This is a genomic window from Dickeya chrysanthemi NCPPB 402 (genome assembly GCF_000406105.1).
Lineage (GTDB): Bacteria > Pseudomonadota > Gammaproteobacteria > Enterobacterales > Enterobacteriaceae > Dickeya > Dickeya chrysanthemi.
The window spans coordinates 2,617,113-2,847,798 of record NZ_CM001974.1 but is presented as its reverse complement, the minus strand read 5'-3'; the positions used below and the strand labels follow the sequence as shown (position 1 = coordinate 2,847,798).

Genomic DNA, 230,686 nt, shown 5'->3' with positions numbered 1-230,686 from the left:
GCGCCAAAAGTTGCGGACATTGCCACGCCTGTGAATTGATGAACGCCGGCACGCATCCGGATTGGCATACTCTCATCCCCGAAAAAGGCAAACAGAGTCTGGGCGTTGATGCGGTGCGTGAGGTGCTGGAACGGGTGTACCAGCGTTCACGTCAGGGCGGCGCCAAGGTTATCTGGTTGCCGCGGGCAGAAAGCCTGACGGAGGCGGCGGCCAATGCGCTGTTGAAAACGCTGGAGGAGCCACCGGCGCAAACCTATTTCCTGTTGGGCTGCCGCGAACCGGGTCAGTTGCTGGCGACGCTGCGCAGCCGTTGCCTGCATCTGTACCTGGATGTGCCGACTGAGCCGCAAGGGATGCAGTGGCTGCGTACACGCGGGCATGATGATGACCTTGCGCTACAGACGGCGTTGCGGCTGTCGGCGGGAGCGCCGCTGGCGGCTGACGCCTTGCTGCAACCAGAGTGCTGGGCGGCACGGCAAATGGTCTGCCGGCAGTTAAGTCAAAGCCTGCAATCTGGCGATGCGCTGGCATTGCTATCCGTGCTAAATCATGATGATGCCGATCGTCGGATCCACTGGATCAGTACACTGTTTATGGATGCGCTGAAATGGCGTTATCAGGCTGCTGAGCAACGAACCAACCAGGATCAGGCGCTGCTGATAGCACAATTGGCATCCCAGCTTGGAGATACTCGCCTGCACCATAGCCTGCGGCGTTGGTTGCACTGCAGACACCAATTGTTAGCGGTGACGGGTGTAAACCGTGAGTTATTATTAACGGAGCTGTTGCTGGCGTGGGAGACGCTGTTGTCGTCTCCCACGCTGCCGGTGCCGTCATCTTTTTCCTGAATACCGGAATTCCTGATTATGTTGTTAGTTGATTCCCACTGCCATCTTGATGGTCTGGATTATCAGTCGTTGCACAAAGATGTCTCTGACGTGCTAAACAAAGCCCTTGAGCGCGATGTGGGCTTTTTTCTGGCGGTCGCTACCACGTTGCCGGGATTTCGCGCCATGACCGAACTGATTGGCGAGCGTGATAATGTGGCCTTTTCCTGCGGCGTGCACCCGCTCAGCCAGGAAACACCGTACGATGTTGACGAGTTGCGTGCGCTGGCTGCATTGCCGTCCGTCGTCGCATTGGGGGAAACCGGGTTGGATTATTATTATCAGCAGGAGACCATCCCTCAGCAGCAGGCGTCGTTTCGTGAGCACATCCGCGTCGGTCGTGCGTTGAACAAGCCGGTGATTGTGCATACGCGTTCCGCCCGTGAAGATACGTTGGCTATTCTGCGGGAAGAAAAAGCGGATGAATGCGGCGGTGTGCTGCACTGTTTTACCGAAGATCGGGAAACAGCGGAGAAACTGCTGGATCTGGGGTTCTATATTTCTTTTTCCGGGATTGTGACCTTCCGTAATGCGGATGCATTGCGCGATGTTGCGCGTTACGTACCGTTAGATCGGTTGCTGATCGAAACGGATTCTCCATGGCTGGCGCCGGTTCCCTACCGCGGCAAGGAAAACCAGCCTGCTTATGTGCGTGATGTGGCTGAATATCTGGCTATCCTCAAAAATGTCAGTCTCGAACAGCTGGCATCCACCACCACCGAAAATTTTGCTCGGTTATTCCATATTGATGCAGCACGGTTGACCGTGGCCTGATCCTGGTTGAGAATACGCGAGTTTTTTTTGGCTTCGTAATTAATCGCTAATAACCCCTGCTATTTTCTGTTTCATCGGCACTGTGGCTGGGGTTGTTTTTAGCGTTAGATCACAAACCATAAGACTTCTGATAGTAACGTGGGTTTCCCATGAGTTGAAACGTGACTGCTATCAAACATTTGGTGCAACATTTATTTTACTCTGCGTAAAAATTAATGAGGATGCATATCACATCCCGACCGCGTGAAGGATGACCTCCCCACCTTCATGCGAACTATCAGAAGTAGAAGCACTATTACTCAGGAGCACTCTCTATTATGTTTAAGAATGCATTTGCAAACCTGCAAAAAGTAGGTAAATCGCTGATGCTGCCAGTGTCCGTGCTGCCTATCGCCGGTATTCTGCTGGGCGTCGGGTCGGCCAACTTCAGCTGGCTGCCGGCAGTGGTTTCCAGCGTGATGGCGCAGGCGGGCGATTCGGTTTTTGCCAATATGCCGCTGATTTTCGCCATTGGCGTGGCGCTTGGCTTTACCAATAATGACGGCGTATCTGCGCTGGCTGCGGTGGTGGCTTACGGCATCATGGTGAAAACCATGGCTGTGGTCGCGCCGCTGGTGCTGCATATGTCGCCGGCAGATATCGCCGCTAACCACATGGCCGATACCGGCGTGTTGGGGGGGATTATCGCCGGTGCGATTGCCGCTTACATGTTCAACCGTTTTTACCGCATTCGGCTGCCGGAATACCTGGGCTTCTTTGCCGGTAAACGTTTCGTACCGATTATTTCCGGTTTGACCGCCATCATCACCGGTGTTGTGCTGTCGTTCATTTGGCCGCCGGTAGGGAGCGCGATTCAGGCTTTCTCACACTGGGCTGCTTACCAGAACCCGGTGCTGGCGTTCGGTATCTACGGTATTGTTGAACGTAGCCTGGTGCCGTTCGGTCTGCACCATATCTGGAACGTACCTTTCCAGATGCAGGTAGGGGAATTCACCAACGCCGCTGGTCAGGTGTTCCACGGCGACATTCCGCGCTATATGGCGGGCGACCCGACGGCGGGCAAACTGTCCGGCGGTTTCCTGTTCAAGATGTATGGCTTGCCGGCTGCCGCATTGGCTATCTGGCATTCGGCTAAACCGGAGAACCGTGCCAAAGTGGGCGGTATCATGATCTCCGCTGCGCTGACCGCATTCCTGACCGGTATTACCGAACCTATCGAGTTCTCCTTCATCTTCGTGGCGCCGATTCTGTATGTCATCCACGCCGTGCTGGCCGGTCTGGCGTTTCCGATCTGTATCCTGCTCGGCATGCGCGACGGCACCAGCTTCTCTCACGGCCTGATCGACTTCATCGTGCTGAGCGGCAACGGCAGCAAACTGTGGCTGTTCCCGATTGTTGGTCTGTGCTACGCCGCGGTGTACTACACGATATTCCGCGTGCTGATCGCCAAACTGGATCTGAAAACGCCGGGTCGTGAAGAGTCTGCGGCTGAACAGACTACCCAGGAGAGTTCTGAAATGGCGGCGTCTCTGGTGTCTGCGTTCGGTGGTAAAGACAACATCACCAATCTGGATGCCTGCATCACTCGTCTGCGTGTTAGCGTGAGCGATGTAGCCAAGGTTGACCAGGCCGAGCTGAAGAAGCTGGGTGCGGCGGGCGTGGTCGTTGCGGGTTCTGGTGTTCAGGCCATCTTCGGTACCCGGTCCGACAACCTGAAAACCGATATGGATGATTACATCCGTAACCACTGATATCTCCGTCACTCGTGACGGATGACCGGGAGTTGACGAAAAGGGGCTACGGCCCCTTTTTTACATCCTGAATTCCGCCGGCCAAGGCAGAATCGTTTCCCTTCGCAGGAAGTTCGGCAGTAGGATGATTGACGCTGTCGTGCGCGATACCTCCGTTGTCATGGCGACGGCGCGATAATCACCGCCGCACTGAATAACAATATCGTTGGAACAACAATATCGTTGGAATAACAACATTCGTTGGAATAACAACATCGTCCATCAGCGGCGTATCACAACATCACTTTTTTCGAGGGAACAGGATGCAGATTTCAGCTGAGCGTTTAACGCAGATAGCCTATGAGCTGTTACGCCATACGGGATGTGATCACGATGAAGCCGAGTGCGTGGCGCACCATCTTGTCGGTGCGAACCTCAAAGGGCATGACAGTCATGGCGTCGGCATGTTGCCGGAATACGTTAACTTTATCGCCGCAGGCACCATGCATCCCAACACGCCGGCCCGGTTGGTGCAGGATGGCGGTGCGATACTGCAATTCGCCGGCGATCGCGGATTTGGGCAGCGCACCGGCCGTGAAGCGATGCAGGCGGCGATCGCTCGCGTGAAAACCACCGGCGTTTGCCTGATGACGCTGTCGTCAACCTGTCATTTGGGGCGGATCGGGACGTATGGTGAAATGGCGGCGCAGGCTGGCCTGATTTCTGTCCATTTCGTTAATGTCAGTGATATCGCGCCGTTAGTGGCGCCGTTTTCCGGCAGCGATGCCCGTTTTGGCACCAATCCGATTTGTATTGCGTTTCCGGGCAGTGATAACAACCCTGATTTTATTCTGGATTTCGCCACCAGCATGGTGGCGCTGGGTAAAACGCGCGTCGCCTGGCTGGCAGGGAAAACCTTTGATGAACCGGTGATGCTGGATCGTGACGGTCGCCCGAGCGCCGATCCTCGGGTGATGTGGGAAGGTGAGCAAACCGGCGCATTGTTGCCGATTGCGCGTCACAAGGGCGGTGGTCTGATTCTGGCCGCCGAGTTACTGGCGGGCATTCTTTCCGGCGGCGGCACTATTCATCCGGGTAATCCGCGTGAAGGCGCCATCGTGAACAATATGACTACAATCCTGATTGACCCGACGAAACTGGTGGGGATGGCGTGGCTGCAACAGGAGTATGATGCCATGTTGGCGTACGTTCGTGCGTCGCGGGTGTCGGACCCGGCCGTACCGATTCTGGTCGCCGGGGAACCGGAGCGACAGGTCAGCCGGCAACGACTGGCTGACGGCATCGCCATTTCCGAGGGGGAGTGGCGGAAAATTACCGATGCCGGATGTTCGCTGGGAATGTCGGCGTCGTTTTTCGCGGTGTAACGCCGGTGACAAAGCACGGCAAGCGCCGACAATAGGGAGTTGAAAAGTATTGGATTTATCACTCATACTGCAAGCCGCATCGCGCAAGAGCGCTCATTTTTGAAGGAACAGTGTTATGGCTGAAGAAACCATTTTCAGTAAAATCATTCGTCGGGAAATCCCCGCCGATATCATCTATCAGGACGAACTGGTGACGGCCTTTCGCGACATTGCGCCACGAACTCCCACCCACATTCTGATTGTGCCGAATGTGCTGATTCCCACCGTGAATGACACCGCGCCAGAGCACGAAGCCGCGCTGGGCCGCATGATCACCGTTGCGGGCAGCCTTGCCCGTCAGGAAGGTATTGCGGATGACGGTTACCGTCTGATCATTAACTGCAATCGCCACGGCGGGCAGGAGGTGTATCACATCCATATGCATCTGCTGGGCGGTCGCCCGCTGGGGCCGTTGCTGGCCGGTTGATGCGGTTATGCGCGTATTTTTATCGGGCGTAATGGTCGCTTTGCTGCTGGGGATGTCGCTTACCGGATGCAGCAGGACGGCCGGCCTGAACATTAATGCCAAACAGACGCTGGTGCTGGACGCTTCGATAGTGGCGGCCGGCATTAGCGCTTCTCGTCCGTCGCTGTCGCGTGGCAGTGCAGGTCAGCAGGCATCGGCTCGTGTCGGCAATACATCGGGAAAGCCGGTGACGCTGCACTATCGCTTTTACTGGTATGATCAGCAAGGGTTGGATGTGTCGCCGCTGGATGTTAGCCAGACGGTAGTGATCCCTGCCCATACGGATATCTCCCTTGTGTCCACGCATGCCAATCCGGCGGCCAGCCAGGTGCGGCTTTATCTTTTTCTCTGATGCGTGATTGAGAGGACAGACATGAAAAAATATCTTGGCGTCGTGCTGATGGCGCTGGTGATGGCAGGCTGTAGCAGTCAGGTGCAGCAAACGGAACAACCCGCCGCCATCGAGCCGGCCGTGCCTCCTACACCGGTAAAACCGTCGTTGCCGCCGTCGGAAAGTCAACCGTTGCCGACGCCACCGAAAATTCAGGTGCCGGTATTGAACTGGTCTGCTGCGGTGACGCCGCTGGTAGGGCAGATGGTGAAAACCGACGGCATCGCCAAAGGCAGCATTCTGCTGTTGAACAAGCTTAAAAATAACACCAACGGTTCGCTGCAGACCTCGCAGGCGACGACGGCGCTGTACAACGCGCTGACGGCAGCCGGGCAGTTTACTATGGTCTCGCGTGAGCAGTTGGGGGTGGCCCGGCAGTCGTTGGGGTTATCGGAAGAGGATAGCCTGGAATCGCGTAGCAAAGCGGTGGGGCTGGCCCGGTATGTCGGTGCGCAGTATGTGCTGTATGCCGATGCCAGCGGAGACGTGAAATCACCGGATTTGTCGATGCAACTGATGCTGGTGCAGACCGGCGAGATTGTCTGGTCCGGCAATGGTACGGTTCGCCAGCAGTGATGCGCTAAGCGCGCTGCTACAGCAGGTTCTGCCGGCGGTAGCAACCGCCGGTTTTCATTTACAGCCGGTTTCCGGGCTGAGCCAGCAGAGCTGGCGCGTACATTCTCCGGCCGGGCTGTGGCTGGCGCGTGGAGAAACGCCGCAGGGACGACAGTTGGGGACGTCCCGGCAGCGTGAGTTTCATGTGCTGCGTAAATTGCGCGGGCAGTCGTTGGCGCCTCATCCGGTGTGCTGGCGTAATGGCTGGTTATTGGTGCCATGGCTGGCGGGCGAACCCGCCGATGGCGCGCAATTTTCGGCGGCGCTGGCGCAAGGGCAGTTAGCGGCGTTAATGGCGCGCCTGCACCATCTGCCGCGTTATGGCTATCCGCTACCATTGAAACGCCTGATAGCGCACCACTGGCAGAATATGGACCCGACCCGACGTGCGCCGCGGCTGCAGCGCGCCTGCCGGCGACTTATCGATAAACCGTTGCCGCCGCCGCTATTGATTGCGCCGCTGCATCTGGATGTCCATCCCGGCAATCTGCTGCGTACCGATAACGGCTGGCGGCTGATTGACTGGGAATATGCGGCGGATGGCGATATCGGACTAGAGCTGGCGTTGCTGTTCCGGAGTGGTGAACTCAATGACGCACAGCAACAGGATTTTTTACACGCCTACTGCCGCCACTGGCGCGGCATGCGCCCGACATCATTGCGGCGACAGGTGGCGCGCTGGCAATATTGGGCGGATTATCTGGTGTTGATGTGGTTCGAAGTCCGTTGGCGACAGACCGGCGAGGCGTATTACCGGCAGACGGCCGATGCGCTGCGTGGTGCGACAGTGCGTGATGCGACGGAATAGTGTGTGATACGACGGAATAGTGCCGCCGGGACGGCCGTGTAAGCGGTTTGACAACCAGAGCGATGTGCAATTAACAAAAGAGGTTTTTGTGGGTCCGTTAATGTTAGATGTGGCTGGCTATGAGCTGGACGCGGAAGATCGCGAGGTGCTGGCGCACCCGCTGGTCGGCGGCGTGATCCTGTTCAGCCGTAATTTTCACGATGTCGACCAACTGGCGGAATTGGTGCGTCAAATACGTCGTGCCTCGCGTGAACGGCTGGTGGTGGCGGTCGATCAGGAAGGCGGCCGGGTACAGCGGTTCCGTAACGGTTTTACCGCACTGCCGGCTGCGCAGTCGTTTGCTGCGTTGAATTCGCTGGCGCAGGCGCAGCAACTGGCTGAAGACGCCGGCTGGGTGATGGCGGCGGAGATGACTGCCCTGGATATTGATATCAGTTTTGCGCCGGTGCTGGATGTGGGCCACCAGAGCGCCGCAATTGGCGATCGTGCTTTCCACGACGACCCGGATACCTTGCTGGCCGTGGCGGAGCGTTTTATCACCGGTATGCGCACGGCAGGGATGAAGGCGACAGGCAAGCATTTCCCCGGCCACGGTGCGGTAACGGCGGATTCCCATAAGGAAACACCGCGAGACGAGCGCCCGCTGGCGCAGATTCGTGAGCGGGATATGCGGGTCTTCCGGGATTTGATTGCCCGGCAACAGTTAGATGCCGTTATGCCGGCGCATGTGATTTATAGCGATGCCGATCCTCGTCCGGCCAGTGGGTCGCCGTACTGGCTGCGGCAGGTACTGCGTCAGGAACTGGGATTCGGCGGTATCATCTTCTCGGATGACCTGTCGATGAAGGGGGCCGCGGTGATGGGCGGTTATGCCGAGCGCGCCCAGGCGGCGCTGGATGCCGGCTGCGATATGATCCTGGTCTGCAATCAACGGCAGGGGGCAATCAGCGTATTGGATAATCTGTCTCCGGTCAAAGTACCGGGTCTGGAGACGCTTTATCATCGGGGCGTGATCACGCGTCGGGAACTGCTGAATTCATCGCGCTGGAAGCAGGCGACGTCGCAGTTGACGGCACTGAGTGAACGCTGGCAGGCACATAAAGCCGCCGGTTGAGTCACCCGTTAAACAAGGCTGGAAGGAAGGCACAGATGATCATCTATTTGCACGGTTTTGATTCAAGCAGTCCGGGTAATCATGAGAAAGTGCTGCAGTTGCAGTTCATCGACCCGGATGTCCGACTGGTGAGCTACAGCACCCTGCATCCGCGCCATGACATGCAGCATTTGCTTCGGGAAGTCGACAAGATGCTGCAATTGAATACAGATAATCGCCCGCTGATTTGCGGTGTCGGGCTGGGGGGATTCTGGGCTGAACGCATCGGTTTTCTGTGCGATATTCGCCAGGTGATGTTCAACCCCAATCTGTTCCCGCAAGAAAATATGGCCGGTAAAATCGATCGCCCGGAAGAATACGCCGATATCGCCACCAAGTGCGTGGAGAATTTCCGTGAAAAAAACCGCGATCGCTGCATGGTCGTGCTGTCGCGGCATGATGATAGGCTGGACAACCAGCGTAGCGCCCAGTTGCTGGGTGAATATTACGAGGTAATCTGGAACGAGACTGAAGGCCACAAGTTCCGTGATATTTCTTCGCATCTGCAACGCATCAAGGCCTTTAAGTCGCTGGGCTGATCGTTTCCTCCCTGCTTTTCATGGCTGTCCGGCCCGTACCTTGGGGCCGGCGGCTTATTTCCCCTCCGCCGCACTTTTATGCTAACCCCTTGGTTATCAAAGTCTAATTTTTCAGGTCGACAATCTGTAATTAAAGTAAATTGATATAAATCAATTTTGGTATGACCAAATGACCTTACATGTTATCCTCATCACAAATATCCAATTTGTTGTGACATAACCATATGTAATTCAAGGATATTGTTTTTTACCCTTTATTAACTGTTGGTTCACAAATTTTCAGGGGGTCATTTTGACATCATTGCCAATCAAGAAAATCGTGATTGTCGGCGGTGGCGCCGGGGGATTGGAACTGGCCACCAGCCTGGGGCGCAAGCTGGGCCGCAAAAATAAAGCGGAAATCACACTGGTGGATCGTAATCACAGCCATCTGTGGAAACCGCTGTTGCACGAAGTGGCGACCGGCTCGCTGGATGACGATATGGATGCACTGAGCTATCTGGCGCATGCCCGTAACCATCATTTCAACTTCCAACTGGGTTCCCTTATTGACATTGACCGTGAACAGCGCACCATCCAGTTGGCTGAAATCCGCGACGACCAGGGAGAATTGCTGGTGGCGGCCCGCTCGCTGTCGTATGACATTCTGGTGGTGGCGCTGGGCAGTACCTCTAACGACTTCGGCACCGCCGGTGTCAAAGATCACTGTATTTTCCTGGATAACCCGAAACAGGCCCGCCGTTTTCATAACGAAATGCTCAACCTGTTCCTCAAATTCTCCGCTTCTCAGGGCGAACAAGAGAAGGTCAATATTGCGATTGTCGGCGGTGGTGCCACTGGCGTGGAACTGTCCGCCGAGTTGCATAATGCGGTCAAGCAATTGCACAGCTACGGTTTTGACAGCCTCAGTAATCAGGCACTGAACGTGACGTTGGTAGAGGCGGGCGAGCGTATTCTGCCGGCATTGCCGCCGCGTATTTCCGCTGCCGCGCACCATGAGCTGACCCAACTCGGGGTTCGCGTGTTGACCCAAACTATGGTAACCAGCGCCGAGCAGGGCGGCCTGAATACCAAAGACGGTGAATTTATCGACGCCGACCTGATGGTGTGGGCCGCCGGCATTAAAGCTGCTGACGCCATGAAAGACATCGCCGGTTTGGAAACCAACCGTATTAACCAATTGGTGGTGGAACCGACGTTACAGACTACGCGCGACCCGGCGATTTTCGCCATCGGCGATTGCGCTTCCTGCCCTCAGCCGGGTGGCGGCTTTGTACCGCCGCGCGCTCAGGCGGCGCATCAGATGGCGTCACGTTGTTACAGCAACATTCTGGCGTTGCTGAGCGATCAGCCGATGAAACCCTATGTTTACAAAGACCACGGTTCGCTGGTGTCCTTGTCTAAATTCAGCACCGTCGGCAGTCTGATGGGTAACCTGATGCGCGGTTCGGTGATGGTGGAAGGGCGCATTGCGCGTTTCGTTTATATTTCGCTGTACCGCATGCACCAGATTGCTCTGCATGGCTACCTCAAAACGGGCCTGATGATGCTGGTCGGCAGCATTAATCGGGTTATCCGCCCGCGTCTTAAACTGCACTAAGGCGATATTACCCGTCGTTGCCTCCCGATTGTCCGCCGTCTGGCGGGCAATGTTCCATTCTCGCCGCCGTCTGGCGGCTATGATTTTCCGCATTGTGTTTATTTCAGAATAAAATATTGCTCTAACGCCAACTAAAGGTAAGAAAACTCTCAAACGTGACAGTTTTGTTATCTGTGCAACCTTTTTGAGGTAGTAATCCGATTGAGAGTGCTGGGGGGATTAGGCAGACTTCATCACATCGGGCGGTGTAGCGCGCACACCGCGCCCCGGTAGTGGGTTTCGGGTCAATCATCACCTTGTCATGTGTCGTTAAAGGCGCAGCGGGTGAGATGGAAGATGCGTGATTATTTATTCAGGAGGTCTCCTGTGAACAAGTCAATGTTAGCGGGTGTGGGTATCGGTATGGCTGCTGCTCTGGGCGTGGCGGCCGTTGCCAGTCTGGATGTGTTTGCATCCAGACCGCAGTTTGCCCAGGTGCTGGCGGCTACCCCCATTAAAGAAACCGTAAAAACACCACGTCAGGAATGCCGTAACGTCACGGTGACGCATCGTCAGCCGGTACAGGACGAGAATCGTATCGCCGGGTCGCTGCTGGGTGCGGTTGCCGGCGGTGTGCTGGGTCATCAATTCGGCGGCGGGCGAGGGAACGATGTAGCCACGGTCGCCGGCGCGCTGGCCGGTGGCTATGCAGGTAATCAGGTGCAGGGAAAAATGCAGGACGGCGATACCACCACCTCTACGCAGCAGCGCTGCCAGACGGTGTATGATAAATCGCAGAAAGTGCTGGGCTATGATGTCACCTACAAAATCGGCGATCAGGAAGGCAAAATCCGGATGGATCGCGATCCCGGTACACGTATCCCGCTCGATCGCAACGGCCAGTTGATTATCAATCAGTCAAGTTAATGCAACAGACCCACAGGCCCGCGTAGTCATGCAGCCGACCGCGGGCCTGATACGGTTAATACCGTCAGTTTGAGTCAAGTATCATATAAGTCGGTGTCCTGCACCGGCGAATGGCGTTGACTGGGTCGAATGCGTTTTACCGAATCTCTGATCACCAGTGTACCGTTGAGCAGAATGTTGCTGCTCCCTCGTTCAGGTTGCATCAACTGAAGCTGTAATAACCTGACGGCTTCCCGCCCCAGTTCTTCACGCGGAATCAGCACCGAAGTGAGCGGAATATCCTGTATCGACGCCAGATTGGCGCCATCCATGCTCATCACCGAGATATCCTGCGGCACGCGCAGTCGGGCTTTATGTAGCGCATTGACTGCCCCCACCGCCATAAAATCGCCGCCCGCCAGTATGGCGGTAGGGTAATGTTCTTGTGGGCAGGTGGCCAGAAAATCGCTGACCGCCTGTTCCGTTTCCACACTGCCGAAACCGTGAGGGGTCAGCAAGTGGAGGTCATCAATAAAGGGCAGATTGTGCTGTTGATAAGCATCGCGGATCCCTGCCAGTCGCCACTCCATCGTATAGCGCCGCAGGCACAATACGGTGAGAATCTGCCGGTGCCCCTGTTCAATCAGATAGTTGGCGGCAAACTCGCCGATGAGCTGGTGTGCCGGCGACACACCCGATAATTTCATTTTGTGATCAAGACAGTTCACCAATACACAGGGCTTATTCAACTCCACCGCCAGGGCATGGATATACGAATCATCGATACCCAATAAAATGGCGCCCTCGGTTTCCGGTGATGACATCTTTTCCAGAAACAGCGACGCATCGCTGTCGTTTTCCGCCAGTCCACAGTAACGCAGGCGGACATCGTGCGAGTCCAGCGCATCAAGCACCCCTTGCAACACCTTGTGATAAAAAATGTCCGCCCGGCTGTTAAACGCGCGCTCCGGTGCAAACACCGTCAGGCTATTGAGCAGTAAACGGCCGGTGGCCAGGTGATCCATCACACCGTATTGCCGGGCCGCCGTCAGAATGCGAATACGTGCCGCCTCGCTGGTATTCGACTTGCCCGCCAGCACCCGCGAAACCGTGCTGACGGAAAAACCGGTTTGCAGAGCAATATCGCGGATCCTGAGGTTTTTTGTCATTTTGTGATCCTGCTCAATTTGAGTGATGAAAATATTTTCATGGCCGAAAAATAGGCGGTTTTAGGTATGAAAATGACCAAAAACAGCGGATACCGACGCTACCATGAAAATAGTTGCAAAAAAGTGAGTATCTCCGGCTTTTTTATTTTCTTACGCTGACTACGTCGTGATTCTTCTGGCCGTACTACGCCGGGGGAATGCGCTTACAGACATAAAAACCTTATAAAAATCTGATTATTAGAACATCAGGATAGTGTGTGCCGAAAGGTATTCACTCTCGTCTGCTGCAAGGAGATCACCATGAGTCTCGACGTTAATTCCTCTCCCGTTGTGAATGAAAAACGAAAATTTAAACAATTGCGCTGGTGGGTACTGGCGTTATTTCTGTTTGGCGTCACCGTTAATTACATTACCCGTAATTCTCTGGGTATTTTGGCACCTGAATTAAAAACCGTATTGAATATCACCACCGAGCAATATTCCTGGATTGTCGGTGCGTTCCAGTTGGCCTATACGATATTTCAGCCGCTGTGTGGATGGTTGATCGACGTTATCGGCCTAAAGATGGGCTTTATGATTTGTGCGGTCATCTGGGCGCTAATGTGCCTGTTGCATGCCGGTGCCGGCAGTTGGGTGCAGCTTGCTATCTTGCGTTTCATGATGGGAGGCGCTGAAGCGGCGGCCACGCCGGCCAACGCCAAAACCATCGGCGAGTGGTTCCCGCGCCAGGAGCGGCCTGTTGCTGCCGGTTGGGCCGGCGTTGGGTTTTCCATCGGTGCAATGCTGGCACCGCCGATCATCGTCGTTGCTCATTCTTTGTTGGGCTGGCAGGGGGCATTCATCTTTGCCGGGGTGCTGGCCATGCTCTGGGTGGTGTTGTGGTGGCTGTTTTACCATGACCCGGAAAAGCACCCGCACCTGAGTAAAGAAGAGCTGGCGTTTATCCGTCAGGACAACGAACCGGCACCGGTGAAACAACCCTTTTTCACCGCCATGAAAACGGTGCTGAAAAATCGCCGTTTCTACGGTATCGCTATTCCGGCGTTTATGGCCGAACCAGCCTGGGCGGTGTTGAGCTTCTGGGTGCCGCTGTATCTGGCGAAAGAGCGTGGTATGGATCTGAAACAGATCGCCATGTTTGCCTGGCTGCCGTTTCTGGCTGCTGATTTTGGCAGTATCGCCAGTGGTTACCTGACCAAGCTTTACACCCGCTGGTTTGGTTGCTCACGGATTAATTCTGTGGTGGGCAGCTCGGTGACCGGTGCCTTTTTGATGTTGTCGCTCGCACTGGTCAGCGTGACCCAAAATCCTTATCTGGCCATCATTCTGATTTCCATCGGTGGTTTTGGCCATCAAATCATCTCCTGCATGTTGAGTGCGGTGGTGGTGGATTCGTTCGACAAAGGCCAGATGGCGACCGTTAACGGTATGCGCGGCGCCAGCGCCTGGATTGCCAGTTTCCTGTTCTCGCTGCTGATTGGTGTGACCGCCGACACGATTGGCTTTAACCCGCTGTTTGTGGCGATGGGCTTTTTTGATTTGTTTGGCGCGCTGTTTTTGGTGGCGTTCATTGCCGAGCGTCGTCAGCGCGCACATTGATAACGTTTCAGTATTGACAGAATTTCCGAATAGACGAGTGATGTTATGAAGACATTGAAACATTGGGTATTGCACCATCAGGCCGAGGATCGGGTTGAACTCCTGGTGGACGGCGCACATCGTTTTATGTTGTACGTGCTGGCGCCGGGATTGATGCGGGTACTGATTAAGCAGGATGATGCACTACGATTGAACCGTACCTGGAGCATCGCACCGCAGCAGGATGTTCCCTGGCAGGGGCGGGAGCGGGAGAGCAGCGACGGTTTCGCGCTGCCGGGTTATACGCTGTGCCGGCAAGGCGATGCGTTGCAGGTAAGCACCGCGCAGTTACGGGTGACGGTACACCAGCCGTTGTGGCTGTCTTGGGAATACCGCGATACGCACGGGCAGTGGCAACCGCTGGCGTCCGACCGGCCGACCGGCGCCTACCTGCTCAATCGGCACGGCGATGGCGTGGCGCACTACCAGCGGCGCACGGCGCAGGAGCGTTGCTACGGGCTGGGGGAAAAAGCCGGGGATCTCAACCGCGCCGGTCGTCGTTTTGAATTTCGTAATCTGGATGCGATGGGCTATAACGCGCAAAGCACCGACCCGCTGTATAAGCACCTGCCGTTTACCATTGTGAACCAGCCGGGTGCCAGCTATGGCGTGTTTTATGACAATCTCAGCTCCACCTGGCTGGATCTGGGCAACGAAATTGACAATTACCATCAGGCTTACCGGCGCTATCAGGCTGAAGCCGGGGATCTGGATTACTATTTTCTGTTCGGCCCGGCGATCCTCGATGTGACCAAAGCGTTTGTCCGGCTCACCGGTAAAACCTGCTTCGGCCCAAAATGGAGCCTCGGCTATAGCGGTTCCACCATGCATTACACCGATGCGCCGGATGCCCAACGGCAACTGTTGTCCTTTATTGCGTTGTGTCGGCAGCATGCGATCCCGTGCGATTCGTTCCAGCTCTCGTCCGGTTATACCTCAATCGGCAACAAGCGTTACGTGTTCAACTGGAACTACGACAAAGTGCCGCAGCCGGAGCAGATGAGCCAGGCGTTCCATGACGCAGGGTTGCATCTGGCCGCCAATATCAAACCTTGCCTGTTGCAGGATCATCCCCGCTATCAGGAAGTGGCCGCGAAAGGCTTGTTTGTGCGTGATTCGGAGTCGGATAGCCCGGAACGTTCCAGTTTTTGGGACGATGAGGGTTCTCATCTGGATTTCACCAATCCGGACACCGTCAACTGGTGGCAGGAAAACGTCACCCGACAATTGCTGGAGAAAGGCATCGATTCTACCTGGAACGATAACAATGAATTCGAGGTGTGGGATGGTGAAGCGCGCTGTCATGGCTTCGGTCAGCCGATTGCCATCAAGCATATTCGCCCGTTGATGCCGTTGCTGATGATGCGGGCGTCAATGGAAGCGCAGCAGCGCTTTGCACCCGAACTGCGGCCCTATCTGATTTCACGATCCGGCAGCGCCGGGATGCAACGTTACGTACAAACCTGGAGCGGGGACAACCGCACCAGTTGGCAGACGTTGCGTTATAACACCCGGATGGGGGTCGGTATGAGCCTGTCTGGTTTGTATAACGTGGGGCATGACGTGGGGGGATTTTCCGGCAATAAACCGGATGCCGAGCTGTTTGTCCGCTGGGTACAAAACGGCGTGATGCATCCACGCTTTACCATTCACTCGTGGAATGACGACGCCACGGTTAATGAACCCTGGATGTACCCGGCGGTGACGCCGATTATCCGTGATGCCGTCCAATTGCGTTATCGACTGCTCCCTTATCTGTATACCTTGCTCTGGCAGGCGCATGCCGACGACGAGCCGATGCTGCGCCCGACGTTTCTCGATCACGAGCATGACCCGCAAACCTTCGAGGAAACCGATGACTTCCTGCTTGGCAGAGATCTGTTGGTGGCGAGTGTGGTGGAACCGGGGCAGCGCCAGCGGCAGGTCTATCTGCCGGATAATGACGACGGCTGGTATGATTTTTATCGTGGCGACTGGTTCAGCGGCGGCCAAACAGTGACGCTGGATGCGCCGCTGGAACGATTGCCGCTGCTGGTCCGCGCCGGCGCCATGATACCGTTGTCGGCGCGTACCGATTTTGTCTGCCCGGCCAGCGACGATCAGCGCACCTTGCTGCTGTTCCCGCAGACAGGCAACGGCATCCGGCAAGGGCTGCTGTTTGAGGATGACGGCGAAACGCACCGTTGGCGTGACGGACAGGCATTGTGGCTGCGCTGGGAAGTCTGTTGCAGTGCGCAACGCATCGACGTGACCTTTCGTGCCGAAGGGGCATTTATCCCGGCCTGGCAACAATTGACGGTACAGTTGCCGCCTGATGAGCGGCGCACGCTCTATATCAACGGCGAGCGCACCATGCAGTATCGGTTGTCTTCCCGCAGCTAGCGGGACGCGCGGCGCATCCCTGTCGGCTGCGCCGCTTCGTGACCGTTATCGCCTTTATTATCAGCCGAATAGGACGTCCCGTTTATCAATAGGCAGCGAAGGGGTATTATCGACGGCATATTGCCAATGCCACCTTGGGATAGGCTTTTATTCAGGCACCGGGAAGACATATGCTGAATCATTCGGAAGTTCAACGCTATTTGCAGCGCATTGGCGTCAGTGCATTGCCTGCTGAACCGGCTTTACAACTGCGCACACTTCATCTTGCCCACCTCATGCATATTCCGTTTGAAAACCTGGATGTGGTGTTCGGAAAACCGATACCCCTTAACCAATCGGCCATTTATCGTAAAATCGTGGATGATCGGCGCGGCGGGTTTTGTTACGAGCTCAACTACGGTTTTTATTTATTGCTGCAGGCGTTGGGGTTTGAGGTACAGCTGTTGGCCGGCCAGGTGTGGAACGATGACGGCCATTATGGGCAGCCTTTTGACCATCTATTTTTAAAAGTTGAATTACCGCAGTCGGCGGTGATTGCCGATATTAGCTTTGGCGATTCATTTTGCGTGCCGGTACCACTGTCGGGGACGGTGTCTGACGAGGCTTTTGCCCGTTATCGGGTAGTGACGGAAGCGGGAGAGTATCAATTACAGCAACAACAGCCCGGCAAGGCATGGAAGACGCAATACAAGTTTACGCTGCAACCTCACCAACTGGCGGAGTATGCCGGGATGGCGCACTACCATCAAACCTCGCCGTTATCGCCGTTCACCAACAAGGCGCTGTGTACCCGCGTCACCCCGGAAGGGCGGTTAACACTGTCGGATAACCGCCTGATCGTAACCCGACAGGGCCAGAAAAGTGAGCGTCTTATCGGCAGTCATCGCGATTATCTGGATTGTCTGCAACAACATTTTGGCATTGTGCTGGCGGACGACTACGACAGCCAGCACTGGTTTGCACGTCTTACGACAGCGGTTTCCTGAGGCGTTAGCCCGGTGAAATGGCGTTTAACGGAACAGCGTCTGCGCCCAGCGTGCGAGGCCCGCGGTCACGGAACCGAAATCGTCGCCGCTTTCGATAGGAACATCAGGCAGACAGTGGCTGATGGCAGCACGCAATAACGGCGAGCGGGCGCTGCCGCCGGTCAGATAAATCACGTCCGGCCGTGTCTGGCTGTTTTTTTGCGCCTGAATCAGTTGCTGTTTGATGTGGTCCAGCGGCTGGACGATAGCCTCTTCCAGTTGGCTGACGCTGACGTGGGTTTCCAGACCGGGTGTGATAAACGGCAGACAAGCCAGCGAAGTATCTGATTGCGACAACGCGATTTTTTGCTCTTCAGCCAGCCGCACCAGCCGATAGCTGAGCCGTTGACGCCATACGGTCAGCAGGCGTTCCACCCTGTGGGGCTCGCGCGCATCGCGGATCAACGCGCGCAACAAGGTGCCGCAGGCGCTACTGTAGAACTCCGCCTGCGCCGGTACATCGTTGACGGCGACCGCATTCCACCAGGGTAATATCGGCAGCGCCGTGCCTTTTTCGGTATTACCGTTCATTCCCAGCAACGGGCAGAACTCCCTGAATGCCAGCATGATATCCAGATCGTTGCCGCCGACCCGGCAGCCGCTGTGGCCCAGTAAACTTTCCGCACGCTCGCGGCGATTGCGCCAGTCAGGGCCCATCAACAGCATCGAACAGTCGGTGGTGCCACCGCCGATATCCACCACCAGCACCCGTTTTTCCTGTTGCAGTGTGGCCTCAAAATCCAGCCCGGCGGCGACCGGTTCAAACTGAAACGCCACCTGACGAAACCCGGCGCGCTGTGCGGCCCGTTCCAGGATCCCTTGCGCCTGACGGTTGGACTCTTCGCCGCCCATTCCCTGAAAGTTGATCGGCCGCCCGATGACCGCCTGTTCAATCGGCTGGTCGAGTTGTTGTTCCGCCTGCTGGCGAATATGCAGCATCATGGCGCAGACCAGATCTTCAAACAGCGCAATTTGTTGCGGCTTTAACCCGCTGGCGCCGAGAAATGATTTCGGCGATTTAACGAACCAGACGTCTTCCGGGTCATCCATATAGTGCGCCAGCGCGGCCAATCCGAATCGCACGCTGTCTGGTTGCACCTGAATATCTTCTTCGCGATTGTGGCTGATGGCGCGTTGCAACAGACGGGCGTTTTCTCCCTCCGTCGCTACCTGATGATGCCGCCACAACCATTCGCTGACCGCTTCGCGGCTGGGCGCGCATAGCATCGATTGCAAATAAGACGATTGTTGCTCCAGTTGCAACAAGCGTGGCGTTCCGTGTTCCATAACGGCCAGCGAGCAGTTGGCCGTACCGTAGTCAAAGCCGACAAACATGATTGTTATCCCCATGCCAGTAGAGAAGGGGCGGGAATTTACCGCTTGCTCCGGGGGTTGTAAAGAGAGAAGACGGATAAAAATCGGTTGTCGCTAAGCACCTCTTCCAACAGGCTCTAAGGCATCGTCCCGCCAAACCTGGCTCAGCGTTTGCCGAGCCAGGTTTGCGCCAGTTCATCAAACGGCAGTGGTCTGGAGAAGAAATACCCTTGCATGAAATTGATGTGTTTACGGGACAAGAATTCGGCTTGAAATTCGGTTTCCACCCCTTCGGCGATCGTCATCAGCTTCATCTGTTGCGCCAGATCGATAACACAGTTCACCAACGTGCTGGATTGCGGATCATTTTCATCAATCATACTGACAAACGACTGGTCGATTTTAATGACATTGACATGCAGTTTTCTGAGGTAGTCGAAATTGGAATAGCCGGTGCCGAAATCGTCCAGCGCGATCAGCACGCCGGCATCGCTAAGCTTCTTAAAGAAGGCGATGGTTTCCGGCGTAATGTCGACTTTTTCCCGCTCAGTAATTTCGATCATCAAATGCACGTTTTTATCGCCGAAAGCGGCGATAAAATTCTGACAGTCGGTAATGAAATCGTCGGACTGGCAGTGCTGGGCGCTGATATTGATGGCAATATGCAAATTGTCCGGCAGGGTGTTGAGATGGGGCGTTAAATCACGTACCACACTACTCATTAGCGAACGCGTCATCGGAATGATCAGCCCGCTTTGTTCACACAGCGGAATAAAAATATCGGGAGAAATAAAACCGCTTTTCGGGTGATGCCAGCGGGCCAGCACTTCTACGCCGTAAATTTCCCGCGATACCGTGGAAATCACCGGCTGGTAATAGGGCAACACTTCCTGGTTTTCAATCGCACGCCGAATGCCATCATAAGGCGAATTAATACGCGTCGAATATTTGTAAGCCAGGAATCCGGAGCCAAGGGCAATAAGAAAGACTATCAGAAACGTCATTTTTTCCTTATACCAAAAATCGGCAAGAGAATACTTTTCGTTGAGAGAGTACAGAATAGAAAAATGGTAATGACCTGAAGGGATGATAACGAAATTGGGTAGATCTTTGGGATTAAATGTCGATACCTGATTCTCGCGGGATATCCAGGTGTTGCCGACTAATAAATAAAGGTTGCGCCGCTTACTGAGTAGATCCAGCACACTGGTCAGGTGCTGACCGTGTATCGCCACGCCGACGCTGCCGTATGCTGTGCTGGCGAGATACATAATCAGGGTTCTGTCCGGCGTGACGGAATTCCCCGCCAGCAGCGCCAGCTCGCGCATATGGAAACGTTCCAGCGCGGCAGGGCGATTATCCACGCCGTATAATGATGAACAGTACACCACATCACGTTTGATCAGACTGACGGTACGCAGATGGCTGGCAACCGCCGCCGTCATATTCAATTGTCGGATCACTTCAGGCGTACAGGAGAGGGCCAGTAGCGGTTTGCTGTCTTCCACCGCGTTTTTGGCCTCGTCGAGAATTTCTTCGATATTTTTGACCGCTCTTTCCGCATTGGCGTAAGCGCCCTGACGATCAGCACGATAGTCCTGATAGTAAATTGCCCATAAGCCCATGGCGAACATCGCTACAAAGGTCAACAAAGCGATTAGTTTATTCATTGGTATGGCCCTTGCTCTGACCTTATAGTTGTTCTATAACCGTCATCGTCAATGTTACAGGTATGTTGGCGATATAACCTGACCATCCATGGGCCTCGCCCGTTGGGGCGCAAGGCAAACCGCGCCCGGCACAGTTTTAGGCTGTGCCGTCGCATTATGGCAATAAGCGCCGAAGATTTCCCGGTTGCCATGTTACAAGCCTCTGAACGGGGTTTGTAACATGGCGTGTTGTTCAAAACGCAAAACGTTTTGTCCTGCAACGTTAATTAATCGGAATATTTATACCCGTCATACTTCAAGTTGCAGGTGTGTTGGCTGCGTTCGTTCACCCGAATCACTTACCTGAGTAAGCTCATCGGGATTCTCTCGCTTGCCGCCTTCCTGCAACTCGAATTATTTAGGGTATATCGGCGGTTATTCCTTTGATTTTAGTCGGGCCATCACAATTTAGGACAGAAAATATAATCAGGCGGCACTTGTGTGTTTCGTCATCTCTTCCAGCAACTGGGTGATAAACGTCAGTCGTTGCGGATATCCCGCCAGATCCTTGATGAATTTCAATCGGCTAGGGCCATCCAATCGATATACTTTAGCATCGCGTTGCAACAGACCGATCAGATACGTCGGGTCGACGCGATTATGCTGGCTGAATTCGATGAACCCCCCTTTGTCATTCCCTTCAACCCGTTTGATACCCAGCACTTGTGCCTGTTGACGCAGTGCCGCCACCAGCAACAAGTGACGAGCGGCATCCGGCAGCTTGCCGAAACGGTCGATCAGTTCCGCTTTCAGGTCATCCAGTTCACCATCGTTTTTGGCGCTGGCGATACGCTTGTAGAACGACAGACGGGTATTGACGTCAGGAATAAAATCGTCCGGCAACAGCGCCGGCAGACGCAGCTCGACGTCGGTCTGGCTGCTGATCAGATCTTCCAGCGACGGTTCCCGGCCGGCTTTGAGCGATTCCACCGCGCTTTCCAGCAAGTCCATGTACAGCGAAAAGCCGACGCTTTCCATCTGGCCGCTCTGGTCTTCCCCCAGCAATTCGCCGGCGCCGCGAATTTCCAAATCGTGGGTGGCGAGGGCAAACCCTGCGCCCAAATCTTCCAGTGAAGCGATAGCCTCCAGGCGCTTGTGCGCATCGCTGCTCATCGCTTTGGGATTCGGGGTCAGCAGGTACGCGTAAGCCTGATGGTGGGAGCGCCCGACGCGGCCGCGCAACTGGTGTAACTGCGCCAGGCCGAAATGGTCGGCACGTTCGATGATGATGGTATTCGCGTTGGGAATATCGATACCCGTTTCAATAATGGTGGTACACACCAGTACATTGAAGCGCTGGTGGTGGAAATCGCTCATCACCCGCTCCAGATCGCGCTCGCGCATTTGACCGTGACCAATGGCGATGCGCGCTTCCGGCACCAGTTCGCTCAGTCGCTGGGTGGCCTTGTCAATATTTTCGACGTCGTTGTAGAGGTAGTACACCTGGCCGCCGCGCAGAATTTCACGCAGAATCGCCTCGCGCACCACCAGACTATCGTACTCGCGCACAAAGGTTTTCACCGCCAGACGGCGCGCCGGCGGCGTGGCGATGATCGACAAATCACGGATGCCGCTCATCGCCATGTTCAGGGTGCGTGGAATGGGGGTGGCGGTGAGCGTCAGAATATCGACGTTGGCGCGCATCGCTTTGATGCGCTCTTTGTGACGCACGCCGAACCGGTGTTCTTCATCGACGATCAGCAATCCCAAATCCCGCCAGCGGACATCGCTTTGCAGTAATTTATGCGTGCCGATCAGGATATCCACTTTGCCTTCCTGCGTTTGTTCCAGCACCTGAGCCTGTTCTTTCTGGCTGCGAAAGCGGGATAGCATGTCAATGCGCACCGGCCAGTTGGCGAAACGGTCGCGAAAATTGTCAAAGTGCTGCTGCGCCAGCAAGGTCGTCGGTACCAGTACCGCCACTTGTTTATGGTTTTCTACCGCCAAAAACGCGGCGCGCATCGCCACTTCGGTTTTGCCGAAGCCGACATCGCCGCACACCAATCGGTCCATCGCCAGCGGGCGGCACATATCGCTCAGTACCGCATTGATGGCCTGGGCTTGATCCGGCGTGGTATCGAACGGAAAGCCCTGACAGAACAATTGGTACTGTTCCCGATCGTGTTTGAACGCAAAACCGGTATGAGCGGCGCGCTGGGCATAAACATCCAGCAACTCGGCCGCGACGTCGCGTACTTTTTCCGCCGCTTTCTGCCGTGCCCGCGTCCAGGCGTCGCCGCCTAACTTGTGCAGCGGCGCGCTGTCTTCCGCCCCGCCGGCATAACGGCTGATAAGGTGTAATGAGGATACCGGTACGTACAGCTTGTCTTCGCCGGCGTAGTGCAGAATCAGGTATTCCGCCTTGATGCCGCCGGCCTCCAGCGTGGTCAGCCCGGCGTAACGGCCGACGCCGTGTTCAAGGTGTACCACCGGTTGGCCTGGGCGCAACTCCGCCAGATTGCGGATCAAGGTATCGGTATTGATGGTGCGGCGGCTGTCCTGACGGCGGCGGCTGACGCGCTCGCCCAGCAAATCACTTTCGCAGATCAGCGCGCGTTGACGCAGAGTATCAATAAAACCGTGCTCGCTGGCGCCTATCATCAAATAGCAACCCGGCGACGCGGCTTGTTCAAGGTTTTTTACCGCCAGCGGAGACAATTTGATGCGGGACAGCAGTTCCTGCAACGTTTCCCGACGGCCTTCGCTCTCCACGGAAAACACCACCTGCCCGCTAAATTGCTCGACGAACCGGCGCAGCGCATCCAGCGGCGATTTGTGTTGATGCTGGACTGCCAGGTCAGGCAACGGCTGATAGCCCAGATTCAGGTTGGCGGCTTTGTCCGGCAGCGTATCCTGGCGCAATTGTACCCGCGGCCATTGTTTGAGTTCGGCAAAAAAACCATCAACGGATAGCCACAGCGCATCCGGCGGCAACAACGGGCGCATCGGGTCGACGCCGCGGCTGGCGTGGCGCTGCTGAACATCCTGCCAGAAACGCTCCGCACCCTGCTGAATGTCGCCGGTATTGACCAGCAACGTACCGGACGGCAAATAGCTGAACAGCGCCGGTAGCGGCTGGCTGAAAAACAGCGGCTGCCAATACTCGATGCCGGCGGGCAGGGTACCTTTGCTCACTTGCTGGTAGATGTGCTCGGCGTCGCGCCGGACATCGAACTGCTCGCGCCATTGGCTGCGAAACAGCTCAATGGCGTTTTTGTCGGTTGGAAATTCCCGCGCCGGCAACAGATAAATGTGTTCGACTTCATTCAACGTGCGTTGGGTATCCGCGTCGAACAGCCGCAAACTGTCGATTTCATCGTCGAAAAAATCGATACGGAACGGCTCTTCGCTCCCCATCGGGAACAGGTCGAGCAGTGCGCCGCGGGTAGCAAACTCACCGTGCTCCATCACCTGGTCGACGCTGCGGTAACCAGCCTGCTCCAGTTGGTTACGTAGCGTATCGCGCGACAGCCGCTGCCCTTTTTTCAGCATCAACGCATGGCCGTGCAGAAACGGGTGTGGACACACTTTCTGCATCAGGGTATTGACCGGCAGGATCAAGATGCCGCGCGTCAGTGACGGAAGCTGATAGAGCGTGGATAAACGGGCGGAGATAATTTCCTGGTGAGGTGAGAAGCTGTCGTAAGGGAGGGTTTCCCAATCAGGCAGCGTGATGACCGGTTGCCCGGTAAACTGCTGAATTTCGTCACGCAACCGCAGGGCATTCTGCATGTCGGGCGTAATCAGCACCACCAGTCCGGCGTGACGTTCAACGATTTCTGCGCATTCGACGGCGCAAGCCGCGCCGGTAAGCTGACCCAGCAGGCGTTGTTCGCCGGCTTTGCCAGGCAAGGTATAGCGATATTGTTCAGGCATCATCCGATTATCAGGTCTCGATATCCACTAAGAAAAAGTCGTGAAGAGAGGGGCTTAGGGTTCCATAAAGCGGTACTACCCTTTATTATCCTTGTTCACTTTGCTTTAGCAACCTCATCCAGACGGATTTCATGTATCAACCTGTCGCACTTTTTATTGGCCTGCGTTATATGCGAGGGCGGGCCGCGGACCGCTTTGGGCGGTTTGTTTCCTGGTTATCCGCTATTGGTATCACCCTCGGCGTGATGGCGTTGGTTACCGTGTTGTCGGTAATGAACGGCTTTGAGCGGGAACTGGAAAACAGCATCCTGGGGCTGATGCCTCAGGCACTGATCACGACGCCGCAAGGCTCCCTTAATCCACAGATGTTACCGGCTTCTTCGTTCTCTGCGCTGAAGGGTGTGAACCGTATCGCGCCGCTCACGACCGGCGATGTCGTGCTGCAAAGCGCCCGCAGCGTGGCGGTGGGCGTAATGCTCGGTATCAATCCGGACGAACAGGAACCGCTGGCGGCCTATTTGACTAAGGCGGCGTCGCTACAGCAACTGCAGCCGAGTCAATATCAGGTGATTCTCGGTGAACAACTGGCCAGCCAGCTCGGCGTTAAGCCGGGTGATCACGTGCGATTGATGGTGACCGGCGCCAGCCAGTTGACGCCGATGGGACGTGTGCCGAGCCAGCGGTTGTTTACCGTCGCCGGGACGTTTTACGCCCACAGCGAAGTGGATGGTTATCAACTGTTGGTTAACCAGCAGGATGCGTCGCGCCTGATGCGCTATGCGCCCGGCGACATCACCGGCTGGCGGCTGTGGCTTGACCAACCGCTGACGGTGGATACGCTGGGTCAGCAGGCGTTGCCGGCAGGGACGGCATGGAAAGACTGGCGTGAGCGCAAAGGCGAGTTGTTCCAGGCGGTCCGGATGGAGAAAAACATGATGGGGCTGTTATTGAGCCTGATTGTGGCTGTCGCCGCGTTCAATATCATTACTTCACTGGGTTTGCTGGTGATGGAAAAACAGGGCGAAGTCGCTATTTTGCAGACGCAAGGACTCACCCAGCGGCAGATCATGGCGGTCTTTATGGTTCAGGGCGGCGGCGCCGGTGTGGTGGGGGCGTTGGTCGGCGCGATACTGGGTATGGTGCTGGCCAGCCAGTTGAATACCCTGATACCGATGCTGGGGTTGTTGATTGACGGTGGCGCGCTGCCGGTACAGATTCAGCCGTTGCAGGTGATTGCGATCGCGCTGGTGGCGATGCTGCTGGCGCTGCTTTCCACGCTTTATCCTTCCTGGCGCGCGGCCGCCACCCATCCCGCAGAGGCTTTACGTTATGAGTAATTCACCTTTATTACAGTGCCGTCAGCTGTGTAAACGCTACCAGGAAGGCAACCTGTCTACCGATGTGCTGCGTGATGTGTCGTTCGACATGCAGACAGGCGAAATGATGGCGATTGTCGGCAGTTCCGGCTCAGGTAAAAGTACCTTGTTGCATTTGCTGGGCGGGCTGGATGCGCCGACCTCCGGCGAGGTGGTGTTTCAGGGTAAAACGTTGAATCAACTGTCGGCGGCGGCGAAAGCCGCGCTGCGTAACCGCGAACTGGGGTTTATCTATCAGTTTCATCATCTGCTGCCGGATTTCACCGCGCTGGAAAATGTGGCGATGCCGCTGCTGATCGGCAACGTGGCGCCGAAAGAGGCCAAAGAACGGGCGCAGACCATGCTGGCGGCGGTCGGCCTGGCGCAGCGCAGTCAGCATCGCTCCTCGGAGCTGTCCGGCGGCGAGCGCCAGCGTGTGGCGATTGCCCGTGCGCTGGTGAATAACCCATCGCTGGTACTGGCGGACGAACCGACCGGCAACCTTGATCAGCGTACTACCGATGCAATTTTTGAACTGTTGGGTGAACTGAACGTCCGTCAGGGGACGGCATTTTTGGTGGTGACGCATGACCTGCGCCTGGCCAGCCGCCTCGGCCGGCAGTTGGAAATGCGCGACGGCCAGTTGCAGCAGGAGTTAACCCTGATGGGGGCGTCGCAATGACCTTTCCTCCGCTTTCGCTGCTGGTTGGGTTGCGTTTTAGCCGCGGCCGTCGCCGCAGCGGTATGGTGTCGTTGATTTCGGTCATCTCCACTCTCGGCATTGCGCTTGGCGTGGCGGTATTGATCGTCGGCCTGAGTGCGATGAACGGTTTCGAGCGCGAACTCAACAACCGTATTTTGGCTGTCGTTCCGCATGGCGAGATTGAAGCCGGCGAGCAGCCGTTCAAAAACTGGCAGCCGCTGTTGCCGAAGGTTGAACAGGTGCCCGGCGTTGCCGCGGCGGCGCCGTACGTCAGTTTTACCGGGTTGCTGGAGAACGGCGCCAGCCTGAAGGCGATTCAGTTCAAAGGCGTGGACCCGCAACAGGAACTGAAACTCAGCGCGTTGCCGCAGTTTGTGCAGGATAACGCCTGGTCGCGCTTTCATGCCGGCACGCAGCAAGTGATTATCGGTAAGGGCGTGGCAGACACGCTGGGTGTGAAAAGCGGCGACTGGGTCACGGTGATGATCCCCAACAGCGACCCGCAGATGAAGCTGTTGCAGCCGAAGCGAATCCGCTTGCAGGTGGCGGGGATATTGCAGTTAAGCGGTCAGTTGGATCACAGCCTGGCGCTGGTGCCGCTGGCTGATGCACAGCAGTATCTGGAGTTGGGCGATGGCATTACGGGGATCGCCATCAAAGCCCAGGATGTGTTTGCCGCTCAGAAGCTGGTGCATGACGCGGGTGAAGCGACCAATCGCTTTGTCTATATCCGTAGTTGGATCGGTACTTACGGCTACATGTACCGCGATATCCAGATGATCCGTACCATTATGTATCTGGCGATGGTACTGGTGATTGGCGTGGCCTGTTTCAACATTGTTTCCACGCTGGTGATGGCGGTGAAGGACAAAAGCAGCGATATCGCGGTATTGCGCACGCTAGGGGCGGGCGATGGCCTGATCCGCGCGATTTTTGTCTGGTACGGGTTACTGGCCGGGTTGCTCGGCAGCGTAGTCGGTACCGTGGTGGGGATTGTGTTGACACTGCAATTGACGCCGATTATCCGTAGTCTCGAAACGTTGACGGGTCACCATTTTTTGTCCGGTGATATTTATTTCATCGATTTTCTGCCCTCGGAACTGCATCTGCTGGATGTGGTCATCGTGTTGGGCACCTCGCTGGTGTTGAGTTTGATTGCCAGCTGGTATCCGGCTCGCCGCGCCAGCCGTATCGATCCGGCCCGGATATTGAGCGGCCAGTAATATTCACGGCACCATGGCGAGGACGCCGTGGCGCCGTTCTCTTGTCTGAAGCTGAGGGCGCGCCTATGTATTACGGTTTTGACATTGGCGGTACCAAGACAGAGCTGGCGGTGTTTGATGCCGGGCTGCGGCGCATCTGGCAAAAACGCATTGCCACCCCCCGGGACGATTATGACTGCCTGTTGCAGGCATTGCTGAACTTAACGCAAGAGGCCGATGCGCTGATCGGCGGTCGCGGCTCGGTCGGCGTTGGCGTGCCGGGGATGGAGAACGCGGATGACGGCACCTTGTTTGCAGCCAATCTGCCCGCCGCGATGGGGCGCACGTTGCGCGCCGACCTCAGCCGGCTACTGGCACGTGAAGTGCGCCTCAGTAATGACGCCAATTGTTTTGCGCTATCAGAAGCCTGGGACGACGAATTTCGCGTTTACCCGGTGGTGTTGGGGATTATTCTCGGCACCGGCATGGGGGGCGGGCTGGTAGTGAATGGCCAGGTAGTGGACGGGAAGAACGGCGTTACCGGCGAGTTGGGGCACTTCCGTTTGCCGGTCGATGCGCTGGATATTCTCGGTGAGTCCATTCCTCGGGTAACATGCGGTTGCGGCCGTCGCGGTTGTGTCGAAAACTACCTTTCCGGGCGCGGGTTCGAATGGCTATACACGCATTTTTACCATTGCACGCTATCAGCCCCGGAGATTATCGCGGCATTCTATGCCGGCGAACCTCAGGCGCGGCAGCATGTAGAGCGTTATCTGGCCTTGCTGGCCGTGTGCCTGGGGAATCTGTTAACGTTGGTTGACCCGCATCTGATTGTTTTTGGTGGCGGTTTGTCGAATTTCGATGAAATTTACCGGCAGTTGCCGCAGCGGCTGCCCGGCAGTTTGTTACCGGTGGCACGTGTTCCGCGCATTGAAAAAGCGCGGCATGGCGATGCGGGCGGCGTGCGCGGTGCAGCATTGCTACACTTGATAAATCAGCCGCAGCCGCCCGGATTCTGATGGCGGCACACTGATACCCCGCGGTCAGCGCGGGCCTGGAGCAAAGCCTCGGCGGGTTGCAGAGGTGCGCTTAAAACATGCTAAGGAGCAGACATGCACTCGCGTCAGCGATTACACCGTTTTCGGCAGCGAAAACGCCTGCGTCATCAGCGTTTGTGTGCCCGCATTTTTCATCTTGATTATCTGGTGGTCAAAAACGTGAATAAACCACGTGTTGTTGTACTTACCGGAGCAGGGATTTCTGCTGAGTCCGGTATTCGCACGTTCCGTGCTTCGGATGGGCTATGGGAAGAGCATCGGGTGGAAGATGTCGCCACACCGGAAGGGTTTCATCGCGATCCGCAAACGGTGCAGAACTTTTATAATCAGCGTCGTCGTCAGTTGCAGCAACCGGAGATTGTGCCTAACGCGGCGCATCTGGCGTTGGCGGAGCTGGAAGCGGCGCTCGGCGATCATTTTCTGTTAGTCACCCAGAATATCGACAATTTGCATGAGCGTGCCGGCAGCAAGCGCATCATTCACATGCACGGCGAGTTGCTGAAAGTCCGTTGCAGCCACAGTGGGCAAGTGTTTGAGTGGACAGACGATGTATCTGTCGACGATCGCTGCCATTGCTGCCAGTTTCCGGCGCCGTTGCGTCCCCATGTGGTGTGGTTCGGAGAGATGCCGCTGGGGATGGACCGCATCTATCATGCGTTGTCGGAAGCGAATTTTTTCATCGCTATCGGAACATCGGGCCATGTCTATCCGGCCGCGGGTTTTGTTCACGAAGCGCACGTACACGGCGCGCATACCGTGGAACTGAATCTGGAGCCAAGCCAAATCCAAAGCCAGTTCGATGAGCATATTTATGGCCCCGCCAGTAAGGTTGTGGTGGAGTTTGTCCACAACTGGCTTGCACAGTATGCCGCGACGTCAACCTGAATCTGATGATTTGCCCGCCCGGCGCGGATAAATGATGCTGGGCATCGATTCGGCTACCGGCGGGCGTTCCTGCATCAGCGCATCACGACGGGCGCGTAAACATTCTTCGAGCTGGTCGAACGGCAGGCAGGCTTCGTGGTTGTAGAAGCTGTATTCGCATTCGACGCAGGTGTGGGCGGTGGCGCTATCTCGGTGTTTGTCTTTACGTCGGGCGCGATACAGCATGCGCATAAGAAATGCCAGCATAACATTACCCCGCGAGATGGTTGATTACGGTCTTTCTATAGGGTAGTTGAGATTTGATAGATCGAAAAGTAATCAAATTAGATGGAGTAATCACATTTCATACCCTACCTCGGTGGGTATTCGTCGCCGTTCTTTGCGGCAGATTTTTCGAGCCGTCTTCCATTCTTTAGCGGAATTTTCCCGCATCAGCTTGATATCACTGTGGATATACGCATCATGAGTCATTATCCGACTTTTTTATTGCAGGCTTTCTCATGCAATTAACCCCGTTAGGCTATACCCAACTGAAACAACGTCAGCAACAGCGAGATCGTCAGCGCCTGCTGGTTCTCTGGCTGTTGCTGGTATCCGGTATTGTAATGAGTCTGTGTGCCGGCGAACGCTGGATTGGGCCGACGCATTGGTTGGATCCTGAGTCTTCACTCTTTATCTGGCAGCTCAGGCTGCCGCGTACGCTGGCGGTGATGCTGGTGGGCGCAGGGCTGGCAATGGGCGGCGCGGTTATGCAGGCCGTATTCGATAACCCGTTGGCTGAGCCGGGGCTGCTTGGCGTATCCAACGGTGCGGGCGTGGCGCTGGTCGTTGCGGTGTTGCTCGGGCAAGGCGCGTTGCCGGTCTGGATCCTCAGTGTATGCGCTATTGCCGGTGCGCTGCTGGTAACATTGCTGTTGCTGCGGTTTTCCCGGGCCGGGGTTTCTAACGCCAGGTTACTGCTTATCGGCGTCGCCCTCGGCATTATTTGCAGCGCCTTGATGACCTGGGCGGTCTATTTCAGCACCAGCGTTGATCTGCGCCAGTTAATGTATTGGATGATGGGCGGATTCAGCGGTGTGGATTGGCGCTACGGCGGGTTAATGCTGCTGATATTACCTCTGCTGGTGTGTCTGGCGCGCTGTGGTGGCGTGCTCAACCAACTGGCGTTGGGCGAATCGGCGGCCCGGCAGTTAGGGGTTGCGGTATTGTACTGGCGCAATGCGCTGGTTCTGGCAATGGGCGCGCTGGTCGGTCTCAGTGTGGCGCTGGCCGGCGTGATCGGTTTTGTCGGCCTGGTTATCCCGCATATTTTGCGCTTGTGCGGGTTGACCGATCAGCGCTATCTATTAACCGGATGCGGCCTGGCCGGCGCCGTTGTGCTGATGCTGGCGGATACGCTGGCGCGCACTGTGCTGGCGACGGCAGAACTGCCGGTCGGCGTAGTGACCGCCACACTGGGGGCTCCCTGGTTTATCTGGCTGCTGTTGCGCCATCAGGTGTGATTCCCACGAGGATACAGCGATAAGGCGCAATAATTCAGGTGCAATACATCGACCGGCGAACACGCCGGTTCGCGATGATAGGCAGTTCGACAATGATAAGTAGTTTTAATAACAGGAACAGACAATGAGCAATGACATCTACGCAATTCCCCTGCAAACCATCGATGGCCGTCAGTCAACACTGGAAAACTGGCGTAATAACGTGCTGCTGGTGGTGAATGTCGCTTCGCAGTGTGGGCTGACCCGGCAATATGAAGCCCTGGAAAATCTGTACGAAACGTATCGTGATCGCGGGTTTGCCGTATTGGGTTTTCCTTCCAATGAGTTTGCCGGGCAAGAGCCGGGCAGCAACGAAGAAATAAGCGCGTTTTGCCGCGGGACTTTCGGCGTACAGTTTCCGATGTTTGGCAAAATAGCGGTCAACGGCAGTGATCGCCACCCCTTGTATCAGGCATTGATTCAGGCACAACCGCAAGCGTTACGGCCGCAGGGGAGTGAATTTTACGAGCGCCGCGTCAGCAAAGGCCAGGCTCCCGTATATCCTGGCGATATTCTGTGGAATTTTGAAAAATTTTTGATTAATCGCCGCGGTGAGGTGATAGCGCGCTTTTCACCTGATATGACGCCGGATGACGGCGTGATTATCAAAGCCGTTGAACAGGCGCTGGCGCAGTAATCGTGACGGCTCAACCCTTGCTCAGTCTGCGAAATGTCAGTGTCGCCGGACGGCTATCTTCAGTGTGTCTTAACTGTTATCCCGGCGAACAGGTTCATATTATTGGTCCCAATGGCGCGGGTAAGAGTACGTTGCTGGCATTGATGGCCGGTTTGCAGCCGGGTGAAGGCGAGGCGCAACTGCTTGGGCGGCCGATAGCGGACTGGGCGGCGGGTGAGCTGGCGAGGGTGCGAGCTTATCTGCCGCAACATCACCGCGCAGTGGCGCTGATGCCGGTGTTTCAGTATTTGCAGTTGCATCAACCCTCATCTGGTGATGCTCATGCGGTGGATACTGTCGTGCAGCGGCTGACGGAGCGGCTATCGTTGGCGGATAAATTGCGACGCCCGCTGACCCGGCTATCCGGCGGGGAATGGCAACGCGTCAGGCTGGCGGCGGTGTTATTGCAGGCCTGGCCGACACTGAATCCGTCAGCCCGGTTATTACTGTTGGATGAACCCGTCGCCAGTCTGGATATTGCCCAACGTGTTGCGCTGGATTCATTGCTGGCGGAGTTATGTCGGGAGGGGATGACGGTGGTAGCTTCAGGCCATGACTTGAATCATACCTTGCATCATGCCGATCGTGTCTGGCTGATGTCCGGTGGTGAGGTGGCGGCGCAGGGAACGGCCGCCGATGTGATGCAACCGGATAGGCTATCTGCGGTGTTTGGCGTGGCATTTACGGATTATGTGCTGGAAGGGCGGCACTGGATGCTGGCGCAACAGGAATAATGCCCCACAGAGGATAACGTGTCGGGCTGTCGGCGCATGGTTACCGACTGAGCGCGTACGGTGTGAGGGGCGATATTCACCGTAATCTGGCGTTATGGTAGAAAAACTCTCTGTTTTCTAACGATTAACGTCAAAGCGCAAATGATAATATGACGTAATTCGGTTTTGTGGGGCGATCCCGTCAATGGTGAGTATAAGCGCATGAGGTTCTGGAGAGTCTGGCTAATACTGGTGGCATTGTTTCTGGCGGGGTGTAGTAGCCATGTGCCGCAAAGTACCCGCCTGGGTGATACCAGTGAGGTGAGCGCGCAACTGCATGCGCAACTGGCACAGTGGCATGGTACACCATACCGCTATGGCGGGTTGGATCACGATGGCATTGATTGCTCTGGTTTCGTTTATCTGACGTTTCGGGATAGATTCGGCCTGACGTTGCCGCGTTCGACCGAGGAGCAAACGGCGGTCGGCACGCGTGTCGATCGTGGTGACCTGCTGCCGGGCGATCTGGTCTTTTTCCGTACCGGTAGCGGTGAGAATGGGCTGCATGTCGGCATCTATGATAGCAACGACCAATTTATTCATGCTTCGACCAGCCGCGGGGTGATGCGCTCGTCGCTAAACAACGTTTACTGGAAACGGGCCTACTGGCAGGCCCGCCGTATCTGATTTTTCGGCCGCCTGACTGCGGCCTGTTGCATTGGTCACGGTCGGCGAGCAATTACAGACGGATTACCCTCAACATCATCACGAAATAAACACATTAATTGTCTGGTTGTCGGAAAACATTCGTTAATAATTTGAAATCTGTATTAGGGCTTTGTCTGAAAAATGAAAAACGGATTGTTTTTCGGTAGAGGTAAATTATAGATTAGCGTTGGTTTTGGCAGTAACCAAATGGTATTCGCGTGAAAAAGGATGAGAGCGATTTATTATATTTTCTTACGAATGCTGGCGGGTTGGGTAGATAAAATACGCGCTTCGTTTGATTATTATTAATCTCTCTTAATGTTTCAGGAGTGGTAGCAGCGAATAGGATCTGGTCAGGCATGTTTTCCTGCCTGACGGCTCGTTACGGCGGGTTTAATCTTTTAACTCTGGCTATAACACTATGCGTATCCAACTTGAAGTTGACTATGTCAGTCAGTACCATTTTTCTCCGATTTATCGCCTTGATTCACGGTTACTGGCACTGGAGATGAGCGGCCGCTTTCAGAGCGAAGCCGGGCTGTCCATACCACAGGATATTCTCCTGGGGGTGTTGAGTCATCGGCAGAAGCAAACGTTGCTGAGAGAGCAACTGGCGATCTTGAAGGATAAATCAGCATGGTTTATCAATCATCGTATCGCCGTTGTGTTGAAAATCGATCATACATTGACGGAATTTCTGGTTGACGATACGCCGCTAGGGCGTGAATTCCGCTCACTCCCTTTTCTGCAACTTGAAATTAATGAAAATTTCCCCGATATATCGTATGGGCGAGATAATGCTCTGCTGATGAAATTAAGCCAATCTTTTCATTTGTGGCTGGATAATTTTGGTGCAGGTAAAGTAAATATGAAACCATTTTATGATGGCGTTATTTCCAGCGTAAAAATGGATGCGGCATTTATCGGTAAATTATTAACGCGTCCTGTCTCGGTTTCTATTATTAATCCGATGTTACATGCGATGAAAAAACAGTGTCCTTCACTGAATGTGGTCGCGAAAGGGGTGGATACTGTTGCCGGTTTTGAGAGCGCGCTCGAGCTTGATATTAATGCCGTCCAGGGGCAATTATGGCCGTCTTTGTCCCCGGAGTCGCTGGAGAATCTGTTAATTCCGGCGGCTTGTTATAGTTAAGGGTTAGGCCGGTACAGGCGCTCGACAACCGTCGGCGTCTGCTGTTTTTGTGCCGCGTGCACCGGCATGTTTTTCTGGCTGACTGTTTCTATACCCTACATCATTCGCGTGACAGGGCAACACGCCGGTGCGTTGAACAACGCAACTTACCTGCAAGCTGAGGTAGGCAAGGAATATCGGTTAATGCCCCTGTGGTTACTCCGTGTTAATTCTCCTGATGCAGTTCTACACTGAGGAGAAAAGGGGGAGTTATGCCACATCACCTGCTGTTCAATAACCACTATCATCAACAATTGCCGGGCTTTTATACCGAACTGACGCCTACGCCATTACACGGGGCGCGTTTGCTCTATTACAACGCCCCCTTGGCCGAGACACTGGGGTTATCCGCTGACTGCTTTGAGGGGGATAACCGCCGTATCTGGAGCGGGGAAAAAACACTGCCGGGAATGGCGCCGTTGGCTCAGGTATACAGCGGTCATCAGTTCGGCGTCTGGGCCGGGCAATTAGGAGACGGACGCGGGATTTTACTTGGACAGCAGCAACTGGCCGATGGTCGAACACAAGACTGGCATCTCAAAGGGGCGGGATTGACCCCTTATTCACGTATGGGTGACGGGCGGGCGGTGCTGCGTTCTGTGGTGCGTGAGTTTCTGGCTTCTGAAGCATTACATCATCTTAATATTCCCACCACGCGAGCATTGACGATCGTCACCAGCGACCACCCCGTTCAGCGTGAACAGGAGGAGCGGGGGGCGATGTTATTGCGGGTCGCAGACAGCCATGTCCGTTTCGGTCATTTCGAGCATTTTTATTATCGTCGTGAGCCTGAAAAAGTTCGTCAGTTGGCCGAATACGTGATTGCCTGTCATTGGCCGCACTGGCAGCAGGAGACTGATCGCTTTTATCTGTGGTTCAACGATGTTGTGGAGCGGACCGCAAGGCTGATTGCCCACTGGCAAGCGGTGGGCTTTGCACACGGCGTCATGAATACCGACAATATGTCTATTCTTGGCCTGACTATTGATTACGGCCCGTTCGGATTCATGGATGACTATCAGCCCGGTTATATCTGCAATCATTCAGACCATCAGGGGCGTTACGCGTTTGATAATCAGCCGGCGGTGGCCTTGTGGAATTTACATCGTCTGGCACAGTCCCTCTCGGGATTGATGTCTGCGGATAAGCTACAGCAAGCGCTGCATCGCTATGAGCCGGCGTTGATGCAACGGTTCGGCGAATTGATGCGCGCCAAACTGGGGTTTACTACGCCGCTGACGCAAGATAATGAGGTGTTGGTCGGATTATTACAACTGATGAAGCGGGAACAAGCCGACTATAGCCATATTTTTCGGTTGTTGTCGGAAACGGAACAGCATAGCAGCCACTCACCATTACGGGACGTGTTTATCGATCGGGCGGCGTTTGATGAATGGTTCAGCTTGTATCGCCAACGGCTGATGCTGGAAAGCACCGATGATGCGGTGCGTCAGCAACAGATGAAGCTGGCCAACCCGCGTTATATTTTGCGTAACTATCTGGCGCAACAAGCGATTGAACGTGCTGAGACGGGGGATGTCGGTTTACTTGCCCGCCTGCATCAAACCTTGTGCCAGCCATATAATGATCAACCCGAAAGGGCTGATTTGGCCGGTTTGCCGCCAGACTGGGGAAAACATCTGGCTATCTCCTGTTCAAGCTAGATTGCGCGTGCCCGATATGCAACGGGAGTGAAGAAAAACGTGATAACTGGTTGTATGATGTTTGAATTATTGGTGCATCAGGCCTCGTTATTTCCCTTGTCTCGCCGTAAAATCAGAATAAACCGGCGTTGCATCCCGCCATTTTTCGTGATGTAGAGCCGCACGACAGGATGGATAACTCCGGGGCGTAATAATTGCCGTTTGTTGTAACGCGCCGCGCGGTATTTGAAATACCGGGTGCGAAAACCGTATTGGCCGACAGAAACAGGTTGGTAGAAACAGGCCGGTAGATAGAACACGGTGTAATAAAAGCAGTGTCATTTTATGTACAGGGGATAAATGGATGTTGGTAGTTAAACGAAATACACAAAAACTGCTTTTGGGCGTGGCCGGTTCGATTTGGCTGGGTAGCGTGTTGACTTCGTTTTCTGTTCAGGCGGCTTCATCGGCGGCACCCGACAGTGTGGCGGCGTCGACGGCGATAAAAAATCACTCCTCTGTTACAAGCGGTTTGCCTGCCGGTATTTCGCCTTATTATCTCGGCGAGTTGACCACACTTTATGCACGCCAACATAGGCGGCCGATGTGGAGTGATGCCCAGTTAGTTAAAGTTTTTCAGCAACAACTGGCGGAAGTGGCGCTCTCTGGGGTACAACCGCAATTTAACACCTGGGTGACCTGGCTGACCGATCCAAAATTAAGCGATTTTTCCCGCGATGTGGTGCTATCAGATGCCATGTTGGGCTATCTCCAATTTGTTGCCGGGGTAGAAAAAAACGGCAGCAACTGGCTGTATGGTAGCGTTCCTTATAAGCTGGCGGCGCCGTCGGCGGCGATGATTGAACAGTGGCAGCAGGCGATAACATCCGGCAATGGTGCGGCGTTTATTGCCTCACTGGCGCCTCGTCATTCTCAGTATGAAAAAATGCACACGGCATTGAAAAACATGCTGACGGATAATCGCCCCTGGCCGAAGCTGGTGTTGGCGGACTCATTACGCCCCGGCGATGAAAGTAATGCGCTGCCGGTGTTGCAAGAAATTTTGTTGCGAACCGGCATGCTGAGTCAGGATAGCGCGGCTATGCCGCTGTTTAACGATGCGACGGCAGCAGGCAATACAGCCTCGTTGCGTTATGACGGCGAAATGGTAGAGGCCGTAAAACGTTTTCAGCATTCACAAGGGCTGCAAGATGACGGTGTCATTGGCAAACGCACGCGGGACTGGCTCAATGTGTCTTCGCAGATGCGTGCGGCGTTGCTGGCGTTGAATATCCAGCGCCTGCGCCTGGTGCCGGATAAAGTCAGCAGCGGCATTATGGTGAACATCCCCAATTATTCGCTGAGCTATTACCAGAATGGCGCGGAGATTCTCTCGTCGCGGGTGATTGTCGGCCAGCCTAAACGAAAAACGCCGCTGATGAGCAGTTCGCTCAGCAATGTGGTGATGAATCCGCCCTGGAATGTGCCCACCACGCTGACCCGTCAGGATATTATTCCTAAAGTGATTCAGGACCCGGGATATTTGCAGCGCCACGGTTATACCGTGTTATCAGACTGGACCGACAGCGCCCAGCCCATTGATCCGTCAATGATCGACTGGCCGATGATGTCGGCCGGTAACTTCCCATATCGTTTGCGTCAGGCTCCGGGAGACGGTAACTCGCTGGGGCGCTACAAGTTCAATATGCCTAATACGGACTCTATCTATCTGCATGACACGCCGAACCACAATCTGTTCCAGAAAGATATCCGGGCGCTGAGTTCGGGATGTGTGCGCGTCAATAAAGCATCGGAGCTGGCGGCGTTATTGTTGCAGGATGCCGGCTGGAACAATGCCCGTATCTCGTCAACGCTGGAGCAGGGGAATACCACCTATGTCGCTGTGCGCCAACGCGTGCCGGTGAATTTCTATTATCTCACCGCCTGGGTGGCCGATGACGGCAAGCCGCAGTTCCGCACAGATATTTACAATTATGATGATACGGTAAAAACCAGTGCGCTGGCATTGTCCCGAGCCGGATTATTATTACAGTAACTATCCGTAATCTGGGCAATTCCCGGATTACGTCGACAGGCGGGCAGAGCGAAAACCACAGCGGTGGCCGCAGATAGGCTCAATCACGTGGGTTGACGGGCTACTCTCAGGCAGTTAAGGTGCAAAGCGGTGCTTTTACGTACCGCTTCATTGGTTGTTTTTCTCTTCGCTTTTTTAGCCCAGGGTACGCGATCTTTATGGAATACATTGATAATCATCGACGCAAATGGCTGGCGCTCGGCGGCGCAGCGTTAGGGATAGCACTCTTGCCGGGTCAGTCATTCGCTTCATTATCTACGGCTCGTCCGCGCATTCTGACATTGAACAATCTCAACACCGGTGAACGTATCAAAGTCGAATTCTTTGATGGCCGTCGCTATAACAAAGAAGAACTCTCCCGGCTGAACCACTTTTTCCGTGATTATCGGGCGAATAAAGTTAAAACTATCGACCCCTCGCTGTTTGATCAGCTCTACCGCCTGCAGGTGATGTTAGGTACGACCAAGCCGGTACAGCTGATCTCGGGTTACCGTTCTTACAGTACCAATGAAGATCTGCGGTCGCACAGTAAGGGCGTGGCGAAACAGAGCTACCATACCTTGGGTAAGGCCATGGATTTCCATATTGAAGGCGTCCAACTGGCGAATATACGCAAAGCGGCGGTAAAAATGCGTGCCGGTGGCGTTGGCTATTATCCGCAGAGCAATTTCGTGCACATCGATACCGGCGCGATCCGTACCTGGTAATACAGGGGATAGATAGGCGAGGCGGAGCGTTTTCCCTCGAATAAGGATTTGGAGTAAAGACGGAGTGGTATGAAGTACCAAATTATTCCTGTTACGGCCTTCGGTCAAAATTGCACCCTGTTATGGTGCGAGAAAACCTTGCAGGCCGCTATTGTCGATCCTGGCGGTGAAGCAGACAAAATCAAACAGGCCGTTGCGCAGGCGGGGGTGACGATAACCCAGATTTTGTTGACGCATGGTCATCTGGACCATGTGGGTGCCGCAGTGGCGCTGGCTGAGCACTTTCAGGCGCCGATTGTCGGCCCGCAACGTGCCGACGCGTTCTGGCTTGACGGATTACCGGCCCAGAGCCGCATGTTTGGTTTGAGTGATTGCCCGCCGTTGACGCCGACGCGTTGGCTGGAGGACGGCGATACCATCACCCTTGGCGAGTCGGTGTTGTCTGTTCTGCATTGTCCTGGGCATACACCGGGGCATGTGGTGTTCGTGGATAAGTTATCGCGTTTCGCTCAGGTCGGGGATGTCATTTTTCGTGGCGGCGTGGGACGTAGCGATTTCCCGCAGGGCGATCACCAGGCACTGATAGCATCCATCCGCAATAAGTTATTTCCTCTCGGTGATGATATCGCGTTTATTCCGGGTCATGGGCCGATGTCTACCTTCGGTGAAGAGCGTCGTACCAATCCGTTTGTGCGTGATACCGAGTGATTTGCGTATCAACGCGATAAAAAGGCCTGCGAGTCTGCCTAATGCCAGCCAGTGAACCTGACTGGCATTATTTTTTGTCCGTTTTGTTACAGGGTATTTTTGCAGGAATGGTATTTTTGTGGATTCGCCAGCAGACACTGGGAAACCCGCTCTCTTTTAACTGACAAAACAAGCCATTCCGCCTGTGGCTCCCGTTGCGCTAATTTCCGCGATGTACAGGGATAAAAAGCCATCGCCGCAGCCCTTGGCAGCCGGTATAATGCGCGACCAGAATTTTTCAGGTGGTCAAAATGCAACCGATAACCCCGCTCTTCTCCTATCCCCGCTATTGGGCTGAATGCTACGGTACCGCGCCCTTTCTGCCCATGTCTCGCAACGAGATGGACAAGCTCGGCTGGGACAGTTGCGACATCATTCTGATTACCGGTGATGCTTACGTGGATCACCCGAGTTTTGGTATGGCGGTGATTGGCCGTATGCTCGAATCCCAGGGCTTTCGGGTCGGTATCATCGCTCAGCCGGATTGGTCCTCCAAAGCGGACTTTATGCGTCTGGGCAAGCCTAACCTCTTTTTTGGGGTAACGGCAGGCAATATGGACTCGATGATCAATCGCTACACCTCGGATAAAAAGCTGCGCCACGATGACGCCTATACCCCCGGCAACGTCGCCGGCAAAAGGCCCGATCGCGCAACGCTGGTCTATACCCAGCGCTGCAAAGAGGCCTACAAGGAGATACCGGTTATTATCGGCGGTATTGAGGCTTCGCTTCGCCGTATCGCCCACTATGACTACTGGTCCGAAACGATTCGCCGTTCCATCCTGTTTGATGCCAAAGCCGACCTTCTGATTTACGGCAACGCCGAGCGACCGCTTATCGACGTGGCGCACCGTATCGCCGCAGGCGAAAGCATCGAAACCATGCAGGATATTCGCGGCACCGCCGTCATCCGCCGCGAGCCGCTGCCGGGCTGGAGCGGAGTCGACTCGAGCAAGCTCGATCAGATTGGTCGTATCGACCCTATCCCCAATCCTTACATGGAAGGGGCACCCTGCTCGGACGATGCCAGCGATGCCGCACCGGCCGCACAAGAGGCCAGACCGGTGCGGGTTCAGCCGGCCAAACCCAAGCCCTGGGAGAAAACCTACGTCAAGTTGCCGGCTTTTGAGCGGGTCAAAGAAGACAAGGTGCTCTATGCCCATGCTTCGCGCATTCTGCACCACGAGACCAACCCCGGTTGCGCCCGGGCGTTGGCTCAGGCTCACGGCGATCGCATCATCTGGGTTAATCCGCCGGCATTCCCGCTCGAAACCGACGAAATGGATGGGGTATTTGGTCTGCCGTACCAGCGGGTGCCGCACCCGGCTTACGGTAAGGAGAAGATCCCGGCCTATGACATGATCAAGACCTCGGTCAACATCATGCGTGGTTGTTTTGGCGGCTGCTCGTTCTGTTCCATCACCGAGCACGAAGGGCGTATTATCCAGAGCCGTTCGGAAGCGTCGATCTTGACGGAAATCGAAGAGATCCGCGACAAAGTACCGGGTTTTACCGGCGTCATCTCCGATCTCGGCGGCCCGACCGCCAATATGTACAAGCTGCGCTGCAAAAGCCCGAGAGCAGAGCAAACCTGTCGCCGCGCTTCCTGCGTCTGGCCGGGCATCTGCCCGCATATGAACACTGACCACACGCCGACCATCAATCTTTATCGCAAGGCGCGCGACCTCAAAGGCATCAAGAAGATCCTGATCGCCTCCGGTGTGCGCTATGACCTCGCGGTGGAAGATCCGCGCTATGTGCGTGAGCTCGCCAGGTATCACGTGGGGGGTTATCTCAAGATTGCGCCGGAGCACACCGAAGAGGGCCCGCTCGCGATGATGATGAAGCCGGGTATGGGGACTTACTACAAGTTCAAGGCACTGTTTGACAAGTTCTCGAAAGAGGCGGGCAAAGAGCAGTACCTTATCCCGTATTTTATTGCTGCGCACCCTGGCACCACCGATGAAGACATGGTGAATCTGGCCCTGTGGCTCAAGTCCAACCGCTTCAAGCTCGATCAGGTGCAAAACTTCTATCCATCGCCGCTCGCCAACGCGACCACCATGTATTACACCGAGAAAAACCCACTTTCCAAAGTGAGCCGGAGCGATGGCGACGTGTTTGTAGCCAAGGGCGAGCGCCGCCGCCGTCTGCACAAGGCGATTCTGCGCTACCACGATCCGGCAGGCTGGCCGATTATTCGTGAAGCGTTGCTGGCCATGGGAAAAGGCTATCTGATTGGTTCCGGCACCGAGTGTCTGGTCCCGGCAGAAAGCCGCGGCGAACGTACGGCTCGGGCCGCCGGCAAGGGCGCCAGGCCGGCGCTGACCCGGCATAGTGATATCAATTATCAGCGCGGTAATGGTCAAACCCCGCGTGGGCAAGGCAATGCCAAACCGGCTCAAGCCAGGCCGGCAAACACAGGCAAGGCACCGGTCCGCACAGGGGCGGGTAAATCGGGTACTCAGAGTAAGCGCCCAAGAGGATGACTCCTCGTCAGGACGCTCAGACCTCATAAGATATCGGTGAATACTGACAGCGTGGTGTAGCGCAGACGTAGAATGTAAAAAACGAACAAAACAATGCCAGTCAGGATTAAGAGCCTGGTGGGCCTGGTGGGATAGGCTCTGACTGACTGGCATTAAACCGGGGCGCTGGCCTTTCTATGGTGACATTAAAAGGCAGCCGGCGTCATCCACATTACAGTACGGCGACAATGGCTTCGCACAGCGGCGCCATATTTTCCGGTGTCATACCTGCTACGTTGATTCGGCCTGAGTTCACGGCGTAAATACCAAATTCATTGCGCAGACGCAGCACCTGGTCCTTATTCAACCCGCTGAAGGAGAACATGCCATTCTGGTTGATGATGAAGGAGAAATCCTGATTTGCGCCTTTTTCCTGCAAGGTACTGACGAACAAATGACGCATGCGTTGAATGCGCTCACGCATCGCGGTTAATTCCTGTTCCCAAATATTACGCAGCGATTCATTGGACAGCACCGTCGCCACCACGGCCGCACCGTGTGACGGTGGGTTGGAGTAGTTGGCGCGGATCCCCGCTTTGACCTGGCTGAATGCCGTATCGGCAATTGCTGCGTCTGCCGCTACGATAGTGCAGGCGCCGACACGTTCGTTGTACAGGCCAAAGTTCTTGGAGTAAGAACTGGCGACGATTAATTCCTGGTGTTTGGCGGCGAAAATACGCAGACCTTCGGCATCTTCATCCAAACCCCGGGCGAAACCCTGATAGGCAAAGTCAAACAGCGGTAACCAGCCTTTATCCAGCGCCAGTGCGGCCAACTGTTCCCACTGTTCTTTGGTCGGATCAATACCGGTCGGATTATGACAACAGCCGTGGAACAGGACCACATCACCAGCCTTAGCCTCGCTGAGGCTGCTCAGCAGCCCGTCAAAATCCAGCTTGTGGTTAGCGGCATCATAGTACGTGTAATCACAGACTTCGAGGCCGCCGGCCGAGAAAACATTTTTGTGGTTCGGCCAACTTGGGTTGCTGACCCAAATGCGTTTGGCGCTGGTCTGGCTGGCGATGAAGTCGGCCGCCACACGCAAACCGCCGGTGCCGCCCGGCGTCTGTGCGGTGCGTGCGCGTTTATTCGCAATGATTTCACTCTGCTTGCCGAACAACAACTCCTGAGTGCAGCGGGCGAATTCCGGGATGCCGTCAATGCTCAGGTAGTTTTTAGTGGTTTCTGTTTCCAGTAACAGCTGTTCTGCTTTTTTTACGCTGGTGAGTACGGGGGTTTTACCGGTTTCATCCTTATAGACCCCGATTCCCAGGTTGATCTTGTGAGGACGCTCATCAGCGCGAAACAAATCAGCCAGACCCAGAATCGGATCGGCAGGTGCGGCAGAGATTTTTTCAAACATTGCGAAGTAATCCATGACAGAGAATAAACAGAAATAGCAGGTTAACGCCAGCGTCTGGCTTTGCCAACCGTTTGCATCAAAAGAAACGGAAATAATGGCAGAAGATAAAGTGATGGTACAAATACCTTATGAGGAAGGTTGGGGCAGGGCGGCATGGCAAGGTGGTGTGATAAAAGCGGTACGTACGTGGTAAGTATTCCTGAATGTAAAAAGCCGGGAGAGAGGGTTCCCGGCTTGACACAGGTACTCAATAAAGCAAAAGCAATTAGAACTGGTAAACCATACCTACGGCAACGCGGTCGTCAGTTGCCATTTTGTATACATTGCTACTGCTCAGCAGGTTCATGTCATATTCGGTATAGGTCGAGAAATTCTTATTGAAAGAATAGGTCAGAGCATAGCTAACATATTTTACAATATAATCGTTCTGGGTGGTTGCGGCAGTATCGTCTTTTGCTTTAGCCGAAACATAAGCAATAGACGGTTTCAAACCGAAGTCAAATGCGTACTGGGCAACGGCTTCAAAGACTTGTGTTTTGTCAAAGGCAGTATTGCCAGATCTGGTTGAGCCGGTGTTGAAGGAACTGAAACCAACGTAGGACAAGTTACGGTATTCGCCGTAAGTTGCTGCTACATAGATGCTGTTGGCATCGTATTTCAGGCCGGTAGCCCACATTTCTGCATCAGTGCCGCGACCATCGTTGATTACAGAAGAGCCATTGGCTTTGTTTGCACGATTAACATGGCCGTAAGACCCGGTAACACCTACGCCAATAGGAGAGGTGTAAGAGGTAGACAAAGCATAGCCAGCACCGAGGTTGTTTCTGACATTACTGGAGTCAGTATGTGCAGACTGGTAGCTCAAGCCGAAGTTCAGGTCTTCAACCAGACCGAAGAAGTTCTTGTTGCGATAGTTGGCAACACCAGAACTACGACCAGTAAAGCTGTTGGTATAAGCGGAATCACCGCCCCATTCCGGTAGCACATCGGTATAAGAGATACCGTCGTAAGACACGTTGCGATTACGACCGTAATCCAGAGAACCAAAATCGGCAAACTTCAAGCCAGCATACGCATAACGGGTTTTGCCGTTGCCACCGTTAGTATCTTCAGCGTTAGCTGCGTTGAATTGGTATTCAAAACGACCATAACCAGTCAAATCGTTGTTGATTTTGGTTTCACCTAAGAAACCCAGACGGGCGTAAGTTTTGTCGCCGCTGTTGCCGGTATCTTTGGAGAAATAGTGCAGACCATTAATTTTACCGTTAAGATTCAGCTTGTTGCCATCTTTGTTATAGATCTCAGCCGCGTTAGCTGCACCAGCGGCCAACAGTGCCGGGATTATCACTGCCAGAATATTACGCTTCATCATTATCAATACCCTCGTTGTGTTATATCACCTGCGCCGGTATTACAGAAAAATCTGTAAGGAACTTCTCGTCTAAGCAGGTGTCGTTCTGTGTCCGCAGGCAGTGTTTCATCAGGTATTGGGTTTATCTACAATGAATATGCTACTGACATGATCAAATAGAAACATTTAAAAAAAATACGTATCCAAAAGTTAATATCATATTGCTTTTTATAAAAATGAAATAAAACGGAAATGTAATAGACATGTAAGTGATGGAATTTTGCTCATTAATGTGGGTTGTGGCTTATAATTGGATTAGTAATTTATTGTTTTAATTTAATAAAAAATAAATTTTTCTGCCATGTGGCGGTAATGGTTTAGATGGACGATGAAGTGTATTCAAACGGGGGAATTTTTGTTACGTCATGCCTATGCATAATAAATATGAAGGCTATGTCAGGCGTTCAAGAAAAAACCGCCGACCAAAATACATTAGTCGGCGGTATAGATGATATTGCTACAATAAAATCATGCAACAATAGCCAGTCTATTTAGATTAGAACTGGTAAACAACACCAACAGCAACGATGTCGTTAGTGGACAAACCGTAAGCGTTGTTGCTGTCCAGCAGGTTGATATCGTATTCTGTGTAGGTAGAGAAGTTCTTATTAAATGAGTAAGTCATACCTAAGCTAACATATTTGGTAATGTAATCATCGGTACGTGCAGCAGAGGTATTGTCTTCGCCTTTAGCTGTGACATAACCAATACTTGGTGTCAGGCCGAAGTCAAAGTTGTACTGAGCAACGGCTTCAAAGACTTTTGTCTTATCGAAAGCATTGTTGCCGCGGATTGTACTAGATGTGTTGTTACTGAATGTGCTGTTAGCAATATAGGTCAGGTTGTGGTATTCGCCATAGGTGGCAGCAACGTAGACATTGTTTGCGTCGTATTTCAGACCGGTCGCCCAAGCTTCGGCTTTATCACCACGGCCATCGTTAATTTGAGTGTCGGAGCGATTGGCTTGAGTATATGACCCAACAACGCCGACACCAAACGGTGCTGTATAGCTAGAAGACATTGCCCAGCCAGCGCCAGTTTGCTTCTGAATTCTGCTTGAGTCGCTATGTGCTGATTGGTAGCCCAGAGCGAAATCCCAACCATCTACCAGACCAAAGAAGTTCTTGTTACGGTAAGTAGCAACACCAGAGTTACGACTAGTCAGGTTATCGGTGTATGCCTGGTCGCCACCAAATTCCGGCAGTACGTCGGTGTAAGAGATACCATCATACGCAACGCTACGGTTACGACCGTAATCAATAGAACCGAAATCACCAAATTTCAGGCCGGCATACGCATAACGAGTTTTACTAGCATTAGCGCCACCATTGGTGTCTTCAGCTTGGCTAGCGTTAAAATTCTGTTCAAAGCGACCATAGCCGGTCAGATCTTTCGTAATCTGTGTTTCGCCTTTGAAACCCAGACGAACATAGCTCTGATCGCCTTTGTTACCGTCATCCTTGGTGAGGTAGTGCAGGCCAACAACTTTACCGGTCAGGTCCAGCTTGTTGCCGTCTTTATTGTACACTTCAGCCGCGTTAGCTGCGCCGGCAGCCAACAGAGCAGGGATTACCACTGCAAGAACGTTGCGCTTCATCATTATTAATTACCCTCATTGGTGTTATTAAGACATCTGGATCACAATAAAAAACCTTAACGGAACTTTATTGCGAATACAGTTGTCTTCCTGTGTCTGCACGCAGTTTTCCATTCACCCGCTCGTTAATCTACCCTTTAAATGATACTAATTTCGAATTCAGGTAACCATTGGAAAATATGTATTTCAAATTGTAAAATTAAGGGAACTTTGTGAGCAACGTCTAAAACAAAACAAGAAGGGCACCTTATGGGTGCCCTTCCTATTACATATATCTGTTTTTCTTATGTTATTTTTTGCTTAGAAAGTGGCGTTGCGTGGTGTGCGCGGGAACGGAATAACATCGCGCACATTTTGTACACCGGTTACATAAGCAATCAAACGTTCAAAACCGAGGCCGAAACCCGAATGGGGGATGGTGCCGTAACGACGCAGGTCGCGATACCACCAGTAGTCCTCTTTACTGAGCCCCATTTCTTCCAGGCGGATGTCCAGTTGTTCCAGACGCTCTTCGCGCTGAGAGCCGCCGATGATTTCGCCAATCCCCGGCGCCAGCACGTCCATTGCCGCCACGGTTTTACCGTCGCTGTTCATGCGCATATAAAAGGCTTTAATGTCTTTCGGGTAGTTTTTGACGACGACAGGGGCCTGGAAGTGCTTCTCCGCCAGATAGCGTTCGTGCTCGGAAGACAGGTCGATACCCCAGGACACCGGGTTTTCGAACGTCTGCCCGCAGTTTTCCAGAATGGTGATGGCATCGGTGTAGTCAACCTGGGCGAAATCGGAACTGACAAAACGCTCCAGACGGCTGACGGCGTCTTTATCTACACGTTCAGCAAAGAATTTCATGTCGTCGGCACGCTCTTCCAGCACTGCCTTGAACACAAACTTCAGCAGGTTTTCCGCCAGTGCGGCAATATCGTCCAGCGTGGCGAACGCGACTTCCGGTTCGATCATCCAGAACTCTGCCAGATGGCGGCTGGTATTGGAGTTTTCCGCGCGGAAGGTGGGGCCGAAAGTATAGATTTTAGACAGCGCGCAGGCATAGGTTTCGCCGTTAAGCTGGCCGGATACGGTTAGAAACGCTTCTTTACCGAAGAAGTCTTCACTGAAATCGACTTTGCCCTGATCGTCACGCGGCAGGTTTTCCAGATCCAGCGTGGATACCCGGAACATTTCACCGGCGCCTTCGGTATCGGAGGCGGTAATAAGCGGGGTGGATACCCAATAGAAACCGCTCTGATGAAAGAAACGATGGATAGCCTGGGCCAGCGTATGACGCACACGGGCGACGGCGCCGATCAGGTTGGTGCGCGGGCGCAGGTGCGCCACTTCACGCAGGTATTCGATACTGTGGCGCTTGGCGGCCATCGGATAGGTATCAGGGTCGTCCACCCAACCGACCACCTTAAGCTCGGTTGCCTGCAGTTCAAAACTTTGGCCTTCGCCGGGAGATTCCACCACCTTGCCGGTCACTTCCACTGAACAGCCGGTAGTCAGACGCAGCACATCGCTTTGGTAATTGGCAAGATTATTATTGACGACAGCCTGTAGCGAATCAAAGCAGGAACCGTCATAGACGGCAATAAAGGAAATACCGGCTTTAGAGTCTCTCCGGGTACGTACCCAGCCGCGCACGGTGACGTCACTGTCAACGGCGACACGGCCTTGCAGTACGTCGACTACAGGCACTACGCTCATAACATTCTCTCTATTGGTGAAATTTAATGGGTAACTGTCACTGCCCATAAATGGGCGTTTCGTTATGTTACTTGTCGTCGGGCAGGACACAAGCAGAAATCACCGGAACGTGGCAAGTTTTATGCGATTCCGGTGCTGCTGGCTTAAAGAGTAGTCAGTCGTGCGGGATGGGTATGACTCAGGAGGCTTTTTTCACGAGTGGCAGATCAAACGCCTTGCGCAGTTCGCTGACGAATGCCTGATCCTGACAAATGGTTTTTCCCGGGCTGTCCGACAGTTTAGCGACCGGTTTACCGTTGCATTCCACCAACTTGATGACGATATTCAGTGGCTTCACGCAAGGAATATCACAGGTCAGCCGGGTGCCGATACCGAAGACAACATTAATGCGTTGGCCGAAGTGGCGGTAAAGATGCAGTGCTTTTTCCAGGTTAAGGTTATCGGAAAATACCAGCGTTTTGCCCATTGGGTCGATATCCAGCGCATGATAATGCGCAATGGCTTTTTCGCCCCATTCGAGCGGATCGCCGGAATCATGGCGCAACCCCTGATAGCGACTGGCGAAATGCCGGTCAAAGTCACGCAGGAAGGCATCCATGGTGATGCAGTCGGTCAGTGCGATGCCGAGTTGATCAGGATATTCCAGCAGCCAGGCATCCAGCGCGGCGCGTTGGCTGTTGGCAAGCGTTGGGCTGATTTGCTGATGAGCCTGAAACCATTCGTGCGCCTGCGTGCCAACCGGCGTCAGTTGCAGGCGGCGCGCCAGATCATAGTTACTGGTGCCGATCAGATAAGGGAAGTCCGCTTTCAGGGTGCGGACGATCTGGTGCTGAACGTCGTGAGAGAAGCGGCGACGGGTACCAAAATCCATGAGTTTAAAACGGCTGAGATCGACATCAGCACTTTGCCGGCGAAAGTGGGACAGTGTTCCCTGTAACCGGTCGATAGCGGTCTCGACATGCACGCCCGGCGTTCGGGCACGGTGAACCACTTCACTGATGACGGCAAGCAGCGGAACTTCCCACAAAATCACTTCACGCCATGGCCCGGTGATGCGGATATCCAGTTTGCCCTGATGATTGCCGATGCGGATTTGCGAGGGATCAAAACGGAAGCTTTTCAGCCAGTCCAGGTAGTCGGTTTTGAAAAACGGCAGAGAGGCGAGGTAGGCATGTTCATCGTCATGCAACGACAAGTGGCTCATGGCCTCCACTTGTGCCCGAATCTCATCGGCGTAGTGCCCTAACAACTCATCGCCGCGACAGCGAAACTCCGCCGCCACATGGACATCATAGTAGTGGTGGAATACCGCCTGCTGCATATGCAATTTGTAGGCGTCGGTATCCAGCAATGAGGTTAGTATCGGGGCTGTGTGTAAAGTCATAATGCGTTACCGCATCCTCGTTTAATACAATTTACAAGTTAATGCAAGTGACTGGTATGGCCATCGGCAGCGAGAGCACACTGTCTGTTTAACCGGGCTTATCACATCATATTGGGAGAGCGAAGGCGAGATTCAATCGTGCGATTGTGACAAAAAAGTAGCTGTTTTTACGTGCTGTTTACCATGAGTAATTGAATTATAATGTTTTTTATACTAAACAAAAATGCCGGAAAAATTGTCCCGCCGCCGTGGCTGCGACGCGCTGGCAGGAAAGTTTGCATTCCGACAGTCACTCCCCTTTAATAGACGTAACAGCCTGTTGAATAACGGAACTGCGCACAAAGTAGACGGTGTCAGTCGTATTATGCGGCGGCCTGGGTACTCGCAGAGAAAAGCGGGTACGGACGGGGGCTGTTTACCCTTGTTTATTGTGTGAATTTAGATAAAGACGGATATCGTCGTCCGGCGAGTATTACGGCGTGACGGAAATTCGATAACCTTCGGTGTGTTTACTACGGATCTTCCGCTCTTAGTAGATAAAAGGCGGCATGGGTACGCTGCCGCATCACGCCGTACCGCCATCATTACTGCTGTCATTAAGGTAATCAGTCATGAGTCAACAACCACAAGTCAAATACCGGCACGATTACCGCGCGCCGGATTACACCATTACCGATATCGCACTGGATTTTGATCTGCATGCTGAAAAGACCCGGGTGGTCGCCGTCAGTCAGGTCGTGCTGCAAGGGGAAAAGGGCGCAGCGCTGAAACTGGACGGCGAAGGGCTGACATTGCTGAGCGTTCAGGTCGATGGACAAGACTGGCAGGCACATCGCTTACTGGAAGACGGTCTGGAGCTGACCGGGCTGCCGGAAAAATTCACCCTGCGGATTGAAACGGAAATCAACCCGGCGGCCAACAGTGCGCTGGAAGGGTTGTACCAGTCGGGAGAAGCACTGTGTACGCAGTGTGAGGCCGAAGGGTTCCGCCATATTACCTACTATCTGGACCGGCCGGATGTTCTGGCGCGTTTCACGTCCCGCATTACCGCTGACAAAGCGCGTTACCCATACCTGCTTTCCAACGGTAACCGTATCGGGCAAGGCGAGGCGGACAACGGGCGTCACTGGGTGGAATGGCAGGATCCGTTCCCGAAACCCTGCTATCTGTTTGCGCTGGTTGCCGGTGATTTTGATGTGCTGCGCGACACCTTTGTCACCCGTTCCGGCCGTGAGGTGGCGCTGGAGCTGTTTGTCGACCGCGGTAATCTCGATCGTGCCGACTGGGCGATGACTTCGCTGAAAAACGCCATGAAGTGGGATGAAACCCGTTTTGGTCTGGAATACGACCTCGACATTTATATGATCGTGGCGGTGGATTTCTTCAACATGGGGGCGATGGAAAACAAAGGGCTGAACATTTTCAACTCCAAGTATGTGTTGGCTAAAGCCGAAACCGCCACCGACAAGGACTATCTCGGTATCGAAGCGGTGATCGCCCACGAGTATTTCCATAACTGGACCGGTAACCGCGTCACCTGTCGCGACTGGTTCCAACTGAGTTTGAAAGAAGGGTTGACGGTATTCCGCGACCAGGAGTTCAGCTCCGATATCGGTTCTCGCCCGGCCAATCGTATCGACAACGTGCGGGTGATGCGCGGCGCGCAGTTTGCCGAAGACGCCAGCCCGATGTCCCACCCGATCCGCCCGGATCAGGTGATCGAAATGAATAACTTCTATACTCTGACGGTGTATGAAAAAGGGTCGGAAGTGATTCGCATGATGCATACGCTGTTGGGCGAAGAGAAATTCCAGGCCGGAATGCGGCTCTATTTTGATCGTCATGACGGCAGTGCCGCGACCTGTGATGACTTTGTGCAGGCGATGGAGGACGCTTCCAGCGTCGATTTGTCGCAATTCCGCCGCTGGTACAGCCAGTCCGGTACGCCGGTGGTGACGGTACGTGACGACTATGACGCGGCAACCCGTCAGTATCATCTGCATGTCAGCCAGATGACGCCGGTCGGTGCCGACAAGCAACCCAAACTACCGCTGCATATTCCGCTGGATGTGGAATTGTACGACGGCGAAGGCAACGTGATCCCGCTGCGTCAGAAAGGGCAAAAATTGGCATCGGTACTGAACGTGACCGAAGCCGAGCAAACGTTCGTGTTTGATGACGTTCCCTGCCAGCCGGTGCCGTCGCTACTGCGTGAATTCTCCGCGCCGGTCAAACTGAATTACCCCTGGAGCGATGAGCAACTGACGTTCCTGATGCGCCATGCCAGCAATGCGTTTTCCCGTTGGGATGCCGCCCAGAGCCTGCTGGCGAATGCTATTCGCCTGAATGTGGCGCGCCACCAGCAGCAACAGCCTTTGTCGTTGCCGATGCATGTGGTGGACGCGTTCCGCGGCGTGCTGCTGGATGACCAACTGGATCCGATGCTGGCCTCGCAGATTCTGTCGTTGCCGGGCGAAAACGAAATGGCCGAATTGTTTGAGGTTATCGATCCGGACGCCATTGCCGCGGTTCGTCATGCGCTGACGCAGACGCTGGCGCAGGAAATGGCGGACGAATTGCTGGCGGTATATCGTGCCAACAAGCTGGCATCCTACCGTGTTGATCAGCAGGACATGGCGAAACGTGCGCTGCGCAATGTGTGCCTGCACTATCTGGCATTTGTCGATCGCGAGCAGGCGGATACGCTGGTGGCGGCGCAATTTGCCGGGGCCGACAACATGACGGATTCGCTGGCGGCGTTGGCGGCCTCGGTAGCGGCGCAGTTGCCGTGCCGGGATAAGCTGCTGTCGGCTTTCGATGAACGCTGGCATCAGGATGGTCTGGTGATGGACAAATGGTTTGTTCTGCAAGCCAGCAGCCCGGCCAGTGATGTGTTGAACCGGGTGCGTGAACTGCTTAATCACCGCTCGTTCAGCCTGAACAACCCGAACCGGCTGCGTTCGTTGATCGGCTCGTTCTGTGCGGGCAATCCGTCGGCGTTCCACGGCAAAGACGGCAGCGGTTATCAGTTCCTCACCGAGATGCTCACGGAACTGAATACCCGCAACCCGCAGGTGGCCTCGCGTCTGATTGAACCGCTGATTCGCCTTAAACGCTACGATTCGGCCCGTCAGGCGCTGATGCGTCAGGCGCTGGAAACCCTTAAAGGGCTGGAAAACCTCTCCGGTGATCTGTTTGAGAAGATAACTAAAGCGTTGGACGCGTAAGACCAGCCATACAACATCGATATCTGTTTGATATCATAAGAAATAAAAAGCCACCGCTGCCAGCAGACGGTGGTTTTTTTTATACCTGAACCGGGAGAGCGTATCAGGCGTGCGCCTGTGATTGATACGCTGTGTCGCGGAGAGCCGCAGGCGCTAAAAATCCGCTCCAGCACTTGCGCTTCCAGCTCCGCCAGTCGGGCGGAGCCGCGGCGGCGCGGGCGCGGCAGGTCAATCGCCACATCCAGCCCGACCTGACCGTCTTCGATCAGAATCACCCGGTCGGCGAGCGCGACGGCTTCGCTGACGTCGTGGGTCACCAGCAAGACGGTAAAACCTTGTTGCAGCCACAGGGATTCAATCAGCCCCTGCATCTCGATGCGGGTCAGCGCATCCAGCGCGCCCAGCGGTTCATCCAGCAGTAACAGGCCGGGGTGATGGATCAACGCCCGCGCCAGCGCTACCCGCTGTTTTTGCCCGCCGGACAGCGCCGCCGGCCAGTCGGCGGCGCGTGATGACAGCCCGACGGCTTCCAGCGCCTGATGCGCGGCGGTGCGCCAGTCGCCGCGCAACCCTAATCCTACGTTGTCGATCACCCGTTTCCATGGCAGCAGGCGGGCTTCCTGAAACATCAACCGGATATCATCGCGCGCCTGATGCAGCGGAGCGCGGCCAGCCAGCAATTCCCCGTGGTTTGCCTGTTCCAGCCCGGCCAGCAGCCGCAGCAGGGTGCTTTTACCGCAGCCGCTGCGGCCGACCACGGCGACGAACTGGCCAGCCGGAATATGCAGATGCACCTCATTCAGAATAGTGCGATGCCCATAACGCTTGGTGACGCCGTTGATTAACAGCGGCGTGCCGGCATTCAGGCGGGATGGGGCGGCGTAATGAAACGTCATACGTGTTCCTCCGTTAATTGCCAACTGGGGTGCCAGCGCAGCCAGATGCGCTCCAGCGTCAGGGCGATGACATCCGCCAGTTTACCCAGCAGGGCGTACAGGATGATTGCCACCACGACGACGTCGGTTTGCAGGAATTCGCGCGCGTTCATCGCCAGATAGCCGATGCCGGAACTGGCGGAGATGGTTTCCGCCACGATCAGCGTCAGCCACATCAAGCCGAGCGAGAAGCGCACGCCGACCATGATTGAGGGCAGGGCGCCGGGTAGCACCACCTCACGGAACAGCCGAAAGCCGGATAAGCCGTAGCTGCGCGCCATTTCCAGCAGGCCGCCGTCGATACTGCGGATGCCGTGATAGGTGTTGAGGTAGATGGGAAATAAGGTGCCGAGCGCCACCAGAAAGATCTTGGCGCTCTCGTCAATGCCAAACCACAGGATCACCAGCGGGATCAAGGCCAGATGCGGCACGTTGCGCAGCATCTGCACCGAGGTGTCCAGCAGGCGTTCGCCAGTGCGGGATAGCCCGGTGATAAAACCCAGCCCCAGCCCCAGCGCACCGCCAATGGCAAACCCGGTCAGCGCACGCCAGGTACTGATGCTGAGGTGCTGCCACAGTTCACCGCTGCGGGTTAGCCGCCAGAACGTCACGGTAATCGCTTGCGGCGATGGCAGAATGCGGCTGGAAAGCCAGCCGGCGCTGGAGGCGAGTTGCCAGACCGCCACCAGCAACAGCGGCAGCAGCCAGGGCGTCAGGCGAGAAGCGATGAGCGTCAGGATCCTCTGCATCAGTTGGCCCTCAGCTTTGCGCCGCTTTCAACAGCGGGACAAATTCGTTGCCGACGATTTCGCCCTGCGAACGCAACGGCTGCGGTTGCGGCACCTCCGGCACCGCCACATCCAGCAGCGGGAACAACAGCTCACCCACTTTGTAGGCTTCTTCCAGATGCGGATAACCGGACAGCACAAAGGTATCGATACCCAAATCGGCATATTCCTGAATACGTTGCGCCACCGTCTGTGGGTCACCCACCAGCGCGGTGCCGGCACCGCCGCGCACCAGACCGATACCGGCCCACAGGTTGGGGCTGATCTCCAGCTTGTCGCGACGGCCGCCGTGCAGCGCCGCCATGCGCTGTTGTCCCACCGAGTCAAACCGTTTCAGCGACGCCTGCGCCTCGGCGATGGTTTCATCATCAAGCTTCGAAATCAGCCGGTTAGCGGCTTGCCAGGCTTCTTCGTTGGTTTCACGCACAATCACGTGCAGGCGAATACCGAACCGTACGCTACGCCCTTGTGCGGCGGCTTTGGCGCGTACGCGATCCAGCTTTTCTTTCACCTGTGCCGGCGGTTCGCCCCAGGTGAGGTAGAGTTCCACCTGTTCTGCCGCCAGATCCAACGCCGCATCCGACGAGCCGCCGAAGTAAAGCGGCGGGCGCGGCTGCTGTACCGGTGGATAATGCAGTTTGGCGCCTTTTACCTGAATGTGCTTGCCGTCGTAATCGACGGTTTCGCCTTCTAATACCCGCCGCCAGATGCGGGTAAATTCGGCTGAAGCTTCATAACGTTGTTGGTGATCGAGGAATAATCCTTCGGCGGCCAGTTCCTCCGGGTCACCGCCGGTGACCAGATTAAACAGCGCCCGGCCGTTAGACAGCCTGTCCAGCGTGGCGGCCTGGCGAGCCGCCAGCGTCGGCGAAATAATCCCCGGCCGTAAGGCCACCAGAAAACGTAAACGCCGGGTGACCGAAATCAGCGACGACGCCACCAGCCAGGAGTCTTCGCAGGAGCGACCGGTAGGGATCAGCACGCCGCCGAACCCCAGGCGGTCCGCCGCCTGGGCTATCTGTTGCAGATAACTGTGATCAACCGGGCGGGCATTTTCGCCCCGACCAAAATAATGACCATCACCGTGGGTGGGAAGAAACCAGAAAATGTTCAGACTCATGCGTATCGTCTCCGTGAAATCAGAATGAGGATTAAGGGGTTACCGGGGCACGCCAGATCCGGCTGGCAATATCCAGTTTGTTGGGAATCAGGCGATTGTCGTAAAACAGATCGGCGGTGTGCTGTTGTGCCTGTAACGTGCGTTCATCCACCGGTTTGATCACCGTAACCGGTCGGTGATCGAAATAAGTGCTGATGACCGCTTCAGGCAGGCCCATGGCATTCGCCAGCAGCGTCACGCTCTGCGCTCGCTGGCTGATGGTCAGGGCATCGGCCTGGGTCAGGGTGGCGAGCAACTGTTGCAGGAAAATACCGTGTTTTTCAGCGTAGCTACGCGACGCCAGATAGAACGAACCGGTCAGGTTCAGGTCGGTGCCGTCGGCCAGTACCCGTACTCCGCCTTGCAGTAGAGCCGCGGAGTAGTAGGGGTCCCAAATAGTCCAGGCATCGACGTTGCCTTGCTGGAAGGCGGCGCGGGCGTCGGCCGGCGTCAGGTAGGCGGGCTGGATATCGGCGAAGGTCAACCCGGCTTTTTGCAGATTACGCAGCAACAGGTTGTGGGAACTGGAGCCTTTCTGAAACGCCACCTTGCGGCCTTTCAGGTCGGCGACGGTGTTGACTGGGCTGTCCTCTTTAACCAGAATCACTTCGGCTTTGGGTTTGGGCGGTTCGACGCCGATATAGACCAGGTCGGCACCGGCGGCCTGCGCGAAGATCGGCGGGATATCACCGGTACTGCCGACATCAATACTGCCGATGTTGAGCGCTTCCAACATTTGCGGCCCGGCTGGAAACTCAATCCAGCTGATTTTGGTCTGCGGGAACTGCTTTTCCAGCAACTGATGCGTTTTAGCCAGCACCAGACTGACCGAGCCTTTCTGAAAGCCGATGCGCAGTTGTTCGGGGGCGTCGGCGGCATGAGCGACGGCCGATGTACCAACGGCGGCGGCGAAGAGTAATGTCAGGGCGGCTTGTTTGATCGAAGAGAGCATCACATTTTTCCTTAATATACAGCAGAGGTCAGGCGCTTTGACGCAGCGGTTCAGGCTGACGGCGAATCAATGCCTGAAAGAAGACATGCAGCGCCTCTTGCAGACGTGCTTCCAGGGCATCGCTAAAGTGTGGTGTGCGATCGTAGTGGCTAATCTGGCTGTCATCGGCAAATACGCCTTGCAGGATTTCTTGGGCTTTCAGGGCGTTCAGCACCGGTTTGAGGCTGTAATCCACCGCCAGCATGTGAGCGACGGAGCCGGCGGTGGACAGCGGCAGCACCACCTTGTGTTCCAGCGCGCGTTCCGGCAACACATCCAGCAGGGCTTTCAGGCCGCCGGATAACGATGCTTTATAGATCGGGGTGGCGACCAGCACACCCTCGGCACCGGCGAGCTGTTCATTTAAGGTTTGCAACGCCGGGCTGTCGAAACGGGCATTGAGCAGGTCTTCCGGCGGGAAGTTATGCAAGTGCCACGGCAACACCTCGATGCCTTTGGCTTCCAGCCATTTTCCAGCGTGATGCAGTAAAGCGGTTGAACGGGAAGGGTAGCGAGGGCTGCCTGCCAGCGTGATGACGCGCATGATGACTCCTTATATACCCGTCATACTTCAAGTTGCAGATGCGTTGGCTTTCTTACTCGGCCCATCCCTGGGCCTCGCCCTTTTAGGGCCGCAGCGAGCTGCGTTCAAATCTGCTCCCGGCAGATTTGTCGCTCACCCCAGTCGCTTACTGATGTAAGCTCCTGGGGATTCGCTGCGTCGCCGCCTTCCTGCAACTCGAATTATTTGGGTATAACCAAAAGGTATTTTTTTTCACAATCTAATAACAGTTTGGTTAGTCTGTCAGACGCGGCGACGATTCGGAAAATGATTTATTGTGGAATGGAAAGCGAAAAAACGGATAAAAAGCCCCGGTGCGCGGCGGAAGGCCGAAAACGATTGCGTTGTTGCGGCGTTTTTTGGCCCAGGTCAATTCCCTTTCGCCCGGTGATAGACGATAATACGCCCCCGGTTTATAACCGGGAATCCAGGAGAAGTCATGTATCCCCTCATTCGTAAAGCGTTATTCCAGCTCGACCCCGAACAGGCGCACGAGTTTACCCTGCATCAGTTGCGCCGTATCACCCACACCCCGTTTGAATGGCTGGTTCGTCAGTCGGTTCCGACCAAGCCGGTTACCTGCATGGGGTTGTCGTTCCGCAACCCGTTGGGGTTGGCCGCCGGGCTGGACAAAGATGGCGAGTGCATTGATGCGCTTGGTGCCATGGGGTTCGGCTTTATTGAAGTGGGCACCGTCACCCCGCGTCCGCAACCGGGCAACGACAAGCCGCGGTTGTTCCGGATAGTGGAGGCTGAAGGGCTGATTAACCGCATGGGATTCAATAACCGTGGGGTGGATAATCTGGTCGAGAATGTCAAACAGTCGCGTTTTGGCGGTGTGCTCGGCATTAATATCGGCAAAAATAAAGACACGCCGGTAGAACAGGGAAAAGAGGATTATCTTATCTGTATGGATAAGGTTTATTCCCACGCCGGGTATATTGCCATCAATATTTCCTCTCCCAATACGCCGGGATTACGTACGCTGCAATATGGCGATGCGCTGGATGATTTGTTACAGGCTGTAAAAAATAAGCAGACTGAGCTGCATAGCCGTTATCAGAAATATGTGCCGGTGGCGGTAAAAATTGCGCCGGATCTGTGTGAAGAAGAATTGATTCAAATTGCCGACAGTCTGGTACGTCATAATATCGACGGTGTGATCGCCACCAATACCACGCTGGACAGACAATTGATTCAGGGATTGAATCATTGCGGACAAACCGGCGGGTTAAGCGGTCGTCCGTTGCAATTGCGCAGCACCGAGGTGATTCGTCGTCTGTCGCAGGAATTGCAGGGGCGATTGCCGATTATCGGCGTCGGGGGAATTGATTCGGTGGTCGCGGCCAGAGAAAAACTAGCGGCCGGTGCGACGCTGGTTCAGATTTATAGCGGATTTATTTATCGCGGACCGCGGCTGATTAAAGATATTGTTACCCACATCTGATTTTTCATTCCCATTACCCAGCGTAGGGGGTTTATTTCTCCTCTGCGCTGGTCTATATTTCCTTTGTTTGTGCAAAAATACAGCACTACCGTGCATGATGGGTTATTTTTAACGCGGTCATTTACGACCAATATATATACCCCAAATAATTCGAGTTGCAGGCAGGCTGATTACACTTAATTCATTTCGGTTGCTTATTGATTTGGCGGCCGATTATTCATCCGGGCCGGTTTTCCGGTACTTTGGCATCAGTAAGGCATAAATAAAGGTAATGTGATGAAATTAGTCCCTGACGATAGCTGGCGCTGGTATTTCGATACCGATCAGGCGCGGCTGATGCTTGACCTGGCCAACGGCATGGTATTTCGTTCCCGTTTCTCTTCTTCAATGCTGACGCCGGATGCATTTACGCCAAGTGTGTTCTGTGTCGACGATGCCGCACTGTTTTTCACCTATCAGGAAAAATGCCAGGCACTGAGACTATCGACTGAGGCGCGGGCGGAGTTGGTGTTGAACGCGCTGGTGGCGAACCGTTTCCTGAAGCCGATGATGCCGAAAAGCTGGCACTTCGCGGCGCAACAACGGGCGCACGCCTCGCCGCAAACCGGCGATCAGGTTAGTGTGCAACTCAATGAGCGTCCGGAAGTCGCGAACTTTATGGTGGTGGAAGCCGGCGATAAAGCCAGCCTGTGCGTGTTGGCGCAGGGGCAATTAGCGCTCAACGGCAAAGTGATGCAACTGGGCGATGCCATCAAAATCATGCACGACCGCTTGTGCCCGGCGGTGGAAAATAGCGATGAAGCATCGGCGCGTTACGCGTTTGCCGGCTGAACGCTGATGACGCGAGGCATCCCGCTATCGAGTTATGTCTCAACGTCAGGTTAATTCAATATCTCCAGCCGGAATGCAACTGCACGCCAGAATCGTTCCGTCTTCTCCCCGCGCGCTGGCTTTCAGCGGCGACACCTCGCCGTTGCTCAGCGTCAACCGGCAGCAACCGCACAACCCGGCCCGGCATGAGTAAGGAACGCGTATTCCCTGTTGCTCCAGCTGTTCCAGCAGAATTTGCTGGTTATTGCCGGTGAAGCGGGTGCCCTGATAGGTAATTTGTACCGGTTTGGCGGCGCCGGGCGGCGGCGTCAGGCTTTCCGTGACGGCACCTGCGCCATAAGGCCGCGGAGGTTTGGTGGATAACACCTCGACGTCGTCGCCGACGCGAATGATGCCGCTATGGCGGGCGATCAGGTTTACGCCGAAATCCACATCGCCGTTTTCCGCCGTTCGGTACTGTTGCAACGTCGCCAGGGGTTCCCCTGACGGGTGTTTGCGCCCGCGCTCCGGGCTCACCGTCGTCAGCACACAGCGGCTACAGGGTTTGGCCACATCAAACATCACCTCGCCGATGCGCAGCGTCTGCCAGCCATCTTCGGCATAGGCCGCCGCGCCGCTGACCACCAGATTAGGGCGGAACTGCTCAAGACGAATGCCTGCGCTGCAACGACGACGCAGATCGTCAAGCGAGGCATCGTTAATCAGCAGGAAAGGATACCCATCGGCGAATCCCAGCGGGATGTCCGGGCGGCGTTTGACGCGGCGCGACGGTTGCGGCCCTTGCCAGCGTAACTGTACCGGGCGTTGCAGATACTCGCTCAGCCAGCGGTTGACCGCTTCCGGCGCGATCCGGGCCTGAAAATGGTTGCCCCAAACTTCGGTGGGGGCGGTGTCAGGGGCGAAATCGTCGAAGCGCACCAGACAGGTTTGGCCGTCGGGCGCAGACAGGAACACTCCGTCATGCACCAGTGCCGGCGTGAATAGCACCAACTGCGGGAACTGACGGGCGGTAATAAAGGTGCCATCAGGCTCGGTGATCATGAAAGTGCGATCAAACGCCAGTCCGCTGGTGCCGGCCATCGTCTGCGACAACTGAAGGCCACGCATGGATTTAACCGGATAAACAAAAAGCCGACTTAACGCAATCACGATGAAGATTCCTTACTGACGTAAAGCGGCAACTTTATGACAAGCCGCCGGGATTAGCTATAATGCGCCTCAATTTTCTTTACAGGCTCCGGTTTTCCTGCCGGGGCGTTTTTTCAGGGCGCTTTCTTTATTGAGAGCGCGCTTATTCAGGTCGTTCTTCATTAAGGTAATCGTTGCAATATGAACTCTCTGTTTGCCAGCACGGCGCGTGGTCTGGAAGAATTGTTAAAAAGTGAGCTTGAAGCGCTGGGCGCGCAGCACTGCACGGTGGTGCAGGGCGGGGTGCACTTTCAGGGAGACGATCGGCTGATGTACCAAAGCCTGATGTGGAGCCGACTGGCGTCGCGCATCCTGCTGCCGCTCAACGAGTGTAAAGTCTATAGCGATCTGGATCTGTATCTGGGGGTGCAGGCGATAGACTGGAGCGCGGTGTTTGACGTTAATCACACCTTTGCCGTGCATTTTACCGGCACCAATGACGAGATTCGCAACAGCCAGTACGGCGCGCTTAAGGTGAAAGACGCGATTGTCGACAGTTTTAGCCGTAAAACCGGCCAGCGCCCGGATGTTGCCCGCCAGCAGCCCGATATCCGCATTAATGTGTTTCTGCAACGCGAAAAGGCCAGCGTCGCACTGGATCTTAGCGGCGAGAGCCTGCATCTGCGCAGCTATCGCGAGATGGCCGGGCAGGCGCCGCTGAAGGAGAACCTGGCGGCGGCGATTGTGCTGCGTTCGGGCTGGGAAACCGGTACGCCGATGGTAGACCCGATGTGCGGCTCCGGCACGCTGCTGATTGAAGCGGCGATGATAGCAGCGGATCGCGCGCCCGGCTTGCATCGCCAGCACTGGGGTTTTCTGGCCTGGCAAAAACATAATCCGACGCTGTGGAAAAGCGTCACCACCGAAGCGCAGGAGCGTGCCCGGGCCGGTTTGCAGGCGACCACGTCCCGTTTCTTCGGTTCCGATATCGACCGCTGCATGGTGGAGATTGCCGCCGCTAACGCGCGCCGCGCCGGGGTTAATTCGTTGATTCGGTTTGAAGCCCATGACGCCACGCAATTGAAAAATCCGTTGCCGCAGGGGCCGACAGGCACGGTGGTCAGCAACCCGCCTTACGGCGAGCGACTGGAAAGCGAACCGGCGCTGATTGCGTTGCACAACCTGCTTGGCCGCAAAATGAAAAGCGAATTCGGCGGCTGGAAGCTGTCGCTGTTTAGCGCCTCGCCGGAACTGCTCAGTTGCCTGCAACTGCGTGCCGATCGTCAGTTCAAGGCCAAGAACGGCCCGTTGGAGTGCGTACAGAAGAATTATCAACTGGCGGAAAAGGAAAACGGCGCGGAGAACACGGCAACCTTTGCCGAGGATTTCGCCAACCGTCTGCGCAAGAACCTGCGCAAACTGGAGAAGTGGGCCGCACAGCAGGGCATTGAGTGTTATCGCCTGTATGACGCCGACTTGCCGGAATATAACGTGGCGGTAGACCGCTACGGCGATCGGGTGGTGATTCAGGAGTACGCGCCACCGAAAAGCGTCGATGCTCAGAAGGCCCGCCAGCGGTTGTTCGATGTGATTAACGCCACCCTGAGCGTGCTGGAACTGCCCGCCAGCCATCTGGTGTTGAAAACCCGCGAACGTCAGAAAGGCAAAAACCAGTACGAAAAACTGGCCGAAAAAGGCGAGTTTCTACAGGTGTCGGAGTTCAACGCCAAACTGTGGGTTAACCTGACCGACTATCTGGACACCGGGCTGTTTCTCGATCACCGCATCGCCCGCCGGATGCTGGGCGAGATGAGCCGCGGCAAGGATTTCCTCAACCTGTTTGCTTACACCGCCAGCGCCAGCGTGCACGCCGGGCTGGGTGGCGCGCGTTCCACCACCACGGTGGATATGTCCCGCACGTATCTGGAATGGGCGGAGAAGAACCTGCGTCTTAACGGCCTGACTGGTCGTCAGCACCGGCTGATCCACGCCGATTGTCTGGCGTGGATGCGGGAGACCCACGAACAGTTTGACCTGATTTTTATCGATCCGCCGACCTTCTCCAACTCTAAACGGATGGACGAATCGTTTGATGTACAGCGTGACCACCTGATGCTGATGACCCAGCTCAAACGCCTGTTGCGCCCTCGCGGCACCATCCTGTTTTCCAACAACAAACGCGGATTCCAGATGGACAATGCCGGACTGGCCGCGCTGGGACTGGAGGCGAAGGAGATTACCGCACAAACACTGTCGCAGGATTTCGCCCGTAACCGTCAGATTCACAACTGCTGGCTGCTGAAACACGCCGGCGAGGAAAAATAACTACCATGTCATTGATCAGTTTATCCGGCGCCTGGCTATCGTTCAGCGATGCGCCGCTGTTGGACAACACCGAACTGCATATTGAAGACAACGAGCGCGTGTGTCTGGTCGGGCGTAACGGCGCCGGCAAATCCACCTTGCTGAAAATTCTGGCGAAGGAAATACCGCTGGACGACGGCCGGCTGGTGTACGAGCAAGACCTGATCGTGGCGCGTCTGCAACAGGACCCGCCGCGCGATATCGACGGCACGGTGTTTGATTTTGTGGCGGAAGGCGTGGCGGCGCAGGCCGGGTACCTGAAAGCCTACCATGTCGCGTTGCGGCTGGTGGGGGAAGACCCCAGCGAGAAAAACCTGAACCAGTTGGCGAAGATTCAGGACGTGCTGGACCATCAGGGACTGTGGAAGCTGGAAGACCGCATCAACGAGGTGCTGGAGCAACTGGGGTTGTCGGCGGATACGCCGCTGTCGTCGCTGTCCGGCGGCTGGCTGCGCAAAGCGGCGCTGGGGCGTGCGCTGGTCAGCGCGCCGCGAGTGTTGTTGCTGGATGAGCCCACCAACCACCTGGATATCGACACCATCGACTGGCTGGAAGGCTTCCTCAAGACGTTTTCCGGCAGCATCGTGTTTATTTCCCACGACCGTTCGTTTATCCGCAATATGGCGACCCGCATTGTCGATCTGGATCGCGGCAAGATGGTGTCCTGGCCGGGCAATTACGAAAAATACCTGTTGGGTAAAGAAGAGGCGCTGCGGGTGGAAGAACTGCAGAATGCCGAATTCGACCGCAAGCTGGCGCAGGAAGAGGTGTGGATCCGTCAGGGTATCAAGGCCCGTCGTACCCGCAACGAAGGCCGCGTGCGGGCGCTCAAGGCGATGCGTCAGGAACGCGCCGAACGCCGTGAAGTGATGGGCAGCGCCAAAATGCAGGTGGAAGAGTCGGCCCGTTCCGGCAAAATCGTATTTGAACTGGAAGACGTGCATTATCAGGTGGACGGCAAGACGCTGGCGTCCGGTTTTTCCGCCCAGGTGCAACGCGGCGATAAAATCGCGCTGGTCGGGCCGAATGGCTGCGGCAAGACCACATTATTGAAACTGATGCTGGGGCAACTGGCGCCGACGTCAGGACGCATCCACTGCGGCACCAAACTGGAAGTGGCGTATTTCGATCAACATCGCGCCGAGTTGGATCCGGAAAGAACCGTGATGGACAGCCTCGCCGAAGGCAAGCAAGAGGTGATGGTCAACGGCCGCTCGCGCCATGTGCTGGGTTACCTGCAAGACTTTCTGTTCCACCCAAAACGCGCCATGACGCCGGTCAAAGCGCTGTCCGGCGGGGAGCGCAACCGTCTGCTGCTGGCCCGGTTGTTCCTGAAACCCAGCAACTTGCTGATCCTCGACGAACCGACCAACGATCTGGACGTGGAAACGCTGGAATTGCTGGAAGAGCTGTTGGAAAGTTATCAGGGTACGGTGCTGCTGGTGAGTCATGATCGTCAGTTCGTCGATAACTCGGTGACCGAGTGCTGGATTTTTGAAGGGAATGGTCTGATTGGCCGCTATGTCGGTGGCTATTATGATGCTCAACAACAGCGTGCTTCCGCCGCGCCGCTGCGAACGTCCTTACCAGTAAAAAGCACGCCGCTGAAAGAAAACCGCGACAGTGATAACGTGCCGAGTGCGCCGGCCGCACAGCCAGCTAAACGCGCCGGCGGCAAGCTCAGTTATAACCAGCAGCGTGAACTGGAACAGTTGCCGCAACGCATTGAAGTGCTTGAGGCGGAGATTGAAAACCTGCAACAGCAGATGAACGATCCGGCGTTCTTTTCCCGGTCGCATGATGAAACCCAGCCGGTGCTGACGGCGCTGGCTGAAGCGGAGCAGCAACTGGAAACCTGCTTCGAACGTTGGGAAATGCTCGAAGCCCAAAAGAATGGCTAAGAGTGTGATAAACCGCCGTGACGCCTTGTAGACCCGCGCGGGTCCATTTTGCGTTGCAAAATGGTGTGCCGCTACGCCATGCCTTCGGCGTGCGGCGCTGCTGTTTGGGGCGTCTGCGGCGCGGCTTTTACGGCATTGATACCGTTCATCCGGCGCAGGTGTCCATTTCGGCACAGCTTTGGGCGCCGGAAAAAGCCAACATACCTGCGATAACGTTGTAAGAGACACCCTCAACCCTGATACCGCTACCGTATCAGTCAGGCCACCGGAGGCGGCGAATGTGTGTTCATCACCACCACTATGACCGGCATATGCTGTGTCCGCACTGTGACTTGTTGGTGGAATTGCCGACATTGCAGGATGGGCAGCGGGCGGTGTGTCCGCGTTGTAACACTGCGTTGTCCAGCCGCCAGCGTGAGCCGCGGTGGCGGCCTGCCAGCTTTGCGTTTAGCGCGCTGATCATGCTGCTGCTGTCCATGCTGTTTCCTTTTGTCTCGATGAGCGTCGCCGGTATTCGCAGCGAAATCACCCTGCTGGAGATTCCGCGGGTGATGGTGGCGGAAAATTACGCCAGCATGGCGACGCTGTTTCTGCTGTTTGCTCAACTGGTGCCGGCCTGTTCAATGGCGGTGATTCTGCTGCTGTGCCTGCGTACGCCGCTGCCTGATGCGGTGCGGTGTTTGGTCACCAAAATGCTGTTCCAGTTGAAAGGCTGGGGCATGGCGGAGATCTTTCTGGCGGGCGTGCTGGTTAGTTTTGTAAAACTGATGTCGTATGGCGATATCGGTATTGGCGCCAGTTTCGTTCCTTATATCGTTTTTTGCCTGTTGCAGTTGATGGCGTTCCAGAGCCTCGATCGCCGTTGGTTGTGGGATGACGTCGCGCCGTCGCCGCCGATGCCGGCGGGGCTGGAAACCGGCTGCAGCGGGCTGGGTCAAGGCGTGCGCGCCTGCACCTGCTGTAGCGCTATTCTGCCTGCCGATGAGGTCCGCTGCCCACGCTGCCATACGCGCGGCCATGCCCGGCGGCGCCACAGCCTGCAATGGACGCTGGCGCTGCTGCTGACGTCGGTACTGCTGTACGTGCCCGCCAACCTGATGCCGATTATGGTCACCGAAGCGCTGGGCCATAGCATTACCTCGACGATCATGTCCGGCGTGATCCTGCTGTGGGATTCCGGTTCGTGGCCGGTGGCGCTGGTGATTTTCATCGCCAGCATCATGGTGCCGACGCTGAAAATGCTGGCGATGGGCTGGCTGTGCTGGTGCGCCTACGGCTCGCGCCGTTACGATACTGAGCGGCTGCACCGGGTGTATGAGGTTGTGGAATTCGTCGGCCGCTGGTCGATGATTGATGTCTTTGTCATCGCCGTGTTGTCGGCGATGGTGCGTATGGGCCGACTGATGAGCATTTATCCGGCCATCGGCGCGGTGTTGTTTGCCACCGTGGTCATACTGACCATGATTGCCGCGATGATCTTTGATCCCCGCCTGCTGTGGGATCGCCATCACGTGCAAGGAGAGGAGCGTTTCGTTGACGAAAACTAATCAAGGCATGGCGCAGATCGAAAGCATCAAACGCTGGTCGCCGGTATGGATTGTGCCGATTGTGACGGTGCTGATTGGCGCCTGGATTCTGTTTTATCACGTAAGTCATCAGGGGCCGGAAATCACGTTAATCACCCGCAACGCCGAAGGGATCGAGGCGGGAAAAACGGCGATCAAGAGCCGCAGCGTGAACGTGGGGGTAGTGGAAAGCGTAATGCTGAGCGAAGACCTGCATCAGGTGGAGATCACGGCGCGTCTTAACGACGGCATGGATAAACTGCTGCGCAAGGATTCGGCGTTCTGGGTGGTGAAACCGCAGATAGGTCGTGAAGGCATCTCCGGACTGGGGACGCTGTTGTCCGGCTCCTTCATCGAGCTACAGCCGGGGTCCAGCAAGGAAGACAGCCGTGCTTTCACACTGCTGGATTCGCCGCCGTTGGCGTCGCCTGACGCCAAAGGGATTCGCATCATTCTTAACAGCGAGCAGTCCGGGCAGTTGACCGCCGGCGATCCGGTGCTGTTCCGCGGCTACCGGGTCGGCTCGGTGGAAACCAGCCATTTTGATCCTACGGCCAGAAAGATGTTGTATCAGCTGTTTGTCGCCGCGCCTTATGACCAACTGGTAACGGCGAATGTCCGTTTCTGGAAAGACAGCGGCGTGGCGCTGAACCTGTCCGCGCAGGGGATGCGGGTGGAGATGGGGTCGCTCAGTACCTTGCTGAGCGGCGGCGTCAGCTTTGATGTGCCTGCCGGCTGGGAAGTAGGCAGCCCGGCGCATGAGCGCGACGAATACCAGTTGTTTGACAATCAGGGCAGCATTCAGGACTCGCTTTACACCGAATACAAAGAATACCTGCTGTTTTTCGATGAGTCAGTACGCGGCCTGCAGGTAGGCGCGCCGGTCGAGTTTCGCGGCATCCGGCTGGGAACCGTCGCGGAAGTGCCGTTCTTCCCGCATAATCTGCCGCAAAGTTTTGACAGCGATTACCGCATTCCGGTGCTGGTGCGCATCGAACCGGGCCGGCTGAAACAAGGGTTGCGCGACCAGATCAACCTGGAACAGGAGCTGAGCAAGGGCGCCGTATCCGGTCTGCGGGCGTCGATGAAAACCGCCAATCTTCTGACTGGCGCGCTGTATGTAGATCTGGATTTTTATCCGCAACAGAAAGGCCGGGTGACGTCGCTGGCGTCGATGGATGGTTACCCGGTGTTGCCAACCGTCAACGGCGGCCTGACGCAGATCCAGCAGAAGCTGATGTCGGTGCTGGATAAAGTCAATAGCCTGCCGCTCAACCCGATGGTGGAGCAGGCGACGAAAACACTGGCGGAAAGCCAGTCCACTCTGCGAGAACTGCAAAAAACGCTGGCGTCGCTCAACAAGTTGACCAGCAGCGAGGCGATGCAGCAGTTGCCGGTGGATATGCAGCGTACGCTGCGTGAACTGAACAGCAGCCTGCAGGGCGTGCAACCCGGCTCGCCGGCCTATAACCGCATGGTGGGCGACATGCAGCGTCTGGATCAGACGCTGCGCGAATTGCAGCCGTTATTGCGAACCCTGAACGATAAGAGCAATGCGCTGATTTTTGAAGCGCCGGATGCCGATGATCCTCAACCGAAGAAGGCGAAACCGTGATGAAACGATGGCCATTATGGCTGGTGTTGCTGCTGAGCGCCTGTAGCAGCCCGCAGAAAGTCTATTATCAACTGCCTGCCGCCGTGCAGAGCACCAGCCTTTCGGTTGCGTCAGCCGAAGGGCGCCAACTATGGGTGGCGCCGATTACCCTGACGGATTCGCTGGCAGGGAGCGGCATCGTGTTCCAGACTTCGGCGGTGCGTTACACCATCGCGGGCAATAACATGTGGGCCAGCCCGTTGGATCAGCAGTTGCAGCAGGCGCTGGTGGCGTCGCTGCGTAACGGCTTGCCGGGGTGGCATGTCGCCACTACCGGTGTCGCCAGTGGTGTGGCGTCCCGTTTGCAGGTCAACGTGACGGCGTTTCAGGGGCGGTTTGACGGTAAGGCGGTTATTCGCGGTGAGTGGGTGCTGCAGGGCAGTAAACGCGTGGTCACACAGCCATTCAGCATTGAGGTGGCGCAGACCGAAGACGGCTATGATGCGCTGGTCGCTGCGCTCGGCAAGGGCTGGCAGCAGGTGGCGGAGCAGGTGCGCCAGCGTCTGCAAACGGGAACCTGAGGTGAAAGCCCGGCGCTGTTATATACCCGTCATACTTCAAGTTGCAGGTGCGTTGGCTGCGTGACTCGGCCCATCAATGGGCCTCGCCCTTCGGGCCGCAGCAAGCTGCGTTCAAATCTGCTCCCGGCAGATTTGTCGTTCACCCGAATCACTTACCTGAGTAAGCTCATCGGGATGAAATGAGAGACATCCTGTCTCTCACCGGAGGCCAGCCGTTGGCTGGTCAAATTCGTTCCCGACGAATTTGTCACTCTCTTGCCGCGTTACAAGGCTCAATGAGCCTTGCCCTGACGGGCCAACGCGTTGCGTTGTTCAACACGCGAGCGTGTTGTCCTGCAACTCGAATTATTTTGGGTATAGCGATATGAACTGAGTAATAGCAAATCCCTCTGGATGCCGATTTTGTGACCGTGATCGGGTTTCAGGGGGTTTTGTTTTTGTCTCAGCCGGTTAGATCAAAATGTGGTTTTATTTCGCGGAAAATTCTTCATTCTGGTTCACAAATATGACAACGGCGTGAATTTTGCGACTTGATCTTCGCCGCCCGAATAGCTATTCATAGGGTGTGGTTGCGTGAAAAACAACCATTGTTTTCTTTCCACCAGAGTCGAAATGAGGGAAACAAGGCATGAAGAGACAGAAAAGAGATCGTCTGGCACGGGCGCATTCACGGGGCTATCAGGCTGGTATCGTTGGCCGGTCCAAGGAGCTCTGTCCTTATCAATCGATCGATGCCCGGTCTAACTGGTTGGGAGGCTGGCGAGAGGCCATGGAGGACAGGGCGGCGATTGCCTGATCGTACCCTGTTAATTGAAAAGGGAATGACCTCCGCTGCGGCGGAGGTTTTCGTTTTCATAAAGCAGAAACAACATACGCCGAACGGCGTGGCGTCAGCCAACGAAACGGTTGTCTACCGCTTCTGCCAGCATATTCAACAGGTGTTCACTGTCTTGCCAGCCAAGGCAACCATCGGTAATCGACTGCCCGTAGGTCAATTGATCCGGATGGCGCAGCGTCTGGGTGCCTTCCACCAGAAAACTCTCTGCCATCACGCCGGCAATAGCGCCTTCGCCGTTACGGATTTGCTCACAGACCGCCTGTGCGACCGTCAGTTGGCGCTGAAACTGTTTCTGGCTGTTGCCGTGGCTGAAATCCACCACCAGCCGTTCCGGCAGCGAGAATTCCCGCAGTGCGGCACAGGCTGCGGCAATGTGTTCCGCTTGATAATTGGGGGTTTTGCCGCCGCGCAGAATAATATGGCCGAACGGATTGCCGTGGGTCTGGTATGCCGTCATGCGGCCGTGCTTGTCGGGTGATAAAAACATGTGGCGCGCCCGGACGGCACGGATAGCATCGACCGCGATACGGACGTTGCCGTCGGTGCCGTTTTTAAACCCGACCGGGCAGGAGAGCGCTGAAGCCATTTCGCGGTGAATCTGGCTTTCGGTGGTACGTGCGCCGATCGCCCCCCAACTGATGGTGTCGGCGATGTATTGCCCGGTAACGATATCCAGAAACTCGGTGGCGGTCGGCAGGCCGAGCGCGTTGATGTCCAACAGTAACCGGCGTGCCTGCGTCAGCCCTTCGTTGATCAGGAAACTGCCGTTAAGCTGTGGGTCGGCGATCAACCCCTTCCAGCCTACCACGGTGCGCGGTTTTTCGAAGTAGGTCCGCATGACGATTTCCAGCCGGTGCTGGTATGTCGTCCGTAAAGCCGTCAGTCGCCTGGCATAGTCTTTGGCGCTATCAATATGGTGAATGGAACACGGGCCGATTATCACCAATAAACGGCGGTCTTGCCCGGAAAGGATGCGTTCTATGCGTGCGCGTGCAGCGATGACGGTGTCGGCGACATCCGGCGTGAGGGGATGCTCGGTCAACAGTTCATGGGGCGTCATCAGGCTGGCAAGCCGTTCACTGCGCAGCTCATCAGTTGGTTGCATGTGTAATCTCTGAATGTGCGTGGTGCCTGTTCCGTTAGGTAGAGGCTTTTTTATGAATAACCATCAGGTCTGGCAGAAAGCGCGGGGAGGTGGCCGTAGGGCCACCGATGTTTTCCGGGGCCGCCAGGCCGCGATGACGATAGTCTATCACAGATGATCTGCGACTCCGATGGGTGAAAATAGCTAATACATACGTCGATTTATTCCCATAAGGTCAATGATTCTGGCGGAAATCTCTTCCACCGAATAATTGGTGGTGTTGATGTAACGGATTTGATGACGACGGAATAACGACTCCACCTCGCTCAGCTCCATACGGCACTGCCGCAGCGACGCATACCGGCTGTTGCCGCGCCGTTCTTCCCGGATGGCGGTGAGCCGTTCGGCATCGATGGTTAACCCGAATAGCTTTTGCTGATAAGGCTTGAGTGCTTCCGGCAGCAGCAGGTTGTCCATATCGTCGGCGGTAAACGGATAATTGGCGGCGCGAATGCCGAACTGCATCGCCAGATAAAGGCTGGTCGGGGTTTTGCCGCAGCGGGAAACCCCCAGCAGGATAACCTGCGCCTGATCGAGGTTGCGCAGCGAAATGCCGTCGTCATGCGCCAGTGTATAGTCGATAGCGGCGATACGGGCATCGTATTTGATCAGGTTGCTGGCGGTCAGCCCGTGGGTGCGATTAGCCACCGGCGTCGGCGAGACGTTCAGTTCTTGCTGTAGCGGCGCCACCAGCGCCTGCACGATGTCCTGACAGAATCCTTCGCTACTGATGATGATATCGCGGATAGCCGGCGTGACAATCGAATAGAACACCAACGGGCGCACGCCGCTCTGGTGATATAACGTGTTGATTTGCTCACGAACGGCTATAGCCCGGTTTTCATTATCGACAAACGGCAGGGTATAACTGACGGTGTTGACCGGGAACTGAGACATGACCGCATGTCCCAACACTTCTGCGGTAATCGCCGTGCCGTCAGAGACATAAAATACGTTTCTTTCCATACAGACTCCTTAAGTGCCCTCGCTGGCTATCATAAGACTTTTGTGCCGAAAATCAGGTGTTTCCTGACTTTTTTATTGAAACGGTATTTCATTATCTTCATGATTACGATGGTATTATTTTACAATATTGGGATTTTTCTGACTTTTGGCAATCTCAAACCCTGAATTACTCTTTTTTTCACCAGGTTGATCGATTCACCTTTCCGTCCTTTTTGAAACCCTGTGCTACGCTCATAGAGCCGAAATTCATTCATGGCGAAATATTTCGCGCCCTAATTCTTTACACCATAACTGTATGCAAAAAGGATTATTTTCGATGTCTAACAACGGCCCTGATATGCGTAATGTCCTGTGGTATAACCAGCTTGGTATGCACGACGTTGAGCGGGTGGGAGGCAAAAATGCCTCTCTGGGGGAAATGATCACCAACCTGTCGGAACTTGGGGTGTCGGTTCCGAACGGTTTTGCGACCACCGCCCAGGCGTTTAATGACTTTCTCAACCAAAGCGGCATCAACCAGCGTATCTATGAACTGCTGGACCGCACCAATATCGACGATGTCAACCAACTGGCCAAAGCCGGTGCGCAGATCCGCCAGTGGGTCATCGACACGCCGTTCCAGCCGGAGCTGGAGCAGGCAATCCGCGACGCGTATCAGCAACTGGCGGACGGTGAGCCGGACGCGTCATTCGCGGTGCGTTCCTCCGCGACGGCGGAAGACATGCCGGACGCCTCCTTCGCCGGTCAACAGGAAACCTTTCTTAACGTACAGGGCATTGATGCCGTGATGGTGGCGGTGAAGCACGTGTTTGCATCGCTGTTCAACGATCGCGCCATTTCTTATCGCGTTCACCAGGGCTATGACCACCGCGGCGTGGCGTTGTCCGCCGGGGTACAGCGCATGGTGCGCTCGGATCTGGCGGCGTCCGGCGTGATGTTCACGCTGGATACCGAGTCAGGTTTCGATCAGGTGGTGTTTATTACCGCCGCCTGGGGACTGGGAGAGATGGTAGTGCAAGGGGCGGTCAACCCGGATGAGTTTTATGTGCATAAACCGACGCTGCTGAATGGCAAGCCGTCGATTGTGCGCCGCAATATGGGATCGAAAAAAATCCGCATGGTCTACGCCGCTACGCAAGAGCACGGCAAGCAGGTGCGGGTGGAAGATGTGGAAGAGGTGCAGCGCACCCGTTTCTGTTTGAGCGATGACGAAGTGCAGGCGTTGTCGCATCAGGCGTTGCTGATTGAAAAACACTACGGCCGCCCGATGGACATCGAATGGGCCAAAGACGGCCACACCGGCAAGCTGTACATCGTGCAGGCGCGTCCGGAAACGGTGCGCTCCAACGGCCAGGTGATGGAGCGCTATCATTTACCGGCCGGCGGTGAGGTGCTGGTGGAAGGTCGTGCCATCGGCCACCGTATCGGTGCCGGTGAAGTGAAGATCGTCCATGACATCAGTGAAATGCATCGGGTGAATGCCGGCGACGTGCTGGTAACCGACATGACCGATCCGGACTGGGAGCCGATCATGAAAAAGGCCGCGGCTATCGTCACTAACCGCGGCGGGCGCACTTGTCATGCGGCGATCATCGCCCGCGAACTGGGGATCCCGGCGGTGGTAGGCTGCGGCGATGCCACCGAGCGGTTGCAGAACGGCCAGAAAGTGACGGTATCCTGCGCCGAGGGCGACACCGGCTATGTTTATCAGGACCTGCTGGATTTCACCGTGAAAAGCTCTCAGGTGGACGCCATGCCGGCGCTGCCGCTGAAAATCATGATGAACGTCGGTAACCCGGATCGGGCATTCGATTTTGCCTGTCTGCCTAACGAAGGGGTAGGGCTGGCGCGGCTGGAATTCATCATCAACCGTATGATTGGGGTACATCCGCGCGCCTTGCTGGAGTTTTCGCAACAAACGCCGGAACTGCAGCGCGAAATCCGCACGCTGATGCAAGGGTATGACGACCCGGTCGAATTCTATATCGAGCGGTTGAAGGAAGGCATCGCGACGCTGGCATCGGCGTTCTGGCCGAAGCGCGTGATCGTGCGTTTGTCCGACTTTAAATCCAACGAGTATGCCAACCTGCTGGGCGGCGCTCGCTACGAGCCGGAAGAAGAAAACCCGATGCTGGGCTTCCGCGGCGCGGGTCGCTACGTGTCGCCGGATTTCCGCGCCTGCTTTGCGCTGGAGTGCGAGGCGGTGAAACGGGTGCGTAACGGCATGGGGCTGACCAACGTCGAAGTGATGATCCCGTTTGTGCGCACCGTGGCGCAGGCGGAAGCCGTGGTGGCTGAGCTGGCCAGTCAGGGGCTGAAACGTGGCGAGAACGGTCTGAAAATCATCATGATGTGCGAAATTCCCTCGAACGCGTTGCTGGCGGAGGAATTCCTGCAGCATTTCGACGGTTTTTCCATCGGTTCGAATGACATGACTCAGTTAACGTTGGGGCTGGACCGCGATTCCGGTGTGGTCTCCGAGCTGTTTGATGAGCGTAATGACGCGGTGAAAGCGCTGCTGGCGATGGCGATCCGTGCGGCGAAAAAGCAGGGCAAGTACGTCGGGATCTGTGGCCAGGGGCCGTCCGACCATGAGGATTTTGCCGCCTGGCTGATGGATGAAGGCATCGACAGCCTGTCGCTGAATCCGGATACCGTGGTGCAGACCTGGCTGAGTCTGGCTGAGAAGCGCTAAGCCGTCTATTTGACTTTGAGTGAATAATATCCACCGCCCGCCGCACCGCGCCGGGCGGTTTTTTTATTTCACCATGACTCCAGCTCGGTACTTCGCTGGGCTGTGCCAAGACTTGATGCAGCATTTTTATCAATAAATTAGGTGCGTCGATCATATGCCGGTGCTTTCCGAAACTTGACCCGACTTCCTCTCTGCTGGCCCCTGGAAACCGGGTCTTTCCGAGGCGTCATCATGGCAAAAATCAAGCTCACCAAGTCCGCTGTTGATGCGGTACAACCACAGGCGCAGGCCGTCGAACTCCGGGATACGCTGGTGCCCGGCTTCTTGTGCAAGATTACCCCGTCGGGCCGCAAAGCGCCCTGACATTGCCGGACTGATGGAAAAACTTTCGTACAAGCAGACCGAGGCGAACAAGGCATTCATATTCTGCGCAAGGCAATCACCGGCGCCAGGCAGGGTTTGATGTCTTGAGTCCTCACGATGAAAGCCATTACCTACTGAGTTCTGCTCGGTTCCCTTTTTCTCGTCGCCAGCCTGGACCGGGAGCTATATCCCGGTCCAGGCTCAACCTCTTTCCACAACCGCATCAACAAAGGAGCACACTATGAACAATCTCGATATCGCTAAGGCCTACATCAAGGCCATGCAAACCGGCGACCAAGCCACGCTGGGCACCATCATTTCGCCCGACGTGATTTGGCACCAGCCAGGCAACAACCAGTTTTCCGGCACGCACCGTAGCATGGTCAGCGTCGGCCCGATGCCGGGCAAGATGATGGACGTCTCCAGGGGGACGTTAGCGATCACCTGCGCAGACCACTACATGGCCAACGGGGATTGGGTGGCTATCACGCTGGAGTTTGCTGGCGAGGCCAACGGCAACAAGCTCAAGCAGGCGGCTGACGAGCAGCGCGTGGTCGGCATATATCGGTGGAGTGTCATGTTCGCCAGTGGGCGGTACGCGATGCTCGACGACGGAAAGGGGGTCAGTCTGGTGCCGTGGAGGCCAGTGACTGAGCAGAGGCTGGGGCCGCAGATTGCGGCAACGGTACGCGGCAGTAGTGTTTCTGGGGATGTTGCGCGGTAGCGGGGGTCATCCATCGGGTAGCGTACGTACATCTGGTCTTGACGCCCGTGACTCAAACCGCGCGATTCCTTCGGCCATTCCGCGAGGGCGGCGTGAGCCCGCCTGAACAGGAAAAATGACTGCCGCCCATCACCCTCGGGCATCAGGCGTTAACCGGGGACGCTCACCACGTCCTGAGCGTGGCACTTGACGGCGAAGATTTTCGATACGATAATTGAGCATTTACTTACTCAATAGAAGATATCAGACTATGGCTCGTCCCTTGAGCGAGGAGAAGCGTGATGCCCTGCTTGATGCTGCTTCAGACCTCATCGCCCAACTCGGCACTGGCGCCTCTACAGCGAAGATCGCCAAGGCCGCCGGCGTGTCTGAGGGGACGCTGTTTACCTACTTTCCATCGAAGGATGATCTCCTGAATGATCTGTTCGTTGAGATAGAAGGTGAGCTTGCGGAGACGATGCTGGCGCCATACCCGATAGAGGCGTCAGCACGTGACCAACTGTTTATCGTTTGGAGTCGGCTGATTGACTGGGGACTGAATCATTCCACGGCGCGCAAGGCGTTGCGCCAGTTGAAGGTGTCGGATCGAGTGACTGCAGAGAGCCGCCAGCGCTGCCACGCCATGTTCCGAGAAGCTCGCTCGATCGTCGAACAGTGTCTTGCGGGGCACTCTGCTCCTGAACGAGTCGCTTTCTATATCGACACGATTCTGTTCGATTTGGCGGATATCACCATGAACGCCATTGCGGCCAAGCCGAAGGACTGTGAAGCGATTCGACAGGCGGGGTTCGACCTCTTTTGGAAAGGCTCGGCGGCCTGATTTTTTTGTCAATTAAATGAGTATGTAATCACTCATTAAAGGAGTTTGTATGTCAGACCACAAAGGCTTTACCGAAGTAGATGTCCCGAGTCAATCGGGCAAGTGCTTCATCGTCACAGGCGCCAATGCGGGCGTGGGGTTTGAGCTGTCCAGAGTGCTTGCTGCGCGGGGCGCGCGCGTGCTGTTGGGTTGCCGCGAAAAGGCCAAGGCAGAGGAGGCCATTGCGCGCATCAAACAACAGACGCCGAACGCCAACCTCGCCTGGTTGCCGCTGGACTTGGGCGACATCGAGAGTGTGCGTGCCGCCGTCGCGAACGCGTCGAAGGAGCCTCGCATCGATGCACTCATCAACAACGCGGGCGTCATGAACCCACCCCTGACGCGTACCAGGCAGGGATTTGAATCGCAGTTCGGGGTCAACCATCTGGGCGTGTTCGCGCTTACCTCGCTGCTGCTGCCCAAGTTAGCCGAGACGCCGGGCTCGCGCATCGTTGTTACATCCAGCATTGCGCATTTGAAGGCAAAGATCGACTGGGACGATCTCAATGCCGAGCGCAGCTACTCCAGGGGGGACCGTTATGGCGCCAGTAAGCTGGCGAATGCGCTGTTCTTCTTTGAGCTGGATCGGCGCCTGCGCGCGACTCGATCCCCCATCACGGCCATCGGTGCCCACCCCGGTGTGGCAAGCACCAGTCTGGGCAGGCATATGGGGCCCGTTCAGTTGCTCGGTCCCATCGTCGGCCTGTTGCTCAACAGTGCCGCCAAGGGCGCATGGCCGGCGTTGCTGGCCGCGACAGGCCCTGTGAAGCCAGGAGGCTATTACGGCCCGACCGGATTCGTAGGGATCAGAGGCGTCGCCGGAGAAGCCAAACGCGCACCGCAGGCTGAAGACCCGGCACTTGCCAAGCGGCTTTGGGACGTTTCCGTCGCCATGACCGGGATCGACCCCGGATTGCCGGCAGTGTGACCGCACGGCTTATCTCCACTCAAACCCACCGATCTACGGCATTGGGCAACTAACGAAGGAAACTGACATGACCGCAAAATTTGGAGCCACATCCACGACCGACGATGTGCTTGCAGGACTGGATTTGAAAGGCAAACGCGTTCTCGTCACGGGGACGTCGTCTGGTCTGGGCATCGAGACCGCTCGGGCACTCGTTGCTCACGGGGCTTATGTTGTGGGTACGGCGCGCGATCTCGACAAAGCATATGCAGCAACCGGAGCTGTACGCGCGGCGGCCGCCACGAGCGGTGGTTTCGAACTGATCGAGGTCGATCTCGGATCACTCGCGAGCGTCAGGGCTTGTACCGATACATTGCTGTCACAGGCCGAGCCGTTCGATGTCGTGATCGCGAATGCAGGCGTCATGGCAACACAGTACGGACATACGGCCGATGGCTTCGAGACTCACATTGGAACCAACCATTTAGGCCACTTTGTCCTGGTGAACCGACTCGCGCCGTGGTTGCTCGCAGGTTCGCGCGTCGTTGTGTTGTCATCCAACGCTCATCGAATGAGCGACATTGATCTGGGAGACCTGAACTTTGAGCGGCGAGCTTATAACGCGGGCGGCGCCTATGGGCAGTCGAAGACGGCTAATGCGCTTTTTGCCGTCGAGTTCGACCGCCGCCACAAGGATCGGGGCATCCGCGCTGTCGCGGTCCATCCAGGCGTGATCAATACAGGTCTCACCCGCCACGTTGATATCGAGATGCTGAAGGGCTGGATGGCAGGCATCAACGCGGCCCGTGCCCAGCAGGGCCTATTGCCGTTCGAACCGAAAACGGTTCCTCAAGGCGCGGCGACTTCGGTCTGGGCGGCTTTCACGGCCTCCAGCGATGAGATCGGCGGCAGGTACTGCGAGAATTGCCATGTCTCGATCGAGTTCAAGGCGCCGCAGGACGATGGCTTCTCGGATGGCTATCGCGCCTACGCCCTGGATGCAGCACGAGCAGCTGAACTGTGGCGCAAGAGCGAAGACCTTGTCGGCGAGCGATATTGACCAACTGGCTGACTGGGGCGCTGCGCTGTCGTTTAGTCATGCGCTCCGGCTCGTACCGATTCATTCTGAGGAGCAGATCTTGTCCAATTCATTTGGAGCACATTCCACCACCGACGAGGTTCTGGCCGGTGTCGAGCTGACCGGCAGCGCGTTCTGGTTACCGGCGTCTCATCAGGCTTGGAGCCTCAATCAGAGCATTTTGCGAATACGATTGAAAGGATGTGCGACCAATGGATCTTCGACATCTACGTTGTTATCACTCAGCAGACTATCCCTGTGCTGGAGTCATGCCCTGGGTTTCCTTATTTCTGGCGAAGGAGGACTCCAGCCAGCCGGTTGACTCAAACAGCCATAACAGGCCAGCACACAGGCATCCACTCTATCCGTCTTCGTGAGTATCCCCAGTCCCCTGGCAAACTCTCGCAACTGATGAGGGTTTATCGCGGATAGCAATGCCTGACTGATGAAGACCATAAGAGCGAAGAAGGCGGGAGACGAAAAACGGAGCAGGCGCAACGGAACGGGAAAGGGAGAAAGCAACAGATAAAAAAATGCCCACCTCAAGGATGGGCAAAGACTACACACAGCAATTCGTTACTAGCTCTGACGAGGAGAAACCTCACTGACAAACATTACGTTAACAATAGCTCCGAGTATGAATACTAGGTTTTAGCGCGAATCGAGTCATTAGGAATCATCCTAATGGTTAATTATTTTTGAATGATAGATTTGTCACGTAAGATTTTTTTTCAGTAAAAATGATCTAAATTATGATTAACTATCAAAAATTATGTATTTTGGCTGAGATGTTTCCTAAAAATATAAATTTATCTTACATATTAGGAGTGTTCCCGGTGAGAATTGCACCGGGAAATGAATGGGATAATCAGGACTTCTTGTGGTGGTGCGAAATCGTGCGGATCGGTGGCGGTTCCGGCGACTCTTTCATCCAGGCCGACAACAGACGATAAGAGACGGCCAGCACCACCGGACCGATAAACAGCCCGATCATGCCGAATGCCAGTAACCCGCCGATGACGCCGGACAGGATCAACAACATCGGCAAGTCGGCGCCCATACGAATCAGCAACGGGCGGATAATGTTATCAAGCGTGCCGACCACACAACTCCAGATCAGCAAAATGGTTCCCCAGGTGGTATCGCCGCTCCAGTAAAGCCAGATGATGGCGGGAATCAACACGGTCAGCGGCCCGAGTTGCGCCACGCAGGACAGAAACATCAGCACGGTGAGCAGTGTGGTGTAGGGAATTCCCGCCAGCGCCAGACCGATGCCGCCTAATACCGACTGCACAATAGCCGTAACCACCACGCCCAGTGCGACCGCCCGAATGGCCTGAGCCGCCAGAATGACCGCCGAATCGCCGCCCTGGCGCCCCAGCCGAATGGCAAAACGACGCACACCCAATGCGACGTGATCCCCTTTGCTGTACAGCAACACGCTGAAGAGCACCATTAGCGCACAGTGCATCAGGAAACGGCCGATGTGCGCCGCCTGAGAAACGACCCAGGATGCCGTCTGGCCGATGTAGGGCTGAATTTTAGCCATCAGCGCCGGGCCGCTGCTGTGCGCCAGCGAATGCCAACTGCTGTGCAACCTGGCGCCGACCAGCGGAATGGACTGTAGCCAGCCAAGCTCCGGCGGGCTCAATCGCCCTTGCGCACTGATCCAACTGATCAGATTGGAGGCGTTATCAATCACGCTGCTGACCAGAATTGATGTTGGGAACACAAACAGCAGAACCAGCAGCAAAGTCATCACTATTACGGCCAGAGAACGGTATCCCCAGAGCATCTGTTGCAGACGAATCAGTAACGGCCAAGTGGCGATCACCACCATGCTGGCCCAGGCGAACCCGAGGATAAAGGGTTGTACCACCCAGAAGCAGGCAATAATCAGAATGCCGATAAATAACAAACTAAACAGGATTCGTGCGAGATCGAATCGCTGTGACTGAGATTGTTTCATCAAGAGAGATTACCTCGTTAATTCAGGCGACAGGCCTAATGCAAAATGATGAAAACGTGGCCGGCCGCTACCCGGCAGGCTGATATGCAAAGGATTTAAGCCGGAATTTATCATGCGCGATTTCCGCCGGTTTGCACAGTGATTCCTGAACGGGAGACACTATTGCGCGTGTCTGACGACGCGCCTCTCCGATTGCCGCTTCTCCTAAGTTTTTCGTGATCCGTTGACGCACAGCCAGGGGAAATATGATAAAACGAAGGGGCCGCAGGTGTGCGATAGCCGCCCGACGGCATTTATTTTATTGGCAAACACCTCTCGCATGGACAGGGTCAACACATAATGATCCCACAGATCACACAAGCGCCGGGCATCGTTCAACCGGTGCTGAGCTTTTTGGAAGCCTTGAAGCAACACGGTTTTACCGGTGATATCGCCACGCAGTATGCCGATCGCCTGACAATGGCGACGGATAACAGTATCTATCAACTGCTGCCGGACGCGGTGGTCTTTCCCCGCTCGACCGCCGATGTGTCGCTGCTGGCCCGGCTGGCCGATGAGGCGCGTTTTCGCGAGCTGGTTTTCACGCCGCGCGGCGGCGGTACCGGCACCAACGGGCAAGCGCTCAATCACGGCATTGTGGTGGATATGTCCCGCCATATGAACCGTATTCTGGAAATCAATCCGGAACAAGGGTGGGTGCGGGTAGAAGCCGGGGTTATCAAGGATCAACTGAACCAGTACCTGAAGCCGTTCGGCTACTTTTTCTCGCCGGAGCTCTCCACCAGTAACCGCGCCACGCTGGGCGGCATGATCAATACCGATGCTTCGGGACAGGGGTCGCTGGTATACGGCAAAACCTCAGACCATGTGCTGGGGCTGCGCGCCGTGCTGCCTGGCGGCGAATTACTGGATACGCAGGCGATGCCGGTCGCTCTGGCGGAGCAACTGGCGCAGGAAGACTCGCCAGTCGGCCGTATTTATCACACCGTGCTGCATCGCTGCCGTGAGCGGCGTGAGCTTATCATCGACAAATTCCCCAAACTGAACCGCTTCCTGACCGGGTATGACCTGCGTCATGTGTTCAGCGATGATATGCAAACGTTTGACCTGACCCGCATTCTGACCGGCGCCGAAGGGACGCTGGCGTTCATTACCGAAGCGAAGCTGGATATCACGCCGCTACCCAAGGTGCGGCGGCTGGTCAACGTCAAATATGATTCGTTTGATTCCGCGCTGCGCAGCGCACCGTTCATGGTGGAGGCGCGGGCGCTGTCGGTGGAGACGGTCGATTCGAAGGTGCTGAATCTGGCGCGTGAAGACATCGTATGGCATTCGGTCAGCGAACTGATTACCGATGTGCCCGGTGAAGAGATGCTGGGGCTGAATATCGTCGAGTTTGCCGGTGATGACGAATCGCTGATTGATAGTCTGATTGCCTCGTTGTGTGAGCGTTTGGATGGATTGCTGGCGGCCCGCGAAGCGGGGGTGATCGGTTATCAGGTCTGTCGTGAGCTGGCGGGCATCGAACGTATTTACGGTATGCGCAAGAAAGCGGTCGGCCTGCTGGGCAACAGCAAAGGGCAGGCGAAGCCGATTCCGTTTGCCGAAGATACCTGCGTGCCGCCTCAACATTTGGCGGATTACATCGCCGAATTTCGGGCGCTGCTGGATAGCCATAATCTGAGCTACGGCATGTTTGGCCACGTGGACGCCGGCGTGCTGCACGTGCGCCCGGCGCTGGACATGTGCGATCCGCAGCAGGAAGTGCTGATGAAGCAACTTTCCGATCAGATTGTAGCGCTGACCGCCAAATACGGTGGGTTGTTATGGGGGGAACACGGCAAAGGATTCCGTGCCGAATACAGCCCGGCGTTTTTTGGGCCTGAGCTGTATGACGAGTTGCGCCGGATTAAAGCGGCGTTCGACCCGGATAACCGCCTCAATCCCGGCAAGATCTGCGCACCGCTCGGGGTGGACGCGTCGATGATGCAGGTGGATGCGGTGAAGCGCGGCACCTATGACCGACAGATTCCGCTGACGGTGCGTACCGCCTACCGCGGCGCAATGGAGTGCAACGGCAACGGTCTGTGCTTCAATTTTGATACCCACAGCCCGATGTGCCCGTCGATGAAAATCACCGGCAACCGTATCCACTCGCCCAAAGGCCGGGCCACGCTGGTGCGCGAATGGTTGCGTCTGCTGTCGGAGCAGGGGGTTGACCCGTTGGCGCTGGAGCAGGCATTGCCGCGTCAGCGCGTCAGTTTCCGCGGCTTGATCGCCAGAACCCGTAACACGCTGGCGGCGCGTCAGGGCGAGTATGACTTCTCGCATGAAGTTAAGGAGGCGATGTCCGGCTGTCTGGCCTGCAAAGCCTGTTCCACTCAGTGCCCGATCAAGATTGACGTTCCCGGTTTCCGCGCCCGTTTCCTGCAACTGTACCACACCCGCTATTTGCGGCCGGCGCGGGACTATCTGGTGGCCGGCGTGGAAAGCTACGCTCCGCTGATGGCGTACAGCCCGAAAACGTTCAACTTTTTCCTGCGCCAGCCGTGGGTGAATGCGGTCAGCCGTACAGTCATCGGTATGGTGGATTTACCGTTGCTGTCGACACCGTCGCTGCGCCAGCAATTTGTTGGTCACCGGGCGATGACCACCACGCTGGAGCAACTGGAACAGATGTCGCCGCAGGCGCGCGCCGATCACGTCCTGATCGTGCAGGATCCGTTTACCAGCTATTACGATGCGCAGGTGGTGGCCGATTTTATCCAACTGGTGGAAAAACTCGGGTTACGGCCGGTGCTGCTGCCGTTTTCGCCGAACGGCAAGCCGCAGCATATCAAAGGGTTCTTGCAGCGCTTTGCGAAAACCGCCGGCAAGACGGCGGAATTCCTCAACCGGGTAGCCCGTTTGGGGTTGCCGATGGTGGGGGTCGACCCGGCGTTGGTGCTGTGCTACCGGGATGAGTACCGGGAAGTGCTGGGCTCACAACGCGGCGACTTTCAGGTGCAACTGGTGCATGAATGGTTGACGACGCTAGTGAACGGCCGCGACGACCGTGCGCCGGCACTGCGCGACGAGCCGTGGTATCTGTTCGGTCACTGCACCGAAACCACGGCGCTGCCGGCCAGCGGGCAGCAGTGGTCGGCCATTTTCGCCCATTTCGGCGCCCGACTGGAAAATATCAGCGTCGGTTGTTGCGGTATGGCGGGGACCTATGGCCATGAAACCCGCAATCTGGCGCACTCTCAGGGGATCTACGCGCTCTCCTGGCAGCCGTCCCTGCAACGGTTGCCGCAGGCGCGCTGCCTGACCACCGGCTACTCCTGCCGCAGTCAGGTCAAGCGTATGGAAGGGCGTGGGTTGAAACATCCGTTGCAGGCGTTGCTGGAGCTGGTGTGATGCTGTGGAAACGTAACGTAGATATTGAACAGTTGAATCAGATGGCGGTCGGCGGTATGGCCGGCCATATCGGCATCCGTATGACGCGCCTGACCGATGATACGCTGGAAGGCGTGATGCCGGTGGATAGCCGCACGCGTCAGCCGTTCGGGCTGCTGCATGGCGGCGCCTCGGTGACGCTGGCGGAGTCGTTGGGGTCTATTGCCGGTTATCTGTGTTCGCAAGGCGACCAGCGGGTGGTTGGCGTGGAGATCAACGCCAACCACTTGCGCGCGGTGACGGAAGGCGAAGTCCGCGGCGTCTGTCGTGCGTTGCATACCGGCAAACGGATGCAGGTCTGGCAAATTGATATTTTTGACAGCCAGGAGCGGCTGTGTTGCACCTCGCGGCTGACCACGGCGGTGATATCGCCGGACGCCTGACGCCAGACGTTCCGGCATTTACCCCGTCCTGTCGTGCTGCCGGCCCGGCAGGACAATTCTCGTCACTGCCCGATATCAGGGGATAAACGCCACCCGCTGCATAAAATCGGTTTGGAAAGCGGTGGCTTTATCCCAGTTGCCCATCAGGGTGAACTGGGTACAAATACACCGTAGTGTCTGGCGTGCAAAGTAGTAACTTTGTACCCGGAACAGGTGGTCGCGTTCGGCATTGTTGATTTCATGAATCAGACGCTGGTGGATTTTGATCAGGCTGAACAGGTAACTGTTTTCGTCTCCCTGCTGCTGGCTCAGTTCCGCCATGTGAATGCCCGTCAGGTAGTAATGCCGCAATTCACTAATGTCACCGTCATCCCGTTCCAGCGATAACTCTGCCAGATAAAACTCCATGGCGGCATTACGTAATTGCCGCCGGTAGTCATCAATCTGTGTCTGCAACCAGGCTCTGAACGGGAACATGTCCGGCATCTCACATCTTAAATAAGAATCATTATCATATTTTTGCGCGCCTCAATGCAACGCTTCTGGCGGATATTCACCGATAAGAGGCGATCACGATCGCATTTTCTAAATGAAACGTGCTGAATTTATCGCCATACGCGTGCAGTAGAGAATTTTTGGCATGACAGGAGTGTTCAGAAAATAGGCTGATTCAGAGGTGTTATACTGATGATAAGAAAATGTTGATGGCATTAACAGGTAAAACCATAGGTATAAGTTATTAATTTTTGCTATATCAATAGTCAGTTACTCATTTTTGGGGCGGCAAACGCCGGAAACACCGGCTACGGGTGAACATATTGCCCCCTGCAACGGGAAAAGCCCCACAATCACATGGTTGATGTAGTAATAATTATCATTAACATTGTGTGAATTCTGACAGTATGGATATCCGAACCGAGCAATCAGAAGCAAACGGATGTCATGCGGTCGGTATCACAGCCTGCCGTGTGGGGGCAATAACAGCAAATGAGGTGATCCCGATGCAAACGCACGATGATGTAGACACTTTTTCACTGGACGAGCAGGTATGGCAGGGGCTGACGCTGACTGATAGCGCCGTGGCCCATATTCGTAACCTGATGCGGCGGGATGAATCGGTACAGGGCATCCGGCTGACGGTTAAGCAGTCCGGCTGTGCGGGGTTGGGTTACGTACTGGAACTGGTGCATCAGCCTGATCCTACCGATCAGATCTATCAGCGCGAAGGCGCGCGACTGTTTATTCCGCTCAAGGCGATGCCGTTTCTCGACGGTACGGAAGTGGATTTTGTCCAGGAGGGCATCAATCAGGTATTCAAATTCAACAACCCCAAAGCCCGCCATGCCTGTGGATGTGGCGAAAGTTTTGGGCTTTAAGCGGCGACACGATTATGGCGCGTAGTAATGTAGACGTATCCGACGATGTCCAGACCTGGCTTGGTGACGGCCGTTATAAAGAGGGCTTTTTCACCGAGCTGGCGATGGATCAACTGGCCCATGGCATCAATGAGGATGTCGTGCGGGCGATTTCCGCCAGACGCAATGAACCGGAGTGGATGCTGGAGTTTCGGCTCAGCGCCTATCGGGCCTGGTTGCAGATGGAGGAACCGCACTGGCTGAAAGCGCACTACGAGCATCTGAACTATCAGGATTACAGCTATTACTCGGCACCGTCATGCGGGCAGTGTGACGATAGCTGCGGTTCTCAGCCCGGCGCGCAGCAACAGCCGGCCGACGATGTCGCCCACAGTAATTACCTGACCCGCGAGGTGGAAGACGCTTTCGATAAACTGGGCGTCCCGGTACGGGAAGGCAAAGAGGTGGCGGTCGACGCCATTTTCGATTCAGTATCCGTCGCCACCACCTATCGGGATGAACTGGCGAAGCAAGGCATCATTTTCTGTTCGTTCAGCGAAGCGATTCAGTCACATCCGCAACTGGTGCGCCAGTATCTGGGCACGGTGGTGCCTGCTAACGACAATTTCTTCGCTGCGCTGAACGCCGCGGTAGCCTCGGACGGCACCTTCGTTTACATCCCGAAAGGGGTGCGCTGCCCGATGGAGCTGTCGACCTACTTTCGCATTAATGCCGCCAAAACCGGTCAGTTCGAGCGTACTATTCTGATTGCCGACGATGACAGCTACGTCAGCTATATCGAGGGGTGCTCGGCGCCGGTGCGCGACAGTTACCAGTTGCATGCGGCGGTGGTGGAAGTGATTGTCAACAAAAATGCCGAAGTGAAATATTCCACGGTGCAGAACTGGTTCTCCGGTCAGGGCAGCGAAGGCGGCATTCTCAACTTTGTGACCAAACGCGCGCTGTGCGCCGGCGATCATTCACGTATGTCCTGGACGCAGTCGGAAACCGGATCGGCCATTACCTGGAAATACCCGAGCGTGATCCTGCGCGGCGACTACTCGGTGGGCGAATTCTTTTCGGTGGCGCTGACCAGCGGCCGCCAGCAGGCGGATACCGGTACCAAGATGATCCATATCGGCAAGAACACCCGTTCGACCATCATCGCCAAGGGAATTTCCGCCGGACACAGCGAGAACACCTATCGCGGGCTGGTGAAGATCATGCCCAGCGCGACCAATGCACGCAATTTCACCCAGTGCGATTCGATGCTGATCGGCAGCGACTGCGGCGCGCACACCTTTCCCTACGTAGAAGTGAAGAATAACAGCGCGCAACTGGAACATGAGGCGACCACCTCGCGCATCGGCGAGGATCAACTGTTCTATTGCCTGCAACGCGGCATCAGTGAAGACGACGCCATCTCAATGATAGTGAACGGTTTCTGTAAAGACGTGTTCTCGGCGTTGCCGCTGGAATTCGCAGTAGAAGCCCAGAAATTGTTGTCCATCAGCCTTGAACACAGTGTGGGCTGATGTATGCGCCAACGCCACGGCATGCCACGCACCGCGACGCGGTGCCGATAATCATGAGCGTCGGTAAGACGCCGGAAGGGTAAGAGTATGTTAACGATTGAAAACTTGAACGTCAGCGTCGAAGACAAGCCGATTATCAATGGGTTGAACTTGCAGGTCAATCCGGGGGAGGTCCATGCCATTATGGGGCCGAACGGATCGGGTAAGAGCACCCTGTCCGCCACGCTGGCCGGTCGTGAGGATTATACCGTGACCGGCGGCACGCTGCGCTTCAAGGGCAAAGATCTGCTGGCGCTGTCGCCGGAGGAGCGGGCCGGCGAAGGGATTTTCATGGCGTTTCAGTACCCGGTGGAAATCCCCGGCGTCAGCAATCGCTTTTTCCTGCAGACATCGCTAAACGCCGTGCGAGCCTATCGCCAACAACCGGCGCTGGACCGGTTTGATTTTGAAGACTTCATCGAGGATAAAATCCGGCAGTTGAACATGCCGGACGACCTGCTGACGCGTTCGGTCAACGTCGGTTTTTCCGGCGGCGAGAAAAAACGTAACGACATTCTGCAAATGGCGGTGCTGGAACCCGATCTGTGCATTCTGGATGAAACCGACTCCGGGCTGGATATTGATGCGTTGAAAATCGTCTCCGGCGGCGTCAACGCGCTGCGTGATGGCAAGCGCGCTTTCATCATCGTCACCCATTACCAGCGCATTCTGGATTACATCCGCCCGGATTACGTGCATGTGCTCTATCAGGGGCGGATTGTGAAATCCGGAGATTTCTCGCTGGTGAAACAGTTGGAGGAGCAGGGCTATGGCTGGCTTACCGACCAACAGTAAAGCGCAGCAGGCGCTGCAACAGTGGCAACGCCTGTTTGATACCGCCGCGTCGCGCGCCGATGAGGCGCGGCAGCACTGGCAACAGGTAAAGCAACTGGGCATTCCTCACCGCAAGCTGGAACACTGGAAATACACCCCGCTGGAGCGGCTGCTGGCGCATGAGTTTACCTCGATAACGGCTGAAACCGAGGTCACGCCGGCACAGCGCGACGCGCTGGCGCTGCCGGTCGACGGCTGGCGGCTGGTGTTTGTCGACGGGCATTTCAGCCGTGCGCTGAGCGACGCCGACAGCGGGCCGTATCAGGTAGAGATTATCCCGTCTGTCCGGCGGCAGTCTGGTTTAGCGCCGATTCAGCCCGAGGTGTTTTTGCACCTGACGGAGAGCCTGGCGGTGGAGCAAACGCTGATTCAGGTCGGCAACGGGGTGATAGCGGAAAAACCGCTCTACCTGCTGCATATCAGCAGTGGTCAGCCGGCGGCGCTCAACACACTGCACTATCGCCACCATGCGCGTATCGGCGCAGGCGCCAGTGCGACGCTGATTGAGCATTACGCAAGCCTGGAGGGGGCCGCCCATTTTAGCGGCGCGCGCCTGACCATCGACGCCGGTGAAAACAGCGTTGTCGAGCACTACAAGCTGGGGTTTGAAGCGACTGACAGTTATCACTTTGCTCACAATGATTTACGTCTGGCCCGGGCTGCCCAACTGCACAGCCACAGTTTTCTGCTGGGCGCGGGGCTGACGCGCCATCACACCAGCGCGCAGATGAACGGTGAAGGCGCGACGCTGTCGATGAACAGCCTGATGGTGCCGACCGGCAACGAAGTATGCGATACCCGTACGTATTTGGAACACAATCAAGGGTTCGGTGAAAGCCGTCAGTTGCACAAAGCGATTGTGCGTGATCGTGCTCGCGGCGTGTTCAACGGGTTGATCAAGGTGGCTCCCGGCGCACTGAAGACGGACGGTAAGATGACCAATAACAACCTGTTGCTCGGGCGACTGGCGGAGGTGGATACCAAACCTCAGTTGGAAATCTACGCCGATGATGTGAAATGCAGCCACGGTGCGACGGTTGGGCGTATCGACGAAGATCAACTGTTTTATCTGCGGTCACGCGGTATCGGCGAGCAGGCGGCGCAACAGATGATTATCTTCGCGTTTGCGGCCGAACTGACGGAGGCGATCCGTGATGACAGGCTACGTGATGCGGTGCTGGCGCGAGTTGCCCAGCGCTTGCAGGCACTGGGAGGAGAAACAGCGTGAATGATCTCATCGATGATCATCCTGTTGATCATTATCCTATTGAGCGGGTGCGGGCGGATTTCCCGATATTGCAGCAATCGGTCAACGGGCAGCCGCTGTCCTATCTGGACAGTGCAGCCAGCGCCCAGAAGCCGCTGGCGGTTATCGATCGTGAGCGGGATTTCTACTTGCACGAATATGCCGCCGTACACCGTGGCATCCATACTTTGAGCGCCCGCGCTACCAGCGCGATGGAAGAGGTGAGGGCGCAGGTTGCCACCTTTATCCATGCCGCGTCGGCGGAAAACATCGTGTTTGTGCGCGGCACCACCGAAGCCATCAATCTGGTGGCCAACAGTTACGGCCGTATCGCGTTTCAGCCCGGTGATAACGTGGTGATCAGCGAGATGGAGCATCACGCCAACATTGTGCCCTGGCAAATGCTGGCACAGGCGCGCGGGTTGGCGCTGCGCGTTCTGCCAATCAATGACGACGGCGAATTGGACATGGCGCAACTGCCGGCATTGCTGGATGAACGCACCCGATTAGTGGCGGTCACGCAGGTTTCCAACGTGCTGGGCACCGCCAACCCGCTGGCGGAGATTATCCGTCAGGCGCATGCCTGTGGGGCGAAAGTACTGGTGGATGGCGCACAGGCGGTGATGCACCGGGCGGTGGACGTGCAGGCGCTGGATTGCGATTTCTACGCCTTTTCCGGCCATAAACTATACGGTCCTTCAGGCATTGGCGTACTGTACGGCAAAAGCGAGCTGCTGCAGGCAATGCCGCCGTGGGAAGGCGGCGGCGCCATGATCCGTGAGGTTAGTTTGACGCAAGGAACGACCTATGCCGATTCGCCGTGGCGCTTTGAAGCCGGCTCGCCGCATACCGCCGGGATTATGGGGCTGGGGGCGGCGCTGGATTATGTCTCCTCGTTGGGGATGTCGGCGATTCAGGCGTATGAAGATCGGTTGATGCGTTATGCGCTGGCGGCGCTGTCCGAGGTGCCGACGCTTAGCCTATACGGCCCGGTGCATCGCCACGGGGTGATTGCCTTTAATTTGGGGCATCACCATGCGTTTGACGTCGGCAGCTTTCTCGACCAGTACGGTATCGCCATCCGCACCGGTCACCATTGCGCGATGCCGCTGATGAGCCGTTATGGCGTGTCCAGTATGTGCCGCGCCTCACTGGCCCTCTATTCCTGTCAGGATGATATTGACCGTCTGGTCGCGGGGCTGCACCGTATACATCGTCTGTTGGGCGAGTAAGCCGACGGCAGCGAAATTATTGTTTCTGGAGCATTGTTATGGAACAAATTGTTATGGCGCAAACGGCGATGGCGCAACCGCCGGATCCACAGAAGCTGCTGCGGAATTTTTCTCGTTGCAGCAATTGGGAAGAGAAGTACCTCTATATCATTGAACTGGGCGCCAGTCTGGCACCGCTTAGCGACGTACAGCGTCAGGATGCTAATCGGGTCTCTGGCTGTCAAAGTCAGGTCTGGATTGATTTGAGTCGTGATGAACAAGGCCACATGGTGTTGTATGGCGACAGCGATGCCGCTATCGTCAAGGGATTGATTGCCATCGTTTTTAGCCTGTATCAGGGATTGTCTGCCCAAGAGATCGTCGAGCAGGACGTACGCCCTTTTTTCGCATCGCTGGCGCTAACCCAGCATCTGACGCCGTCACGGTCACAAGGGCTTGAAGCCATGCTGCGCAACGTGCGGGCGCGGGCGGCTACCTTGATATAAAACCTGCAGGGCGTGATATCTGCGCCCTGATGCGTCACATTTCAGAATCCATCCGGTGGATTTCCTGCTACCCTGCTTTTATCCTTGGCGTTTCCTAACGTTCAAGGAGATTCAACTTATTGATAAAAAACAAGAAAGAAAGTTTTCGCCAACGGCGATTCACCGGTGCCCGTGATGGTCGTAGCCGCGTGTCGCGCTTTGGCGCTCAACTGATCTTCAGTATTACAACAGGAAACCAATAATGAAACGTGCGCTTACCCTAATGGGATTATTGTTTGCCTCTTGCCTGACGGGCATGCAGCCTGCCAATGCAACGGAATATCCTCTGCCGCCTCCAGACAGTCGACTGATTGGGGAAAATATTAGCTACACGGTGCCGAATGATGGGCATCCATTGGAAACCATAGCCGCCAACTTCAAAATTGGTCTGCTTGGCATGTTAGAAGCGAATCCAGGTACTGACCCTTATCTGCCTAAGCCCGGTTCCAGCCTGACGATCCCGTTACAGATGCTGCTGCCGGATACGCCACGGGAGGGGATCGTGGTGAACCTGGCTGAATTGCGGCTTTATTACTTCCCGAAAGGGAAAAACACCGTCATCGTTTATCCGATTGGCATCGGTCAGCTTGGCCGCAACACGCCGGTAATGGTGACTCACGTGATTGAGCGGCGCCCAAATCCGACCTGGATCCCTACCGCCAATACGCGACGCCATTATAAAGCACAAGGGATCACGTTGCCGGCGGTGGTGCCGGGTGGGCCGGATAATCCGATGGGATTATTTGCGTTACGGCTGGAGAAAAGCGGCGGGGTGTACTCAATCCATGGCACGAATGCTGATTTTGGCATCGGTATGCGGGTGAGTTCCGGGTGTATCCGCTTACGTCCGGAAGATATTGAAGCGCTGTTTAATGACGTGCCGGTCGGCACCCGGGTACAAATCATCAATGAACCCATCAAGATTGCGGTGGAACCTGATGGGAAACGCTATGTGGAAGTGCATCAGCCGCTGTCGCGCACCGATAAGGATGACCCGCAAACCATGCCGATTGCGCTGAGCCAGAAGGTAAAAGCCTTTATTCACCATGATGATACCGATGCTGAGGCCGCGAATAGCGCGATTGTTCGTCGCTCCGGCATGCCGGTATTGGTGAATGTCGGGCAGAATATTCCTCATCAATCATCGCCGTTACAGCAAACGGCTGCGTCGCACTAACGACAACACCTCTGTCAGGGCGTCAATGAACGGGCGTTCTGACATATCAACTTTGCTCAGTCAGCGTGTTTGGTAAGGCGAGCGGCATGCTCAGGTGTGTAGCGTGGCAGAGTACAAGGAAGGACAAAAAAAATGGCGCACAATGTGCGCCATTTTTCATTCAACCAGTTCTTACTTCTTGTAAGTACGAACCTGGTTGTCCAGGCGCTGGTTAGCACGAGCTGCGTCATCTTTAGCAGCCTGCACGTCGGTAGCCAGAGCGTCAACTTTGCTGGTCAGAGCAGATACTTTCTCGTTCAGAGAAGAAACGTCAGAAGACAGCTGATCCAGTTTAGCATTGCTGGAGCAACCAGCCAGCAGAGTAGAACCCAGGATTACCGCGCCCAGTACCAGTTTAGTACGATTCATTATTAATACCCTCTAAATTGAGTTAATCTCCATGTAGCGTTACAAGTATTACACAAACCGTTTTCTGATGAGAATAAATTTTTGATGGGAACATGCTTAATTTTGATCGTTCGCTCAAAGAATCATCGAGTTTTACACGCAGGTTAAAAAAGTAAGGAAAACAGGGCTATTTTATCAGAGTAGTCTGGCCTTGATGGCCGCAGATATATCTTTTTTGTCTAACCGATCGTGCTATTTATCAGTGACGGATGGGGCGCGAAAATAAAAAGCGCCCCGCAGGGCGCTTTAAAATATTCTCATTATCGCATTACAGGCGATGAACCGAAGCCGTGTTGGTGGTGCCGCTCGCTACCAGCGCGCCGGAAACCATGACGACAACATCGCCTTCCTGCGCTAATCCGCTGTTCAGCGCCGCTTCTTTACCGATACGGTAGAAATCGTCGGTAGACGCGATTTCTTTCACCAGCATGGTTTCCACGCCTTTGCTCAACAGCAATTGACGAGCGGTGATTTCGTTGGTGGTCAGCGCCAGAATACGTGCGTTCGGGAAGTACTTGCGGATGGATTTCGCGGATTTGCCGCCCTGGGTGGCAACCACTATCAACGGTGCGTCCAGTTTCTCTGCGGTTTCCACTGCGCCGCGGCAGACTGCTTCGGTAATGCGCAGCTTGCCGGTGTTCTGCAACTTATCCATACGTGATTTCATGACTCTGTCTGTACGTTCGCAAATGGTCGCCATGATGCTGACTGCTTCCAGCGGATATTTGCCTTTAGCACTTTCGCCGGACAGCATAACGGCATCGGTACCGTCGATGATGGCGTTGGCGACGTCACCGGCTTCGGCACGGGTCGGGCGCGGGTTCTTGATCATGGAGTCCAGCATTTGGGTCGCCGTGATCACCACTTTGCGGGCCTGGTTGCATTTTTCGATCATCATCTTCTGCGCGAAAATGACTTCTTCAACCGGGATCTCGACGCCCAGATCGCCACGAGCCACCATGATACCGTCGGAAGCTTCCAGAATGTCGTCGAAATTGTTCAGACCTTCCTGGTTTTCGATCTTGGAGATGATCTGGATGTGTTCGCCGCCGTGCTGTTTCAGATGAGCGCGGATCTCTTCTACGTCGGAACGTTTACGGATAAAGGAGGCTGCGACGAAATCGACACCTTGCTCGCAACCGAAAATCAGATCGCGTTTGTCTTTTTCCGCCAGCGCAGGCAACTGGATGGAAACACCCGGCAGGTTAACACCTTTGTTTTCACCGAGATCGCCGTTGTTCAGCACTTTACAAACGACTTCGCCGCCTTTGATCTCGATAACCTCCATACCGATCAGACCATCGTCGACCAGCACGGTGTTGCCGACGCTCAGGTCATTCGCAAAACCGGCATAGGTGACCGCGACGCGTTCTTTATTGCCGATCACGCTCTGGTCGGTGGTGAAGGTGAAGGTTTGGCCAGCGGTCAGAGAAACGTCTGCACCGTTTTCCAGTTTGATGGTGCGAATTTCCGGGCCTTTGGTATCCAGCAGGATGGCGGCTTTCAGACCGGTTTTTTCGGTAACGGCACGCAGATTCTTGATGCGCTGACCATGTTCGGCATAGTCACCGTGAGAGAAGTTCAGGCGCATGACGTTCATGCCTGCGCTCAACAGCTTGCCCAGAACTTCCTCTGATTCGGTTTTCGGGCCGATAGTACAAACGATTTTGGTCTTTTTCATAACGGTAGTTTCTACAAGTTGTGATGGATAAAAAAACAGGATGACCGGCGGTTAGCGGCAGCTAAACCACCGGCAACGAGATGTTTGCGATGGCGAGAAAATGATAAGTATAGATGGTGACAGACGATGGGGAATGAAGAGGCACGTGACTGGATATTGCCCATAATGAGGAGTGGGCGAAGCGGCAATATCCCTGAGGATTGCGTTGTAGGTTGTATTTTTATCAGTGGCACGTGGATTCGCTGAAACCATTCAATGAAACAACGTTCCGTATTATAGTTATCAGGCAAAGAGATACAAGCCGCCGAAGGGATAGATAACACGTATTTTCGTGCTCTTGCGCAAAAAAACATGCGATTTATTGTTTTTACACAAACTTGTTGCGCAAATGCACGAAAAATATCTGGCTGTCGGTGTGGAATGAACCTGACGTTCGGGGCGTGACTGACCGGTCTGGCAATAATATGCAGCGAATAATATCGGGTTTGTGTCGATCCCGGTCACGTTTCCATCATCGGGAGGTTGAGCCCCCGCGAGCCGATGGTAAGTTAGCGTTTGCAGGTTGTACCCGGTTAACGACATGTTTGTGTCATGACGGTGTCAACCCCGGGGTTGTTACTGCCATTGGCAGGCAAAACCAGATGTTCGCGTTCATGGCGAACGTCTGGTTTTTTTGTTTTCAGGGGTCAGACAATGAAGATCGCCAAAATATTGAATAATAATGTCGTCACGGTCATGGATGAGCAGAATAACGAACAGGTCGTGATGGGGCGTGGGCTGGGGTTCAAAAAACGACCGGGAGATACCGTAGAAGCGGCGCTGATAGAAAAAATTTTCTCCCTGCGCAGCAGCGAGCTGACCGCTCGCCTGAGCGATGTGCTGGAGCGTATTCCGCTTGAGGTAGTGACGACGGCCGATCGGATCATCGCGTTGGCTAAAGAAAAGCTGACCGGAAACTTGCAGAACAGCCTCTATATTTCGTTGACCGATCACTGTCATTTCGCCATTGAACGGCATCGGCAGGGGGTGGATATCCGTAATGGGTTGCTGTGGGAAGTGAAGCGGCTGTACCAAAAAGAGTTTGCCGTCGGGCTGGAGGCGCTGGATATTATTCACCGGCGGCTGGGGGTGCGGTTGCCGGAAGATGAGGCGGGCTTTATTGCGTTGCATCTGGTGAATGCCCAACTGGACAGCCATATGCCGGAAGTGATGCGTATCACCCGAGTCATGCAGGAGATTTTGAATATTGTTAAGTATCAATTGAATATTGATTATAACGAGCACGCTTTTAGTTATCACCGGTTTGTGACCCATCTGAAATTCTTTGCGCAACGATTATTAGGACGCACATCGGTTTTCAGCGAAGATGAATCGCTACACGATGTTGTGAAAGAAAAATATATTCTGGCGTATCGCTGTGCCGAGAAAGTTCAGGATCATATAGTGCTGAATTATGATTACACGCTGACAAAAGAAGAGTTGATGTTTCTAACGATCCATATCGAGCGGGTGCGTACCGAATTACAGGAGCAAGCAGAGAAATAGCCTGATGGGTAGAGAAAAAGAAAAGTGAATAGCATCACAAAATAATGGATTCACGAAGTAAAGCGCTTGCCAGAATAAATCGAACTGGTAGTCTGTAAAGCGATAAATATGGATTGCGACTGTATCCCTGACGTGGGAAGTACAGGCAAAACCTGAACCGTTTTTGCGAGCCTGGTGCCGCGATGAGACGGTTCAGGTTTTTTTTTGTCTTGAGCACGGGGTGTGCTGACGCCATAGTGATCAGTCACTCAGCGGTTTTCTTCGGGCATGGACTGAGTATGAAGGATGTAGCCATGAATTACGAAACATTAGCCAGTGAAATAAGAGATGGCGTAGGCGGCCAGGGAAATATTATTAGCGTGATACATTGCGCTACACGCCTGCGGTTTAAATTGAAAGATAATGCTGCCGCCCATGCCGATGTCCTGAAAAATAATCCCGGCATTATTATGGTGGTGGAAAGTGGTGGCCAGTTCCAGGTGGTGGTAGGAAATCAGGTCGCAGACGTTTATCAGGCGTTGCTTTCACTCGACGGTATGGCCCGCTTTAATGACACGGCAGCATCAGAAGAGAAAAAAGAAAGCTTTTTTGCCGGGTTTATCGACATTATTTCCAGTATTTTTACTCCGTTTGTCGGTGTGATGGCCGCGACAGGTATTCTGAAAGGTTTTCTGGCGTTAGGGATCGCCACCCATTTTATGACGGAAAGCAGCGGTACCTATAAATTGTTATTTGCCGCCAGCGATGCGTTATTCTATTTTTTCCCGATTGTGCTGGGTTATACGGCCGGCAAGAAATTCGGCGGCAACCCGTTTACTACGCTGGTTATCGGCGCCACATTGGTTCATCCCAGCATGGTCGCTACCTTTAACGCCATGCAGGCGCCGGATCACCCCACACTCCATTTCCTGGGGATCCCGATTACGTTTATCAATTACAGCTCCTCGGTAATTCCGATTCTGTTCGCCAGTTGGGTTTCCTGCAAACTGGAAAAACCGCTGAATCGTTGGCTGCATGTGAATATCCGCAATTTTTTCACGCCCTTGCTGTGTATTGTCATCAGCGTACCGTTGACGTTTTTATTGATTGGCCCCAGCGCTACCTGGCTGAGCCAGATGCTATCGGGAGGATATCAATGGTTATATGGATTGAACTCGTTGCTGGCTGGCGCCGTGATGGGCGCACTGTGGCAGGTTTGCGTGATTTTCGGCCTGCATTGGGGATTTGTACCGTTAATGCTCAACAACCTGAGCGTAATGGGGCATGACACCCTGCTGCCGTTGCTGACCCCGGCGGTGTTAGGGCAGGCCGGCGCTACCCTGGGCGTGCTGTTGCGTACCCAGGACATGAAACGGAAAGGGATTGCCGGGTCGGCGTTTTCTGCGGCGCTTTTCGGTATTACCGAACCGTCGGTATACGGCGTGACATTGCCGCTGCGTCGCCCCTTTATCTTTGGCTGTATCGGCGGCGCGATAGGGGCGGCGGTGATGGGGTATTTCCATACCACCAGCTATTCGTTTGGTTTTCCCAGCATTTTCACCTTCACCCAGATCATTCCGCCGACCGGCGTAGACAACAGCGTCTGGGCGGCTGTCATCGGCACACTGGCGGCGTTCGTTTTTGCCGCAGCGGCCAGTTGGTCGTTCGGCGTGCCTAAAGACGAAACGCAGCCTGCTGTGCAGGAGAGCTCACCCACGACGGCAATGACGCCGAACGGCACGAATGCTGTTCATGACGAAACGACGATCCGTGATGAGACGCTGTTTAGCCCGCTCTCCGGCGAGGCGGTGCCGCTAGAGCAAGTGGCTGATCGTACCTTTGCCAGCGGCGTGATGGGCAAAGGGATCGCTGTCCGGCCTTCGGAGGGACGCTTGTATTCCCCGGTGGACGGCACCGTTGCCTCGCTGTTCAAGACGCATCATGCCATTGGCCTGGCATCGCGGGGCGGTGCTGAAGTGTTGATACACGTGGGTATCGATACCGTCCGGTTGGATGGCCGCTATTTTACCCCGCATGTGCGTGTCGGCGATGTGGTGCGCCAGGGTGACCTGCTGCTGGAGTTCGATGCGCCGGCGATCGAGGCGGCGGGATACGATCTCACGACCCCGATTGTCATTACCAATAGTGAAGACTATCGCGGGGTTGAGTCTGTCGCCGGCGGTAGGGTTGATGCGAATACGCCGCTGACACAGCTGGTATGTTGAATCATTGTTGAACAGAAAACAGGAGATCAGTGATGAGTAATCCTTTCCCGGCGCATTTTTTATGGGGCGGCGCGATTGCCGCCAATCAGGTAGAAGGCGCCTATCTGACAGATGGAAAAGGACTTTCCACATCGGATTTGCAGCCTCAGGGGATATTTGGCCGCATCGTGGAGCGGAGTCCCGGCGACAGCGGAATCAAAGATGTGGCGATTGATTTTTATCACCGTTACCCGCAGGACATCGCATTGTTTGCGGAAATGGGGTTTACCTGTCTGCGCGTCTCCATCGCCTGGACACGTATTTTCCCGCAGGGTGATGAGACGGAGCCGAACGAAGCCGGTTTGGCATTTTATGATCGGCTGTTTGATGAGCTGGCGAAATACGGCATTCAGCCATTGGTGACGTTATCACACTATGAAATGCCGTATGGACTGGTAAAAAAACACGGTGGCTGGGGTAATCGACTGACCATCGATTGTTTTGAACGTTATGCCCGCACGGTGTTTACGCGCTACCGTCATAAGGTCAAACGTTGGTTGACGTTCAACGAAATTAATATGTCCTTGCATGCGCCGTTCACCGGCGTCGGCTTACCGCCGGACAGCGACAAGGCGGCGGTTTATCAGGCTATCCACCACCAACTGGTGGCCAGCGCCAGAGCGGTGAAAGCCTGTCACGAGATTATTCCGGAGGCACAAATCGGCAATATGTTGTTGGGGGCGATGCTTTATCCGCTGACCAGTAAACCGGAAGATGTGATGGAAAGTCTGCATCAAAATCGCGAGTGGTTATTCTTCGGCGATGTGCAGGTTCGCGGTGCCTACCCAGGTTATATGCATCGTTATTTCCGTGAACAGGGGATTACGCTGAATATCACGGCGCAGGACAAGCAGGATTTAACCGCCACCGTTGATTTTATTTCTTTTAGTTATTATATGACCGGCTGTGTCAGCACCGATGAGGCACAACTCGAAAAAACGCGCGGCAATATTTTGAATATGGTGCCGAACCCGTATCTGGAAAGCTCTGAATGGGGCTGGCAGATCGATCCGCTGGGGCTGCGTTATTTGCTGAATTTCCTCTACGACCGTTATCAAAAACCACTCTTTATCGTTGAGAATGGTTTGGGGGCGAAGGATAAGATCGAAGAAAATGGTGAAATCCACGATGATTATCGTATCCGTTATTTAAATGACCATCTGGTACAGGTCAGCGAAGCTATTGCGGATGGTGTTGACGTGTTGGGGTATACCTGTTGGGGGCCGATTGATCTGGTCAGCGCCTCGAAAGCAGAAATGTCCAAACGCTATGGCTTTATTTATGTCGACCGTGATGATAACGGCCAGGGAACGCTGGAGCGGCGGCGTAAAAAAAGCTTCTATTGGTACCAGTCGGTTATTGCCAGCCGCGGAAAAACGTTGACGCGGTGATATACCAAAAATAATTCGAGTTGCAGGAAAGTCGATACACCTGCAACTCGAAGTATAACGGATATATACCCTTCATACTTCAAGTTGCAGGTGCGTTGGCTGCCCTCGCTCACCCCAGTCACTTACTTGTGTAAGCTCCTGGGGATGAAATGAGAGACATCCTGTCTCTCACCAGAGGCCAGCCTTTGGCTGGTCAAATTCGTTCCCGACGAATTTGTCTCTCTCTTGCCGCCTTCCTGCAACTCGAATTATTTTGGGTATAAATATATCAGGAATCAACTTGCGGATAATTTATCCGCAAGTTGTTATCGCTCGCCATTATTGGCTGATGTGAGTTGTTTTTTCTTTATCCGATTATTCAGCGGGGAACATAAAAATGAAAATGAAGAATAGTTATTGGGTGATAGCCAGCCTGCTTTATCCTATGTCATTTATTTCCACTGCCGCACCGCTGTCTATAGAGCAACGGCTGGCTGCATTGGAAAAAGACCTACAGGAAACGAAACAGGAATTACAACGTTATAAAGATCAGGAAAGAAAAAATAAAACGATTACGTTGGTGCGAGAGAATTCCGCGTCCCGTGAGAGTAATGCCAATAACGTTGGTATTGGAACAAAAACTGTTATGCCGCTCGCAGATAATCAGGTCGCGGCTGATGTAACATCGGCAGACCGGCGTGCTTCCATGACGTTGCATGAACTCAGCCAGTATGTGAAAGAGGATATCGGTTTTACCTATTCCGGTTATTTCCGCTCCGGCTGGGCCACCGGTTCGCAGGGGTCGCCCAAGTCCTGGGCTATCGGTTCACTGGGGCGGTTTGGTAATGAGCATACCAGTTGGTATGACTTAATTCTCAAACAACGGGTATTCAGTAAAGACGGTAAATCCGCCTATGGGGTAATAAAACTGGATGGCAATGTGGGGCAGTCTTATTCCGGCGGTTGGTTTGGCGAAGATAATAGCAATGAAAACAAGCTGCAGTTCTCCGATATTTACCTCACCACCAAAGGGTTCTTGCCGTTTGCGCCGGAGGCGGATTTTTGGGTCGGCAAACATGCGTTACCTGTGTATGAAATTCAGATGCTGGACTGGAAGAGCAATAAAACCGATTCTTCCGCCGGCGTGGGGGTAGAAAACATTAAGGCGGGCGTCGGGTCTATCGATGTCGCGCTAACGCGTGAAGATATCGATGTGTATAACCGTAGTCTGACTCAGTTCCAGCAAATGAATACCAACGCGGTGGAAGCGCGCTATAAAGGCATTCCATTATGGGACGGCGCCAGTTTAATGGTGCTGGGAAAATATGCCATGGCGAATAAAAACGATACCCAGAAAAACAATGAAGCCAACAACAACTATTTTCCGATGAAGGATTCATGGTTGGGCGGTGTGGTAGTGCGTCAGGCACTGCCAAATCATGGTTTTAATGAGTTCACTGCGCAACTGGCGAATAACTCGATTGCCAGCAGCCTGGCGCGTTATGCCGGGTCCAGCCCGTTTGTGGCGGTCAACGGCAAATATTACGGCGACCATAGCGGAGGCACCGCATTACGTCTGATTTCGCAAGGGGAGATGTACCTGCGTCCGGATGTGATCATGGCTAACGCGCTGGTGTATACCCGCGGGCAGGATGTTTACAGCTACGACACCGGCGCGCATACCGATTTTGACAGTATACGCGCGGTGGTTCGGCCGGCTTATATCTGGAGCAATTACAATCAGACGGGCGTTGAGCTGGGTTATTTCAGCCAGACCAATAAAAATCAGGCTGGCAAGTATTTCACTGAATCCGGCTACAAAACCACGCTGTTCCACACTATCAAGGTGGATACCAGCATGTTGGCTTCCCGTCCGGAAATCCGCTTTTACGGCACCTATATCCGGGTGCTGGATAACGAACTGGACCAGTTCACCTTTGCCGATAGCAAGAAGGATCAATTTACCGCCGGTGTTCAGGCTGAGGTGTGGTGGTGATGATGTCGCTATCCCCCGGTCTGCCCGTTTTTACCCTGCATAAATAAAAAAGAGGCCGATAATGAAAACCAGGAAAACCTGTTTGTGTCTGTTGCTCTCTGCGTTGAGCGTATCCACGCCACTGGCGGCGCTGGCCGCGTCAGGTACGCTCCCGGCGCTGCCGCGTACCGATGTGGCGACCCGGCACTATCTGTCGCAGGTCAACGCCGATAACAGCATTACTTTCCGGCTGTTTGCGCCGGAGGCGAAAGCGGTAAGCGTGGTGACCGGCGCGACGCCGGAAACCTGGGTAGCGCATCCGATGACGAAAAATGATCTGGGCGTCTGGTCGTGGCGCAGTGAGCCGCAGCGCCCTAATCTGTATGAATACTTCTTTAATGTGGATGGTTTTCGCAGTATCGACACCGGCTCAGCCTTGCCTAAACCGCAGCGTCAGGTCAACACCAGCATGATTCTGGTGCCGGGCAGCCTGCTGGATACCCGGGCGGTGCCGCATGGCGAGTTGCGTACCGTTACCTATCATTCGGCGTCGTTGAAAGCGGAACGGCAGATCTTTGTCTGGACGCCACCGGGTTATACCGATACCGGCAAACCGCTGCCGGTGCTGTATTTCTATCACGGATTTGGTGATGCCGGTGATTCTGCCGTCGCGCAGGGTCGGATTCCGCAAATCATGGATAACCTGCTGGCGGAGAAAAAGATTGCGCCGATGCTGGTGGTCATTCCGGATACCGAAACCGATATCGCCGAGGCGGTTCCGGAGGATTTCCCGCCGAAAGAACGACGCAAAACGTTCTACCCGCGTAACGCGGCGGCGGCTGATCGTGAGTTAATCCATGACATTATTCCGTTAGTCAGTGGGCGGTTTAACGTGCGTCGCGATGCAGACGGCCGGGCGCTGGCCGGGCTGTCGCAAGGCGGTTATCAGGCGCTGGTGTCCGGCATGAGCCATCTGGAGCATTTTGGCTGGTTGGCAACCTTCAGCGGCGTAACCACCGAAACGGTGCCGAACGCTCAGGTCACCGCGCAACTGGGCAATGCCGCCGGCATCAATCGGCAATTGCGCAATTTCACGGTGGCGGTGGGTGAGAAGGATACCGTGACCGGTAAGGATATTGCCGGCTTGAAAGCGCAACTGGAACAGAACGGCGTGAAATTCGATTACCGGCAATATCCCGGTTTAGGGCATGAAATGGATGTCTGGCGTCCGGCGTATATCGAATTTGTACAGAAGATCTTTAAATAACCGCAGCACAAGTCGGGTACGGAAACGGGCAGGATTGGCTGCCCGTTTCTGCATCAGTATGCTTGCTTAATTATTGTTGAATGTCATAAAAAAACGGTGATGCCTCTAATTGGTTGAATCTGATTTTGAGGTTCTTTCATGGCCAGCGTTAGCGTTCATTGTCCCCGTTGTCAGTCTGCTCAGGTTTACCGTCATGGTCAGAACCCTAATGGCTATAACCGATTTCGCTGGCGTGACTGCCACCGCGTGTTTCAGCTCATTTACGCTTATGAAGCCCGCAAGCCGGGCGTTAAAGCGCAAATCACCAAAATGGCCTTCAACGTGCCGGCGTTCGCGATACCGCCAGGACGTTGAAAATTGGCATTAACACCGTCATTCGTACTTTAAAAAACTCGCGCCGAAGCGAATAACGCCTTCGCCCGTCGCCCATGCTGATGTGGCGCTTATCTGTGAACTCGATGAGCAATGGAGCTTCGTTGGCAGTAAAGCCCGGCAGCACTGGCTTATGGTACGCATACAACACCAAAACAGGCGGTGTACTGGCCTACACTTTTGGTCCACGAACCGATGAAACCTGCCGTGAGCTACTGGCACTGCTCACGCCATTCAACATCGGCATGATCACCAGCGATGACTGGGGCAGCTATGGCCGGGAGGTGCCGAAAGACAAGCATCTGACCGGCAAAATATTCACCCAACGCATTGAGCGTAATAACCTGACACTCCGCACCCGCATTAAGCGGCTGGCTCGTAAAACGCTCTGCTTCTCGCGCTCAGTTGAGATCCACGAAAAAGTCATCGGCGCCTTCATCGAAAAACACATGTTCTACTAATTGGATGCATCACCCTTGGGTGAAACACCTGACGGATATACTACTGAAAGTGCCATGAGCATCGCTCCTGATTACGAGTCAGAGCTGGATTCTGGTTCCCGGCAGTATCGCTTGACAGCAACAATCTGGACTCGAATGCACGCATTCAAGATGGACTTAAAATCGCCGGATTTGGGTGGGTTTCGATAGATTTCACTGGAACGAAAGAAGATGAAAACCTTCTTTTTTTCAAGCCACTATAGACATCGGTGTACGTCTATAGAACATGATATGGTGCGACCGAGTGGACTCGAACCACCGACCCCCACCATGTCAAGGTGGTGCTCTAACCAACTGAGCTACGGTCGCAATATGTGCGTTGGTGCTGATGCGCTGAAGAATGGTGCGTTCAATTGGACTCGAACCAACGACCCCCACCATGTCAAGGTGGTGCTCTAACCAACTGAGCTATGAACGCATTGTTTCTATCAGCTGCTGTCAGGGTGACAGCGGGGACGAATATTAATGGTCTGGATGGCTGCTGGCAAGGGGAAAAACGCAAAATTCCTGCTATATCACACTGATTGACGAGCTTGTAGACAGAGCGCCGCTTTTTTCGGCGCTCTGTGCATTCTGTCATTAGCGTGCGGCTCGTGCCAGAATCCGGGCGGGCGATTGACGCTGTACCCAGCGGATCCGCAATACCATCATTGTGGCGGAAGAGGTCAGGCCGATAATGAATCCCCACCAAAACCCCGCAGGCCCCATGCGTGGTATCAGTATGTCGGTGAGCGCCAGCGCGTAACCGCTGGGCAATCCTAGCAGCCAATAAGCGATGAAGGTAATAAAGAAGATGGCGCGGGTGTCCTTATAGCCACGCAATACGCCGCTGCCGATGGTTTGCACCGCATCGGAAATTTGATAAACCGCCGCCAAGAGCATCAGGTGTGACGCCATCGCCACCACATCCGGATTCTTGTTATATAGCATGGCGATAGGTTCACGCAGCGTGATGGTAAATATGGCTGTGCATATCGCCAGCAACACGCCGGCCGCGATGCTGGTACGGGCTGCGACCCGGGCAGCGTCTGCCGAACCTTCTCCTAGTCGGTGGCCGACGCGAATAGTCGCGGCGACGCCAACGGAAAGCGGCAGGACAAACATCAGCGAACTGAAGTTGAGGGCGATTTGATGGCCCGCGACATTCACGACGCCGAGCGGCAACACCAGCAATGCGACAATGGCGAATAGCGTCACTTCAAATAGCAGCGCCAGTGCGACAGGCAATCCCAGGCTGGATAAACGCTTGAGTACAGCCCAGTCCGGTTGCAACCGGGTTTGGTACCGGCGAATATCTTTTAACCAGTAAGCACGGCGGGAATAAGCCGCCATCATCAGCATCATTATCCAGTACACGGAGGCTGTAGCTACCCCGCAGCCAACACCGCCCAGTTCCGGCATCCCGAGCTTACCGTGGATAAAAATGTAGTTGATGGGAATATTGATCAACAGGCCGATAAATCCAATCACCATACCGGGCTGTGTTTTGGACAAACCTTCGCATTGGCCGCGTAGTACCTGATAGAACAGATAACCGGGCGCTCCCCACAGCAAAGCGTGCAGATATTTTATCGCTTTTTCAGCCAGTTCCGGCGCGCCGTCATTCATCAGGTTGATGGCATATTTTCCCTGATAGAGTACCACCATCGTCAGGAGAGAAATGGCGCAGGCCAATAAGAACGCCTGCTGAGTTTGATGCGCGATGCGGTCCCGACGTCCGGATCCGTTGAGGTTCGCCACCACCGGCGTCAGCGCCATCAGTAAACCGTGGCCGAACAGGATGACCGGTAGCCAGATAGAGGTGCCGACCGCTACGGCTGCCATATCGGTAGCGCTGTAAGAGCCCGCCATAATGGTATCTACCACACCCATCGAGGTTTGCGAGACTTGAGCGATGATGACTGGAATAGCCAGCGCCAGCAACTGACGGGCCTCTGATAAGTACTTCTGCACGAAAACACCTTCCTAAAGCAGGATGGAGAGAGATCTCTAATGGAGGAGAGAAAGACAATCATCCTTTATTTATACGAAAAAAGATGAAGTATTGTAACGATTTGCCAACCGTAAACCAATGATCGACTGACCGAGAATGATCCCGTTTGGTTTTCCTGATGATATGGTGCAAACTGCCTGACATTAGTGAACGTTGTCACTTCCGAGAACCAGTCCGTCTGGTTATACCGCTGTTGTTGCGCGTTCACGCCTATTACTAATCTGGAGGCAAGATCAACACCATGTTTACCGGTATTGTTCAGGGCACGGCGACCGTCGTGTCTGTTGATGAAAAACCCAATTTCCGCACTCATGTCGTTCAACTGCCCCCCGAACTGTTGCCGGGGTTGGAAACGGGTGCATCCGTAGCACACAATGGTTGTTGTCTGACCGTCACGGCTATCGACGGCGATCGGGTCAGTTTTGACTTGATCAAAGAAACGCTGCGGTTGACCAACCTGGGGGAAATTCACGTCGGCGATCGGGTCAATGTGGAACGCGCGGCTAAATATGGCGATGAAATCGGCGGGCATGTGATGTCCGGCCATATTATGTGTACGGCGGAGATTGTAAAAATTCTGACGTCGGAAAATAATCATCAGATCTGGTTACGGCTGTCTGATGAGCTGCAAATGAAGTATGTGCTGCACAAAGGATTTATCGGTATCGACGGCATCAGTCTGACGGTGGGCGAAGTCACCCGCAGTCGTTTTTGCGTGCATCTGATTCCGGAAACGCTTCAACGCACAACGCTGGGTCAGAAGCGTCTGGGCGACCGCATCAACATCGAAATCGACCCGCAAACTCAGGCCATCATCGATACGGTTGAACGTGTCATGGCGCGTCAGGCGCAGCAACAGGAGCAGGCTGCTGCGCAGGCGGAGCAGGGCGAATAAGCACTTCTTCCCTGACATGTTCTCCCATCATGAAAACCGGCAGCCAGGCTGCCGGTTTTTTGCCATCGGGATGTGGATTTGCCGGGTGCCAGGATTATCTGGGGACTCGCAAGCCGTCCTCTACACCGCCCACACTGAATACTATCTGCCAGAGCTGAATATCACGTGCGCGAAACGAGCCAGCGCAGACGTTAAGGTAGTAGCTGAACATCCGCTGGAAGCGTTCGGAATAACGTTCTGACAACGTTGGCCAGTGTTGCTGGAAACGTTCATGCCAGGCCATCAGTGTGCGGTCGTAGTCTGCGCCGAAATTGTGCCAGTCTTCCATCACCAGATAGGGCTCGCTGGCCTGGGCGATATGCTGCACTGAAGGCAGGCAGTAGTTGGGGAAAATGTACTTGTTCATCCAGGCGTCAACTTTCAGGTTAGTTTCATTGGTGCCGATAGTGTGCAGCAGGAACAATCCGTTAGGTTTGAGGTTTTTTCTCACTACCCGGAAATAGGTGTTGTAATTTTTGGGGCCGACATGCTCGAACATGCCGACGGAAACGATGCGATCAAACTGTTGATTCAGGTCGCGATAGTCCTGTAGCAGGATGTTAACATCCAGATGTCGGCAGCGCTGCTGCGCCAGCTTTTGCTGTTCGCGGGAGATGGTGACGCCGGTGACGCTGACGCCATAGTGATGTGCGGCGAATTCCGCCAGCCCACCCCAGCCGCAACCGATATCCAGCAATGTCATGCCGCGACGCAATTGCAGTTTTTCGCAGATTAAGCGCAGCTTGTCCTGTTGCGCCTGCTCCAGCGTTTCAGCCTGTTTCCAGTAACCGCAGGAGTATTGCATATAGGGATCGAGCATCAGGGTGAAAAGATCATTACCGAGGTCGTAATGCTCCTTGCCCACGATCCAGGACCGACGGCGGGACTGCAGATTGCTCAGGCGAGCCATCAGGATTCGTAAAGTATCGCGCCAGCGGTGGGGCAGTTGGCTGTCCAGTCCCACGCGTATCGCTCGGTGGAAGAACATGTCCAGCCGCTCACACTCCCACCAGCCATCCATGTAGCTTTCGCCCAGACCTAACGAGCCTTCGCGCAGTATGCGTTTGTACATAAAGGGATTTTTTACCTGAATGTCAAACGGGCGTGAGCCGTTAATGGCGATGTCGGCGGTCGATAGCATTTCATTAACAATTTGGAACCAGGGATGATGAGGGGTACCCAGTTCCTCCACATAAGATGAACTCATAACTTCTCCCTACCTTGTCAGATAAATGTGTTTACAAGGAATAAACCAGACAAATATCACGCTGGAGGGTGTTCAACGAACCCCATCCATTGTCTATCCCTGAGAGTCTCAGAGGAAAATAAGAGAAAAGCCGGTACGAAAGGCATCTACCCCGTTCGTGACAAACGGTACGGCCATTATTGCCAGGGTAGAAAAAGTAAGGCGATGCGCTATGTTGAAAAACATCGTCTGATCATAGTTATTGTCGTCAGCGATAGTGACAAGTGTATGACTGCTTTAACCCGCCGACAAGATTCAGCGGGCTAAAGTAGCACGGAGAAACAATACGTCATGTATTCATCACATGCGTTATCGCTATATGCGGTGCGGCATAGCGCCTGACGGCAAGGGCGCGCAGCGATAACGAAATCGTCTGAATATTAACGACGATAATCGAGGTATGGGCCGTCGGCAACGGAGCGACGCTCGATCAGAGTAGGGTGTACTTCAATCGTTTGTGCTTCCTCGCGTTTGCTGGTAATGCGGTCCAGCAACATGGAAAATGCCGCCTGCCCCAGACGTTCTTTCGGTTGATGAATGGTGGTGAGCGCTGGAGTAAAATAGCGGGAGTGACGCACATTATCGTAACCGATCACTGAAATATCTTGCGGTACGCGTAGCCCAAGTTCGTCGGCCGCGCAGATGGCGCCCATCGCCATGATATCACCGCCGCAGAATACCGCCGTCGGCCGCTGTTTTTGGGCCAGAATTTGATGCATGGCTTTATAGCCGGACTCCGGCTCAAAATCCCCCTGAACCACCCACTCTTCGCGCAGGGAAATGTCGGCTTCCTTTAACGCTTTCAGGAACCCCAGGTAACGTCCGCTACCGGTATTGCGCTCCTGCGAGCCGGGAATGGCACCGATATCCCGATGACCGCGTTCAATCAGATAACGTCCAGCCATGTATCCGCCGGCAAAGGCGTTATCAATAATAGTATCGGTAAAATCGTTTTGTGCTTCGCCCCAGTCCATCACCACCATCGGGATATGACGGTAATCCGCCAGCAGGGATAGCAATTCGGGTGGGTACTCGGCACACATCACCAGCAGGCCGTCGACACGCTTTTGCGCCAGCATGGACAAGTAGGCGCGCTGTTTATCCTGATTGTTATGAGAGTTACACAGGATTAGCGTGTAACCCCTGGCGTAGCAGCTGTTTTCTACCGCCTCGATAATCTCGGCGAAATAGGGTGCTTCGCTGGAGGTAGCCAGCAGGCCGATGGATTTCGTGTGGTTGACCTTCAGGCTGCGAGCCACTGCACTCGGGGAATAATGCAATTCATCGATGGCTGCGCGTACCGCAGCCTTGGTCTCTTCGGCGACGAAACGTGTTTTATTGATCACGTGTGATACGGTTGTGGTTGAAACGCCTGCGCGTTTTGCCACATCTTTGATCGTTGCCATCTAAAGCGACTCCTGAACTCATCTGTGACAGTAACGTGTCTGTTACAGCATTAAAATAGGGTGTTAATCGTTTGCCTGCGTGAATTCATCTCCTGCCGGACAACAAGGCAACATTTCAGGAGGAGATATGCCGAGGTGTGTAGCTTGAAGGGAGGGCTGACGCTTCGACCAACGCAGTGTATACAGTAAACTGCGAATTCTGGCCGATCCAGAGCAAAAGTGGAAGAGGCAATTCGTGTTATCTCTGTGATGCGCAAACCGGTTTTTTGATATCGGCTGGGTAATAATAAACCTATACTTTATGTGTTTCCTCTTGCCTGCCGAGAGAGGGATTTTATTCATACACAATGGGATGACGGCGATCATCAGTCACATACAGGAGAATATTATGGATACGAATCTGAAAATGTCGCTGTTCAGTACGGTGGTTGCACTGGCGGTGATCATTATCTTCGGCTTCACAGCGGTATTGAACTGATAGCGGATCGCCGGCGGCGTAATGTCCGGGTTTCAACAGCCTGAGGCAAAACAGCGGTGAAAACAGAAAGGGGCGCTAAGCCCCTTTTTGTCGTATTTACGTCGAGTCGTGTAGCGCCTAACGAATGGTTTTCGGCGTCACCACGCGGCGAGCGCCGACGTAATGATCCTGCCAGTAATCTTCACTCAGTTTACTGATCTTGATATCAGCGCCGGTGCGTGGCGACTGAATGAATCGGCCATTGCCCAGGTAGACGCCCACATGATCGGCGGCTCCACGGTTGGTGATACGAAAGAAGACCAGGTCGCCGCTTTCCAGTTCGCTTTTCTTAATTGGCGCCGCGTCACGCAAATGGAACATTTCATTGGCTGTGCGTGGAATCGGGATTTTCACCACATCTTTATAGGCGTAATACACCAGCCCGCTGCAATCAAAGCCCGAATACGGTGTGGCACCGCCCCAATGATAAGGCTTGCCGATTTGGCTCATCAGCTTATTCATCGCGGTTGACTTGGCATGCTGATAACGTTTTTGGTGCGCGGCGCTGATAGTCAGCGCGGCCTTGTCCTGTTTACCTTTTTTATTTTTACCGTGCGATGAGACCGAGGCAATATCTTCTTCGGCGATTACCGCTTTGCCTTTTTTGGGGGAGTATTTGACTCTCACCGACTCATGCGCGTTACGGTTATTTTTGGCCGTAGCAGGCGGCTCTTTTTTCGTCGTTTTGTTGGCTGCCGCTTTAGTCGGCGGGCTTTTTTCCTGCTTCTGCGGTTTACCGGTAGAGTGGGCTGAAGCCGCTGCCGTCACAGGCTTTTTATCACCAGATTTGGCGCTTTTATCATGAGCGGATGATGTCGTTTTCGCTGGTGCGTTTTGGGTCGTCTTTTCATGTTGTTGAGAGGGCGCCGTACCTTTTTTATTGGCATTTTTGGCGACCTTATTTTTTTTGGACTCATCAAGCGCTTTGTTTGCCGTTTCTACACCCGATTTACGCGGCAACGCGGACGCGCCATGCGGATTAGCCAGCGCCAGATTCGCAAACAAATTACTGAAAAATAATAAAAAGAGCGTAATAAATAAACGCATAATAATTCTGACCGAATGTTGTCCTCAATCGTTCAATCTTTACAGTATTCCCGAAAATGGCCTGATAAAAAAGCGGGAGATAGACTTATGTTACTACAAAATAGTGAGAAAACGTTAACAACGGTGTTTGCTGCTTAATTATCAGTCAATTTGGGTTACCTTATGCTGATATATCGTCGACCGGATAAAACCTTACAAAAGATAGCGTTTTTTTGTGGTCGTCGCTATCGTTAGAATATAAAACAACAGAGGCGGTATGGCATGGTCTGCCGCGAGTCACATGAACAGCCGTTGATGGGCTGTTCATCACGCGCTTGAGGAAGCAATAGAATGACGACAACGACACTTGAAAAGATTCAGCGCCAGATCGCTGAAAACCCGATTCTGCTGTACATGAAAGGTTCTCCCAAACTGCCGAGCTGTGGTTTTTCTGCCCAGGCGGTTCAGGCGTTGTCGGCGTGCGGCGAACGTTTTGCCTATGTGGATATCCTGCAGAACCCGGATATTCGCGCCGAATTGCCTAAATATGCCAACTGGCCGACATTCCCGCAATTGTGGGTCGATGGTGAGTTGGTTGGGGGATGTGACATCGTGATTGAGATGCATCAGCGCGGTGAACTGCAACAACTGATTAAAGAAACGGCGGATAAGTACCGTTCACAGCAGACGGAACAGCAGTAATTCTTCTGTATCAGGCAGCCATGTGCTGCCTGATATCACCGCTATCACCACGCGATTATTGTGTCTTGTGGTTCGGCGAATACATGACGTGATCGTGCGCGTTACCCTTTGTCTTCGTCGACGGCCAGCGATGTTTCGGTATCCGTATCAATACCGGAGGCGAGCGGCCAGCCGCCCATACGCTTCCAACGATTAACCAGTTCACAAAATAGTTGCGCCGTTCGTTCGGTGTCATAGAGCGCTGAATGAGCCTGACTGGCATCGAAGGGAATATTTGCTGCGATACACGCTTTAGCCAGCACGGTCTGCCCCAGCACTAATCCGCTTAGCGCCGCCGTATCAAAGGTGGCGAAAGGATGGAACGGATTGCGCTTCAGGCCGCAGCGCTCTGCCGCCGCCATCAGAAAACTATGATCGAAGGTAGCGTTGTGCGCCACGATGATAGCGCGATTGCAGTCCTGTTCCTTGATTCCCTTGCGTACCGACTTGAAGATTTCATGCAGCGCTTCATATTCACTCACTGCGCCGCGTAGCGGATTGGTCGGGTCGATGCCGTTGAAGGCAAGCGCTTCGGGCCGCAAAATAGCGCCTTCAAAAGGTTCGATGTGAAAATGTAAGGTGGCGTCCGGCTGTAACCAACCGCTTTCATCCATTTTCAGCGTTACGGCTGCAATTTCCAGCAGCGCATCGGTTTTTGCGTTGAACCCAGCGGTCTCTACATCAATAACAACAGGGTAAAAGCCCCGAAAACGCGCATTCAGCGCGTTCAGGTTGTTTTTTTCAGCCATTCGTTTCTTATTTCTTCAGCAACATACAGTGTTGCATTATGGCAAATTATGTCGGGGGATGCAGCAAACCCGATATGACGACGCAGCGCGCGTTCCCCCGGGAAGACCTACGTCTAAACAGACGAAACGGATCAGTTACCCAAACCTTGACCTGCTTGTGAACGCTCGATCAGTTCAATCTTGTAGCCATCGGGGTCTTCAACAAAGGCAATTACTGTGGTACCGCCTTTGACCGGGCCGGCTTCACGCGTTACTTTGCCGCCCGCCTGACGGATACGCTCGCAAGCGCCGGCGACATCATCGACGCCGAGCGCGATGTGGCCAAAGGCCGTCCCCATTTCATAACTGTCTACATCCCAGTTGTAAGTCAATTCGATCACTGCGCCTTCGCTTTCCTCGGTGTAGCCGACAAATGCCAGGGAATACTTATATTCGGGATTATCGCTGGTCCGTAACAGACGCATACCCAGTACCTTGGTATAAAAGTCGATAGCACGTTGCAAGTTGCCGACACGTAGCATGGTGTGAAGTAAACGCATAATGACCCCTATCTTGATCAGTGGGTTAACCGCCTGGCCGATACCGGTTGTGTTCCGCTACCGCCTGAAACAATAGGGCCTGAGTATAGCGTCGTTGTCAGGGGGAGTTCAAACCTGTGGGGAGAAGTGTTGATTTTATGCGCGTTTGCTGAAAAATAGGCATGATAAACGATAATATGGCAGTTAATTGTGCATTAACGCTACGTAATGCTTGCCAGTAGCGACGATCAAGGCTTCAATAAAGGCGCCAGATGAGGAGGTCTTGTGGCTGAGCAGCTCGAGCTTTTTCCCGTTCCCAATCCATGCCGCGGTATCTGCCAGGCGGATGACCGAGGGTTTTGTCGCGGCTGTTTTCGAAGTCGCAATGAACGTTTTAATTGGGGAAAAATGAGCGATGCACAAAAACAGGATGTGCTACGGTTATGCCGTCAAAGGATGAAACGCTCGCAACGAAGTGAAAAAAATTCTGCTCCCTCAGAACCTGAACAACCAGCCTTGTTTTAATCGACGTGGTGATATTTAATGACATAAATTAAGTTCAAGATCATTTTTAATTAATTATTATTTGCTAGAATAGATTGATAACAATAAGACATTTTTTATTAAACTTTCGTTTTAAATCAGAGTTGATTGCAATCCAGGGAAGTTGCTTAGTATGCTAACTATAAGGAGAAGTGATGGAATTGCCGTTAGGTTCTGATTTAGCCCGGTTGGTTCGTGTATGGCGTGCTTTGATTGATCATCGATTGAAGCCTCTAGAGCTCACTCAGACACACTGGGTCACATTGCATAATATTCACCAACTGCCTCCAGGGCAGTCCCAAATTCAGCTTGCCAAAGCGATAGGAATAGAACAGCCTTCGCTGGTGCGTACATTAGATCAACTGGAAGACAAGGGGTTAATTACCCGACACATTTGCGCCCATGATCGACGTGCCAAGCGAATCTTGTTAACAGATATGGCGGATCCTATCATCCAGGCCGTTAATGATGTTATTGATCAGACGCGCTGTGAAATATTAAATGGCATTACCCCTGAGGAAGTGGATGAGTTAGCCACTATTATCTCTCGACTGGAAAAAAACATATTGGCATTACACGAGAGCCAGTCTTAATTAATAGAAAGTAAATGTCCTGGTAGTCGAATTCGAATTTCAGGAAATATATACCCAAAATAATTCGAATTGCAGGATAAAACGCTTGCGTGTTGAGCAATGCGTTAGCTCTTCAGGGTTAAGGTGCGTTATCGGCCTTTAACGCGGCAATCGAGTGAATTTCAAGATGCTTACGCTCGGTAAGCGACTGAGATAATGTACAACGCGGTGGGAGCAGTGTTGTATCGATGTGTCGCAGCCCTGAAGGGAGCAGCCCAAGGATGAGCAGAGCAATACGGCAATGATCCTGCAATTCGAAGCATGGCGTATAGAGTATGAATGACGATGTAGCTGAATGTTCGCGCCGAATAGATGACATAAAAAATCACCACCCATTGGGTGGTGATTGATAATTGAATATTAACGAGGAGATACGGTGATGGCGCGGCCATTGCTGGCCATCGCTACACGTTGACCCGCGTGGAATTTAGTATCGCCTTGTTTTTGTACCACCATGATAGTGCTGCCGTCGTCTTTACGGATTTCCAGCTCAACACCCTGAACGCGGTTAACCGCGCCTTCAACACTGTTGCCGGCAACGCCGCCCGCCACTGCGCCTGCTGCAGTTGCCAGATTGCGGCCAGTACCGCGACCGATGGTGTTACCCACCAATCCCCCCAGTACGGCGCCACCGATAGTGCCGATGACATTATTTTCTTCTCCAGCCTGGATTTGCACCGGGCGGGTGGAAACGACGGTACCATAAGTTACGGTTTGAACTTGCTTGGCCTCGGATGCACTGTAAACGTCTCCTGACAGGGTGCTGGTATTGGCGCAACCAGCCAGTGTGATACCTGCTAAAGTGATCACGAGAAAACGTTTCATCATAGAAAGACTCCTGTTATAGCTGTGTCTGTGTCGGGGGCGCAGCCTAAGCCGACGAATTATCTCTTTGTCGCACTATGGCGTGGTCTAACGCACCATTCTACTGTTTCGATTGACGTTAAGGATAGAATAGCGCGACTAAATTGATAATAAACGCGTTATAAAGTTCCTTGTGAATGTGTTTTTTCTGAAAAAACCGGTGAATGCGATGGGGTACTTGTACTGGCATCCGACTGACAAAAAAGACAAAATTGAACCCGATACACCGTTGACCAACGAGATGCGCCTGGCGGATGAGGTCATGGCGCGACAGTCGGTCATTGACATAACAAAGGTAACCCCATGAGGTCTGGAAGATATATTGGCGTGATGTCCGGCACCAGTCTGGATGGTATCGATGTGGTGCTGGCCGCCATTGATGAGCACACCGTGGCGCAGCAAGCCAGTTATTGTCATCCGCTGCCGCCGGCGATTCGCCAGACGATACTGAGCATGAATCAAGGGCAGGCAGTGACGCTTTCCGAATTGGGGAAGCTTGATACCCGGCTCGGCGCGTTGTTTGCCGAGGCGGTACAAGCGCTGTTGCGTCAAACCGGTTTAAGCGCCAGCGAGATCACCGCGATTGGCTGCCATGGACAGACCGTCTGGCATGAGCCGGATGGCGATGCGCCTTGTACGATGCAGATTGGCGATTGTAATCGTATCGCCGCCGTCACCGGCATCACAACCGTCGGCGATTTCCGTCGCCGCGACATGGCGTTGGGGGGGCAAGGGGCGCCATTGGTGCCGGTATTTCATCATGCATTGTTGCAGCATCCGGTAGAGCGGCGAATCGTACTGAATATCGGCGGCATCGCCAATATTTCGGTGTTGGTGCCGGGGCGAGCGGTAAAAGGTTATGACACCGGGCCCGGCAATATGCTGCTAGATGCCTGGGTGTGGCGTAATCGGGCTCTGCCCTATGATAAAGATGCGGCCTGGGCACTGACTGGTCAGGTAGATAACGCGTTATTGAGTCATCTCTTGTCCGACCCTTATTTCGGGTTGCCGGCTCCGAAAAGTACCGGGCGCGAATATTTCAATCTGGCGTGGCTGGAAAGGCAATTGGCGGTGTTTCCGCGTTTACGACCGGAAGATGTTCAGGCCACGCTGGTGGCGTTGACGGCGGAAACCATCGCCGGACAAGTCTTACTGACCGGCGGGTGTGAACGTGTGCTGGTATGCGGCGGTGGGGCGCGTAACCCATTGCTGATGAGCCAACTATCGGCGCGTTTGCCGGGTATTGAAGTTTGCACGACCGATAATTTCGGTATCCGCGGCGATGATATGGAGGCGCTGGCATTCGCCTGGCTGGCGTTTCGCACCTTGTCCGGGCTGCCGGGTAATTTACCGTCGGTGACCGGCGCCAGCCATGAAACCGTATTGGGGGCGATTTATCCGGCGATGCCGGTGTAATCGGATTTTGCCGAGAGGTCCGCCAGCGCTCTGTTGATAGACTTCTCCGTTATTGGATTTACTCGGGTGGGATGCCCGAATCCGCGTATAACAGGAGGAGAATAGAATGAAATCACTGCTGATCACCGGTGTATTACTACTGCTAAGCGGCTGCGCCCAACTGATGCCGGCGGCGAAACCGCAAACCTTGCACTACCGGTGCGGCACCATGCCGCTTACCGTTACGCTTAATCCCGGCCCGCAGGGTGACAGTGTGACGTTCCTGCTGGATGGCGAATCTCACACGTTGCCCCAGGTGCCCGCCGCGTCCGGCACGCGTTACAGCGATGATCGCTATGCTTTCTGGAGCAAGGGAAATCAGGCGTTTATCGTACGAGGCGATAGAATCATCGTTAATGACTGTGTACTGGAGTGAACCGTTTTCTATGTTGTTGCAGACCTATGTTGTTGCAGGTCTATGTTATTGCAGGTCTATGTCGTTGCAGGCGTTGAGATTTAGCCGGTGCGGGCGCAAAATGGGCCATTCCCCTTTCTCGCCCGAGTAGGCAACGGCAGGATTGCATGACCACCGAAAACGATAATGCCCGCAACAAGGTAGCGCTGGCGCCTGAACAGGCCGCAAGCGTCGATATCGCTGATTTGCGACGCGAATATACTCAAGGCGGCCTGCGCCGCCGGGATCTTACCGACAACCCGCTCGACCTGTTTGAGCGCTGGCTGAAGCAAGCCTGTGAAGCGCAACTGGCTGATCCTACCGCGATGTGTGTCGCAACGGTCGATGAGCAGGGGCAACCCTATCAGCGTATCGTGCTACTGAAACACTATGATGAAAAAGGCATGGTGTTCTATACCAATATGGGCAGCCGTAAGGCCCGGCAGCTTGCCGTTAACGCCCGCATCAGTTTGTTGTTCCCCTGGCATATGCTGGAGCGGCAGGTCATCGTCCTGGGCAAGGCGGAAAAACTGCCGATGCTGGAGGTCATGAAGTATTTCCACAGCCGTCCGCGCGACAGCCAGATCGGCGCCTGGGTTTCAAAGCAATCCAGCCGCATTTCCGCCCGTAGCATGCTGGAAAGCAAATTCTTCGAAATGAAGCAGAAATTTCAGCAAGGCGAGATTCCGTTACCGACCTTCTGGGGTGGGTTTCGCGTCACTGTCGAATCAATGGAGTTTTGGCAGGGCGGCGAACATCGTCTCCATGATCGCTTTATGTACCGGCGCGAGGGCGATGGCTGGACAATTGACCGGCTGGCGCCGTAAATCACCGCAATTTGTTGCGCTAAGCGCTGGCACTCCCGGTGTCGGCGCTTTATTCTATGTCACCCTGAATTTTTTCTTTCGCCAAAGCGGCGAAAAGTCGTGTACCGGCAAAGGTGCAGTCGTTTATACATGGAGACTTTGATGGCAAGCAATCTGATTCAACAATTGCAAGAGCGGGGCCTGGTGGCTCAGGTTACGGACGAGGGCGCGTTAGCAGAGCGACTGGCGCAGGGGCCAATTGCACTGTATTGCGGCTTCGACCCGACCGCCGACAGCTTGCATTTGGGACATCTGGTGCCGCTGCTGTGCCTGAAACGCTTTCAGATGGCCGGCCACAAACCGGTAGCGCTGGTTGGCGGCGCAACGGGATTGATTGGCGACCCAAGCTTCAAAGCTGCCGAGCGTAAGCTGAATACCGAAGATACGGTGCAGGAATGGGTAGAGAAAATCCGTCGTCAGGTCGCCCCTTTCCTGGATTTCGACTGCGGCGATAACAGTGCCGTAGCGGCCAATAACTACGACTGGTTCGGTTCCATGAACGTGCTGACGTTCCTGCGTGATATCGGCAAGCACTTCTCCGTCAACCAGATGATTAACAAAGAAGCGGTTAAACAGCGTCTGAATCGGGATGATGTGGGTATCTCTTTCACCGAGTTTTCCTATAACCTGTTGCAGGGCTATGATTTCGCCTCGCTGAATGCGCTGCATGGCGTGGAATTGCAGATCGGCGGTTCCGATCAATGGGGCAATATCACCTCCGGGATCGACCTGACCCGTCGTCTGCATCAGAAGCAGGTGTTCGGTTTGACGGTTCCGCTGATCACCAAGTCCGACGGCACCAAATTCGGTAAAACCGAGAGCGGTGCGGTATGGTTGGACCCGAAGAAGACCAGCCCGTACAAGTTCTATCAGTTCTGGATCAACACTGCCGACGCCGATGTGTACCGCTTCCTGAAGTTCTTCACCTTCCTTGACATTGATGTCATCAATGCGTTGGAAGAAGAGGACAAAAACAGCGGTGTAGCGCCGCGCGCTCAGTATGTACTGGCGGAAGAAGTGACTCGTCTGGTGCATGGCGAAGAGGGGCTGGTGGCGGCTAAACGCATCACCCAGAGTCTGTTTAACGGTAATCTGAGTGACCTGACCGAAGCCGATTTTGCTCAATTGGCGCAGGATGGCGTGCCGATGGTTGAGCTGGCGACCGGCGCGGATTTACAGCAGGCGCTGGTTGATTCCGAATTGCAGCCCTCGCGCGGGCAGGCACGCAAAACCATTGCATCCAACGCGATCACTATCAACGGTGAAAAACAGTCTGATCCGGAATACACCTTTACGGATGCTGATCGTTTGTTTGGCCGTTACACCTTGCTGCGTCGGGGTAAGAAAAACTATTGTCTGGTCTGCTGGAAAGACTGATGGACTTACCGAAGGGAGCGGAATGCTCCCTTCGTTTTTAGGCGCCTCTCCACAGAGGGGGATAGCCTGACAGGTTACACCAGGTAATACCGTATCAGCCATACCATGGCGGACGGGATAACAGCATTACGCTGTTCGATAAGAAACGGTTTGATAACCCACAGTATATAAAGACAAATACATCGCATTTGAGCAGGCAAGGGTAGTCATTTTCATGAAAAACATACTGTCGATTCAGTCTCACGTGGTTTTCGGTCATGCCGGCAACAGCGCGGCGGAATTTCCCATGCGCCGGATGGGCGTCAATGTCTGGCCGCTGAATACCGTGCAATTCTCTAACCACACGCAATATGGGCAATGGACTGGCTGCGTTATGCCTGCTGAGCACCTGACGGAGATAGCTCAGGGCATCAGTAATATTGATCATCTTAAAGATTGCGACGCGGTGTTGAGTGGCTATATCGGTTCGCCGGAACAGGGCGGCCATATTCTGGAGGTGGTGCGCCGGGTGAAAGCGGCGAATCCACGAGCCATTTATTTTTGTGACCCGGTGATGGGCACGCCGGAAAAAGGCTGCATTGTGCCGGCAGGTGTGACCGATTTTCACTGCAACCAGTCATTGCAGGCGAGCGATATGATTGCGCCCAACCTGCCGGAACTGGAGCTGTTGAGCGGCTGCACGATTCACACGCTGGAAGAGGCGGTACAGGCCAGCCGCGAGCTGTGCCAACGAGGGCCGAATCTGGTACTGGTCAAGCACTTGAGCCGCGCGGCTACCCGCCAGGATAGTTTTGAAATGCTGCTGGTTACGCCGGAAAGCGCCTGGCATATTCAGCGCCCGCTGGTGGATTTCGGCCCGCGCCAGCCGGTCGGTGTAGGCGACCTGACCAGTGGTTTATTGCTGGTGAACTTGCTGAAAGGGGCAACGCCGCAGCAAGCGCTGGAACACACGACGGCAGCGGTATATGAAGTGATGCTGGTGACGAAAGAGATGGCGCAGTATGAACTGCAACTGGTGGCGGCGCAGGAGGGGATCGTGCAGCCACGTCACCATTTTCAGGCGGTTCGTCTTTAGTCTTTTTTATCGCTACGAGATCAACAACGGGGCTATGGCCCCGTTGCTTTTCATCTGGCGTGCGACATATCAGAATTTAACATCAAGCCCTTCCGCCGTCAGTGCTTTCTCTACCGCCGGCCGTCCAGAAACACGCTCCAGATAAGCCGTCAACGCCGGGAACTGAATCAGGTCGAACTTCAGATCGTGCGCCCAGCGAGAAATGGTGAACAGGTAAGCATCCGCCACGCCAAACCGATTGCCCACCAGATAATCGTGCTCGCTCAGTACCTGATTCAGGTAACGGAAGCGCTGCTCCAGATAGCTTTTCAGCAAATCTTTGTACAGCTCCGGCGTGCCGGGGCGTAACAGGGGACTAAAGGATTTGTGCAGTTCGGTAGAGATATACGCCAGCCACTCAATGGCTCGGTAATGGTGAATGGTGCTGGATGGCGCGATCAGATTATATTGCGGCGCTTTGTCGGCCAGATACAGGGCAATCGCAATGTTTTCAGTCAGGATGGTTCCATCATCCAGGGCCAGCGCAGGTACCATGCCTTTTGGGTTGATCTGCAAATAGTCACTTCCCTGTTCGGTTTTCTTGGTACGCAGGTCGACGTTCACCAAAGTGAACTTGGCCCGGGTTTCATGCAGGATGATGTGAGGAAATAGTGAGCAACTTCCCGGTTTGTAATAGAGTTTCATTCGCCATTCCTTCAGTAAACGTCTTTGCGGTGAATCGTAGTATCAGGTAATAATGTTAGCAACGGTAAGCGTTTTCACACGTTTGTGTGAATTCATATTGCTATAAATCAAATAATCAGGCTGTGCGCGGTATCGCAAGATAAGAGTACTGTGAAATCAACGCACTGCCGATGCCCACCTTTTTCCCGATAATTCGTGTCCTGAGATAAATCGTTTCCTTGTTTATTGTTATCGGTTGCAAAGTCGGAATGTTCACTCTGGCGTGTGGTTTTATCGGTGTGTTAAAAATGCGTTAACGATGGTTTGTGTTATCTTTAACTGAGTGATGCCTGTCACTGTAAGACGATGCAACGCGGGTGGTTTTCAGGCGTCCGACAAATTCTGCAACCATGTCCGCGTCGTATTCACTGACGTGAGTCCGCTGGGCAGTTGCCTGCCGGGGAGGAACCATGTCATCTCAACCCTATGGCGATGCTTGTCTCGCTACCCTTACGGTCCATAAGCGCACTTATCAATACTGGAGTTTACCGCTGGCGGCACAATGGCTGGGGGATCTTGATCGATTACCCAAATCGCTAAAGATTCTGTTGGAAAATCTGTTGCGCCATCTGGATGGCGACACGGTGCAGGATGCCGACCTGCAAGCGCTGGCGGACTGGCAACGCGATGGTCACGCGGATCGCGAAATCACTTTTCATCCCGCCAGAGTGTTAATGCAGGATTTTACCGGTGTGCCGGCGGTGGTAGATCTGGCGGCGATGCGTGATGCGGTGCAGCGATTGGGCGGAAAGGTCAGCCGGGTGAACCCATTGACGCCGGTGGATCTGGTCATCGACCATTCGGTCACGGTGGATCATTTCGGCAATGAACATGCGCTGGAAGAAAATACCCGCCTGGAAATGGTCCGTAATCATGAGCGTTACGCCTTTTTGCGCTGGGGGCAGAAAGCCTTTCGGCATTTTCGGGTGGTGCCGCCGGGCACGGGGATCTGCCATCAGGTCAATCTGGAGTATCTGGCGAAAGCGGTCTGGAGCAGCCAGCAAGATGATGTGTTGCTGGCTTACCCGGATACGCTGGTCGGCACCGATTCGCACACCACCATGATCAACGGACTCGGGGTTCTGGGCTGGGGCGTTGGTGGTATCGAAGCGGAAGCGGCGATGCTCGGGCAGCCGGTATCGATGCTGATCCCCGATGTCGTCGGCGTGCGGTTGAGCGGCCGATTGCGTGAAGGTATCACCGCGACCGATCTGGTGTTGACTGTGACTCAGATGCTGCGCCAGCACGGCGTGGTGGGTAAATTTGTTGAGTTCTTCGGCGAGGGGCTCGCCCATCTGCCGCTGGCGGATCGCGCCACGCTGGCCAATATGGCGCCGGAGTATGGCGCGACCTGCGGCTTTTTCCCAATAGATGACATCACGCTGGATTACCTGCGGCTAACCAACCGTGGTGATGAGCAGATCGCGCTGGTGGAAGCGTATTGCCGCGAGCAGGGATTGTGGCGTCATGCGGGGGATGAGCCACGTTTTAGCAGTGTGCTGGAGCTGGATATGACGAGCGTTGAAACCAGTCTGGCCGGCCCTAAACGTCCACAGGACCGGGTAACGCTGCCTGAAGTGCCGCGTGCGTTTAACGCCAGCCGGGAACTGGAATTGACGACGAAAACCAGTGCAACCACCGTTGCCTCAACGGCGGAAAAAGACCCGGCGACGCCACTGGCGCCCGGCGCGGTGGTGATTGCCGCCATCACTTCTTGTACCAATACCTCGAACCCCAGCGTGATGATCGCGGCGGGATTGCTGGCGCGTAATGCCGTCGAGCGCGGGTTGAAGGTCAAACCCTGGGTGAAATCCTCGCTGGCGCCCGGATCGCGGGTGGTTTCAGACTATCTGGAGCTGGCCGGGTTGACCGAACCACTGGCACAACTGGGCTTTTATCTGGTGGGATACGGTTGCACTACCTGCATCGGTAATTCCGGGCCGCTGCCGGAGGCCATCGAAAGCGCGATTCGTGAGGATGATCTCACCGTGGCGGCGGTGTTATCCGGTAACCGTAACTTTGAAGGGCGCATCCATCCGCTGGTAAAAACCAACTGGCTGGCCTCGCCACCGCTGGTGGTGGCTTACGCGTTGGCTGGGAACATCGCGCTGGATCTGACTCGCCAGCCGCTGGGCGAGGACACACAAGGGCAGCCGGTCTATCTGCGTGATATTTGGCCGTCTGCCGATGCGGTGGCGGATACGGTGCAGACGGTGAGTGCCGGTTTGTTCAGCAAAGCCTATGCGTCGGTATTTGACGGCACGCCCGCCTGGCAGGCGATCGAGGTGGGTGAGGAACCGACCTACCGTTGGCCGGCCGATTCCACCTATATTCGACGTACGCCATTTTTCGACCCTATGCAAAAAGCGCCCGCGCCGGTGCAGGATATCTGTGGCGCACATATTCTGGCAATGTTGGGTGATTCGATCACCACCGATCATATCTCGCCGGCAGGCAGTATCCGGCCTGATAGCCCGGCTGGCCGTTATCTGCAGGAGCACGGCGTGGAGCCGTCGGCGTTTAATGCTTACGGCGCGCGGCGCGGCAACCATGAGGTGATGATGCGCGGCACTTTTGCCAATGTACGCATCCGCAACGACATGGTCCCGGACAAAGAGGGCGGCTTTACCCGCCATGTACCGTCGCAGTCGGTCACGACGATCTATGACGCGGCGGTACGCTACCGTGAACAGCACATACCGTTGGCGGTCATTGCCGGTAAGGAGTACGGTTCGGGTTCCAGCCGGGACTGGGCGGCAAAAGGTCCGCGCCTGCTGGGCGTGCGGGTAGTGATTGCCGAGTCGTTTGAGCGTATTCACCGTTCCAACCTGATTGGCATGGGCATTTTGCCACTGGAGTTTCTGAATGGCGAAAACCGCAAAACGCTGAATTTGACCGGTGACGAGCAGATTGAGATTCGTAATCTGTCAGATCTGACGCCGGGGGCGACGGTTGCGGTGACGCTTACCCGTCCGGATGGTGAGCCGTTGATCATCCAGACCCGCTGCCGCATTGATACCGGTACCGAGCTGACCTATTTTCGCCATGACGGCATCCTGCACTATGTTATCCGCCGTATGCTGGGTGATTCACAGCATGTCTGACGCTGCTGACGCTTGAACGGTCGGCTTCCCCACCCGCTATCAGCCTCTAACCCGAGGCTGATTTTTTGCCATCGTGGCACCGCCGCGGGAATTATGCCATGTTTCCTTGTACTGATCGCACAGATGCAGTATTAGTGAATAATGGCTTAATGCCATGATCCATAAAATAAAATTATATAGGAGCATATGGAATGACAATAGACAAGGGTTGGCTGGCATCCATCCTGGGTGCGTTGAGTTTTGCTGCGGTTTCGGTACAGGCGGCAGTGGTGCCTGCCGGTGTACAACTGGCGGATAAGCAGGAACTGGTGCGTGCCAACGGTTCCGAACCGGCATCGCTGGATCCGCACAAAGTGGAAAGTGATGTGGAAGGTAACCTCACCCACGATTTTTTCGAAAAACTGATATCGGTGCGTGATGACGGTACGGTAGTGCCCGGTTTAGCCGAACGCTGGGAAAATAAAGATAACCAGGTCTGGACGTTCCATTTGCGTCCGGGGCTGAAATGGTCTGACGGCAGCCCGATTACCGCGGATGATGTGGTGTTCAGTTGGCAGCGTCTGGTCGACCCTAAAACCCTGTCGCCGTACCAGACGTATGTCGGCAGTATGCATGTGTTGAATGCCGGCGACATTATCGCGGGCAAAAAGAGCCCGCAAGAGTTAGGCATCAAGGCGCTGGATCCGCAGACGGTACAGGTTACGCTGGATCAGCCGTTGTCTTACTTCCTGCCGATGGTGGATCACTATGTGATGGTCACCGTTCCTAAAGCCGCGATTGAGAAATTAGGCGACAAGTGGACCCAAACCACTCATTTTGTCGGCAGCGGGCCGTTTGTGCCGGTCGAATGGGTCGTCAATGAGCGTATTACCGCCAAGCGCAACACGAATTACTGGGATAATGCCCATACGGTGCTGAACAAAGTGACCTATTTGGTCATTGTTTCCAATACAGCAGAGGTGAATCGTTACAAAGCCGGGGAAGTGGATGCCACCTATACCATGCCCAACCAGTTGTTTAAATCGTTGCAACAGGAATTGCCGAATGAAGTGAAGGTTTCACCGTTTCTCTCGACGTATATCTACCGCTTCAATACCCAGAAACCGCCGTTCAATGACCCGCGTGTAAGACGCGCGTTGGACCTGGCGCTGGATAAGGGGGTGATTGCCGATAAGGTCCTGGGGCAAGGGCAGGTCCCGGCGTATAACTATGTGCCGCGCGGTATGGCCGGTTATACCAGCAACCAGCCGGAATGGGCGAGCTGGACGCAGCAGCAGCGTAATGCCGAAGCGAAAAAGCTGCTGAAAGAAGCGGGCTTTGATGAGAGCCGCCCGCTGAAATTCCAGTTGCTGTACAACACGTCCGAATCGCATCAAAAGATCGCCATCGCCGCCGCCTCGATGTGGAAGCAGAATCTCGGCGTGGAAGCCACGTTGATGAATCAGGAGTGGAAAACCCTGCTGGATACCTCACGCATCGGTAACTTTGAGTTGGTGAGGGGGTCTTGGGGAGCCGACTATAACGAGCCGTCGACCTATTTTGATACCCTGCGCGCCAATGACAGTAATAACAGCGGCAAGTTTAATGACAAAGCCTACGACGACGTGCTGGACAAAGCGGTGAAAGCATCGTCGCTGGACGAGCGCAACGTGTTTTATCATCAGGCGGAGGCTATCCTGCAACAGCAGATGCCGCTAATCCCGATTTACTACTATGTGCGCAGCCAGATGGTGAAGCCGTATGTGGGCGGGTTTAAGCCGGATTTGAAAGGGGATTACTACAGTAAGGATATCTACATCATCAAACATTGATGACGACACGCCAGGCGGATGACGTCTGGCGTGTAATGATATGGTTATTTGCTATCCAGCAGATGGCCCATTTTAGCGGCTTTGGTCGCCAGGTAGTGTTCGTTTTTTGGGTTGCGGCCGACAATCAGCGGTACGCGCGCTACGATATTGATGCCCGCTTCGCTCAGGATAGCCACTTTCTTCGGGTTGTTGGTGAGCAGGCGAACCGCTTGCACGTTCAATAATTTAAACATGTCGGCGCACAACGTGAAATCGCGTTCGTCGGCGGCAAAGCCCAGTTGATGATTAGCCTCGACCGTGTCGGCGCCTTGATCCTGCAAGGCATAGGCACGGATCTTGTTCAACAGGCCAATATTGCGTCCTTCCTGACGGTGATACAGCAATACGCCACGTCCTTCTTCGGCAATGTGATTCAACGCTGCTTCCAACTGAAAACCGCAATCACAACGCAGGCTAAACAGTGCATCCCCGGTCAGACATTCTGAGTGTACTCTGGCCAGTACCGGTTCGGGACTGGAAATATCACCGTAAACCAACGCCAGGTGATCGCGCCCGGTCGCTGTTTCCTCGAATCCTACCATCAGGAAATCGCCCCACGGGGTGGGTAGTTTGGCTTCCGCCACCCGTTTTAGCTGCATGTTAATCTCCAACGCATAAATGATGAATTTCCGCTCCGCACAGGAGGGAAGCCACGTATCGACGCTACCGGGTTACACCGCGGCAGCGGGGTGTTCAGCCGACTCTTTTAACCGGTGACTGAATGGTTCGGGATAATCGTGGTGTTGTTGACATAACTGACAAGCATTTTACGTCATACTGACAACCGATGCCCTCTTTTTTGATAAAATTGTGAAAATTTTGTTCTAATATCCTGCTGAATTATAGGAAGAAGTCATGTACGACCTCGCCAGACGCACCCTGATTGGCACAATATCATTGATGGTGTTGCCCATACTGGTCTGGAGCATCGGATGGCAATGGCAGCCGACCGTATCGGGATGGTGGCTCAACCCCTTATTCTGGATGACGGAAACCGTGTCGGCGCCTTGGGGAATATTGACCAGCCTGGTGTTATCGGCGTGGTTTTTATGGCTATTGCGTTTACCTGCCCGCCAGGCGCTGGTGCTGCTGACGATACTGTTTACCAGCGTAGTCGCGGGGCAGGGGATTAAATCGGCGATGAAAAACTGGACGCAAGAGCCCCGGCCGTTTGTCGTCTGGCTGGAGCAAGCACATCAGGTGGATGACCGTTATTTTTATTCGCTTCCTGTCGATGAGCGCGCCGGCTTGCTGGAGCAGCAACTGCAGCAGGCGTCATCATTGCCGCAGTGGCAGCGTCAGCACTGGCAGGAACAATCGGATTACGCTTTCCCATCCGGCCATGCCATGTTTGCCGTCACCTGGGCGCTATTGGCGGTGGGATTATTGTGGACTCGCCGCCACTACATGACGGTGGCGTTAATCATATTGTGGGCGAACAGTGTGATTGCCAGTCGCTTGTTGCTGGGGATGCACTGGCCACAAGATGTGGCGGCTGCGGCGGTGATCAGCGCCGGCGTGTCGCTGGTTGCTGTCTGGCTGGCGCACCGCTGGTGTGGCCCGCTTCGCGCTACCGGTACGCCGCAAAAGGCAACCGTCTATCGTCGGCCGGCCCATCCGGATGCCTGACGGGCGGGCGCAAACCCTATACCCGAACGAACATACCGCCACTGGCGATGATTATCACGGTGTTCCGCCAGGTTTGCCTGCCGGAGCACCGCATGTTTCATCCTTAAGTGGGTGCGCCGCCAGCCGTTTTTCCCTCCGTGCATCCCGTTAGCGTTTCCCCCCCGATGAGGAAATGTTAAGTTAATAGGGTTCACTGCCGAAATTTGGCATAATTCATCCGTTTAAGGCGATATCACAGGAAGCGAACGTGAAATATATGCTGATTTTTTTTCTGGTGCTGGCGGTATTCATCGTATCGATTACGCTGGGAGCGCATAACGATCAGATGATTACTTTCAACTATTTGCTGGCGCAGGGGGAATACCGGTTGTCTACGTTGCTGGCAATGTTGTTTGCCGCCGGTTTTGCACTCGGCTGGGTGATCTGCGGCCTGTTTTATCTGCGTCTGCGCATTGCGCTGGGGCGCGAACAACGTAAAATCAAACGTCTTGAGCAGCAACTGTCTGCCCCGGAGAGCGCCAGCGGTGCGACCTCCGCTGAGTCCGCTACCCACTAAGGAACCCCCCCATGCTTGAACTGCTGTTTCTGTTGCTGCCGGTTGCCGCCGCCTATGGCTGGTATATGGGGCGCAGGGGTGCACAGCAGGACAAACAGGATGAAACCAACCGCTTGTCGCGCGACTATGTCGCCGGGGTGAACTTTCTGTTGTCTAACCAGCAGGATAAAGCCGTCGAGCTGTTTCTCGACATGCTGAAAGACGATAGCAATACCTTTGAAGCGCACCTGACCCTGGGCAATCTGTTTCGCTCGCGCGGCGAAGTGGATCGCGCTATCCGCATCCATCAGGCGCTTACCGAAAGCGCGTCACTCAGTTTTGAACAGCGCCTGCTGGCGGTGCAGCAACTGGGGCGCGACTACATGGTGGCCGGGTTGTACGATCGCGCGGAAGAAATTTTCAAACAATTGGTGGATGAAGAGGATTTTCGCGTCAGTGCGTTGCAGCAACTGTTGCAAATTCATCAATCTACCAGCGACTGGCCGAATGCCATCGATACCGCTGAAAAACTGGTCAAGCTGGGCAAAACCCAGCTACGCAGTGAAATCGCCCACTTCTATTGTGAACAGGCGCTACAGGCGATGGGCAGCGATGATCTGGATAAGGCCGTGGCAATGTTGAAAAAAGCATCTGCGGCGGATAGCCAATGCGCCCGCGTGTCTATCATGTTGGGGCGTATTTATATGGCGCAGCAGAATTATCCTCAGGCGGTTGCCATGCTGCAGCAAGTGCTTGATCAGGATACCGAGCTGGTTAGCGAAACCTTACCCCTGTTGCAGGAGTGCTATCGTTACCTGCAGCAGCCGGAAGGGTGGGCGGCGTTTCTTCGCCGTTGCGTGGAAGAGAAAAGTGGCTCCAGCGCGGATCTGATGATGGCGGATGTGCTGGAACAGTATGAGAGCACGGAGTCGGCGCAAACCTACGTCACGCGCCAATTGCAGCGACACCCCACCATGCGGGTGTTCCATCGGCTGATTGATTACCACCTGCGTGAAGCGGAAGATGGCCGCGCCAAAGAAAGCCTGTTGGTACTGCGCAATATGGTTGGCGAGCAGATTCAGGCTAAACCGCGTTATCGCTGCCATAAATGCGGATTTACATCGCAGTCGCTCTACTGGCATTGTCCTTCCTGCCGTACCTGGGCCAGCGTCAAACCCATTCGCGGGCTGGATGGGGAATAATTCCGTCCGGGCTCTTTATTAGAGAGCTTTGTTTGTGTTTTTAGTTACAACATGCTTATTGGTGGGCATATTACGTTCTGGTCAGGCGATGGCGCGGTTTGGCATTTACCGGCAGGGGCGGGTAGAATGCGCGGCGGAAATGATTAACTCACTCAGGCTTAACGACGGGAGCACACCAGTGAACGGCCCAACCCCCTCTTCCAATACCCTGGCTTCAGGCTCTCCGATTATTGTGGCGCTGGATTACGCTGAGCAGCGCGCCGCTTACGCATTTGTCGATCGCATTGACCCGAAGGACTGTCGGCTGAAAGTCGGCAAAGAGATGTTCACGCTGTTCGGGCCACAACTGGTCAACGATCTGCAACAGCGCGGTTTTGAGGTGTTCCTCGATCTTAAGTTTCATGATATTCCCAATACCACGGCCAGAGCCGTAGCCGCGGCGGCGGAGCTGGGGGTATGGATGGTCAATGTGCATGCCAGCGGCGGTGCCCGCATGATGACGGCAGCCCGTGACGCACTGGTGCCGTTTGGCGACGACGCGCCGTTACTGATAGCGGTGACGGTGCTGACCAGCATGGATGATGCGGATCTTCAGGGATTGGGGATTAGCCTGTCGCCGGCCGAGCAGGCGGAAAAACTGGCACGTTTGACGCAACAGTGCGGTCTGGACGGCGTAGTCTGTTCTGCCCATGAAGCGCTGAGACTGAAGCAGGTGTGCGGCACAGACTTCCGGCTGATTACCCCAGGTATTCGCCCGGCAGGCAGCGACGCGGGCGATCAGCGCCGTATTATGACGCCGCAGCAGGCACAACAGGCGGGTGTGGATTATATGGTGATTGGTCGCCCTATTACCCAGTCAGCCGATCCGGCGCAGACGCTGAAAACGATCCTGGCGTCGCTGGGAGAGAAATAATGCGTGATGATAACAGTCGCCTGGTGTACTCCACTGAAACCGGGCGTGTCGACGAACCTGTACAGAAAGCCGCTCGCCCGAAGGGGGACGGTATTGTGCGTATTCAGCGTCAGACTAGTGGGCGAAAGGGCAAGGGCGTATGCCTGATTACGGGTATCGATCTGGATGATGCAGCATTGGAGCGGCTTGCGGCAGAGCTGAAAAAGAAGTGCGGCTGCGGTGGTGCGTTGAAGGATGGCGTGATCGAAATTCAGGGCGACAAACGTGATCAACTCAAGCAGTTACTGGAAGCCAAAGGCATGAAGGTTAAGCTGGCCGGAGGCTAAGCCATATCACGCCGCGATAAGCGGTGGAAGCGTTGAAACAGAACAGGCTCCCTCGGGAGCCTGTTTGATTAAGACGATACGTTATTTTGTCGTCTGGTGACCAATAATGCCGCCTACCGCTGCGCCACCAACGGTGCCCAGCGTACTGCCGTTGGTCAACACCGCGCCGCCGAGCGCGCCGATACCGGCGCCGATAGCCGTATTACGCTGACGTTTGTTCATGCCGGCGCAGCCCGCCAGTGTGCTGACTATCACCATCGCCAGCACGGCTGTTGTCAGTTTTTTATTGATCTGCATGGTTTTTCTCCAGTTGTTCATATTTCACGGCTGAGCTTTTCGCCGCCATGAAGAATCTTGTTGTCATGGCATCGTGACGAGTGCGAGTGCCGTGACGCGCTGTGTATATCTGGCTGCCAGTATAATTACCGTCTAAGCGCGTAACAGGTGAAAAACTCTTAATTCACAGTGTGCTGGCGATGTTGTATCCGTCTTTATCAGCCGCGCTGCGCCAGCGTGATCCCTTTTCTGGCGTCCCAGCAGAACACAGCCTGTTTTTCAGCCATTCAGCCCATACCTGTGCCGATAGCCCAACGTGAGAATAAGGTAAATCACACAGGAGAGCAGACGATGTTGGAAGAACTGAAAATTCAGGTGCTTGAAGCCAATCTGGCTTTACCCCGGCATCAACTGGTGACGTTCACCTGGGGGAACGTGAGCGCAGTGGATCGTGAACGTGGCCTGATGGTGATTAAACCTTCGGGTGTGGAGTACGGCATGATGACCGTGCAGGATATGGTGGTGGTGGAGTTGGAAACCGGTAAGGTGGTGGAAGGGCGACGTAAACCCTCTTCCGATACCGATACCCACCGTGTGCTGTATCTGGCTTTCGCATCGTTGGGGGAATTGTCCATACGCATTCCCGACATGCCACTATCTGGTCACAGGCAGGTAAAGATTTGCCGCCGTGGGGGACGACCCATGCCGACTATTTCTATGGCCCCATCCCCTGTACCCGGCTGATGACGGATGAGGAAATCAACGGACGCTATGAGTGGGAAACCGGTCAGGTGATTGTGGAGACTTTCCGTGACCGAGGTCTATCGCCACAAGATATTCCGGCGGTGCTGGTTAATGCCCATGGCCCGTTTGCCTGGGGAACCGACGCGCACAATGCGGTGCACAACGCGGTGGTGCTGGAAGAGATTGCCTACATGGGGATTTTCTCGCGCCAGTTGACCCCAGCGCTGGAACCGATGCAGTCCGTACTGTTGGACAAACACTATCTGCGCAAACACGGGAAGAATGCCTACTACGGGCAATGACTCAATCTGTATCCGGTACAGACATACGCATTCCATTCATCCTCTTTGCCGGGGAGGGCGTTCCCCCTCCCTGAACGCAATAAATAAAATAACGATCTATAAAAATAGAAACATTGTTTTATTTATTTGCAGGCGATCACTTTTATCCCGCAACTAAACGTCTACCTTCAGCACTGAGAAGTGTTTGGCCTGTGTCCTGGAACGGTTTTCTTTGTCGCCGATGAAGTCGTACACGGTTGTGGCACAGCCCGGCCTTCGGGTGGGCTGAACAGGCGTTACCCCGTCATGCTGAAAATCATGGCGGGTAACGCCTGTGTTGCTCATGGTTTCTGTCCCCCCTTCTTCAGGCAATCAATCCTATGCATATCAAGCGTTCTATCGAAAAGATTCCGGGCGGCATGATGCTGGTGCCGCTGTTTCTCGGCGCGTTGTGCCATACCTTTGCGCCGGGAGCCGGCAAGTATTTCGGGTCCTTTACTAACGGTTTGGTAAGCGGCACGGTGCCGATTCTGGCGGTGTGGTTCTTCTGTATGGGAGCGTCGATTCAGTTGAGCGCCACCGGGACGGTATTGCGCAAATCCGGCACGCTGGTCGTGACGAAAATTGCCGTAGCCTGGGTCGTGGCGGCGGTAGCGTCGCGTATTTTGCCGGAGAATGGGGTAGAGGTCGGCTTTTTTGCCGGGTTATCCACCCTGGCGCTGGTGGCGGCGATGGATATGACCAACGGCGGGTTATATGCTTCGATCATGCAGCAGTACGGCACTAAAGAGGAATCCGGCGCCTTCGTGCTGATGTCGCTGGAGTCCGGCCCATTGATGACGATGGTTATTCTCGGCACGGCCGGCATTGCTTCCTTTGAACCGCATGTGTTTGTCGGCGCAGTGCTGCCGTTTCTGGTGGGGTTTGCGTTGGGGAACCTCGACCCGGAATTACGCGAATTTTTCAGCCGGGCAGTGCAAACGCTTATCCCCTTTTTCGCCTTCGCACTCGGTAACACCATTGATTTGAGCGTAATCGGTCAGACCGGGGTGTTGGGGGTATTGTTGGGGATATCGGTGATCATTATTACCGGTATTCCGTTGATACTGGCGGATAAAGTTCTGGGCGGCGGCGACGGTACGGCAGGCATTGCTGCATCCAGCTCGGCCGGGGCGGCGGTGGCGACGCCGGTACTGATTGCGGAAATGGTCCCGGCGTTTAAGCCGGTGGCGCCGGCGGCGACCACGCTGGTGGCGACATCAGTGATTGTGACCTCGGTTTTAGTGCCGATCATCACGGCGATGTGGTCAAAACGTGTCAAAGGCGGCGATGGTGCAGTGCCGCAAGGAGACGATGAGCAGGATAAGGTGGATCGGCAGGCAGTACATCATTAATCACACCACGCCAATCACACCACGCCGTTCACGCCTCCCGACATCAGGGAGGCGTGATCCACGCGAGAAGGGTGTTCGCCTTGTATATCATCCGGTTGCTTATGGATGGACGTCAGCCGTTATGCGTCTCCTGCCGCCATGCCGCCGTGGTTTCATTCGTCGTGGGTTTGTCGCTGTGCAGCGCCCGGCGGATGGCGAAGAACGCGGCGACCAGCATCGTGACCGCAACCAACATAAAGAAACCGCACAGCATGGCGTTGATTTGGTTGCTAAAGACAATCGTCGTCATATCCTGCATGTTTTTGGCCGGGGCGATCAACGTGCCGGATTCAATGCCGGCCGAGAAACGTTTGGCCTGCGCCAGAAAACCAATGCTGGGTTTTTCGTGAAAAATTTTCTGCCAGCCGGCGGTCATCGAGGTGATGAACAGCCAGGCGGTAGGAAGTATCGTCACCCACGCGTAGCGCTGTTTTTTCATCTTGAACAACACCACCGTGCCGAGGATTAGCGCCATCGACGCCAGCATCTGGTTACCGATGCCGAACAGCGGCCACAACGTGTTGATCCCGCCGAGCGGGTCAATCACGCCCTGATAGACAAAGAATCCCCAACCGGCCACCGCCACGGTGGTGCCGGCCATATTCCCCAGCCAGGAGTGGCTTTTGCCCATGTTCGGTACCACTAACCCGGCCAGGTCCTGCACCATAAACCGACAGGCGCGAGTACCGGCATCGACGGCGGTCAGAATAAACAGCGCTTCAAACAGGATGGCAAAGTGATACCAGAATGCCATCATGGCCCGGCTATTAAAAATATCGGTGATGATATGCGCCATGCCGACGGCGAAGGTCGGCGCGCCGCCGGCACGAGACAGAATCGAGGATTCACCCACATCTTTGGCGATGTTGGTCAGATCGGATGGTGTGATGACGAACCCCCAACTACTGATCACCTGCGCGGCGTTTTCTACCGTGGTGCCGATCAGCGCGGCGGGCGCGTTCATGGCGAAATACACCCCAGGGTCGATCACCGACGCACAAATCAGCGCCATGATGGCCACGAACGATTCCATCAACATGGCGCCGTAACCGATAAACCGGATGTGGCTTTCGCGCTCAACCAGTTTGGGCGTAGTACCGCTGGAGACCAAGGCATGGAAGCCGGAGATAGCGCCGCAGGCGATGGTGATGAACAGGAACGGGAACAGGCTGCCGGAGAACACCGGCCCGCTACCGTCGATAAAGCGCGAGACGGCGGGCATTTTCAGTTCCGGCATGGCAAACAGGATGCCGATCGCCAGCCCGACGATCACGCCGATCTTCAGAAACGTGGACAGGTAATCGCGCGGTGCCAGCAATAGCCAGACCGGCAGCACCGAGGCGACAAAGCCGTAAATCACCAGCACCCAGGTCAGCGTTGTGCCTTTCAGCGTAAAAAACGGCCCCCAGTACGGATGTGCGGCGATGTCGCCACCGTAGATAATCGCCATCATCATCAGCACAAAACCGATCAGCGATACTTCGGCAATTTTACCCGGCCGCAGAAAACGCATATAAACGCCCATAAACAGCGCAATCGGGATGGTGGCCGCAATGGTAAACATCCCCCACGGGCTGTTGGTCAATGCTTTGACCACCACCAGCGCCAACGCCGACAGAATAATGATCATCACCCCCAGTGCGCCCAGCATGGTGACCACGCCGGCGAACGACCCTAATTCCTGTCGCGCCATTTCGCCCAGGGAGCGGCCATCACGCCGGGTGGAGATAAACAGCACCAGAAAATCCTGTACCGCACCGGCCAGCATTACGCCAATCAGTATCCACAATGTTCCCGGCAGAAAACCCATTTGTGCCGCCAGAATCGGCCCCACCAGCGGGCCTGCACCGGCAATGGCGGCAAAGTGGTGACCGAACAACACCCACTTATTCGTTGGAACGTAATCCAGCCCATCGTTGTGGCGCTCGGCGGGCGTCAGGCGACGGTCATCCAGTTCAAACACCCGACGCGCAATAAACAAGCTGTAGAAACGGTAGGCGATGCTGTAACTCGCGACCGCGGCGATGACCAGCCAGACGGCGCTGACATGCTCCCCCTGACTCAGCGCCAGCATGGCGAACGCTATCGCGCCCGCGATAGCAACGGCTATCCATATCGACATGTTTTTGATTGTTTTCATCTCACAGACTCCTGACTGGTGGTTATGCCTGGCCGTCGGCAATGTCTGACGGCCTGTCAAGGCGTCGCCTTGCGGCGAAACGGATAACGCGAGACATCATAAATACCGAGCCTCATCGACGTCGGGATATCAATAAATATTGTGATATCAATAAATAACCATAGTGCAGTGATTAATCGGCGTGGTTATGACAAGAGAAAAATGTGAGCAAGAATATATTTTGTCATGAATAAAGTTTTTTGTTTGCCGTCACGGCGGGGAGAGCGAGAGCGGCCGGCATACGGCAACACGACAATGACGACCGTGGTGATGCATCGGCTTGCGGGAAGGTGTGTTGTCACCGGTGGCGAAAAACGGCCCGGCGGACGCCGGGCAAGGGAATGTGAAGGGATATCAGGGCAATTTATTACCGGCGGCGCGGTAGATTTCGTACCACTCTTCGCGGCTGATACGCAGTTCAGACGCCGTGGCGATATCTTGCAGGCGCTGTGGGTCCATACTGCCGACAACCACCTGCATACTGGCCGGGTGGCGCAAAATCCAGGCTACCGCCAGCGCGGTAGTCGAGACGCCGTACTGGCCGGCGATATGGCTCAGCGTGGCATTCAGTTGCGGGAATTTGTCGTTATCTACAAATACGCCGTCAAAAAAACCGTACTGGAAGGGCGACCACGCCTGAATCGTCATGCCCTGCAAGCGGCTGTATTCCAGCACCATACCATCGTGGTGCAGTGATGGCGCGTGGGTCATGTTGACGTTGAGACCCGCGTCGATCATCGGCGTGTGCATGATGCTGAGCTGCAACTGATTGGCGATCAGCGGCTGGCGCACGGCGGTTTTCAGTAATTCAACCTGTAACGGTGCCTGATTACTGACGCCAAAATGGCGGACCTTGCCGCTGGCTTCCAGTTCGTCGAACGCGGCGGCGACTTCATCCGGCTCGCACAGTGTATCCGGGCGGTGTAGCAGCAGGGTGTCGAGGTAGTCGGTATTCAGGCGTTTCAGGCTGCCTTCAACCGCCGCAATAATGTGTTGTCGGGAGAAGTCGAAAAAGCCGGGGCGGATACCGCATTTGCTTTGAATCAGCAGTTGGTCGCGGGGGATGCCCGCCTGACGCACCGCCGCCGCAAACATCTCTTCAGAACGCCCGCCGCCGTAGATATCGGCATGATCGAAGAAATCTATGCCGGCGTCGAGCGCCGTCTGCAGCAAGGTGACCGCTTCCTGCTGCGTCTTGCCCGCCAGCCGCATACAGCCCAGCGCAATGTTCGGGACTGACAGAGTGCTGTTGCCCAGTGTGATTCTTTTCATGTTCACCTCTCCGTTATGTCGCAATATCGTGTAGGGAAAGGGGCGACAGTCGATCCGGCGATAAAAAAACGCCACCCGAATGGATGGCGTTATACCGGTTCGCGTCAGGCCGCCGGTTTGGCGATGATGCTGCGGGTTTCGAGCCGTACCTCGGTCAACATGACCGTCAGAGTATCGCTCTGCCGGTAAACCGGTTCGCCTTTCACCGTGACGATGCCGGTGTCCTGACTGCACACCAGCTCGTCGCGCACCGCGTGGATAAACGAGGCCGGAATAAAGGCGGTGGCGCCGTTTTCCAGCAAACGTACACGCAGACCGCCGCGATTAACGTCCATAATCTCACCGGTAAAGCGGGCATCGGTGCCGGCTTTGTCTTTCAGGAAACGGGCGTACAACCAGTCGCTGACGTCGCGTTCCGCCATGCGATTGAGGCGACGGCGCTCGGCCAGTTGCAGCGTCACCTCGTCCTGCGGTTTTTCCGCCGCGCTTTGGGTGATGACAGCTTTCAGCAACCGATGGTTAACCATATCGCCGTATTTACGGATCGGCGAAGTCCAGGTGGCATAAGCCTCCAAACCGAGACCGAAATGCGGGCCCGGCACGGTGCTGATTTCCGCAAACGTCTGGAAGCGGCGAATGCGGCTGTCGAGGAATTGGGTCGGCTGTGCGTCCAGTTCACGGCGCAGAATGCAGAAGCCGTCCAGCGTCAGTAGTTGCTGAGCATCGGCCTGAATACCATTGCTTTCCAGTACCGCGACCGCCTGGTCAATGCTGACCGGGTCGAAACCGTTGTGGACGTTGTAAATACCGAAGCCGAGTGTGTCGCGCAGCACCTGTGCCGCGCAGATGTTGGCGGCGATCATCGCTTCTTCCACGATGCGGTTGGCGATGCGGCGTGGTTCGGTAACGATATCCAATACTTCGCCTTTTTCGCCCAACAGGAAGCGATAATCCGGACGGTCGCGGAACACCAGCGCATGTGCGGTGCGCCACGCACTGCGGGCCTGGCAGACGCGATGCAGCAGACGGATCTGAACGGCGATATTTTCGCTTGCCGGCTGCCAGTTGCCTTGTTGCTCCAGCCAGTCGGAGACCTCGTCGTACACCAGCTTGGCGCGAGACTCGATCCAGGCGGCAAAGAACCGAATCTGGCTCAGTGCGCCGTCGGCGGCGATGGTCATACGGCAAGCCAACACCGGGCGACGCTCATTCGCGCGCAGCGAACAGATATCGTCCGACAAGTGGCGCGGCAGCATCGGAATATTGAAACCGGGCAAGTAGTTGGTGAAGGCGCGTTGGCGGGCAATGGCGTCCAGCTCGCTGTCGGCAGGTACGTAAGCGGTCGGGTCGGCGATGGCCACCGTCATTTCCAGCGTACCGTCGCCGTTGTCCTGCACGTACAAGGCATCGTCCATATCTTCGGTGCTGGCGCTGTCGATGGTGACAAAGTCCAGCCCGGTCAGGTCTTCGCGTACCAGCGTGCCGTCATCGAGTTCGGCGGCATCGGCATTCGGCGCTTCACGTTCCAGATTATGACGCGACAGCGTGACCCACCAGGGAGCCAGCGGGTCGTCGCCGTTGGTGATGTACTGGGTCAGATCGGCAAAGAAACCGCGGTCGCCTTTCAGCGGATGACGGCGCATTTCTGCTACCGCCCAGTCGCCTTCTTTGAAATCCTGTTCGACGCCACGCGCCGGGCGGCAGGGAATCGCCTCTTTCAACAACGGATGATCGGGCACGATGGACAGACGGTCGTCTTTTTTCTGGACCCGGCCGACAAACCGGGTCAGGAATGGTTCCACCAGTGATTCCGGTTCGGCGATTTCGCGCTCTTTTTCGGTGTGCAGCGTGGCGATAATACGGTCGCCGTGCATCACTTTCTTCATGTACGGCGGCGGGATGAAATAGCTCTTCTGCGCGTCGGCTTCAAGAAAACCGAATCCTTTGTCGGTGGCTTTGACGATGCCTTCCGCTCGTGGCGTCTGAGAGTGGAGTTGCTGTTTAAGCTGCGCAAGCAGCGGGTTGTCTTGAAACATAGCGTCCAGAATTGCGGTTAATAGTGGCTTTAGCGGCAGACAGTTTTACGCGAATCGGCCGCTGGCGGCAAGCGTTGCTGCACATGAATAGCCTGCATAAGGCAGGCATGTTTGAACTGAATCCTGGAGAATGCTGGTGGGTTACTCGTTATTGTTGGAACGGCGATATCTTCCGATAATAAACGCGCAAGCGAGTCCGATTAAATCAAGTGTGATTAACGTACCGGCAAATACCATTTCGCCCTTCCAGGCAAAAAAAGTCGTGATTACCAGAATTGCCATGGTAATGGCAAACGCCATCCATTGTCCTCGTTTGTCTCTGCTCATCTCGCCTTCAAGGCTTTTTTCAGTAATACGATGGCGATGCGCTTGCTCTCGCTCGCTTTTTGCCATGATTCTCTCAGCACCGTTAGGCACGATATGCGCGCCGCGATCGGCCGCATGACGCAGGCTGTGCAGCATCCGCGGATGATTGGTAGCGGGGTTTTGGCCGAACACGAAAATGGCGTCGCGTTGACGATCACGGTATTGACGCGAGTCGTGTTAGCGGAAAAGGTGGTGATGACAAGCGATGGCAGGGGAACGGAAGAGGTGAGCTTACGGGGAAACAGTCCTGTACCGGGCCGCGAGCCCGGTACAGATGACGATATTATTCGCCCAGTTCCAGCTCGTTCATGGCAGCGATGTTGAAACCGCCGTCAACGTGCAGAACTTCACCGGAGATACCGGCAGCCAGGTCGGAACACATGAAGGCGGCGGCATTGCCCACGTCTTCAATGGTGACCACACGGCGGATCGGCGTAACCGCTTCGCAGTGAGACAGCATCTTTTTGAAGTTCTTGATGCCGGAGGCAGCCAGTGTGCGGATCGGACCGGCAGACACCGCGTTAACGCGCACGCCGTCACGGCCCATCGCATTCGCCATGTAACGAACGTTGGCTTCCAGCGAGGCTTTAGCCAGGCCCATGACGTTGTAGTTCGGAATGGCGCGCTCAGCACCCAGGTAGGACAGCGTCATCAGCGCGGAATTCGGGTTCAGCATGCTACGGCAGGCTTTCGCCATCGCTACAAAGCTGTAGGCGCTGATATCGTGCGCAATGGCGAAACCTTCGCGGGTGACGGCGTTCACGTAGTCGCCGTCTAACTGGTCACCCGGCGCATAAGCGATGGAGTGCACGAAGCCGTCAAATTTCGGCCATACTTTCGCCAGCTCGGTGAACAGTGCCTCAATGCTGGCATCTTCTGCCACATCACAGGGTAACACGATGCTCGATCCGAACTCTTTGGCAAACTCGTCCACACGCGGTTTCAGCTTGTCGTTCTGATAGGTGAACGCCAGTTCTGCACCTTCACGATGCATCGCCTGGGCGATACCGTATGCAATGGAGCGGTTGCTGGCAACGCCCGTTACCAGAATGCGCTTACCGTTAAGAAAACCCATGGCAGTATCCTTGTGATCATTGTTGCTGCGATCATCGTCAATAAAAATAATTATTTACCATGATCGGTGTGAATAAACCGGGCGATTCTAGCATGTATGGTGCCCAAAGGGGTACTCCAACCACTAGACGCAGGGGGCTTGAGCCCCTGCGTTTTTCCTCGCCGGGTCAGATATGGCGCGGCTTTCACGTGCGGTGACTGTCTGTGCGCCAGGCATCGGCGCTCAGCGCTTCGCCGAAGTGACTGGCAATCAGCCGTTTGGTCAGATCATGCAACGGTGCCGCCAGCACATCGGCGGTACTGCCGCGTTCGACCACTTCGCCGGCCTGCATCACCAGAATCTGATCGCTGATATGTTTCATCATGCCGAGATGCTGGGTGACGTAAATATACGAAATACCGTGTTTTTCCTGTAGTTCCAGCATCAGGTTGATGATCTGCGAGCGCACCGACATATCCAGCGACGCCAGCACTTCATCCGCCACGATCACTTTAGGTTGCAGAATTAACGCCCGGGCCAGGCCGATACGCTGTTTTTGTCCCGGTGCCAGAGCGTGCGGGTAATAGGTGGCGTGATCGGCGCGTAAGCCGACCTGACGCAACGCCAGATTAATGGCTTTTTCCCGCTCCTGCGGCGTCAGGTCGGTATTGAGACGCAGCGGCAGTTCCAGCAATTGGCCAATACGCTGACGTGGATTGAGCGATGTCGCCGAATCCTGAAAGATCATGCGTATCCGCTGGCTGCGGTAGTGATAATCGCCATACTGCAAGGGGTGGTCGTCGATCACCAGTTCGCCGGAGGTCGGGGGAATCACGCCGCTCAGCATCTTGGCCAGCGTGGATTTCCCGGAGCCGTTTTCGCCGATGATTGCCAGCGTTTGTCGCTCCCGCAACGTAAAACTCACTGATTTCACCGCTTCGACGTGCTGACGGCGGAACCAGCCGGTACGGTAGCGAAACGTCTTGGTGAGATTACGGGCTTCCAGCAGGGTTTCCACCATCAGGATTCCTCCATGTTGAGCGGGAAGTGACAGGCATACCAATGGTTTCTTACCGGGATCAGCGGCGGTGCCGTCATGCACTGTTTCTGTGAATAAGGGCAACGGGGACCAAGCCGACACCCTACCGGCAGGTGCGCCAGCGACGGAATCGCCCCCGGCAGCGTGTTAAGGCGGCTTTTATGCGGCAACGAGCAGCCGAAATCCGGCATGGCGCGGATCAGCGCCTGGGTATAAGGATGGTGCGGCGCGCTGATCAATTCATCGCTGACGGCGCTTTCCACCGTCTGGCCGCAATACAACACGTTGATGCGGTCCGCCCATTTGCTCATGGTCTGCAAATCGTGGCTGATCAGCAAAATGGTGGTGTTGTTGTTCTGATTGAGCCGGGAGAGCAGGCGGAAGATTTGCGCCTGCGTGGTGGCTTCCATCGCGTTGGTCGGCTCATCGGCAATCAGCAATCGGGGCTGATTGGCGAGCGCGATGGCGATCATCACTTTCTGGCACTCTCCCTCGGTCAATTCGTAGGGGAAACTGCGCATGACATCTTTATGGTCCTTGATGCCGACGCGGTGCAGCAATTCGATGGCGCGCCGTTTGCGCCAGTTGAAGCGTTGCCACCAACGGCCTTTGTAGGTCCAGCCGGGGATGGATTGAATCAACTGACGGCCGACGCGTGCGGACGGATCGAGACAGGACTGCGGTTCCTGAAAGATCATCGACATGTTGTGCCGCACCAGTTTACGGCGCTGAGGCGGCGTGAGTTGCAGCATGTCCACGTCATCGAAGCGAAAACGGTCGGCGGTGATGCGCCAGTTTTCTTTATTGATGCCGCAAATGGCTTTGGCGATCAGGCTCTTGCCGGAACCTGACTCACCCACCAGCCCGCGAATTTCGCCTTCGTTGAGGTTGATGCTGACACGATCCACTGCTTTCACCGGGCCGTCCGGCGTGAGGAATTCAATGGTCAGATTACGAATTTCCAGTAATGCCATGGTGTTGTTCCGTCACTATTCGGTTTGAGCAAGCAGGGCGCGGCGAATGCCATCCCCCAGCAGATTGACGATCAGTACGCTGAGGGTGATCGCAGTACCGGGCAACATCACCGTCCAGGGGGCGGCGTAAACCAGTTCCAGCGAATTGCCCAGTAATACGCCCCACTCGGTGGTGGGTAGCTGGGCGCCCAGATTCAGAAAGCCGAGCGCGGCGATATCCAAAATGGCGATGGAGAACGCGCGGGTGACTTCACTGACCAGCACTGGCAGGATGTTGGGTACTACCGCATACCAAAGCAGATAGCGTGTCGAGGCGCCGTCGAGCCGGGCGGCGGTCACGTACTCTTTTTCCAGCTCGTCATGTACCGCGGAATAGATAGTACGCACCATACGCGGCAGCAACGCCATCCATACCGCCAGCATGGCGTGTGTTAATTGCGGGCCGATAAAGGCGATCACCACCATCGCCAGCAGCAACGAAGGAATCGACAGCAGCGGGTCGAGAATATGGTTGAGTACGGCGGAACGCAGGCCGTGGGTTACCCCGGCCAACATGCCGATCAAAATGCCGACCAGCGTGGCCGCCAACGTGACCAGCAACGCGGAGCCAAACGTCGGTGCGGCTCCGCTCAGCAAACGGCTTAACAGGTCGCGGCCCAAATCGTCGGTGCCGAGAAAAAACGACACTTCGCCATAGCGAGACCAGGAGGGCGGCAGCAACTGGTAACCGAGGAACTGTTGATCCAACGCGTAGGGCGCCAGCGTGTTGCCGAACAGGCACAATCCCAGTAGCAATAGAAAACCGTAAAAACCGATCATCGCCATCCGATCCTGGCGGAACACATTCCAGGCATCGCGCCAGCGGCTGGGGAGCGCTTTCTCGCCGTAAATATTATCGGAGTGCATACCATTCCTTATGTTTCAGCGGGTTTGCCATGGCGCCCCAGATATCGGACAGCACGTTGATGGTGATCACCAGCGCGCCGACCACCATCACCCCGGCGGATATCGCCGCAAAATCCTGCTGACGGATGGCATTGACCAGCCAGCGGCCGATCCCCGGCCAGTTAAACACCACTTCGGTGATCATCTCCAGCGTCAGCATGGTGGAGAATTGCAACCCCAGTTGCGGAATGATCGGCGGCAGCGCGTTATGCAGCAGATGACGACGAATCACGGTAGCTCGCGGCAAACCACGGATAATCGCCGCTTTGATGTAATTCTGGGTGCCGACGTCGGTGGTACTGATACGCATCAGGCGGACAACTTCGGTCGTCGGCCCGACCGACAGCACCAGCACCGGCAGAATCATGTGTTGTATGGCGCTGGCGATCATCTCCTCCCGATAGGGGGAATGAGCGAGCCAGGCGTCGATCAGCGCGAAACCGGTCACCGGCGGCACCGGGTAAAGCAAGTCGAAACGCCCGGAAACCGGCAGCCACCCCAGGTGCAGCGAGAAGAATAAGGTCATCAGCAATGCCAGCCAGAACACCGGCAATGAGAAGCCCAGCAGCGCCAGCGCGCTGATAATCCGGTCGGCGGCTTTGTGTTGCAGTACGCCGGTGGTGATGCCAAGCGGGATACCCACCAGCAACGACAACGAAAACGCCAGCAGACAGAGCTCGACGGTGGCGGGCAGCACTTCCCGCAGCTGTTCGCTGATTGGCTGCCCATTGGTGCTGGAGACGCCGAAATCGCCCTGCAGCAGGCTGCCGAAATAAAAGCGATAGGCATCGAGCAGCGCCGCACCATTGAGCGGCGCGTGTGGGGTGTAATACAGCAGGCTAAAACCGATCAACGAGAGCAGAAACAACGTGACCAGCAACAACAACAAACGGCGAAGCGTAAAGATAATCACGGTTGCTCTCCCTGAATCGGCGTGCTGGAAGATGGGTCAACGGCGTGGTCATTCGGTTTTTCTTGATTGCCTTCATCACGGTAGACGCCGGCGAAGGAGGCATTCCCGAACGGGCTAAGTACCAGACCTTTAATATCGTAGCGATACGCCTGCATCCGCAATGACGAGGCCAGCGGCAGAACCGGCAACTGTTCGGCCAGAATATGGTGCGCGACCCGATAGTATTCCATACGCCGCGAGAGCTGCTGGGAAGAGAGTGCATCCTGCAGCACCTGATCGAAACCGGGATCGCACCAATGAGCATAGTTGGTCTGGGAGCGAATAGCGGCGCAACTCAGCAGCGGCCGGAATACGCTGTCCGGGTCGTTACTGTCGGTCGCCCAGCCGGCCAGCGTCAGGTCGTGGTTCATTTCCATCAGGCGTGCTTCCTGAAAGCGGCCTTCTACCGGCACGATGGTGACCTGGATACCCACCTGAGCCAAATCGGCCTGAATCAATTCGGCGGTCTTTACCGGGCTGGGGTTATAGGATTGCGAAGCGCTCGGCACCCACAACTGTAACTGTAGATGGGTAATGCCCAGCTCTTTGAGCAACTGACGCGCTTTTTCCGGGTTGTACTCGGTAACCTGCGCCTCATTGTCGTAAGCCCAGGACGCGCGCGGCAAAATCGACGCGGCGGTTTCCGCGGTGCCGTAGTAAATCGACTGCATCAGGCGATCATTGTTGATCGCCAGCGCAACGGCGTGACGCACGCGAGCATCATCCAACGGCGGTTTGCGCACGTTAAACGCCAGATAGGCGACGTTCATCCCCGGACGCAGCGACAAACGCAGGCGCGGGTCATTACGCAGAATGCTCAGTTGGCTGGCGGCCGGGTAGGCCAGCACATCACATTCGCCGGTCAACAGCTTGGACAGTCGGCCGGTGCCGCCGGAGCCGAGGTCCACCACCACCTGTTCCATACGTGGCCGACCGCGCCAGTAATCGTCGTTGCGTTTCAGGCGCACATACTGGCCGTAACGGTATTGCTCCAGTCGATAAGGGCCGGTGCCTACCGGTTGACGGTCAAGCAGTTCACGACGATCTTGCCGGGTCAATTGCTGGGCGTATTCCGCCGACAGGATGGGCGCATAGTGGGTCGCCAGATGCCACAGGAACGACGCATCCGGGCTGTTCAGACGGATCTCGATGCTGTAATCGCCCAGCTTGCGAATGCTCTGCACGTTGTCGGCCAACTGCAGGCTATCGAAATAGGGGTATTCGCCGCCGTTGATGTCGTGGAACGGGTGCTTTTTGTCCAGCATCCGCTGGAAACTGAACAGCACGTCGTCGGCGTTCAGCATCCGGCTGGGGGTAAACCAGGCGGTTTGCTGGAACGGCACATCGCGACGCAGGGTAAAGCGATAGGTCGAGCCGTTATCGCTGACATCCCAGTGTTGCGCCAGTTCCGGCATCAAGCGGTAAGTGTAGGGATCGACGCCCAGCAAGCGGTCATAAAGCTGCGCGGCCAGCGTGTCCACCATCAACCCGCTGCGCGACATTTGTGGGTTAAAGGTGCTGAGCACATCATTGACGCAATAGACAAAACCGCTCTGGCGGATAGTTTGCGCCGGCGCCGCGGGGACGGTCGGCATCTGTGCCATAACGGGCTGCGTCAGCCAGGCCAGCGCCAGTATCAGAAGGTGTTTTCCGGACATACGGTTTTTTTTCAGACAATCGGCAATACACAGAGTGTACCGCACTCTGCCATTCCGCCCAATTTCTTACGCTTATCTGCCGGTTTTTTCTACAAAGTGATGCGGTTATCGGCAAGGGTTGATATGTATTTGCACATCAGAACCCTGGCGATGCCGCCGGCCGCCGCAGATTTCACCGGGTTACTCATTGGCGCCAATCTCGTGTTTTTTTAACAGGCCGCGAAACTGATGGTAGGTGAGCGCCAGCAATCCGGCGGCTTTACGTTGGTTGAACTGTGCCTGAGCGAGCGCCTGTTCTACCAGTTGCCGTTCCTGACGGTGTTGCCAGTCGCGCAAGTTCAGCGGCAGGGTGGGTACAGCGCCGGAGGGTGACTGAGCGGCGTGGGTATGCGTCGGCGCCAGTGGTTTAAACGGATTCAGAATAATGTGATCGACCGGGTCAGGGGTGGTGCCGTGACGATACAGCGAACGCTCCACCACGTTTTTCAGCTCGCGGATATTGCCCGGCCAGCGGTAATCCAGCAGGGTTCGTTCCGCCTGCGGGCTGAAACCGGAAAAGAGCGGCAACCCCAGTTCCCGGCACATCTGTACCGCGAAGTGCTGCGCCAGCAGCATGATGTCTTGCTGGCGCTGGCGCAGCGGCGGCAGGTGCACCACATCAAAGGCCAGCCGGTCAAGCAGGTCGGCGCGGAATTTTCCCTGTGCCGCCAGCGCCGGCAGGTCTTCGTTGGTGGCGCACACCAGCCGGACATCCACCTGCAGCGACTGTCCGCCGCCCACGCGCTCCAGCACGCCGTATTCGATCACCCGCAACAGCTTTTCCTGCACCAGCATCGGCGCGGTAGCCAGTTCGTCCAGAAACAGGGTACCGCCGTCGGCACGCTCAAAACGCCCCAGATGGCGCTTCTGGGCACCGGTAAACGCCCCGGCCTCGTGGCCGAACAGCTCGGAATCCAGCAGATTTTCGTTCAGCGCCGCACAGTTAAGCGAAATAAACGGCCCCTGCCAGCGGGGAGACAGATAATGCAGACGGCTGGCGATCAACTCTTTGCCGGTTCCCCGCTCGCCAATCACCAGTACCGGTTTGCTGAGCTGCGCCAACTGTGAGACCTGTTCCAGCACTTCCAGAAAGCTGTTGGCTTCGCCCAGTAGTGATTCCTGCTCATGCGCCATGACATCACCTTGTATTTTTCACTACTTATTAGTCAATTTGACCATATCAAAGATAGCGTATACTGTATATCAAAATGAATAAACTGTTATTTATCAATATATTATTTTTAATGTCGAAATTGGCACGGTATTTGATTATGACAAGACGTCATCAGGCAACGGCTGATGGAGATAACGAACCGGGCGTCGCAGACGCCGGAAATCACTGAGGAGTAGAGTATGGGTATTTTTTCCCGTTTTGCCGACATCGTGAACGCCAATATCAATGCTTTGCTGGATAAAGCTGAAGATCCGCAGAAACTGGTGCGGCTGATGATTCAGGAAATGGAAGATACACTGGTTGAAGTGCGTTCCACTTCCGCCCGGGCGCTGGCTGAAAAGAAACAGTTGGTGCGTCGTATCGAGCAGGCTCGCAGCCAGCAACTGGAGTGGCAGGAAAAAGCCGAGCTGGCGTTGCGGCGTGAACGCGAGGATCTGGCGCGAGCCGCGCTGGTGGAAAAACAGAAACTGACGGAACTGGTGGCGGTGCTGGAGCAGGAAAGCACCACGATGGAAGAGACGCTGGTGCGCCTGAAGCGGGAAATCGGCGAGTTGGAGAACAAACTGACCGAAACCCGTGCTCGCCAGCAGGCGCTGACGCTGCGCCACCAGGCGGCCAGTTCATCCCGCGATATTCGCCGCCAGCTCGACAGCGGTAAACTGGATGAAGCGATGGCCCGTTTTGAACAGTTTGAGCGTCGCATCGATACCCTGGAGTCGGAAGCGGAAAGCGTGGGGCTGGGTAAACAAAAATCGCTGGAACAGCAGTTTGCCGAGCTGAAAACCAGCGATGAGATCGATGCGCAACTGGCGGCGCTGAAGGCCAAAGTAAAACCGGCGGAATAACCGCCATCGGCTGCCGTTGCCGCGGCAGCCTTATCGCATCGCTATAATAATGAAGGAGAAAAAATGGGTGCTCTGGTACTGACAATGATTCCGCTGACGGTATTTCTGCTGTTTGTCGCACCGCTGTGGTTGTGGCTGCACTACAGCCAGCGCCGCCGCGCACCGCTCTGGGATCAGGCTGAACAGCAGCGGCTGGCGCGCTTAACGGAAGACGCACAGCGTATGCGCGAGCGAATTGAGGCGCTGGAACAGATTCTGGATGCCGAGCATCCCAACTGGAGGCAATCCTGATGAACACCCGTTTTGAACGAAAACTCTATCGTTTGCCGGAAGAGGGCATGATCAAAGGCGTATGTGCCGGGTTGGCACGCTATTTCGATGTGCCGGTGAAACTGGTGCGCCTGATCGCGGTGCTGTCGATTTTTTTCGGCCTGTTCCTGATTACCGTCATCGCCTATATTGTCCTCTGTTTTGTGATGGACCCGGCCCCGCCGGAGGCGTATCAGACGGCTAACGCCGAGGTATCTTCACACGCCTTGTTGGATCACGCCGACGCGATATTAAGCGACAGCGAACAACGGTTGCGACACATTGAACGCTATATCACATCGGACACCTACGGCGTGCGCAATAAGTTTCGCCAGCTGTAATCACCTTGCCGGCCGCCGGGTCGGCATGACGCTCTGGGCGGGATCCTGCGCCGGCAGTGAATCCCGCCTGTTGTTTTTTGTCAGCGCCGCGCCATCATGCCGTTATCGTCTGGTTAAGACGATGGCAGGAGAATGAACAGGAGTGCCATGGCTTATTCCCATCATTTCAACCGGTTACAGAGTGAATTCGGCGCGTTGGTGAATCGTAGCGCCGATCGTCATCTAAGATTGGCCGTTACCGGTCTGAGCCGTAGCGGTAAAACGGCGTTTATTACCTCATTCGTGAATCAATTGCTGAATGTGCAGCATGGTGCGCGGTTGCCGCTGTTTTCCGTCGCGCGCGAAAACCGCCTGTTGGGCGCGCGCCGCATCCCGCAGCGTGATTTGGATATTCCCCGGTTTGCCTATGACGACGGTATGGCGTCGCTGTACGGTGTGCCGCCCGCCTGGCCGACGCCGACGCGTGGCGTGAGCGAAATCCGGCTGGCATTGCGTTACCGTTCCCGCGATAGCCTGCTGCGCCACTTCCGCGATACCGCTACGCTGTATCTGGAAATCGTCGATTATCCCGGCGAATGGCTGCTGGATTTGCCGCTGCTGGAGCAAAGTTACGCCGACTGGTCACGACAGATGGCCGCCCTGTTGCAGGGCGATCGGTTACGTTGGGCGCAACCCTGGCTGGCGCTATGCGAAAAGCTGGACCCGCTGGCGCCGGCCGATGAAAACCAACTGGCGGCGATCGCCCAGGCCTATACCGACTACCTGCTGCGCTGTAAGCAGGAAGGGTTGCATTTCATTCAGCCGGGGCGTTTTGTGTTGCCGGGCGATCTGGCCGGCGCGCCGGTATTACAGTTCTTTCCCTGGCCGCAACCCGATGAGCGGCTGGATGCCGCACTGATTCAGGCCGGCGATCACACCCTGATCGGCATGCTGCGTCAGCGATTCGATTATTACTGCCGGCATGTGGTGCGAGAGTTTTATCGCCAGCATTTCGTGCGCTTTGACCGGCAAATCGTACTGGTGGATTGCCTGCAACCGCTCAACCACGGCGTACAGTCGTTCAACGATATGCGGCTGGCGTTGACCCAACTGATGCAGAGTTTTCATTACGGCAAACGCACTTTGCTGCGCCGGTTGTTTTCGCCGTGTATCGACCGGTTGATGTTTGCCGCCAGCCAGTCTGACCACATCACCGCCGACCAACACGCCAATCTGGTATCGCTGTTGCAGCAGTTGGTGCAGGAAGCCTGGCGCAATGTGGCGTTTGAAGGCATTGCGATCGATTGTGCCGGCATTGCCGCGGTACAGGCGACGCAGAGCGGCGTGGTATCGCATCAGGGGCAATCGCTGCCTGCCTTGCGCGGCCATCGGTTGGCCGACGGCGAGCCTGTCACCCTGTATCCCGGCGATGTGCCGTCACGTTTGCCGGACCCGTCGTTCTGGCGTGAACAGGGATTCCATTTTGAACCGTTTCGCCCGCCGGAAATGCAAATGGATACGCCGCTACCGCATATCCGTATGGATGCGGTGATGGAGTTTTTACTGGGAGACAAATTGCGATGAACGAACCGCTGAAACCCCGAATCACTTTTGAGCAGGCACCGGACGAACCGGTTGCCGCGCCGTTGCGTCCGGCCGTCGCGTTTGACGACAACGCACAGCGTTTTGTGCCGACGGCCGCGGCGGTCGATGCTGACTCGCTCGAGGATGAAACCGCCGGGCAACGGGTCAGCGACGCGCTGCGGCCTCGGAGCAGCCTGTGGCGACGGATGCTGGGCGCCGGCGTGGCGTTATTCGGCATCAGTGCGCTGGCGCAAGGTGGGCGTTCGCTGTATCAGGCGTGGAGCAGCCAGGACTGGATTGCGCTCGGCGGCGTGGCGGCCGGCATCCTGATTATTGGGGCCGGGGTAGGATCGCTGGCAGTTGAATGGCGGCGGTTGTATCGGCTACGCCAGCGTGCGGAAACCCGCGACCATGCCCGGGAGTTACTCGCCAGTCACGGCACCGGGCGCGCCCGTGCTTTTTGCGAACAACTGGCGCGTCAGGCCGGGCTGGAGACCGGGCATCCGGCGCTGCTGCGCTGGCAGGCGTCGCTGCATGATACCCATAACGACCGGGAGATCATGGCGCTCTACGCACACCTGGTGCAACCGACGCTGGATGCGCAGGCGCGCCGCGAAATTAGCCGCTCCGCCGCCGAATCGGCGCTGATGATCGCCGTCAGCCCGCTGGCGCTGGCGGATATGGCTTTTATCGCCTGGCGTAACCTGCGGCTGGTCAACCGTATCGCCCGGTTGTACGGCATCGAACTGGGTTACTTCAGCCGAATTCGCCTGTTCCGGCTGGTGTTGTTGAACGTGGCGTTTGCCGGCGCCAGCGAACTGGTGCGGGAGATCGGTATGGATTGGATGTCGCAGGACCTCGCCGCGCGTCTGTCGGCGCGTGCCGCGCAGGGGCTGGGTGCCGGCCTGCTGACCGCGAGACTGGGGATCCGCGCCATGGAGCTGTGCCGTCCGCTGCCCTGGCTGGACGATAAACCCCGACTGGGGGATTTCCGGCGTGAGCTGATAGGCCGAATACGCAACACCGCATCGTCCGGGGAGTCGTATCGGGCTGGCGGCATGAAAGACGCAACATGAAAGCCTCTCCACAGGTTGTGCGTTATGTAACCAGCGGTATCACCTGTCGAGCGCTATCACGCGCTGGATGGCGATAACCTGTCGATTATCTTCGTAAAGCGGCAAAACGAGGTGTTACCGCTCGGTTATATTTTAATATCTTGAAAATAGTTTCATTATTATACAATAACAAATGATAATTATTGTCGCTATGGTTTGCCAGGATGTCATCACTGACAACCTATCATCAATCAGGGGCAATCCATGGATTCAAGGTTTACTGCGCGCAATGCGCCGACGGTTTATGCCGTCAATCATCCTCTTCCGCTCCATTTGCTGGCGACGCGCATCGATGCTTTACCCTCGTCCTGGGGGCTGTGGCGGTTCATCATCCTGTTGTCTCTGGGTGGTTTTTTTGAACTCTACGATCTGTTTCAGACCGCCTACATCAGTACCGGCCTGATTAGCGAGAAGATTTTTCATACCGGAAAGGAGGGGTTGCTGGGCGTATCTGATCAGGCGACCTTCGCTTCCGCGACCTTTTTCGGCCTGTTTATCGGTGCCAGTCTGTTGGCGCCGCAGGCGGACAGACTCGGGCGCCGCGCGGCGTTTATGTTTGCGATGGTATGGTACGGCGTATTTTCGCTGTTGATGGCGTTCCAGACCCAGGTGGAATGGGTGATCCTCTGTCGCTTTTTGGTGGGCATCGGCCTGGGCGTGGAGCTGGTGACCATCGATACCTACCTGTCCGAATGGATGCCGACCCACCTGCGCAACCGGGCGTTTGCTCTGGCGTTTTTTATACAGTTTTTGTCGGTGCCGACGGTGGCGTTGATGTCGTGGTGGCTGGTGCCGCAAACCCTCTGGGGGGTATCTGGCTGGCGTTATGTGGTGATCATCGGTGCGCTGTGTTCGCTGGTGGTGTGGTTGTTGCGGCGGAATCTGATGGAGTCCGCACGTTGGCTGGCGTCGCGCGGGCGTTACCGGGAAGCCGAACAGGTGATGACAGCGATGGAGTACCGTTGCGGCGTTCCGCCGGGTAAGCCGCTGGCGCCTCAGTCGGCGATCACGCCGCCGTTACGCGGACGCTTTCGCGATATCTGGTCGGCGCGTTATCAGCGGCGTACTCTGATGCTGGTCGTGATGAATATCTTTCAGGCTATCGGATTTTTCGGCTTCGGCAACTGGCTGCCTGCGTTGCTGGCGGGGCGGGGCGCCAGCGTGACCCACAGCCTGCTGTACGCCTTTTTTATTACGCTTGCCTATCCACTCGGATCGCTATTATGCAGTTGGTATGCCGGCAAACTCGAAAACAAATGGCAGATCGTGTTGTCGTCTCTGATGACGGTGGTGTTCGGTACGTTGTTCGCTTTTCAGACGCACCCGCTGTGGCTGATTATTTGCGGTTTCCTGATTAGCTACGCCAATGCCTGGCTAACCATCAGCTATCATGCTTACCAAACCGAGGTGTTTCCCACCGCAGTACGCGCTCGCGGCGTCGGCTTTTGTTATTCCTTCAGCCGTCTGTCCACCGCGCTCAGCAGTATCGTCATCGGCCTGATTCTGCAGAACTATGATACCAGCGGCGTGCTGGCGTTTATCATCATCAGCATGTTAACCGTTATCGTGACGGTCGGGGTATTCGGCCCGCGAACTCGCGGCGTTCGGCTGGAAAATATCTGATTGTTCCGGTGAATCGCTATCGATAATGAAAAATACAGCCGAAAAACAACCGGGTTTTGATATAGCCCGCATTGTGTTGTCGTTAAGCATGTTTATCTATACCCGTCATACTTCAAGTTGCTGGTGCGTTGGCTGCGTGACTCGGCCCATCAATGGGCCTCGCCCTTCGGGCCGCTGCAAGCAGCGTTCAAATCGGCGTATGCCGATTTGTCGTTCACCCGAATCACTTACCTGAGTAAGCTCATCGGGATTCACTCTCTTGCCGCCTTCCTGCAACTCGAATTATTTGGGGTATATACTTGCCATACGTCAGGTGGTGGGTGCGATGCAATCGCGCATGACCTGAGGTAGACAGGCAGGGTAAAACTGGTGGGTAAGTCGCTCAGGCGATGGGTGATGTTGCCGATAACCATAAGATAAATGTGCTTTTTTCCTCTGGCTGGAAGGATACTGACTAATGTCTCGTGGCAAAAAACTCCTGGTGGCCGGCGTGCTCGGCGCGCTGACGATGGCGGCCTCCGTTCAGGCACAGCAGTGGATTATGACGCCGGCTGACGCGCAAGGCTTCGCTAAGGCCAGCTTTCCTGAATATCTTGAGGGCCTGACGCTCAGTAACGACACCGATATCGCCGCGGATATTCAGCGCAATCTTAATTGGCTGGATAAGGCGTTCCAAAAGCGAGGGTTTTCCACTCAACAATTGGCGAACGGCGCTCACCCGATGCTGTACGCCGAACTGGGGCCGATGCAACCTAACCGTCCGACGGTATTGTTTTTGATGCACTTCGACGGGCAATCGGTCACGGCGTCCGACTGGACGAGCGACCCGTGGAAACCGACGCTGAAAATCAAGGATGCGCGCGGAATCTGGATGCCGCAGCCCAATGATCGGCTGATGCAACCGGGGTTGGACCCGGAATGGCGCGTATTTGGTCGGTCCGCGTCGGACGGTAAAGGGGTGATCTCGGTGCTTCTGACAGCGGTGGATGCGATTAAAAGCGCTCGAGTTGCGCCGACGGTAAACATCAAGGTGTTGCTTGATTCGGAAGCTGAGCGCGGTTCGCCGCATTTGACGGCGGTGGTCAACCAGAATGCGGTCCGGCTCAAAAACGACGGCGTCGTTATTTTCAACGGCGCGGTGAATACCAACAACAAACCGGTGATCACCTTTGGTTATCGTGGGTCGATACAGGTCGATATGACGGTGTTTGGCCCCGACCCGGCCGCCCACAGCGGGGCGTTCGGTAATGTGATTATCAATCCGGTGCAACAACTGGCCGCGTTGCTGGCCGGCCTCAAAGATGCTGATGGCCGGGTCACCTTGTCTGGTTTCTATGACCGGGTCAAACTGACGGACGATGAGCGTAAGCAACTGGCGTTGCTGGCACCGCCGGCGGGGACCATCGAAAGCCGTTACGGGGTTACCCAACTGGAAAAAAATGGCCCCCAACCCGGTGGAAGCGGTGCAATACCCGTCGCTGGATGTTATCGGCCTGCGTGCCGGCGATACCGGGCGTAAAGCGATATATGCCATTCCTTCGACGGCGACCGCCAGTATCAATATTCGAACGGTGCCTGAAACGTCGCCGGATTATCTGTACGACCTGCTGAAAAAATATGTCGTCGCCAAAGGATTCTATGTGATCCGGTCCGACTCGCCGTCGTTGCAGGAGCGTAATCATAACGCCCGGTTGATCTCGGTGAGCCTGATGACGTCATCAGGCAGTTCATTCGCCGTACGTACGCAGATGGCGTCGCCGTTGGCGAAATGGGCGATAGACGGTGTGAAAGCGCCGGGTAAAGGTGAGCCGGAGAAAAACCGTATGTTGGGGGTATCGCCGCCGATCAACGGCGCGCTGGCGGCGCTGAAAAATGCGTTTGCCGTGGTATCGCTGGTCAATGCGGATAACAACGCGTACGGCAGTGACGAAAATATGCGTATCGGTAACTATATCGAAGGCATTCGCATCATGGTTTCCATGCTGACTACGCCGTTTCCTGAAGAGGAAAAGGCCAAGTAATCCGCTATTCGGTTGCCGGGGTGTCAACTTTTGCTGACACCCTACTTCATCCGGTTGCGGTGAAAGGGTATGATGCAGTTCTCGTCCCTGTCGCACCTGATGAAGAAGGTTTTATTGATGCGTCTGGAAGTATTTTGTGAAGACCGAATTGGTCTGACTCGTGAGCTGCTCGATCTGCTGGTACTGCGACAGATTGACCTGCGCGGTATCGAAATCGATCCCGCCGGTCGGATCTATCTCAATTTCACCACGCTCGGTTTTGACGCCTTCCGTGAGTTGATGACGGAGATTCGTCGTATCTCCGGCGTCAGCGATGTGCGCACCGTGGCATTCATGCCGTCCGAGCGGGAACACCGGGCGCTGAATGCGCTGCTGGAATCCATGCCCGAGCCTGTGCTGTCGTTTGATCTTAAAGGTAAAGTCGAGTTGGTTAACGCCGCTGCGCTCAGCCTGTTTGAACTGACGCAGGAAAAAGCCCGTACCCTTAACGTCGGCCAGCTATTAACTGACTACCATTTTGCCCGCTGGCAAGAGCAGGGCGGCCAGCCGGAGATGACCCGAGTCGTGATTCGCGGCCAGGATTTTCTGCAGGAAGTGACCCCGGTGCATCTGGAGGACGACAAAGGTAAATCCATGGTCGCCGGCGCGCTGGTGACGTTGAAATCGGCGGCGCGAATGGGCCGCCAACTGCAGGATACGCCGGTCAACGACGAACGTGAATTCGACCATATCGTGGCGGTTGGCCCGCGCATGCGTCAGGTTGTGGAGCAGGCGCGTAAGCTGGCAATGCTGGATGCGCCGTTATTGCTGATAGGGGAAACCGGTACAGGGAAAGATATGCTGGCCCGTGCCTGCCATTTGCGCAGCCGCCGCGGGAAAAAACCGTTTCTGGCGCTCAACTGCGCCGCCTTGCCGGATGACGTCATGGAAAGCGAGCTTTACGGTCATGCGCCGGGTGCTTACCCCAATGCGCTGGAAGGGAAAAAAGGCTTTTTTGAGCAGGCCAACGGCGGTTCGGTACTGTTAGATGAAGTCGGCGAAATGTCGCCGCAGATGCAAACGAAACTGCTGCGTTTCCTTAACGATGGTACGTTCCGCCGGGTAGGAGAAGAGCATGAGGTGCACGTGGACGTGCGTATTTTCTGCGCCACGCAGAAAAACATGCTGGACCTGGTGCAACGCGGGCTGTTTCGGGAAGACCTTTATTACCGCCTGAATGTACTGACGCTGCAACTGCCGCCGCTGCGCGAGAGCCCGGCGGATGTGATGCCGTTAGTCGAGCTGTTTGTTGCCCGATTTGCTGATGAACAAGGAATCGCACACCCCCGTATCGCGCAGGAGGTGCGTAACCTGTTGCCTCAATACGGTTGGCCGGGCAATGTGCGTCAATTGAAAAACACCATTTATCGGGCGTTGGCGCAACTGGAAGGTGATGAATTGCGTCTGCGTGATATCGATTTACCGGCTTTCCAGCCGGAAATTGCCCACAATGACGATTTACTGGAAGGTTCCCTCGACGATATCAGCAAGCGGTTTGAGCGCTCGGTACTTACCCGCCTTTACCAGACTTACCCCAGTACCCGCAAGTTGGCTAAACGGCTCGGCGTGTCTCACACCGCCATCGCCAACAAATTACGGGAGTACGGACTGAGTAGCCGCAAAGGTGGTGATGAGGACGAATAACCCCCAATAACCAGATGAAAGTAATACCCGATGAAAGTATCAAAGCGGATACTGGTGCTATCCGCTTTGATACTGTTGTATTAGTTTGTACCCGAGCATGAAGTGTTAGGTGGTAGAAAACGATAATTGTTCATCCTGCAAAAATGCCATCAAACTGATGAAGTCCTGCGCGGCGATGGTAGGGTAGGCAAACTATAAAAAGAGAAAAGGCCCAACGAACGGGCCTTTTTCATTGAGCAGAGACATATGCTTTACGCAATCTTCGTTTCAACGCGGGCAGGCTGTTAACTTTCAAACTTTCGCCTATGTATTTGCCGTTAACCAGTTTGATATCACCTGATTCCAGCTTATTCTTCAAATCCTGACCAGCAGCTTTTTGGAGTCTTTCACCCATTGCAAGGGTAAGATACTCGGCAGAGGTAGAATAAGTATTAATAACTTTGAGTCGTGACGACATAACCTCTTCCTCCTGTTGGTACATCACAATAAGCATTCCATCCGGGAAATCCATCTTCAAACAACCGACTCTTCCGTTTTCCGTTGAGGCCAAGTACTTTGCAGTAGATATCAGTCAGATCGGTTGTGCGCAAATGCTGGTGATCATCTGCTGCTGAGAATACGTAAGCACCTGCGTTACAAACAGTATAATGGTCATAAATTATACTTGCAACGCTCCAGAGTACCTGGCTACTTGAAAGTCCTGGATGTTGCACATGCTGGAACCCTTTGAAGTCCATCTCAGTCGGGTCAATTTCGTCAAAAATAACACCCCATACCCCGCTTGCGGGGAAGCAGAATGTTGGATGGGCGTTTCGAATGTTTACCCCCTTCCGAGTAAGGTCATCCATTGTCATTACCTGCTCAAAACCAACAGCGTATAGCGTACTTCCCACGGCAAATTGTCTGTAGACCATCCCATTGCTGAAATGATCGGAGAAGGGTTCAGTCCATTGAATCGGGTTATTCACGGATAGTCCATATCTGGAAAAACAAGCGTCCATTCAAGCAAATGCTGGTATGAAATACAATTTCTTGTTTATGGCGACAGCTCAATAAGCGTGCACAGACTGCTGTCAATAAATAAGCTCATCCCCCGGAATCAGCGAATATAACGCTGCTGTTACCGGTTGGTCATTAATGATAATCCGGTTGCGCAGCAGCCCTTCGAAATGTGCGCCGACTTTCTCCGCCACCTGACGGCTGGCGTGGTTTTCTTCTGCCGCGATGATTTCCAGCCGGGTCAGCCCCAACGTGCCGAAACCGAACGGGACGATTTCCCGCACGGCTTCCGGAATGATGCCTTGCCCTTGCGCTGTCCGGCGGACCCAGTAACCGATATTGCCGAGACGGTACACTTTGCTGATACTGTTGATGGCAATAGAACCGAGCAGATGCCCGGTGGTCCGGTCGGTGATCGCCAGATCAAACGACGTACCTTCATGGCGTTGCTGTTCACAATAGGTTATCCAGCTTTGCGCCATGGCCAGATCGTAATGCGGTACGCACCAGGGGAGCCAGCGACCTATCGACTCCAGCGACTCATGTATTGCATCAAACAGCGCAGAGGCATCGGATGGCACCAGCGGATGTAAACTCAGACGCGGGGTCAGCAATGGGAACATACCACCTCCAAAACCAGCAGAATAGCGGATACAGGATGATACAAATGATAATGCAACAGTTTTTCTCCCCACGCTATGGTCATTAACGCTCGCCTGAATCATACGAGAGGATAAGTTGTGCGTATCAGCAACGGGTTGAGGATAACGGCCGGCGCGCTGGCGCTGGGCGTTGTGCTGATGATGGTGCTGGTGCTGGCTGTCGCCGGGCGATGAGGCCAACGCTACGCTAAGCCTGCCGGGCACCGGTTCAAACCGACTGAGACTGAAACCTGCCCGTGCCGCTCAGCCTTAAACACTGGTTGGCTTTATCATTGGGCACGTGGTGCGAGCAGGCCCGCCTTGCCGGGCGGCGGCAACTGGGCCAACTGAGCGAGCAGGGCGTTATCCTGCTCGCTGGTCGGCATATACACCAGCAGGCGGTCGCCGTTGCGGGAGCTACTCCACCAGTTGATCTGACGTAGGGTGAATATGCCCAGCGTGGGATGACGAAATTGCTTGATTTTGTCATCCACGCCTTGAATTTCGTAACGCTGGTACCACAACTGGCGAAACTCTTCCGAGGCATTCAGATAGCGTTGCAGTTGCGCTTCCCACAGCGGATCACCCGCGTGTTCCGTCATCTGCGCACGGAACATCGCCACCAGGTTCGGCAATAAATCATGCTGGTCCGCCAGTCGTTCCCGCCAGTTCGGGTGGGTGAGCGCCAGCCAGACGCAGTTGCGGTCTTCCGGGGCGATTTGGTGCAGGTCGATATCCAGTAATTGGCTCCAGGCGCGGTTAAATCCGAGAATATTGGCGCGTGCATTGACGATCAACGCCGGGAAAGGATTGAGCTGATCGAGAATGCGTTGGCTGTCCGCGCTGATTTTCTCACAACTGGCTTGTGCCGCGGGGGAGAACGGCAGTCCCGCCAGCATAAACAGATGCCGGGTTTCAGCCTCATTGAATTGCAGAGCGTCGGCGATGGCGGTCAATGTTTTGGCGGAAGCGCGGATTTCCCGCCCTTGCTCCAGCCAGGTGTACCAGGTGATGCCGACATCCGCCAGCAGTGCCACATCTTCACGGCGTAGCCCCGGCGTGCGTCGCTTCCGGGGAATGGATAACCCCAACCGCAGCGGGTCGAGACTTTCACGTCGTGCGCGCAAAAATGCGCCTAACCGTTTGCGGTTATCCGGCTGTAGCGTTGTCACGTAGGTAGTTGCCGGTGGCTCAGGTGTCGGCATGACCATAGGTATCTCCGCAGAGGGGTAAGTCATCACTGGCAGGTAGTTTTTATACCAGGATAAACAGGAACTGGTACCCGTTTAAATTATCGATAATGCTAGCTACCTCACAGAATTAATGCAACGGGGACATTGATGAAACAGGTTTCACTTTCACAGGGGCTCACCAGCACTGGCCTGATGGTGTTGTTAACCGGCCAACTGTTGCCGATGATCGATTTTTCAATCGTGAATGTGGCGCTGGAAGCGATGTCCCATTCACTGTCTGCCAGCCCGGCGGAGCTGGAACTGGTGGTATCGATTTACGGCGTGGCATTTGCCGTATCGCTGGCGATGGGCGGACGGCTGGGGGATAACCTGGGGCGGCGTCGGGTGTTTATCGTGGGGGTGGCGGTGTTCGGCGTGGCGTCGCTGCTGTGCGGTATCGCCCAGGCGGTGTGGGTGTTGCTGGCGGCCCGTGCTTTGCAGGGCATCGGCGCGGCGCTGGTGGTGCCGCAGATTCTGGCGACGATCCATGTCTGCCTGCGCGGGCGTGAACATGCCCGCGCATTGGGCTTTTACAGTGCGATGGGCGGGCTGGCTTTTGTAGTTGGACAGGTCCTGGGCGGATTTTTGATTCAACTGGATATTGCCGGTTATGGCTGGCGTAGCGTGTTTTTGGTTAATCTGCCGGTCTGCCTGCTGGTATTGCTGCTGGCGCCGTTGCATCTGCCGGATACGCGGGGGGAAAAACCAGTGGCATTGGATCTACCCGGTACGGTGTTGCTGTCATTACTACTGGCGAGCGTACTGTTTCCGCTGGCGCTGGGGCCGCTCTTGCATTGGTCATGGCCTTGTCTCGCCGTGTTGTTGAGTAGTCTGGTGTGGTTTGCGTGGCTATGGCGGGTAGAACTGCGCCAGCCTGCGCCCTTGCTGCCGCCGGCATTGTTCAGACTGCCGGGGATCCGTTTTGGTTTGTTGCTGGCGTTGCTGTTTTTTTCCAGCTGGAGCGGATTCATGTTCGCGGTGGCTTATACCCTGCAATCCGGCGCGGGGTTTACTCCGCTGCAATCGGGTAACAGTTTTATCGGTTTGGGGTTGTCGTATTTTGTGGCTTCGCTGCTCAGCGCTCGCCTGACCGCCCGTGTGGGGAATCGCGGTGCGTTGCTGACGGGCTGCGTTATCCAGATGAGCGGGTTGGTATTATTGATGGTCTCTCTGGCGTGGCGTTGGCCGGTATCGGTGCTGCAACTGTTGCCCGCAACGATGATGATTGGCTTCGGCCAGGCGTTTATCGTCAGTAGCTTTTATCGTATCGGGCTTTCCGATGTGCCGATGCAGCAGGCCGGAGCAGGTAGTGCGTTGCTTTCCACCATGCAACAGGCATCGTTCGGGCTGGGGCCGATCGTGCTGGGAACGGCGCTGGTACAGATGCTGCACACCCGCGACGGGCAGTTTGCCGACGCGCTGATCGTCACCTTGCTGGTGGAGTGGGGCATGATGTTGGTATTGGTGTTGTGTACGCTGGGTAACCGCGCGATGAGAAGCGCCGTACCGGCGGTTGCCTGTAGGGAATAAGGCTGATTGAGCGAGCGATAAAAAATGCCAGTCGACAAACTGGCATTTTCATGTGGTTTAGCGCCGGAATGACAGCATACGGCGATAACGTGATTTACTTCAGTACGGCGATGGCCGCATCGTAGTCCGGCTCGTTGGTGATTTCGTTCACCAGCTCGCTGTGCAGTACGTTATCGTTTTCATCCAGCACCACGACGGCACGAGCAGTCAGCCCTTTCAGGGCGCCTTCGGCGATCGCTACGCCGTAGTTTTCTTTGAATTCCGCGCCGCGCAGAGTAGACAGCACGACCACATTGTTCAGACCTTCGGCACCGCAGAAGCGAGACTGGGCAAACGGCAGGTCGGCGGAAATGCACAGTACGACGGTATTATCGAGGCTGGAAGCCAACTGGTTGAATTTACGCACGGAAGCGGCGCATACACCGGTATCGATGCTTGGGAAAATGTTCAGGACTTTACGCTTGCCTGCGTAGTGGCTCAGCGCCACATCCGCAAGATCTTTGGCAACCAGTGAAAACGCCGGCGCCTTGCTGCCTGCGGCCGGGAACGATCCTGCTACCGGCACCGGATTACCCTGAAAATGTACATTTGTTGACATGCTTACGTCCTTATTACAGGTGATTAACATGTCGATTAGTGTAGGGCAACATTATCAACATTGGTATAAAAAATTACGCGACAGCAACCGGGTCAGGGCCGGCAGATAGCGCTGATTGGCACTGTCGGCGGCCATTGCCGGTAACTCGACGGTAATACAAGGCAACCGGCGTTCGGCACACCAACTGCCAAACGAACCCGGTGTCGGGTATCCCACATTGTCGACCAGCGGCAACGTCAACTCTTCCGCCAGCCAGGCGCCCAGCTCGGAATGCAGCGGATCATCAATGCAAGCCAACGGCTCGTGCAAGGAGACGACCCACGGCGGCGATAACCGTTCGATCAGGCGGCACAACGCCTGTGTTTCCGGTTCCGAGCCTGGGGCATCGCCGGTGGAGAGCCGCACGTCGCGTACCGGAGTATCTTCGCTCCAGCGATAGACGGTGCCGGCGGGCTGCCAGTTGGCCGCTGGAAAATTGCGGTTGAGGTCAACGCCGTGGGCGTTGGCGCGCAGGCCCAACTGGCAACCGTCCGGATTGACCGCCAGCACCACATGATGAGCCCGCTTTCCCGGAGCCAGTGTGCGCAACGCGCAGGACAGCGCCACCACCGATGCCGTTTCATCGCCGTGCGTTCCGGCGAGAATCAACCCACTGTGCTTTCCTGCTCTTTCCGCCGGAAACCAAAGCAACGGCGCGCCCAGCCGGGAACGGCCATACTGCTGACCTGGCGAAACAAAGAACCCGCGTTCGGTTCGGGGGCGTTGCACAAACCCGATATCTGTCATGGTGTTATCCTGACTGTTCCAGCGTTGTATCGTCTGATAATAACAAAAAATTTATGCCGGTCTTGCAGGTAAGCCCGAATTCGCGGGACGCCCCGCAAACCGCAGTCGGACCACTGGCTGGAAAGACCGGTTTGCGACTATGATAACTGTCAGTCTGATAACGCTTTTTTGATTAGCATTCGCCCCAAATCATGTGAGTGACACGATGCAGTGTGGCGGCGAAGACAGGGCCTCTTTGGTTAAGGACATACACAACATGCAATTTCGTTATTCTGCCGTCTCCATGAGTGCGCTTTCCGCAGTACTGATGACAACGTTGATAGCGTCGGCCGGTGCGGCGCAGGTTCCGCCCGGCACGGTGCTGGCAGAGCAACAGCAGGTCGTACGTCATATTAAAGACGAACCCGCCTCGCTGGACCCCATCAAAGCCGTGGGGTTGCCGGAAATTCAGGTGATTCGCGACTTATTCGAGGGATTAGTCAATCAGGATGCGCAAGGCAACCCGATTCCCGGCGTTGCCCAGCGCTGGCAGACTAACGATAACCGTACCTTTTTGTTTACTCTTCGGACTGATGCGCGTTGGTCGAACGGCGACCCGGTAACGGCCCGAGATTTTGTTTACAGTTGGCGGCGGTTAGTGACGCCGCAGAACAATTCGTCGTTTGGCTGGTTTGCCCGGATGGCGGGGATCGTCAATGCCGATGAGATCCTGACCGGCAAGCTGCCTGCCGATAAGCTTGGCGTGGTTGCGGTCGACGATCACACGCTCAAAGTACAGCTCAGTAAACCGGTGCCTTATTTCATCAGTCTGATGGCGAATTTCAGCTTGTATCCGGTGCATCAGGCCACGGTGGAGAAATACGGCAATGAGTGGACAAAACCCGGTAATTTGGTGGGTAACGGCGCTTTTGTACTGAAAGATCGCGTGGTGAATGAGAAGCTGGTATTGACGCCGAATGACCAGTATTGGGATCACGCCAATACCCGCCTGACGCAGGTCACATTCGTGCCGATTAATCAGGAGTCGAATGCCGCCAAGCGCTATCTCGCCGGCGATATCGATATCACCGAATCATTCCCCAAGAATCAGTATCAGAAACTGTTGAAAGATCTGCCGGGGCAAGTCTTTACGCCGGATCAACTGGGTACCTATTACTATGCGTTTAATACCCAGCGTGCGCCGACCAACGACATACGGGTGCGTAAAGCGCTGTCCTATGCCATCGACCGCAAGATTATTGCGGAAAAGGTACTGGGGACCGGGGAAAAACCGGCCTATCGCTTCACACCTGATGTAACCGCCGGTTTCACGCCGCAGCCGGGCCAGTTGCAGCAGTATTCACAAGCTGAGCTGGATATGCAGGCCAAGGCGCTGATGGCGGCAGCGGGGTATGGTCCGTCCAGGCCGTTGAAACTGACGCTGCTGTATAACCTGCAGGAAGTTCACCAGAAAATCGCCATTGCGGTGGCATCGATGTGGAAGACGAAACTCGGTGTCGACGTCAAACTGGTGAATCAGGAGTGGAAGACGTATATCGACAGCCGTAACTCAGGTAATTTTGATGTGATACGCGCGTCCTGGATCGGCGATTACAATGAGCCTTCCACGTTCCTGTCGTTGCTGACCACCAGCCACAGCGGCAATATCGCCCGCTTCAATAATGCTGATTATGATCGCCTGATGGCGGATACCGCCGGACAGACCGACCGGAAGATACTCAACGAGGATTACAACCGCGCCGAGCAAATTCTGGCGGAGCAGGCGCCGATCGCCCCGATTTACCAATACACCAATGGGCGCCTGATCAAGCCCTGGGTAAAAGGGTATCCCATTACTAACCCGGAAGATGTGGCCTACAGTCATACGCTCTATATTTTGAAACATTAACAGCCTGTTGGCGTAGGTTTTAAGATGCAGATGCACAGGGGTTTGATACGTCAGGAGCCGGGGCGTTTATTGATCGTGTTCTCAAATTGCGGCGTTATCACCGCAGCAAGCGATGCGCCGGTTTCCGATTGCAGCGGTCGACACAGGCAGTAAGATGGAGTGGTGTGCATGGCAGGAGAAGATGTGTGGATGTGACGGAAAGTAATGCGATCCCGCTGACGGGAGCAGTCTTTGCTTATCAATTGGATGGTCGGGGCGGTGTTCTGCCGCTGGCGGAGCGGGGGCTGACGGAAGAAGGGCTACCCGTCTGGCTGCATCTCGACTCGACGCAACCGGCCAGCGTGCGCTGGCTGCATGAAACCACACTGTTGCCGGATAGTGTGCGCCATGCACTGGCGGGAGAAAGCGCCCGCCCGCGCGTGGTTCGGCTGGGCGAAGGCACGTTAGTGACCTTGCGCAGCATCAATTACAATCCCAATGCCCGGCCGGACGAGTTGGTCGCTATCCGGGTATTTATTACTGATCGCCTGATTGTCTCTACGCGCCGCCGCAAAGTTGCGGCGATTGATGAAGTCATGAGTGATCTGAAAGAGGGCAACGGGCCTGCCAATAGCGGCGACTGGATCGTGTCTGTCGCGGAGGCATTAACCGATCACACCAGCGAGTTCATTGACGAACTGCATGAGAAAATCATCGATCTGGAAGAGGCTTTGTTGGAGCAACGCATTCCGCCGCGCGGCGAACTGGCGCTGATTCGCAAGCAACTGATTGTATTGCGCCGTTACATGACGCCGCAGCGTGATATTTTCTCGCGTCTTTCCGGTGAGAAATTTAGCTGGATGCAGGATGACGATCGCCGTCGTATGCAGGAAATTGCCGAGCGTCTTGGTCGCGGGCTGGAGGATTTAGACGCCAGCATCGCCCGTACAACGGTTATTGCCGATGAAATCACCTCACTGATGACGGATGCGATGAATCGGCGTACCTATACTATGTCGTTGCTGGCGATGGTTTTTTTGCCTACGACGTTTCTGACCGGGTTATTCGGCGTGAATCTGGGCGGAATGCCAGGCGCGAATAGCGGCATCGGATTTGGCGTATTTTGCCTGATGTTGGTGTTATTAGTGAGCGGCGTTGCCTGGTGGTTAAAGCGCAGTAAATGGTTGTGAGCGGAATAACGAAATAATTGCGTGAAATATCACACAACTTGCGGTGGTGATAAAAAGCATTGCCAATATTGAGCCATATCAACATTTTTTAACTATACCTGCGGCACTATTCTTCCCGCAGGTGAATGCAACGTCAAGCGATGGGCGTTGCGCTCCATATTGTCTTACTTCCTTTTTTGAATTACTGCATAGCACAATTAATTCACACCATGCCGACGTTTCGTCGGCTTTTTTTTGCCTGCGATTTCACTTTTTTGTTAAAGGGCGGGGCGAGCGCTATAGCGTTTGTCATGGGGGAGCGTGAAACACAATAAAACGCTGGCTGGTAGTGAGAGTATCGGCGGCCGTACACCGCCGATAAACCAGTAAAATGGCAGGTTAACGAATTTCCAGTACGTTCAGTCGTTCCGGCGACCGGGCGTTGTCTTCGTCGTCCTCATCCGGCTGCCAGCCTGCGGGTTGTAGCGGCATTTCTTCGCGGTCGAACGCTAAATCGCCGCCGTCCACTACCGCGCTGCCTTGACGAATCGATTTGAAATCAAACAGGGCGGTGTCGCACAGATGCGACGGCACCGCATTTTGCATGGCGCTGAACATGGTTTCGATACGGCCGGGGTAGCGCTTGTCCCAGTCGCGCAGCATGTCTTTGATCACCTGACGTTGCAGGTTAGGCTGGGAGCCGCACAGATTACATGGGATGATCGGGAACTGACGCGCCTCGGCAAAGCGCTCAATCTCTTTTTCACGGCAGTACGCCAGCGGACGAATCACCACGTGTTTGCCGTCATCGCTCATCAGCTTAGGCGGCATACCTTTGAGTTTGCCGCCGTAGAACATGTTGAGAAACAGCGTTTGCAGGATGTCATCGCGGTGATGGCCGAGTGCTATCTTGGTGGCGCCCAGTTCGGTGGCGGTACGGTACAGAATGCCGCGACGCAGGCGAGAACAAAGCGAACAGGTGGTTTTCCCTTCCGGAATCTTCTCTTTCACGATGCCGTAAGTGTTTTCTTCCACAATCTTATATTCTACGCCGATACTGTCCAGATACTGCGGCAGCACATGTTCCGGGAATCCCGGCTGCTTCTGGTCCAGATTCACTGCCACCAGCGAGAAATTCACTGGCGCGCTTTGTTGCAGGTTCCGCAGGATCTCCAGCATGGTGTAGCTGTCTTTACCACCGGACAGACAGACCATGATTCGATCGCCCTCTTCAATCATATTGAAATCGGCAATCGCTTCGCCCACGTTACGACGCAGGCGCTTTTGCAGTTTGTTGAGGTTGTACTGCTGCTTGGGTGTAACAGATTGATTTTCTGACATTTAACGGTGACTCATGTTCATGGGGCCGGTGCTCCAGCATTGCTGGGGGCTAAGTGTACCATTAAGTGCGTGGTAGGGGAGTCTGGTGGAAGGATAAACCTGATAATGGGTAACGCCAGGTGGACGTTTAAGCGACCACCTGCGTTGGGAAGAGTTATATTCTCCCGTTATTAAGATCATCCTTTATTAACTTGGCTTCCCTTTCTCTTCTGGTTGGATATTTATCGTGGAAATTGTTTAGCTCTCTGACCAGCTCATCCCATTGCTGGTTTATTATAAATTCCCATGTTTTTGGCGTTTTCAGTTTTAAATTCCCATATTGATGTGCTAAGTCTAAAATCATTGTTCGTGTGTTTGCGGGTAATTGTGAGAATTTCACACCTTTACTTTCGTTGTCAAACTCAGTTTCTAAAGACTGCAGTGATTTTTGAATATAAATATTTGATAGTATATTTATTTCATTTGAAGTTAGTCTTAGTGGCATTTCTCGTATTTTCTGTAATGCACTTGTTTTCTTTAACTTCATGTAGGGCTTAAGCTTTTCTACAATGCTACTGGGTACACCGTCGCGTATTAAATCTTTTGCTTCTCGCTGACCTAAGTCAATCCCCATTCCTATGGTTACTCCCGAATTTTCGACAGGAGTGCCATCTTTATTTAAAGGAACATACCCGTCAGTTCTCATACCTTCGGACTCCCTCAAGAAGGATATATCTATGTTGAATTCTTTAAGAAAGTCTTGATCCGATGATATCGGCTTGTTTCCCGATTGATTAGAATTAGAAACAGTAGAGCGTGTTAATGGTACAGAAGGGCTCACTGTTTGCTGAGCAGGGCGAGCGACTGTTACAGACGCTCGCGGTGTCTGCGCTGTAGGGCGTGATACCGGTGCTGATGTAGATGACCGTGTAGCCTGAGTTACTGTTGCCGGAGGTGTCGATACTGCTGTGTGGGAAGCCGGTTCGGTATTCTGAGATGCGTTAATCGCGTCAATTTGGGCCTGGGTGGCAACCATTCTATAAATGGTATAACCAGGCAATGCTACCCGGTAATCAGGGCCGGGATAGAATCCTGATTGCGTGAAGTCAGAAATCCATTTGCTACCGTCGTACATGGCAGCATGGCCAAATGGGTGATCTTTTTTGATCCCGGCTTTTATATCCTGCTTAAACCCTTCCAGAATAACTACGTCACCGGGAAGAAGTTTGCTGCGGTCATATTCTCTGGATGGTCTTGGCATAGAAAATATAGGGGAAAAACCAGCGGCAATGAGTTTAGAGCCGAGATCTTTCGCCGCAGGCGCTCTTTCTATTTTTGTTCCACCAGCCTGAATGGCATCGACAACGGCTCTGGCGCAATAACCTATAGATTTCTTTTTAGCATTGCGTTGCAGTGAGTTAATGGTAGTAGCTGGATTCCAGGTTACCGTTGCAATAGGTTTAGGCGTTGATGCTGTTGCATTATTTGATAATGCGGCAGCAGCAGTCGGTGTTAACGAATCAGATGAAGAGGTCGGTGCGATGGAATTAATCTTAACGTCAACTTCGACCGGCTTAACGTCGATAGGTGAAGCCTGAGATTCCGTAGAAACTGGTTTGGATTCAACGGCCTTACCTTTGGCTGCCTGTACCAAAGATGTCGATGCGGACGAGAGTAATCCCGGTACGGTGCCTGCCAGGCGCGACAACGGCGCCGCCATGCCGGACATCAGCTTGCTTAACTGGCTTCCCGCGGCGGCGTAATCGGGCGCAAACGGCGGGGTGGCCGGTTCTTGCGGTGCGTCCGGTTCGGTGGTGGGCGCGGTGTTAGTCGGTGCCGGCGTCGGCTGGCTGGCTGGGGCACCATTGGCTGCAGCAGGTGGTGTTGGTACCTCCACAGGCGGGGTGGACGTCTGTGGTGGGGAGAATTTAGGTAGCGGCGGAACCGTTGTCACCAGCGGTGTGGTGGGCGGCGTCGGTTGGCTGGCGGCGGTTGGTGCCGATGATGGCCGTGCGGATTCCGGTGCGGATGATCGAATATTGTCTAACCCGGTTGCTGGCGAAGTAGAATAACCAGACGCCGTATTATTGGTTTCTGACGTATTTTGTCGTGACTGAGAGTTTATTTCCGTTTTCTTCGTAAACGACCGCGTTTTTTTTATCACGACGAAGAGTTGTTTCCGGGTAGTGTTATTCTTTTTCATAGGCGTTTAATTAGCGTATTAGTTGACGTCAATCAGGCGAATTAACGCCGTCAGGATGAATGGGAGACCGCTTCAGTGTTTGAACCACTAAAGTCAGTACTATTTCAGCGTCATGAGAAGAACGATGGCGTTATATTATCGTCTGTAGCTGAATACACTATTCAGGTGTGTTTGTTGATGAAGGAACAAACAAACGGATAGATTTCAGGTATCGATGGGGCACCTGTCGATAGGGATAATTATCCCCTGAGTTGCCCTTTTTTCACGGCATCAACCGATAAAATCGCTGCTATTCTGTAAACGCACTCCGGTGTTTGTGCGCTGTCTGGCGGATGATGACAGAAAACCGGCCAGACCCTCGCTCGGGGTGAAACTGTTGGTGAAAAGAGAAAAATACCCATGAAGAAACTGCTTCTGGCCGTGGCGGTCACGGCGATGCTGTCAGGATGTTCTGTGTTCCGCACGAAAACAACGAGCCTGAATAGTACATTTATCTCGCCGTATTACTTTACCTATAGCACCTCACATGTGTTGCAGGGCAATACGAACTGGGTAGATTCCGTCTATCTGACGGGAAACCCGGCGCGCTGGGATGAGATTCGCGGTACTTATAAGGCGGCGTTGCCGAAAATTACCCTTAATTACCGGGTTGAATCGTCAAGCGGGGGGTATCGCATTACCTATAACGGTATGGTGAATTACCTGTTATCGGCGCGGCATGGCGTTGATAACGGCAAGGATATGATTGAGGGTGAAAGCGTACGGCAATTCCTTATTCCGCAGCGTACTGCGGTTGTGAGCCGCGGCAAGCAAGCGATGCTGACGTTGACGGATGACATCAAAGTGGAAGTGACGCTGACAGAGAAAGTGGAGATGCATTCGATCGAAGATCGCTAACCGACGACAGGGCTGATGCCGTTGGCGAAATACTGACGCAGCAAATGAAAACGGAGAAGCGCGGCTACCTCGCTTCCCTGCTACAGGAGTCGATAAGAAGATGAATATGCCGCAATGGCTGGTGGCGGGCGCCACATTGATGCTGGTGGCTTGCAGTGGCGGACAAACGGAATCGGCGTCGGTTCCGGAGGCGGAGGCGGTGGCGGTGGCGCCGCAGCGCGCGGTGTGGCAGGGGCAAGGCTCGCCGGCGGAAGTAAACTGTACGCTGGCTGGCGGGCGTATGGGGTTTTCGCGTCAACTGAACGGGGCGAGTATCGGTACCTGCCTGCTGGCTAATGGCAAACGTTGCAGCGAAACGGCGCTGATGAACGGCAGCTGTCCGGCTGGTTAAGTTATCGGCGGTACGATGCCGCCGATAACCGGCGTCAAGAATTGACCTGATTAGGGCAGCAGCCCGTTTAAACTAACAGAAAACGATAAACAGACAAACGGTTACCCTTATCATGATAAGGTGATGAAAAGATTGTGATGGCGGCGCATATCGCGATGAAAAAGGAGGGGGAACCCCTCCTGAATGGGGAGCGCCGCTTATTTGGATGCGCCGAATACGGAAATGGCCTGCGCCATACTGGCGATTTGTTGTTGCAGGTGTCCGGTGGCGGAATTGGACTGGCTGGCCAGCGCGGTGTTCTGGTGAGTCAGTTCATCGATACGGTTGACCGCGTCGTTGATCTGCTGCAATCCCTGTGACTGCTCCTTGGTGGCCAGACTGATGTCGTTCATCAAATGCGTCACCTCCTGCACTTTAACCAGGATGTTGTTCATTGAGCGGTTGGTATGCGCGACCTGCTGATCACCGGCGTGGATGCTGGCCAGCGTATTGTCGATAAGCGCGGCGATGTCTTTGGCGGAAGCGGCGCTGCGTTGCGCCAGCGAGCGTACTTCGCTGGCGACTACCGCGAAGCTTTTACCTTGTTCTCCGGCGTGCGCTGCCTCTACCGCGGCGTTGATCGCCAGAATATTGGTCTGAAATGCCAGGTTATCCAGCACGCTGATGATGTCGGTGATGCGTTCGCTGGCGCGGGTGATCGCCTCCATGGTGTTGGCGACTTCCGTAACGGCCTGCTCTCCCACATTGACGACCTGATTAACGTCTTGCGCATACTGGGATGCCCGCAGCGATGCATCGGCATTGCTCTTGATGGTGGCGGTCAATTGTTCCACCGATGCGGCGGTTTGTTGCAGGCTCTCTTCGGTTTTTTCGCAACATTCAGCCAGGATGTGGTTGCCTTGAGCGATGTCACTGCAGGCGGTTTTGAGCTCTTGCAGGTTGACGTTGACGTCATCTACAAACGTACGGAAGTTCATGCCGGATTGATTGACCGCGCGCATCAGCATACCTATCTCATCGGCGCGATTGAATTGGGTCAAACTGTTGGCCTGGCCTGAGGCGGAACACATGGCCTGTTCAAGAATCTGTTCCACCGGTTTGGCGACGTGCTGCACCAGCAACTCACAGAACAGGCAGGCGCAGGCGATCAAGGCGGCAAACAACCCCCAGACCAGCGCGGTTTTGGGCAACAGCGCGAATGCGATCGCCAGCGGCATCAGCCCCAGCAGCCCAAAATAGCTACGAATGCGCCAGCGTAACGGCATGGTTTTGAACAGGCTCAGCCATTTCAGCGGGCCGGTATAAACCAGCAAACCATGATGGAAGGCGCGGTTTTTCAGGGTGCCCTGATTCACCTGTGCATAGAGTGCTTCGGCCTGACGGATTTCTTCCGTCGTGGCGGCGGTACGTACCGACATGTAGCCCACCAGTTTGCCATCCCGCTTTAACGGCGTGGTGCTGGAGCGAACCCAATAGTGATCACCGTTCTTGCGGCGGTTTTTGACCACACCGGTCCAGATTTTTCCGGCTTTTAAGGTATTCCACATGTCTGCGAAGGCGGAAGGTGGCATATCCGGGTGACGGATAATATTATGCGGCTGGTCCATCAATTCTTCCGGCTCGTAACCGCTGACTTTGATGAAATCGGCGTTAGCGTAAGTAATGAGGCTGTCAGGGTTGGTCACCGACATCAGTTTAGTCTTGGCATCCAACGGATACTGACGTTGACTGACTGGATAGTTTTTACGCATGGAGCATCCCTTTTTGCGATGATTGAAGGGTAGAGCAGGTCCGTATTGTCTAAATGAACAACAATGCTGATGAATATATAATCCGGTCAGGCACGATACGCTCAGAATCGCGTCACCGAGTCTGTAACCGGTACGTTGTGTAGCCAGACACTGCGCTTATGTAAAAATTTTATCACAATCAGGTAATTGAAATGTACGGATTTTGCGGGGAATGTGAACTGAATGGTGACATTAGGTTTAAAAACCGCAACGATTCGCACTGAATGACAAAATGATGACGACCGGAATAACCCTGAAACGTAATCCATGCTGAAGTTAATGCGCTGTGTTGGTTGGCTGGCCGTACTGGCGTTGGTGCTGGCGCTGGGGGTAGCGGCTGCCTGCTGGACGATGCCGCGTTGGCTGCCGATGGTGTTGCGGCCTTATTTGCCCGTTGGTGCCAGCCTGGTGATGGATGCGACGCCCGGCTGGCGGCAAGGTGGATTTTGGCTGCCTGACGCACAACTTCATCTGGCGCCGTGTCGCGCCGCCACGCTGTCCGGGTTGCGCGTCCGTTATCATCAAGGGCTCTGGCGATTGGATGTACAAGCGCTGACGTTGGATGCCGAGTGTCTGCGGCAATGGCCGGCGTCTTCCGGGACGGCGGCGTTGCAACTGGCTCAGTGGCAACGGTGGCTGCCTGAAGCTGAACTGACGTTGCATCGTGTCACGGTGGCACCCTGGCTGAATCAGGCCGGTAGCCTGCAATTCTCTACCGACGCATCGCGCCAGCAACTGCGGATTCAGAGCGACCCGCTACAACTGCAGGCCGAACTGCACGGCACTGAATTGACGCTGCAACAAGGCCTGATGCACGCCGCGACGGAGGAGGCGCCGTTGCAGGTCAACGGTGTAATGCACCTGGCGCCGACGCTCAACCGACTGCCGCAACGCGGCGAGGTGCAAGGACAATACCTGCCGTTGCGGTTACCTGAGCCTGCCAGTGCGGTGTTGCGCTGGCAGGGTAATCAGGGCGAGCTGACGGTCAGTGTGGCGTCAATGACCGAACCGTTGCTGACGTTGCCGTGGCAGGTCAGCGACGGTCATCTTCGTATTCAGGGCGGTCAGTGGCATTGGCCTTACGCCGGTCAGCCGCTAAGGGGCGGCGTCTCGCTGACGCTGTATGACCTATTACAACCGCGTGATCCGCTGCGGCTGGAAGCACGAATCAATCTCCTGACGCAAGGTCATAACGGCCGTGCGAACGCCGTTTTATCGCTGGGGCCCGGTTTGCTGGGGCTGACCGATAGCGATATGCGTTTTCAACTCACCGGGCAAGTTAACTTACCCGATTTATCGATATTCGCGTCGTTACCGGGTGTGGTGAACGGCGCGGCGTTGGACCCTACCGTCACATTGTTACCTGGTTCGCTGTTACGCGCCTTTGGAATGCCGCGCCCAACAGTGATGCTGGAAGAAGCGCGCTGGCCGCTGGCGGGTATTCAGGTGACTCGAGGGGGCGTCAGCGGCAGGTTGCAGGCGATTGTGAAAGTCCGCGATAGCTATTGGGGGCGTTTTCGCCTGCATCTGGACGGTAAAGCACAGCAGTTCTGGCCGGATAACGGCGACTGGCGCTGGCGCTACTGGGGCGAGGGGGAGTTGCCGCCGTTGCAGGGCCGCTGGGATATCGCCGGCCATGGCCGCTGGCTGAACGACCTGATTGAAGTTGAATCTCTCTCCAGCGGGCTTAACCAACTCCGTTACGGTGTGGTGACGGTGGCTCAGCCCCGGCTGACGTTGACCAAACCATTACGCTGGCATCGCGATCCGACGGCAGGGACGCTATTCGGCGCGCTGACGCTGGCGGCGAAGCAGGTGAATTTTCGTGGCGCAGGAGAATTACCCGCCACGGAGCTGACTCTTGATATTCGTGGACGCAATCCGCGGGATTTTCAGTGGCGAGGTCAGTTGCAGGCGGACGAGGTCGGCCCCGTCCGGCTTAACGGCCGTTGGGATGGGCAACGGCTGCGCGGCAGCGGGTGGTGGGCACCGCAACCACTGCGGGTATTCCAGACGTTGCTGCCGCCAAACTGGAAGCTGGCGATCCGTTCCGGTCAGTTTTATGCACAGGCGGCGTTTTCCGCCGCGCGTGGTCAGGGATTCCACGCGGGCGGGCACTGGGCGGTGAAAAACGGCAACGCCTGGCTGGAGGATGGCAATGTCAGCGGCGTAAACTTCGTGCTGCCGTATCGGTTTGAAAATCATCGCTGGCAACTGGGTATCTCCCGTCCGGTAGCGTTGCGCATTAACCGGCTCGATAGCCTGTTTCCGATGCAAAATATCGACATACAGATGTATGGCTCTTATCCCTACAGCGAACGTCGCCCGCTGACGCTGGCGCAGTTGGAACTGGATGTGCTGGATGGACATGTGTCGCTGTCGCCGCTGCGTTTGCCGGCGCATGATGCAGCGATATTACGGTTACAGGGTATCGACATCGGTGAACTGGTGAATGGGTTGAAAGCGAAAAAGCTGTCGATGTCCGGCCGTATCAGCGGGGTAGTACCGTTGAATTTTAGCCACCCTTCGATGCTGGTGCAGAATGGTAAATTTACCAATGACACGCCGCTGACGGTACGGCTTGATCCGCAACTGGCGGACCAACTGGCGCGCAACAGTGTCGCCAACGCCGCCGTGGTTGCCTGGTTGCGCTATATGGAGATCGGACGTTCCTGGGTGACGATGGATCTCAGTCAGCGCGGCGAATTGTCGCTGGTATCCCGCGTTACAGGGCATAGCGTGATGGATGACCAGTCGCAGCGTGACATTGTGCTCAATTATCGCCAGCAGGAGAATGTTTTCCAGTTATGGCACAGCCTGCGTTTTGGCGACAATCTAAAGGCATCGCTGGAGCAGCAGGCTGCCGAGTAACTCACTATGAACATCAAAGGGGAATGAGATGAAAACAGCCTGTGCCGCGATAGTCGTTGCGTTGCTAACCGGTTGCACCCCGCGTATTGAGGTGGCGGCACCGAAAGAACCGATTACCATCAACATGAACGTGCGCATTGAACACGACATTCACATCCGAACGGATAAAGAAACGGTACAGTTGCTGGAGAAGTCGGATAACCGCATTGGCGATAAGATAAAGAAAAATTAAATGGATAAACGCGCGCCGACAGTGATGTTAAAAACTCAGGGCCTTCAAGGCGTTAAGTGTTAAAACAGTCAATTAACGTGTCTCATTCTGTTTGATTAGCGCTAACCGATGCGAGTTGATGGACACGATAGATACCACGAACGCTATCGAATCGCTGAACAGCGTGATACGGCTGGCGATGAGCCGTTTTATTATCGAATTCGGTGACCGACTGAGCGATCACCGGTGATGGGATGGCAGTTACACTGAATTATTTACAGCGTCGATTTTGGCGTAGATCACAACGTTCTGATACATAAAATCCGGTCAGCCTTTAGCTACAGCGGCATAACAGGTCCCGAATCCGGAACCTGATTCTTTTTTAACGTGAAAAAAGGACGCAAAGGGTATTAGAACGTCACTGCCCGGTTTTCGTAACGCAAAGCTGCATATCAGTGTTCTGTGGTATGACTTGAGTTCAGCATACCAATCCGCAGCTGTGATTAATTATTTATCTTCTCTTTCCTTATCAAAAGCTTCATTTGATAACTTCTGTTAAGTTTCATAACCGTTATGCAGTCAGCTTATTAGCCTGGCATTGAACTAGTTATGAAAGGTCACTGATTCGCTGATATCTACGCGATCCATTCTCATGCGGTTACCCGGTGCTGCTTCATCCGGATAACCAAAGGAGATACCAAACAGTAGCTTCAAATTATCAGGGATACCCAAGAAGCGACGTACGGGGTCAGCAAAAAAGCCGAGAGAGGTTTGCGGGATACCACCCAGCCCGTGCGCAGCAAGGGAAAGCAGAAAAGTCTGGCCGTACATGCCGATATCACCCGCCACACGGACATTGTCACCAAACGTCGGCATGAAGAGCAGCGCAACATGCGGGGCGTTAAAAAATGAATAATTATATGCCGCGGCCCGGTGGCGCTTCTCTTTGTCCTCACGGGCAACATTCATGGCTTCATAATAAGCCTTGCCCTGCGCATTTTTACGTTCGCCGTATGCGCCATAAAAATGGTTCATATCGAAGGTAAAATCGGGTGTGAACTCCCCGGCATTATTCTTCTCATGGAGTATTTCCGCCAGTTCTGTCAGTTTCTGGCCTGAAACAATATGTACATTCCACGGCTGGGTATTGCAGTTAGAAGGTGCTTGCTGGGCATCTTCTAACACGCTGAGCAACATTTCCTGCGGAACAGGAGTTTGAAGAAAACCCCGGTAAGAACGACGAAGCCGTACTGTTTCGCTAAAGGACAGCGCGTCATGAATGGATGACTGCGGTTTAGTGAGTATTGAGTGGTTCATCGGTACCTCCTGCAGCTGGCTAATTCTCTAGAGTTAAGCGGTAACTGCCCTGTTACGGGCAACAATATGATCGTGTGTAAGCGTTTCTCTGGCAGACATAAACTCGTCCATCAGAGTGTCCCTATTTTTCGGGGCGCGGGCTTTATCAGCCTTCTGCAAGGCCGTTTTCAACTCAGCAGGGGACAATTCTGTGCAGTACGCGGGCGAGCCAGGTTGCTGGCGCCAGGATTCCGTCAGTGAGCCTGCATCTACGGGCTCAAACCCCGTTTCACTAACTAATGCCATAGCGGTGGATTTTGCTTTTTCATCGTCACCAGCAACCGGAATGGCGATTCGTCCGGCAGCACCGGCTGGCAGGCTCTTGTCTGAAAGTGTGGCAGCAAGTACGGCATTCCACGCCTTGATGAGCGTCCGTCCGGCTTGCTCGCTGGCCCAGACGCTTTCAGGTTTTCCATGCTCAACATCGGCAATCGAACCATCACGAAACGGATAGTAATTTGATGTATCGATGAGGGTCGCATTTGCCGGCGCGTTGCTTAGCAAGGTAGCGAGTTCACTGTGCTTCCCAAAAGGAATAGCAAGGATAATCACGTCAACATCACTGACGGCTTCTTCGCGCGTGACTGCCTTGGCACCAGCTTCGTTGGCTATGTCACGAATGGTTTCAGGCCCTCTGGAATTGGTTAGTTTTACGATATGCCCGCAGGCAGAAAGTTTTCTAGCCAGCGATGCGCCAATATTACCTGCGCCAATGATGCTAATAATCATGAGATTTTCTCCTGTGAAATGACCTGCCGCTATTCAGCGGCGGGGTGAGCAAAAGCGTTGAGTGTGTCGCGAAGCTGCGTCAGCTCGTCTTCAGTAAGCCGACAGGCCGATTTTATTTTTCCGGTAATGCTCCAGAGCTCGTCATGAAGCGCCTCGCCGGCCTCGGTGAGTGTTATCAGCACGCGTCGCTCGTCGTTCGTATCACGTGTACGTTGTACCCTGCCGGCGGTTTCAAGCCGTTTCAGCAGCGGTGTGATGGTGCCCGTATCCATCCCCAGTTTGTTGCCCAGTTCGCCGACAGTTCGCGGTGTCTGGTTAAACAGTTCAAGCATCACAAGGTACTGCGGAAAGGTCAGCCCGAGCGGATCGAGGAAGATCTTGTGCATCCGGTTCATCCGGTTGGCTGCGCCGTATAACGCAAAGGACAGTTCGGTGCCGATTTCCCGGCGCTGTTTATTGTTCATAGAAAAAACCTGTTGAGTGATAATCTAGTGCAATAGATAAATGATAGCAGGCCTAATCGGCTGAATAAAACATCTGCTATAGGTAATTTGTGCGGTGGCCTGAAAGATGAACGAGTCAAGCGGAAAGTAGGAAGGCCGCCCGGCTTAAGGACTAAAATTTTTATGCCAGTAAGGTCATACAGAAAATCTCGTATAACTAAAGACAGCGTATAACTCTCCTTACTACATTTGTGATCAAAATCCTAAGCCCATGTAACGATAATACATGAGATCTGCACAACATTTTTTAGCAGGTGATCTTCCTACACTAGCTGTCATTCATGTAACAAATGTAACCGGTAACATTGTTTCCATGGCTTCGATCAGAGATGTAGCAACCAAGGCGGGCGTTTCAACTGCCACCGTATCGCGGGTCATTAACAACCACCCCAGCGTCACGGTGGAAACCCGTCGCGCAGTGCACGAGGCCATGGATTTTCTCTGCTACGTTCCCAATAGAAATGCCGTTCAGCTCAGTGGTAAGTGCTCTGGTCTGATTGGTGTAGTGGTTCCTAATCTGGTCAACCCCCATTTCTGCGAGTTGCTGGCCTCTCTCGAAGAAGAAGCCCGCTATGTAGGAAAGACGATACTGGTTAAGACTCACCAGAATCAGCCGTTTCAGGATCGACAGCTAATTAGAGCGCTGGCTGGGATGGGTATTGATGCGTTGATTTGGGTACCCACCGAGGCGGAGGTTTCGCTCTCAGATTGGCTTAAGGCTACCGGAATTCATACCGCAGTGGTGACACAGACCTCGCGCTTTTTTGATTCGGTTTCCAACAATCAAGAACGTGGGGCGGAAACGATAGCCGAGCATTTTATTGATATCGGCCGCACCTGCTTTGGCTTCATCGGTCAGGATGGGGTGGACAACCGTAAGATGTCGGCCTTCTGTAAGAAAGTACTCAGTCACGGCTACCGGGTGGAAAAGCATCACAGCTATTGGATCCCCAAAGGCGACGGTGAAAATAACCGCGGACATATTCAATCATTGGATAATATAGTTGATAATATTTTGGCACAGAAAGGTAAATTAAACTGCTTATTTATTTATAACGATGTGGCCGCAAGTTATATTATAGAGAATCTCCGTCGTCGTGGTGTCAATATTCCAGAGGATATCGCTATCGCTAGCTTCGATAATACAATAATTGCTCAGATGATGAACATTACAAGTATTGCACAGCCCATAAATGAAATGGGTAAGTTGGCCTTTGAGTTGATTAATTCTTCAGAAAATAAAGAGCATATCGATTCAATAGAGTTAACCACCAAACTTATTGTTCGGGAGAGCAGTCTGAGTGTTACTGTGACAAAGATTTAATCATTCTCGTTATGTGTATTTAGCCCTCGGCAGTTTAGACCAATGCAGAGTGTACTATAGAGGTGCAGTCTGTATCGAAAAATAATTTTCTTATCACTACCAAAAGAGCAATGTTATGAGAAATTTAACACTGCCCGCAACATCGGGTATGCGTTTTGATTTTTGGTTAAAGAAAAAACACGATATATATACGCCATTATTGCGATTTTCAACAGCGGGAAATACAGTCTATGCTATAAAAAAGGCCGCTGAATATTATCAGTATTTCACTTATATCCATTATTCTGACCAACCGCTATCGATTGAATGGGATGACGAAGCTGCGGATATTTCTTTGTTTTACTATTGGCAGCCGAAAACTTTATCACAAGAAGGCGTTACATTCTTGGTCGATGACTTTCATGCACTACGCCCGGTCTCACGCGGTGAGATGGATACTTGGTATGCTCAGGAATCGTTACGTCCGGCCTTACATTTCTCTCCATTTATCAACTGGATGAATGATCCTAACGGTCTATGCAAAATCGGCGACACCTATCATCTTTTTTATCAATACCATCCTCACGGCACTGAATGGGGACCGATGCATTGGGGACATGCAGCTAGTATGGATTTATACCACTGGCGGCACTATCCGGTGTTTTTACAACCGGAGCAAAACCTTGAGGCGCTGGGTGCAACAGGTGGTGCGTTTTCCGGCACTGCCTTTCAGGACTGCGATGGCAGCATCCGGTTCTATTTTACAGAGCGTCTGCCAGCCTACGATCTCTATACCGGCTATCGGGAGGTGCAAAAATGTGCCAGGCCAAGCCGTTGGCTGGATAAGGTTGAGTCAGTTAAACCGGTATTAAGTGACCTGCCTGCAGGCGTGAGCTGTGATTTCCGGGATCCGAAAGTCTGGTTTGATAACGACAAAAATAGCTACCTGATGCTGCTTGGATCGTCGGTAGATGCCGATCCGGCAGTACTACTTTTTACTTCGATTAACGGTGAAGACTGGGTATTCGACCATGTGCTATATCGGGCGGATAAACATTTCAGGCAGCATGGCGGACGTTGCGTGGAATGCCCGGATTTTTTCTCAATCGGCGAGAAATGGGTATTAATCATGGGGATTGTTGGCTATACCGAGCCACAAACCGGGCGTCACAATCTGCTATATGCCCAGACTGGCGAATTCAGCGATGGTTGCTTTATCCCCGACGACAATAAATTGCAGCCCTTGGATTTTGGTACTGATTTTTATGCTCTTCAGACATTTCGTGATGGGCAGGAAATATTGGGTTTTGCCTGGCTATATAACTGGGCCAGCAAAAAAAACGTTGCTTCGGTTTACAACGGCGAAATGTCTCTGCCGCGCCGGTTTGCACTCAATAGTGCTGGATTGCTGTGCATGCAACCCGTGACGCCGCCGGGGTCCTGCATAGTACGGCAAACCGAGCATCACGACGACATCCTTGACGGTCAGTTGCGGCTACCCGCCGCTATGCTGCAATCGTTCTCTGTGAAGCTGAACGGTGAGGGGATTTCCCATCTGCTCCTGACATTTAAGGGAGAAAGCGGCGGGCAAGTAACGCTTTGTTATGAGGAAAGCCGGCTCATACTACGGGCCGAAGGACATGATGACGGACAGTATTGTGCTTACATTGAGGAATTAAACGAGCTTGAGCTGTTCTTCGACGCCGGCATCGTTGAAGTATTTGCTAACCAAGGGAGCCATTGCGGAACACGGCGCTACTTCCATATCAGTGTTTGTCAGGAGATTAAGCTTGAATACAATCCGTCGGCGAGGGTCACGGCAGCAAAACTTACGCAATATCGTAGCACTTGGGGGCAATAATCGTGGGTAATAACAATGAAAATATGTGGCACTGCATCGCCATCCTCAGTGCTCTATTTAATGGCAACTCCAGGCTCTACTCCCGTTGAGAGTTCTTCCAGACAAATAACGCTACGCCCTTGAGTGTTATTATTCCTGCATTAAAGTCGCAAAGAAAAAGGGTGTCTTTAAGACACCCACTGCTTAACCCGATCTTTATTAAGAGTTAAGGCTGTATACTCCAGGCGTGGGAGTGGCTCTAAATGCATTTACAGTCCTGTCCATAACTACCTGTGCATCACATCCAGAATCCAGAATCGTATTTTGTCGCGACTCTGTTTCTACCTGCACCATGGTTACGTCAAGCGACCTCAGGGTGGCGACAGCCAGCAAAGCGCGCACCTGAGTATCGAAGCAGGAATTCTTTGCTTTAGCCTGAGCTTCTGATGCTTCGGTCGTGGCGACAATATGGTTGCCAGAAATATAATTTCCGTCACCTGAAACAAGATGTATTATTACCGGTTTGGCACCAGAGGGTTTAATATATTGTGTAGATATGGTTTCTGAAATATGGTTGGCAATGACGGAATTGTTACTCCCACTAATATATAGTAGGCCATATAAATCATCTAAGCCATTATCGTACTTCTGCATTGGCCCCCATGGCTCATGCTCGCGAAAAAAATGATTCGAAGATACGAGATTTTCCGAGCAATTATTTTCAAGTACCAGCATGCCTGGATAAAACGAATGGAATCTGTTGCTGGTGATTGTAGATCGCACCACGCCGGAGAAATAGACACTGCTGGAACCGCGCGGGAACACATTGTTAGCTGAGATTAACAGGCCGCCAAAATTTTGAGCATAAATTGAATAGCCATTATAACCCGCACCTATTAAATTATCTGTGATTTTTGAAGCCTGCCCAGATCCTCGTAGCTCAATACAATTTCCGCATTCGGCAATAAAATTATTATGGATTGAAAGTGCATCTGCATTATATATCGTTACACCGTGTTCTAAATAGACGAGTCCCATATTTGTGATGCAAAATGAGTCCTGAGCGCTGTCGATATAAATACCGGTCTTGCCGTTAATATAAGTATTTTCTGGATCGTTATGGCCCGAGTTATCATCCACGAAGTGTAAACCGTCAATACAGAAACCAGCAAATTCAACTGAGCTTATGCGCGGGTTACCATCCCTCTTAACGTAGAACGCGGCTCCATTATATTCCTCATCTCCAGCTTTTGGAGAAAGATCTACCAGGATACGGCTGCCACCCGGCCACACTTCATGCCAGTTTTTCCATTCACTTTCCGGCGTATTAAAGCGAATACTTGAAGAGGTAAAACCGTGGCCGGAACCCTCTATTCTAAGATAACTGATATCAATCGTTACTTGGGTAGTTAAGTGGTAGTCTCCTGGCGGTATATAAATAACCGCGCCTGGTTTACCCCCCTCATCAACATCGGTCTGCGTTTGCCGATTTTTAATATCTTTAATTATGCTATTAATTACCTCGCCGATATCCTGATACGGATTACCAATTTTCCATGCTGTTACATCGTAATAATTTTTTCTAGTCATTAATAATGCTCCTTTAGTAGTAATGAAATAAAAACAATCTGCCAATTCCGCTGCATCTCTGTGTATTTAAAAATTAATGTGTGGGTTGAATAGCAGGAACATCTTTATGCTCCTGTGATCCAGAATAGCCATTTTCCAGTCCGCGCTTTGCGAGGTCGACTTTGATTTTTTCCAGAAAAGTGTTGTTAAGCTTGAAATAGCGTGCCATATAAGCACTGATGAAATAGCTCACCATGGGTAGAAGCGTAAACATGATAATAATGCCCTGAATCGTTTGTGAATTTTGCTCTGGATTATTAGCGATATAGCCGGTATACGACAAGATCCAGGCAACGATAGCTCCGGCCACCGCCAGGCCCATTTTCAGCATAAAAAGGTTCCCTGCAAAGGAAATTCCGGTTAGCCGCTTGCCAAATTTCCAATCGCCGTAGTCATCAACATCGGACATCATGGCCCACAGGATTGGTCCCGACTGGATTAAATGTAGGATATTGATGACAATAAATAATGCTAACAGCGGCGCGAGTGAGAAGGGTTCAACAAACCACAGCGCGAACGATAGAATACCAAGAATGACATTAATAAGGCGGAACAGCTTAATTTTATCGAAGCGATCCGTAAGCGGCTTAGCAATAACGCTGCCCAACATATTACAGGCGACGCCGAGAGCCATAAAGAAGGTTATAAACCCGACAGAAGCCTGCATCACATAAGTAGCGTAATAAATAGTGACTGCGCCGCGAATAAATGCCGGGAAGACGTTAAGGAAGGTGATAGAAATCATCAGCACCCATTGATCATTTTTGGCGATGTCTTTCAGATCTCGTATTAACGAGTCGTTGGCCTTAACTGAGGTAACACGTTCCTTAATACTGGAGAAGCAGAGCAGGAACATTAAGGTGGCAGCTCCGCCCATTATCATCATCGTCATTTGGAATCCGGAAGCCCGGTTACCGTTACCCAGCCAGTCCGTTAGGGGGAGAATAGTAGACGAGATGATAAGCGTTGCCAGGCCGTTAAGGAAAAAGCGCCATGACAGACAGCCCATGCGTTCTTTCTGATTCAACGTCATGACACCCGCTACCGAGCAATACGGAATATTTATCGCCGTATAAATCAGCGACATAATTAGGTAGGTTATCCAGGCATAAATAATTTTTCCGTTCATGCTCAGGTCTGGTGTAGTGAACATCGCTATTGCACCCAGGCCAAACGGAAGGGCCATCCACAGTAGCCAGGGGCGAAATTTGCCCCAGCGGCTTTTAGTCCGGTCACAAACAGCGCCCATGACTGGATCGATAAATGCGTCAAAGATACGGATTACCAAAAATAATGTACCGACGGTCTTGGGTTCCAGACCGTAGATATCGGTGTAAAACCAAGTCAAATACAGCGCCAGTACGCTCCATATCATACAAGAGCCGGCATCCCCCATGCCGTAGCCTACCTTCTCTCTCAGGCCCAGTTTTTCGTAAGCGCTCTGCTTTTCTATTGAGCCAGCAGACATAAACATACCTCACTTAGAGTCTTATTTTACTTGCCATTTTTGACCAGGGCAGTGCCCGAACTCCTCACGTACTGCGTGTACGCTCCGGTTTATTCGCTGTGCTCGCCCGTAGAGCCGGACAACTGCCTTGTCCGTTCAACATGCGCTGTCATGAATAAAAAACACAGCCGTTAAGGTTGTGCCAGCGAAGAAAAAAGAGATTATTTATCCCACAATGTTGTTCGGTTCGTTGTTGTTCAAAACGCGAGATACAGCCATGCCAAAGAGCACGATTTTTTGCTACATCGTTAATGGGTTCCATGAATATGCATACGTTGTTCCGACAGGGGGCCCACTATAAATAGTGATGGAAATTGAAATTGTAATCCATGTCACATGTAGTTTTGTTACATGAAAAGAAGAATCGTTCTCTCAATTTTTCTGGTGCAAGTTGAGCATTATTGATTGATTTGCGTGATGGGTCTTTTGATGTTGCCAATCGTTTTTACAGAATGTCACTCAATAATTTCCTTATCCATAATTACAACCTTCGGTATGAAGCTCAGTATTATTTATACCCGTCATACTTCAAGTTGCAGGTGCGTTGGCTTTATTACTCGGCCCATCCCTGGGCCTCGCCCTTTCAGGACCGCAGCGAGCTGCGTTCAAATCTGCTCCCGGCAGATTTGTCGCTCCCCCCAGTCACTTACTTGAGTAAGCTCACCGGGATTCGCTGCGTCGCCGTCTTCCTGCAACTCGAATTATTTTGGGTATAGTTGAATATTATGGAGTGACTGTTTATTGAATGGTTAGGGGGTGTTTATTTGCAGTGTTTTATTTGCTGAGCTTCGAACTATTGTCTTAAAAAATAGAACTTCCGCCAACCGGCTGGGTATAAGCGTTTTGTGATCTACGGATTGGGTAAGACCTGGCCGGAGATCCTCATTGGCGGTGGTATTAAAAACCGGAGAAGCCACGCCACATCAGGATACAAGACAAAAAACAGGACTAAAACCCGCCGTGTGCGGTGACGCTGTGTCTGTTGCCAGAGCGACGTTGCTGTCAGGGCAACACGGCGGTGAATATGAGGGGGAATTAACGCGTAATCGTTACGCAGACGCCAGCTGAGACAGCTCTTCTTTGGCGCTGGCCAGTGCTTTTTGTGCAACGTCCGGGCCGTAACCGAAACCTTCCGCAAACACGAATTCCACGTCGCTGATGCCGATGAAGCCCAGGAACAGACGCAGGTACGGCGTCAGCAGGTCGCTCGGCGCGTCTTTGTGGATACCGCCACGGCTGGTCAGCACCAGCGCGCGTTTACCTTTCACCAGACCTTCCGGACCCTGCTCGGTGTAGCGGAACGTCACGCCGGCGCGGGCGATAAAGTCGAAATAGTTCTTCAGTTGGGTCGGGATGCTGAAGTTGTACATCGGGGCGGCCAGCACGATGACATCATGCGCCTGCAGTTCGGCAATCAGTTCGTCGGACAAGGCCAGCGCTTCCTGCTGACGCGGCGTCAGCGGTTTGTCGGAAGGACGCATCGCGCCAACCAGCTCGCCGTCCAGCACCGGTACCGGCTGAGCGGCCAGGTCGCGAACGGTAATAGTATCGGCAGGGTGTGCTGCCTGCCAGGAGGCGGTAAAGTGGTCAGCCAACTGGTTGGATTGAGAGAAGTCAGCCAGAATACTTGATTTCAGAACGAGTACTTTGCTCATTGCCTATTCCTTGTTAAGTGTGCCAGAACGAACGTTGTCGTCGCATGAACGCATCATAGGTGTGTTATCGACAACGGGATAGCGCAATATTTCGAGATCTTTGTTCGATTTTATTGAATGACGGTTGCCGACGCCCGATGTGGTGCGGTGGAATCCCGCCGGATGACATATAGCCTGCGCCGTCAATGTGATACCATGCCCGCCGCACGATTTTGTGATCGTAATAATCAGGTTATGCCTGCAACAATCAGGGGCGCCGGGCCGTTGTTCGACAGACCACCCATACCCGGAATCAGACAGTAAGGAATTGCACCGTGACATCACCTCTCCATGCGTTAGAACCTCAGCTCGATGCGTTAATGCTGCGCGACCGGCAACGTCTGCGCCGTCGTCTGCAGGGCGCGATGAAAGTGGGGAATCCACAGGCACAGGTTGCGATTGCGCAGGAAATCGGGCAGGAGATCGACGCGGCTCGCCTGCGGGTGGAACAGCGCAGAACATCGTTGCCGGCTATTCGCTATCCGGAGGCGTTGCCGGTCAGCCAGAAACGTGAAGCGATTCTGACGGCTATCCGCGACCATCAGGTGGTGATTGTGGCCGGGGAAACGGGCTCCGGTAAAACCACTCAGTTGCCGAAGATGTGCCTGGAGCTGGGGCGCGGCGTTACCGGCCTGATCGGTCACACCCAGCCGCGCCGGCTGGCGGCGCGCAGCGTGGCGGACCGTATCGCCGCGGAGCTGGAGACCTCGCTGGGCAGTACGGTGGGTTACAAGGTGCGGTTCAATGATCAGGTGGGCGACAACACGCTGGTCAAACTGATGACCGACGGTATCCTGCTGGCGGAGATTCAGCAAGACCGGCTGCTGATGCAGTACGACACGCTGATTATCGACGAAGCCCACGAACGCAGCCTCAATATCGACTTTATTCTCGGCTATCTCAAACAGCTGCTGCCGAGGCGCCCGGATCTGAAAGTGATTATTACGTCGGCCACCATCGACCCGCAGCGTTTTTCTCGTCACTTCGGCAATGCGCCGATCATTGAAGTATCCGGCCGAACCTATCCGGTGGACGTGCGTTATCGGCCGGTGGTGGAAGAAGCGCAGGACAGCGACCGCGATCAGTTGCAGGCGATACTGGATGCGGTGGATGAGCTGTGTCACGAAGGGCCGGGCGATATTCTGGTGTTTATGAGTGGCGAGCGGGAAATCCGCGATACGGCTGATGCGTTAAGCAAGCAGGATCTGCCGCACACCGAAATTTTACCGTTGTACGCGCGTCTTTCCAGTCAGGAACAAAACCGGGTATTCCACTCTCACCACGGGCGGCGCATCGTGCTGGCGACCAACGTAGCGGAAACGTCGCTGACGGTGCCCGGTATCCGGTATGTGATTGACCCCGGCACGGCGCGTATCAGCCGCTACAGCTATCGCACCAAGGTACAACGGTTGCCGATCGAGCCGGTATCGCAGGCTTCCGCCAACCAGCGTAAAGGGCGTTGTGGTCGTGTGGCGGCGGGGATTTGTATCCGCCTCTATTCCGAGCAGGATTTTTTCTCCCGGCCTGAGTTTACCGACCCGGAGATTCTGCGTACCAACCTGGCCTCGGTCATTTTGCAGATGACGGCGTTGGGGTTGGGTGACATCGCGGCGTTTCCGTTCGTCGAAGCGCCGGACAAACGCAATATTCAGGACGGGGTGCGGTTACTGGAAGAACTGGGGGCGATTGAGACCAGCGATGACGGCCGCTATCGGCTGACGCCGCAAGGGCGCCAACTGGCGCAACTGCCGGTCGACCCGCGACTGGCGCGCATGGTGCTTGAAGCGCGGCAAACCAGCTGTGTGCGTGAGGCGATGATCATTACCGCCGCCTTGTCGATTCAGGACCCGCGCGAGCGCCCGGCGGAGAAAAAGCAGGCGGCGGAGGAAAAACATCGCCGGTTTGTCGACAAAGAGTCCGATTTTCTGGCGTTCGTCAACCTGTGGGATTACCTGCAAGAGCAGCAAAAAGCCTTGTCATCCAGCCAGTTTCGCAAGTTGTGTCGTAGTGACTACCTCAACTACCTGCGGGTACGGGAATGGCAGGATATCTATACCCAACTGCGCCAGGTGGTAAAAGAGCTGGGCTTCCCGGTTAACAGCGAACCGGCGGATTACCGCAGTTTGCACTGCGCACTGTTGACCGGTCTGTTGTCTCACATTGGACAAAAGGACGTCGAAAAGCAGGAATTCAGCGGCGCGCGCAACACCCGGTTTGCCATTTTCCCTGGCTCTGGTTTGTTTAAGAAGCCGCCGAAATGGGCCATGGTGGCGGAACTGGTGGAAACCAGCCGTCTGTGGGGGCGCATCGCTGCCCGCATTGAACCGGAATGGGTCGAGCCGCTGGCGCAGCATTTGATCAAACGCAGTTACAGCGACCCGCATTGGGAGAAAGCGCAGGGCGCGGTGATGGCGCAGGAGAAGGTCACACTGTACGGTTTGCCGCTGGTGGCGGCCCGTAAAGTGAACTACGGCGCTACTGACCCGGTGGTGTCGCGTGAACTGTTCATTCGCCACGCGCTGGTGGAAGGCGACTGGCAAACCTCACATGGTTTTTTCCGGGCCAATCAGCAATTACGCTCGGAAGTGGAGGAACTGGAAAACAAGTCCCGCCGCCGCGATATTCTGGTTGATGACGAGACCTTGTTTGCGTTCTACGACCAGCGTGTGCCCCACGATGTGGTATCGAGCCGCCATTTCGATAGCTGGTGGAAACAGGCCGCCAAAGCCAATCCGGAGTTGCTGAACTTCGAAAAGGCCATGCTGATCAAAGACGGGGCGGAGCGCGTCAGCGCGTTGGATTACCCGAACCACTGGCAGCAGGGTGAGCTGCGTTTGCGGCTGACGTACCAGTTCGAGCCGGGGGCGGATGCCGACGGCGTGACCGTGCATATCCCGTTGCCGGTATTGAATCAGGTAAAAGAAGAGGGATTCGACTGGCAGATTCCGGGGTTGCGTCGTGACCTGGTGGTGGCGTTGATCAAATCATTGCCGAAACCGATACGGCGTAACTTCGTGCCGGCGCCCAACTATGCAGAAGCGTTTCTGGCGCGGGTCACGCCACGGGAAAAAGGGCTGCTGGAGGCGCTGGAGCGTGAGCTACGCCTGATGACCGGCGTGACGGTCGATCGTGAAGCCTGGCAGTGGGATCAGGTGCCCGATCACCTGAAAATGACCTTCCGGGTGGTGGATGAGAAAAACCGCGCGTTGCGGGAAGGGAAAGATCTGCGGGCACTGAAAGAGCAATTGCAGGAAAAGGTGCAACAAACGCTGTCGGCGGTGGCGGATGACGGCATTGAACAGCGTGATCTACACATCTGGAGTTTTGGCGATTTACCCGAGCGTTACGAGCAGAAGCGCGGCGGCTACGCGGTAAAAGCCTATCCGGCGTTGGTGGATGAGAAAGACAGCGTGGCGATCCGTCTGTTTGATTCGCCGCACCAGCAACAACAGATGATGTGGCGTGGTCAACGCCGTTTGCTGTTGCTGAACATTCCTTCACCCATTAAATACCTGCATGAAAAATTGCCGAATAAGGCCAAGCTGGGGCTGTATTTCAACCCTTACGGCAAGGTGCTGGAACTGATCGACGATTGTATCGCCTGCGGTGTGGACAAACTGATGGAACAAGCCGGCGGCCCGGCGTGGCAAGAAGCGGCGTTCCGCCAGTTGCACGAGCGGGTGCGTGCGGAACTGAACGACACGGTGGTGGATATCGCCCGTCAGGTGGAGCAGATTTTAACCGCGGTATTCAACATCAACAAACGGCTGAAAGGCCGGGTGGACATGGCGCTGGCACTGGCGTTAAGCGACATCAAAAGCCAGATGAGCGGGCTGGTGTTCCGTGGGTTTGTCACCGACAACGGCTACAAGCGGTTGCCGGATGTGCTGCGCTATTTGAACGCTATCGAACGCCGGTTGGATAAACTGGCGCAGGATGTCCACCGCGATAGGGCGCAGATGCTGAAAGTGGAGCAGGTGCAGCAGGCCTGGCAACAGTGGCTGAACAAGCTGCCGCCGGAGCGGCGCGACGATGACGACGTAAAAACCATCCGCTGGATGATTGAAGAGCTGCGCGTCAGTTATTTCGCCCAGCAACTGGGCACGCCGTATCCCATTTCCGATAAACGTATTTTGCAGGCGATGGCACAGATAGACGGATAAACGGCTTAGCCGCGGTTAACCCGGGGCCCCTTGCACGCGCTCAGCCGCGGCAAGGGGAGTGGTGGTTGTCTATGATCAGATTCACCGCGTTCACCGTCGTACATCCGGGCGGAGACCTGCCCGATATCCCTCCAGTACAGCCGCTCTCGTTGGCTTTATGGCCAGCGGTTGTGGTACGACACTGATTTTCAGGACATAAACAGGTAATAAAACAACCCTACTTTTAACCCGAGAATCACAATGTAGGCGGCACAGTACCTGAGTGTGCCTGACATGATGGCGCTGCCTTGCCCGTCCATTCGCGTGGCGGATACCGCAATGGCGATACTCTGTGGGGAGATCATTTTCCCGCCGGTCGCCCCTGCTGTGTTGGCCGCCGCCAACCAGACGGGGTCAATGTGGAGTTTCCCCGCTGCAACCGTCTGCAGCTTTCCGAACAGCACGTTCGAGTTGGTATCGCTTCCGGTCACGAAGGTCCCTAACGCACCGATAATCGGGGCGATAAAAACATAAGCACCGCCCGTGACATTCACCATTGTTTGCGCCAGCGTGGTGATCAACCCGCTGACGTCCATAATGGTTGCCATTGCGACGATGGTGGTAATGGCGATGATGGAGTTTTTCAACTGCTTAATCGTGCCGACTAAGACGCGCAACATCTTGCCTAACGTCGCGCCCTGAATAAAGCCGCCCAGCAAGGTCGCAAGGATGATGAGCACACCCGGTGTGGCAATCCAGTCGATTTTCAGCGACAGCGCTTTCCCTTCCGGCAACGGAAACGACAGCGTCGAGGTTGCCTGCCCGACAATCTGCTTAATCCCCGGAAATAACGGCGAGCAAAGCAGAATGAAGGTAAAGATGAGCAGGTAAATAGAACACGCCTTCAGTAATTCACCGCCTGAAGGCAGCGAGGCCGACGATGTATCCTGCTGGATAAGATAGCGCGGATCGGTTTTTCCTTTGCGCGCTCGCCCCATCACCGCTACGGCGATGAGACTGACAAGGCTGCCGGCAAACGCGGGAAGCTCCGCGCCCAGATGAACCGCGACGAAATATTGTGGAATCAGTGTGGCGAGGCCACACACCAGCGTAATGCCCACTACACCGCGGATCGCTTTCACACCGTCGCCGATGATGGCGATGATGACAAAAGGCAGCAGGATATTGAACAGCGCCAGTTGCGCAATGATGGTGCCGCCCAATGCAGTGACCGGCAGTTGAACCTGTTCGGCTAGAATCGACACCGGAATACCGACCGCGCCGAACGCAGTGGGGACGGTGTTCGCCACCAGAGAAGCAATGGCGGCTTTGAGCGGATTGAAACCCAGGGCGATCAGAATACCGATGGGAATGGCAACGGCGGTGCCATAACCGGCGGCGGCTTCGAGAAAACCGCCAAAACACCAGGAAATCAGTAGAACCTGGATACGCTTGTCGTCACTGATGCCGGCCAGAACGTCACGCAGTACATCCATGCTGCGCGTCTCTTGCATCAGGTTATAGCTGTAAATCGCACCCAGAATGACAATGACGATAGGCCATAATCCCTTGATCACGCCGTAGCCAATCGCCGAATCGAGCGTCTGTAACGGCGTATGCCAGACTGTGAGGCTCAGAATGGCCGTGATAGCCAGTGTGATGAGAACGGAATAGTGAATGGGCATTTTAATTTTTAAAATCAAAATGATCATAACCAGGAGGGGTAAAACGCCGAGTGAGAATTGTAGATATTCGTACATGATGCTCCCTAAATAATAATATAACTTATTGTATTGACGTCCTTCTCAGTGAATTCGGTTATAGGGAGAACGGCACGATTATTCAGATGGCTGGATCGCTTCATTGAAGGCGATGTTTCAACTCAGCCATAAAAGGTGTAATCGTATTACTCGTAAGTGTTAGGAATGGTTAGTGTTGTTAACAATGCGTTAATGGCTGATGCCGACAGGGACGAGAGCGTGCGATATCAATGCGTGCGGTTGCTGTATAGATAGCCGGCGGCGGTTTGCCGGTATCAGGGATACCGGCAGGCAAAATCAGCGCTTTGCGTTGGCCAGCGTTTCCAGTTGCTGGCGTATGGCGGTAACCGCCACGGCACGGTTATCAGCCAGCTTGCGGCTATTGGCATCCGGTGCGGAACTTTGAATACCTACCAGTACCCAACTGCCGGCCGTTTTCAGCATCAACGGCGAACCGCTGTCGCCCGGCAGGGTATCGCAACGGTGCGCCATCACCGACTTCTGCACCCAACCGGTAATCAGGCAATCCTGATGGCGGTACAGCGTATCCTGGTGATCTTCCGGGTAACCGGCCTGGGTGACCTTCTGCTGCGCGGCTTCCAGCGCCGCCTTCAATTCTTCCGGCGTTCCCTGCCAGATAGACAGCGGGCGAATGCCCGGCGGCGTTTCTTTCAGACGAATCAGTGCAAAATCCCACGGTGCGGCGGCAGGAGGAACGATCCAGCCGTCACCGTCCGCTTTCAGCATTTTGGCGAGTTTTTTATTGGTCAGCGCTTCAATTTTATCGGTTTCATAGCGCCAGCCACTTTCCGTTGCCAAAAAACGCAACGCTACCGGTTTATCCGGTACACCGGGCGGTGCGACCACACAGTGACCGGCCGTGAGCGCCAGATGAGGCGAAATGAGGGTGGCCGTGCAGAGATTACCGCTGGTGGTTTCCAACTGACCAATCGCCTGCCATGGCCACTGGGACGTATCCGGCACGCTGTCGCGGTCATCATGATTAAATAACAGGGTTTGTTTTTGTTGTTCCGTCGTCGCCGACGGGGTGTCATCGGCCCACGCAGAAGCGGCGAGCATACCCAATGAACATAACAACCAGGCTGATATGCGCATGTAATGAATGGCCTTAAAGATGAAATTCAGCGTATTAACGGTCATCGATTCCTATAAACGTAGCATGTCGGCATTCAGGCAGGAAACGATAGTTTGATGGGGCCGTTGAATCGAATGACCGGGTTTGTGCGTGCGGGTGAGAGCGGATTACAGGAAAAACACCACAATGACCAACGCGCAGATGAGCAGGAAGGACAAGATGATTTCAAATGAGTAACGCCGTAGCATTATTCGGCCCTCCATGAAGCAAACACCCGGCTAGCCGGGTGTTTGATAACGCTATTGTCATGTCGGCAACGTTACCGATGAGCATGACCATCAATGTTCACTTTGGCGAATTAAGCAGCCGGAGTGGCGGCTTTTTTCACTTTTTTGTGTTTTTTAGCGGCCTGAGCTTTCTGGGCCGGTTTTTTCACTTTTTTCTTGGTGGCCTGAGCTTTCTGAGCCGGTTTTTTCACTTTTTTCTTGGTGGCCTGAGCTTTCTGAGCCGGTTTTTTCACTTTTTTCTTGGTGGCCTGAGCTTTCTGCGCTGTCGCTTTTTTCTTCTCAGCTTTCTTCACTGGTTTTTTGGCGGTATCAGCAGTGTTAGCCGGAGCAGCTGCATTGGTAGTTGCCGGAGCAACTGCGGTTGCCGGAGTAGTGGTACCAGCTGCGAAAGCTACAGAGGACAGACCCAGAGCCACACCTGCGATCATCACTAAAAATTTATTCATCGTAAATTCCTCATTATTCCGTTTACGTTTCGAACCCCAGAGTGGGCCGATGGATGAAGAATAAGATAAGCAGCGCTAACGTTCTGTGAGTGATTGGTTTCCGCGTGTAACGGATTGTACAAGGTTCGCAGACGAAGAATTCAACGATGGTTTGTATTCGACAATCGGCCAGCGAAACTGGAAGCGGGCGCCGCCCAGCGGGCTGCTGTCGACGTCGATAGTGCCGTTGTAAGCGCGCACGATGGCCTGGACGATGGCCAACCCGAGGCCGCAGCCGCCGCTGCTGTTTTCCATGCCGGCTTCCAGACGGATGAAGGGTTCGAAAATAGGCGAGCGATCTTCCGGTGCAATACCCGGCCCGTCATCTTCCACTTGCAGGCAGGCGGTGTGTTGATCGAGCGTTAAACCGACGCGCAGGCGTTGCCGACAGAATCGTAAACCGTTATTGACCAGATTGTTCAACACCCGTTCCATCAGGCGCAGGTCGACATAACCGAAATTGTTGCTGCTCGCCACGTCCAGCTCAATCAGCTTGTTATCGTGTACCAGCCGGAAATCGTCGACGCGTTTTTGCAGCCATTGCGGCAGGTCGATCTCTTCCAGATGCAGCGTCACCTGCGGCCTGTCGAGGCGGGCGTAGGTCAGCAATTCATCGATAAGCGCTTCCAACTGGCCGACATCGCGGTTGATCGCTTCCTGTTCTTCATCGGTCAGGTTATCGCTCATCGCCAGCCGGTAGCGCAACCGTACCAGCGGCGTACGTAACTCGTGGGCAATATTATCGATCAGCTGTTTTTTACTGGTAATCAATTGGTTGAGATTATCAGCCATGCGGTTGAACGCGACGCCGAGGCGAAACAGGCTGGAGGTGTTATCGAAGTGGGTCCGTTCTTCCAGGTGGCCGTCGCCCAGTCGCTGCGCCGCACTTTCCAGTTGCAGCATCGCTCTCCAGTGCGGCCGCATCCACAGAAATACCGGTAGCGCCAGCGACAGGCCGATGAGCGCCAGAAACAGCAAGTTAACCAGCCGGATTTCGTGCAGGAAGAACAGGTAGGGTATCGGGCCGACCGCCAGCACATAATGGCTGCGCGGAATACGCTGGATGAAGGTGTACTCGTCGTCCAGCGCGACAATTTCCCCCTGAATCAACCGTTGCTGGGCCTGAGTACTAAGCCGGTATTTACTGATGGGTTCAATGTACAGTTTGAACGACAGGTTGAGGTCCATCTGGTTGATCGTTTTATGCCACTCGCGCGGCGGAATAGAACGCAGTTCGTTGCGGATCAGGTAGAGCGAGCTTTTCATCAGGTCGTCCATCGACTGTCGACCGGCCCGCTCCGCAGTAACCTTGTACACCAACCCCACCAGTAACGTCATCACCAGAAAACTGGCGAATAGCAGCAGAAAGAACTGAATAAACAGTTTTTTCATGGTACTACGGTCTCCCAGGCATTAGGCGCGAACAGGTAGCCTTTATTGCGAATGGTTTTGATGCGTACCGGCTCCAGGGCGTTGTCGTACAGTTTTTTACGCAGGCGCGAGATAGCGACGTCGATACTGCGATCCATCCCATCGTAGCTGACGCCACGTAATGCCTTGAGCAGCGCCTCACGGTCCATGATCTGCCCGGCGTGGGTCGCCAGTAGCCACAGCAGATCGAAATCCGATGTGGAGAGGGGAATATTTTCGTCCGCCAGTGTGACGTCGCGGTTGACCGGATCAATACACAACAGGCCGAAATGCAGCGATTTATGCACCTGAACCTGCACTTTTTCCGGTGTATTTTTCTCCATCGCCGCCGGCTGCGGCGCGGCGGCATACTGACGAAAATGTAATCTTAACCGGGCCAGCAGTACTGCCGGCGGCGTGGTTTTCAGAATATAGTCATCGGCGCCCATCTCCAGCGACAGGATATGGTTCATGTCGCTGTCGAGGGAGGTGAGCAACACGATGGGGCCGGCGAACAGCGGGCGCAATTCCCGGCAAATCGTCATGCCGTCTTTACCGGGCAACATAATGTCCAGAAGCACCAGATCGGGCTGTTGTTCTTCGATGAAGGCCAGCGCGTTATCACCACGAGGCTCGATGCGCACATCAATATCATGTTTGCCCAGGTAGGCTGCGATCAATTTGCCGACTTCCGGATCATCTTCAACAAAAACAACTTTATACATGACATCCTACTCACAACAGTACGCGTATTATGACCCATACGGCCCATCGTCCGGCGGTATGGAAAGTTAAGAGGCGCCTGCTGGGGTGCGCTGGATCGCATTGCCAGCAGAAAAGCCCCTGCTTTTGCCTAATAGCTCTACAATTATTAGAGATACTATACCTTATTAATCCTTTTTACGTTGTAATGGTTAATGTGAACGGCGTGATGCCGACGGTCGGTTGATGGAAAGGAGATAAAGGATGGAAGAGGCTCATTCCGGGCCTGCGGGCTCCTCTGAACGGATGTGTATTGATTATACCGCGTACCTTGGCGCGCTGTGCCGCAAACGTTGGCGCTTCGTTGATGCCTTGTATGGCGTGATGCCGATCTTCGGTATGGTGACCAAATCCTCTGTGGTCACCGGGGCGGCAGGTAAGGATAATTTGCTGGAGCTGGCGATGCAGGTGCTTTCCACTCAGGCCAGCGATGAAACCAATCTTTCCCGACTGATTACGCTGGCCTGCCAGCAAGGGATGACCGAGCTGGACATTCAGTTGCCGTATGCGCTGTCAGGCGAGCAACTACAGATAATCGGGCGGGCTTGTCGCGAGTATGAATTGGCGCTAAGCCAGCAGGCGGAATGTCTTTCGGTGCGCTCCATGGTTCCAACTGCGTCGCCGGAGCTGGTTTGCTGATCCCCGGCGGGAAAGTGGCCGGCTTCGCATCATGCGCAAGCCGGTCAATACTCAGGAGTCGAGTTTGTCTGAAGGGGGGAGCGTTTCTGCCAGCGCCTGCTCCAGCGTCGCGTAAAAACCCAGCCGATTCGCAATCGGCGTGACATTCGCCCGGGCCAGCGTCTTGAGCGGCTGGAATGGGATATCGGTAATGATGAGCTGCTTTTCCGGCGGCAACAATTCTACAAAATGGCGGAAAGCGTTAAGACCGCCGGCATCCAGCACCGACACGGCATCCCATTGCAGGATAATGGTCGGATAAGGTTGGACGCGTTCCATCAGTTCATTGAATAAACGTTCTGCGGCGGCAAAGAACAGCGGGCCGTTAACACGAAGCACTAAGCGCTGATCAGCAACGGTGCCGGGCAGTTCGCTCAGTTTGGTCATGCGCGCCACATTCCCCATGAATAGCAAGGATGCCAGTACAATCCCGACCGTAATGGCGATCACCATATCGAACAGCACCGTTAGCGTCATACACAACAGCAGTATCAGGATATCGTCATGTGGGGCGCGGCGCAGAATATCCACCACTTTATGCGCCTCGCTCATGTTCCAGGCGACCAGCAACAGTAACGACGCCATAGCGGACAGCGGCAGGTAAGAGAGCCAGGGCGCCAGCACCAGCAGCGACAACAGCACCAACAAGGCATGAATCACCGCCGCAATCGGTGAGGTAGCGCCGGCGCGTACATTCGCGGCGGAACGGGCGATCGCCGCCGTGGCGGTAATACCGCCGAAGAACGGCGCCACCATATTGCCGATGCCTTGCCCGAGCAGTTCGCTGCTGGGATGGTGTTTGCGTCCGGTCATGCCATCCAGTACCACGGCGCATAACAACGACTCGATAGCGCCGAGCATCGCCATGGAAAACGCCGCCGGTAACAGCGCAGACACACTCTGCCAGCTTAGCGTCATGGTCTGTCCGTCCGGCGCAGGGATGTTCCAGGGCAGCAAGAAATGCGGCAGGATCGCCGGGATCCCCTGTCCACGCGTACCGTCGGCCAGCAGATAACTAAAGCGTGACCCGATAGTGGCGACATCGATGTGGAAGGATGACAGCACCGCCATCACGGCCGTGCCGGCCAGCAGCGCAGGGAGGTGCCCAGGCAGGCGAATCCCCAGCCGTGGCCAGATTATCAATACCAGCAGTGTAGTAGCGCCGATCAGCGTATCGCCGATGTTCAGCGTCGGCATCGCCTGCGCCAGCGCCGCCACTTTTTCGACATAGTGCTCAGGCTCGGTCGCCAGAGTCAGGCCGAAAAAATCTTTGACCTGCATGGTGGCGATAGTAATGGCGATACCGGATGTGAAGCCGAGCGTCACCGGCAAGGGAATGTATTCAATCAGTCGGCCTAAACGGCATAGCCCCATCAGCATCAGGAATACGCCGGACAACAGCGTCGCGACCAGCAGGCCGGAAAGCCCAAACTGTTGCGATACCGGATGGAGAATGACGACAAACGCGGCGGTAGGGCCGGAAACGCTGTAACGCGAGCCGCCGCAAACAGCGATCACCAGCCCGGCGACGGCCGAAGTATACAGCCCGTACTGTGGGGGAACGCCGCTGGCGATAGCCAGCGCCATGGCCAGCGGGATGGCGATAATACCCACGGTGATGCCGGCAATAACATCATGCATAAAACGCGATAGCGTGTACTTTTCTCGCCCGCAGGCTTCAATGAGCGCGCTGAACGGTCTGATACCGTTAATTCGGTGTGATTTCATGGAAAACAAGAACCAAACAATGAAAAACAGGCGGGTCGACAGCGGCCCGTCACGGCCAAGGGGCATGTGTTGCCTGTGGTGGTTGCCAGCGAAGTGGGGATAAAAAGCACAACCGCCAAGGTCGGACACAGTCCAAAGTCGATACCATACGCCTGTCTTTTGACGAAGATCCAGCGGTAAATCAATGGAAAGGCCTTTTTCAGCTAAAAAGCGCCGGCGGCGGCATGGCGTGAACGAGAAGGTCTGTGCCGGCGGCCCGGCACAGACCTGTGTCTTTACAGCATGATGGTCATCAGATAAGCCGCGAACAGCGCCAGATGCGCACTGCCGTTAAGCACGTTGGTACGGCCGGTAGAAAATGAAATCTGGCACAATATCAGCACCGATAACATCACCACGATGTGCGGTAAGTCGAGTGCGAAATCCAGCGTCCTGCCGGTGAGAGTGGCGATCAGCGTCACGGCAGGAACCGTCAGCGAAATGGTGGCCAGCACCGAGCCGAAAAACAGATTCATGGCGCGCTGCACCTGATTGCGCAGCACGGCGGTGATGGCGCCCAGCCCCTCCGGCGACAAAATGAGCAGCGCCACCAGGAAACCGGTAAATTGCGAAGGTGCATTCATCGCTTCCAGCAGACCTTCCAGTTGCGGGGAGTCCGTTTTGGTGACGCTAATCACGGCCGCCAGATGTATCAACAGCCAGAAGGCATGCCAGGCGGAGCTGTGCGCCGAGGGTTTGCCGTGGTGTGGGTCGCCGTCGTCGCCGTCGTCTTCGTGCTCGTAGACGAACAGATTCTGATGCGTACGGGTCTGAATCAGCAGGAATACCCCATACATCATGGCTGAAATCAGCGCGATGATGATGGATTGTGCAACAGAGAAATTGCCGCCCGGCAGGGCCGCCGGAAAGACCAGCACCAGCACCGCCAGCGGAAAGATCGCCATCAGGTATTGCTTGATACCGCCCAGATTAACGTATTGGGTGGCGAACTTGCGCCCGCCCAACAACAAGGCAAAACCGACCAGACCGCCGCTGACGATCATGATGATGGAGTAGAGGGTATCGCGCATCAGCGTCGGGCCGGCATCGCCGGTGGCCATCAGCGCTGAAATCAGGCTCACCTCCAGAATGACGACCGACAGGCTGAGGATCAGCGAGCCATAAGGTTCCCCCAGGCGGTGCGCCAGTACATCGGCGTGACGTACAACGCTGAATGCGCTGGCGAGAATCCCCACCAGCGCCAACAGATTGATCCCGACCATAGCAGGCAGGCTGCGGGCATCGCCCCATAATGCCAGCACCAGCAGCGCCAGCAGAGGAAGAACCAGAGTATATTCGTGGTGACGGGTTTTCACCGCGTCAGGGGATGTCGGCATGGTTGGATCTCCTTACTACCGTTAAAAAATCATTTGTGCTGGTGCCCGGGCGCTCAACGCGGCTTGCAGCGGTATGTTGTTGATACCTGCCACGACGCTGGCTTTATCCGAATATGTTTCCCCGCCTCTCCGACCGTATCGGAGTAAAGTTATTGTCGGAGTAAAGTTATTGCGAAACCTTCGTAAAAATCCAAAAGTAAGATTTGACGAGGGATTTTCACTGTTTTTGTATTATCTGATTAATAATAAAGAAATTTGAATAAATTGTTTACTTTTTTACCAAAAACAACACCAATTCCCTTTGAAAATGTTGGCATTTTCAGGTTAAACAAAGAATAAATAAGGCATGAACGTTGTTTTTGTATGAATACCCTGATAGAGGCCGGCATGTCGCTCATCGGGCGTGGTTGTCGTCAGGTGGTATCGTGTTTGAGCGCTCGGCGTTAGCACAATTCTGGTAAAGGTTAACGAAATTTTGCCGTAGAAATAAGCAATACCTGCGTTGATTATGGGGTTGATAATCGGCCAGAATAGACAAGGCGGTACCGCCACGCAGCAAAAACGTTTTAGTGAGGGCAGTGGGTAGTGTTGACGCGTGATTTTTTGCAGAAAGCAGATTGTAAAACCTCGTTTGGCAAAATTGATGAATCGTTGTTGCTGACGCCTCAGCAACGTGAGGCGTCTCTGGCGTGTATGCTGGCCTCCCGTCCCGATCAAAGCCCGGTCTGGGTATTTGGGTACGGCTCTCTGATGTGGAATCCGGTATTTGATGCTGAAGAAGTCTGCGTGGCGACGCTCAACGGCTGGCATCGTACTTTTTGTCTGCGCCTGACTGCCGGCCGTGGTACGCATAGCCAGCCTGGTCGTATGCTGGGGTTGAAACCCGGCGGCGAAACCACAGGATTGGCCTATCGGTTACCGGAAGCCACCCTGCGAGAAGAGCTGGAACTGCTGTGGAAGCGTGAAATGCTGACGGGGTGTTACCGGCCGTTGTGGTGCGAGTTGCGCTGTCATTGCGGTAAGGCGATTACCGCACTGGTGTTTGTCACCAATCCCGAACATCCTCTGCTGGAAGCGGATACCTGCATACAGAGCATCGCGCCGCTGATTGCGCGCGCCAGCGGCCCACTGGGGACCAATGCCCAATACCTGTTCGCACTGGAACAGGAACTGAACCACTATGGTATGGCGGACGAGAGCCTGAGCGCACTGGCGCAGCGGGTACGTGAACTGCAGCAAAACCTGTCCGCCGGCGCGTAACCGGCATCTGATTGATTCATATCGGCGGCGCAGACCGGCAGCGGCGTCTGTCGGTAAGCGCCGCCGGGACGACGCCGGCGTGAATGGAGACGGAGGTTGTCTATACCGGTCTGGCGATAGTGATGATACCATGCAGCAACGTGTCACGACCTGGGATTGTCATTAAGACAACAAGGCCACCGTCAATGAGTCCATTTTATCAACAGATATGGGGAACTGCGGCGCGTCCCGGTAAAGTGCTGGGTGGGTTCCTTTCGTTATGCCTGACATTGTTGGGCCTGTTGTTTTTTACCTTCCTGCTAACCCATCTTGCGTCGATTGATCAGGTGTTACCCGTAACAGGTGAACATGCCAGTGATGCCACGTATAGTCAGACGCGTCAACAATTCGGGCTCGATCAGCCATTGTGGCTGCAATTCTGGGATTACCTTTCTGCACTGGTCGCGGGCGATTTTGGTGTATCGCGCACCACGTCGCAGCCGGTGCTGGCGGATTTACTGCGGACCTTTCCGGCGACCTTTGAACTGGCGACCAGCGCGATTATTCTGGGATTTTGCGGTGGTATCGCCTTGGCCATGTTGTCGGCATTAAACCCCGGCGGAGTGCTGGATTATCTGGTTCGTGGGATAACGTTGCTGGGGTATTCCGTGCCGGTATTTTGGATCGGCCTGCTGAGCCTGCTGCTGTTTTACGCCGTATTGCACTGGTCTGCAGGGCCGGGGCGATTTGATGACGTTTATCAATACGCCGCGGAATTACCGACCGGTTTTGTGCTGTTCGGCAACTGGAGTAACGATCTGGCGATGTTTCGCAACGCGTTGGCGCACCTGTGGCTGCCTGCCTGTGTGTTGGGTTTTGTGTCCATGTCCAGTATTGCCCGTATGCTGCGCACCGCGATCCTGGAGGAGTGCGGTAAAGAGTATGTCACGCTGGCTCGCGCCATGGGGGCCGGCCCACTACGCATCCTGCTGTTCCATATTCTGCCGAATATTCAGACGGTGATGGTGACGGTATTAATGTTGTCTTACGCCAGCCTGCTGGAAGGGGCAATTCTGGTGGAAACGGTGTTCTCCTGGCCGGGGGTGGGGCGTTATCTCACCACGGCGCTGTTTGCCGCCGATATTCCGGCAGTATTGGGCGCGACACTGTTGATTGGCGTCTGCTTTATTTTGCTGAATGCGCTGGCGGATGCACTGATCTTTTTGTTGGACCCCCGTACACGATGAGGCGGAAACCCCTATTTTTCGCTAACCGCCAGCCAATGCGCCGTGCCGCCGTGCTGAACAGTATTAATGTGTGCGTTTTTATGTTGATCCTGCTGACGCTGGTCGCGTTGTTCGCCCCCTGGCTGGCGCCCTTTGATCCCTATACCCAGAATGTCATGCATCGCCTGCAGCCGCCGGGATCCGAACATTGGCTAGGTACCGATGGTTTTGGTCGCGATCTGTTATCAAGGGTGATTTATGGCACCCGGCCGGCGTTGATGATAGTGGCGTTGATACTCGTCATTACCATTCCTATCGGTCTGTTGGTCGGCGTCGGCGCCGGTTATCTGGGCGGTTGGGTCGACAAGCTGCTGATGCGTTTGACGGACATCATGCTGGCATTGCCTGGGCTGGTGATTGCGTTGTCGCTGGTGGCGGTATTGGGGTCAGGGCTGTTGAACGGTGCTCTGGCGCTGGCATTAACCGCCTGGCCGCAATTTGCCCGTCAGGCGCGGGCTGAAACCATGGCGCTGCGCAATAGCGAGTTTCTGGCGGCTGCGCGAATGCAGGGGATTAGCGGGTGGCGGCTGATGTATGACCATGTCCTGCCATTGTGTCTGCCCGGCGCGCTGGCGCGGGCCGCCATGACGCCGGGCAACATGATTCTGGCCGCCGCCGGCCTTGGTTTTCTGGGGTTGGGGGCACCGCCGCCGATGGCGGAATGGGGGGCAATGGTAGCGGAAGGCAGCAGCGTAATGCTTGAACAGTGGTGGGTCGCCACCATGCCGGGGCTGGCTATTTTTCTGACCAGCCTGACGTTTAATTTGCTGGGTAACGCATTGCGCGACAGGCTGGATCCTCGTTATGCCAAACACTGATTCCTGGTTGCTTAATGTGCAAAACCTGTCTATCTGGCGTCATGGCGATGAGCCGCACACGCTGGTGCATCCATTATCATTTCGTATGCGGCGCGAGCGGGTGGCGCTGGTGGGGGCGTCCGGCTCGGGGAAATCACTGTTGGCCTGGGCGCTGATGGGACTGCTGCCGCACGAATGCCGGATGCAGGCTGAGCGACTGGAACTGGCCGGGCAGAATCTGCTGCGATTTAGCCCACGTCATTGGCGGCAGTGGCGCGGGCGGCGCATAGCCATGGTGATGCAAGGACCGAAACACGCGCTTAACCCGATGCGAACTATCGGCTGGCAGATAGAGGAACCACTGCGGCTACATACTCAGTTGTCGCGGCATGAGCGGCGGGAACGGGTGTTGGAGAGCCTGAATGCGGTCGGTCTGGCGGAAACCAGCGGCGTATTGGCGTGCTATCCCCACCAGATTTCCGGTGGTATGGCGCAACGGGTGATGCTGGCAATGGCGATGATCACCCAGCCCGATTTGCTGATTATCGATGAGCGCACCTTCGCGTTGGATCAGGAAACCCGCGTGCAGGTGTTATCGCTGCTTGACCATCTGCTGACCGAACAGCAGATGGGCCTGTTGCTGATCAGCCATGATTTGCCGCTGGTGGTGCACCACTGCGCTCACATATTGGTGATGCGGCAGGGGCATCTGGTGGATACGCTGGCTGCTTCGCACTTGCCGAATGCCACGCATCCTTATACCCGCGCATTATGGCAATCGCGTCCCGGTAAGCATACCCATGGGCAACGGTTGTCGATCATGCCGGACGCGCCAGGGGAGCGGGATAATGGATGAACTGATGGCGGTGGTGCTACAACGGGTTAGCGTGGCGCACTGGCAGGGGTATCAGCGCCATGATGTCGTGCGTGAAGCCAGTTTCCATGTCGCGCAAGGGGAGTGCTTTGGTCTGGCTGGGCCATCCGGTAGTGGAAAATCCTCGCTGTTATGGGCGCTGGCGGGGCTCAATCCCCATTGGTCCGGCGCGATGACGCTGCTTGAACAATCGATAAAGCCCGGTCGGGCATTCGAGCTGGCGTTGCGGCGGCAGGTGCAAATGGTATTTCAGGATCCCTATGCATCATTGCATCCCCGGCACAGCCTGCGTAAAACCTTGAGCGATCCGCTGCGGGTTATGGGCATAACGGATATCGATGAGCGGCTGGCGCAAGGAACCGAGCAGATTGGTTTGCCATACCATTTGCTGGATGATTATCCGCATCAGTTGTCCGGCGGTGAGCGTCAACTGATGGCGCTATTGCGCGCGTTGCTGATGCGCCCGCGCTTGTTGTTGCTGGATGAAGCGACCGCCGCGCTGGATACGGTTGGTCAGGCGCGGATCCTCAATTTACTCAACCGCTTGCGGGAAATGGAGTCGTTGACCATCATTATGGTCAGCCATGATTGTAATGTGATGGAACATATGTGCGACCGCATGGTGTGGATGAAGGACGGCAGGTTGCAGCCGCGTTGAGCGGAGTTTTTGCGCTTTACCGTCTGGCGGCGCAGACCCATTTCCAGTAAAAGATCCCCGCGTTGATGTTTGCAATTCCGAGGAAGAGACGATGAAGGCATGGTGCGCCATTCTGTTGACCCTGATACTCAACTGGCCCGCGAAGGCAGCGACGCCGGATGATACGCTGGTCGTAGCGATTTCGCTCAATAGCATCATCAGTTTTGATCCGGCGGAAAGTTTTGAAAACGTCAGCAGCAGTTGTCTTACCTCGCTTTATCAAGGGCTGGTGACTCTCGATCGTAACCAGCCGACTCAACTGAACCCCGATTTGGCGCTGAGCTGGCGCGAAGGCCAACGCGCGCGAAGCCTGATTTTCACCCTTGATCCCAGTGCGGTGTTCGCTTCGGGCAATCCGGTGTCGGCTGATGATGTGATTTATTCACTGACCCGGGCGGTAAAACTCAATAAAACGCCGGTATTTATCCTGAACGAGCTGGGGTGGGAACCCGATAACATCGATGCGCAACTCCGGAAAATCGACGACCATCAGCTGGAAATAAGCTGGACCAGCGATATCGGCAGTGAACTGGTATTGCGATTGCTGTCGGCCAGTGTTGCACTGATTGTCGATAGCAAGGTGGTGGAAAAGCACAGTGATAACGGCGATTTCGGCAACCAATGGCTGAGAAGCCGTTCGGCAGGGAGCGGCAGTTATCAAATTCGACATTATCTGCCGCAGCAAGCGCTGTTGCTGGAGAGTAACCCTTACGTGCGCCGCCCGCCGGCCATAGCCCGGGTGATTTTAAAAGATGTGGTGGACCCGAGTGTGCGCCGCCTGCTGCTGCTGCAGGGGGATGTCGATGTGGCCTACGACCTGGGGGCCGATCAGTTTAGCGTGCTGGAAAACCAACCCGGCATCAATGTGAATACGACGGCCAGCGCTAAAATTTACTATCTGGGCTTCAATACCCGCAGCGCCGACGCGCCGTTTCTGGGGCAACCCGCGTTCTGGCAGGCCGCGCGCTGGCTGGTCGACTATCAAGGGATTGCGAAGCGGTTGCTGAAAAAACAGTTCAGAGTGCATCAAAATTTTCTGCCGCGGGAGTTTGACGGTGCTGCGCAGGAAAGGCCGTTTCAACTCGATGTAGAAAAAGCGCGGCGGTTATTGAACAACGCCGGGGTAGCGCCGGGTAGCCGGTTTGCATTACTGGTGTCGAATCAGCCGCCCTATGTTGAAGTGGCTCAGGCGCTGCAGGACAGTTTCGCCCGTGCGAATATCCGTATCGACGTGCAGACGGTGGCGGAAAGCGAACTGTGGACGCGGATGCGCAGCGGTCGGTTTCAGGCGGTGTTCACCTACTGGGGGCCGGATTATATCGACCCTAACAGCAATGCCAGCGCGTTTGCCCTTAGTTTGCCCGGAGGACAAGGGACGCTGGCCGGACGACTAGGCTGGGCGATTCCGGAACTGAGCCGACTGACCCGGGCGGCAGCGTCGCAGCGAGATCCGCAAGTGCGGCGCGAGATCTACCAGCAATTACAGCAGGCCGTCAGAGAGAACTCACCGTTTGTGGTGATGCTACAGGGAAAACGGCTGGTTGCAGTACGCAATAACCTATTGAATGTCAGGCAGAACATCGCTAACTCCATGCTCTATTTCGATGAAATCAGTAAAGCCCAAACGGTATCGCCGGCGTCACGGTAAGACGGTGAGGCTGACCGCGCCGCTATACAGCCCAACCCAGCCGCCCGACCACCAATGAGTTAAGCGTTGTGCGGGAACCGGCGCCGCAACGCCCGGTAAAAAAACTGTCTTCGCGGATGATAGGGTCCACACTGTAACCATAGGCCAGGCGCTGAATCAGGTGATGAATAGTGTGGAGCAACAGCGTCGGCAGCATACCGGCGATGCCAGACAAGACACCGCTTAACAGCAGCGCCACCGCAAGGCGAAGGCGTTGCGACATTACCCCGGACATACACACTCACATAAGATACGGAACACCGTGTCGGTACGGACAGTATCTCACAGCCGGCCTCCACCGGTATGTATGAGAGAGGAGCCGCAAAATGACGAGTATTCGACGATCGCCGGCCTATCAGCGCATTAGCGGTACTGACTGGCGCCATATCTTCGTTGCAGGAGATATACACGGTTGTTACCGGCAACTGACGGCTAAGCTGGATCAGGTCGGGTTCGATATCCATCGTGATCTTCTGGTGTCCGTTGGCGATGTGATCGATCGCGGTCCCCACAATCTTGCGTGTCTTGATTTGTTGCAACAGCCTTGGTTTCGCGCTGTGCGCGGTAACCATGAGCAAATGGCGTTGGATGCGCTGGCCGATGCCAGTCGTATTCCATTGTGGCGCGCCAATGGCGGCGACTGGTTTTTCAGGCTGGCGGAAGCACAGCAGAAGCTGGCTCGCCAGCTGTTGGTGCAGGCGGCGCAATTACCCTATGTGCTTGAAATCGAAACAGCGGGTCAGCGTAGGGTGGTGGCCCACGCCGATTATCCGGCTGATTGCTATCAGTACGATCAGCCGTTGCCCTGGGCGCAGGTGCTATGGAACCGACGCCGGATCAGTCGGGCGATGGCGGGTCTCGGCGGGCCGATTATGGGGGCCGACGGTTTCCTGTTTGGGCATACACCGCTGCGCCAGCCGCTGACATGCTGGAATATGCATTATATCGATACCGGTGCCGTATTTGGCGGTGAGCTGACGCTGTATTGTATTCAGGATAGCGGTAAACGGGGTGGAGGAAAATAAAGGTGAATGCGTTGAGTTGTTCAATATTAATGTGTTGGCCTGCACTCGAATTATTTTGGGTATATGCTTAATACTCCGGATTTTTAATTCGGCTCTCTGCCTGAATGGGGTGAGTAGGAAATAAGTATCGTTATATTCCTATGCTATTTCTGTTTGTCGGTATCCAGGCGTTATTAACCTGCCAGTAACGGGCCGGCGCTGAGCGCTACGTTACACCGTGCTCCGGTATTTTATCCGACGACGGAAATGTCTGGGGAGTGGGCATTTTTCTGGGTGAGGAAAGTTTCGTGAAAAAATATCTTTTCCAATTATTATGCGTGTCATGTTTTTTATTTTCTGTGGTAGCGGACGCGAAAAATACCCGACTGAGTGATAATCAGGTCCGTCAAATGATTATTGAAGAGTCGATTGCCGGTTATTCGGGAAATTGTGCGTGTCCGTACAGTTCGGCCAGAAATGGCAGCCGTTGCGGCGGCCGCAGCGCCTGGAGTCGCAAGGGCGGTGCTGCGCCGGCCTGTTATAAAGATGATGTGACGAACGAGCAGGTGGCTCGCTGGCGTGAACAAAACAAGGAGAGAGCGCAGTAATGTCATCGACGCCGCACCGAATGGCTACGGCAAGGCCCGTTCTGTAATGCAATGCGCCCTGACGACATCATCAGGGCGTATGTCGGTTTGAAAACGCGTTATCGGAAGACGTGCAATGCCTGTTCCAGACGATGTGCTTGTTGCTTGAGCTGGTCGGATGCCTGAGCACAGGCGTTCACCTGAGCCGCATTCTTCTGGGTAATCTGCTCCAGTTCTTCCACTGCCCGGCCAATTTCAGATAGCCCGACCGTTTGCTCCTTGGTCGAATCGGCAATATGCGCAATGAGTTCGCTGACGCTGTTTACCCTCGACACAATGTCTTGTGTGCTGTTGCCGGCGTCCCTGACGTGGGTAGAACCGTAGCGAACCTGCTCGACGCTGGATTCAATCAACTGTTTGATTTCATTCGCTGCACTGGCGCTGCGTTGTGCCAGATTCCGCACCTCACCGGCGACCACGGCAAACCCTTTGCCTTGCTCACCTGCGCGAGCCGCTTCCACCGCCGCGTTCAGGGCCAGAATGTTGGTTTGAAACGCGATGTTATCAATGATGGAGGTGATGCCCGCGATTTTCTCCGAACTGGCGACAATACTATCCATGGTTTTTTCCATTTCGCCAATCACCCGACCGCCGCTGATGGCGGCATCACAGGCGGTTGCCGCCTGCCGGCTGGCTTCGCTGGTGGTAGTGGTATTGGTTTGCACGGTAGTATTGATTTCGTTCATGGCGGCCGCCGTCTGCTGCACATTCGCCGCCGTACGTTCGGCATGGTCGCTCATGTCTTCACTACCGTGAGCCAGGTCGTCGCTGGCCGATCGGATATTCAACACCTGCGTGCTGATGTCATCGACCAACCAACGAAACATTAACCCCAGTTGCCCAATCGCGCGCTGGATGGTGCCGATTTCATCGGCGCGATTGCCGTACTCAATCGTGTTGACGTTGCCGGTTGCGACATCCAGCGCCTGTTTTTTAACCATCTCGATGGGGGTGATTAACTGCCATTCGAGTAACACATCCAGCAATAACATCATGCCCGTCGTAAAGGCGCTGGTAATATAAAAATCAGCGTCGAAATTGCCGTGAATCGCCCAAAAAACGATGTAGCTGAGCAAGGTGGCCAGCGTCATGATCCCACGCAGGCGCCAACGCATCGAGATTAACTTCAGACGTGAAAATAACCCCGTCAGACCGGTACGAAACAGCACCCCTTTATTTAGCTTAAGATTTTTACCTTGTCCGCTGCGCATGGTCTGATAGAGCTTTTCCGCAGCGTCTATATCCTGGCGTGATGGCTGGGTACGCACCGACATATATCCGGTGGTCCGGCCCTGACGCACAATCGGCACCGCATTGGCGCGTACCCAGTAGTGATCGCCGTTTTTACGTCGGTTTTTGACCAGCGCCGTCCAGGGCTCTTGCTGTTTTAGCGTTTGCCACATGTCGTGGAAGGCTTCAACCGGCATATCCGGATGACGGACGAAATTATGCGGCTGCCCATCGATCTCTTCAGGCTCGAAACCGCTGACTTCAATAAACGCATCGTTTGCATAAACAATATGGCTATTCACGTCAGTGATCGACATGAGCGTAGCATCTTTATTAAAAACGTATTCCCGCTGTGTGACTGGCTGGTTGTTGCGCATTTCAGGTCCTCATGAAAATTATTTTTAGTTCGGACTTTAGGGTCTGTCGCATTGAAAAGGGATATAGCCGCGATTCTTCAGCTTGCAGGTGAGCTGCCGTTATTTTCTGCCTTCCATGAACATCTCCTTTTGAAAACTCATTAAGCTACTTTCAGCGCTGTCCTCCTGCCATTTGCGTTATTGGGGGAGCGTCATACGTCAGATGGTTTTTCGATAAAACGCCAACGATAGATGCCCCTCTGTTTGGGTGTAAACAGCCATTAGTTGGTTTAATTAACGGTTTCGTAACGCAATGATAACAGGCACATGCGTACCATCTGATCCGATATCATTTTAAATTTAGCATTTGTCTGGATAATTTCATTTTCTGTAGGAAATAATGATGCGTGACGGCACCATTCCGATGGAAAATAAACAAATTAGTCCTTATTTCCCGCGTTTAGGGGGCAGAAAGGAATCTGGTTTGTTACGCGTTTTTTGAATCACCGCGTCAGATATAAAAAGCGTGGAATAATCTGTGTGATTTTGGGGAGAGAACCGCTTCGGTGGTTGTCCGCCCCTTAACAGGGCGGACGATAAAAACAGAATGAGCAAGAGGGTGGCCGGTCAGAACGTTTCCCAGTTGCCCGTCTCCTGATACGCGCCGGCGGTAGCCACCTTATGACCAACGGATAGACGCGGTGTTTCAGCGGTCATGCTGACGGCAGGACGGTGCTTTTCGGTCGTGAGCGATGCCGCGCCATGCAACCGGAACAGCGATACGGCACGGTTGAGTTGATCGCTCTGTTCTTCCAGCGACACGGCGGCATTAGCGGATTGTTCTACCAGCACTGCATTCTGTTGCGTGACCCGGTCCATTTCACTTACCGCCTGACTGACCTGATCGATGCCGCGGCTCTGTTCTTCCGATGCGGAAGAGATTTCGCCCATGATGTCCGTCACCCGTGTGACAGCCTTCACCAGGTCGCCCATGGTTTCACCGGCGGAAGCGACCAGCACCGAGCCTTCTTGTACCCGGCCGACGGAATCTTCGATCAGCCCTTTGATTTCACGGGCCGCATCGGCGCTGCGTTGCGCCAGCGTGCGGACTTCGCCGGCCACTACCGCAAAGCCGCGGCCCTGCTCGCCGGCACGCGCCGCTTCGACCGCGGCGTTGAGCGCCAGAATATTCGTCTGGAAGGCAATGCTGTCGATAAGCCCGGTAATGTCGCTGATTTTTTGCGAACTGCCGCTGATTTTCCCCATCGTACTCACTACGTTGTCGACGACCTGCAACCCTTTATGGGCAGTGTCCGATGCATCCCGCGCCAGTTGGGAGGCGTGACGGGCATTGTCGGCGTTCTGTTTTACCGTGGCGGTCAATTGTTCCATGCTGGCGGCGGTTTGCACCAGCGCGGCGGACTGCTGCTCGGTACGGGAGGAGAGGTCGTTGTTGCCGCCGGCAATTTCGCTGGCGCGATGATAAATGTTGTCTGCGCTTATCCGCACTTTACCGACGGTATCAATCAATGCGTGTTGCATGTGACGAACGCGCTCCGCCAACTGGCCTATTTCGTTTTTCGCCTCAATCGTCAGTGACTGTGTCAGATCGCCGGTGGCGATATGGTGCAAATGCACCATCACCTGATTTAATGGCTGCAACAGGATTCGACGAATATAGACCCAGGCGCTACTGGTAGCGAACATTAGGATCAGTACGCAAACCGCGATCACGATAATACTGTAATAGTAATTTTGGCCGCTATCGTTCACTGCATTGTCATTCAGGGCATCGTTTTGCTGAAAATAAGCATCGAAGGTGTTCTGAAACGCGTCCTGTGCTTTTTGCGTCGGCAAGGCCTGAATGGTTTTGACGTCTTGGGTTTTTATTAGCTCGACGATTTGCTGCAATATACGACGTAACGCCAGATAATTATCGTTGATGTCTTTAGCCAGTGCCGCGTCTTGTACCGACAGAAGGGGAATCTGTTTGTAAGCGGCGAAATGCTGGTCCGCCTGAGCCAGCGACTGGTTAGCGACATCAATCAGATCAGCCGATTTTCCTGCGCTGGGAATATTGTTGGTTTCCATGATCATGCGAGCGATTGCGCGATTCATGGTATTGCGCGTCTGAATCAGAGCAATCCATGCCGCGTTGAGCTCGCCGCTTTGTTTACGCAACGTTTGTGCGACCACGAAGTTATTACGATCACTCTTCATGGCGCCAAAGAAAAAACCGTAACTAACCAGTTGCAGCACGCTTAAAGCCAGCAGTAATGAAAATAGCCCGGTGACAATTTTTATATTTCTGAACATAGCACGCTCTCGATGATTGAATAATGACGTCGGTAAAAAAGCCATCGGCAATCAAAAGTGAGAACTTTAAAAAAAACGTGATTTTCATCACAGGAAATACTTATGACAGAGGTGCCAGGCAAATTGGCTGTTTGGATAAAATAAACGGGATGATTCACCAGATGAGATTATCTCTATAGTTTTTCGTTATTCGAATTTTGGCAAATCGGTGTGCTCGTTATGGCAAGGTAAAGCCTATTTATCCGGCTGATATCAGGGCGGTGAAATAAACCGGCGTTTGGCCTGATACATGGCGGTATCTGCCTGACGGATCAATTCATTGGCGTTAAGCGCAGCGCCCTGCGGCAGGATCGCGCGCCCTACACTGGCGGATAACGTAATCGTCTGGCGGCGAATAGTGACCGGTTTTTCGATCTTCGCCTTCAGCTTTTGAGTAATCGCGCGAATTTCGCTGTTCAGATTATTCTGCTCATGGATGACCATCAGAAACTCATCGCCCGCCAGACGACCGATGAAATCATAAGATCGGGTATTCTGGCGCAGCAGGCGTGCAAACGTTTTGATAACCCGATCGCCAAAATCATGGCCGAACTGGTCGTTGTAGTATTTGAAATTGTTGATATCGAAAAATAACAATGCCAGTGCGCCGCGTCGCTTTTTACCTGCCAGACGGTTCAAATAGCTGATGACCGCTCGCCGGTTGGGCAGGCCGGTGAGATGGTCGTGGTTGGCTTCGAATGCCAATTGGTCGCGCAATACCGTGAGGTGGGTAATATCGGTAGAGAGTATATAGGTGCCGAGTTCCGGCGGTTCAGCCGGCACCATTTCAGTATGAAAAGTCACTATCTGGCCGTCGGGCATATCCATCACGTGCTCAAAGGAAGTCGGCTGCTGTTTCTGGCGTAACTCTTCCAGCCGCGGCAAAAACAGCTCCACCTCCTGTGGGCGAAGGATATCGTGAATATCGCGTTGGTAGAGGGAGTCATGTTCATGGCCGATGAGTTTGCGCAGGTGGCGATTGGCGAAGACCAACACGTTATCCGGGCTGATGCAGGAAATTATGGCCGGAATATGATCGGTAATATCCTGAATAAATTGATGACTCTGGCGCAATTCAGCGGTGCGTTGTTCCACCCGGCTTTCCAACTCATGGCTCAGGCTGCGTAATGCCCGCTCAGAGGCTTTCTGGTCGCTCAGGTCGGTCAGCGCCAGCAGCAGGCCGAACTTGCTGCCGTCCGGGTTGTAGAGCACCGAAATCGAGACCTGGGCCCACAGTTCGCTACCGTCTGCGCGAATATAGCGCCGTTGTTGTGTGCATTCCCGCATGTCGCTCTCCATCAGTTGTGCATGGGTGCTGATTAAGCCCGGCAAATCGTCCGGGTGCACGACGTTTTCCACAGGGAGAGCCAGCAGGGTTTCCTCGTCGTAACCGAGCATGTCGCACAGTGCGTGATTGAATTTTAGTGGCCGTTTGTCCGGTGCGATCAGTGCCAGGCCGATGGCGGCGCGAAAAAATATTTGCTGACTGATGTAATCCGATTGATGCAACCGTTCCTGCGCTATCGCTTCACGTGCCTGCATTTCCACTTTATGCAGCACGGTTTGCACGATACACGCCAAATCGCTCAACTGCTGTAGCTCATCGTCGCTGAATGTGCGCGGATGGTTATGGTAAAGACACAGCGCGCCAATCGGCGTACCCCGCGAAGAGCACAATGGATAACTGGCGTGGAAACGAATGGGGTCGTCGCTGGTGACCTGCGGATTGGCGGCGAAGCGGGCATCCAGCAGCGTATCCGTAACGATCAGCGGCGCGTTGGCGCTTACCGTATGGGCGCAGAAGGAAAACTCGATGGACGGCTCCTGACGGGGAAAATTGTCTTTTGACAAAAACCATTGACGCTCGCTGTTGACCAGGGAGATCACCACGCTTTGCACCTGAAAAAAAGTACGGGTGATGCGCGCCAGACGCGGGAGCTCTTCGGCGGGCTGAGTGTCGAAAATATTCAGCATACGCGAGAAGATATCTTGTTGCTCTTCGCTACAACGATGACATGGGGACGTCATGACGAAACCTTATGGTGCCGGGTAATAATGGCTGTTAGCGCCGCACAAAGCGGAACTCAGCGGATATCGCCATCCCACAATTGGCCTGAACGCTTTTCCGGTATGATTCAAGAATAGTTATCGGTAGGGGGCACACCGCAACATGACTTTTTTTAGTGAAATGTGCGATGTGTCACCCTATGGAGTGAAATCCGGTCCGTTTTATCACAGACCGCTCGGCGGTTTATTGCGCCCGCTGATAGACGCATTCACCGTGAACATAAGTCGCGCTGATGTTTCTGTCGTCGCCTTGCATCATCAGCGCGAACAGCCGTGAGTCCAGCGAGGTGGATTGTTGCTGGCGCAATTGCTGTAGTGGGGTGGCGGCCCAGTCGAGTACGACGAAGTCGGCCGTTTTGCCCGGCAGAAAATTACCCAGTTGGTCATCCAGCGACAGGGCGGCGGCGGCACCCAGCGTCGCCTGATACAACCCTTCGCGAGCAGACAGTTTTTCTCCCTGCAATTGCTGCACTTTATAGCCGTCGCTGAGGGTTTGCAGCAATGACAGGCTGGTGCCGGCACCGACATCCGTTCCCATCCCGATACGGATGCCGGCGGCTTTTAGTGGGTGCAGCCGGAACAGACCGCTGCCCAGAAACAGATTGGAGCTGGGGCAAAACGCCACGGCGGAGTGACTGTGCGCCAGCGTATGGATCTCATCCGGCTGCAGATGAATCGCGTGGGCAAACACGGAACGGCGTCCGGTCAGCCCGTGGTGGTGGTAAACATCGAGATAATGTCGCCGTTCGGGAAACAGCGATTTAACCCAGGCGATTTCATCCGGGTTTTCGCACAGGTGAGTATGCAAATAGACGTCTGGATATTCCCGCAATAGCCGGCCGGCCAACGCCAGTTGCGCTGGGGTGGAAGTCGGGGCAAAGCGTGGCGTGACGGCATAACGCAACCGCCCGCGGCGATGCCATTTTTCAATCAGTGCTTTGCTCTCGTCATAACTTTGCTGCGCGGTATCGCACAGATCGTCCGGCGCATGTCTATCCATCATCACTTTGCCGGCGATAAGACACATGTTTTTATCTTCAGCGGCGCTGAACAGCGCATCAACCGATTGTGGATGTACTGTGGCAAACACCAGCGCGCTGGTGGTGCCGTGACGCAGCAGTTCCTGAATGAAAAATGTCGCGCGCTGCCGGGCGTAATCTTCATCGGCGAACTTGCGCTCGGTGGGAAAGGTGTAGGTATCGAGCCAGGACAGTAGCTGCTCGCCGTAACAGGCGATCATCTCCGTCTGGGGAAAATGGATATGCGTATCGATAAATCCCGGCATCAACAAGCGGCCGCGGTAGTCAATCACGGTCATCGCCCGGCGATCCGTTTCGGTGAGGGCGTCGTACGGCACCGCATCCAGAATGCGCCCGTCACGCACCAACAACAGACCATCGTCGATAAAACGAGCGGCCTGCGGGTCATACAGCGGGTCGGCGATAAAATGTAACAAACTGGCGCGATAAGCTCGGGTCGTTTCCGTCATGTGTGTTCTCCCTGCTGAGGAACAGGAAACCATGGGCTCAGTCCCATAACGCCTTTCCTGCTCTCGTGTTATTCAAAGCGGTGTTAGCGTCTGATTTTTGATGGTGAAAGGAGGGAAGGGCACCATCGTCACGGCAGGATTCATCCCTTGCGGCGTTGCTGGACCTGTTGGCCGGTATCATCGCAGCAAGTGACTGAAAATCAGTAAAAGCAGAGAGATACTAAGAGTCGGCGGCAGTCAGCGTCAATAATACGTTTTTTCTATGGCGCATGGATTCGTCATGGAAAACACTTTTTGTGTATCCAATATATAAAAAACCCCGCCGGGAGGCGGGGAAAGACGGTCAGAAAAGTAAGGAAACACGGAGGGAGAGCGGAATATACCCGTCATACTTCAAGTTGCAGGTGTGTTGGCTGCGTTCGTTCACCCGAATCACTTACCTGGGTAAGTTCATCGGGATTCTCTCTCTTGCCGCCTTCCTGCAACTCGAATTATTTTGGGTATAACTGATTTATTTACGTTCGCCGTCGACCGGTTCAGTCTTGCCTGGCACCATGATGGAGCGGGTTATCGCCTCCATCGTGACAAAAGTGTGACCACAGTTGACGTTGGTGCACTGGTGGTAACGCTCCTTGGTATTTTCAGACAGGTAGCGGCTGGAACGGGCATGAGCGGAATGACGGCACAAAGGACAATGCATCATGTTGAAATCACCTTATGTGTACGGGTTAGTTAAACATCTTACACATATGGTACTGCATTGAATTCGAATTTGCAAATTAGAATTCGAAAAGTGGTTTATTGCGCCGTGGCGTTATCAACAACGCCGTAACTAACGTCGTAAGCGACATCCAGCATCGACACTTCCAGCTCAATCGCCGTGGTAAAACCACTACCGGCGATAGTGTGAGTCAGGCGCTTGATAGTCCACTGACGATCGTCTATCACTTGCTTGAACCCTTTCAGACTCACCAGTGCGCCAGGCTTCAGGTTCTCCATGCCCCGTGCCAGCGAAATCGAGAACGTCACCGTGCCGCGCTGGGTTTCACGCCATTTACTCACCGCTGCCTGCGTGGCTTCATCCTGGCTGGAGTAGGTGGTTTGTAGCGTTTGCTGGCTGTCTTCTTCACCGGCCAGATAATCGTCAGTCGACAGATCGGACGGCTGGGTAGCCGATTTGGCGCTGGGGTGCGACGTTGACGTCTTCGCCTGCGTTTTACGTTGACGGCTAATCTTCACAGTATGTGTTTTTGTGTCGCCGCTATCATGCCAGTTGGCGGTGATTGAGGTATTAGCGATGCGATCGGCAATCGTAAAACTGTGAGAGTCGCCGTCGCTGCGTTCGATCAGATACGTCGCGACATTTTTGCCATCTGCCGCCGTACCGCTGCCTGCGACAAAGAGTCGCAATGTGTCGTTTTTTATCGCCACTGTGCCGCTGTATTTTCTGGCCAGACGGCAGAGAAATGACAAATCGGACTCTTTGGATTGGTTTTCGTGCACAATCGGTGTATTAACCAACGATGTTTCGATTGATGCCAGCAGGCCGTAGCGTTCTGCAATCGTCCGGGCGATATCGCCCAGCGTGGTCGCATTATAGGAACCATCACGTGGCGTGTTGAGGTCGCCGCGAAAGTTAACGCTACGGGCGCTGAGGGTAATTCTGTCCGGTGCCCCGCTGTGACTGACCTGGTCAACCACAAAGGTGCCTTTGTCCTCCAGCGCTTTACCCTTCCAGCCGATTTTAACGCTGATTTTCTCTCCGCGTTTGGGCATCAGCACTTTGCCGTCGCTGTCATCGATATCCAGCGATAGTTGGTCGGATTCGAACCCCATGACATCGTGCAGTGACAGCGAAATGAGCCGCTGGCTGAGGTTGCGGGTCGTCTGGGTATTACCTGATGAATCCGTCAGCGTTATCTGATAGTCCGGCGCAAGCTGGTCGGCAATACCAATGCGGTTATTTACTATCACGAGAAGACACCTCCGATGGCGGCTTTGGCGGATGCGATGGCCGGTGTAATTTGCTGGTTGTACAAATCGGTAGCCTGTTGGCTGAGGTCGCCAAACATGGCTATCAGCGATTCATCGACACGCGTCAGGTTAATCGAGAATTCGATACGTTTAGCGCTGCCGTCGGAGAAGAATTCCGTATTGGTGTGCTGCAAACTTTCAACGACATACATGCCGTAAATGGTGCCGCTGCCCTCGATCAGCGGCCAGGCACGTCCTGTCCCGGCCATCAGTTCCAGCGCCGACAACGAGAGTTTGCTGAACTTGCCGTTAATTTCAGGGCACAGCACGCCATTAAGACTAATGGTTTCGTTACCTTGCCCCAAAAACTGTTGCGCAGGGCGCAGGCCGATACGGCCGTTGCTAGCCCAGCGATAATTAACATTACGACTGAGGGTACTGTACGGCAGTGTTTGCAGTTGAAAGACAAATAAACCCAGTGCAAGCATCATCATATTATCCTCATGAAATAAGGTTAGAGGTCATCGAGTTGTAGGAATAGGCGCTACTATTCGGGCTGTATTTTCTCAGTGCCTCTTCGATGTATTGCTTAATCACGTCGAGGTTACTGTTTTCGGGTACGGTAATCGTGATGTTATTGACCACGCGCTGGTCAAAATAACGTTGTGATGAATTTGGCGAGAGTGCGTTGTAATGGCCGTTCGTCATGTCGGACTGCAAACTGGCGTGGTTTTCCACGTTGCTTTGGTTCATCAGACCCGGCTGGTTGAGCAATTGCATCGCGGATCCTGACAGCGCCTGCAGATTATCAAACCCGCCCTGAAACGCTGAACCGCCATCACCGTCATCCAGATCCGCATTGCTTAAGGCGGATATCATCATGCTGGTTTCTTCCGTACCGACGAATGACTCCTGGGCGGTACCGAAGAGGGCACTCAGTCCTTCGGCGCCGCTCTGCGATGTTGCGCCCGTGCCAATCTGTGGCAGTAGGTTGGTCGGCAGATTGAGATTTTTTTGCGCATTCAGCAATGACGTGACATTGCCTGGCAGAGAGGCGGAAGCCAGTCTGGCAGAAGGGACCAAACCGGCGATATGTTGTTGGGCCTGCATGGCGGCAGCGGCGGATAAATAGATGCTGTTGACACCGTCACTGGCCTGGGCAATAAGCGATTGCGTCACGCCCGCGCTCGGGTTTTGACCTGAGCGAGAGAGGCCGCTACTGTCGGTTTGTGACAAATGATGGGCATTTTTCAATGCAGCATACGTTGGGTTCAGCGCAGCGGTGATGGCATCGAACCGCCTGGCGAGATTACCCAACATCCCCAGCTGTGCGGCGGCAGAAGTCCTGCCGCCTTTTTTGCCGCCAGATCGGGTGCTTTTCTGCGCACTGGCAACGGTTGATGTGCCACTGTTGGCGAGTTGACCGGCTTTGCTCAAGAAATCCAGCAATACACTGTTGATTTTATTCAGATACACATTGTCTCGAAGCGGTGAGAAAATGCTGTTGTCCTGAGCATTGTTGCGCTGTGTTGCTGCAGCCCCCGAACCTGGGGAAGTTGATGGCTTAGGCATCGTCTTTTGCTTAGGCATAGTCTTTTGCTTAGGCATAGTCTTGTCCACTTCGTTGTAGCGCCCGGCCACGCCAGTTAATCAACTCTGCCAGGCTCATGGGGAAAAGTTCTGATGGCGGCCAGTGGAACACCACCGCAATATCCGCCATCAGGTCGTCAACCGTGAGGCTCGGTGGGGGCGTTAGCGTACCGAGCCCGGTGATAAAAAACCGATCACCTTACCGGCGAATTCCAGCAGGTCCGGCAGCTCCAGCCCCATCACGTCCGCTTCGGTCAAGGCCGGGTAGGTGATGCGCGGCAGTAGTTTGATCAACGCTTCCACGTCGGCGCTGGCCAGTGCCGCCAGTCCGATGCCGCGCAGGGTGCCTGCCGTTGGCGTCAGTAGCGTAATTGCGTCGATCACGGTTTCACCGCGTTTAATCGGGGCGTTCAGGGTAATCACGTGGTGTTGTGCAGTGTTTTCAGCCGTCATAATAAAGACTCCCGTTTTATCAATAAGAATGGCCAGCCGTAGCTGGCCATGAAGCGGTCATTACAGACCGATATTGCGGCGGTGCTGTTCCAGACGGTCAACGCCGTTAACTTTTTCGATCATGTTGATGGTGTCGATTTCAATCATATCGACGCCGTCAATGATCAGTTTGTAGTAGGTACACTGGGTGGAAACACGGACATCGGTTTCTTCGCCTTGCTTGGATTCGCCGCTGTCAATCGACTTGTGGCGGCCGCGCAGTACGATTTCGACGGCGGTGATGTCACCGGTGTCGTCACGCTGGTAAGAACCGGCGAAACGCAACGGAACCGCATCGGCGCCCGGCAGGGCGTACTGGCTCCAGAAGGCGCTGTCCGGCAGGCCGCCCATGTTCCATTCCATTACCAGGGCGTCGTTGTCCAAACCGAAATCCACCGGCGCCGAACCTTGCATACCGCCGCCGCGGTAATTTTCCAGTTTGCGGGTCAGTTTCGGCAGGGTGACGGAGTGCACCTGGCCCATGTAGCTCATACCGTCGTTGAACAGGTTGAGATATTTAAGTTTACGTGGCAGTGCCATGAGTCAGTCGCTCCTTAGCTGTTAACGGATGCAGCCAGGTTCACCAGATACTTGTCGGTGATACGCTGACGCAGCGTGAGGTTTTCCAGTGGCGGTACCGGGGTGTACTCGTAGTCGATGTACAGCTTGCCGGCCTTCAGCGTTTCTTTATCGTTGGCGCTTTCATCGAACCAGCAGTCGGCGTCGATGATGTAGCCGTTGGATTTCAGCTCGCGGAATTTTGCCTTGATACCTTCGATGATGTCGCGGATCAGGGTGGCGGTTACCGGTTTGTCGACCGCCCACATGTGCGCTTCAGCCATGGTGTCGGCCAGTACCTGCGCTGTGCGGGTATAGTTTTCGAACAGGAACAACGGATCATCGGAACAGGTACGGTTACCCCAGAAACGGAAACCGTCTTTACGCACCAGCGTGGTCACGCCGGCTTCGTTCAGCAGGTCGGCATCGCTGCCGATGGTCTGCAGGTCCCAGTAGACGCTGGCGGAGATACCGGTCACGCCGTTGACGCCGACGTTGGACAGGGTTTTGTGCCAGCCGGTTTCCTGGTCGATCTTGGCGCGCAGACCCAGTGCACGCGCGGTGGCATAGGCCGTGGCGCTGGCGTTGGTCGCGGTGTTCCAGGCGATAAAGTCCGGCCAAATCACCATCAGTTCGCGCTGGCTAAAGTTACCGCGGTATTTGATGGCATCGGACAGGGTTTTACAGCCATAAGCGCTCACGTAACCGAAGGCGCGCAGTGACTGACAGATTGCGGCCAGCGCGGTGGCGACAGGCTGGGAATCCAGCCCCGGAACGCCGAGAATACGCGGCTTCACGCCAGTGACGGCCTGAGCATCCAGCAGGGCTTTCATGCCGGTGTATTTACCGTTGGCATCGGCACCGCCGATGATGTTGGACACCGTTTCAGCCTCGTTGGCGCCTTCAGCTACGCGAACGACTACCGTAACCGGCTTGGTCTGGTCGCCGATGGCCTGCAACGCGGCAGCCAGAGTCCCGGTTTTACCGGCTTTGCCTGCGGCGGTCAGCACATCGGTAATCAGTACCGGTGTATTCAGTGGAAAAGTGGCGGCGTCAGCATCCGGTCCGGTACAGACCATACCGACGATCGCGGTTGATACAGTTGAAATGACGCGGGTACCGTCGTTGATTTCGACGACCTGCGTACCGTGATGAAAATCACTCATCAAGAATGTCTCCTGTTGTGGGGTGCGAGTAATAGTGCCTTGTTGCAAAACAGAAGGCATTCGAATGGGGTTTGGTATGGGATGGCACAACAGGGGAAGGCGTTATTCCTGGTATTTTTAAATAAAAACAATGAATTGATGAAATAAAAAGATGCCGTTGATTTAACAACGGCATCTGTCGTGTCGGCGCAACAGGATGCGCAAATCAAGCAAATGGATCAGGCCGGCATGGCAGGCCAGTCGATGGCGGGGGCGGTAGAGACATCCACCCGATTTAACAGCACCAGATAGGTTTTCCAGTCTTTCAGCGCCTGAGTTTCCTGCTCGTTCGCCATATTCAGTTCAACGGCATACTGCAATACGGTTAAACGTTTCTCAGCCTGGGCGATGGTACTGGCCAGCTGCTGTTGTGCTACGCTAAATTGCGCGGCTTGCTGCGCCTTTTCATCCGTTACCCAGCCATCGTCTTGCCAGACATCATAGTCGTTTTTCGGCGGTAACAGCGTCAGGGCATCGGGCAGGGCGCCCGGCTGCGTGACCTGAGTAGGCTGCCGTGTTTGTTTATCGTAGGCCGTCTGCCCACGATAATCGACAATACTTTCCCAGCTTAAACCGTCCTCACTGCGTACGACAGTCTGGCCGGCTTGAAGGCTCGGCGGCGTATCGATGAAACTGTGTGCCGGAATACCCACGCCTTCCATCAAATATTCCCGGGTGCTGCCGATATATTCCCGCGTTTGTGGGTCAATATGATAGACCTGAATATATCCACTGCTGATACTCAGCCCCTGTTCATTCAGCTGAATCGTATTTTCATTTTGTGTTGTCATGATTAACCTGCCTTAACGATATAACTGAAAGCGATATTGCGTGGGCGGGTGGCACCCCAAAATGTTGGCCCTGTTTGGAGTTCATTATTCGGTGCGGCAATCCAGTATAATGAACGAGGAGTCGCATCGGGGCTATCTACATAACACTCTGCTATTTTACCTATACCATGTACAGCAGGATATAAGCCGTTATCGCCAGTGATATGTGTTCCCAATTGAGCGGAACCAATTTCTCGTTTTGCATCTACCCCACGCCCATCGTCCCAGCCGCGAATAAATTCGCCGCGCAGGTCCGGCAAGGTGCCGGCAGGATATAATTTTGCCAACTGCGGATATTTTGCGGTATCAAATGTCTGGCCATTACATTTCAGCCAGCCTTCCGGTGCTTCTGCCAGTGGCCAGGGTTGCGGGATACCGATCAAATCTTTCAACCCATCGGTCGTGGTAGATGTGGTTGCAGGGGTATCCTGGCACTTAGCACATCCAAGCGAAATACTGCCGATATTAATTGGGCTATTTTTATACAGGTTCTCCTTGCCCAGAATCAGGTCAAGTGAACAGGGGGAATTGTTTTTTTCCATGTGTTTTTTCTCAATGTTAATTTATTAACGCGCGTTATATCGCGCCATTTATTATTTGATGAAAACACCGGCTACGCATTCCCACCGTGTTGTGTGAAGAATGATAAAGCCGATGATGGCTTTATCATTTTATACCCGTCATACTTCAAGTTGCAGGTGTGTTGGCTGCGTTCGTTCACCCGAATCACTTACCTGAGTAAGTTCATCGGGATTCTCTCTCTTGCCGCCTTCCTGCAACTCGAATTATTTGGGGTATAATATTAATCATCATCCTTCATATTTTTTATATTATAATAATTCACTAACAACTGTTTTTTGTGTGGCGGGTAAATATTTATAAACGGTTTTTTCCGACACGCCGATAATATTGGCGATTTGCCAGCGGGTGGCGCCGTTATTCAGTAATGTTTTTGCCTGGTCAACCGCATCGGGGGTCATAAGGCGCCGGCGCCCGCCAATGCGGCCGGCGGCTCTGGCCGCCGCCAGCCCCGCACGGGTACGTTCGATGATCAGTTCACGTTCCATTTCCGCCAGCGCACTCATCACATGAAAAAAGAAGCGGCCGGCAGGCGTTGACGTATCAATCGCATCGGTCAGGCTACGAAAGTGAATGCCGCGGCCTTGTAAGTCCGACACCATGGTAATCAAATCGCGTACGCTGCGGCCCAGTCTATCCAGTTTCCAGACGATCAGCGTGTCGCCGCGTTTGAGTTTACGCAATGCGCGTTTAAGCCCTGGACGCCTGGCGTTTTTGCCGCTGGCGTGATCTTCGAAAATCAGTTCACAATTTGCGCTGACCAGCGCGTTTTTCTGTAATTCGGTATTTTGATCGCTGGTCGATACCCGGGCATAGCCAATAAGCATAACGTAACCTCCTGAAAAGGCTGATTGTATTTATCCTCTTGTTTTCTCGCAAACCTGGGTTTAAGCGACACGCTGAAAATCGCCGATATCGTCGGTATCCCGCTGCCCTGGCCGCAAGCCACACCGCCCGCCGGCTGGCTGAAATGCAACGGTCAGGCGTTCGACAAAAACGCCTTCCCAAAACTGGCGCAGGTCTACCCCGGCGGCGTGCTGCCGGATCTGCGCGGTGAATTTATTCGCGGCTGGGATGATGGCCGAGGGGTGGATGTTGCCCGTGAATTGCTAAGTTGGCAAAAAGGAACTCTGACTATTTCAGATCCCAATTTGAGTTCAGTAAATGTGGGGGCGTTGATACATGCAAACAACGATAGTGCCAATACATACAAATCTATGGGGTTTGATATTGTCAACAAAAGCGATTATGCCATGCTACGTGCCGCTATAAATGTGGAGACGGTGGGTGCACAAGATTTGGATTCAAATGGTTGGCAGTTTGGGTATGGATCTACCCGCCCCCGCAATATCGCCTTTAACTACATCGTCAGAGCAGCCTGACGGCCGGAATCATCCTCAACATTTTCTGACCGGGATAAACCGCAACGCGGTGAGGAAACTCACCGCGTTTCTTGCCCGCCCAGCGGGGTGATATTTGATAACGCTCTGGGTATAGTAGAGATGTAGTAAGTAGATAATTGCGAGTGACACGATGACTCCTGACGAAAAAGCCCTATTCCTGACCGCCATGGACGATGTCAAACCGCTGAAACCGTCCTCAACCGTCACTCACCTAAAACCCGCCTTACCGGGTACGACTCCCCATCGTGTACAGGAACCGGAGCCGGATAATTTCCTGATTACCGGCTTTCTTGATCTCTTTTCGTGTGATACCCCGCTGGAGTTTCGCAGAGAAGGTATCCAGCAGGGCGTGGTGGATAAACTGCGTCAGGGAAAATATTCGCTGGATGCCAGCCTGAATTTGTTGCGTCAGCCGATCGAAACCTGTCGACAGAATCTGTTCGCGTTCATGTTGCGGGCACAACAGGATAACCTACGTAACTTGCTGATCATTCATGGCAAAGGCCGCCATGATAAATCACATGCCAATGTGATAAGAAACTACCTGTTTCGCTGGTTACCGCAGTTTGATGCGGTACAAGCGTTCTGTGCCGCTCAACCATTTCATGGTGGGACCGGAGCCTGCTATGTGTCATTGAGAAAATCAGAACAGGCCCGGCAGGACAACCGTGAGCGACATGCCAAACGTAGCCGATAACGCTCGGCTTCTCTAAGAACAAAGCGCCCGGATGACCGGGCGTTAACGCATCAGTAACTCGGTTCTGCGATGGCCGGTCGGCTGTAACCAAATTGGCCTTTAGCCAAGATCATCAGCGATGTCAGTAGTGCGGGAATGGCAAGAATCGTGAACATCACGCTCAATCCCCATCCCATACTGACGACCTGTGCGCCCGCAAAAGCGCTCATGATCGCCCCCAGCCGGCCAATACCGTGCATCCAGCCTGAGCCGGTGGCGCGTGCTTCCGTCGGATAATAACGGGCAGACAGCGCATTCATGCCGGTATTCGCGCCGTTAAGGCAAAAACCGCTGCTGAATGCCACTATGGCCAGGAGCACGAAATGAGCATGGGTAACGCCAATCATCGCGGTGGCGGCACCGCCGGCGGCATAAATCACGCCAAGCGCCAAATGCGGATTAACCTTATCCATCAACCAGCCGGCAAATAGCGAACCGAAAGTACCGCCGGCCTGATACAGGGCCGTGATGATGGTGGCTTCCGTTACGCTCATCCCCGCTTCCTTGATAACGGTCGGTAGCCAGCTCCCCAGCAGATACACCATAAACAGACCAAAGAAATAACCGCCCCACAGCATAATACTGCCGAATCGATAAGAGCGGGATAACACCAGCCGAACGGCGAAAGCAGGCGGTTTTTCGGCCACCGGCATGGCGAACAAGCTATCCGCCTGGGTCACGCCGGGGGCTATCTTGTCTACGATCGGGTGTATTTGACGCGAATCCGCCCGCTTGCTAACCAAAAAGCGCACTGATTCAGGCAGCTTTAGCAACAGGAACGGCACCAGCAGAAGCGGCAGAATACCGCCCATCAGCAATACCGAATGCCAGCCCCACTGAGGAATCATCCAGGAGGCGGCAAACCCGCCGCTGGCAGCGCCGAAACTGAAGCCGCAGAAGACCACGGTGATGATGAAGGAACGTTTTTTCTCCGGTGCAAACTCCGATACCAGTGTGCCGACATTCGGCATCGCCGCTCCCAAACCTAACCCGGTCAGAAAGCGAAAAATGACCATGTGTTGCAGATTTTGGGAAAATGCGGTTAACAACGTCCACAGGCCAAACAGGAATACACTGGCAATAATGATGGTTTTACGTCCGCGCCAGTCTGCCAGCGGTCCGGACACCATGGCGCCGACCGCCAGGCCAATCAACGCCGCGCTGATAACCACGGCCAGTTCTGCATTGCCAATTCCCCACGCAGCTTTCAGCGAGGGGGCGATAAAGCCCATAATGGCAATGTCCATGCCATCAAGCGCAATAATACAAAAACAAAGGAAAACGATCAGTTTCTGGTAAGCCCCAAGAGGGCGCTGGTTAATCAGCTGGCGTACGTCAATCGCGGTGGAACCTGTCACGCTTTTTCTCCAACAATACCGCAAAATGTTCACAATGGCTTACACTGTAAACAATTATTTCCGATAGGGAAATATAATGGTGGGAAAAATTTCACGCATCAGATAAATAAAGCAGCGCATCCGCTGAGGAGGCGCTGCCTGACAAGTATTTCGGTTTTAACGAAGTGGTTGAGGAAGATGGATGATCCATAATTGGCTACTTGCCTCATTCTTGGGCAGTGATTCCAGCTCCAGTCGGGTATCGACGGGCTGGCCGCCCAGCAATAGCCTGCCATCAGACCCGACCTGATATTTGCCAATTTTTTTCACATCATTGGTGGGATTAACCAACACAGACTGTAAACCAAAATCGTTGTCATTGGTTACCGCCAGCGTACTGGCGTCAATCAGCGCCAATCCTTCGGCTTTCTCCGGTTTCCAGCCCAACTGACGTAAATCAACCAGTTGTTGTTTTTTCGCGAGCACGATGCCGCGTTTTGTCAGCGTGTCGGCATCATTCCACTCTGCTGGCCGCGTCGCATCCAGCAGGGTCAGATCACTGGCTTCGCGAAGATCAACGCGATAGATCAGGTTGTGCATGACCTTGTTTTTGTCCGCACCTTGTTCAATCACCAGGACCTCATGATCGTTCAGTGCAACCATATCGCCAATTTTGGCGTCACCGGTTTTTTTCCACCGATCCGTATCGAGCGGATAGCCATACATCGCTGTTTTGCCCGTTGCTGGGTCAAAACTGACTAAACGAGTAAACAGCGCTTTGTTTTGTGTTTTCCCATCAATATCCAGCGTGCTTTGTACTGCAGCAAGAATGCGGCCGTCCGGCATCCGGGTAATACCCTCAAAACCCCGGTTTGGCTGGCGCCATTTAAGAATATTGGGTAAACCGCTGGCTAACCCTTGTTCACCACTTAGCGGCGTTGGGCCCACCTTTTTCAGGATCTTGCCCTGAGCATCAATCTGAATCAGAAACGGACCATACTCGTCTGAAAGCCAAAAACCGCCCTGACCATCGGGTGTAATCCCTTCGGTATCCAGTCCACGGCGATCGTCCGGTAGTTTTTTCAGCACATCGCTAAGCGCCACTTCATTGGTGGTACCGATTAACGAACCGGGCAATGGCAAACCGCTGACGGGACTAGATTCGTCATGCAACTGACGCAACGCTGTGGCTTGTGCGCTTTTGGCATCGACGGTAATGAGCATGATTGAAGGAACAAAGTCGGGCGCAGCAAAAATTTTTGCCTCTTTACCCTGATATTCCGGCGCATCGGCATTCGGCCCGCGATCGGTAACGGTAACAAACATCAGCTTGTCACCATCCCGCCCGATAAATGACAACCCGGAACCGACTCCCATGGGAAAACCGTTGGGGAAACGCGTCTGCCATTTACCGGGATAACTGACCCGATCATTATCAGGAAAAGTAATCTGGTACTGCTCGGTTTGAATATCCGCCGCCTGAACAACATGGGCCAGCAGAAGCAAGGGCAGAAATGATAAATGAAGGTGCATGGTCGAACCCCGTAAAAGAAATCGGCGACATCACACTAAAACTGTAATACGACGTTTTTATGACAATACATAGTATAAAACGCAAAGCATAAAAACGCGGTGAGTCCCCCCACCGCGTGGTGGTTTACCGGTTATATTCCGGATTTATCCGGCCACGAGGCCGCCGACGCCGTGGCGACATTACCCGGCTCAGTTTCACCAGATATCAGGCGGCCCTCACGATGTAGCTAAACGCGATATTGCGTGGGCGGGTTTCAACGCCCCCCGTTTTCTCCATAAAAATGTATGTATGCGCACGTGCCCCCGATGAGAGAGTAACTTCAATCTTTTCATTATTCTCATCGCTAAATGCAATGATCCCTTCTGTCGGTGTGCCATATTCATTAACGAAGCGGTGTTTGTGAGAACGGAGTTCATCCGCTTGCACTGAACCCAGAGCACGCCCCGCATCCACCCCTCGGCCATCATCCCAGCCGCGAATAAATTCACCGCGCAGATCCGGCAGCACGCCGCCGGGGTAAGCCTGCGCCAGTTTCGGGAAGGCGTTTTTGTCGAACGCCTGACCGTTGCATTTCAGCCAGCCGGCGGGCGGTGTGGCTTGCGGCCAGGGCAGCGGGATACCGACGATATCGGCGATTTTCAGCGTGTCGCTTAAACCCAGGTTTGCGAGAAAGGCCGATTTATTCGCGATATCCGCACCGTTTTGTTCTTTGAGCAATGCCGTGTTTTTGACAAATGCGGTGGTCGCCACTTGCGTGGAGTTCGCGCTATTGGCCGCCGTCGGTGCGGTAGGTGCGCCGGTCAGCGCGGGGCTGCTGAGTGGGGCATATTGCGGGTGGGGATTGGCGGCGGCGACATGTGCGTTGAGCTGGCTGTCGGCGTATGCCTTGACCTCAACAGCCGTATCATCGACATACTGGCGGGTCGCCAGTACCACGGCTGGGTCGATTTTCAGGGTAATGGCGTCGGCGCTATTGACAATCAGGATCATGCGTACGGTTTGTACCCGGCCTGAGCCTTCCTGTAGCAGTGGTTTATAGGTATCGGCGCAGTTTGCGACGGCAACCAGATCACCGTCGCTGTCATACAAACCGATTTCACGGATCCACCAACCGCCCTCATTTTCAGGAATAACCTGCTCGGCAATGATTTGGTTGGGGTTTTTAGGGTCAACACTCAGTGCGTTGAGCGTAGCGCGGCGTTTCTCATTGATCAGTTTGGTTTGGGCCGGCGTCGGGGTAGGCAGGCTGCCGCCGCCATCGCCGACCGCCATTTGCGTGATGGCCAGGTGGCTACCCAGCGCCGTGGCGTTAGCTAATTTCGCCGCGCCGGTATTCGTCAGTAAAGCAAAGTATTTTGTACTCATGCAGATTACTCATACGGTTAATAGGGAAGGATGCCGCAAGGGGCATCGGAGAAGCCGGGGATACTGACTGGTGATAACCAGCCGGCAAAGAGTCCCGGCTGTGATTGAGTGAGGGTAGTATGCGAGAGCGGCGGGAGGATCGCACTCAATGGGCGTTGGCGTAAGGCAGAGACAACAATCGGGCGATTCGGCATAAAAAAAAAGCCAGCGTAAGCTGGCTTGAGAGGAAGCACAAATTAACCGCCGACATTCAGATCATCAATAAGATGAATTGCTCCGCCGGTGAACTCTTCGCCCGAGACACTGATGGTTTCCGGGAAGTAAGGATAGATGGTCAACTCATCGCCGCTGTAAGAACTGGCGCCCAGCGAGACGGTACCTTTTGTATCCAGATTGATATTCAGCCCCAACATCTGGCGGCTGACGGGTTTGGCGTCGGCAATCAGCCGCTCCAGTTCCTGAAAAGACTCTTCCGTAATGCCTGATTCCTGAATGCCGATATCCAGCCGGAAGGTGCCGGGAGCATCGCCGGTTTGCCACCACTCTTTGATGCGAATCAGATACCCCAGCGGTTCGACCACCCGACGCAGCGCACCGATGGTGCCTTTATGGCGGTGGATAAAAAATGCATCTTTGATGACTTTTCGTTTGACGGCTTCCGACCAGCTTTCATCCCAGCGATCAACCGATAATGTCCAGGCCAGATAGGGCAGCAGCTCGACCGGGCAAGTGTCGGGATTCCAAATTTGGCGCAGGGGGATAGGTACCTTTTCCAGACTGGCACCGGTCGTGGCGACCGCATGCTCCAGAGGAGATGAACCGGGGGGCAACAGGGGACTTTTATTCATCCGTTCCCCCTAATGTCAGGGTATAGCCGGTGCAGTGCGACGCCTGGGTATCATCCAGCACGATATCCGCCGCCGGGCTGGCCAGTTCCACCCGCTGTACCCCTTCCACATGCAGCGCCGCATAGATGGCTGAGCGACGAATATCACGCCCCAGACGGTGCTGGCTACTGACATAACTCTGCAGTTTCTTCTCAGCGGCAGCGCGGATCGGCTCGGCTTCCGGGCCGGGATAAAGATAGAGCGTGGCATGAATATCGTAAGGAACAATCACTGCAGATTTGACGGTGACCTGGTCGGCTACCGGCCTGACATCCTCGGCGTTAAGTGCGGCGTTAACGGTGGCGATAAGCGCATCGCTGGCGGCGCCGTCATTTTCCCGTGACAGGACCGATACCAACACCTGAGCGGGGCCGGGGCTGATCACCGAGATATCCGCGACCTGGCCGCTGGCGCTGCGACCATGGAACTGGTAGGCACCGATGGAGCCTGCCACGCTCAAACCTTCATAAGCCTGCTGGATGCGTAAACGGAAGTCGGTATCCGATTCCATTACCGCCGCGGTCGGGGGGACGGTAGTCGCGTCTGCCGGGGTAATCACCAGGCGGGAAACATTGACGTTAGCGCCTAGTTGGTCCAGGTCATTGCCCCGGGCGAACGCCAGCATCCCAGCCTGTGCGGCTTCATTGATACGCTGGCGCAGCAGGAGTTCGCGGTAAGCGTTTTCCTGCAACAGTTTTACCAGCGGTTCTGATTCCAGCGTCAGGGTGCGTGCGATAGCGGCGCGTTCATCGTCACTGTAAAGTGATAACAGCGTTTCCTTACGCGTGGCGTACAGGGTTTCATAATCCAGCGTTTCAACGACGTTGGGGGCGGGTAACTGACTTAAATCGATAATGGGCATAATCTCAGCTCACAGGAATGGTTAACGAAAGGGATGTACTGTTGCCGGCCAGCGTGCCGGAAATATCCACAATCAACTGGCCGTCGTAGTGGCTTTCCATGGAGATGGATGTCAGCGTCAGTCGAGGCTCCCACTTCAACAGCGCGACATAGCAGGCAGCCTGTACCTGTAGCTTCAGGGCGGGCGTCTGCGGCTGGTCGATCAGTGAGGAAAGCAGCGAGCCGTAATCGCGCCGCATGACCCGGCTGCCTTGTGGAGTAGTCAGAATGTCGCGCACACTTTGGCGTAGGTGTTCCAGATCGCTGAGACTGCTGCCGGTGTTGCGGTTCATGCCGGTGTACGATGTGCTGGTCATAAAGGTCCTCCTGTTGTGCCGCCGCCACTTTGTACGCCGCCGTGTTGATGGGTATGCACCACCACGCCGTTAGAGGAGAAGCTTCCTCCTGAATGCGTGACGCTGCCTGTGATGCTGCCGCCTTGCTGTACCTCAATAGTCTGGGTGATCAACTTATGCGTACAGACGACTTCCGGTGTATCCAGCGTGATGCGTTCGCTGGCGTTGATGGTGACGTTTTTCGTGGTAACGGACACAGATTCCGCTGCGACGACAGTGGCGGTTTTGATACCGGTCACGGTCAGTGCGCCGTTAGCCGGTTCATATTCCATCACGGCGCCATCGGGAAAGCGGATGTGACAGGCATCCGCCGACACTGATGGCGCAGGGTGGTGGTCGCTGTAAATACCCGGTACGACAAAAGCCGTATTGAGCTCGCCTCCTATAGCGAGTATGAGTACCTGTTCACCCACCGACGGCGCCCACCATTCGCGGGAACTCCCCGCGCGACGGGACAGCCAGTGGAGCCATCCGGTGACCATGCCACCGGTTTGCACGCGGCAGCGTGC

Annotated in this window: 194 protein-coding genes, 2 tRNA genes and 6 pseudogenes (2 of these 202 only partly in view); 109 read left to right on the top strand and 93 right to left on the bottom strand. The window is 54.7% G+C overall.

The features are described from left to right. From holB to DCH402_RS12650, 12 genes are all read left to right on the top strand, one after another. Positions 1-848 carry the 3' portion of a DNA polymerase III subunit delta' gene (gene holB, locus DCH402_RS12705; protein ID WP_040001425.1) on the top strand. Its footprint begins 163 nt before the window's first position, so 848 of the gene's 1,011 nt are visible here — the last part of the coding sequence; the start codon falls outside the window, past its left edge; the stop codon is at positions 846-848. A gap of 18 nt (positions 849-866) precedes the next feature. Continuing rightward, a complete protein-coding gene (locus tag DCH402_RS12700; RefSeq protein ID WP_040001424.1) occupies positions 867-1,661 on the top strand; it encodes a metal-dependent hydrolase in 795 nt (264 codons plus the stop codon). A 317-nt stretch (positions 1,662-1,978) separates the two neighbouring features. Next, the gene (ptsG, locus tag DCH402_RS12695) at positions 1,979-3,412 is read left to right on the top strand and encodes a PTS glucose transporter subunit IIBC (RefSeq protein ID WP_040001422.1); all 1,434 of its coding nucleotides are present in this window, start codon (positions 1,979-1,981) and stop codon (positions 3,410-3,412) included. 302 nt (positions 3,413-3,714) lie between these two features. Continuing rightward, positions 3,715-4,776 carry a malate/lactate/ureidoglycolate dehydrogenase gene (locus DCH402_RS12690; RefSeq protein WP_040001420.1) on the top strand — a complete coding sequence of 354 codons (1,062 nt, stop codon included), beginning with the start codon at positions 3,715-3,717 and terminating at the stop codon, positions 4,774-4,776. A gap of 115 nt (positions 4,777-4,891) precedes the next feature. Then, the gene (gene hinT, locus DCH402_RS12685; protein ID WP_033576257.1) at positions 4,892-5,242 is read left to right on the top strand and encodes a purine nucleoside phosphoramidase; all 351 of its coding nucleotides are present in this window, start codon (positions 4,892-4,894) and stop codon (positions 5,240-5,242) included. 7 nt (positions 5,243-5,249) lie between these two features. Further along, positions 5,250-5,633, top strand: coding sequence for a YcfL family protein (locus DCH402_RS12680; RefSeq protein WP_040001419.1), 384 nt, complete (start codon positions 5,250-5,252; stop codon positions 5,631-5,633). 21 nt (positions 5,634-5,654) lie between these two features. After that, on the top strand, positions 5,655-6,248 hold the full coding sequence (gene lpoB / locus DCH402_RS12675; RefSeq protein ID WP_040001417.1) for a penicillin-binding protein activator LpoB: 594 nt from the start codon (positions 5,655-5,657) through the stop codon (positions 6,246-6,248). Further along, positions 6,226-7,095, top strand: a complete 870-nt coding sequence (locus DCH402_RS12670; protein ID WP_040001416.1) for a phosphotransferase — start codon at positions 6,226-6,228, stop codon at positions 7,093-7,095. Before lpoB ends, DCH402_RS12670 begins: the two co-directional genes overlap by 23 nt. A gap of 88 nt (positions 7,096-7,183) precedes the next feature. Next, positions 7,184-8,209 carry a beta-N-acetylhexosaminidase gene (gene nagZ / locus DCH402_RS12665; protein ID WP_040003576.1) on the top strand — a complete coding sequence of 342 codons (1,026 nt, stop codon included), beginning with the start codon at positions 7,184-7,186 and terminating at the stop codon, positions 8,207-8,209. Positions 8,210-8,244: 35 nt separating this feature from the next. After that, positions 8,245-8,787 (top strand): alpha/beta hydrolase YcfP, encoded by a 543-nt coding sequence (gene ycfP / locus DCH402_RS12660; protein WP_040001414.1) that lies wholly within the window; start codon positions 8,245-8,247, stop codon positions 8,785-8,787. A gap of 292 nt (positions 8,788-9,079) precedes the next feature. Beyond that, positions 9,080-10,387: an NAD(P)/FAD-dependent oxidoreductase gene (locus DCH402_RS12655; RefSeq protein WP_040001412.1), complete on the top strand. Its 1,308-nt coding sequence runs from the start codon at positions 9,080-9,082 to the stop codon at positions 10,385-10,387. Positions 10,388-10,753: 366 nt separating this feature from the next. Further along, positions 10,754-11,293, top strand: a complete 540-nt coding sequence (locus tag DCH402_RS12650) for a glycine zipper 2TM domain-containing protein (protein WP_040001411.1) — start codon at positions 10,754-10,756, stop codon at positions 11,291-11,293. Between the two features lie 74 nt (positions 11,294-11,367). Here DCH402_RS12650 and DCH402_RS12645 read toward each other — a convergent pair whose 3' ends face one another. Then, entirely contained in the window at positions 11,368-12,441 is a 1,074-nt protein-coding gene (locus DCH402_RS12645; RefSeq protein WP_040001409.1) for a LacI family DNA-binding transcriptional regulator, read from the bottom strand. Positions 12,442-12,741: 300 nt separating this feature from the next. Between DCH402_RS12645 and DCH402_RS12640 the strand changes: the two genes are divergently transcribed. From DCH402_RS12640 to DCH402_RS12630, 3 genes are all read left to right on the top strand, one after another. Beyond that, on the top strand, positions 12,742-14,040 hold the full coding sequence (locus DCH402_RS12640; protein WP_040001407.1) for an MFS transporter: 1,299 nt from the start codon (positions 12,742-12,744) through the stop codon (positions 14,038-14,040). Positions 14,041-14,085: 45 nt separating this feature from the next. Beyond that, complete coding sequence (locus DCH402_RS12635) at positions 14,086-16,461, top strand: glycoside hydrolase family 31 protein (protein ID WP_040001406.1); 2,376 nt, start codon at positions 14,086-14,088, stop codon at positions 16,459-16,461. 170 nt (positions 16,462-16,631) lie between these two features. Then, positions 16,632-17,447 carry an arylamine N-acetyltransferase family protein gene (locus DCH402_RS12630; RefSeq protein WP_040001405.1) on the top strand — a complete coding sequence of 272 codons (816 nt, stop codon included), beginning with the start codon at positions 16,632-16,634 and terminating at the stop codon, positions 17,445-17,447. A gap of 24 nt (positions 17,448-17,471) precedes the next feature. Here the strand turns inward: DCH402_RS12630 and yegD are convergent, their stop codons facing one another. The 3 genes from yegD to mfd all read right to left on the bottom strand — a co-directional run bounded on the left by yegD (position 17,472) and on the right by mfd (position 24,388). After that, complete coding sequence (gene yegD, locus DCH402_RS12625; RefSeq protein ID WP_040001403.1) at positions 17,472-18,821, bottom strand: molecular chaperone; 1,350 nt, start codon at positions 18,819-18,821, stop codon at positions 17,472-17,474. A gap of 143 nt (positions 18,822-18,964) precedes the next feature. Further along, positions 18,965-20,470: an EAL domain-containing protein gene (locus DCH402_RS12620; protein WP_040001401.1), complete on the bottom strand. Its 1,506-nt coding sequence runs from the start codon at positions 20,468-20,470 to the stop codon at positions 18,965-18,967. 465 nt (positions 20,471-20,935) lie between these two features. Then, the gene (gene mfd / locus DCH402_RS12615; protein ID WP_200864853.1) at positions 20,936-24,388 is read right to left on the bottom strand and encodes a transcription-repair coupling factor; all 3,453 of its coding nucleotides are present in this window, start codon (positions 24,386-24,388) and stop codon (positions 20,936-20,938) included. A gap of 128 nt (positions 24,389-24,516) precedes the next feature. On the opposite strand from mfd, the gene lolC reads away from it, so the two are divergent. From lolC to cobB, 5 genes are all read left to right on the top strand, one after another. Continuing rightward, positions 24,517-25,722 (top strand): lipoprotein-releasing ABC transporter permease subunit LolC, encoded by a 1,206-nt coding sequence (gene lolC, locus DCH402_RS12610; protein WP_040001399.1) that lies wholly within the window; start codon positions 24,517-24,519, stop codon positions 25,720-25,722. Then, complete coding sequence (lolD, locus tag DCH402_RS12605; RefSeq protein WP_040001397.1) at positions 25,715-26,422, top strand: lipoprotein-releasing ABC transporter ATP-binding protein LolD; 708 nt, start codon at positions 25,715-25,717, stop codon at positions 26,420-26,422. The genes lolC and lolD overlap by 8 nt, the downstream gene beginning before the upstream one ends. Further along, positions 26,419-27,666 (top strand): lipoprotein-releasing ABC transporter permease subunit LolE, encoded by a 1,248-nt coding sequence (gene lolE, locus DCH402_RS12600; protein ID WP_040001395.1) that lies wholly within the window; start codon positions 26,419-26,421, stop codon positions 27,664-27,666. Before lolD ends, lolE begins: the two co-directional genes overlap by 4 nt. Before the next feature lie 65 nt (positions 27,667-27,731). Continuing rightward, on the top strand, positions 27,732-28,664 hold the full coding sequence (gene nagK, locus DCH402_RS12595) for an N-acetylglucosamine kinase (RefSeq protein WP_040001394.1): 933 nt from the start codon (positions 27,732-27,734) through the stop codon (positions 28,662-28,664). Positions 28,665-28,757: 93 nt separating this feature from the next. Next, positions 28,758-29,588 (top strand): Sir2 family NAD+-dependent deacetylase, encoded by an 831-nt coding sequence (cobB, locus tag DCH402_RS12590; protein WP_040001393.1) that lies wholly within the window; start codon positions 28,758-28,760, stop codon positions 29,586-29,588. On the opposite strand, the gene DCH402_RS12585 is transcribed toward cobB, so the two are convergent. After that, on the bottom strand, positions 29,580-29,834 hold the full coding sequence (locus DCH402_RS12585) for a hypothetical protein (protein WP_040001392.1): 255 nt from the start codon (positions 29,832-29,834) through the stop codon (positions 29,580-29,582). The two genes, cobB and DCH402_RS12585, sit on opposite strands and share 9 nt — an antisense overlap. A 254-nt stretch (positions 29,835-30,088) precedes the next feature. Between DCH402_RS12585 and btuC the strand changes: the two genes are divergently transcribed. The 10 genes from btuC to DCH402_RS12535 all read left to right on the top strand — a co-directional run bounded on the left by btuC (position 30,089) and on the right by DCH402_RS12535 (position 42,099). Beyond that, positions 30,089-31,090, top strand: a complete 1,002-nt coding sequence (gene btuC / locus DCH402_RS12580; protein WP_040001390.1) for a vitamin B12 ABC transporter permease BtuC — start codon at positions 30,089-30,091, stop codon at positions 31,088-31,090. A gap of 124 nt (positions 31,091-31,214) precedes the next feature. After that, positions 31,215-31,766, top strand: coding sequence for a glutathione peroxidase (locus DCH402_RS12575; RefSeq protein ID WP_040001388.1), 552 nt, complete (start codon positions 31,215-31,217; stop codon positions 31,764-31,766). 2 nt (positions 31,767-31,768) lie between these two features. Beyond that, positions 31,769-32,539, top strand: a complete 771-nt coding sequence (btuD, locus tag DCH402_RS12570) for a vitamin B12 ABC transporter ATP-binding protein BtuD (protein ID WP_040001387.1) — start codon at positions 31,769-31,771, stop codon at positions 32,537-32,539. A gap of 201 nt (positions 32,540-32,740) precedes the next feature. Beyond that, complete coding sequence (locus DCH402_RS12565) at positions 32,741-33,205, top strand: NlpC/P60 family protein (protein WP_040001385.1); 465 nt, start codon at positions 32,741-32,743, stop codon at positions 33,203-33,205. A 442-nt stretch (positions 33,206-33,647) separates the two neighbouring features. After that, positions 33,648-34,379: an EAL domain-containing protein gene (locus DCH402_RS12560; protein WP_040001383.1), complete on the top strand. Its 732-nt coding sequence runs from the start codon at positions 33,648-33,650 to the stop codon at positions 34,377-34,379. 251 nt (positions 34,380-34,630) lie between these two features. Beyond that, positions 34,631-36,082, top strand: a complete 1,452-nt coding sequence (locus tag DCH402_RS12555) for a protein adenylyltransferase SelO (RefSeq protein ID WP_040001381.1) — start codon at positions 34,631-34,633, stop codon at positions 36,080-36,082. Positions 36,083-36,425: 343 nt separating this feature from the next. Continuing rightward, positions 36,426-38,117, top strand: coding sequence for a L,D-transpeptidase (gene ldtD, locus DCH402_RS12550; RefSeq protein ID WP_040001380.1), 1,692 nt, complete (start codon positions 36,426-36,428; stop codon positions 38,115-38,117). Between the two features lie 197 nt (positions 38,118-38,314). Continuing rightward, on the top strand, positions 38,315-38,863 hold the full coding sequence (locus DCH402_RS12545; protein WP_012769384.1) for a YcbK family protein: 549 nt from the start codon (positions 38,315-38,317) through the stop codon (positions 38,861-38,863). 69 nt (positions 38,864-38,932) lie between these two features. Beyond that, complete coding sequence (locus tag DCH402_RS12540) at positions 38,933-39,571, top strand: MBL fold metallo-hydrolase (RefSeq protein ID WP_012769385.1); 639 nt, start codon at positions 38,933-38,935, stop codon at positions 39,569-39,571. Between the two features lie 290 nt (positions 39,572-39,861). Next, positions 39,862-42,099: a YgiQ family radical SAM protein gene (locus tag DCH402_RS12535; RefSeq protein ID WP_040001379.1), complete on the top strand. Its 2,238-nt coding sequence runs from the start codon at positions 39,862-39,864 to the stop codon at positions 42,097-42,099. Between the two features lie 211 nt (positions 42,100-42,310). Here the strand turns inward: DCH402_RS12535 and DCH402_RS12530 are convergent, their stop codons facing one another. The 5 genes from DCH402_RS12530 to pncB all read right to left on the bottom strand — a co-directional run bounded on the left by DCH402_RS12530 (position 42,311) and on the right by pncB (position 49,594). Beyond that, on the bottom strand, positions 42,311-43,501 hold the full coding sequence (locus tag DCH402_RS12530) for an amino acid aminotransferase (protein WP_040001377.1): 1,191 nt from the start codon (positions 43,499-43,501) through the stop codon (positions 42,311-42,313). Positions 43,502-43,766: 265 nt separating this feature from the next. Continuing rightward, a complete protein-coding gene (locus DCH402_RS12525) occupies positions 43,767-44,873 on the bottom strand; it encodes a porin (RefSeq protein ID WP_040001376.1) in 1,107 nt (368 codons plus the stop codon). Between the two features lie 535 nt (positions 44,874-45,408). Beyond that, positions 45,409-46,512 carry a porin gene (locus DCH402_RS12520; RefSeq protein WP_040001375.1) on the bottom strand — a complete coding sequence of 368 codons (1,104 nt, stop codon included), beginning with the start codon at positions 46,510-46,512 and terminating at the stop codon, positions 45,409-45,411. Between the two features lie 297 nt (positions 46,513-46,809). Beyond that, the gene (asnS, locus tag DCH402_RS12515; protein WP_040001374.1) at positions 46,810-48,210 is read right to left on the bottom strand and encodes an asparagine--tRNA ligase; all 1,401 of its coding nucleotides are present in this window, start codon (positions 48,208-48,210) and stop codon (positions 46,810-46,812) included. A 178-nt stretch (positions 48,211-48,388) separates the two neighbouring features. Next, on the bottom strand, positions 48,389-49,594 hold the full coding sequence (pncB, locus tag DCH402_RS12510; RefSeq protein WP_040001372.1) for a nicotinate phosphoribosyltransferase: 1,206 nt from the start codon (positions 49,592-49,594) through the stop codon (positions 48,389-48,391). Between the two features lie 611 nt (positions 49,595-50,205). On the opposite strand from pncB, the gene pepN reads away from it, so the two are divergent. After that, positions 50,206-52,821: an aminopeptidase N gene (gene pepN, locus DCH402_RS12505; RefSeq protein ID WP_040001371.1), complete on the top strand. Its 2,616-nt coding sequence runs from the start codon at positions 50,206-50,208 to the stop codon at positions 52,819-52,821. A gap of 137 nt (positions 52,822-52,958) precedes the next feature. On the opposite strand, the pseudogene ssuB reads toward pepN, so the two are convergent. The 5 genes and pseudogenes from ssuB to ssuE all read right to left on the bottom strand — a co-directional run. Beyond that, positions 52,959-53,717 (bottom strand): annotated as a pseudogene (gene ssuB, locus DCH402_RS12500) (aliphatic sulfonates ABC transporter ATP-binding protein); the annotation flags it as partial. After that, positions 53,714-54,505, bottom strand: coding sequence for an aliphatic sulfonate ABC transporter permease SsuC (gene ssuC / locus DCH402_RS12495; protein WP_040001370.1), 792 nt, complete (start codon positions 54,503-54,505; stop codon positions 53,714-53,716). The gene ssuC and the pseudogene ssuB, both read right to left, overlap by 4 nt. A 10-nt stretch (positions 54,506-54,515) precedes the next feature. After that, on the bottom strand, positions 54,516-55,664 hold the full coding sequence (gene ssuD, locus DCH402_RS12490) for an FMNH2-dependent alkanesulfonate monooxygenase (RefSeq protein WP_040001368.1): 1,149 nt from the start codon (positions 55,662-55,664) through the stop codon (positions 54,516-54,518). 31 nt (positions 55,665-55,695) lie between these two features. Next, positions 55,696-56,655 carry a sulfonate ABC transporter substrate-binding protein gene (locus DCH402_RS12485; protein WP_033577380.1) on the bottom strand — a complete coding sequence of 320 codons (960 nt, stop codon included), beginning with the start codon at positions 56,653-56,655 and terminating at the stop codon, positions 55,696-55,698. Between the two features lie 28 nt (positions 56,656-56,683). Further along, positions 56,684-57,238 (bottom strand): NADPH-dependent FMN reductase, encoded by a 555-nt coding sequence (gene ssuE, locus DCH402_RS12480; protein WP_040001367.1) that lies wholly within the window; start codon positions 57,236-57,238, stop codon positions 56,684-56,686. 457 nt (positions 57,239-57,695) lie between these two features. Between ssuE and pyrD the strand changes: the two genes are divergently transcribed. Beyond that, positions 57,696-58,703, top strand: coding sequence for a quinone-dependent dihydroorotate dehydrogenase (pyrD, locus tag DCH402_RS12475; protein WP_040001365.1), 1,008 nt, complete (start codon positions 57,696-57,698; stop codon positions 58,701-58,703). A gap of 276 nt (positions 58,704-58,979) precedes the next feature. Continuing rightward, positions 58,980-59,534, top strand: a complete 555-nt coding sequence (locus tag DCH402_RS12470; protein WP_040001364.1) for a cell division protein ZapC — start codon at positions 58,980-58,982, stop codon at positions 59,532-59,534. Positions 59,535-59,579: 45 nt separating this feature from the next. On the opposite strand, the gene DCH402_RS12465 is transcribed toward DCH402_RS12470, so the two are convergent. Beyond that, on the bottom strand, positions 59,580-60,683 hold the full coding sequence (locus DCH402_RS12465) for a YcbX family protein (RefSeq protein ID WP_040001362.1): 1,104 nt from the start codon (positions 60,681-60,683) through the stop codon (positions 59,580-59,582). Positions 60,684-60,863: 180 nt separating this feature from the next. Here DCH402_RS12465 and rlmKL point away from each other — a divergent pair, with 180 nt between their 5' ends. The 6 genes from rlmKL to rmf all read left to right on the top strand — a co-directional run bounded on the left by rlmKL (position 60,864) and on the right by rmf (position 69,463). Further along, positions 60,864-62,987 carry a bifunctional 23S rRNA (guanine(2069)-N(7))-methyltransferase RlmK/23S rRNA (guanine(2445)-N(2))-methyltransferase RlmL gene (gene rlmKL, locus DCH402_RS12460; RefSeq protein ID WP_040001361.1) on the top strand — a complete coding sequence of 708 codons (2,124 nt, stop codon included), beginning with the start codon at positions 60,864-60,866 and terminating at the stop codon, positions 62,985-62,987. 5 nt (positions 62,988-62,992) lie between these two features. Beyond that, on the top strand, positions 62,993-64,927 hold the full coding sequence (locus DCH402_RS12455; protein ID WP_040001360.1) for an ABC transporter ATP-binding protein: 1,935 nt from the start codon (positions 62,993-62,995) through the stop codon (positions 64,925-64,927). A gap of 278 nt (positions 64,928-65,205) precedes the next feature. After that, a complete protein-coding gene (gene pqiA, locus DCH402_RS12450) occupies positions 65,206-66,474 on the top strand; it encodes a membrane integrity-associated transporter subunit PqiA (protein ID WP_040001359.1) in 1,269 nt (422 codons plus the stop codon). Next, the gene (gene pqiB, locus DCH402_RS12445; protein WP_040001358.1) at positions 66,461-68,107 is read left to right on the top strand and encodes an intermembrane transport protein PqiB; all 1,647 of its coding nucleotides are present in this window, start codon (positions 66,461-66,463) and stop codon (positions 68,105-68,107) included. The genes pqiA and pqiB overlap by 14 nt, the downstream gene beginning before the upstream one ends. Continuing rightward, positions 68,104-68,667, top strand: a complete 564-nt coding sequence (pqiC, locus tag DCH402_RS12440) for a membrane integrity-associated transporter subunit PqiC (protein WP_081642160.1) — start codon at positions 68,104-68,106, stop codon at positions 68,665-68,667. Before pqiB ends, pqiC begins: the two co-directional genes overlap by 4 nt. Before the next feature lie 628 nt (positions 68,668-69,295). Further along, positions 69,296-69,463, top strand: coding sequence for a ribosome modulation factor (rmf, locus tag DCH402_RS12435; RefSeq protein WP_012769408.1), 168 nt, complete (start codon positions 69,296-69,298; stop codon positions 69,461-69,463). Between the two features lie 94 nt (positions 69,464-69,557). On the opposite strand, the gene DCH402_RS12430 is transcribed toward rmf, so the two are convergent. Both DCH402_RS12430 and ppsR read right to left on the bottom strand, forming a co-directional pair. Further along, a complete protein-coding gene (locus DCH402_RS12430) occupies positions 69,558-70,610 on the bottom strand; it encodes a 3-deoxy-7-phosphoheptulonate synthase (RefSeq protein WP_040001356.1) in 1,053 nt (350 codons plus the stop codon). A gap of 183 nt (positions 70,611-70,793) precedes the next feature. Then, positions 70,794-71,615: a posphoenolpyruvate synthetase regulatory kinase/phosphorylase PpsR gene (ppsR, locus tag DCH402_RS12425; RefSeq protein ID WP_040001355.1), complete on the bottom strand. Its 822-nt coding sequence runs from the start codon at positions 71,613-71,615 to the stop codon at positions 70,794-70,796. Positions 71,616-71,931: 316 nt separating this feature from the next. On the opposite strand from ppsR, the gene ppsA reads away from it, so the two are divergent. The 6 genes from ppsA to DCH402_RS12395 all read left to right on the top strand — a co-directional run bounded on the left by ppsA (position 71,932) and on the right by DCH402_RS12395 (position 78,223). Continuing rightward, positions 71,932-74,310 carry a phosphoenolpyruvate synthase gene (ppsA, locus tag DCH402_RS12420; protein WP_040001353.1) on the top strand — a complete coding sequence of 793 codons (2,379 nt, stop codon included), beginning with the start codon at positions 71,932-71,934 and terminating at the stop codon, positions 74,308-74,310. A gap of 231 nt (positions 74,311-74,541) precedes the next feature. Beyond that, positions 74,542-74,673, top strand: coding sequence for a hypothetical protein (locus DCH402_RS12415; protein ID WP_438266462.1), 132 nt, complete (start codon positions 74,542-74,544; stop codon positions 74,671-74,673). Positions 74,674-74,914: 241 nt separating this feature from the next. After that, a complete protein-coding gene (locus tag DCH402_RS21425) occupies positions 74,915-75,397 on the top strand; it encodes a nuclear transport factor 2 family protein (RefSeq protein WP_071604708.1) in 483 nt (160 codons plus the stop codon). Positions 75,398-75,647: 250 nt separating this feature from the next. Further along, positions 75,648-76,217, top strand: a complete 570-nt coding sequence (locus DCH402_RS12405) for a TetR/AcrR family transcriptional regulator (protein ID WP_040001352.1) — start codon at positions 75,648-75,650, stop codon at positions 76,215-76,217. 49 nt (positions 76,218-76,266) lie between these two features. Beyond that, positions 76,267-77,184 (top strand): oxidoreductase, encoded by a 918-nt coding sequence (locus DCH402_RS12400; protein ID WP_040001350.1) that lies wholly within the window; start codon positions 76,267-76,269, stop codon positions 77,182-77,184. 67 nt (positions 77,185-77,251) lie between these two features. Beyond that, positions 77,252-78,223: an SDR family NAD(P)-dependent oxidoreductase gene (locus DCH402_RS12395; protein ID WP_040001349.1), complete on the top strand. Its 972-nt coding sequence runs from the start codon at positions 77,252-77,254 to the stop codon at positions 78,221-78,223. 288 nt (positions 78,224-78,511) lie between these two features. On the opposite strand, the pseudogene DCH402_RS23470 reads toward DCH402_RS12395, so the two are convergent. Beyond that, a pseudogene (locus tag DCH402_RS23470) lies at positions 78,512-78,673 on the bottom strand (IS110 family transposase); the annotation flags it as partial. 436 nt (positions 78,674-79,109) lie between these two features. Beyond that, positions 79,110-80,213, bottom strand: coding sequence for an AI-2E family transporter YdiK (ydiK, locus tag DCH402_RS12390; RefSeq protein ID WP_040001348.1), 1,104 nt, complete (start codon positions 80,211-80,213; stop codon positions 79,110-79,112). A gap of 336 nt (positions 80,214-80,549) precedes the next feature. Here ydiK and ydiJ point away from each other — a divergent pair, with 336 nt between their 5' ends. Then, positions 80,550-83,609, top strand: coding sequence for a D-2-hydroxyglutarate dehydrogenase YdiJ (gene ydiJ, locus DCH402_RS12385; protein WP_040001347.1), 3,060 nt, complete (start codon positions 80,550-80,552; stop codon positions 83,607-83,609). Beyond that, positions 83,609-84,031, top strand: a complete 423-nt coding sequence (locus tag DCH402_RS12380) for a hotdog fold thioesterase (protein ID WP_040001345.1) — start codon at positions 83,609-83,611, stop codon at positions 84,029-84,031. The genes ydiJ and DCH402_RS12380 overlap by 1 nt, the downstream gene beginning before the upstream one ends. A 75-nt stretch (positions 84,032-84,106) precedes the next feature. Here DCH402_RS12380 and DCH402_RS12375 read toward each other — a convergent pair whose 3' ends face one another. Next, the gene (locus DCH402_RS12375) at positions 84,107-84,508 is read right to left on the bottom strand and encodes a hypothetical protein (protein WP_040003569.1); all 402 of its coding nucleotides are present in this window, start codon (positions 84,506-84,508) and stop codon (positions 84,107-84,109) included. A 524-nt stretch (positions 84,509-85,032) separates the two neighbouring features. Here DCH402_RS12375 and sufA point away from each other — a divergent pair. The 7 genes from sufA (at position 85,033) to DCH402_RS12340 (ending at position 91,973) form a co-directional block, all read left to right on the top strand. After that, the gene (gene sufA / locus DCH402_RS12370; protein ID WP_040001344.1) at positions 85,033-85,407 is read left to right on the top strand and encodes a Fe-S cluster assembly scaffold SufA; all 375 of its coding nucleotides are present in this window, start codon (positions 85,033-85,035) and stop codon (positions 85,405-85,407) included. A 14-nt stretch (positions 85,408-85,421) separates the two neighbouring features. Then, the gene (gene sufB, locus DCH402_RS12365; RefSeq protein WP_040001343.1) at positions 85,422-86,921 is read left to right on the top strand and encodes a Fe-S cluster assembly protein SufB; all 1,500 of its coding nucleotides are present in this window, start codon (positions 85,422-85,424) and stop codon (positions 86,919-86,921) included. 87 nt (positions 86,922-87,008) lie between these two features. Then, a complete protein-coding gene (sufC, locus tag DCH402_RS12360; protein WP_040001342.1) occupies positions 87,009-87,755 on the top strand; it encodes a Fe-S cluster assembly ATPase SufC in 747 nt (248 codons plus the stop codon). Next, positions 87,730-89,022: a Fe-S cluster assembly protein SufD gene (gene sufD / locus DCH402_RS12355; protein ID WP_040001341.1), complete on the top strand. Its 1,293-nt coding sequence runs from the start codon at positions 87,730-87,732 to the stop codon at positions 89,020-89,022. The genes sufC and sufD overlap by 26 nt, the downstream gene beginning before the upstream one ends. Further along, a complete protein-coding gene (gene sufS, locus DCH402_RS12350) occupies positions 89,019-90,272 on the top strand; it encodes a cysteine desulfurase SufS (protein WP_152486920.1) in 1,254 nt (417 codons plus the stop codon). Before sufD ends, sufS begins: the two co-directional genes overlap by 4 nt. 68 nt (positions 90,273-90,340) lie before the next feature. Further along, positions 90,341-90,757 (top strand): cysteine desulfuration protein SufE, encoded by a 417-nt coding sequence (sufE, locus tag DCH402_RS12345; protein WP_040003567.1) that lies wholly within the window; start codon positions 90,341-90,343, stop codon positions 90,755-90,757. Between the two features lie 241 nt (positions 90,758-90,998). Next, entirely contained in the window at positions 90,999-91,973 is a 975-nt protein-coding gene (locus DCH402_RS12340) for a L,D-transpeptidase family protein (protein WP_040001340.1), read from the top strand. Between the two features lie 171 nt (positions 91,974-92,144). Here the strand turns inward: DCH402_RS12340 and DCH402_RS12335 are convergent, their stop codons facing one another. Together DCH402_RS12335 and pykF are read right to left on the bottom strand one after the other, a co-directional pair. Then, positions 92,145-92,381: a major outer membrane lipoprotein gene (locus DCH402_RS12335; RefSeq protein ID WP_012769424.1), complete on the bottom strand. Its 237-nt coding sequence runs from the start codon at positions 92,379-92,381 to the stop codon at positions 92,145-92,147. A gap of 307 nt (positions 92,382-92,688) precedes the next feature. Further along, entirely contained in the window at positions 92,689-94,101 is a 1,413-nt protein-coding gene (gene pykF, locus DCH402_RS12330) for a pyruvate kinase PykF (protein WP_040001338.1), read from the bottom strand. A 693-nt stretch (positions 94,102-94,794) separates the two neighbouring features. Here pykF and licT point away from each other — a divergent pair. The 6 genes and pseudogenes from licT to DCH402_RS22010 all read left to right on the top strand — a co-directional run bounded on the left by licT (position 94,795) and on the right by DCH402_RS22010 (position 103,334). Beyond that, a complete protein-coding gene (gene licT / locus DCH402_RS12325) occupies positions 94,795-95,646 on the top strand; it encodes a BglG family transcription antiterminator LicT (protein ID WP_040001337.1) in 852 nt (283 codons plus the stop codon). 293 nt (positions 95,647-95,939) lie between these two features. Next, on the top strand, positions 95,940-97,850 hold the full coding sequence (gene bglF / locus DCH402_RS12320; protein WP_040001336.1) for a PTS beta-glucoside transporter subunit IIABC: 1,911 nt from the start codon (positions 95,940-95,942) through the stop codon (positions 97,848-97,850). A gap of 32 nt (positions 97,851-97,882) precedes the next feature. Beyond that, entirely contained in the window at positions 97,883-99,280 is a 1,398-nt protein-coding gene (locus DCH402_RS12315; RefSeq protein ID WP_040001334.1) for a glycoside hydrolase family 1 protein, read from the top strand. 376 nt (positions 99,281-99,656) lie between these two features. After that, positions 99,657-101,255, top strand: coding sequence for a carbohydrate porin (locus tag DCH402_RS12310; protein WP_050583306.1), 1,599 nt, complete (start codon positions 99,657-99,659; stop codon positions 101,253-101,255). A gap of 61 nt (positions 101,256-101,316) precedes the next feature. Continuing rightward, positions 101,317-102,501 carry an alpha/beta hydrolase gene (locus tag DCH402_RS12305; protein ID WP_040001331.1) on the top strand — a complete coding sequence of 395 codons (1,185 nt, stop codon included), beginning with the start codon at positions 101,317-101,319 and terminating at the stop codon, positions 102,499-102,501. A gap of 138 nt (positions 102,502-102,639) precedes the next feature. Then, positions 102,640-103,334: pseudogene (locus DCH402_RS22010) on the top strand (IS1 family transposase). Positions 103,335-103,605: 271 nt separating this feature from the next. Here DCH402_RS22010 and DCH402_RS12290 read toward each other — a convergent pair. The 3 genes from DCH402_RS12290 to DCH402_RS12280 all read right to left on the bottom strand — a co-directional run bounded on the left by DCH402_RS12290 (position 103,606) and on the right by DCH402_RS12280 (position 105,326). Further along, positions 103,606-103,682 (bottom strand) — tRNA-Val (locus DCH402_RS12290). A 32-nt stretch (positions 103,683-103,714) separates the two neighbouring features. Further along, a tRNA-Val gene (locus DCH402_RS12285) sits at positions 103,715-103,791 on the bottom strand. 161 nt (positions 103,792-103,952) lie between these two features. Beyond that, positions 103,953-105,326, bottom strand: a complete 1,374-nt coding sequence (locus DCH402_RS12280) for an MATE family efflux transporter (RefSeq protein ID WP_040001330.1) — start codon at positions 105,324-105,326, stop codon at positions 103,953-103,955. Positions 105,327-105,607: 281 nt separating this feature from the next. Between DCH402_RS12280 and DCH402_RS12275 the strand changes: the two genes are divergently transcribed. Then, entirely contained in the window at positions 105,608-106,261 is a 654-nt protein-coding gene (locus tag DCH402_RS12275) for a riboflavin synthase (protein WP_040001329.1), read from the top strand. Positions 106,262-106,355: 94 nt separating this feature from the next. On the opposite strand, the gene cfa is transcribed toward DCH402_RS12275, so the two are convergent. Then, entirely contained in the window at positions 106,356-107,507 is a 1,152-nt protein-coding gene (gene cfa, locus DCH402_RS12270) for a cyclopropane fatty acyl phospholipid synthase (RefSeq protein ID WP_040001328.1), read from the bottom strand. Positions 107,508-107,926: 419 nt separating this feature from the next. Continuing rightward, positions 107,927-108,952, bottom strand: a complete 1,026-nt coding sequence (gene purR / locus DCH402_RS12265) for an HTH-type transcriptional repressor PurR (RefSeq protein ID WP_040001327.1) — start codon at positions 108,950-108,952, stop codon at positions 107,927-107,929. A gap of 388 nt (positions 108,953-109,340) precedes the next feature. Between purR and cydH the strand changes: the two genes are divergently transcribed. Continuing rightward, entirely contained in the window at positions 109,341-109,430 is a 90-nt protein-coding gene (cydH, locus tag DCH402_RS22635) for a cytochrome bd-I oxidase subunit CydH (RefSeq protein ID WP_161624075.1), read from the top strand. Positions 109,431-109,547: 117 nt separating this feature from the next. Here the strand turns inward: cydH and DCH402_RS12260 are convergent, their stop codons facing one another. Further along, positions 109,548-110,516, bottom strand: a complete 969-nt coding sequence (locus tag DCH402_RS12260) for a C40 family peptidase (RefSeq protein WP_040001326.1) — start codon at positions 110,514-110,516, stop codon at positions 109,548-109,550. Between the two features lie 330 nt (positions 110,517-110,846). Here DCH402_RS12260 and DCH402_RS12255 point away from each other — a divergent pair, with 330 nt between their 5' ends. Next, complete coding sequence (locus tag DCH402_RS12255) at positions 110,847-111,197, top strand: Grx4 family monothiol glutaredoxin (protein WP_040001325.1); 351 nt, start codon at positions 110,847-110,849, stop codon at positions 111,195-111,197. A gap of 101 nt (positions 111,198-111,298) precedes the next feature. Here the strand turns inward: DCH402_RS12255 and rnt are convergent, their stop codons facing one another. Further along, on the bottom strand, positions 111,299-111,985 hold the full coding sequence (rnt, locus tag DCH402_RS12250; RefSeq protein ID WP_040001324.1) for a ribonuclease T: 687 nt from the start codon (positions 111,983-111,985) through the stop codon (positions 111,299-111,301). A gap of 131 nt (positions 111,986-112,116) precedes the next feature. After that, on the bottom strand, positions 112,117-112,524 hold the full coding sequence (gene gloA / locus DCH402_RS12245) for a lactoylglutathione lyase (RefSeq protein ID WP_040001323.1): 408 nt from the start codon (positions 112,522-112,524) through the stop codon (positions 112,117-112,119). Between the two features lie 264 nt (positions 112,525-112,788). Here gloA and DCH402_RS21410 point away from each other — a divergent pair, with 264 nt between their 5' ends. Together DCH402_RS21410 and slyA are read left to right on the top strand one after the other, a co-directional pair. Further along, positions 112,789-113,028, top strand: a complete 240-nt coding sequence (locus tag DCH402_RS21410) for a DUF1289 domain-containing protein (protein WP_027711779.1) — start codon at positions 112,789-112,791, stop codon at positions 113,026-113,028. Between the two features lie 173 nt (positions 113,029-113,201). Beyond that, positions 113,202-113,639 carry a transcriptional regulator SlyA gene (slyA, locus tag DCH402_RS12240; RefSeq protein WP_012769444.1) on the top strand — a complete coding sequence of 146 codons (438 nt, stop codon included), beginning with the start codon at positions 113,202-113,204 and terminating at the stop codon, positions 113,637-113,639. Between the two features lie 399 nt (positions 113,640-114,038). Here slyA and DCH402_RS12235 read toward each other — a convergent pair whose 3' ends face one another. Further along, positions 114,039-114,506, bottom strand: coding sequence for an outer membrane lipoprotein (locus DCH402_RS12235; RefSeq protein ID WP_040001322.1), 468 nt, complete (start codon positions 114,504-114,506; stop codon positions 114,039-114,041). Between the two features lie 339 nt (positions 114,507-114,845). Here DCH402_RS12235 and anmK point away from each other — a divergent pair, with 339 nt between their 5' ends. The 5 genes from anmK to pdxY all read left to right on the top strand — a co-directional run bounded on the left by anmK (position 114,846) and on the right by pdxY (position 119,709). Then, on the top strand, positions 114,846-115,958 hold the full coding sequence (gene anmK / locus DCH402_RS12230) for an anhydro-N-acetylmuramic acid kinase (RefSeq protein ID WP_040001321.1): 1,113 nt from the start codon (positions 114,846-114,848) through the stop codon (positions 115,956-115,958). A 106-nt stretch (positions 115,959-116,064) separates the two neighbouring features. Further along, positions 116,065-116,373 carry an MliC family protein gene (locus tag DCH402_RS12225; protein ID WP_040001320.1) on the top strand — a complete coding sequence of 103 codons (309 nt, stop codon included), beginning with the start codon at positions 116,065-116,067 and terminating at the stop codon, positions 116,371-116,373. A gap of 146 nt (positions 116,374-116,519) precedes the next feature. Next, entirely contained in the window at positions 116,520-117,218 is a 699-nt protein-coding gene (gene pdxH / locus DCH402_RS12220) for a pyridoxamine 5'-phosphate oxidase (RefSeq protein WP_226051158.1), read from the top strand. A gap of 138 nt (positions 117,219-117,356) precedes the next feature. Continuing rightward, the gene (gene tyrS / locus DCH402_RS12215) at positions 117,357-118,634 is read left to right on the top strand and encodes a tyrosine--tRNA ligase (RefSeq protein ID WP_040003564.1); all 1,278 of its coding nucleotides are present in this window, start codon (positions 117,357-117,359) and stop codon (positions 118,632-118,634) included. Positions 118,635-118,848: 214 nt separating this feature from the next. Continuing rightward, the gene (gene pdxY, locus DCH402_RS12210) at positions 118,849-119,709 is read left to right on the top strand and encodes a pyridoxal kinase PdxY (protein ID WP_040001319.1); all 861 of its coding nucleotides are present in this window, start codon (positions 118,849-118,851) and stop codon (positions 119,707-119,709) included. Positions 119,710-119,778: 69 nt separating this feature from the next. Here pdxY and gstA read toward each other — a convergent pair whose 3' ends face one another. Continuing rightward, positions 119,779-120,393 carry a glutathione transferase GstA gene (gstA, locus tag DCH402_RS12205; protein WP_040001318.1) on the bottom strand — a complete coding sequence of 205 codons (615 nt, stop codon included), beginning with the start codon at positions 120,391-120,393 and terminating at the stop codon, positions 119,779-119,781. Positions 120,394-120,842: 449 nt separating this feature from the next. Here gstA and acnA point away from each other — a divergent pair, with 449 nt between their 5' ends. Together acnA and DCH402_RS12195 are read left to right on the top strand one after the other, a co-directional pair. Continuing rightward, a complete protein-coding gene (acnA, locus tag DCH402_RS12200; RefSeq protein WP_040001316.1) occupies positions 120,843-123,536 on the top strand; it encodes an aconitate hydratase AcnA in 2,694 nt (897 codons plus the stop codon). A 191-nt stretch (positions 123,537-123,727) separates the two neighbouring features. After that, positions 123,728-125,347: an ABC transporter substrate-binding protein gene (locus tag DCH402_RS12195; protein ID WP_040001315.1), complete on the top strand. Its 1,620-nt coding sequence runs from the start codon at positions 123,728-123,730 to the stop codon at positions 125,345-125,347. A gap of 44 nt (positions 125,348-125,391) precedes the next feature. On the opposite strand, the gene ribA is transcribed toward DCH402_RS12195, so the two are convergent. Further along, the gene (gene ribA, locus DCH402_RS12190; protein ID WP_040001314.1) at positions 125,392-125,985 is read right to left on the bottom strand and encodes a GTP cyclohydrolase II; all 594 of its coding nucleotides are present in this window, start codon (positions 125,983-125,985) and stop codon (positions 125,392-125,394) included. A gap of 256 nt (positions 125,986-126,241) precedes the next feature. Here ribA and pgpB point away from each other — a divergent pair, with 256 nt between their 5' ends. The 5 genes from pgpB to yciH all read left to right on the top strand — a co-directional run bounded on the left by pgpB (position 126,242) and on the right by yciH (position 129,991). Continuing rightward, entirely contained in the window at positions 126,242-127,015 is a 774-nt protein-coding gene (pgpB, locus tag DCH402_RS12185) for a phosphatidylglycerophosphatase B (RefSeq protein ID WP_040001313.1), read from the top strand. A 247-nt stretch (positions 127,016-127,262) separates the two neighbouring features. Next, complete coding sequence (locus DCH402_RS12180) at positions 127,263-127,571, top strand: LapA family protein (protein WP_040001312.1); 309 nt, start codon at positions 127,263-127,265, stop codon at positions 127,569-127,571. Between the two features lie 11 nt (positions 127,572-127,582). After that, complete coding sequence (gene lapB / locus DCH402_RS12175; protein WP_027711790.1) at positions 127,583-128,752, top strand: lipopolysaccharide assembly protein LapB; 1,170 nt, start codon at positions 127,583-127,585, stop codon at positions 128,750-128,752. Between the two features lie 178 nt (positions 128,753-128,930). Beyond that, positions 128,931-129,665 carry an orotidine-5'-phosphate decarboxylase gene (pyrF, locus tag DCH402_RS12170; protein WP_050583367.1) on the top strand — a complete coding sequence of 245 codons (735 nt, stop codon included), beginning with the start codon at positions 128,931-128,933 and terminating at the stop codon, positions 129,663-129,665. Then, positions 129,665-129,991 (top strand): stress response translation initiation inhibitor YciH, encoded by a 327-nt coding sequence (yciH, locus tag DCH402_RS12165; RefSeq protein WP_040001311.1) that lies wholly within the window; start codon positions 129,665-129,667, stop codon positions 129,989-129,991. Before pyrF ends, yciH begins: the two co-directional genes overlap by 1 nt. Positions 129,992-130,072: 81 nt before the next feature. Here the strand turns inward: yciH and osmB are convergent, their stop codons facing one another. After that, entirely contained in the window at positions 130,073-130,288 is a 216-nt protein-coding gene (gene osmB / locus DCH402_RS12160) for an osmotically-inducible lipoprotein OsmB (RefSeq protein ID WP_012769460.1), read from the bottom strand. 330 nt (positions 130,289-130,618) lie between these two features. Between osmB and araD the strand changes: the two are divergent. Continuing rightward, a pseudogene (araD, locus tag DCH402_RS12155) lies at positions 130,619-131,313 on the top strand (L-ribulose-5-phosphate 4-epimerase). 153 nt (positions 131,314-131,466) lie between these two features. On the opposite strand, the gene DCH402_RS22630 reads toward araD, so the two are convergent. Beyond that, positions 131,467-131,637, bottom strand: coding sequence for a hypothetical protein (locus DCH402_RS22630; protein ID WP_161624074.1), 171 nt, complete (start codon positions 131,635-131,637; stop codon positions 131,467-131,469). A gap of 35 nt (positions 131,638-131,672) precedes the next feature. Here DCH402_RS22630 and kdgT point away from each other — a divergent pair, with 35 nt between their 5' ends. Further along, the gene (gene kdgT / locus DCH402_RS12150; protein ID WP_040001309.1) at positions 131,673-132,686 is read left to right on the top strand and encodes a 2-keto-3-deoxygluconate transporter; all 1,014 of its coding nucleotides are present in this window, start codon (positions 131,673-131,675) and stop codon (positions 132,684-132,686) included. 112 nt (positions 132,687-132,798) lie between these two features. Here the strand turns inward: kdgT and DCH402_RS12145 are convergent, their stop codons facing one another. From DCH402_RS12145 to pspF, 11 genes are all read right to left on the bottom strand, one after another. Then, positions 132,799-134,865: a carbon starvation CstA family protein gene (locus DCH402_RS12145; RefSeq protein ID WP_040001308.1), complete on the bottom strand. Its 2,067-nt coding sequence runs from the start codon at positions 134,863-134,865 to the stop codon at positions 132,799-132,801. 393 nt (positions 134,866-135,258) lie between these two features. After that, a complete protein-coding gene (locus tag DCH402_RS12140; RefSeq protein ID WP_040001306.1) occupies positions 135,259-136,176 on the bottom strand; it encodes an aldo/keto reductase in 918 nt (305 codons plus the stop codon). Between the two features lie 104 nt (positions 136,177-136,280). Next, positions 136,281-138,212: an exoribonuclease II gene (locus DCH402_RS12135; protein ID WP_040001304.1), complete on the bottom strand. Its 1,932-nt coding sequence runs from the start codon at positions 138,210-138,212 to the stop codon at positions 136,281-136,283. A gap of 141 nt (positions 138,213-138,353) precedes the next feature. Further along, positions 138,354-138,629: a DUF2335 domain-containing protein gene (locus DCH402_RS12130; RefSeq protein ID WP_411431457.1), complete on the bottom strand. Its 276-nt coding sequence runs from the start codon at positions 138,627-138,629 to the stop codon at positions 138,354-138,356. 232 nt (positions 138,630-138,861) lie between these two features. Next, on the bottom strand, positions 138,862-139,653 hold the full coding sequence (gene fabI, locus DCH402_RS12125) for an enoyl-ACP reductase FabI (RefSeq protein WP_040001303.1): 792 nt from the start codon (positions 139,651-139,653) through the stop codon (positions 138,862-138,864). 184 nt (positions 139,654-139,837) lie between these two features. Next, positions 139,838-140,653 (bottom strand): putrescine export ABC transporter ATP-binding protein SapF, encoded by an 816-nt coding sequence (gene sapF / locus DCH402_RS12120; RefSeq protein WP_040001302.1) that lies wholly within the window; start codon positions 140,651-140,653, stop codon positions 139,838-139,840. Continuing rightward, positions 140,653-141,645, bottom strand: a complete 993-nt coding sequence (gene sapD / locus DCH402_RS12115; RefSeq protein WP_040001301.1) for a putrescine export ABC transporter ATP-binding protein SapD — start codon at positions 141,643-141,645, stop codon at positions 140,653-140,655. Before sapD ends, sapF begins: the two co-directional genes overlap by 1 nt. A 15-nt stretch (positions 141,646-141,660) precedes the next feature. Next, positions 141,661-142,551, bottom strand: a complete 891-nt coding sequence (gene sapC / locus DCH402_RS12110; RefSeq protein WP_040001299.1) for a putrescine export ABC transporter permease SapC — start codon at positions 142,549-142,551, stop codon at positions 141,661-141,663. After that, the gene (sapB, locus tag DCH402_RS12105; RefSeq protein ID WP_027711808.1) at positions 142,538-143,503 is read right to left on the bottom strand and encodes a putrescine export ABC transporter permease SapB; all 966 of its coding nucleotides are present in this window, start codon (positions 143,501-143,503) and stop codon (positions 142,538-142,540) included. The genes sapC and sapB overlap by 14 nt, the downstream gene beginning before the upstream one ends. Further along, complete coding sequence (gene sapA, locus DCH402_RS12100; RefSeq protein ID WP_040003561.1) at positions 143,500-145,200, bottom strand: ABC transporter substrate-binding protein SapA; 1,701 nt, start codon at positions 145,198-145,200, stop codon at positions 143,500-143,502. The genes sapB and sapA overlap by 4 nt, the downstream gene beginning before the upstream one ends. Before the next feature lie 180 nt (positions 145,201-145,380). Beyond that, on the bottom strand, positions 145,381-146,373 hold the full coding sequence (gene pspF / locus DCH402_RS12095; protein WP_040001298.1) for a phage shock protein operon transcriptional activator: 993 nt from the start codon (positions 146,371-146,373) through the stop codon (positions 145,381-145,383). Between the two features lie 219 nt (positions 146,374-146,592). Here pspF and pspA point away from each other — a divergent pair, with 219 nt between their 5' ends. The 8 genes and pseudogenes from pspA to tyrR all read left to right on the top strand — a co-directional run bounded on the left by pspA (position 146,593) and on the right by tyrR (position 155,913). Next, on the top strand, positions 146,593-147,258 hold the full coding sequence (gene pspA / locus DCH402_RS12090; RefSeq protein WP_040001297.1) for a phage shock protein PspA: 666 nt from the start codon (positions 146,593-146,595) through the stop codon (positions 147,256-147,258). 63 nt (positions 147,259-147,321) lie between these two features. After that, positions 147,322-147,549: an envelope stress response membrane protein PspB gene (pspB, locus tag DCH402_RS12085; RefSeq protein ID WP_012769477.1), complete on the top strand. Its 228-nt coding sequence runs from the start codon at positions 147,322-147,324 to the stop codon at positions 147,547-147,549. Then, positions 147,549-147,908, top strand: coding sequence for an envelope stress response membrane protein PspC (gene pspC, locus DCH402_RS12080; RefSeq protein WP_027711813.1), 360 nt, complete (start codon positions 147,549-147,551; stop codon positions 147,906-147,908). The genes pspB and pspC overlap by 1 nt, the downstream gene beginning before the upstream one ends. 147 nt (positions 147,909-148,055) lie before the next feature. Continuing rightward, complete coding sequence (locus DCH402_RS12075; RefSeq protein WP_040001296.1) at positions 148,056-149,471, top strand: YcjX family GTP-binding protein; 1,416 nt, start codon at positions 148,056-148,058, stop codon at positions 149,469-149,471. Continuing rightward, positions 149,468-150,547 (top strand): TIGR01620 family protein, encoded by a 1,080-nt coding sequence (locus DCH402_RS12070; RefSeq protein ID WP_040001295.1) that lies wholly within the window; start codon positions 149,468-149,470, stop codon positions 150,545-150,547. The genes DCH402_RS12075 and DCH402_RS12070 overlap by 4 nt, the downstream gene beginning before the upstream one ends. 243 nt (positions 150,548-150,790) lie before the next feature. After that, complete coding sequence (locus DCH402_RS12065) at positions 150,791-152,209, top strand: MFS transporter (protein WP_040001294.1); 1,419 nt, start codon at positions 150,791-150,793, stop codon at positions 152,207-152,209. A gap of 457 nt (positions 152,210-152,666) precedes the next feature. Next, positions 152,667-154,230 (top strand): annotated as a pseudogene (locus DCH402_RS12060) (M20/M25/M40 family metallo-hydrolase). A 117-nt stretch (positions 154,231-154,347) separates the two neighbouring features. Further along, the gene (gene tyrR, locus DCH402_RS12055) at positions 154,348-155,913 is read left to right on the top strand and encodes a transcriptional regulator TyrR (protein ID WP_040003560.1); all 1,566 of its coding nucleotides are present in this window, start codon (positions 154,348-154,350) and stop codon (positions 155,911-155,913) included. A gap of 229 nt (positions 155,914-156,142) precedes the next feature. Here tyrR and DCH402_RS12050 read toward each other — a convergent pair whose 3' ends face one another. From DCH402_RS12050 to DCH402_RS12040, 4 genes are all read right to left on the bottom strand, one after another. Beyond that, the gene (locus DCH402_RS12050) at positions 156,143-156,370 is read right to left on the bottom strand and encodes a hypothetical protein (protein ID WP_233276279.1); all 228 of its coding nucleotides are present in this window, start codon (positions 156,368-156,370) and stop codon (positions 156,143-156,145) included. Further along, positions 156,345-156,881 carry a hypothetical protein gene (locus DCH402_RS22740; protein ID WP_162531371.1) on the bottom strand — a complete coding sequence of 179 codons (537 nt, stop codon included), beginning with the start codon at positions 156,879-156,881 and terminating at the stop codon, positions 156,345-156,347. The genes DCH402_RS12050 and DCH402_RS22740 overlap by 26 nt, the downstream gene beginning before the upstream one ends. A gap of 105 nt (positions 156,882-156,986) precedes the next feature. Beyond that, a complete protein-coding gene (locus DCH402_RS12045; protein WP_040001292.1) occupies positions 156,987-157,535 on the bottom strand; it encodes a GNAT family N-acetyltransferase in 549 nt (182 codons plus the stop codon). A gap of 308 nt (positions 157,536-157,843) precedes the next feature. Next, the gene (locus tag DCH402_RS12040; protein ID WP_040001291.1) at positions 157,844-158,764 is read right to left on the bottom strand and encodes a helix-turn-helix transcriptional regulator; all 921 of its coding nucleotides are present in this window, start codon (positions 158,762-158,764) and stop codon (positions 157,844-157,846) included. Between the two features lie 129 nt (positions 158,765-158,893). Here DCH402_RS12040 and DCH402_RS12035 point away from each other — a divergent pair, with 129 nt between their 5' ends. Continuing rightward, complete coding sequence (locus tag DCH402_RS12035; RefSeq protein ID WP_040001290.1) at positions 158,894-160,315, top strand: MFS transporter; 1,422 nt, start codon at positions 158,894-158,896, stop codon at positions 160,313-160,315. Positions 160,316-160,409: 94 nt separating this feature from the next. Here the strand turns inward: DCH402_RS12035 and tpx are convergent, their stop codons facing one another. Beyond that, the gene (tpx, locus tag DCH402_RS12030) at positions 160,410-160,913 is read right to left on the bottom strand and encodes a thiol peroxidase (protein ID WP_033576908.1); all 504 of its coding nucleotides are present in this window, start codon (positions 160,911-160,913) and stop codon (positions 160,410-160,412) included. Between the two features lie 54 nt (positions 160,914-160,967). Continuing rightward, complete coding sequence (mpaA, locus tag DCH402_RS12025) at positions 160,968-161,699, bottom strand: murein tripeptide amidase MpaA (RefSeq protein ID WP_040001289.1); 732 nt, start codon at positions 161,697-161,699, stop codon at positions 160,968-160,970. 283 nt (positions 161,700-161,982) lie between these two features. Here mpaA and DCH402_RS12020 point away from each other — a divergent pair, with 283 nt between their 5' ends. Together DCH402_RS12020 and zntB are read left to right on the top strand one after the other, a co-directional pair. Further along, positions 161,983-163,587, top strand: a complete 1,605-nt coding sequence (locus DCH402_RS12020) for a peptide ABC transporter substrate-binding protein (protein ID WP_152486961.1) — start codon at positions 161,983-161,985, stop codon at positions 163,585-163,587. A 185-nt stretch (positions 163,588-163,772) separates the two neighbouring features. Further along, complete coding sequence (gene zntB, locus DCH402_RS12015; RefSeq protein ID WP_040001287.1) at positions 163,773-164,756, top strand: zinc transporter ZntB; 984 nt, start codon at positions 163,773-163,775, stop codon at positions 164,754-164,756. A gap of 378 nt (positions 164,757-165,134) precedes the next feature. Here the strand turns inward: zntB and ttcA are convergent, their stop codons facing one another. Together ttcA and DCH402_RS22625 are read right to left on the bottom strand one after the other, a co-directional pair. Further along, positions 165,135-166,076, bottom strand: coding sequence for a tRNA 2-thiocytidine(32) synthetase TtcA (gene ttcA / locus DCH402_RS12005; protein WP_040001285.1), 942 nt, complete (start codon positions 166,074-166,076; stop codon positions 165,135-165,137). A gap of 154 nt (positions 166,077-166,230) precedes the next feature. Beyond that, positions 166,231-167,784, bottom strand: coding sequence for a pesticin C-terminus-like muramidase (locus DCH402_RS22625; RefSeq protein ID WP_200864852.1), 1,554 nt, complete (start codon positions 167,782-167,784; stop codon positions 166,231-166,233). A gap of 52 nt (positions 167,785-167,836) precedes the next feature. On the opposite strand from DCH402_RS22625, the gene DCH402_RS22895 reads away from it, so the two are divergent. The 3 genes from DCH402_RS22895 (at position 167,837) to DCH402_RS11980 (ending at position 169,546) form a co-directional block, all read left to right on the top strand. Beyond that, positions 167,837-168,127, top strand: coding sequence for a hypothetical protein (locus tag DCH402_RS22895; protein WP_040001283.1), 291 nt, complete (start codon positions 167,837-167,839; stop codon positions 168,125-168,127). 530 nt (positions 168,128-168,657) lie between these two features. Continuing rightward, a complete protein-coding gene (locus tag DCH402_RS11985; RefSeq protein ID WP_040001282.1) occupies positions 168,658-169,155 on the top strand; it encodes a hypothetical protein in 498 nt (165 codons plus the stop codon). Between the two features lie 100 nt (positions 169,156-169,255). Further along, the gene (locus DCH402_RS11980) at positions 169,256-169,546 is read left to right on the top strand and encodes a putative hemolysin (protein WP_040001281.1); all 291 of its coding nucleotides are present in this window, start codon (positions 169,256-169,258) and stop codon (positions 169,544-169,546) included. Between the two features lie 197 nt (positions 169,547-169,743). Here the strand turns inward: DCH402_RS11980 and DCH402_RS11975 are convergent, their stop codons facing one another. Beyond that, positions 169,744-171,297, bottom strand: coding sequence for a methyl-accepting chemotaxis protein (locus DCH402_RS11975; protein ID WP_040001280.1), 1,554 nt, complete (start codon positions 171,295-171,297; stop codon positions 169,744-169,746). Positions 171,298-171,603: 306 nt separating this feature from the next. Between DCH402_RS11975 and DCH402_RS11970 the strand changes: the two genes are divergently transcribed. Next, positions 171,604-174,207, top strand: a complete 2,604-nt coding sequence (locus DCH402_RS11970; RefSeq protein ID WP_040001279.1) for a YdbH family protein — start codon at positions 171,604-171,606, stop codon at positions 174,205-174,207. A 28-nt stretch (positions 174,208-174,235) separates the two neighbouring features. Then, the gene (locus DCH402_RS11965) at positions 174,236-174,439 is read left to right on the top strand and encodes a YnbE family lipoprotein (RefSeq protein WP_040001278.1); all 204 of its coding nucleotides are present in this window, start codon (positions 174,236-174,238) and stop codon (positions 174,437-174,439) included. A 582-nt stretch (positions 174,440-175,021) separates the two neighbouring features. Here the strand turns inward: DCH402_RS11965 and DCH402_RS11960 are convergent. The 3 genes from DCH402_RS11960 to DCH402_RS11950 are packed head-to-tail and all read right to left on the bottom strand — an operon-like array spanning position 175,022 to position 176,967. Continuing rightward, the gene (locus DCH402_RS11960) at positions 175,022-175,735 is read right to left on the bottom strand and encodes a nitroreductase (protein ID WP_050583304.1); all 714 of its coding nucleotides are present in this window, start codon (positions 175,733-175,735) and stop codon (positions 175,022-175,024) included. Between the two features lie 33 nt (positions 175,736-175,768). Then, positions 175,769-176,503, bottom strand: a complete 735-nt coding sequence (locus DCH402_RS11955) for an NADPH-dependent F420 reductase (protein WP_040001277.1) — start codon at positions 176,501-176,503, stop codon at positions 175,769-175,771. 29 nt (positions 176,504-176,532) lie between these two features. Then, positions 176,533-176,967 (bottom strand): MarR family winged helix-turn-helix transcriptional regulator, encoded by a 435-nt coding sequence (locus DCH402_RS11950; RefSeq protein ID WP_040001276.1) that lies wholly within the window; start codon positions 176,965-176,967, stop codon positions 176,533-176,535. Between the two features lie 352 nt (positions 176,968-177,319). Between DCH402_RS11950 and DCH402_RS11945 the strand changes: the two genes are divergently transcribed. Both DCH402_RS11945 and DCH402_RS11940 read left to right on the top strand, forming a co-directional pair. Further along, positions 177,320-178,330 (top strand): LacI family DNA-binding transcriptional regulator, encoded by a 1,011-nt coding sequence (locus tag DCH402_RS11945; protein WP_040001275.1) that lies wholly within the window; start codon positions 177,320-177,322, stop codon positions 178,328-178,330. A gap of 115 nt (positions 178,331-178,445) precedes the next feature. Then, entirely contained in the window at positions 178,446-180,170 is a 1,725-nt protein-coding gene (locus DCH402_RS11940) for a GH32 C-terminal domain-containing protein (RefSeq protein ID WP_071604706.1), read from the top strand. 198 nt (positions 180,171-180,368) lie between these two features. On the opposite strand, the gene DCH402_RS11935 is transcribed toward DCH402_RS11940, so the two are convergent. The 3 genes from DCH402_RS11935 to DCH402_RS11925 all read right to left on the bottom strand — a co-directional run bounded on the left by DCH402_RS11935 (position 180,369) and on the right by DCH402_RS11925 (position 184,940). Further along, positions 180,369-181,739: a NosD domain-containing protein gene (locus DCH402_RS11935; protein ID WP_040001274.1), complete on the bottom strand. Its 1,371-nt coding sequence runs from the start codon at positions 181,737-181,739 to the stop codon at positions 180,369-180,371. Positions 181,740-181,812: 73 nt separating this feature from the next. Continuing rightward, complete coding sequence (locus DCH402_RS11930) at positions 181,813-183,246, bottom strand: glycoside-pentoside-hexuronide (GPH):cation symporter (protein WP_040001273.1); 1,434 nt, start codon at positions 183,244-183,246, stop codon at positions 181,813-181,815. Positions 183,247-184,334: 1,088 nt separating this feature from the next. Further along, positions 184,335-184,940 (bottom strand): FMN-dependent NADH-azoreductase, encoded by a 606-nt coding sequence (locus DCH402_RS11925; RefSeq protein WP_040001272.1) that lies wholly within the window; start codon positions 184,938-184,940, stop codon positions 184,335-184,337. A 314-nt stretch (positions 184,941-185,254) separates the two neighbouring features. Here DCH402_RS11925 and hrpA point away from each other — a divergent pair, with 314 nt between their 5' ends. After that, complete coding sequence (hrpA, locus tag DCH402_RS11920) at positions 185,255-189,142, top strand: ATP-dependent RNA helicase HrpA (RefSeq protein WP_040001271.1); 3,888 nt, start codon at positions 185,255-185,257, stop codon at positions 189,140-189,142. Positions 189,143-189,330: 188 nt separating this feature from the next. Here hrpA and DCH402_RS11915 read toward each other — a convergent pair whose 3' ends face one another. The 6 genes from DCH402_RS11915 to rstA all read right to left on the bottom strand — a co-directional run bounded on the left by DCH402_RS11915 (position 189,331) and on the right by rstA (position 194,884). Then, positions 189,331-190,881: an L-lactate permease gene (locus DCH402_RS11915; protein WP_040001270.1), complete on the bottom strand. Its 1,551-nt coding sequence runs from the start codon at positions 190,879-190,881 to the stop codon at positions 189,331-189,333. Positions 190,882-191,178: 297 nt separating this feature from the next. Next, positions 191,179-191,997: a trypsin-like serine peptidase gene (locus DCH402_RS11910; RefSeq protein WP_040003556.1), complete on the bottom strand. Its 819-nt coding sequence runs from the start codon at positions 191,995-191,997 to the stop codon at positions 191,179-191,181. Positions 191,998-192,144: 147 nt separating this feature from the next. Then, positions 192,145-192,225: a small membrane protein YdgU gene (gene ydgU, locus DCH402_RS23465; protein ID WP_459166422.1), complete on the bottom strand. Its 81-nt coding sequence runs from the start codon at positions 192,223-192,225 to the stop codon at positions 192,145-192,147. A gap of 110 nt (positions 192,226-192,335) precedes the next feature. Beyond that, entirely contained in the window at positions 192,336-192,710 is a 375-nt protein-coding gene (asr, locus tag DCH402_RS11905; RefSeq protein ID WP_040001269.1) for an acid resistance repetitive basic protein Asr, read from the bottom strand. A gap of 75 nt (positions 192,711-192,785) precedes the next feature. Further along, a complete protein-coding gene (gene rstB / locus DCH402_RS11900; RefSeq protein WP_040001268.1) occupies positions 192,786-194,141 on the bottom strand; it encodes a two-component system sensor histidine kinase RstB in 1,356 nt (451 codons plus the stop codon). Further along, positions 194,138-194,884, bottom strand: a complete 747-nt coding sequence (rstA, locus tag DCH402_RS11895; RefSeq protein ID WP_040001267.1) for a two-component system response regulator RstA — start codon at positions 194,882-194,884, stop codon at positions 194,138-194,140. The genes rstB and rstA overlap by 4 nt, the downstream gene beginning before the upstream one ends. A gap of 241 nt (positions 194,885-195,125) precedes the next feature. Here rstA and DCH402_RS11890 point away from each other — a divergent pair, with 241 nt between their 5' ends. Continuing rightward, positions 195,126-195,560 carry a hypothetical protein gene (locus DCH402_RS11890; protein WP_040001266.1) on the top strand — a complete coding sequence of 145 codons (435 nt, stop codon included), beginning with the start codon at positions 195,126-195,128 and terminating at the stop codon, positions 195,558-195,560. A 51-nt stretch (positions 195,561-195,611) separates the two neighbouring features. Here the strand turns inward: DCH402_RS11890 and dauA are convergent, their stop codons facing one another. Continuing rightward, complete coding sequence (dauA, locus tag DCH402_RS11885) at positions 195,612-197,327, bottom strand: C4-dicarboxylic acid transporter DauA (protein ID WP_040003555.1); 1,716 nt, start codon at positions 197,325-197,327, stop codon at positions 195,612-195,614. Positions 197,328-197,602: 275 nt separating this feature from the next. Continuing rightward, entirely contained in the window at positions 197,603-198,703 is a 1,101-nt protein-coding gene (chaA, locus tag DCH402_RS11880) for a sodium-potassium/proton antiporter ChaA (RefSeq protein ID WP_040001265.1), read from the bottom strand. A gap of 585 nt (positions 198,704-199,288) precedes the next feature. Here chaA and DCH402_RS11875 point away from each other — a divergent pair. The 6 genes from DCH402_RS11875 to DCH402_RS11850 all read left to right on the top strand — a co-directional run bounded on the left by DCH402_RS11875 (position 199,289) and on the right by DCH402_RS11850 (position 205,244). Beyond that, a complete protein-coding gene (locus DCH402_RS11875) occupies positions 199,289-199,963 on the top strand; it encodes a gamma-glutamylcyclotransferase (protein WP_040001264.1) in 675 nt (224 codons plus the stop codon). 185 nt (positions 199,964-200,148) lie between these two features. After that, positions 200,149-201,189: an ABC transporter permease gene (locus tag DCH402_RS11870; RefSeq protein WP_050583302.1), complete on the top strand. Its 1,041-nt coding sequence runs from the start codon at positions 200,149-200,151 to the stop codon at positions 201,187-201,189. Between the two features lie 35 nt (positions 201,190-201,224). After that, positions 201,225-202,046, top strand: a complete 822-nt coding sequence (locus DCH402_RS11865) for an ABC transporter permease (protein ID WP_226052386.1) — start codon at positions 201,225-201,227, stop codon at positions 202,044-202,046. Then, a complete protein-coding gene (locus DCH402_RS11860; RefSeq protein WP_040001262.1) occupies positions 202,033-202,881 on the top strand; it encodes an ATP-binding cassette domain-containing protein in 849 nt (282 codons plus the stop codon). Before DCH402_RS11865 ends, DCH402_RS11860 begins: the two co-directional genes overlap by 14 nt. After that, positions 202,874-203,557: an ABC transporter ATP-binding protein gene (locus DCH402_RS11855; protein WP_040001261.1), complete on the top strand. Its 684-nt coding sequence runs from the start codon at positions 202,874-202,876 to the stop codon at positions 203,555-203,557. Before DCH402_RS11860 ends, DCH402_RS11855 begins: the two co-directional genes overlap by 8 nt. Before the next feature lie 91 nt (positions 203,558-203,648). Next, positions 203,649-205,244, top strand: coding sequence for an ABC transporter substrate-binding protein (locus tag DCH402_RS11850; protein WP_040001260.1), 1,596 nt, complete (start codon positions 203,649-203,651; stop codon positions 205,242-205,244). Positions 205,245-205,266: 22 nt separating this feature from the next. On the opposite strand, the gene DCH402_RS11845 is transcribed toward DCH402_RS11850, so the two are convergent. Further along, positions 205,267-205,506, bottom strand: coding sequence for a hypothetical protein (locus tag DCH402_RS11845; RefSeq protein WP_040001259.1), 240 nt, complete (start codon positions 205,504-205,506; stop codon positions 205,267-205,269). A 103-nt stretch (positions 205,507-205,609) separates the two neighbouring features. Here DCH402_RS11845 and DCH402_RS11840 point away from each other — a divergent pair, with 103 nt between their 5' ends. Together DCH402_RS11840 and DCH402_RS11835 are read left to right on the top strand one after the other, a co-directional pair. Beyond that, positions 205,610-206,308: a metallophosphoesterase gene (locus DCH402_RS11840; RefSeq protein ID WP_040001258.1), complete on the top strand. Its 699-nt coding sequence runs from the start codon at positions 205,610-205,612 to the stop codon at positions 206,306-206,308. Positions 206,309-206,595: 287 nt separating this feature from the next. Then, positions 206,596-206,895 carry a hypothetical protein gene (locus DCH402_RS11835; protein WP_038926985.1) on the top strand — a complete coding sequence of 100 codons (300 nt, stop codon included), beginning with the start codon at positions 206,596-206,598 and terminating at the stop codon, positions 206,893-206,895. Between the two features lie 98 nt (positions 206,896-206,993). Here the strand turns inward: DCH402_RS11835 and DCH402_RS11830 are convergent, their stop codons facing one another. The 15 genes from DCH402_RS11830 to DCH402_RS11755 all read right to left on the bottom strand — a co-directional run bounded on the left by DCH402_RS11830 (position 206,994) and on the right by DCH402_RS11755 (position 222,486). Beyond that, entirely contained in the window at positions 206,994-208,541 is a 1,548-nt protein-coding gene (locus DCH402_RS11830) for a methyl-accepting chemotaxis protein (RefSeq protein WP_040001257.1), read from the bottom strand. A gap of 606 nt (positions 208,542-209,147) precedes the next feature. Further along, positions 209,148-210,836 carry a methyl-accepting chemotaxis protein gene (locus DCH402_RS11825; RefSeq protein WP_040001256.1) on the bottom strand — a complete coding sequence of 563 codons (1,689 nt, stop codon included), beginning with the start codon at positions 210,834-210,836 and terminating at the stop codon, positions 209,148-209,150. 252 nt (positions 210,837-211,088) lie between these two features. After that, positions 211,089-212,903, bottom strand: a complete 1,815-nt coding sequence (locus tag DCH402_RS11820) for a sensor domain-containing diguanylate cyclase (protein ID WP_040001255.1) — start codon at positions 212,901-212,903, stop codon at positions 211,089-211,091. 223 nt (positions 212,904-213,126) lie between these two features. After that, complete coding sequence (gene guaD, locus DCH402_RS11815) at positions 213,127-214,431, bottom strand: guanine deaminase (RefSeq protein ID WP_040001254.1); 1,305 nt, start codon at positions 214,429-214,431, stop codon at positions 213,127-213,129. Between the two features lie 511 nt (positions 214,432-214,942). Next, positions 214,943-215,134: an ogr/Delta-like zinc finger family protein gene (locus DCH402_RS11805; protein WP_012769529.1), complete on the bottom strand. Its 192-nt coding sequence runs from the start codon at positions 215,132-215,134 to the stop codon at positions 214,943-214,945. A gap of 95 nt (positions 215,135-215,229) precedes the next feature. Beyond that, positions 215,230-216,405, bottom strand: coding sequence for a contractile injection system protein, VgrG/Pvc8 family (locus DCH402_RS11800; protein ID WP_040001252.1), 1,176 nt, complete (start codon positions 216,403-216,405; stop codon positions 215,230-215,232). Then, complete coding sequence (locus DCH402_RS11795; protein WP_038927221.1) at positions 216,402-216,896, bottom strand: phage tail protein; 495 nt, start codon at positions 216,894-216,896, stop codon at positions 216,402-216,404. The genes DCH402_RS11800 and DCH402_RS11795 overlap by 4 nt, the downstream gene beginning before the upstream one ends. Before the next feature lie 10 nt (positions 216,897-216,906). After that, complete coding sequence (locus DCH402_RS11790; RefSeq protein ID WP_233276278.1) at positions 216,907-218,013, bottom strand: hypothetical protein; 1,107 nt, start codon at positions 218,011-218,013, stop codon at positions 216,907-216,909. Next, positions 218,006-218,125, bottom strand: a complete 120-nt coding sequence (locus DCH402_RS21390; protein WP_012769533.1) for a GpE family phage tail protein — start codon at positions 218,123-218,125, stop codon at positions 218,006-218,008. Before DCH402_RS21390 ends, DCH402_RS11790 begins: the two co-directional genes overlap by 8 nt. Positions 218,126-218,157: 32 nt before the next feature. Further along, a complete protein-coding gene (locus DCH402_RS11785) occupies positions 218,158-218,448 on the bottom strand; it encodes a phage tail assembly protein (protein ID WP_040001250.1) in 291 nt (96 codons plus the stop codon). Positions 218,449-218,508: 60 nt separating this feature from the next. Further along, positions 218,509-219,027, bottom strand: coding sequence for a phage major tail tube protein (locus tag DCH402_RS11780; protein WP_013318224.1), 519 nt, complete (start codon positions 219,025-219,027; stop codon positions 218,509-218,511). A 14-nt stretch (positions 219,028-219,041) separates the two neighbouring features. Further along, complete coding sequence (locus DCH402_RS11775; protein WP_038668429.1) at positions 219,042-220,211, bottom strand: phage tail sheath protein; 1,170 nt, start codon at positions 220,209-220,211, stop codon at positions 219,042-219,044. 218 nt (positions 220,212-220,429) lie between these two features. After that, positions 220,430-221,041 carry a tail fiber assembly protein gene (locus tag DCH402_RS11770; protein WP_040001249.1) on the bottom strand — a complete coding sequence of 204 codons (612 nt, stop codon included), beginning with the start codon at positions 221,039-221,041 and terminating at the stop codon, positions 220,430-220,432. 2 nt (positions 221,042-221,043) lie between these two features. After that, the gene (locus DCH402_RS11765) at positions 221,044-221,622 is read right to left on the bottom strand and encodes a phage tail protein (RefSeq protein WP_040001248.1); all 579 of its coding nucleotides are present in this window, start codon (positions 221,620-221,622) and stop codon (positions 221,044-221,046) included. A 288-nt stretch (positions 221,623-221,910) separates the two neighbouring features. Further along, positions 221,911-222,486, bottom strand: a complete 576-nt coding sequence (locus DCH402_RS11755) for a recombinase family protein (protein ID WP_040001246.1) — start codon at positions 222,484-222,486, stop codon at positions 221,911-221,913. Between the two features lie 36 nt (positions 222,487-222,522). Between DCH402_RS11755 and DCH402_RS11750 the strand changes: the two are divergent. Further along, a pseudogene (locus DCH402_RS11750) lies at positions 222,523-223,041 on the top strand (phage tail protein); the annotation flags it as partial. A gap of 151 nt (positions 223,042-223,192) precedes the next feature. Next, positions 223,193-223,759 carry a DNA endonuclease SmrA gene (gene smrA / locus DCH402_RS11745; protein WP_040001244.1) on the top strand — a complete coding sequence of 189 codons (567 nt, stop codon included), beginning with the start codon at positions 223,193-223,195 and terminating at the stop codon, positions 223,757-223,759. Between the two features lie 50 nt (positions 223,760-223,809). Here smrA and DCH402_RS11740 read toward each other — a convergent pair whose 3' ends face one another. The 7 genes from DCH402_RS11740 to DCH402_RS11710 all read right to left on the bottom strand — a co-directional run. Next, positions 223,810-225,156: an MFS transporter gene (locus DCH402_RS11740; protein ID WP_040001243.1), complete on the bottom strand. Its 1,347-nt coding sequence runs from the start codon at positions 225,154-225,156 to the stop codon at positions 223,810-223,812. A 156-nt stretch (positions 225,157-225,312) separates the two neighbouring features. Further along, positions 225,313-226,668 carry an esterase-like activity of phytase family protein gene (locus tag DCH402_RS11735; protein WP_040001242.1) on the bottom strand — a complete coding sequence of 452 codons (1,356 nt, stop codon included), beginning with the start codon at positions 226,666-226,668 and terminating at the stop codon, positions 225,313-225,315. Between the two features lie 205 nt (positions 226,669-226,873). Further along, on the bottom strand, positions 226,874-228,034 hold the full coding sequence (locus DCH402_RS11730; protein ID WP_040001241.1) for a phage tail-collar fiber domain-containing protein: 1,161 nt from the start codon (positions 228,032-228,034) through the stop codon (positions 226,874-226,876). A gap of 236 nt (positions 228,035-228,270) precedes the next feature. Continuing rightward, positions 228,271-228,882 (bottom strand): phage tail protein I, encoded by a 612-nt coding sequence (locus tag DCH402_RS11725; protein ID WP_040001240.1) that lies wholly within the window; start codon positions 228,880-228,882, stop codon positions 228,271-228,273. Next, positions 228,875-229,783 (bottom strand): baseplate assembly protein, encoded by a 909-nt coding sequence (locus DCH402_RS11720; RefSeq protein WP_040001239.1) that lies wholly within the window; start codon positions 229,781-229,783, stop codon positions 228,875-228,877. The genes DCH402_RS11725 and DCH402_RS11720 overlap by 8 nt, the downstream gene beginning before the upstream one ends. A 4-nt stretch (positions 229,784-229,787) precedes the next feature. Continuing rightward, positions 229,788-230,138 carry a GPW/gp25 family protein gene (locus DCH402_RS11715; protein ID WP_027711867.1) on the bottom strand — a complete coding sequence of 117 codons (351 nt, stop codon included), beginning with the start codon at positions 230,136-230,138 and terminating at the stop codon, positions 229,788-229,790. Next, positions 230,135-230,686: the 3' portion of a phage baseplate assembly protein V gene (locus DCH402_RS11710; protein WP_226053376.1), read on the bottom strand. 90 nt of this gene lie beyond the right edge of the window; the window shows 552 of its 642 coding nt (coding positions 91-642); its start codon lies off the right edge, out of view — the gene reads right to left on this strand; it ends in the stop codon at positions 230,135-230,137. Before DCH402_RS11710 ends, DCH402_RS11715 begins: the two co-directional genes overlap by 4 nt.

Coding starts and splice junctions, on each gene's coding strand:
- sufA (WP_040001344.1), top strand. CDS start 85,033: ATGCAAACGCACGATGATGTAGACACTTTTTCACTGGACGAGCAGGTA.
- DCH402_RS12405 (WP_040001352.1), top strand. CDS start 75,648: ATGGCTCGTCCCTTGAGCGAGGAGAAGCGTGATGCCCTGCTTGATGCT.
- DCH402_RS12145 (WP_040001308.1), bottom strand. CDS start 134,865: ATGAAAACAATCAAAAACATGTCGATATGGATAGCCGTTGCTATCGCG.
- DCH402_RS11925 (WP_040001272.1), bottom strand. CDS start 184,940: ATGAGCAAAGTACTCGTTCTGAAATCAAGTATTCTGGCTGACTTCTCT.
- DCH402_RS12225 (WP_040001320.1), top strand. CDS start 116,065: ATGAAATCACTGCTGATCACCGGTGTATTACTACTGCTAAGCGGCTGC.
- DCH402_RS12560 (WP_040001383.1), top strand. CDS start 33,648: ATGCGTATCCAACTTGAAGTTGACTATGTCAGTCAGTACCATTTTTCT.
- DCH402_RS12235 (WP_040001322.1), bottom strand. CDS start 114,506: ATGATGAAACGTTTTCTCGTGATCACTTTAGCAGGTATCACACTGGCT.
- DCH402_RS12700 (WP_040001424.1), top strand. CDS start 867: ATGTTGTTAGTTGATTCCCACTGCCATCTTGATGGTCTGGATTATCAG.
- licT (WP_040001337.1), top strand. CDS start 94,795: ATGAAGATCGCCAAAATATTGAATAATAATGTCGTCACGGTCATGGAT.
- DCH402_RS11930 (WP_040001273.1), bottom strand. CDS start 183,246: ATGTCTGCTGGCTCAATAGAAAAGCAGAGCGCTTACGAAAAACTGGGC.
- ssuD (WP_040001368.1), bottom strand. CDS start 55,664: ATGAGTCTGAACATTTTCTGGTTTCTTCCCACCCACGGTGATGGTCAT.
- DCH402_RS12525 (WP_040001376.1), bottom strand. CDS start 44,873: ATGATGAAGCGTAATATTCTGGCAGTGATAATCCCGGCACTGTTGGCC.
- DCH402_RS12520 (WP_040001375.1), bottom strand. CDS start 46,512: ATGATGAAGCGCAACGTTCTTGCAGTGGTAATCCCTGCTCTGTTGGCT.
- tpx (WP_033576908.1), bottom strand. CDS start 160,913: ATGTCAACAAATGTACATTTTCAGGGTAATCCGGTGCCGGTAGCAGGA.
- guaD (WP_040001254.1), bottom strand. CDS start 214,431: ATGACGGAAACGACCCGAGCTTATCGCGCCAGTTTGTTACATTTTATC.
- fabI (WP_040001303.1), bottom strand. CDS start 139,653: ATGGGTTTTCTTAACGGTAAGCGCATTCTGGTAACGGGCGTTGCCAGC.
- DCH402_RS11935 (WP_040001274.1), bottom strand. CDS start 181,739: ATGACTAGAAAAAATTATTACGATGTAACAGCATGGAAAATTGGTAAT.
- DCH402_RS12645 (WP_040001409.1), bottom strand. CDS start 12,441: ATGACAAAAAACCTCAGGATCCGCGATATTGCTCTGCAAACCGGTTTT.
- DCH402_RS12255 (WP_040001325.1), top strand. CDS start 110,847: ATGACGACAACGACACTTGAAAAGATTCAGCGCCAGATCGCTGAAAAC.
- pncB (WP_040001372.1), bottom strand. CDS start 49,594: ATGACTTTACACACAGCCCCGATACTAACCTCATTGCTGGATACCGAC.
- DCH402_RS11855 (WP_040001261.1), top strand. CDS start 202,874: ATGGATGAACTGATGGCGGTGGTGCTACAACGGGTTAGCGTGGCGCAC.
- DCH402_RS12455 (WP_040001360.1), top strand. CDS start 62,993: ATGTCATTGATCAGTTTATCCGGCGCCTGGCTATCGTTCAGCGATGCG.
- DCH402_RS12380 (WP_040001345.1), top strand. CDS start 83,609: ATGCTGTGGAAACGTAACGTAGATATTGAACAGTTGAATCAGATGGCG.
- osmB (WP_012769460.1), bottom strand. CDS start 130,288: ATGCAGATCAATAAAAAACTGACAACAGCCGTGCTGGCGATGGTGATA.
- DCH402_RS12640 (WP_040001407.1), top strand. CDS start 12,742: ATGAGTCTCGACGTTAATTCCTCTCCCGTTGTGAATGAAAAACGAAAA.
- DCH402_RS11715 (WP_027711867.1), bottom strand. CDS start 230,138: ATGACCAGCACATCGTACACCGGCATGAACCGCAACACCGGCAGCAGT.
- sapD (WP_040001301.1), bottom strand. CDS start 141,645: ATGGCATTACTGGAAATTCGTAATCTGACCATTGAATTCCTCACGCCG.
- DCH402_RS11890 (WP_040001266.1), top strand. CDS start 195,126: ATGGAAGAGGCTCATTCCGGGCCTGCGGGCTCCTCTGAACGGATGTGT.
- bglF (WP_040001336.1), top strand. CDS start 95,940: ATGAATTACGAAACATTAGCCAGTGAAATAAGAGATGGCGTAGGCGGC.
- DCH402_RS12530 (WP_040001377.1), bottom strand. CDS start 43,501: ATGTTTGAAAAAATCTCTGCCGCACCTGCCGATCCGATTCTGGGTCTG.
- DCH402_RS11795 (WP_038927221.1), bottom strand. CDS start 216,896: ATGATGCTTGCACTGGGTTTATTTGTCTTTCAACTGCAAACACTGCCG.
- pdxH (WP_226051158.1), top strand. CDS start 116,520: ATGACCACCGAAAACGATAATGCCCGCAACAAGGTAGCGCTGGCGCCT.
- DCH402_RS12545 (WP_012769384.1), top strand. CDS start 38,315: ATGGAATACATTGATAATCATCGACGCAAATGGCTGGCGCTCGGCGGC.
- DCH402_RS11790 (WP_233276278.1), bottom strand. CDS start 218,013: ATGCCTAAGCAAAAGACTATGCCTAAGCAAAAGACGATGCCTAAGCCA.
- sufD (WP_040001341.1), top strand. CDS start 87,730: ATGGCTGGCTTACCGACCAACAGTAAAGCGCAGCAGGCGCTGCAACAG.
- DCH402_RS12680 (WP_040001419.1), top strand. CDS start 5,250: ATGCGCGTATTTTTATCGGGCGTAATGGTCGCTTTGCTGCTGGGGATG.
- cydH (WP_161624075.1), top strand. CDS start 109,341: ATGGATACGAATCTGAAAATGTCGCTGTTCAGTACGGTGGTTGCACTG.
- lpoB (WP_040001417.1), top strand. CDS start 5,655: ATGAAAAAATATCTTGGCGTCGTGCTGATGGCGCTGGTGATGGCAGGC.
- DCH402_RS12310 (WP_050583306.1), top strand. CDS start 99,657: ATGAAAATGAAGAATAGTTATTGGGTGATAGCCAGCCTGCTTTATCCT.
- gstA (WP_040001318.1), bottom strand. CDS start 120,393: ATGAAACTCTATTACAAACCGGGAAGTTGCTCACTATTTCCTCACATC.
- DCH402_RS11720 (WP_040001239.1), bottom strand. CDS start 229,783: ATGCCCATTATCGATTTAAGTCAGTTACCCGCCCCCAACGTCGTTGAA.
- ssuC (WP_040001370.1), bottom strand. CDS start 54,505: ATGCAGAGGATCCTGACGCTCATCGCTTCTCGCCTGACGCCCTGGCTG.
- pspF (WP_040001298.1), bottom strand. CDS start 146,373: ATGGCGCATGAGCAGGAATCACTACTGGGCGAAGCCAACAGCTTTCTG.
- DCH402_RS12260 (WP_040001326.1), bottom strand. CDS start 110,516: ATGCGTTTATTTATTACGCTCTTTTTATTATTTTTCAGTAATTTGTTT.
- rlmKL (WP_040001361.1), top strand. CDS start 60,864: ATGAACTCTCTGTTTGCCAGCACGGCGCGTGGTCTGGAAGAATTGTTA.
- DCH402_RS11950 (WP_040001276.1), bottom strand. CDS start 176,967: ATGAACAATAAACAGCGCCGGGAAATCGGCACCGAACTGTCCTTTGCG.
- ssuE (WP_040001367.1), bottom strand. CDS start 57,238: ATGCGCGTCATCACGCTGGCAGGCAGCCCTCGCTACCCTTCCCGTTCA.
- cfa (WP_040001328.1), bottom strand. CDS start 107,507: ATGAGTTCATCTTATGTGGAGGAACTGGGTACCCCTCATCATCCCTGG.
- DCH402_RS11765 (WP_040001248.1), bottom strand. CDS start 221,622: ATGGAAAAAAACAATTCCCCCTGTTCACTTGACCTGATTCTGGGCAAG.
- DCH402_RS12275 (WP_040001329.1), top strand. CDS start 105,608: ATGTTTACCGGTATTGTTCAGGGCACGGCGACCGTCGTGTCTGTTGAT.
- DCH402_RS11755 (WP_040001246.1), bottom strand. CDS start 222,486: ATGCTTATTGGCTATGCCCGGGTATCGACCAGCGATCAAAATACCGAA.
- DCH402_RS11975 (WP_040001280.1), bottom strand. CDS start 171,297: ATGCGTAAAAACTATCCAGTCAGTCAACGTCAGTATCCGTTGGATGCC.
- smrA (WP_040001244.1), top strand. CDS start 223,193: ATGACTCCTGACGAAAAAGCCCTATTCCTGACCGCCATGGACGATGTC.
- pspB (WP_012769477.1), top strand. CDS start 147,322: ATGGGTGCTCTGGTACTGACAATGATTCCGCTGACGGTATTTCTGCTG.
- DCH402_RS12075 (WP_040001296.1), top strand. CDS start 148,056: ATGGCTTATTCCCATCATTTCAACCGGTTACAGAGTGAATTCGGCGCG.
- chaA (WP_040001265.1), bottom strand. CDS start 198,703: ATGCCGACATCCCCTGACGCGGTGAAAACCCGTCACCACGAATATACT.
- lolC (WP_040001399.1), top strand. CDS start 24,517: ATGTATCAACCTGTCGCACTTTTTATTGGCCTGCGTTATATGCGAGGG.
- acnA (WP_040001316.1), top strand. CDS start 120,843: ATGTCATCTCAACCCTATGGCGATGCTTGTCTCGCTACCCTTACGGTC.
- rnt (WP_040001324.1), bottom strand. CDS start 111,985: ATGGCTGAAAAAAACAACCTGAACGCGCTGAATGCGCGTTTTCGGGGC.
- DCH402_RS12485 (WP_033577380.1), bottom strand. CDS start 56,655: ATGCTCTCTTCGATCAAACAAGCCGCCCTGACATTACTCTTCGCCGCC.
- sufB (WP_040001343.1), top strand. CDS start 85,422: ATGGCGCGTAGTAATGTAGACGTATCCGACGATGTCCAGACCTGGCTT.
- pyrD (WP_040001365.1), top strand. CDS start 57,696: ATGTATCCCCTCATTCGTAAAGCGTTATTCCAGCTCGACCCCGAACAG.
- kdgT (WP_040001309.1), top strand. CDS start 131,673: ATGCATATCAAGCGTTCTATCGAAAAGATTCCGGGCGGCATGATGCTG.
- DCH402_RS11820 (WP_040001255.1), bottom strand. CDS start 212,903: ATGACGTCCCCATGTCATCGTTGTAGCGAAGAGCAACAAGATATCTTC.
- DCH402_RS11840 (WP_040001258.1), top strand. CDS start 205,610: ATGACGAGTATTCGACGATCGCCGGCCTATCAGCGCATTAGCGGTACT.
- DCH402_RS11865 (WP_226052386.1), top strand. CDS start 201,225: ATGCGCCGTGCCGCCGTGCTGAACAGTATTAATGTGTGCGTTTTTATG.
- mfd (WP_200864853.1), bottom strand. CDS start 24,388: ATGATGCCTGAACAATATCGCTATACCTTGCCTGGCAAAGCCGGCGAA.
- DCH402_RS12575 (WP_040001388.1), top strand. CDS start 31,215: ATGAGCAATGACATCTACGCAATTCCCCTGCAAACCATCGATGGCCGT.
- ycfP (WP_040001414.1), top strand. CDS start 8,245: ATGATCATCTATTTGCACGGTTTTGATTCAAGCAGTCCGGGTAATCAT.
- slyA (WP_012769444.1), top strand. CDS start 113,202: ATGGAATTGCCGTTAGGTTCTGATTTAGCCCGGTTGGTTCGTGTATGG.
- DCH402_RS11945 (WP_040001275.1), top strand. CDS start 177,320: ATGGCTTCGATCAGAGATGTAGCAACCAAGGCGGGCGTTTCAACTGCC.
- DCH402_RS11965 (WP_040001278.1), top strand. CDS start 174,236: ATGAAAACAGCCTGTGCCGCGATAGTCGTTGCGTTGCTAACCGGTTGC.
- DCH402_RS12690 (WP_040001420.1), top strand. CDS start 3,715: ATGCAGATTTCAGCTGAGCGTTTAACGCAGATAGCCTATGAGCTGTTA.
- DCH402_RS11735 (WP_040001242.1), bottom strand. CDS start 226,668: ATGCACCTTCATTTATCATTTCTGCCCTTGCTTCTGCTGGCCCATGTT.
- pspC (WP_027711813.1), top strand. CDS start 147,549: ATGAACACCCGTTTTGAACGAAAACTCTATCGTTTGCCGGAAGAGGGC.
- DCH402_RS12340 (WP_040001340.1), top strand. CDS start 90,999: ATGAAACGTGCGCTTACCCTAATGGGATTATTGTTTGCCTCTTGCCTG.
- DCH402_RS12620 (WP_040001401.1), bottom strand. CDS start 20,470: ATGAATAAACTAATCGCTTTGTTGACCTTTGTAGCGATGTTCGCCATG.
- DCH402_RS12670 (WP_040001416.1), top strand. CDS start 6,226: ATGGTACGGTTCGCCAGCAGTGATGCGCTAAGCGCGCTGCTACAGCAG.
- DCH402_RS12045 (WP_040001292.1), bottom strand. CDS start 157,535: ATGTTCCCATTGCTGACCCCGCGTCTGAGTTTACATCCGCTGGTGCCA.
- DCH402_RS12470 (WP_040001364.1), top strand. CDS start 58,980: ATGAAATTAGTCCCTGACGATAGCTGGCGCTGGTATTTCGATACCGAT.
- pdxY (WP_040001319.1), top strand. CDS start 118,849: ATGAAAAACATACTGTCGATTCAGTCTCACGTGGTTTTCGGTCATGCC.
- DCH402_RS12565 (WP_040001385.1), top strand. CDS start 32,741: ATGAGGTTCTGGAGAGTCTGGCTAATACTGGTGGCATTGTTTCTGGCG.
- mpaA (WP_040001289.1), bottom strand. CDS start 161,699: ATGACAGATATCGGGTTTGTGCAACGCCCCCGAACCGAACGCGGGTTC.
- DCH402_RS12635 (WP_040001406.1), top strand. CDS start 14,086: ATGAAGACATTGAAACATTGGGTATTGCACCATCAGGCCGAGGATCGG.
- DCH402_RS11850 (WP_040001260.1), top strand. CDS start 203,649: ATGAAGGCATGGTGCGCCATTCTGTTGACCCTGATACTCAACTGGCCC.
- dauA (WP_040003555.1), bottom strand. CDS start 197,327: ATGAAATCACACCGAATTAACGGTATCAGACCGTTCAGCGCGCTCATT.
- ydgU (WP_459166422.1), bottom strand. CDS start 192,225: ATGCTACGGCGTTACTCATTTGAAATCATCTTGTCCTTCCTGCTCATC.
- ribA (WP_040001314.1), bottom strand. CDS start 125,985: ATGCAGCTAAAACGGGTGGCGGAAGCCAAACTACCCACCCCGTGGGGC.
- DCH402_RS12050 (WP_233276279.1), bottom strand. CDS start 156,370: ATGTCGTCACGACTCAAAGTTATTAATACTTATTCTACCTCTGCCGAG.
- anmK (WP_040001321.1), top strand. CDS start 114,846: ATGAGGTCTGGAAGATATATTGGCGTGATGTCCGGCACCAGTCTGGAT.
- DCH402_RS11830 (WP_040001257.1), bottom strand. CDS start 208,541: ATGCGCAACAACCAGCCAGTCACACAGCGGGAATACGTTTTTAATAAA.
- purR (WP_040001327.1), bottom strand. CDS start 108,952: ATGGCAACGATCAAAGATGTGGCAAAACGCGCAGGCGTTTCAACCACA.
- DCH402_RS12585 (WP_040001392.1), bottom strand. CDS start 29,834: ATGCTGGCATTTCTTATGCGCATGCTGTATCGCGCCCGACGTAAAGAC.
- pspA (WP_040001297.1), top strand. CDS start 146,593: ATGGGTATTTTTTCCCGTTTTGCCGACATCGTGAACGCCAATATCAAT.
- DCH402_RS21390 (WP_012769533.1), bottom strand. CDS start 218,125: ATGGCGGATATTGCGGTGGTGTTCCACTGGCCGCCATCAGAACTTTTC.
- DCH402_RS11955 (WP_040001277.1), bottom strand. CDS start 176,503: ATGATTATTAGCATCATTGGCGCAGGTAATATTGGCGCATCGCTGGCT.
- DCH402_RS21425 (WP_071604708.1), top strand. CDS start 74,915: ATGAACAATCTCGATATCGCTAAGGCCTACATCAAGGCCATGCAAACC.
- DCH402_RS12335 (WP_012769424.1), bottom strand. CDS start 92,381: ATGAATCGTACTAAACTGGTACTGGGCGCGGTAATCCTGGGTTCTACT.
- ttcA (WP_040001285.1), bottom strand. CDS start 166,076: ATGTCAGAAAATCAATCTGTTACACCCAAGCAGCAGTACAACCTCAAC.
- DCH402_RS12430 (WP_040001356.1), bottom strand. CDS start 70,610: ATGCAACCAACTGATGAGCTGCGCAGTGAACGGCTTGCCAGCCTGATG.
- DCH402_RS11730 (WP_040001241.1), bottom strand. CDS start 228,034: ATGAGTACAAAATACTTTGCTTTACTGACGAATACCGGCGCGGCGAAA.
- DCH402_RS11825 (WP_040001256.1), bottom strand. CDS start 210,836: ATGTTCAGAAATATAAAAATTGTCACCGGGCTATTTTCATTACTGCTG.
- DCH402_RS12305 (WP_040001331.1), top strand. CDS start 101,317: ATGAAAACCAGGAAAACCTGTTTGTGTCTGTTGCTCTCTGCGTTGAGC.
- pykF (WP_040001338.1), bottom strand. CDS start 94,101: ATGAAAAAGACCAAAATCGTTTGTACTATCGGCCCGAAAACCGAATCA.
- DCH402_RS12035 (WP_040001290.1), top strand. CDS start 158,894: ATGAAACAGGTTTCACTTTCACAGGGGCTCACCAGCACTGGCCTGATG.
- rmf (WP_012769408.1), top strand. CDS start 69,296: ATGAAGAGACAGAAAAGAGATCGTCTGGCACGGGCGCATTCACGGGGC.
- DCH402_RS11725 (WP_040001240.1), bottom strand. CDS start 228,882: ATGAATAAAAGTCCCCTGTTGCCCCCCGGTTCATCTCCTCTGGAGCAT.
- sufC (WP_040001342.1), top strand. CDS start 87,009: ATGTTAACGATTGAAAACTTGAACGTCAGCGTCGAAGACAAGCCGATT.
- DCH402_RS12140 (WP_040001306.1), bottom strand. CDS start 136,176: ATGAAAAGAATCACACTGGGCAACAGCACTCTGTCAGTCCCGAACATT.
- DCH402_RS11785 (WP_040001250.1), bottom strand. CDS start 218,448: ATGACGGCTGAAAACACTGCACAACACCACGTGATTACCCTGAACGCC.
- DCH402_RS12540 (WP_012769385.1), top strand. CDS start 38,933: ATGAAGTACCAAATTATTCCTGTTACGGCCTTCGGTCAAAATTGCACC.
- DCH402_RS11870 (WP_050583302.1), top strand. CDS start 200,149: ATGAGTCCATTTTATCAACAGATATGGGGAACTGCGGCGCGTCCCGGT.
- DCH402_RS12395 (WP_040001349.1), top strand. CDS start 77,252: ATGACCGCAAAATTTGGAGCCACATCCACGACCGACGATGTGCTTGCA.
- pgpB (WP_040001313.1), top strand. CDS start 126,242: ATGTACGACCTCGCCAGACGCACCCTGATTGGCACAATATCATTGATG.
- ppsA (WP_040001353.1), top strand. CDS start 71,932: ATGTCTAACAACGGCCCTGATATGCGTAATGTCCTGTGGTATAACCAG.
- pepN (WP_040001371.1), top strand. CDS start 50,206: ATGAGTCAACAACCACAAGTCAAATACCGGCACGATTACCGCGCGCCG.
- ptsG (WP_040001422.1), top strand. CDS start 1,979: ATGTTTAAGAATGCATTTGCAAACCTGCAAAAAGTAGGTAAATCGCTG.
- DCH402_RS12070 (WP_040001295.1), top strand. CDS start 149,468: ATGAACGAACCGCTGAAACCCCGAATCACTTTTGAGCAGGCACCGGAC.
- lapB (WP_027711790.1), top strand. CDS start 127,583: ATGCTTGAACTGCTGTTTCTGTTGCTGCCGGTTGCCGCCGCCTATGGC.
- DCH402_RS12415 (WP_438266462.1), top strand. CDS start 74,542: ATGGCAAAAATCAAGCTCACCAAGTCCGCTGTTGATGCGGTACAACCA.
- cobB (WP_040001393.1), top strand. CDS start 28,758: ATGCACTCGCGTCAGCGATTACACCGTTTTCGGCAGCGAAAACGCCTG.
- DCH402_RS11845 (WP_040001259.1), bottom strand. CDS start 205,506: ATGTCGCAACGCCTTCGCCTTGCGGTGGCGCTGCTGTTAAGCGGTGTC.
- DCH402_RS12315 (WP_040001334.1), top strand. CDS start 97,883: ATGAGTAATCCTTTCCCGGCGCATTTTTTATGGGGCGGCGCGATTGCC.
- asnS (WP_040001374.1), bottom strand. CDS start 48,210: ATGAGCGTAGTGCCTGTAGTCGACGTACTGCAAGGCCGTGTCGCCGTT.
- DCH402_RS11910 (WP_040003556.1), bottom strand. CDS start 191,997: ATGCGCATATCAGCCTGGTTGTTATGTTCATTGGGTATGCTCGCCGCT.
- asr (WP_040001269.1), bottom strand. CDS start 192,710: ATGAATAAATTTTTAGTGATGATCGCAGGTGTGGCTCTGGGTCTGTCC.
- tyrR (WP_040003560.1), top strand. CDS start 154,348: ATGCGTCTGGAAGTATTTTGTGAAGACCGAATTGGTCTGACTCGTGAG.
- sapA (WP_040003561.1), bottom strand. CDS start 145,200: ATGTCCGGAAAACACCTTCTGATACTGGCGCTGGCCTGGCTGACGCAG.
- DCH402_RS12020 (WP_152486961.1), top strand. CDS start 161,983: ATGAGTGCGCTTTCCGCAGTACTGATGACAACGTTGATAGCGTCGGCC.
- DCH402_RS12555 (WP_040001381.1), top strand. CDS start 34,631: ATGCCACATCACCTGCTGTTCAATAACCACTATCATCAACAATTGCCG.
- sapF (WP_040001302.1), bottom strand. CDS start 140,653: ATGGTGGAAACCCTGCTGGAAGCCCGTAATCTCACCAAGACGTTTCGC.
- DCH402_RS11780 (WP_013318224.1), bottom strand. CDS start 219,027: ATGGCACTGCCACGTAAACTTAAATATCTCAACCTGTTCAACGACGGT.
- DCH402_RS22625 (WP_200864852.1), bottom strand. CDS start 167,784: ATGTCCGGCATGGCGGCGCCGTTGTCGCGCCTGGCAGGCACCGTACCG.
- DCH402_RS22630 (WP_161624074.1), bottom strand. CDS start 131,637: ATGAGCAACACAGGCGTTACCCGCCATGATTTTCAGCATGACGGGGTA.
- gloA (WP_040001323.1), bottom strand. CDS start 112,524: ATGCGTTTACTTCACACCATGCTACGTGTCGGCAACTTGCAACGTGCT.
- DCH402_RS11770 (WP_040001249.1), bottom strand. CDS start 221,041: ATGACAACACAAAATGAAAATACGATTCAGCTGAATGAACAGGGGCTG.
- DCH402_RS12195 (WP_040001315.1), top strand. CDS start 123,728: ATGACAATAGACAAGGGTTGGCTGGCATCCATCCTGGGTGCGTTGAGT.
- ppsR (WP_040001355.1), bottom strand. CDS start 71,615: ATGGAAAGAAACGTATTTTATGTCTCTGACGGCACGGCGATTACCGCA.
- DCH402_RS12135 (WP_040001304.1), bottom strand. CDS start 138,212: ATGTTTCAAGACAACCCGCTGCTTGCGCAGCTTAAACAGCAACTCCAC.
- hinT (WP_033576257.1), top strand. CDS start 4,892: ATGGCTGAAGAAACCATTTTCAGTAAAATCATTCGTCGGGAAATCCCC.
- rstA (WP_040001267.1), bottom strand. CDS start 194,884: ATGTATAAAGTTGTTTTTGTTGAAGATGATCCGGAAGTCGGCAAATTG.
- DCH402_RS12630 (WP_040001405.1), top strand. CDS start 16,632: ATGCTGAATCATTCGGAAGTTCAACGCTATTTGCAGCGCATTGGCGTC.
- yciH (WP_040001311.1), top strand. CDS start 129,665: ATGCGTGATGATAACAGTCGCCTGGTGTACTCCACTGAAACCGGGCGT.
- lolD (WP_040001397.1), top strand. CDS start 25,715: ATGAGTAATTCACCTTTATTACAGTGCCGTCAGCTGTGTAAACGCTAC.
- DCH402_RS12040 (WP_040001291.1), bottom strand. CDS start 158,764: ATGGTCATGCCGACACCTGAGCCACCGGCAACTACCTACGTGACAACG.
- DCH402_RS11860 (WP_040001262.1), top strand. CDS start 202,033: ATGCCAAACACTGATTCCTGGTTGCTTAATGTGCAAAACCTGTCTATC.
- DCH402_RS12375 (WP_040003569.1), bottom strand. CDS start 84,508: ATGTTCCCGTTCAGAGCCTGGTTGCAGACACAGATTGATGACTACCGG.
- sapC (WP_040001299.1), bottom strand. CDS start 142,551: ATGCACTCCGATAATATTTACGGCGAGAAAGCGCTCCCCAGCCGCTGG.
- DCH402_RS12535 (WP_040001379.1), top strand. CDS start 39,862: ATGCAACCGATAACCCCGCTCTTCTCCTATCCCCGCTATTGGGCTGAA.
- DCH402_RS12400 (WP_040001350.1), top strand. CDS start 76,267: ATGTCAGACCACAAAGGCTTTACCGAAGTAGATGTCCCGAGTCAATCG.
- sufE (WP_040003567.1), top strand. CDS start 90,341: ATGGCGCAACCGCCGGATCCACAGAAGCTGCTGCGGAATTTTTCTCGT.
- ydiJ (WP_040001347.1), top strand. CDS start 80,550: ATGATCCCACAGATCACACAAGCGCCGGGCATCGTTCAACCGGTGCTG.
- btuC (WP_040001390.1), top strand. CDS start 30,089: ATGCAATTAACCCCGTTAGGCTATACCCAACTGAAACAACGTCAGCAA.
- DCH402_RS11775 (WP_038668429.1), bottom strand. CDS start 220,211: ATGAGTGATTTTCATCACGGTACGCAGGTCGTCGAAATCAACGACGGT.
- DCH402_RS12065 (WP_040001294.1), top strand. CDS start 150,791: ATGGATTCAAGGTTTACTGCGCGCAATGCGCCGACGGTTTATGCCGTC.
- rstB (WP_040001268.1), bottom strand. CDS start 194,141: ATGAAAAAACTGTTTATTCAGTTCTTTCTGCTGCTATTCGCCAGTTTT.
- DCH402_RS11805 (WP_012769529.1), bottom strand. CDS start 215,134: ATGATGCATTGTCCTTTGTGCCGTCATTCCGCTCATGCCCGTTCCAGC.
- pqiA (WP_040001359.1), top strand. CDS start 65,206: ATGTGTGTTCATCACCACCACTATGACCGGCATATGCTGTGTCCGCAC.
- lolE (WP_040001395.1), top strand. CDS start 26,419: ATGACCTTTCCTCCGCTTTCGCTGCTGGTTGGGTTGCGTTTTAGCCGC.
- DCH402_RS11985 (WP_040001282.1), top strand. CDS start 168,658: ATGAAGAAACTGCTTCTGGCCGTGGCGGTCACGGCGATGCTGTCAGGA.
- DCH402_RS11960 (WP_050583304.1), bottom strand. CDS start 175,735: ATGAACCACTCAATACTCACTAAACCGCAGTCATCCATTCATGACGCG.
- DCH402_RS11940 (WP_071604706.1), top strand. CDS start 178,446: ATGAGAAATTTAACACTGCCCGCAACATCGGGTATGCGTTTTGATTTT.
- ldtD (WP_040001380.1), top strand. CDS start 36,426: ATGTTGGTAGTTAAACGAAATACACAAAAACTGCTTTTGGGCGTGGCC.
- DCH402_RS11970 (WP_040001279.1), top strand. CDS start 171,604: ATGCTGAAGTTAATGCGCTGTGTTGGTTGGCTGGCCGTACTGGCGTTG.
- DCH402_RS11980 (WP_040001281.1), top strand. CDS start 169,256: ATGAATATGCCGCAATGGCTGGTGGCGGGCGCCACATTGATGCTGGTG.
- yegD (WP_040001403.1), bottom strand. CDS start 18,821: ATGTTTGTCGGCTTTGACTACGGTACGGCCAACTGCTCGCTGGCCGTT.
- nagK (WP_040001394.1), top strand. CDS start 27,732: ATGTATTACGGTTTTGACATTGGCGGTACCAAGACAGAGCTGGCGGTG.
- DCH402_RS11915 (WP_040001270.1), bottom strand. CDS start 190,881: ATGTACGAATATCTACAATTCTCACTCGGCGTTTTACCCCTCCTGGTT.